At 56.2% G+C, this 230,686-nt stretch carries 219 protein-coding genes, 2 tRNA genes and 2 pseudogenes (2 of these 223 running past the window's edge); 99 read left to right on the forward strand and 124 right to left on the reverse strand.

Going from position 1 to position 230,686, the window contains the following annotated elements; genetic code table 11:
- A protein-coding gene (locus tag ACSC94_RS09185; RefSeq protein ID WP_435640540.1) for a hypothetical protein crosses the window boundary here: on the forward strand, positions 1–340 show its 3' end. The gene continues 431 nt to the left of window position 1, outside the view; only the last 340 of its 771 coding nucleotides appear in the window; the start codon falls outside the window, past its left edge; its stop codon occupies positions 338–340.
- 30 nt (positions 341–370) lie between these two features.
- On the opposite strand, the gene ACSC94_RS09190 is transcribed toward ACSC94_RS09185, so the two are convergent.
- The 7 genes and pseudogenes from ACSC94_RS09190 to ACSC94_RS09220 form a co-directional block, all read right to left on the reverse strand.
- A complete protein-coding gene (locus ACSC94_RS09190) occupies positions 371–1,876 on the reverse strand; it encodes a replicative DNA helicase (protein ID WP_435640541.1) in 1,506 nt (501 codons plus the stop codon).
- Between the two features lie 291 nt (positions 1,877–2,167).
- Positions 2,168–2,872, reverse strand: a complete 705-nt coding sequence (gene rplI, locus ACSC94_RS09195; RefSeq protein ID WP_435640542.1) for a 50S ribosomal protein L9 — start codon at positions 2,870–2,872, stop codon at positions 2,168–2,170.
- A 175-nt stretch (positions 2,873–3,047) separates the two neighbouring features.
- Positions 3,048–3,290, reverse strand: a pseudogene (gene rpsR, locus ACSC94_RS09200) (30S ribosomal protein S18); the annotation flags it as partial.
- An 11-nt stretch (positions 3,291–3,301) separates the two neighbouring features.
- Positions 3,302–3,661 (reverse strand): 30S ribosomal protein S6, encoded by a 360-nt coding sequence (rpsF, locus tag ACSC94_RS09205; RefSeq protein WP_435640543.1) that lies wholly within the window; start codon positions 3,659–3,661, stop codon positions 3,302–3,304.
- Positions 3,662–4,014: 353 nt separating this feature from the next.
- Entirely contained in the window at positions 4,015–4,281 is a 267-nt protein-coding gene (locus ACSC94_RS09210) for a hypothetical protein (protein ID WP_435640544.1), read from the reverse strand.
- 115 nt (positions 4,282–4,396) lie between these two features.
- Positions 4,397–5,101, reverse strand: a complete 705-nt coding sequence (locus tag ACSC94_RS09215) for a DUF1826 domain-containing protein (RefSeq protein ID WP_435640545.1) — start codon at positions 5,099–5,101, stop codon at positions 4,397–4,399.
- A 5-nt stretch (positions 5,102–5,106) separates the two neighbouring features.
- Positions 5,107–5,703 (reverse strand): hypothetical protein, encoded by a 597-nt coding sequence (locus ACSC94_RS09220; RefSeq protein ID WP_435640546.1) that lies wholly within the window; start codon positions 5,701–5,703, stop codon positions 5,107–5,109.
- A gap of 173 nt (positions 5,704–5,876) precedes the next feature.
- Here ACSC94_RS09220 and fabD point away from each other — a divergent pair, with 173 nt between their 5' ends.
- The 5 genes from fabD (at position 5,877) to ACSC94_RS09245 (ending at position 10,404) form a co-directional block, all read left to right on the forward strand.
- Positions 5,877–6,821 carry an ACP S-malonyltransferase gene (fabD, locus tag ACSC94_RS09225; protein ID WP_435640547.1) on the forward strand — a complete coding sequence of 315 codons (945 nt, stop codon included), beginning with the start codon at positions 5,877–5,879 and terminating at the stop codon, positions 6,819–6,821.
- 128 nt (positions 6,822–6,949) lie between these two features.
- Positions 6,950–7,474, forward strand: a complete 525-nt coding sequence (locus tag ACSC94_RS09230) for a PAS domain-containing protein (RefSeq protein ID WP_435642168.1) — start codon at positions 6,950–6,952, stop codon at positions 7,472–7,474.
- Positions 7,449–8,759 carry a methyl-accepting chemotaxis protein gene (locus ACSC94_RS09235; protein WP_435640548.1) on the forward strand — a complete coding sequence of 437 codons (1,311 nt, stop codon included), beginning with the start codon at positions 7,449–7,451 and terminating at the stop codon, positions 8,757–8,759. The genes ACSC94_RS09230 and ACSC94_RS09235 overlap by 26 nt, the downstream gene beginning before the upstream one ends.
- 224 nt (positions 8,760–8,983) lie before the next feature.
- Positions 8,984–9,721 carry a 3-oxoacyl-[acyl-carrier-protein] reductase gene (fabG, locus tag ACSC94_RS09240; RefSeq protein ID WP_435640549.1) on the forward strand — a complete coding sequence of 246 codons (738 nt, stop codon included), beginning with the start codon at positions 8,984–8,986 and terminating at the stop codon, positions 9,719–9,721.
- Positions 9,721–10,404 carry an HAD family hydrolase gene (locus tag ACSC94_RS09245; protein ID WP_435640550.1) on the forward strand — a complete coding sequence of 228 codons (684 nt, stop codon included), beginning with the start codon at positions 9,721–9,723 and terminating at the stop codon, positions 10,402–10,404. Before fabG ends, ACSC94_RS09245 begins: the two co-directional genes overlap by 1 nt.
- Positions 10,405–10,438: 34 nt before the next feature.
- On the opposite strand, the gene ACSC94_RS09250 is transcribed toward ACSC94_RS09245, so the two are convergent.
- Together ACSC94_RS09250 and ACSC94_RS09255 are read right to left on the reverse strand one after the other, a co-directional pair.
- Positions 10,439–10,891 (reverse strand): hypothetical protein, encoded by a 453-nt coding sequence (locus ACSC94_RS09250; RefSeq protein WP_435640551.1) that lies wholly within the window; start codon positions 10,889–10,891, stop codon positions 10,439–10,441.
- A 115-nt stretch (positions 10,892–11,006) separates the two neighbouring features.
- A complete protein-coding gene (locus ACSC94_RS09255; RefSeq protein WP_435640552.1) occupies positions 11,007–11,747 on the reverse strand; it encodes a hypothetical protein in 741 nt (246 codons plus the stop codon).
- Between the two features lie 230 nt (positions 11,748–11,977).
- Here ACSC94_RS09255 and ACSC94_RS09260 point away from each other — a divergent pair, with 230 nt between their 5' ends.
- The 3 genes from ACSC94_RS09260 to mltG all read left to right on the forward strand — a co-directional run bounded on the left by ACSC94_RS09260 (position 11,978) and on the right by mltG (position 14,651).
- Positions 11,978–12,217, forward strand: coding sequence for an acyl carrier protein (locus ACSC94_RS09260; RefSeq protein ID WP_435640553.1), 240 nt, complete (start codon positions 11,978–11,980; stop codon positions 12,215–12,217).
- 113 nt (positions 12,218–12,330) lie between these two features.
- Positions 12,331–13,602 carry a beta-ketoacyl-ACP synthase II gene (gene fabF / locus ACSC94_RS09265; protein WP_435640554.1) on the forward strand — a complete coding sequence of 424 codons (1,272 nt, stop codon included), beginning with the start codon at positions 12,331–12,333 and terminating at the stop codon, positions 13,600–13,602.
- 11 nt (positions 13,603–13,613) lie between these two features.
- The gene (gene mltG / locus ACSC94_RS09270) at positions 13,614–14,651 is read left to right on the forward strand and encodes an endolytic transglycosylase MltG (protein ID WP_435640555.1); all 1,038 of its coding nucleotides are present in this window, start codon (positions 13,614–13,616) and stop codon (positions 14,649–14,651) included.
- Positions 14,652–14,799: 148 nt separating this feature from the next.
- On the opposite strand, the gene ACSC94_RS09275 is transcribed toward mltG, so the two are convergent.
- The 4 genes from ACSC94_RS09275 to ACSC94_RS09290 all read right to left on the reverse strand — a co-directional run bounded on the left by ACSC94_RS09275 (position 14,800) and on the right by ACSC94_RS09290 (position 16,243).
- Positions 14,800–15,423, reverse strand: a complete 624-nt coding sequence (locus tag ACSC94_RS09275) for a DUF3800 domain-containing protein (RefSeq protein WP_435640556.1) — start codon at positions 15,421–15,423, stop codon at positions 14,800–14,802.
- A 97-nt stretch (positions 15,424–15,520) separates the two neighbouring features.
- Positions 15,521–15,595, reverse strand: a tRNA-Gly gene (locus tag ACSC94_RS09280).
- A 114-nt stretch (positions 15,596–15,709) separates the two neighbouring features.
- Positions 15,710–15,985 (reverse strand): hypothetical protein, encoded by a 276-nt coding sequence (locus ACSC94_RS09285; RefSeq protein ID WP_014103847.1) that lies wholly within the window; start codon positions 15,983–15,985, stop codon positions 15,710–15,712.
- Positions 15,986–15,988: 3 nt separating this feature from the next.
- Complete coding sequence (locus ACSC94_RS09290) at positions 15,989–16,243, reverse strand: hypothetical protein (RefSeq protein WP_435640557.1); 255 nt, start codon at positions 16,241–16,243, stop codon at positions 15,989–15,991.
- Positions 16,244–16,379: 136 nt separating this feature from the next.
- Here ACSC94_RS09290 and ACSC94_RS09295 point away from each other — a divergent pair, with 136 nt between their 5' ends.
- The 7 genes and pseudogenes from ACSC94_RS09295 to ACSC94_RS09325 all read left to right on the forward strand — a co-directional run bounded on the left by ACSC94_RS09295 (position 16,380) and on the right by ACSC94_RS09325 (position 21,886).
- Entirely contained in the window at positions 16,380–16,928 is a 549-nt protein-coding gene (locus ACSC94_RS09295) for a prolyl-tRNA synthetase associated domain-containing protein (RefSeq protein ID WP_435640558.1), read from the forward strand.
- A 5-nt stretch (positions 16,929–16,933) separates the two neighbouring features.
- Positions 16,934–17,884: a tetratricopeptide repeat protein gene (locus tag ACSC94_RS09300; RefSeq protein ID WP_435640559.1), complete on the forward strand. Its 951-nt coding sequence runs from the start codon at positions 16,934–16,936 to the stop codon at positions 17,882–17,884.
- 303 nt (positions 17,885–18,187) lie between these two features.
- Positions 18,188–18,871, forward strand: a complete 684-nt coding sequence (locus ACSC94_RS09305) for an LON peptidase substrate-binding domain-containing protein (protein ID WP_435640560.1) — start codon at positions 18,188–18,190, stop codon at positions 18,869–18,871.
- Positions 18,872–18,903: 32 nt separating this feature from the next.
- Positions 18,904–19,089, forward strand: coding sequence for a Trm112 family protein (locus tag ACSC94_RS09310; RefSeq protein ID WP_435640561.1), 186 nt, complete (start codon positions 18,904–18,906; stop codon positions 19,087–19,089).
- 22 nt (positions 19,090–19,111) lie between these two features.
- Positions 19,112–20,263, forward strand: a pseudogene (locus tag ACSC94_RS09315) (2-isopropylmalate synthase); the annotation flags it as partial.
- A 353-nt stretch (positions 20,264–20,616) separates the two neighbouring features.
- The gene (gene aat, locus ACSC94_RS09320) at positions 20,617–21,294 is read left to right on the forward strand and encodes a leucyl/phenylalanyl-tRNA--protein transferase (RefSeq protein ID WP_435640562.1); all 678 of its coding nucleotides are present in this window, start codon (positions 20,617–20,619) and stop codon (positions 21,292–21,294) included.
- A gap of 85 nt (positions 21,295–21,379) precedes the next feature.
- The gene (locus ACSC94_RS09325) at positions 21,380–21,886 is read left to right on the forward strand and encodes a hypothetical protein (protein ID WP_435640563.1); all 507 of its coding nucleotides are present in this window, start codon (positions 21,380–21,382) and stop codon (positions 21,884–21,886) included.
- Between the two features lie 19 nt (positions 21,887–21,905).
- Here ACSC94_RS09325 and ACSC94_RS09330 read toward each other — a convergent pair whose 3' ends face one another.
- The 4 genes from ACSC94_RS09330 to ACSC94_RS09345 all read right to left on the reverse strand — a co-directional run bounded on the left by ACSC94_RS09330 (position 21,906) and on the right by ACSC94_RS09345 (position 24,549).
- Positions 21,906–22,475 carry a DUF2155 domain-containing protein gene (locus ACSC94_RS09330; protein WP_435640564.1) on the reverse strand — a complete coding sequence of 190 codons (570 nt, stop codon included), beginning with the start codon at positions 22,473–22,475 and terminating at the stop codon, positions 21,906–21,908.
- A complete protein-coding gene (gene mlaD, locus ACSC94_RS09335) occupies positions 22,462–22,956 on the reverse strand; it encodes an outer membrane lipid asymmetry maintenance protein MlaD (protein WP_435640565.1) in 495 nt (164 codons plus the stop codon). The genes ACSC94_RS09330 and mlaD overlap by 14 nt, the downstream gene beginning before the upstream one ends.
- Before the next feature lie 36 nt (positions 22,957–22,992).
- Positions 22,993–23,400, reverse strand: a complete 408-nt coding sequence (locus tag ACSC94_RS09340; protein ID WP_435640566.1) for an NADH:ubiquinone oxidoreductase subunit NDUFA12 — start codon at positions 23,398–23,400, stop codon at positions 22,993–22,995.
- 246 nt (positions 23,401–23,646) lie between these two features.
- Positions 23,647–24,549: a deaminase gene (locus ACSC94_RS09345; protein ID WP_435640567.1), complete on the reverse strand. Its 903-nt coding sequence runs from the start codon at positions 24,547–24,549 to the stop codon at positions 23,647–23,649.
- Between the two features lie 147 nt (positions 24,550–24,696).
- Between ACSC94_RS09345 and ACSC94_RS09350 the strand changes: the two genes are divergently transcribed.
- Entirely contained in the window at positions 24,697–25,602 is a 906-nt protein-coding gene (locus tag ACSC94_RS09350) for a ClpP family protease (protein ID WP_435640568.1), read from the forward strand.
- Positions 25,603–25,680: 78 nt separating this feature from the next.
- On the opposite strand, the gene ACSC94_RS09355 is transcribed toward ACSC94_RS09350, so the two are convergent.
- The 3 genes from ACSC94_RS09355 to ACSC94_RS09365 form a co-directional block, all read right to left on the reverse strand.
- Positions 25,681–26,130, reverse strand: a complete 450-nt coding sequence (locus ACSC94_RS09355; RefSeq protein ID WP_435640569.1) for a hypothetical protein — start codon at positions 26,128–26,130, stop codon at positions 25,681–25,683.
- Between the two features lie 169 nt (positions 26,131–26,299).
- Positions 26,300–26,863 carry a GDYXXLXY domain-containing protein gene (locus tag ACSC94_RS09360; protein ID WP_435640570.1) on the reverse strand — a complete coding sequence of 188 codons (564 nt, stop codon included), beginning with the start codon at positions 26,861–26,863 and terminating at the stop codon, positions 26,300–26,302.
- Between the two features lie 26 nt (positions 26,864–26,889).
- Positions 26,890–28,086, reverse strand: a complete 1,197-nt coding sequence (locus ACSC94_RS09365; protein ID WP_435640571.1) for a DUF2157 domain-containing protein — start codon at positions 28,084–28,086, stop codon at positions 26,890–26,892.
- Between the two features lie 143 nt (positions 28,087–28,229).
- Between ACSC94_RS09365 and ACSC94_RS09370 the strand changes: the two genes are divergently transcribed.
- Positions 28,230–28,964: a hypothetical protein gene (locus ACSC94_RS09370; RefSeq protein ID WP_435640572.1), complete on the forward strand. Its 735-nt coding sequence runs from the start codon at positions 28,230–28,232 to the stop codon at positions 28,962–28,964.
- 52 nt (positions 28,965–29,016) lie between these two features.
- Here ACSC94_RS09370 and ACSC94_RS09375 read toward each other — a convergent pair whose 3' ends face one another.
- From ACSC94_RS09375 to ACSC94_RS09390, 4 genes are all read right to left on the reverse strand, one after another.
- Positions 29,017–31,380 (reverse strand): AAA family ATPase, encoded by a 2,364-nt coding sequence (locus tag ACSC94_RS09375; protein ID WP_435640573.1) that lies wholly within the window; start codon positions 31,378–31,380, stop codon positions 29,017–29,019.
- 206 nt (positions 31,381–31,586) lie between these two features.
- The gene (gene clpA, locus ACSC94_RS09380) at positions 31,587–33,887 is read right to left on the reverse strand and encodes an ATP-dependent Clp protease ATP-binding subunit ClpA (protein ID WP_435640574.1); all 2,301 of its coding nucleotides are present in this window, start codon (positions 33,885–33,887) and stop codon (positions 31,587–31,589) included.
- Positions 33,888–34,140: 253 nt separating this feature from the next.
- A complete protein-coding gene (gene clpS / locus ACSC94_RS09385) occupies positions 34,141–34,494 on the reverse strand; it encodes an ATP-dependent Clp protease adapter ClpS (protein WP_435642169.1) in 354 nt (117 codons plus the stop codon).
- Positions 34,495–34,884: 390 nt separating this feature from the next.
- Complete coding sequence (locus ACSC94_RS09390; protein WP_435640575.1) at positions 34,885–35,388, reverse strand: phasin family protein; 504 nt, start codon at positions 35,386–35,388, stop codon at positions 34,885–34,887.
- A 353-nt stretch (positions 35,389–35,741) separates the two neighbouring features.
- On the opposite strand from ACSC94_RS09390, the gene ACSC94_RS09395 reads away from it, so the two are divergent.
- Genes ACSC94_RS09395 through ACSC94_RS09405 form a run of 3 tightly spaced genes read left to right on the forward strand, consistent with a single transcriptional unit; the run spans position 35,742 to position 38,742 of the window.
- Positions 35,742–37,199 (forward strand): D-alanyl-D-alanine carboxypeptidase family protein, encoded by a 1,458-nt coding sequence (locus ACSC94_RS09395; RefSeq protein ID WP_435640576.1) that lies wholly within the window; start codon positions 35,742–35,744, stop codon positions 37,197–37,199.
- A 16-nt stretch (positions 37,200–37,215) separates the two neighbouring features.
- Entirely contained in the window at positions 37,216–38,049 is an 834-nt protein-coding gene (locus ACSC94_RS09400; protein ID WP_435640577.1) for an SDR family oxidoreductase, read from the forward strand.
- A gap of 3 nt (positions 38,050–38,052) precedes the next feature.
- Positions 38,053–38,742: a hypothetical protein gene (locus ACSC94_RS09405; RefSeq protein ID WP_435640578.1), complete on the forward strand. Its 690-nt coding sequence runs from the start codon at positions 38,053–38,055 to the stop codon at positions 38,740–38,742.
- 182 nt (positions 38,743–38,924) lie between these two features.
- Here the strand turns inward: ACSC94_RS09405 and ACSC94_RS09410 are convergent, their stop codons facing one another.
- The 3 genes from ACSC94_RS09410 to rfaE1 all read right to left on the reverse strand — a co-directional run bounded on the left by ACSC94_RS09410 (position 38,925) and on the right by rfaE1 (position 42,121).
- Positions 38,925–39,674, reverse strand: a complete 750-nt coding sequence (locus ACSC94_RS09410; protein ID WP_435640579.1) for a hypothetical protein — start codon at positions 39,672–39,674, stop codon at positions 38,925–38,927.
- 18 nt (positions 39,675–39,692) lie between these two features.
- Positions 39,693–40,355 carry a hypothetical protein gene (locus ACSC94_RS09415; RefSeq protein ID WP_435640580.1) on the reverse strand — a complete coding sequence of 221 codons (663 nt, stop codon included), beginning with the start codon at positions 40,353–40,355 and terminating at the stop codon, positions 39,693–39,695.
- 302 nt (positions 40,356–40,657) lie between these two features.
- Entirely contained in the window at positions 40,658–42,121 is a 1,464-nt protein-coding gene (gene rfaE1, locus ACSC94_RS09420) for a D-glycero-beta-D-manno-heptose-7-phosphate kinase (RefSeq protein WP_435640581.1), read from the reverse strand.
- Between the two features lie 175 nt (positions 42,122–42,296).
- On the opposite strand from rfaE1, the gene ACSC94_RS09425 reads away from it, so the two are divergent.
- Entirely contained in the window at positions 42,297–43,274 is a 978-nt protein-coding gene (locus tag ACSC94_RS09425; RefSeq protein ID WP_435640582.1) for a transglutaminase-like cysteine peptidase, read from the forward strand.
- Positions 43,275–43,361: 87 nt separating this feature from the next.
- On the opposite strand, the gene ACSC94_RS09430 is transcribed toward ACSC94_RS09425, so the two are convergent.
- The 4 genes from ACSC94_RS09430 to ACSC94_RS09445 form a co-directional block, all read right to left on the reverse strand.
- The gene (locus ACSC94_RS09430) at positions 43,362–43,838 is read right to left on the reverse strand and encodes a hypothetical protein (protein WP_435640583.1); all 477 of its coding nucleotides are present in this window, start codon (positions 43,836–43,838) and stop codon (positions 43,362–43,364) included.
- Positions 43,839–43,854: 16 nt separating this feature from the next.
- On the reverse strand, positions 43,855–44,289 hold the full coding sequence (locus tag ACSC94_RS09435) for a hypothetical protein (RefSeq protein WP_435640584.1): 435 nt from the start codon (positions 44,287–44,289) through the stop codon (positions 43,855–43,857).
- 45 nt (positions 44,290–44,334) lie between these two features.
- Entirely contained in the window at positions 44,335–45,063 is a 729-nt protein-coding gene (locus tag ACSC94_RS09440; protein WP_435640585.1) for a hypothetical protein, read from the reverse strand.
- Positions 45,064–45,250: 187 nt separating this feature from the next.
- The gene (locus tag ACSC94_RS09445; protein WP_435640586.1) at positions 45,251–47,083 is read right to left on the reverse strand and encodes a ribonucleoside-diphosphate reductase subunit alpha; all 1,833 of its coding nucleotides are present in this window, start codon (positions 47,081–47,083) and stop codon (positions 45,251–45,253) included.
- Positions 47,084–47,710: 627 nt separating this feature from the next.
- On the opposite strand from ACSC94_RS09445, the gene ACSC94_RS09450 reads away from it, so the two are divergent.
- The 6 genes from ACSC94_RS09450 to ACSC94_RS09475 all read left to right on the forward strand — a co-directional run bounded on the left by ACSC94_RS09450 (position 47,711) and on the right by ACSC94_RS09475 (position 57,849).
- The gene (locus tag ACSC94_RS09450) at positions 47,711–48,289 is read left to right on the forward strand and encodes an AAA family ATPase (protein ID WP_435640587.1); all 579 of its coding nucleotides are present in this window, start codon (positions 47,711–47,713) and stop codon (positions 48,287–48,289) included.
- 80 nt (positions 48,290–48,369) lie between these two features.
- Complete coding sequence (gene pyk / locus ACSC94_RS09455; protein ID WP_435640588.1) at positions 48,370–49,809, forward strand: pyruvate kinase; 1,440 nt, start codon at positions 48,370–48,372, stop codon at positions 49,807–49,809.
- A 463-nt stretch (positions 49,810–50,272) separates the two neighbouring features.
- Entirely contained in the window at positions 50,273–53,947 is a 3,675-nt protein-coding gene (locus ACSC94_RS09460; protein ID WP_435640589.1) for a tail fiber domain-containing protein, read from the forward strand.
- A 6-nt stretch (positions 53,948–53,953) separates the two neighbouring features.
- Complete coding sequence (locus ACSC94_RS09465; RefSeq protein WP_435640590.1) at positions 53,954–55,234, forward strand: hypothetical protein; 1,281 nt, start codon at positions 53,954–53,956, stop codon at positions 55,232–55,234.
- A gap of 16 nt (positions 55,235–55,250) precedes the next feature.
- Positions 55,251–56,549, forward strand: a complete 1,299-nt coding sequence (locus ACSC94_RS09470) for a hypothetical protein (protein ID WP_435640591.1) — start codon at positions 55,251–55,253, stop codon at positions 56,547–56,549.
- A 16-nt stretch (positions 56,550–56,565) separates the two neighbouring features.
- A complete protein-coding gene (locus ACSC94_RS09475; RefSeq protein WP_435640592.1) occupies positions 56,566–57,849 on the forward strand; it encodes a hypothetical protein in 1,284 nt (427 codons plus the stop codon).
- Positions 57,850–57,857: 8 nt separating this feature from the next.
- Here the strand turns inward: ACSC94_RS09475 and ACSC94_RS09480 are convergent, their stop codons facing one another.
- Positions 57,858–58,736 carry a histidine phosphatase family protein gene (locus tag ACSC94_RS09480; RefSeq protein WP_435640593.1) on the reverse strand — a complete coding sequence of 293 codons (879 nt, stop codon included), beginning with the start codon at positions 58,734–58,736 and terminating at the stop codon, positions 57,858–57,860.
- Between the two features lie 237 nt (positions 58,737–58,973).
- Between ACSC94_RS09480 and ACSC94_RS09485 the strand changes: the two genes are divergently transcribed.
- From ACSC94_RS09485 to ACSC94_RS09500, 4 genes are all read left to right on the forward strand, one after another.
- A complete protein-coding gene (locus tag ACSC94_RS09485) occupies positions 58,974–60,065 on the forward strand; it encodes a ribonucleotide-diphosphate reductase subunit beta (protein ID WP_435640594.1) in 1,092 nt (363 codons plus the stop codon).
- 211 nt (positions 60,066–60,276) lie between these two features.
- The gene (locus ACSC94_RS09490) at positions 60,277–62,136 is read left to right on the forward strand and encodes a tail fiber domain-containing protein (RefSeq protein ID WP_435640595.1); all 1,860 of its coding nucleotides are present in this window, start codon (positions 60,277–60,279) and stop codon (positions 62,134–62,136) included.
- Positions 62,137–62,272: 136 nt separating this feature from the next.
- Positions 62,273–64,450 (forward strand): tail fiber domain-containing protein, encoded by a 2,178-nt coding sequence (locus ACSC94_RS09495; protein ID WP_435640596.1) that lies wholly within the window; start codon positions 62,273–62,275, stop codon positions 64,448–64,450.
- An 82-nt stretch (positions 64,451–64,532) separates the two neighbouring features.
- Positions 64,533–64,961, forward strand: coding sequence for a hypothetical protein (locus tag ACSC94_RS09500; protein WP_435640597.1), 429 nt, complete (start codon positions 64,533–64,535; stop codon positions 64,959–64,961).
- A gap of 68 nt (positions 64,962–65,029) precedes the next feature.
- Here the strand turns inward: ACSC94_RS09500 and ACSC94_RS09505 are convergent, their stop codons facing one another.
- A complete protein-coding gene (locus ACSC94_RS09505; RefSeq protein WP_435640598.1) occupies positions 65,030–65,665 on the reverse strand; it encodes a hypothetical protein in 636 nt (211 codons plus the stop codon).
- 410 nt (positions 65,666–66,075) lie between these two features.
- On the opposite strand from ACSC94_RS09505, the gene ACSC94_RS09510 reads away from it, so the two are divergent.
- Entirely contained in the window at positions 66,076–66,834 is a 759-nt protein-coding gene (locus tag ACSC94_RS09510; protein WP_435640599.1) for a PhoH family protein, read from the forward strand.
- A gap of 169 nt (positions 66,835–67,003) precedes the next feature.
- Entirely contained in the window at positions 67,004–67,630 is a 627-nt protein-coding gene (locus ACSC94_RS09515; RefSeq protein WP_435640600.1) for an SCO family protein, read from the forward strand.
- A gap of 26 nt (positions 67,631–67,656) precedes the next feature.
- Here ACSC94_RS09515 and ACSC94_RS09520 read toward each other — a convergent pair whose 3' ends face one another.
- The gene (locus ACSC94_RS09520) at positions 67,657–67,956 is read right to left on the reverse strand and encodes a hypothetical protein (RefSeq protein ID WP_435640601.1); all 300 of its coding nucleotides are present in this window, start codon (positions 67,954–67,956) and stop codon (positions 67,657–67,659) included.
- A 237-nt stretch (positions 67,957–68,193) separates the two neighbouring features.
- On the opposite strand from ACSC94_RS09520, the gene ACSC94_RS09525 reads away from it, so the two are divergent.
- Entirely contained in the window at positions 68,194–69,462 is a 1,269-nt protein-coding gene (locus ACSC94_RS09525; protein ID WP_435640602.1) for an OmpP1/FadL family transporter, read from the forward strand.
- Between the two features lie 90 nt (positions 69,463–69,552).
- Here the strand turns inward: ACSC94_RS09525 and ACSC94_RS09530 are convergent, their stop codons facing one another.
- From ACSC94_RS09530 to ACSC94_RS09540, 3 genes are read right to left on the reverse strand one after another with little or no spacing between them, the layout of a single operon-like run.
- Complete coding sequence (locus ACSC94_RS09530; protein WP_435640603.1) at positions 69,553–70,110, reverse strand: thioesterase family protein; 558 nt, start codon at positions 70,108–70,110, stop codon at positions 69,553–69,555.
- Positions 70,111–70,113: 3 nt separating this feature from the next.
- Positions 70,114–70,416, reverse strand: a complete 303-nt coding sequence (locus tag ACSC94_RS09535; RefSeq protein ID WP_014103902.1) for an SCP2 sterol-binding domain-containing protein — start codon at positions 70,414–70,416, stop codon at positions 70,114–70,116.
- A gap of 49 nt (positions 70,417–70,465) precedes the next feature.
- Complete coding sequence (locus tag ACSC94_RS09540) at positions 70,466–71,113, reverse strand: 2OG-Fe(II) oxygenase (RefSeq protein WP_435640604.1); 648 nt, start codon at positions 71,111–71,113, stop codon at positions 70,466–70,468.
- A 140-nt stretch (positions 71,114–71,253) separates the two neighbouring features.
- On the opposite strand from ACSC94_RS09540, the gene pepN reads away from it, so the two are divergent.
- A complete protein-coding gene (gene pepN, locus ACSC94_RS09545; RefSeq protein ID WP_435640605.1) occupies positions 71,254–73,950 on the forward strand; it encodes an aminopeptidase N in 2,697 nt (898 codons plus the stop codon).
- Between the two features lie 39 nt (positions 73,951–73,989).
- Here the strand turns inward: pepN and ACSC94_RS09550 are convergent, their stop codons facing one another.
- The 7 genes from ACSC94_RS09550 to ACSC94_RS09580 all read right to left on the reverse strand — a co-directional run bounded on the left by ACSC94_RS09550 (position 73,990) and on the right by ACSC94_RS09580 (position 83,203).
- Entirely contained in the window at positions 73,990–75,783 is a 1,794-nt protein-coding gene (locus tag ACSC94_RS09550) for an acyl-CoA dehydrogenase C-terminal domain-containing protein (protein WP_435640606.1), read from the reverse strand.
- Between the two features lie 30 nt (positions 75,784–75,813).
- Positions 75,814–76,833, reverse strand: a complete 1,020-nt coding sequence (locus ACSC94_RS09555) for a cytidine deaminase family protein (protein WP_435640607.1) — start codon at positions 76,831–76,833, stop codon at positions 75,814–75,816.
- Positions 76,830–77,129, reverse strand: coding sequence for a hypothetical protein (locus ACSC94_RS09560; protein ID WP_435640608.1), 300 nt, complete (start codon positions 77,127–77,129; stop codon positions 76,830–76,832). Before ACSC94_RS09560 ends, ACSC94_RS09555 begins: the two co-directional genes overlap by 4 nt.
- Positions 77,130–77,135: 6 nt before the next feature.
- Positions 77,136–77,930: a hypothetical protein gene (locus ACSC94_RS09565; protein ID WP_435640609.1), complete on the reverse strand. Its 795-nt coding sequence runs from the start codon at positions 77,928–77,930 to the stop codon at positions 77,136–77,138.
- Positions 77,931–77,945: 15 nt separating this feature from the next.
- Entirely contained in the window at positions 77,946–80,354 is a 2,409-nt protein-coding gene (locus tag ACSC94_RS09570) for a 3-hydroxyacyl-CoA dehydrogenase NAD-binding domain-containing protein (protein WP_435640610.1), read from the reverse strand.
- A 181-nt stretch (positions 80,355–80,535) separates the two neighbouring features.
- Complete coding sequence (locus ACSC94_RS09575; RefSeq protein WP_435640611.1) at positions 80,536–81,834, reverse strand: hypothetical protein; 1,299 nt, start codon at positions 81,832–81,834, stop codon at positions 80,536–80,538.
- A 241-nt stretch (positions 81,835–82,075) separates the two neighbouring features.
- Positions 82,076–83,203 (reverse strand): thiolase family protein, encoded by a 1,128-nt coding sequence (locus ACSC94_RS09580; protein ID WP_435640612.1) that lies wholly within the window; start codon positions 83,201–83,203, stop codon positions 82,076–82,078.
- Between the two features lie 324 nt (positions 83,204–83,527).
- Between ACSC94_RS09580 and ACSC94_RS09585 the strand changes: the two genes are divergently transcribed.
- Together ACSC94_RS09585 and ACSC94_RS09590 are read left to right on the forward strand one after the other, a co-directional pair.
- On the forward strand, positions 83,528–83,953 hold the full coding sequence (locus tag ACSC94_RS09585; RefSeq protein WP_435640613.1) for a TIGR02300 family protein: 426 nt from the start codon (positions 83,528–83,530) through the stop codon (positions 83,951–83,953).
- The gene (locus tag ACSC94_RS09590) at positions 83,954–84,913 is read left to right on the forward strand and encodes a 50S ribosomal protein L11 methyltransferase (protein ID WP_435640614.1); all 960 of its coding nucleotides are present in this window, start codon (positions 83,954–83,956) and stop codon (positions 84,911–84,913) included. It begins immediately after the preceding gene.
- A gap of 33 nt (positions 84,914–84,946) precedes the next feature.
- On the opposite strand, the gene ACSC94_RS09595 is transcribed toward ACSC94_RS09590, so the two are convergent.
- From ACSC94_RS09595 to ACSC94_RS09610, 4 genes are all read right to left on the reverse strand, one after another.
- On the reverse strand, positions 84,947–89,761 hold the full coding sequence (locus ACSC94_RS09595) for an mRNA ribonuclease (RefSeq protein ID WP_435640615.1): 4,815 nt from the start codon (positions 89,759–89,761) through the stop codon (positions 84,947–84,949).
- 9 nt (positions 89,762–89,770) lie between these two features.
- Entirely contained in the window at positions 89,771–90,547 is a 777-nt protein-coding gene (locus ACSC94_RS09600; protein WP_435640616.1) for a hypothetical protein, read from the reverse strand.
- Between the two features lie 250 nt (positions 90,548–90,797).
- The gene (locus tag ACSC94_RS09605) at positions 90,798–91,292 is read right to left on the reverse strand and encodes a competence protein CoiA family protein (protein ID WP_435640617.1); all 495 of its coding nucleotides are present in this window, start codon (positions 91,290–91,292) and stop codon (positions 90,798–90,800) included.
- A 137-nt stretch (positions 91,293–91,429) separates the two neighbouring features.
- Entirely contained in the window at positions 91,430–92,095 is a 666-nt protein-coding gene (locus ACSC94_RS09610; RefSeq protein ID WP_435640618.1) for a hypothetical protein, read from the reverse strand.
- Positions 92,096–92,251: 156 nt separating this feature from the next.
- On the opposite strand from ACSC94_RS09610, the gene ACSC94_RS09615 reads away from it, so the two are divergent.
- On the forward strand, positions 92,252–93,985 hold the full coding sequence (locus tag ACSC94_RS09615; RefSeq protein ID WP_435640619.1) for an ankyrin repeat domain-containing protein: 1,734 nt from the start codon (positions 92,252–92,254) through the stop codon (positions 93,983–93,985).
- A gap of 13 nt (positions 93,986–93,998) precedes the next feature.
- Here ACSC94_RS09615 and ACSC94_RS09620 read toward each other — a convergent pair whose 3' ends face one another.
- The 5 genes from ACSC94_RS09620 to ACSC94_RS09640 form a co-directional block, all read right to left on the reverse strand.
- Positions 93,999–94,349 (reverse strand): DUF3147 family protein, encoded by a 351-nt coding sequence (locus ACSC94_RS09620; RefSeq protein WP_435640620.1) that lies wholly within the window; start codon positions 94,347–94,349, stop codon positions 93,999–94,001.
- Positions 94,350–96,179 carry a glutamine--fructose-6-phosphate transaminase (isomerizing) gene (glmS, locus tag ACSC94_RS09625; protein ID WP_435640621.1) on the reverse strand — a complete coding sequence of 610 codons (1,830 nt, stop codon included), beginning with the start codon at positions 96,177–96,179 and terminating at the stop codon, positions 94,350–94,352.
- Between the two features lie 129 nt (positions 96,180–96,308).
- On the reverse strand, positions 96,309–97,658 hold the full coding sequence (gene glmU / locus ACSC94_RS09630; protein WP_435640622.1) for a bifunctional UDP-N-acetylglucosamine diphosphorylase/glucosamine-1-phosphate N-acetyltransferase GlmU: 1,350 nt from the start codon (positions 97,656–97,658) through the stop codon (positions 96,309–96,311).
- Between the two features lie 214 nt (positions 97,659–97,872).
- On the reverse strand, positions 97,873–98,742 hold the full coding sequence (locus ACSC94_RS09635) for a DUF3108 domain-containing protein (RefSeq protein ID WP_435640623.1): 870 nt from the start codon (positions 98,740–98,742) through the stop codon (positions 97,873–97,875).
- On the reverse strand, positions 98,735–99,700 hold the full coding sequence (locus tag ACSC94_RS09640) for a GNAT family N-acetyltransferase (protein ID WP_435640624.1): 966 nt from the start codon (positions 99,698–99,700) through the stop codon (positions 98,735–98,737). The genes ACSC94_RS09635 and ACSC94_RS09640 overlap by 8 nt, the downstream gene beginning before the upstream one ends.
- Positions 99,701–99,730: 30 nt before the next feature.
- On the opposite strand from ACSC94_RS09640, the gene dapD reads away from it, so the two are divergent.
- A complete protein-coding gene (gene dapD / locus ACSC94_RS09645; RefSeq protein ID WP_435640625.1) occupies positions 99,731–100,585 on the forward strand; it encodes a 2,3,4,5-tetrahydropyridine-2,6-dicarboxylate N-succinyltransferase in 855 nt (284 codons plus the stop codon).
- A gap of 25 nt (positions 100,586–100,610) precedes the next feature.
- On the forward strand, positions 100,611–101,738 hold the full coding sequence (dapE, locus tag ACSC94_RS09650) for a succinyl-diaminopimelate desuccinylase (RefSeq protein WP_435640626.1): 1,128 nt from the start codon (positions 100,611–100,613) through the stop codon (positions 101,736–101,738).
- On the opposite strand, the gene truA is transcribed toward dapE, so the two are convergent.
- Positions 101,735–102,505 carry a tRNA pseudouridine(38-40) synthase TruA gene (gene truA, locus ACSC94_RS09655; protein WP_435640627.1) on the reverse strand — a complete coding sequence of 257 codons (771 nt, stop codon included), beginning with the start codon at positions 102,503–102,505 and terminating at the stop codon, positions 101,735–101,737. The genes dapE and truA overlap by 4 nt on opposite strands.
- Before the next feature lie 92 nt (positions 102,506–102,597).
- Between truA and ACSC94_RS09660 the strand changes: the two genes are divergently transcribed.
- Both ACSC94_RS09660 and ACSC94_RS09665 read left to right on the forward strand, forming a co-directional pair.
- On the forward strand, positions 102,598–103,344 hold the full coding sequence (locus ACSC94_RS09660; RefSeq protein ID WP_435640628.1) for a hypothetical protein: 747 nt from the start codon (positions 102,598–102,600) through the stop codon (positions 103,342–103,344).
- Entirely contained in the window at positions 103,341–104,105 is a 765-nt protein-coding gene (locus ACSC94_RS09665) for a hypothetical protein (RefSeq protein WP_435640629.1), read from the forward strand. The genes ACSC94_RS09660 and ACSC94_RS09665 overlap by 4 nt, the downstream gene beginning before the upstream one ends.
- Here ACSC94_RS09665 and fmt read toward each other — a convergent pair.
- From fmt to rmuC, 3 genes are read right to left on the reverse strand one after another with little or no spacing between them, the layout of a single operon-like run.
- Complete coding sequence (gene fmt / locus ACSC94_RS09670; protein ID WP_435640630.1) at positions 104,094–105,047, reverse strand: methionyl-tRNA formyltransferase; 954 nt, start codon at positions 105,045–105,047, stop codon at positions 104,094–104,096. The genes ACSC94_RS09665 and fmt overlap by 12 nt on opposite strands.
- 1 nt (position 105,048) lies before the next feature.
- On the reverse strand, positions 105,049–105,582 hold the full coding sequence (gene def / locus ACSC94_RS09675; RefSeq protein WP_435640631.1) for a peptide deformylase: 534 nt from the start codon (positions 105,580–105,582) through the stop codon (positions 105,049–105,051).
- Positions 105,583–105,633: 51 nt separating this feature from the next.
- A complete protein-coding gene (gene rmuC, locus ACSC94_RS09680) occupies positions 105,634–106,845 on the reverse strand; it encodes a DNA recombination protein RmuC (protein WP_435640632.1) in 1,212 nt (403 codons plus the stop codon).
- Positions 106,846–106,900: 55 nt separating this feature from the next.
- Here rmuC and ACSC94_RS09685 point away from each other — a divergent pair, with 55 nt between their 5' ends.
- Positions 106,901–107,605, forward strand: coding sequence for a hypothetical protein (locus ACSC94_RS09685; protein ID WP_435640633.1), 705 nt, complete (start codon positions 106,901–106,903; stop codon positions 107,603–107,605).
- A gap of 3 nt (positions 107,606–107,608) precedes the next feature.
- Here ACSC94_RS09685 and yihA read toward each other — a convergent pair whose 3' ends face one another.
- The 5 genes from yihA to rpmH all read right to left on the reverse strand — a co-directional run bounded on the left by yihA (position 107,609) and on the right by rpmH (position 111,131).
- On the reverse strand, positions 107,609–108,250 hold the full coding sequence (gene yihA, locus ACSC94_RS09690) for a ribosome biogenesis GTP-binding protein YihA/YsxC (protein WP_435640634.1): 642 nt from the start codon (positions 108,248–108,250) through the stop codon (positions 107,609–107,611).
- Positions 108,247–110,172, reverse strand: coding sequence for a membrane protein insertase YidC (gene yidC / locus ACSC94_RS09695; protein WP_435640635.1), 1,926 nt, complete (start codon positions 110,170–110,172; stop codon positions 108,247–108,249). Before yidC ends, yihA begins: the two co-directional genes overlap by 4 nt.
- Before the next feature lie 113 nt (positions 110,173–110,285).
- A complete protein-coding gene (gene yidD, locus ACSC94_RS09700) occupies positions 110,286–110,522 on the reverse strand; it encodes a membrane protein insertion efficiency factor YidD (RefSeq protein ID WP_435640636.1) in 237 nt (78 codons plus the stop codon).
- Positions 110,519–110,938 (reverse strand): ribonuclease P protein component, encoded by a 420-nt coding sequence (gene rnpA, locus ACSC94_RS09705; protein WP_435640637.1) that lies wholly within the window; start codon positions 110,936–110,938, stop codon positions 110,519–110,521. Before rnpA ends, yidD begins: the two co-directional genes overlap by 4 nt.
- Positions 110,939–110,996: 58 nt before the next feature.
- Positions 110,997–111,131: a 50S ribosomal protein L34 gene (gene rpmH, locus ACSC94_RS09710; RefSeq protein ID WP_014103938.1), complete on the reverse strand. Its 135-nt coding sequence runs from the start codon at positions 111,129–111,131 to the stop codon at positions 110,997–110,999.
- Positions 111,132–111,470: 339 nt separating this feature from the next.
- On the opposite strand from rpmH, the gene ACSC94_RS09715 reads away from it, so the two are divergent.
- On the forward strand, positions 111,471–112,088 hold the full coding sequence (locus ACSC94_RS09715; protein ID WP_435640638.1) for a hypothetical protein: 618 nt from the start codon (positions 111,471–111,473) through the stop codon (positions 112,086–112,088).
- A 147-nt stretch (positions 112,089–112,235) separates the two neighbouring features.
- Positions 112,236–112,982: an outer membrane protein gene (locus tag ACSC94_RS09720; protein ID WP_435640639.1), complete on the forward strand. Its 747-nt coding sequence runs from the start codon at positions 112,236–112,238 to the stop codon at positions 112,980–112,982.
- 134 nt (positions 112,983–113,116) lie between these two features.
- On the opposite strand, the gene ACSC94_RS09725 is transcribed toward ACSC94_RS09720, so the two are convergent.
- The gene (locus tag ACSC94_RS09725) at positions 113,117–113,467 is read right to left on the reverse strand and encodes a P-II family nitrogen regulator (protein ID WP_435640640.1); all 351 of its coding nucleotides are present in this window, start codon (positions 113,465–113,467) and stop codon (positions 113,117–113,119) included.
- Positions 113,468–113,580: 113 nt separating this feature from the next.
- Here ACSC94_RS09725 and ACSC94_RS09730 point away from each other — a divergent pair, with 113 nt between their 5' ends.
- Positions 113,581–114,858, forward strand: coding sequence for a UbiH/UbiF/VisC/COQ6 family ubiquinone biosynthesis hydroxylase (locus tag ACSC94_RS09730; protein WP_435640641.1), 1,278 nt, complete (start codon positions 113,581–113,583; stop codon positions 114,856–114,858).
- A 67-nt stretch (positions 114,859–114,925) separates the two neighbouring features.
- Here ACSC94_RS09730 and ACSC94_RS09735 read toward each other — a convergent pair whose 3' ends face one another.
- The 11 genes from ACSC94_RS09735 to ACSC94_RS09785 all read right to left on the reverse strand — a co-directional run bounded on the left by ACSC94_RS09735 (position 114,926) and on the right by ACSC94_RS09785 (position 127,592).
- Complete coding sequence (locus tag ACSC94_RS09735) at positions 114,926–116,056, reverse strand: hypothetical protein (protein WP_435640642.1); 1,131 nt, start codon at positions 116,054–116,056, stop codon at positions 114,926–114,928.
- A gap of 21 nt (positions 116,057–116,077) precedes the next feature.
- A complete protein-coding gene (locus ACSC94_RS09740) occupies positions 116,078–116,452 on the reverse strand; it encodes a hypothetical protein (RefSeq protein WP_435640643.1) in 375 nt (124 codons plus the stop codon).
- Positions 116,453–116,569: 117 nt separating this feature from the next.
- Positions 116,570–117,046, reverse strand: a complete 477-nt coding sequence (locus ACSC94_RS09745; RefSeq protein ID WP_435640644.1) for a hypothetical protein — start codon at positions 117,044–117,046, stop codon at positions 116,570–116,572.
- A complete protein-coding gene (locus ACSC94_RS09750) occupies positions 117,046–120,036 on the reverse strand; it encodes a type IV secretion protein IcmB (RefSeq protein WP_435640645.1) in 2,991 nt (996 codons plus the stop codon). The genes ACSC94_RS09745 and ACSC94_RS09750 overlap by 1 nt, the downstream gene beginning before the upstream one ends.
- A 217-nt stretch (positions 120,037–120,253) precedes the next feature.
- Positions 120,254–120,955 (reverse strand): type IVB secretion system protein IcmJDotN, encoded by a 702-nt coding sequence (icmJ, locus tag ACSC94_RS09755; RefSeq protein WP_435640646.1) that lies wholly within the window; start codon positions 120,953–120,955, stop codon positions 120,254–120,256.
- 21 nt (positions 120,956–120,976) lie between these two features.
- Positions 120,977–121,360 (reverse strand): hypothetical protein, encoded by a 384-nt coding sequence (locus ACSC94_RS09760; RefSeq protein ID WP_435640647.1) that lies wholly within the window; start codon positions 121,358–121,360, stop codon positions 120,977–120,979.
- A gap of 37 nt (positions 121,361–121,397) precedes the next feature.
- The gene (locus ACSC94_RS09765) at positions 121,398–122,489 is read right to left on the reverse strand and encodes a hypothetical protein (RefSeq protein ID WP_435640648.1); all 1,092 of its coding nucleotides are present in this window, start codon (positions 122,487–122,489) and stop codon (positions 121,398–121,400) included.
- Positions 122,490–122,753: 264 nt separating this feature from the next.
- Positions 122,754–124,055: an alginate biosynthesis protein AlgP gene (locus tag ACSC94_RS09770; RefSeq protein ID WP_435640649.1), complete on the reverse strand. Its 1,302-nt coding sequence runs from the start codon at positions 124,053–124,055 to the stop codon at positions 122,754–122,756.
- Positions 124,056–124,164: 109 nt separating this feature from the next.
- On the reverse strand, positions 124,165–125,577 hold the full coding sequence (locus tag ACSC94_RS09775; RefSeq protein WP_435640650.1) for a DotG/IcmE/VirB10 family protein: 1,413 nt from the start codon (positions 125,575–125,577) through the stop codon (positions 124,165–124,167).
- Positions 125,567–126,697, reverse strand: a complete 1,131-nt coding sequence (locus ACSC94_RS09780) for a DotH/IcmK family type IV secretion protein (RefSeq protein WP_435640651.1) — start codon at positions 126,695–126,697, stop codon at positions 125,567–125,569. The genes ACSC94_RS09775 and ACSC94_RS09780 overlap by 11 nt, the downstream gene beginning before the upstream one ends.
- 115 nt (positions 126,698–126,812) lie before the next feature.
- The gene (locus ACSC94_RS09785; RefSeq protein ID WP_435640652.1) at positions 126,813–127,592 is read right to left on the reverse strand and encodes a type IVB secretion system apparatus protein IcmL/DotI; all 780 of its coding nucleotides are present in this window, start codon (positions 127,590–127,592) and stop codon (positions 126,813–126,815) included.
- Positions 127,593–127,854: 262 nt separating this feature from the next.
- Here ACSC94_RS09785 and ACSC94_RS09790 point away from each other — a divergent pair, with 262 nt between their 5' ends.
- From ACSC94_RS09790 to ACSC94_RS09805, 4 genes are all read left to right on the forward strand, one after another.
- Complete coding sequence (locus ACSC94_RS09790; RefSeq protein WP_435640653.1) at positions 127,855–129,201, forward strand: hypothetical protein; 1,347 nt, start codon at positions 127,855–127,857, stop codon at positions 129,199–129,201.
- 11 nt (positions 129,202–129,212) lie between these two features.
- The gene (locus ACSC94_RS09795; RefSeq protein ID WP_435640654.1) at positions 129,213–130,418 is read left to right on the forward strand and encodes a hypothetical protein; all 1,206 of its coding nucleotides are present in this window, start codon (positions 129,213–129,215) and stop codon (positions 130,416–130,418) included.
- A gap of 183 nt (positions 130,419–130,601) precedes the next feature.
- The gene (gene flgK / locus ACSC94_RS09800) at positions 130,602–132,875 is read left to right on the forward strand and encodes a flagellar hook-associated protein FlgK (protein ID WP_435640655.1); all 2,274 of its coding nucleotides are present in this window, start codon (positions 130,602–130,604) and stop codon (positions 132,873–132,875) included.
- 16 nt (positions 132,876–132,891) lie between these two features.
- Complete coding sequence (locus tag ACSC94_RS09805; protein ID WP_435640656.1) at positions 132,892–133,935, forward strand: flagellin; 1,044 nt, start codon at positions 132,892–132,894, stop codon at positions 133,933–133,935.
- A gap of 63 nt (positions 133,936–133,998) precedes the next feature.
- Here ACSC94_RS09805 and ACSC94_RS09810 read toward each other — a convergent pair whose 3' ends face one another.
- The 8 genes from ACSC94_RS09810 to ACSC94_RS09845 all read right to left on the reverse strand — a co-directional run bounded on the left by ACSC94_RS09810 (position 133,999) and on the right by ACSC94_RS09845 (position 141,200).
- The gene (locus ACSC94_RS09810) at positions 133,999–135,390 is read right to left on the reverse strand and encodes a TcpQ domain-containing protein (protein WP_435640657.1); all 1,392 of its coding nucleotides are present in this window, start codon (positions 135,388–135,390) and stop codon (positions 133,999–134,001) included.
- Between the two features lie 195 nt (positions 135,391–135,585).
- Positions 135,586–135,888, reverse strand: a complete 303-nt coding sequence (icmT, locus tag ACSC94_RS09815; RefSeq protein WP_435640658.1) for an IcmT/TraK family protein — start codon at positions 135,886–135,888, stop codon at positions 135,586–135,588.
- Positions 135,889–135,976: 88 nt separating this feature from the next.
- Entirely contained in the window at positions 135,977–137,140 is a 1,164-nt protein-coding gene (locus ACSC94_RS09820) for a type IV pilus twitching motility protein PilT (protein ID WP_435640659.1), read from the reverse strand.
- Entirely contained in the window at positions 137,119–137,964 is an 846-nt protein-coding gene (locus tag ACSC94_RS09825; RefSeq protein WP_435640660.1) for a type IV secretion system DotC family protein, read from the reverse strand. The genes ACSC94_RS09820 and ACSC94_RS09825 overlap by 22 nt, the downstream gene beginning before the upstream one ends.
- A gap of 3 nt (positions 137,965–137,967) precedes the next feature.
- Positions 137,968–138,486 carry a DotD/TraH family lipoprotein gene (locus ACSC94_RS09830; protein WP_435640661.1) on the reverse strand — a complete coding sequence of 173 codons (519 nt, stop codon included), beginning with the start codon at positions 138,484–138,486 and terminating at the stop codon, positions 137,968–137,970.
- A gap of 252 nt (positions 138,487–138,738) precedes the next feature.
- Positions 138,739–139,155, reverse strand: coding sequence for a lytic transglycosylase domain-containing protein (locus ACSC94_RS09835; RefSeq protein ID WP_435640662.1), 417 nt, complete (start codon positions 139,153–139,155; stop codon positions 138,739–138,741).
- Positions 139,156–139,167: 12 nt separating this feature from the next.
- Complete coding sequence (locus ACSC94_RS09840) at positions 139,168–140,178, reverse strand: hypothetical protein (protein WP_435640663.1); 1,011 nt, start codon at positions 140,176–140,178, stop codon at positions 139,168–139,170.
- A gap of 161 nt (positions 140,179–140,339) precedes the next feature.
- Complete coding sequence (locus ACSC94_RS09845) at positions 140,340–141,200, reverse strand: thioredoxin fold domain-containing protein (protein ID WP_435640664.1); 861 nt, start codon at positions 141,198–141,200, stop codon at positions 140,340–140,342.
- Between the two features lie 139 nt (positions 141,201–141,339).
- Between ACSC94_RS09845 and ACSC94_RS09850 the strand changes: the two genes are divergently transcribed.
- From ACSC94_RS09850 to ACSC94_RS09880, 7 genes are all read left to right on the forward strand, one after another.
- The gene (locus ACSC94_RS09850) at positions 141,340–141,915 is read left to right on the forward strand and encodes a LemA family protein (protein WP_435640665.1); all 576 of its coding nucleotides are present in this window, start codon (positions 141,340–141,342) and stop codon (positions 141,913–141,915) included.
- 12 nt (positions 141,916–141,927) lie between these two features.
- Entirely contained in the window at positions 141,928–142,962 is a 1,035-nt protein-coding gene (locus ACSC94_RS09855) for a M48 family metallopeptidase (protein WP_435640666.1), read from the forward strand.
- A 71-nt stretch (positions 142,963–143,033) separates the two neighbouring features.
- Positions 143,034–143,783 carry a Bax inhibitor-1/YccA family protein gene (locus tag ACSC94_RS09860; protein ID WP_435640667.1) on the forward strand — a complete coding sequence of 250 codons (750 nt, stop codon included), beginning with the start codon at positions 143,034–143,036 and terminating at the stop codon, positions 143,781–143,783.
- Between the two features lie 214 nt (positions 143,784–143,997).
- Positions 143,998–145,665 carry a sigma-54-dependent transcriptional regulator gene (locus tag ACSC94_RS09865; RefSeq protein WP_435640668.1) on the forward strand — a complete coding sequence of 556 codons (1,668 nt, stop codon included), beginning with the start codon at positions 143,998–144,000 and terminating at the stop codon, positions 145,663–145,665.
- Positions 145,666–145,884: 219 nt separating this feature from the next.
- A tRNA-Ala gene (locus tag ACSC94_RS09870) sits at positions 145,885–145,960 on the forward strand.
- Between the two features lie 121 nt (positions 145,961–146,081).
- A complete protein-coding gene (locus ACSC94_RS09875; protein ID WP_435640669.1) occupies positions 146,082–147,122 on the forward strand; it encodes a ParA family protein in 1,041 nt (346 codons plus the stop codon).
- A 7-nt stretch (positions 147,123–147,129) separates the two neighbouring features.
- Positions 147,130–147,756 carry a HEPN domain-containing protein gene (locus tag ACSC94_RS09880; RefSeq protein WP_435640670.1) on the forward strand — a complete coding sequence of 209 codons (627 nt, stop codon included), beginning with the start codon at positions 147,130–147,132 and terminating at the stop codon, positions 147,754–147,756.
- 21 nt (positions 147,757–147,777) lie between these two features.
- Here the strand turns inward: ACSC94_RS09880 and ACSC94_RS09885 are convergent, their stop codons facing one another.
- From ACSC94_RS09885 to ACSC94_RS09895, 3 genes are all read right to left on the reverse strand, one after another.
- Complete coding sequence (locus ACSC94_RS09885) at positions 147,778–152,367, reverse strand: beta strand repeat-containing protein (protein ID WP_435640671.1); 4,590 nt, start codon at positions 152,365–152,367, stop codon at positions 147,778–147,780.
- Between the two features lie 298 nt (positions 152,368–152,665).
- On the reverse strand, positions 152,666–153,157 hold the full coding sequence (locus ACSC94_RS09890) for a DUF4402 domain-containing protein (RefSeq protein ID WP_435640672.1): 492 nt from the start codon (positions 153,155–153,157) through the stop codon (positions 152,666–152,668).
- 222 nt (positions 153,158–153,379) lie between these two features.
- On the reverse strand, positions 153,380–153,598 hold the full coding sequence (locus ACSC94_RS09895; protein WP_435640673.1) for a hypothetical protein: 219 nt from the start codon (positions 153,596–153,598) through the stop codon (positions 153,380–153,382).
- Between ACSC94_RS09895 and ACSC94_RS09900 the strand changes: the two genes are divergently transcribed.
- The 4 genes from ACSC94_RS09900 to ACSC94_RS09915 all read left to right on the forward strand — a co-directional run bounded on the left by ACSC94_RS09900 (position 153,597) and on the right by ACSC94_RS09915 (position 156,422).
- Complete coding sequence (locus ACSC94_RS09900) at positions 153,597–153,968, forward strand: hypothetical protein (protein ID WP_435640674.1); 372 nt, start codon at positions 153,597–153,599, stop codon at positions 153,966–153,968. The two genes, ACSC94_RS09895 and ACSC94_RS09900, sit on opposite strands and share 2 nt — an antisense overlap.
- A gap of 133 nt (positions 153,969–154,101) precedes the next feature.
- The gene (locus ACSC94_RS09905) at positions 154,102–155,403 is read left to right on the forward strand and encodes an O-antigen ligase family protein (protein WP_435640675.1); all 1,302 of its coding nucleotides are present in this window, start codon (positions 154,102–154,104) and stop codon (positions 155,401–155,403) included.
- Positions 155,404–155,485: 82 nt separating this feature from the next.
- The gene (locus ACSC94_RS09910; RefSeq protein WP_435640676.1) at positions 155,486–155,920 is read left to right on the forward strand and encodes an SseB family protein; all 435 of its coding nucleotides are present in this window, start codon (positions 155,486–155,488) and stop codon (positions 155,918–155,920) included.
- Positions 155,910–156,422, forward strand: a complete 513-nt coding sequence (locus ACSC94_RS09915; protein ID WP_435640677.1) for a hypothetical protein — start codon at positions 155,910–155,912, stop codon at positions 156,420–156,422. The genes ACSC94_RS09910 and ACSC94_RS09915 overlap by 11 nt, the downstream gene beginning before the upstream one ends.
- Positions 156,423–156,486: 64 nt before the next feature.
- Here ACSC94_RS09915 and ACSC94_RS09920 read toward each other — a convergent pair whose 3' ends face one another.
- From ACSC94_RS09920 to ACSC94_RS09930, 3 genes are read right to left on the reverse strand one after another with little or no spacing between them, the layout of a single operon-like run.
- Positions 156,487–157,674, reverse strand: a complete 1,188-nt coding sequence (locus ACSC94_RS09920) for an indoleamine 2,3-dioxygenase (protein WP_435640678.1) — start codon at positions 157,672–157,674, stop codon at positions 156,487–156,489.
- Between the two features lie 36 nt (positions 157,675–157,710).
- Positions 157,711–158,922 (reverse strand): murein transglycosylase A, encoded by a 1,212-nt coding sequence (mltA, locus tag ACSC94_RS09925; protein WP_435640679.1) that lies wholly within the window; start codon positions 158,920–158,922, stop codon positions 157,711–157,713.
- A 53-nt stretch (positions 158,923–158,975) separates the two neighbouring features.
- A complete protein-coding gene (locus tag ACSC94_RS09930; protein ID WP_435640680.1) occupies positions 158,976–159,770 on the reverse strand; it encodes a Tim44/TimA family putative adaptor protein in 795 nt (264 codons plus the stop codon).
- Positions 159,771–159,920: 150 nt separating this feature from the next.
- Here ACSC94_RS09930 and ACSC94_RS09935 point away from each other — a divergent pair, with 150 nt between their 5' ends.
- Both ACSC94_RS09935 and secB read left to right on the forward strand, forming a co-directional pair.
- Positions 159,921–160,403 (forward strand): FxsA family protein, encoded by a 483-nt coding sequence (locus ACSC94_RS09935; RefSeq protein ID WP_435640681.1) that lies wholly within the window; start codon positions 159,921–159,923, stop codon positions 160,401–160,403.
- A gap of 71 nt (positions 160,404–160,474) precedes the next feature.
- A complete protein-coding gene (gene secB, locus ACSC94_RS09940; RefSeq protein ID WP_435640682.1) occupies positions 160,475–160,984 on the forward strand; it encodes a protein-export chaperone SecB in 510 nt (169 codons plus the stop codon).
- Between the two features lie 54 nt (positions 160,985–161,038).
- Here secB and ftsH (ACSC94_RS09945) read toward each other — a convergent pair whose 3' ends face one another.
- The 8 genes from ftsH (ACSC94_RS09945) to ACSC94_RS09980 all read right to left on the reverse strand — a co-directional run bounded on the left by ftsH (ACSC94_RS09945) (position 161,039) and on the right by ACSC94_RS09980 (position 170,094).
- Positions 161,039–163,000, reverse strand: coding sequence for an ATP-dependent zinc metalloprotease FtsH (gene ftsH / locus ACSC94_RS09945; RefSeq protein WP_435640683.1), 1,962 nt, complete (start codon positions 162,998–163,000; stop codon positions 161,039–161,041).
- Between the two features lie 84 nt (positions 163,001–163,084).
- The gene (gene ftsH, locus ACSC94_RS09950) at positions 163,085–165,052 is read right to left on the reverse strand and encodes an ATP-dependent zinc metalloprotease FtsH (RefSeq protein ID WP_435640684.1); all 1,968 of its coding nucleotides are present in this window, start codon (positions 165,050–165,052) and stop codon (positions 163,085–163,087) included.
- A gap of 367 nt (positions 165,053–165,419) precedes the next feature.
- Positions 165,420–166,124, reverse strand: coding sequence for a DNA polymerase III subunit epsilon (gene dnaQ, locus ACSC94_RS09955; protein ID WP_435640685.1), 705 nt, complete (start codon positions 166,122–166,124; stop codon positions 165,420–165,422).
- A gap of 87 nt (positions 166,125–166,211) precedes the next feature.
- Positions 166,212–166,727: a hypothetical protein gene (locus tag ACSC94_RS09960; RefSeq protein WP_435640686.1), complete on the reverse strand. Its 516-nt coding sequence runs from the start codon at positions 166,725–166,727 to the stop codon at positions 166,212–166,214.
- A gap of 332 nt (positions 166,728–167,059) precedes the next feature.
- Positions 167,060–167,773 carry a glutamine amidotransferase-related protein gene (locus tag ACSC94_RS09965; protein ID WP_435640687.1) on the reverse strand — a complete coding sequence of 238 codons (714 nt, stop codon included), beginning with the start codon at positions 167,771–167,773 and terminating at the stop codon, positions 167,060–167,062.
- Positions 167,757–168,380 carry a dephospho-CoA kinase gene (gene coaE / locus ACSC94_RS09970; protein ID WP_435640688.1) on the reverse strand — a complete coding sequence of 208 codons (624 nt, stop codon included), beginning with the start codon at positions 168,378–168,380 and terminating at the stop codon, positions 167,757–167,759. Before coaE ends, ACSC94_RS09965 begins: the two co-directional genes overlap by 17 nt.
- Positions 168,377–169,219 (reverse strand): shikimate dehydrogenase, encoded by an 843-nt coding sequence (locus ACSC94_RS09975; protein WP_435640689.1) that lies wholly within the window; start codon positions 169,217–169,219, stop codon positions 168,377–168,379. The genes coaE and ACSC94_RS09975 overlap by 4 nt, the downstream gene beginning before the upstream one ends.
- Entirely contained in the window at positions 169,216–170,094 is an 879-nt protein-coding gene (locus tag ACSC94_RS09980; RefSeq protein WP_435640690.1) for a pyruvate, water dikinase regulatory protein, read from the reverse strand. The genes ACSC94_RS09975 and ACSC94_RS09980 overlap by 4 nt, the downstream gene beginning before the upstream one ends.
- A gap of 141 nt (positions 170,095–170,235) precedes the next feature.
- Between ACSC94_RS09980 and ACSC94_RS09985 the strand changes: the two genes are divergently transcribed.
- Positions 170,236–170,496: a DUF4282 domain-containing protein gene (locus tag ACSC94_RS09985; protein WP_435640691.1), complete on the forward strand. Its 261-nt coding sequence runs from the start codon at positions 170,236–170,238 to the stop codon at positions 170,494–170,496.
- Between the two features lie 73 nt (positions 170,497–170,569).
- On the opposite strand, the gene ACSC94_RS09990 is transcribed toward ACSC94_RS09985, so the two are convergent.
- From ACSC94_RS09990 to ACSC94_RS10000, 3 genes are all read right to left on the reverse strand, one after another.
- Positions 170,570–171,700: a DUF6782 family putative metallopeptidase gene (locus ACSC94_RS09990; protein WP_435640692.1), complete on the reverse strand. Its 1,131-nt coding sequence runs from the start codon at positions 171,698–171,700 to the stop codon at positions 170,570–170,572.
- 70 nt (positions 171,701–171,770) lie between these two features.
- Positions 171,771–173,177 carry a DUF6782 family putative metallopeptidase gene (locus ACSC94_RS09995; RefSeq protein WP_435640693.1) on the reverse strand — a complete coding sequence of 469 codons (1,407 nt, stop codon included), beginning with the start codon at positions 173,175–173,177 and terminating at the stop codon, positions 171,771–171,773.
- Between the two features lie 323 nt (positions 173,178–173,500).
- A complete protein-coding gene (locus ACSC94_RS10000) occupies positions 173,501–174,127 on the reverse strand; it encodes a hypothetical protein (protein WP_435640694.1) in 627 nt (208 codons plus the stop codon).
- A gap of 170 nt (positions 174,128–174,297) precedes the next feature.
- Here ACSC94_RS10000 and ACSC94_RS10005 point away from each other — a divergent pair, with 170 nt between their 5' ends.
- The 4 genes from ACSC94_RS10005 (at position 174,298) to hemJ (ending at position 177,773) form a co-directional block, all read left to right on the forward strand.
- Entirely contained in the window at positions 174,298–174,738 is a 441-nt protein-coding gene (locus ACSC94_RS10005) for a hypothetical protein (protein WP_435640695.1), read from the forward strand.
- A gap of 393 nt (positions 174,739–175,131) precedes the next feature.
- Positions 175,132–176,226 (forward strand): uroporphyrinogen decarboxylase, encoded by a 1,095-nt coding sequence (gene hemE, locus ACSC94_RS10010; protein WP_435640696.1) that lies wholly within the window; start codon positions 175,132–175,134, stop codon positions 176,224–176,226.
- Between the two features lie 5 nt (positions 176,227–176,231).
- Positions 176,232–177,326, forward strand: a complete 1,095-nt coding sequence (gene hemH, locus ACSC94_RS10015) for a ferrochelatase (RefSeq protein ID WP_435640697.1) — start codon at positions 176,232–176,234, stop codon at positions 177,324–177,326.
- Positions 177,327–177,773 (forward strand): protoporphyrinogen oxidase HemJ, encoded by a 447-nt coding sequence (hemJ, locus tag ACSC94_RS10020; protein WP_435640698.1) that lies wholly within the window; start codon positions 177,327–177,329, stop codon positions 177,771–177,773.
- Between the two features lie 52 nt (positions 177,774–177,825).
- Here the strand turns inward: hemJ and ACSC94_RS10025 are convergent, their stop codons facing one another.
- Entirely contained in the window at positions 177,826–178,482 is a 657-nt protein-coding gene (locus tag ACSC94_RS10025; RefSeq protein ID WP_435640699.1) for a hypothetical protein, read from the reverse strand.
- A 32-nt stretch (positions 178,483–178,514) separates the two neighbouring features.
- Positions 178,515–179,165 carry a hypothetical protein gene (locus tag ACSC94_RS10030; protein ID WP_435640700.1) on the reverse strand — a complete coding sequence of 217 codons (651 nt, stop codon included), beginning with the start codon at positions 179,163–179,165 and terminating at the stop codon, positions 178,515–178,517.
- A 482-nt stretch (positions 179,166–179,647) separates the two neighbouring features.
- Between ACSC94_RS10030 and rho the strand changes: the two genes are divergently transcribed.
- Positions 179,648–180,904, forward strand: a complete 1,257-nt coding sequence (gene rho, locus ACSC94_RS10035) for a transcription termination factor Rho (RefSeq protein WP_435640701.1) — start codon at positions 179,648–179,650, stop codon at positions 180,902–180,904.
- 412 nt (positions 180,905–181,316) lie between these two features.
- Positions 181,317–181,760, forward strand: coding sequence for a hypothetical protein (locus tag ACSC94_RS10040; protein WP_435640702.1), 444 nt, complete (start codon positions 181,317–181,319; stop codon positions 181,758–181,760).
- Between the two features lie 86 nt (positions 181,761–181,846).
- On the opposite strand, the gene ACSC94_RS10045 is transcribed toward ACSC94_RS10040, so the two are convergent.
- The 10 genes from ACSC94_RS10045 to ACSC94_RS10090 form a co-directional block, all read right to left on the reverse strand.
- Complete coding sequence (locus tag ACSC94_RS10045) at positions 181,847–182,320, reverse strand: hypothetical protein (RefSeq protein WP_435640703.1); 474 nt, start codon at positions 182,318–182,320, stop codon at positions 181,847–181,849.
- Positions 182,320–182,934 (reverse strand): hypothetical protein, encoded by a 615-nt coding sequence (locus ACSC94_RS10050; RefSeq protein WP_435640704.1) that lies wholly within the window; start codon positions 182,932–182,934, stop codon positions 182,320–182,322. The genes ACSC94_RS10045 and ACSC94_RS10050 overlap by 1 nt, the downstream gene beginning before the upstream one ends.
- A 12-nt stretch (positions 182,935–182,946) precedes the next feature.
- A complete protein-coding gene (locus ACSC94_RS10055; protein WP_435640705.1) occupies positions 182,947–183,360 on the reverse strand; it encodes a hypothetical protein in 414 nt (137 codons plus the stop codon).
- A 3-nt stretch (positions 183,361–183,363) separates the two neighbouring features.
- On the reverse strand, positions 183,364–183,717 hold the full coding sequence (locus ACSC94_RS10060) for a hypothetical protein (protein WP_435640706.1): 354 nt from the start codon (positions 183,715–183,717) through the stop codon (positions 183,364–183,366).
- Positions 183,718–184,155 carry a hypothetical protein gene (locus ACSC94_RS10065; protein WP_435640707.1) on the reverse strand — a complete coding sequence of 146 codons (438 nt, stop codon included), beginning with the start codon at positions 184,153–184,155 and terminating at the stop codon, positions 183,718–183,720. It lies immediately after the preceding gene.
- Between the two features lie 97 nt (positions 184,156–184,252).
- Positions 184,253–184,969 (reverse strand): hypothetical protein, encoded by a 717-nt coding sequence (locus ACSC94_RS10070; RefSeq protein ID WP_435640708.1) that lies wholly within the window; start codon positions 184,967–184,969, stop codon positions 184,253–184,255.
- Positions 184,970–184,972: 3 nt separating this feature from the next.
- A complete protein-coding gene (locus ACSC94_RS10075; RefSeq protein ID WP_435640709.1) occupies positions 184,973–185,677 on the reverse strand; it encodes a hypothetical protein in 705 nt (234 codons plus the stop codon).
- 5 nt (positions 185,678–185,682) lie between these two features.
- Positions 185,683–186,564, reverse strand: coding sequence for a hypothetical protein (locus ACSC94_RS10080; RefSeq protein ID WP_435640710.1), 882 nt, complete (start codon positions 186,562–186,564; stop codon positions 185,683–185,685).
- 108 nt (positions 186,565–186,672) lie between these two features.
- Positions 186,673–188,433 (reverse strand): hypothetical protein, encoded by a 1,761-nt coding sequence (locus ACSC94_RS10085; protein ID WP_435640711.1) that lies wholly within the window; start codon positions 188,431–188,433, stop codon positions 186,673–186,675.
- Between the two features lie 9 nt (positions 188,434–188,442).
- Positions 188,443–189,153, reverse strand: coding sequence for a dienelactone hydrolase family protein (locus ACSC94_RS10090; protein WP_435640712.1), 711 nt, complete (start codon positions 189,151–189,153; stop codon positions 188,443–188,445).
- Positions 189,154–189,321: 168 nt separating this feature from the next.
- Between ACSC94_RS10090 and ACSC94_RS10095 the strand changes: the two genes are divergently transcribed.
- From ACSC94_RS10095 to mnmE, 3 genes are all read left to right on the forward strand, one after another.
- The gene (locus ACSC94_RS10095; protein WP_435640713.1) at positions 189,322–190,146 is read left to right on the forward strand and encodes a hypothetical protein; all 825 of its coding nucleotides are present in this window, start codon (positions 189,322–189,324) and stop codon (positions 190,144–190,146) included.
- Positions 190,147–190,243: 97 nt separating this feature from the next.
- Complete coding sequence (locus tag ACSC94_RS10100; protein WP_435640714.1) at positions 190,244–190,552, forward strand: DUF6489 family protein; 309 nt, start codon at positions 190,244–190,246, stop codon at positions 190,550–190,552.
- 9 nt (positions 190,553–190,561) lie between these two features.
- The gene (gene mnmE, locus ACSC94_RS10105) at positions 190,562–191,920 is read left to right on the forward strand and encodes a tRNA uridine-5-carboxymethylaminomethyl(34) synthesis GTPase MnmE (RefSeq protein WP_435640715.1); all 1,359 of its coding nucleotides are present in this window, start codon (positions 190,562–190,564) and stop codon (positions 191,918–191,920) included.
- 31 nt (positions 191,921–191,951) lie between these two features.
- Here the strand turns inward: mnmE and ACSC94_RS10110 are convergent, their stop codons facing one another.
- Together ACSC94_RS10110 and ACSC94_RS10115 are read right to left on the reverse strand one after the other, a co-directional pair.
- Positions 191,952–192,524: a hypothetical protein gene (locus ACSC94_RS10110; RefSeq protein ID WP_435640716.1), complete on the reverse strand. Its 573-nt coding sequence runs from the start codon at positions 192,522–192,524 to the stop codon at positions 191,952–191,954.
- 33 nt (positions 192,525–192,557) lie between these two features.
- Complete coding sequence (locus ACSC94_RS10115) at positions 192,558–193,193, reverse strand: hypothetical protein (RefSeq protein WP_435640717.1); 636 nt, start codon at positions 193,191–193,193, stop codon at positions 192,558–192,560.
- 163 nt (positions 193,194–193,356) lie between these two features.
- On the opposite strand from ACSC94_RS10115, the gene ACSC94_RS10120 reads away from it, so the two are divergent.
- The 6 genes from ACSC94_RS10120 (at position 193,357) to ACSC94_RS10145 (ending at position 200,778) form a co-directional block, all read left to right on the forward strand.
- Positions 193,357–193,848 (forward strand): hypothetical protein, encoded by a 492-nt coding sequence (locus ACSC94_RS10120; RefSeq protein WP_435640718.1) that lies wholly within the window; start codon positions 193,357–193,359, stop codon positions 193,846–193,848.
- Between the two features lie 57 nt (positions 193,849–193,905).
- A complete protein-coding gene (mnmG, locus tag ACSC94_RS10125) occupies positions 193,906–195,822 on the forward strand; it encodes a tRNA uridine-5-carboxymethylaminomethyl(34) synthesis enzyme MnmG (protein ID WP_435640719.1) in 1,917 nt (638 codons plus the stop codon).
- Positions 195,812–196,429, forward strand: a complete 618-nt coding sequence (gene rsmG, locus ACSC94_RS10130) for a 16S rRNA (guanine(527)-N(7))-methyltransferase RsmG (protein WP_435640720.1) — start codon at positions 195,812–195,814, stop codon at positions 196,427–196,429. Before mnmG ends, rsmG begins: the two co-directional genes overlap by 11 nt.
- 202 nt (positions 196,430–196,631) lie before the next feature.
- The gene (locus ACSC94_RS10135; RefSeq protein WP_435640721.1) at positions 196,632–197,504 is read left to right on the forward strand and encodes a ParA family protein; all 873 of its coding nucleotides are present in this window, start codon (positions 196,632–196,634) and stop codon (positions 197,502–197,504) included.
- On the forward strand, positions 197,501–198,442 hold the full coding sequence (locus ACSC94_RS10140; protein WP_435640722.1) for a ParB/RepB/Spo0J family partition protein: 942 nt from the start codon (positions 197,501–197,503) through the stop codon (positions 198,440–198,442). The genes ACSC94_RS10135 and ACSC94_RS10140 overlap by 4 nt, the downstream gene beginning before the upstream one ends.
- Positions 198,443–198,693: 251 nt before the next feature.
- Positions 198,694–200,778 carry a cation:proton antiporter gene (locus ACSC94_RS10145; protein WP_435640723.1) on the forward strand — a complete coding sequence of 695 codons (2,085 nt, stop codon included), beginning with the start codon at positions 198,694–198,696 and terminating at the stop codon, positions 200,776–200,778.
- 225 nt (positions 200,779–201,003) lie between these two features.
- On the opposite strand, the gene ACSC94_RS10150 is transcribed toward ACSC94_RS10145, so the two are convergent.
- Positions 201,004–201,600: a hypothetical protein gene (locus ACSC94_RS10150; protein ID WP_435640724.1), complete on the reverse strand. Its 597-nt coding sequence runs from the start codon at positions 201,598–201,600 to the stop codon at positions 201,004–201,006.
- A gap of 192 nt (positions 201,601–201,792) precedes the next feature.
- Between ACSC94_RS10150 and ACSC94_RS10155 the strand changes: the two genes are divergently transcribed.
- The 3 genes from ACSC94_RS10155 to ACSC94_RS10165 all read left to right on the forward strand — a co-directional run bounded on the left by ACSC94_RS10155 (position 201,793) and on the right by ACSC94_RS10165 (position 203,614).
- Complete coding sequence (locus ACSC94_RS10155; RefSeq protein ID WP_435640725.1) at positions 201,793–202,344, forward strand: TetR/AcrR family transcriptional regulator; 552 nt, start codon at positions 201,793–201,795, stop codon at positions 202,342–202,344.
- A 208-nt stretch (positions 202,345–202,552) separates the two neighbouring features.
- Positions 202,553–203,095, forward strand: a complete 543-nt coding sequence (locus tag ACSC94_RS10160; protein ID WP_435640726.1) for a carboxymuconolactone decarboxylase family protein — start codon at positions 202,553–202,555, stop codon at positions 203,093–203,095.
- A 114-nt stretch (positions 203,096–203,209) separates the two neighbouring features.
- Complete coding sequence (locus ACSC94_RS10165) at positions 203,210–203,614, forward strand: Ohr family peroxiredoxin (protein ID WP_435642170.1); 405 nt, start codon at positions 203,210–203,212, stop codon at positions 203,612–203,614.
- 251 nt (positions 203,615–203,865) lie between these two features.
- Here the strand turns inward: ACSC94_RS10165 and ACSC94_RS10170 are convergent, their stop codons facing one another.
- Positions 203,866–205,587, reverse strand: a complete 1,722-nt coding sequence (locus ACSC94_RS10170; RefSeq protein ID WP_435640727.1) for a peptidase M32 — start codon at positions 205,585–205,587, stop codon at positions 203,866–203,868.
- 255 nt (positions 205,588–205,842) lie between these two features.
- On the opposite strand from ACSC94_RS10170, the gene ACSC94_RS10175 reads away from it, so the two are divergent.
- The 7 genes from ACSC94_RS10175 (at position 205,843) to holA (ending at position 213,137) form a co-directional block, all read left to right on the forward strand.
- Entirely contained in the window at positions 205,843–206,526 is a 684-nt protein-coding gene (locus tag ACSC94_RS10175) for a peptidoglycan-binding domain-containing protein (protein ID WP_435640728.1), read from the forward strand.
- Between the two features lie 24 nt (positions 206,527–206,550).
- Positions 206,551–207,027, forward strand: coding sequence for a hypothetical protein (locus ACSC94_RS10180; protein ID WP_435640729.1), 477 nt, complete (start codon positions 206,551–206,553; stop codon positions 207,025–207,027).
- A 166-nt stretch (positions 207,028–207,193) separates the two neighbouring features.
- A complete protein-coding gene (locus ACSC94_RS10185; RefSeq protein ID WP_435640730.1) occupies positions 207,194–207,517 on the forward strand; it encodes a hypothetical protein in 324 nt (107 codons plus the stop codon).
- A 98-nt stretch (positions 207,518–207,615) separates the two neighbouring features.
- Positions 207,616–210,159, forward strand: coding sequence for a leucine--tRNA ligase (gene leuS, locus ACSC94_RS10190; protein WP_435640731.1), 2,544 nt, complete (start codon positions 207,616–207,618; stop codon positions 210,157–210,159).
- A complete protein-coding gene (locus ACSC94_RS10195; protein WP_435640732.1) occupies positions 210,143–211,342 on the forward strand; it encodes a hypothetical protein in 1,200 nt (399 codons plus the stop codon). Before leuS ends, ACSC94_RS10195 begins: the two co-directional genes overlap by 17 nt.
- Before the next feature lie 20 nt (positions 211,343–211,362).
- Positions 211,363–211,941: an LPS assembly lipoprotein LptE gene (gene lptE / locus ACSC94_RS10200; RefSeq protein WP_435640733.1), complete on the forward strand. Its 579-nt coding sequence runs from the start codon at positions 211,363–211,365 to the stop codon at positions 211,939–211,941.
- 170 nt (positions 211,942–212,111) lie between these two features.
- The gene (gene holA / locus ACSC94_RS10205; protein WP_435640734.1) at positions 212,112–213,137 is read left to right on the forward strand and encodes a DNA polymerase III subunit delta; all 1,026 of its coding nucleotides are present in this window, start codon (positions 212,112–212,114) and stop codon (positions 213,135–213,137) included.
- A 69-nt stretch (positions 213,138–213,206) separates the two neighbouring features.
- Here holA and ACSC94_RS10210 read toward each other — a convergent pair whose 3' ends face one another.
- The gene (locus ACSC94_RS10210; RefSeq protein ID WP_435640735.1) at positions 213,207–213,752 is read right to left on the reverse strand and encodes a DUF3576 domain-containing protein; all 546 of its coding nucleotides are present in this window, start codon (positions 213,750–213,752) and stop codon (positions 213,207–213,209) included.
- A 406-nt stretch (positions 213,753–214,158) separates the two neighbouring features.
- Here ACSC94_RS10210 and ACSC94_RS10215 point away from each other — a divergent pair, with 406 nt between their 5' ends.
- From ACSC94_RS10215 to ACSC94_RS10225, 3 genes are all read left to right on the forward strand, one after another.
- Positions 214,159–215,250: a porin gene (locus ACSC94_RS10215; RefSeq protein WP_435640736.1), complete on the forward strand. Its 1,092-nt coding sequence runs from the start codon at positions 214,159–214,161 to the stop codon at positions 215,248–215,250.
- A 338-nt stretch (positions 215,251–215,588) separates the two neighbouring features.
- Positions 215,589–216,686, forward strand: coding sequence for a porin (locus ACSC94_RS10220; RefSeq protein WP_435640737.1), 1,098 nt, complete (start codon positions 215,589–215,591; stop codon positions 216,684–216,686).
- 73 nt (positions 216,687–216,759) lie between these two features.
- Positions 216,760–217,425: a YggS family pyridoxal phosphate-dependent enzyme gene (locus ACSC94_RS10225; RefSeq protein ID WP_435640738.1), complete on the forward strand. Its 666-nt coding sequence runs from the start codon at positions 216,760–216,762 to the stop codon at positions 217,423–217,425.
- A 92-nt stretch (positions 217,426–217,517) separates the two neighbouring features.
- On the opposite strand, the gene ACSC94_RS10230 is transcribed toward ACSC94_RS10225, so the two are convergent.
- Complete coding sequence (locus ACSC94_RS10230) at positions 217,518–218,246, reverse strand: hypothetical protein (protein ID WP_435640739.1); 729 nt, start codon at positions 218,244–218,246, stop codon at positions 217,518–217,520.
- Between the two features lie 254 nt (positions 218,247–218,500).
- On the opposite strand from ACSC94_RS10230, the gene ACSC94_RS10235 reads away from it, so the two are divergent.
- Positions 218,501–219,034, forward strand: coding sequence for a winged helix-turn-helix domain-containing protein (locus ACSC94_RS10235; RefSeq protein WP_435640740.1), 534 nt, complete (start codon positions 218,501–218,503; stop codon positions 219,032–219,034).
- Positions 219,035–219,150: 116 nt separating this feature from the next.
- Here the strand turns inward: ACSC94_RS10235 and ACSC94_RS10240 are convergent, their stop codons facing one another.
- Entirely contained in the window at positions 219,151–219,720 is a 570-nt protein-coding gene (locus tag ACSC94_RS10240) for a hypothetical protein (RefSeq protein WP_435640741.1), read from the reverse strand.
- A gap of 71 nt (positions 219,721–219,791) precedes the next feature.
- Complete coding sequence (locus tag ACSC94_RS10245) at positions 219,792–220,556, reverse strand: hypothetical protein (RefSeq protein ID WP_435640742.1); 765 nt, start codon at positions 220,554–220,556, stop codon at positions 219,792–219,794.
- Between the two features lie 265 nt (positions 220,557–220,821).
- Between ACSC94_RS10245 and ACSC94_RS10250 the strand changes: the two genes are divergently transcribed.
- Complete coding sequence (locus ACSC94_RS10250; protein WP_435640743.1) at positions 220,822–221,334, forward strand: Smr/MutS family protein; 513 nt, start codon at positions 220,822–220,824, stop codon at positions 221,332–221,334.
- 3 nt (positions 221,335–221,337) lie between these two features.
- Here ACSC94_RS10250 and ACSC94_RS10255 read toward each other — a convergent pair whose 3' ends face one another.
- From ACSC94_RS10255 to ACSC94_RS10270, 4 genes are all read right to left on the reverse strand, one after another.
- Complete coding sequence (locus ACSC94_RS10255; protein WP_435640744.1) at positions 221,338–222,498, reverse strand: M23 family metallopeptidase; 1,161 nt, start codon at positions 222,496–222,498, stop codon at positions 221,338–221,340.
- A complete protein-coding gene (locus tag ACSC94_RS10260) occupies positions 222,488–223,069 on the reverse strand; it encodes a hypothetical protein (RefSeq protein ID WP_435640745.1) in 582 nt (193 codons plus the stop codon). The genes ACSC94_RS10255 and ACSC94_RS10260 overlap by 11 nt, the downstream gene beginning before the upstream one ends.
- Before the next feature lie 417 nt (positions 223,070–223,486).
- Positions 223,487–224,956 carry a RimK family protein gene (locus ACSC94_RS10265; RefSeq protein WP_435640746.1) on the reverse strand — a complete coding sequence of 490 codons (1,470 nt, stop codon included), beginning with the start codon at positions 224,954–224,956 and terminating at the stop codon, positions 223,487–223,489.
- Between the two features lie 27 nt (positions 224,957–224,983).
- The gene (locus ACSC94_RS10270) at positions 224,984–225,466 is read right to left on the reverse strand and encodes a GNAT family N-acetyltransferase (protein WP_435640747.1); all 483 of its coding nucleotides are present in this window, start codon (positions 225,464–225,466) and stop codon (positions 224,984–224,986) included.
- A gap of 191 nt (positions 225,467–225,657) precedes the next feature.
- On the opposite strand from ACSC94_RS10270, the gene ACSC94_RS10275 reads away from it, so the two are divergent.
- The 4 genes from ACSC94_RS10275 (at position 225,658) to ACSC94_RS10290 (ending at position 228,873) form a co-directional block, all read left to right on the forward strand.
- Entirely contained in the window at positions 225,658–226,734 is a 1,077-nt protein-coding gene (locus ACSC94_RS10275; protein ID WP_435640748.1) for a TerC family protein, read from the forward strand.
- A 399-nt stretch (positions 226,735–227,133) separates the two neighbouring features.
- Complete coding sequence (locus tag ACSC94_RS10280; RefSeq protein WP_435640749.1) at positions 227,134–227,484, forward strand: hypothetical protein; 351 nt, start codon at positions 227,134–227,136, stop codon at positions 227,482–227,484.
- 215 nt (positions 227,485–227,699) lie between these two features.
- Positions 227,700–228,287 carry an N-acetyltransferase family protein gene (locus ACSC94_RS10285; RefSeq protein ID WP_435640750.1) on the forward strand — a complete coding sequence of 196 codons (588 nt, stop codon included), beginning with the start codon at positions 227,700–227,702 and terminating at the stop codon, positions 228,285–228,287.
- A gap of 217 nt (positions 228,288–228,504) precedes the next feature.
- A complete protein-coding gene (locus ACSC94_RS10290) occupies positions 228,505–228,873 on the forward strand; it encodes a histidine triad nucleotide-binding protein (RefSeq protein ID WP_435642171.1) in 369 nt (122 codons plus the stop codon).
- A gap of 3 nt (positions 228,874–228,876) precedes the next feature.
- Here ACSC94_RS10290 and ACSC94_RS10295 read toward each other — a convergent pair whose 3' ends face one another.
- Positions 228,877–230,686: the 3' portion of a CHASE domain-containing protein gene (locus ACSC94_RS10295; RefSeq protein WP_435640751.1), read on the reverse strand. It continues 1,346 nt past the right edge of the window; the window shows 1,810 of its 3,156 coding nt (coding positions 1,347–3,156); its start codon lies off the right edge, out of view; it ends in the stop codon at positions 228,877–228,879.

Below are 230,686 nucleotides of genomic sequence, written 5' to 3' on the forward strand. Positions count from 1 at the left end.
CGGCGGATCATGCGTCCCCGGTGTCGGGCTGGGCAATGATGCCACCTGCAACGGCGACATTGCCAATCTGGAACTGATCGCCATTGTGCCGTACATCCAGCGCGACGTGTGCATGGAGATTAACCGCCGGAAGGAAATCACCACCGGCGCAACATTGCCGCCGCAGGATCAGGGCAACGCGTGGATCAACAACCCGGAATTTGCGGGCACCTTCACCACAGGGGAGGCCATTTCCTCGGCTGGCGATGAATTGTTTGGCCGGACCGAGGGCTGCTTCGAAGGGGGCGGCACCCCTGCATCGGGCACCTATCATTATTTCAAGGTTCTGATTGAACGATAGAAAAAACCCCCGCCAGTGCGGGGGTTTTTCTTATTCGTAATCGCGTGTGGGGCCGTGGAAATGATCCAGGTTGGCAAAGCGCGTCAGGTTGCCATCGAAGAACAACCGCACCGTCCCAATCGGGCCGTGACGCTGTTTCGCGATAATGGTTTCGGCCACATTGTGGAGCTGTTCCATTTTTTGCTGCCATTCAATGTGCTTGTCCGTGCCCGGTTCCGGTTCGGATCGGGACAGATAATACTCTTCGCGGTACACGAACATAACAACGTCCGAGTCCTGCTCAATCGAGCCCGATTCACGCAAGTCGGACAATTGCGGGCGTTTATCATCACGCTGTTCCACCGCACGTGAAAGCTGGGACAGGGCAATGACTGGAATATCCAGTTCCTTGGCAATCGCTTTCAGACCACGGGTAATTTCAGACACTTCGTTCACGCGGTTTTCAACCGACTGGCGCGACCCCGACCCCTGCAGCAATTGCAAATAGTCGATGACGATCAAACCCAGACCGCTTTGGCGTTTCAAACGCCGCGCGCGTGTGCGCACCGCGCCAATGGACAAAGCCGGCGTATCATCAATATACAACGGCACTTGCGACAGGCGGTGTGATGCCTCGACAAAGCGGCGGAAATCATTTTCGGTCAGCTTACCCTTACGGATGGAGTCACCGGAAATTTCCGCCTGATCCGCCAGAATACGGGTCGCCAACTGGTCGGATGACATTTCCAGAGAGAAGAACCCAACCACGGCCCCTTCTTTCCCGCCTGTCTGCGCGTAACGGTTTGCGGCATTGAAGGCGATGTTGGTGGCCAATGTGGTTTTACCCATCGACGGACGACCCGCGAGGATCAGCAAGTCGGAGGGGTGCAGACCGCCCAGTTTTTCATCCAGATCGCGCAGGCCCGTCGTCACGCCCGTGACGTGACCGTCGGTTTTATAAGCCTTGTCCGCAATTTCAATTGCGCGCGCGACGGAGTCCTTAAGCGTTACGAATCCTTTGCGCCCGTCACCGGATTCGGCGAGAATAAACAGGCGGTTTTCCGCCATCTCAATCGCCTTGGTCGCGTCGCGTTCGATGGTTTGTTCAAACGCATCATTCACAACATCTTCGCCCAGCGCGATCAGCTCGCGGCGCAAATGCAGATCATACAGGTTGAGCGCGTAATCCGTCGCGCTGATGACCGTAATCACCGCGCTGGCCAGATCGGCCAGATATTGCGTGCCACCCACGGACGACAAATCGGAATCCGTTTCGAAAAACCCTTTCAACGTCACCGGCGATGCGGTTTGGCCGCGTTCGATCAAACGCTGAATGGCTTCGAAAATGCGCTGGTGCGCGGGGTGAAAGAAATGGGCGGGCTTCAGGAAATCGATGCGTTCCAGCACGCGGTTATCAACCAGCAGCGCGCCGAGCAAGCCCTGCTCTGCCTCCAGATTGTGGGGCAAGGTCCGGTAATTCCGCTCCGCGGATACCATCGGATCGTTCAGGGGAATGTCATCCTTGCGGGCAAGGTTCGTGTTTGCTGTCGTGCTCATGGGGACGGACTGTAATCAATTCCCGGTGCGCGCGCCACAAGCGCATCACACCCCCCATGTGAATTGCGGGGATAGATGGGAATTTCAGAATCTCTGAATCTCAGAATTTCGGAATCTCAGAACCCCTCTCCCCTTGGGAGAGGGGCAGGGGAGAGGGTCTTTTCCGATATTCTGAGATTCCGAGATTCTGAAGTTCCGGAAAAAGAAAAAGCCCGCAGGCTGGTAGAACCTGCGGGCTTCCGTAATCAGCTATATCCCTTGGGGAGAAACAGCCGAACCTGTTGTCGAGGCTCAGGCGGTTTCGCCTTCTTCGGCGGCGGTTTCTTCTACATCATCTGCATGTTTTGCGGACTTTGCAGCTTTCTTAGCGGCCTTTTTGTCAGCTTTCGCGTTGGCTTCTGCGGAGCGCTCTTGCTCCAAAGCCAGGGCTTCATCATCCAGCAGGGCGGCCTTGTCGGCGGCACCTTCTGCAAGTTCAGCAGCACGGGCATCAGCAGCCAGTTTCGCTTTACCGGTTTTCGCCTGGATCGCTGCTTCCTCTTCCGAACGTGCAACGTTGACCATAACGTCAACCTTCACTTCCGGGTGCAGGGAAACAGTGACCGGGGCCAGACCCAGTGATTTGAACGGAACGTTCATCACAACTTGGCTGCGGCCAACGATTGCTTTCAGCTGTTCTTCAATCGCTTCGGCAATGTCACGCGTGGTGACGGAACCGTACAAATGGCCACCTTCGGATGCCAGACGGATCAGAACGATCGTCTTGCCTTCCAAAGATTTTGCCACTTTCTGGGCGTCAGCGCGTTTTTCCGCGTTGCGTTTTTCCAGTTCAGCTTTTTGGGCTTCGAAATGGGCCACGTTATCCGGGGTCGCGCGCAGGGCTTTTTTCTGCGGGATCAGGTAATTGCGGGCATAACCCGGCTTTACCTTCACCAGCGCACCCATTGCACCCAGGTTTTCAACGCGTTCCAGAAGGATCACTTCCATGTTCGCCATGATCTATACTCCTTCTATCCGATTACTGTTGGAACGGACGCGGTGCGCGTTCGCCACGAGATTCATTACGATCACCACGGTCGCCGCGATCGTTGCCGCGGAATTCACCGCCACCACGATATTCGCCACGGCCTTCCGGACGCGGACCACGCGGGGCGCTGTCCATTTCCTGACGAACGTACGGCATCAGAGCCATGAAACGGGCGCGTTTAATCGCGTTGGCCAGTTCACGTTGTTTCTTCTGTGATACGGCCGTGATACGGCTCGGCATGATTTTGCCGCGCTCGGACACATAACGGCCCAGAGTACGCACGTCTTTCCAGTCGATTGCCGGAGCATTCGGACCAGAGAACGGGCACGTCTTGCGACGACGGAAGAACGGGCGGCGGCCAGCCGGGCCACCAGCGGATTTTTGCATCTCTTCAGACATTATGCGGCTTCCTTGTCAAAATCGTTATCATTGGAACGATCACCGCCCAGAATGGCCGACGGGCCCTTGGACAGTTCGTCCATACGAACGCTGATGTGGCGCAGAACGTCTTCGTTCAGGCGCATGTTACGCTCCATCTCCAGCAGTGCCGGAGCCGGGGTGTCCAGTTCCATCAGAACATAATGGCCTTTGCGGTTTTTCTTGATGCGGTAAGCCAGCGTGCGCAGGCCCCAGCTTTCGGTTTTCACGATCTTGCCACCGTTGTTGGTGATCAGATCGGAAAATTGCTTGGTCAGATCTTCGACTTGCGTCGCGCTCAGATCTTGCCGTGCGATAAACACGGTTTCATAGAAAGGCATACTCGTTTCTCCTCTCGGGTTTCAGAAGTCCGGAACAATAAGTATTCCGGACCCCATCAGCCAACACCACCATGGTGCTGGCGAGGTTCATCTTGGGGATTCCCAAGGAACGGGGGGCACTATACGGATCCCGGCCCTTGAATCAAGGAAATTCCGGCGTTTTATTGGAAAAAAGCGATTCCCAAACGTTTCCGGGGCCGTTTCAGCGGCCAACGCCCACTATTCCCCCGCTCGCCCCCATTGTCATTCCCGCGAAAGCGGGAATCCAGGGGACCGGGATAATAGTGCGCCCATGGCTCTGGATTCCCGCTTTCGCGGGAATGACAAAGAAAGACATAAGAATTATGGAAACATTATTCCGGACGCGGCCCGCGATACGGGTTCTGCTGCAATTTTTGTCCCAACAACGCCCAACGCGCCGCCGAACGATCGGCATCCTCTTTCCAGACCTGATCCAGATAGGCCCCCGACTTGTCCTTGAAGACACAGGTCAAGGGAGCGAAATAAAGCTTCGCCGTGCTGGCCAGACTACCCGGCACACCCTGTGCCATGTGGCCAAACACCGTTTTCAAATCCCAGCCCGCGGCTTTTACGCCATTCACAATTGTTTGCTTATCCATTGTATCCATCCCTGAAATAATCCGCGCACCATAGAAAAGAAAGAAGGAAAACGCAAACACACCTGCACAAAGCGAGGATGGAAAAATGGCGGGCTCTGAAAATACAGGCTGACCGTCAGAACGGCCACATCACCATCACCAAACGGTAACCGGGGACCGGTGGGCTGCCGTGGATCAGGGCTTGATCCGTATCGCGGCATTTTAAAAGCAGTAAATCGCCGGGCGCGGTGGGTTGGGCCAGCGTGTCATTGGCGCGGACGGGGGTCCCCTGAATATCGCGGCCATTTTCACGCATCGTGCAATCGGGCCGCCACCATGTGCCCGCCGCGCCGCGCAATGTGATCAGGCCGAGCGTGTCCCCTTTATCCGTATGCCAGAAATTATTTTCAGAGGGCTGGAAGGCCATCAACGATGTTCCGACACTGCCACCATTGGGTTTGCACACGGCGGCAAAATGCCCGACCAGATCAATGATCGTGCGGGCCACATCCATGCGCCCACCATTCCCCCCATCAGGACCGTCGGGAAAGCCGGCATCCTCCAGCGCATAATCCAGCGCCAGCAAACGGCTTTCATCGCGCAATTGGTTGACCGACCATGCGTAATTCAAAATTTCACGGCGATAGTCAGACGTCCACCGGACATCCGGCGACAACGTGGAAATGTCGAGATCCATGAGATAGGAATTATTCGCCGTCGGGGCCGCGCCCCGCCACACCGCCAGATTCAAACGCGGATCGCGGATCATGGCCAGAACGCCGGGATCATCACCCAGCGCGGCCTGTCCAAATTCTTCGCGGTAGCGGTGGGCCGAAACCATGGGCGTTACCGCAGCGTCGGGGCCGGGCAATAATCGGCGGCTCTGGCGCTTCCAGATGCAAGACCTAACGGCGTTGTATGACGCTCGCTACGATCATCCACAATCTTATAGCGGCCATGATAATCATACTGGGTCGCGCTGGCTTGCGTAAACAGGCTCAGCACGCGGCGGGCTTCGTTGGCCAGTTCAGCATTGCCCTTGGTAAAATCCACCAGCAGGCAGCCGTGGCTTTTATCAATTATCAACGTCGTATCCTGCCCTTGCTGTCCGGGCACCAGTGCAATCTGGTTTTTATTCGCCATAGTCAGCAAGCCAAAGACGTAGTTTTTTCCAAAGAACGGAATCCAGTCAAAGCCACCACTTCCATTCATGCCGATTTCGCGCGTAATGGTCGCTTGACGCTCCGTCCATGTTCTCGCGCGGCCACGATCATTCAAGCCCTGAGTATCGGCCATTTGATTAAACACGTTTGCATTACGGGCAACCATTGGGGTTACAACATTGTCGGCAATCTCTTTGCCCATGACTGTTGAGAGGGTTGAAAGCGCCCCCCAAACAACCGTACCGGCAAGCAGCCAGCCCATCTTTTCAAGCGTTTTCATCTGATCCAATCCTTTTTTCGATAATACTTAAGGCTTGCAAGACGCTATGACAAATGGGTGTTCGTGTCAAACTTTTGCCCTCCCCCTTGCCCAGACCGGCGGTTCCCGGTAAAAAAGGGCCAGAAATGTTAAGAAAACCAACCTTTTCCCAATCTTTTCAAGGATGTTCGCCAATGACACGCACCTTCGTTTTCCCCGGTCAGGGGTCGCAATTCCCGGGTATGGGCAAGGATCTGGCCGCGGCGTTCCCGGATGCCAAGCTGGTGTTTGAGGAAGTGGACGACGCCCTATCCCAGAAATTGTCGAAGATTATTTTCGAAGGGCCGGACTCCGACCTGAACCTGACCGAGAACACGCAGCCCGCGTTAATGGCCGTGTCCATGGCGGTGATGGCCGTGCTGACCAAACAGGGCGGGATTGATTTGAAATCCGCCTGTTCTTTCGTCGCTGGGCACTCCCTTGGTGAATATTCCGCGCTGACCGCTGCGGGCGCGTTGAAATTGTCCGACACGGCCCGCCTGCTGAAACTGCGTGGGCAGTCGATGCAGAAAGCCGTTCCGGTTGGCCAAGGCGCCATGGCCGCCATTCTGGGGCTGGAGTTTGATGATGTGATGGCGATTGCATCGGAAGTTTCCGGCAACGAAGTGTGCGAAGCCGCCAACGATAACGCCCCGGGTCAGGTCGTCATTTCCGGTCACAAGGGTGCAGTGGAAGCCGCCATCGCCTTGGCCACCAGCCGTGGCGCGAAACGCGCATTGGCATTGCCCGTATCCGCCCCGTTCCATTGCCGCTTGATGCAACCCGCCGCCGAGGCGATGCAGGCCGCCCTGGCCGAAACCACTATCAACGCCCCCGTTGTTCCGGTCATCGCCAACGTCACCGCATCCGCCGTGACCGACCCGGCGGAGATTACCCGCCTGCTGGTCGAACAGATCACGGGCCGTGTGCGCTGGCGCGAATCCGTGCAATGGATGAAAGCCAATGGCGTCACCGAAGCGACCGAAATCGGCGCGGGCAAAGTTCTGGCCGGATTGATTAAACGGATTGAGGGCGATATCGCCTGCACCTCCGTTGGCACGCCGGAGCAGGTTGAGGCGCTGATCACCGCTCTTAAATAAGTATCATTTGCAATTAAAAAACCGTGCGTTGGGCGGGCTTGACTTATCCTCGGGCCCGCCCAATCTCACTGACAACCACCAGTGTCAAAAAGGTGGGCGTTCTGATCACTGCGTAATAGGGGGTTGCCCTGTCTGACCACCGGATCACACCGACGGGCATCGCCCGTCCTTGGGGCGATGAGGAAATCATCGTCAGTAAAACCGACATCAAGGGACGCATTATCTACGCCAATGATGTGTTCCAGCGTGTGTCGATCATGACGCCGGATCAATTGATCGGCAAACCCCACAACATCATCCGCCACCCGCATATGCCGCGGTGCATTTTCAAACTCTTCTGGGACACGCTGCAGGCGAACAAGGAAATTTTCGCCTATGTGCTGAACATGGCCAGCAACGGCGACCATTACTGGGTCTTTGCCCACGTTACGCCCAGCTATGACGATCATATGAACGTGGTTGGATACCATTCCAACCGCCGCAAACCCGATCCCGACAAAATCGCCAAGATCGAGCCGATTTATAAGACCCTGCTGGCGGAAGAGGCCAAACATGCCGGCCCGCGCGAAGCGCTGGAAGCATCAACAAAATTGCTGAATGAAACTCTGGCCAAGACGGGGATGCCGTATGATGAATTCATCTTCTCTCTCTAAGGCCTCAATGCTGGCCATTCTGTCCGGTGTATCCGGCTTTGCCGCACTCGGCCTGTTGATCGCGGAACAGGGTGTTCCGGTTTATGTACCCTATGCGCTGGCCGGGGCCAGCCTTCTCAGCATTGTCGGCACCGTGTTTTTCCAACGCAAAACCGCCGCCGCGCTGAACCAATACAGCACGGTTTTAAAAGACATCGCCAAGGGCAATTTTGAAACCCGGATCGTATCGGTCCGGGAACAGGGCGTATTGGGCCAAGTGGGCCACGACATTAACCATGTCGTCGACATCACCGACGCCTATATCCGCGAAGTCACCAATTCGATGCAAGCCGTCGGCGAAGGGCGGTATTACCGCCCGGTTCTGGAACGCGGCCTGCCCGGCATTTATCGCCGCAGCGCCAAGGCCGTGAACAATGTGGTCGCCGAAACCGAACGCCAGATCACGGCGTTCCGTGGATACGCGGACACGTTCGAAGGCAGCGTCAACGTGATTGTGCAAAGCGTATCCAGCGCCGCGAAAGACGTTGAATCCGCATCGGAACGCATGCTGGGCATTACCGAGGCCACCACAGACCGCGCCATTGATACATCCAGCGCCGCGAATATCGCCGCCGAAAGCACGCATATCGTCGCCGCCGCCGCCGAAGAACTCTCGGCCTCGATCAGCACGATCAATGCGAATGTATCCGAATCCTCCTCCATCGCGGTGCAGGCCGCCAGCGAAGCGGATAAAACCGATCGCCTGATCAACGCGTTGACCGAAGCGGCGAAAAATGTCGGCACGATTATCGAATTGATCAACAACATCGCCAGCCAGACCAATCTGCTGGCCCTGAACGCCACGATCGAAGCCGCGCGCGCGGGCGAAGCAGGCAAGGGGTTCGCCGTCGTCGCGCATGAGGTGAAAACGCTGGCCGAACAAACGGCCCGGGCCACCGACGACATCACCAAACAGATTGGCACGATGCAGGAATTGACGCATGAAGCCGCCAGCGCCATTCGCGGCATCGGCCAGACCATTCACCGCATCAACGATATTTCGTCCACCATCGCCCTCGGTATGGATGAGCAGAATATCGCCACACAGGAAATCGCCCGGTCGATCCAACAGGCCTCCCAAAGCACGGAAAACGTCACCAAAAACGTCAGCGACGTGCAGGGCATGGCCGCCGAGGGCAAGGAATCCTCCGCCCGCGTGCTGGATATTGCCAAGACCTTGTCCCGTGAATCCGACCGATTACAGGCGGACATCGCCGCCTTCCTGAAAACCGCACGGGCGATTTAATCGCCCCGCCCTCCACGCTGTCATCCCGAGCGCATGCGAGGGATCTTATCTTCACGTCCGCAAGAGGGTATCCCTCGTCGCTTCGCTCTGTCGGGATGACACCTCCCCCATAGCTTTATGCGAAGGGGATAGCGGGAATGACATCCTTAAAGCCCATCTATATTGACCCCCCCGCCCCAACCCCCTATTCTGCCCGTTCAATTTATTGAGGGAAGGATACGATCATGTTTAATCTTTCAGGCAAATGCGCTCTGGTGACCGGGGCCACAGGCGGAATTGGCGGGGCCGTGGCCCGCGCGATGCATGCCCAAGGGGCCACCGTCGGCATTTCCGGCCGGAACGAAGCCAAGCTGGCCGAACTGGCCGCCGAATTGAAAGACCGCGTCCATGTCCTGCCCGCCGATCTGGGGGCCGAGGGTGGCGTGGATGCGCTGGTGAAAGCCGCCGAAGCCGCCATGGGCCAGATTGATATTCTGGTCAACAATGCCGGCCTGACCCGCGACAATTTGTCGCTGCGCATGAAACCGGAAGAATGGGACGAAGTGATCGCCGTCAACATGACCGCGACCTTCCGTCTGGCGCAGGCCGTTCAGCGCGGCATGATGAAGCGCCGCCATGGCCGTATTATCAACGTCGCCTCCGTCGTTGGCGTGATGGGCAACCCCGGCCAATGCAATTACGTTGCATCCAAAGCGGGCATGATCGGCTGGTCCAAAGCGATGGCGCAGGAAATCGCCAGCCGCAACATCACCATCAACTGCATCGCGCCGGGCTTTATCGCCACGGCCATGACCGATGCACTGAACGATGACCAGAAAGCCACGATCAACGCGAAAATTCCGATGGGCCGCATGGGCGCATCCGAAGACATCGCATCGGCCGCCGTGTTTTTGGCCAGCGATGAAGCCGCATATGTCACCGGTCAGACCATTCACGTGAATGGCGGCATGGTGATGATTTAATGGCCGCGTACGATCTGGTTATCTTTGATTGCGACGGCACGCTGGTCGACAGCGAAATCGCCAATAACGCCGCATTTTGCGACGAATTGGCGACGGAGGGGTTGACGCAATATACGCTGGATTACGCGCTGGCCCATTTCGTCGGGTCGTCGGTGCCGACATTGATGAAACAGATCGCGGAGGAAACGGGGCATGTTTTCCCCGCCGATTTCCGTGATCGTTATATCGACAATGTCAGCCGCCGCATTCCAACGGATATGCAGGCCATTCCCCACGCCTATGAAACAATCGCGGCGATTGCCAATATCATGCCCGTCTGTGTCGCATCAAACGGGGAACGCCAGAACGTGCTTGATTGCCTGGCCGCCATCAACACGATGGGCCCGTTTTTCACTGAAAAAACCGTCTTTACCAAGGATCAGGTGGCCACACCCAAACCGGCCCCGGATTTGTTTCTGTATGCCGCTTCCCAGATGGGCAATGTTGCGCCGGAACGCTGTCTAGTGATTGAGGATTCGAAATTCGGCGCCAGGGCGGGCGTTGCCGCCGGGATGGATGTTCTGGGCTTTACCGGATCATCACACGACAAGGCCGAACGCGCCGCAGAATTATCCGCCGAACGGGTCATCGCCGTGATTGATGATTTACGCGATATTTTGAATTATCTGCAGGATCAGGAATAAACAAAAGGCCCCGGATTGGGGCCTTTTTTATGCGTTACGGCTTCGGCCAGACCTGTGCGCCCGTGGCGCGGTCAAAGACCACATCATTGGCCTGCGCCACATGGACCATGCCGGCGCCGTTGAAGATATTCATATCATCGGGATTGGCATTGGGATAAAGCTGCATAAACGGAACATCACCACCCTTTTGGCACACCATCATGTCACGGTTGGCCTTCACATATCCGAAATGCGTCTTTGCAGAGAAGTTCACCGGGCCGCTGGTGCATTCAACGCCATCAAACGTCACGCTCTTGGCTTCATGGGTCTGGTACCATGCCACCCGTTTATCGGCACGCATGATACGGAACAATTCTTTCGTGCTGATGTTTTGGGACAACTGCACCGTCATTTCCGTCACCGGATCAAAATCCCCGTGCGAGTTGGCCGTGTCATTAAAATGGGTGGTGAGATAGACAAAAGTTCTGCCTGTGAGCTTGGCGGCCATAATAATCGTCCTTTAATATGAATTATCGCCGCCGACCTTAGCACCCGTACCCCAGCGCTCAAATATAAAAAGGGCCCCAACCGGGACCCTTTTTAAAATTCTGTGGTCGTAACGATTACATCGCCAGAGCGAAAACCGGGCGGTTGACCATGACTGGAGAGCCGGGCTTCGGCATATCCAGTTTCAAATCGCCATTCGCAGCCGGGCCGAAATCCAGTTGGGTTTTCGACAGTTTCGGCGCGTTGTCTTCGATCACCTTGGCGCCGCGTTTCAGCAGTTCTTCCGTGCCTTTATCAGACGCCACGAAACCACCGATCGCACCAGCCAGACCCGGAGATGCGGCATACCCATCGGTATCACCATGGAACAGGTCCAGACGACGCAGGTTTTCCTGCAGATCCTCGATCTCGTATTTCTTCAGCGACTCAACTGTGATGCCGTTGGCGGACATATACGCCAGTGTGTTGCGCACATTCGCGGCCACTTCCTGACGGGAGGCTTCACCGGGGTTCAGCTCCAGATCCTTGAAACGACGGCCCAGACCCTCGGACTGCATTTTCGTCTGCGTCCAGGCTTGCGCCGAGAAGGTCATCAGATGCGGGTTGTTGAACATGCTTTTCAGCAGGTTTTCACCGTCCATGGCGCGATATTGGCCTTCGACGGTTTGGAATTCAGATCCGGTGCGGGCCTTGTCCAGCGCTTCGCCCTTATCGGCCAGCGCGCGGGTCGCAACAGATGCGTTATTGAGAAGGGAGCGTTTTTGCGCACTGGTCAGCGCGCCACCTTCACCACCGGCGCGCACTGTGCTGCCCATGGAGAAATTGCCGCCTGCCGTTGCTTGATCACGTTTGCTCATGCCGTACACCCTTATATAGAACGTTTCGTTCCTTGATTATGCGCCATATTAACCAAATTCCGGCATTCTTGTCTACAAATATTCTTTAACGCACTGTTTTATAAGCGTTTTTGTATTTTCCAGAATGTTAATTCAGGTCCGCGCATATAAATTGTTGATTTCGGCGAAGAGGATCACTACAGTCCCCCCCGAACTGACTTTAACTGAAACAACAATATAGGTAATAAGCGATGAGTGACATTGCTGAGCGCGTGAAGAAAATTGTAATCGATCATTTGGGCGTCGACGAAGCCAAAGTGGTTGAAGCAGCAAGCTTCATTGACGATCTGGGCGCAGACTCCCTCGACACTGTTGAGCTGGTCATGGCCTTCGAAGAAGAATTCAGCGTTGAAATCCCGGACGACGCCGCCGAGAAAATTCAAACGGTTGGTGACGCGGTGAGCTTCATCAAGGAAAACTCCGCTGCCTAATTTCAAAGGCATGGTGTTTTCAACGCTATAAAGTTAAAGTCGCAGTCCCTTTTCATTAAAGGACTGCGCTTTTCTTTTCTGCTGATATGATATTCTGCATAAAGAGGTTCGAAATGAGACGAGTTGTCGTAACAGGTATGGGCATGGTCTCCCCGCTGGGCGTGGGGGTCAAACGCAATTGGGACCGCCTCACAAACAGTGAGAGTGGGATTCGCCGCATCGAGAAAATGGATGCATCCGATCTGGCCTCGCAAATTGCGGGCGAAGTTCCGGTGACCACCGATGAAAACCCGACCGACGGCGCGTTTAACGCCAATCTGTTCGTTCCGGTGAAGGAACAGAAGAAGATGGATACATTTATCATGTACGCCATCGCCGCAGCGGAAGAAGCCCTGAACGATGCCGACTGGCACCCGACCGCGGACGAAGACCAATACCGCACCGGCGTGATGATCGGGTCCGGCATTGGCGGTCTGCAATCCATTTATGAAACATCCACGACGCTGGCCGAAAAGGGCCCGCGCCGTCTGTCCCCGTTCTCGGTTCCCGCCATGTTGATCAATCTGGCCTCGGGCCATGTTTCGATCATGCACGGGCTGAAGGGGCCGAACCATTCCGTGGTCACCGCTTGCGCATCCGGTACGCACGCCATTGGCGATGCCGCCCGGCTGATTATGTGGGGCGATGCCGATGTGATGGTCGCCGGTGGCGCCGAAGCGGGCGTGAACCGTCTGGGCGTGGCCAGCTTTGCCGCTGCGCGCGCTTTGTCCACGGGCTATAACGACAATCCGACCGCCGCATCCCGTCCGTTTGACGAAGGCCGCGATGGCTTCGTCATCGCCGAAGGCGCGGGTATCGTCGTTCTGGAAGAATACGAGCACGCGAAAAAACGCGGCGCGAAAATCTATGGCGAAATCATCGGCTATGGCATGTCGGGCGATGCGTACCACATCACATCCCCGGCGGAAAACGGCGATGGCGGTTTCCGCGCGATGCAGGCGGCCCTGAAGCGCGCCGAACTGAACCCCGGTGATATTGATTACATCAACGCCCACGGCACATCGACGCCGCTGGGGGATGGTCTGGAATGCACGGCGGTGAAACGCCTGTTCGGCAACCATCTGGACACAATATCCATGTCATCCACCAAATCGGCCATTGGCCATTTGTTGGGCGCGGCGGGCGCGGTTGAGGCCATTTACGCGATCAAGGCCATTCAAACCGGCATTGTTCCACCGACGCTGAACCTCGACAATGTGTCCGAGCAGTGTCTGGGTCTGGATCTGGTGCCGAAAGTGGCGAAGGAGAAGAAGGTCCGCACGGCCCTGTCCAACTCCTTCGGCTTTGGCGGCACCAATGCCAGCCTGATCATCCGGTCCGTGTAACAGGCGACAGGATGGCGGAACCCAGCAAGTTTCAAAACGGCTTCGTTCAATTTTTTCTCGGCGCGCTGGTTCTGGGGACTACACTCTGTGTGGTCGGCGGGACTGGCGCGTTTGTTTATGGATGGAACGGCTGGAACAAGGCCGGGCCGCTGCAAACCGAAACGTCCATCATCATCCCGCGCGGATCGGGCGTCAGCACGATTGCCGCCACGCTGGAAGATCAGGGCGTCATCACCGATGCCAACCTGTTCAGAATCATGGCCCGCATCACCGGGCACCACACCAATTTAAAAGCTGGCGAATACACCTTTACGCCGCAAATATCGATGCGCAGCGTGGTCGATAAAATCGAACGCGGCGATGTCGTGCAACGCCGCGTCACCGTGCCCGAAGGGCTGACCAGCCACCAGATCGTGAAGATCGTGAACGGGGCCGAAGGGTTATCCGGCACCATCACCACGATCCCGGCGGAAGGATCCTTGCTGCCGGAAACATACAGTTTCCTGAAAGACCAGGACCGCGCCGAAATCATCACCCAGATGCAAACCGCGATGACAGAGGCCATCACCCAGATGTGGCCGACACGCGACCCCGGCCTGCCCTTTGACACGATTGAACAGGCCGTGACATTGGCCAGCATCGTTGAAAAAGAAACCGGCGTGGGCGAAGAACGCAAACGCGTGGCCGGTGTGTTTATCAACCGCCTGCGCCAAGGCATCCCGCTGCAATCCGACCCGACCGTGATTTATGCGATCACCAAGGGCGATATGAAGGATGACGGCATGGGCCCGCTGGGCCGCCGCCTGTTGCGCAAGGATCTGACCGATACGGATTCACCGTACAACACGTACAAATATCCCGGCCTGCCCCCCGGCCCGATCGCCAACCCCGGCAGAGCCTCCATCGACGCCGTCCTGCACCCGGAACAGCACAATTACATCTATTTCGTCGCCGACGGCGAAGGCGGCCACGTCTTCGCCCGCACATTGGCCGAGCATCAGAATAACGTGAATGAATGGCGGAAGATTCGGAAGGCCCAAGAGGAATAGGCTCTTTCCATTGAAAATAAACGATTTTTCAAAGTTGTTGAGATTTTCACAACAACAATCTATAATAATCATACAAAGTGCCTCTGCATCCTAACGGCTCCGTATGGAGTACCAGCTTCTATCTGAAGCAAGGTTGCAGGGGCTTTTTTTATTGAAATTCCCAGATATTCACAATGCGGTGCCCGATGAGGACACGATACTGTTCGGCATTCAGCTTGTCCGCGCGATTGTAACTGTATGCCACCGCGCCACAGACCATATCGGCCAGTTGAATCAGAACATCATTTTTGGAGTTGGCGAATTTGAGCTTGTTCAGCATGCCTTTTTTACCCTGACGCAGATAAGATTGTAGCGCTTTTTTGAAGACAGCACTCTTTTCGCCATCAATTTTCACATTCGCGTTTTGAATTGGATTCTTTGTCAAAAGTTGCTTCAAAATAAAATTGTAAAAGTTTTTGGTATTGGATCGCAGGTGCGGACTGTAAATTTTCTTTTTGTCGATCACCAGGCAGAACACTTGAAATTGACAGCTTTGTGCATTCAGTGCGTTGAAAAATCCATGGCGAACGCGGTGGCTGCATTGGGAAAAATGAAATTCGGTTTTATGACCCAGAACACCATAAAGCTCATTTATCACGGTTGCGGTGTGTTCAGCATCGGGAGATCGTCCATCTTGATCAAGGTGAGGAAAGACGACCATGGCCATTACAAAGAAACGAGATGACCCTTCCTTGAATCCGGTGTCACCGCTCTCATCAATCAAAACCAGCATTTTTATATCTCTAAAAAAATGAACATATTAGAATAATAACCAACAAAAAAGCGGCCCGCAAAGGAGCCGCTTTTTTGTTAGCTTTTTGGAAGGTCCATGGAGCGGGCGACGCGATTCGAACGCGCGACCCTAACCTTGGCAAGGTTATGCTCTACCCCTGAGCTACGCCCGCATTTCATGGCTTCAACAGACGCGGAATATACCCATGAATCCGGCGATTGCAAGTGGAAAATAGGGAAAGTGGTATAAAAGTTATACCAGATTGACTGATAATTATGACAACTGATTAAAGCCCGATCTGGACCAGCGGAACGTCGTAGCCGTACAGCTTCCGGCCCGGCGAATGATCGACGATCATGACGTTGGGGCTGTTTTCGACCGTGTTGGCGCACACATCGGAGAGTTCATAGTGCATCAGGTCGCCTTCGTGGTCGGCGTCGTAGACCAGCATCATCAGGCGCTGGTCCCGGTAATATTCGATCCGGCGGATTTCATGCGGGAAATGTGAATCGCACATGACGACCAATCCCCCATCCGGCAATTTACCCAGTTCAACATTCATGGATTACATGGCCCCCGGTGTATTATTGGAGGGGCCGCTATTGCCCAGAATCTGGGTCCAGCCTTGTTCCTGTGTTTGTTCTGCTGCCGGGGCGCTGGCCTCCGGTGTTTTCGGCGCGGCCTGATCCAGACCGTTTTCACGGGTGAAATTGGCGATGACGCCCGCGCCTTGCGTTCCGGCCAACGTCTGCAGGGATTGCATCCCGGCCAGACGGGCCATCAATTCGGGGCCTTCGTAACGCGATAACGGTGCGCTCATAATCTTGGTCTCTCCCTATACTCACACCCCCTCTTTATACGCAAAAAGCCTTACCACCCGCTTTATTTTCCTTAAAATTTTATCTATTTCGGGCAAAACGCTTGAAAAACAGCATTTTTGACTGATATGAAACCCCATGGACACAGCACAAAACCTGCAGCACCACACCGATTTACCCACCACGCCCGACGCTTTGTTCAAGCGGCTGGACGATCTGGGCATCATCTACACGACGTGGCACCACCCGGCGTTCTTCACTGTGGAGGAAGGGCTGGAGTTTGAAAAAGATATTCCCGGCCTGCATTGCCGCAATCTGTTCGTGCGCGATAAACGCGAAACCATGTTTCTGGTCTCTGCTGCCAATGAAACCAAAATTGATTTGAAGAAACTCTCGGCCCTGCTGGAGTGCGGACGGTTGTCATTCGGGTCGCCGGAGCGTTTGTGGGCCAATCTGGGTGTGCGGCCGGGATCGGTGTGCCCATACGCCATTATCAATGATACGGCCCGCGCCGTGACCATGGTGCTGGATGATACGATCATGCGGTCCACCACCGTCAATTTCCACCCGATGGTCAACACCATGACCATTGGCGTTGCGCCCCAAGACCTTGTACGCTTCATCGAATCAACCGGGCATACGCCGCTGATCCTTGACCTCAGCGCTACCGCTCCTGAAGGAGAATAAAGACAATGTTATTCGGCAGTTCCAAAGACGCGCAAAAAAATGACGCAGCTACAGCTGCCGCACCAGACGCCATTTTCGATGTCGGCACCGAAGATTTCGAAGCCAACGTCATGCGCGCATCGATGGACACGCCGATCATCGTCGATTTCTGGGCCCCATGGTGCGGCCCGTGCAAACAACTGGGCCCCGCATTGGAACAGGCCGTCACCGCGACCAAAGGCGTGGTGCGCATGGCCAAGGTGAATATCGACGAACACCCGGAATTGGCGCAGGCGATGCGCGTGCAATCCGTCCCGACCGTGTTTGCATTTTTCGGCGGGCAGCCGATCACCGGATTCACCGGTAATCGCCCGGCCAGCGATTTGAAAAAATTGATGGACCAATTGGTACAACTGGCCCGCGAAAGCAAACCGGACGCCGTGAATATTCCCGAAATGCTGGACGCCGCCAATCAGGCGCTGGCCGATAACAACCCAACGCAGGCGCAGGTTTTATATTCCACCGTGTTGGAAGAAGATGAAAACAATGTCGCCGCCTTTGTCGGGTTGGTCCGCGCGTTCATCGCCGATGGTGATGTCGACACCGCCGCCGGAATGATTGAAAACGCACCGGACACAATCGCCAAAAATTCACAATTTTCCGCCGCCATCACCGCCGTTGAATTGGCGCAACAGGCCGTACAGGCCGGGCCGGATAACGGCACCAGCGATCTGGCCAACAGTGTTGCGCGCGAACCCGATAATCACGCCGCACGGTTTGATTACGCCATGGCGTTGTTTGCCGCAGGCCAGCGGGAAGAGGCCATGAATCAATTGCTGGACATCATCCGCCGCGATCGCACATGGGAAGATGAAAAGGCCCGCAAGCAATTGCTGCAATTCTTTGACGCCATCGGTCCGGCGGACAAGAGCGTGGGCACCGCCCGCCGCCAATTGTCATCGATTTTGTTTTCGTGAGTGCCTACAGGCCCTCACCCCCGCCCCCTCTCCCAGAGGGAGAGGGGAGAAGACTCGATCTGAACAATTCCCTCTCCCCCTGGGAGAGGGTTAGGGTGAGGGCCTTTCTCCATCATGAAAACCCCCGCATTTCCGCCCTTTTCCCGCCGCGATGCACCATAAAATTATAATAAAATGTCGTAACACGGGCTTTTTCTTGTAACAATAATGCCTATATGATTAACACTGTATCGCGTTGATCGGGATGAATCGGGCGCGGCGCGGTATACGTGCGTAATCTCTTTAAATAAACGGCTCGGGGCGATGGGTAGTGACTTGCCACCAGAATTGGACGATTTGCCGGCGGAAATCCCTGTATTTCCGCTGAGCGGCGTTTTATTGCTGCCGCATGGCCAATTGCCCCTCAACATTTTTGAACCCCGCTATCTCAGCATGGTTGAAGATGCGCTGAAATCCCACCGCATCATCGGCATGATTCAACCGCGCGGCGCCGACAATGCCCACCCGGCTTTGTTTGAAACCGGATGCGCGGGCCGCATTGTCAATTTCAGCGAAACCAATGATGGCCGTTATCTGGTCACACTGCGGGGTGTGGCGCGCTTCCGCGTGAGATCCGAACTGGATCAGGGCCGCAACGGCTATCGCCGCGTGCGCGCCGATTGGGCCGATTTTTCCAGCGATCTGGAAACCGTGAGCTGCCTGAACCTCGACCGCCCGCGTCTGCGCGGTTTGTTGGAAAGCTATTTTGAACTGCACGGCTTGTCTTGTGACTGGAACGCGGTTGAAAGCGCGACGGATAACAAGCTGATCACCTGCCTGTCCATGATCTGCCCGCTGGATGCCGGGGAGAAACAGGCTTTGCTGGAAGCCGCCTGCTGCAAAGCCCGGGCGGATTTGTTTATGACCATTCTGGATATGGCGGTGCGGCAATCCGGTGCATTGCACACAAGCTGCTGCCACGGGTCTGATTCCTCACTCTGCCATTGATCCCCCCCGCGTCACCGGGGTATAAACCCCACATGACACATGCACACAATATCGATCCGAAATTGCTGGAAATCCTGGTCTGTCCGCTGACCAAGGTGCCGTTGCGTTATGACGCGCAGGCGCAGGAATTGATTTCCGATCAGGCCAAGCTGGCCTATCCCATCCGCGACGGCATTCCGATCATGCTGGTCGAAGATGCGCGCAAGATTGAAGATTAAGATTGATGAGTAACAAAAAAGGATGACGACCATGGACCGCGTTATAATTTTCGACACGACCTTGCGCGACGGCGAACAATCACCGGGTTGTTCCATGAACCATGATGAAAAATTACGCATGGCCGCGTTGCTGGACCAGATGGGCGTGGACGTGATTGAAGCGGGTTTCCCGATTGCCAGCAAGGGCGATTGGGAAGCGGTGAAGGCCATTGCCGGAACCGTGAAGAACGCGACCGTGGCGGGATTGTGCCGCGCCAAGCGCGGTGACATCGAATCCGCCGCCGAAGCCTTGGCCCCGGCGAAAAGCCGCCGCATCCACACCTTCCTGTCCACATCACCACTGCACATGAAACATAAATTGCAGATGGAACCGGAAGCGGTTTTGGATGCCATTCGTGAAAGTGTTACGCTGGCCCGCCAATTCACCGACGATGTTGAATGGTCCGCCGAAGATGGCAGCCGCACCGAAAATGATTTCCTGTGCCGCGCCGTTGAAACGGCGATTGCCGCTGGCGCAACAACGATCAATATTCCCGATACGGTGGGCTATGCCCTGCCTGCGGATTATGCGGCGAAATTTACATTGTTGCTGAACAAGGTGCCGAATATCGACAAGGCCATTTTGTCCGTTCACTGCCACAACGATCTGGGGCTGGCCGTGGCCAACTCACTCGCCGGTATTGCAGCGGGCGCGCGCCAGATTGAATGCACGATCAACGGCATCGGCGAACGCGCCGGCAATGCCGCATTGGAAGAAATCGTGATGGCGATGCGCACACGCGCCGATTCATTGCCGTATAAGAACAATATTGATACGACGATGATTACCAAGTTGTCGCACGCTTTGTCCGACATCACCGGGTTTTCGGTGCAGCCGAACAAGGCCATTGTCGGCGCCAATGCGTTCGCGCATGAAAGCGGCATCCATCAGGACGGCATGCTGAAAAACGCGCAGACCTATGAAATCATGACGCCGGAATCGGTGGGGTTGAATAAATCGGAACTGGTGCTGGGCAAACATTCCGGCCGCCACGCCTTCCGCGCCCGGTTGGAACAATTGGGATTTGATCTGGGCGACAACGCGTTGCAGGACGCGTTCGTGCGTTTCAAGGATCTGGCCGACCAGAAGAAGAGCGTGAATGACGATGACCTGATCGCGCTGGTGGGGCAGGATGCGCCCCGGGTCGAGGTTGGGCCGTAAGGTCCCTCTCCCCCAACCCCTCTCCCAGAGGGAGAGGGGAGCAGAGACAGCCCGAACAATCCCCTCTCCCCTTGGGAGAGGGTTAGGGAGAGGGCCTTAACTTGGGAAAACACCGGAACCGCAAAGCCCCATAAAAAAAACCGCCGCCCCGGATCGGGGGCGGCGTTTCTTTTTAGATCTCCCATTTACGGAAGTTTTTTTCCCTGTTCATTTGTCTCGCCGGTTAAGGCCTAATAAAGTTACAATTAAGACGGATGGATTGTCAAAAAATTGCGCGGAACTTATCCACAGAAAGCGCGCGCATTATGGAATAATCAGTTGATAGAATGAGCAAAAGCCCACCCATCACCCTGCAAGACGTCCTGACCGCTTATGCGATCGGCCTGTTTCCCATGGCCGAACGGGCGGATGAACAGGCCTTTTACTGGTACGACCCGCCACTGCGCGGGCAGATGGATATTACGGGCCTGCACGTGCCGCGCTCGCTGAAAAAATTCGTTTTGAAATCCCCGTTCATCATCACGGTGGATCAGGATTTCCCCGGCGTCATGGCCGGATGCGCCGCGCGCACCGATGACCGCCCGCAAACATGGATCAATGACGGCATCCGCACCTTGTTCACCGATTTGCACGCGGCCGGGTTTGCCCATTCGGTTGAGGTGCGCAATCCGGATGGCGCCCTGGTCGGGGGCCTTTACGGGCTGGCGCTTGGGGCGGCGTTCTTTGGCGAAAGCATGTTTTCGCGGCAATCCGGGGCCAGCAAAACCGCCCTGATCCATCTGTGCGCCCGGCTGTGGCGCGGGGGCTTTACCCTATTGGATACCCAGTATCTGAACCCGCATCTGGAACAGTTCGGGGCCTATGAAATCCCGCGGGCGCAATATCTGGCCCGGCTGAACAAGGCCGTCCACCATCCGGCGGATTTCAATTTGCGCGGTTTTCCGGGCCTGAGCGAGGGCGAACTGGTCCGTGCATGGTTCGAAATGCGTAAAGAAGATCAGTGATTTACCATAAAAATTGACACTTCATTAAGGATTTGATAGGCTGGGGTCAACTCAAAGACATCTTCCATTGTCGAGGACCGTGCCGATGAATCGTGACGCATTACACAGCGAGACATCCACCCAAAGCCTTAAAGGGGCTTGGACCCGGCACGCGACCGTGGATGGCGCACGGGGCACGACCCTGTCGCGCGATGCGTTCAAGGCGCAAACCCGTTTCCTGCCCGTCTTCGCCACGGCAGCCGATCCGCTCAATGCCCCCCGTTATGTCGTGATGACCGCCCGCCAATGGCAGGGCGAACACACCGATGGCACAACCCGCACCCATGCGGTGGCGGACGTGCATGTTCTGGACCAGCCGCATATTGACCGGTTGCTGACCCGCAAGCACATCACACAAAACCAAGTCTATGACCGCGTGGGTGATGCCACACGCGCCGCCACGGCCCAAAACGAATCCACGTTTGAATCCTGTTCCCGCGATTACACGCAAGGAAAACATGCCGGGATCAAGGCGTGGCGTTTGGTACAGCACGGTGACGCGGCAACGCCGTCCACCACACAACAACCCGCGACCAAATCGCGCGCGTTTTAATCCCAATATCCTTGAAAAATTATTCCGCTGACGGCGGGGGTTCTTCGACGGGAATATCCGTGTCTGCCGCAGGGGTTTCCGGCGCGACGGGGGCCGTCGGCGTTTCCGTTGCCGCCGCACCTTCAGGTGCAACAGGTGTTTCCGCTGGGTCCGCAGCAGGCGCTTCTGCGTCCTGCGGGGGTTCTTCCCCGGTTTTGTGGGTCAGGCAATCCAATACCCACACATCATAAATCGGGTGGTCCATCGGCGACAAAGCGGGGGATGAGGCAAACATCCAGCCACTGAAAATCCATTGCGATTCTTCGGCCTTCGGTGTCAGTTCCCACACCTGCAGGAACGCAGCCGATTCCGGCGTTTCGATCGGCGGCGCTTTGCGGCAGGCTTGGATTTTAATGTAGAGCGTGCCGAATTTAACGGTCGATCCGACATTCGCCTCGAATGTCATGGTGCGCGCCGTGACTTTATCCAGCGACTGCAATTTAACGACGGGGAAATCCTCCATCGCCGCATGGGCCGGGGCGGAGAGCCCCAAGGCGCACAGTGCGAGAAGTGCAGAGAGTGTCTGGCGGGTGCGCTTACGGATGCGCATCAGACGGTTCCGCGCCGTTGCCGCCTTGATCTTTCGGCGCGCCCTGCATGCTGAAAATAAACTTGCCCAGCAATTGCTCGAGGTTTTGCGGTGCCTGCGTATAAGAAATGCGGTCGCCGCTTTTCATCATATCTTCGGACGAGCCCGGCTCCAGCGACAGATAGCGACCACCCATCAGGCTTTCGCTGCTGATCAATGCGGCGCTGTCGTCCGGTACTTTCACCGACGGGTCCACGGCCATGCTGACCTTGGCCAGATAGGTTTCCGGGTCCAGTTCAACGGAAGATACGGTGCCAACCTTCACGCCGCTGATCTGCACATCGTCGCCGGCGCGCAGACCACCAACGGAGGAGAAGTTCGCGCTGATTGTATAACCGCTGACATCGCCGACATTGGCGGCGCTGTAGCTGAACATCAAAAACACGGCGGCGACCAGCAAAACAACCGCGCCCAGAACCGTTTCAATCAGACTGTGTTTCATTCTCTAAATTCACCCAAAAACGCGGTTTAAATGATCTTACTGCGGCGGCGTCCATGATTCATAATCGCCCGTTGCCGCATCACGCTGGCCACCGGACAAGACGTGGCCCGGCGGACGATAGGCAAGATTGGTGCCCGTCATGTTCGGCATATGCGATTTTTGCCACGGGCGGCGGAATGATTCCGCATCCGATGCCGGAACCACATCCGTTTGATGATGCAGCCAGCCATGCCATTCCGGCGGAACGTTCGAGGCTTCGGGCACACCCTTGTACATCACCCAACGGCGATCCAGTTTGTAACCCGGACGGGCCTTGGCGCTGTAATACCGGTTGCCATAGACATCGCGGCCCACGCTGCGCGCGCCGCTCAGCAATGTTACGAACCCAATATGCGCGGGTGACAGGCACCCCAGCATCTGACCGATTGCACGAAACAATCCCATGGATATCCATCCCGTCTTTTGAAGGAAAAAAGGAGCGTTCCCGCCCCGCCTCAAAGCCCCCCATGGATGCCGCAAAAGCCCATGAAAATCAAGCCTTTTGTCGGGAAAGCCGTGGGGGAAAACCCCTTCTGTTCTTGTCATCCCGGGCCTGACCCGGGATCCAGAGCCACACACGTTAAACCATCCCGGTCTTCTGGATCCCCGCTTTCGCGGGGATGACAAAGAGAGAGTGTGTAATATGAAAATCTAATCCGCGATTTTCCCGGACAGGCCCTGCCACATCCGCACCATATCCTGCGCCTGATCGTGCTGGAGCTGTTCATACACAACGGACCGCTGGGCCAGCGGCTTGGCCACCTCGCCCTTGATCTTGTCTTCATCATCGCCGCCCAGCATGGCCGCGATTTCGGCGTGGGTCAGGGCGTAGCAGACTTTTTCAATCCCGGCCCGGATGACCAGCGCCTGCCCCAGCATCGTGGGTTCGGAACTGCAATACAGGGTGCACCCCCGCAATTCCGTGCGGCCCAGTTTTTCGGTGGCGCGGCGAATGGCCAGCACCTCGGCATGCGCGGTGGGGTCGCAGCGCGAGGTCACGCTGTTCACGCCCTCGCCGATAATATGCCCATCGGCATCGGCCACGACGGCCCCGAACGGCCCGCCCAGACGCGACCGCGCATTTTGGTGCGCCAAGGCAATGGCCCGCGCCATCAATTGATCAGATGAATAACCACGTTCCACACGGTGCGCGCCGATCGCATCGGGGTTTTTGCCATGGGCGCGCAGCACGCGACGCACCACCTCGACCAGACGGTTGGGTTCCACCGGTTTGCGCAAAACCTGTTTAATTTCATAACGGCTGATTTCCAGCAACAGGTCCGTGCTCGGCTCATCGGTGATCATAACGATGCCGAATTTATGACCCTTCACCTGACAGTGACGCGCGAAATCGAAACCGGTTTTCGGCTGCATCGCTTGGTCAACAATCGCGATATCGATATTGCGCGTATCGGCAATGCGCGCCGCGGCCCCGCCATCGGCGGCGGTCACGACCTCGTACCCGTTCATATACAGAAGACCCGCGAGGTGGTCGCGGTCGTCTTCGTTTTGTTCGGCAATCAGGACCTGAAGATTGTTGGAAACCCGGCTCATTTTTAACACCTAAAAAATTACGTGAAAAAGTGTAGTCCTTTTTATTTATTTGAAAAGCCTTGTTGAAACAGAAAGTCTCGGGTACCCTTTTTATAACAATGACGCACCCAATCTATAAAAAACCGGGGCGAAAACAGGGAGAAGTACATGCTAGAAGACCGCAAAGGCGCGCAAAGCGCCTTCGATTCCGTTGCCGGAAACGATAATAAATCCAACGCCCCCGCACCGACCGCCGCGTCCACGCCGGATCAGGATGTAACGGCCAACGCCCCGGCCCCATCAAATTATTTTAACCAGATGGTCTCCGCCGCGCCGCATGAGCGCGTCCTGATTCTGGAAGGACCCATCACCCAGGAACTGGCCATCAATGTCCGCATTCATCTGATGAAGATGGAAGCCGCCAGCCCGGACGAGCCCATTACCATTCTGATCAATTCGCCCGGCGGGTTGGTCAGCGCAGGGATGGCGATTTATGACACCATTCAATCGCTGGATTGTCCGGTTCACACCTATGTCACCGGCACGGCGGCTTCGATGGGGTCCATCCTGCTGGCCGCTGGGGCCCCCGGTGAACGCCGCGCCGCGCCCAATGCCCGGATTATGATTCACCAACCATCCGGCGGATCACAGGGCAATGCCACAGAAATGGGCATCAGCCAGAGCGAGATCGAGCACACCTATCGCCGCATGGCATGGGTGTATGCCGCGCACGCGTTCGATGCCGCAAAAAGCCCGGCTTTTGACCAGAAGGTGACCGACAAGATCGCCGAGCTGCAAAAAACGGCCCCGTCATCGGGCGGCGCATGGACACCGGACACATTGAAAATGACCGCGCTGGCGCATTTGTACCACGCCGTTATGAAACGCGATTATTACCTGTACGCCGAAGAGGCCAAGGATATGGGTTTGATCGACCAGATCGAATATCCGGACCTGAACATCAAGTCGACCATGGACCCGAAACGGGCCAAGGCATTGCACCGTATTGCCGAAGCCGAACGTCTGGCCAACAAACATCACCGCGACAACCGCCCGGAGCCGGGCGCGTTCTAAGACGTGGTTTGATTTTAACCCCAACGAAAAAACGCCGCCCTGTCAAACCGGGCGGCGTTTTTTCTTGATGTTACACAATCAAATACGGCTAAAAATACTGTGCAACATGCCGTACCAGATCGCCGCCATCCAGAAGAGCAGGAACAGACCCGCCTGCACAAAGATAGAATCAGCCATCGGAATCAGGAACGGCACCACCACCATGGCCAGACATAGGCCACGCGCACAATGTTTGAAATCCGCGCCAAAGAACCGGATTTGCGCCAGAAACGCGCCCCACAACTGGAACGCCAGCACCGTGCAGAACCCGTATAAAATCAAGCCGGGGTCCGACACAGACGTTAAAAAACCACGCATAATCACCGGCGCAATACACACCAGAACGATGCAAACAAAGGCCAAAACCAGTGTGACCAGATGTGATGTCACATCCACCGACACAGGAGGCTGCTGGCGTCCGGTGGTGCGACCAACGCCGGATAAGGGAATAACTTTTTCAGATGGTAGCGTTGGATGAATCCCAGTCATGGACGAATATCCCCCCACAGGAAAAACATGAAGGAACACGCAGAGCGCGTGTGATTATAATTTTTTTGAAATTGGAAAAGACGAAATGAAAAGCGAGACAGAAAAGGAAACGCGCAATACAAGGTGATTCTACCTCGAATTGCGCGTTCTGAATATAGCGATTAAAGAATTATTCTGCGCCGGGCTCTTCTTGCAAACCATCCGTCCCGCGATTGGCGCGCAAATAATCACGCAACGGCATCCCATCCAGCGACAGGCCCCGGATGACCGGCGCGCCAAACGCCTTTGGCACCGCAATTTCCATCATAAAACGATCCGGCTCGGATATGACCAGACGGTCCAGATCGGCGGCAAATTCCTCCGGGATAAAGTATTTTTGCGTGCCCGTTGCAACCGCAACCGGAATACGGCTTTGACAGATTTTTGCGGCATCCGGCGCATCACATTGCACACGCGTCACGTTCATATAGGTTTGATCCCCATTCAGACACAGACAGCAATTATGATCACCGTTGGCACAGACGGGGCTGGCTTCACCCGTTTCCATCCAGTCATAGCGGAATTGGATATAGCGCCCGTGCAGTAAATCGCGCGGGTCATACCCAGCGATTTTGACGGTCCAGACCGGCCCCGCTGTTTGATCCGTCGCGGCCTTGGCCCACAACAGGCCGGGCACCAGCAACGGCAACACCAGCACCGCCAGCATGATCATTTTCCGCATCGGTTCAGACATTCTATCGCAACAAGCACAAAAACCGATCATGACTGACCCCCGTGAGTGTGTGACAAGGCGCGCACATAGCGATTGGCCCGGCGCAGGCCCCAGATCATGCCCAGCATCGCCAGACCGGCGATAATTAGGCCAAATCCAGTGGTCATCAACCCGGCAAAGGCTTCCAGGAAAATGATGTAAATACGGATGCCGATGAGCGTGACGGACAACGACACCAATCGCATCGCCCCCGTTAAATGCCCATACCACCCCGCCCCAATCCAGAAAGCGATGAAGGTTAAGCCCGCCATAAAGCTGGATTCCGGCGATGGGATCAGGAACGGCAATAACAAAGACACGACACACAATGCGCAATAGCCCAGCGTTGCGCGATAAAACGGTTTGTCATCGACGCGGGTATTATACAGGGCGTAATGCACGGCCATGCCCGCCAGCGCGATCAACGGCACACACACCGCAACCATATAGGCCGTGCCATATTCCATGCCCGAATCCCGTGCGATCGTGCCCAGTTCCTTGGCGCGATCGGCATACCACAGCATTGTGGCCAGCACACCCGTCAGGGTCAGCAGGATAAATCCGGCCCGCATCACGACAAACGCCCAAACGGGGCGGAAGGCGCGGAATGTCCGCGTAAACCCATCGGCACACATGGCCAACGGCAACCACAGCGCCACACCCAGGCCGTAGAACAAAATCCAGATATCGGGCAGGTCGCCCAAATACTGCTCCATAATTACTGGGATGGAGCCCAGAAACGCCAGCACCCAGGGAATGGCGGTCAGCATGGTGCGACCATAGATCACCATGAACGGTGAAATCACGATCAACCACAGCGCCAGCAACCCGCCCGCGCCGCCATTGAGATGATAAATCTGCCCCACCAGCGCCATGAAGGTCAGCGTCAGGCCCGCCAGAACAAGCACCGCGCCCTCGCGCCATGGCTCCTTGCCCTGCACATGGAAACGCCACACGGCCGCCGCCGCACCGATATTCAGCGCGGCATGGACCAGCAATTTGGCCGCATCGGGAATATCGTTCCAATTGGCCCCAATCACCATCAAAACACCAATCAGAATGGCGAACAGCGACAGCCCCATCAGGCCACCCGCGAACCGCCCCTTTTGCCGGTTGCGTTCAAAATCGGTCAGGGACACGGCCTGATCGGCGGAGATCAACCCGGCCTGTTCCCAGGCTTTAATTTTGCGATGGACGCCAAACATATGACTTTCCCCTTTAAAATGGGCGGTAATTTTGGAATTTCAAAGAAAGAGATGGGGGCAACGCGAACGCGAAAAGCGCAATTATCGTACCTTTTTTTCTGCGCCATGGACATGGTGTTTTTGATGCTGGTAGAATCATGCGTATGAAACCGCTTATGTCCAAAAGCCGCGAATCAGAGCGTGGCAGTGTTTTAATTTATATCTTTATCGCCATTGCCGTTCTGGCCGCGCTGAGCTTTGCCGTATCGCGGTCGGGCCGCGAAAGCGCGCAGACCATCAACAATGAGCGATCCGGCTTATGGGCCACGGAATTGTTTGATTATTCGAACATGCTGCGCCGCGCGGTCACCACCCTGACCATCACCGGGCTGACGGAAAACGATGTGTGTTTCCATGACAGTGGATGGGGTGACAACAGTTACCAATTCTCCACCGCCTGCCCCACGGCCAATCTGGTGTTCAGCCAATTGGGCGGCGGGGCGACGTTCCAAAACCCGAATTACAATTTGCTGGATTCCAGTTTTTCGACGGAAACCGCCTATAAAAAATGGCACATCACCGGCGCGAACAGCGTTGAGGGCGTCGGCACCGATTGTTCCCCCACGGGGCCGTGCAATGAATTGCTGGCCGTCCTGCCTTTTGTCCGACGCGAGGCCTGCATCGCCGTGAATGCCAAGCTGGGCATCACCGATGACCAGACCGAACCCCCGCAGGATGACGCCGGATTTGATTTAAGCACACCCTTCAAGGGATCATACCCCGATGGTGAATCCATCAACACCGCGACATTGGACGGCAAACGTATTGGATGTTTCAAAGGCAATGGTGGCGTGGTGGATGACGCCTATGTCTTCTACAGCGTTTTGATTGCACGATAGACCATAAAAACCCCGCTGTTTTTAGCGGGGTTTTTCTTGTTCATTCGACGCCTTATTTCGGTGCCGGCGTTCTGCTGCGACGGCGCTGTCTTTCCGGCTTGGCGGCTTCCGGGCTGTTATCATTGGCCACGGCGGCATCGTTGAACAGGAAGCGGAGCTTTTTGTCCTGTCCTTCGCCTTCGGCATCAATCAACACGGCACCGCCCTTGGTCAATTCACCGAACAGCACCTGACGGGCCAGCGGTGTGCTGATTTCCGTCTGGATCAAACGCCCCATCGGACGCGCACCCATGTCGCGGTCATAGCCCTTGGCGGACAGATATTCACGCGCCGTTGCGGTCAGATTGATTTTCACATTCCGTTCCGACAGTTGGCCTTCCAGTGTTTTGACGAATTTATCGACAATAAAGCCCATTGTTTCCGGCTTCAAATGATCAAAGCGAATTTGCGCATCCATACGGTTGCGGAATTCCGGCGGCAGGAATTTCGCCACTTCGTCTTCGCGCATCACTTCGGTCCGGCTGCTTGCGGCAAACCCGATGCCATTCACCTGACGCAATTCCGCATCACGCAAATTGCTGGTCATGATCAAAACGACGTTGCGGAAATCAACGGTTTTCCCGTGGCTGTCCGTCAAACGCCCGTCATCCATGACCTGCAACAATGTTTTCAGGACATCCGGGTGAGCTTTTTCAATTTCGTCCATCAACAGGACGCAATTGTTATGCTTGGTCACGGCCGAGGTCAGTTCACCACCATCATCGTAACCGGTATAGCCCGGAGGGGCCCCAACCAGACGCGCCGCCGTGTGTTTTTCCTGAAATTCGGACATATCAAAACGCACCAGCTCAACCCCCAGCGTCGCCGCCAGTTGTTTCGCCAATTCGGTTTTACCAACACCCGTCGGGCCGGTGAACAGATAGTTCCCCTTTGGTTTATTCGGATCGCGCAGGCCAGCCTGTGCCAGCAAAACAGCATCGGTCAGGGCATCAACGGCGGCATCCTGCTGGAACACAGTCTTGCGCAAATCGGCATCCAGCGTGCGCAGTTTTTCCAAACCACCATCCGACAATTCTTTCTTCGGCAGGCGTTTGATGCGCGCAACGGTTTCTTCCATTTCGTCCTTATCGATCACCTGCGTTTCGCGCGGTTCGATAATGCGGCGAGCGGCGGCACCGTCCAGCAGATCAATCGCCTTGTCCGGCAATTGACGGTCATGCATGTAGCGCACCGACAATTTCACGGCCGCTTCGATGGCATCGTCCGTATAGGTCACACCATGGAAAGTTTCGTAGTGTTTTTTCAGGCCTTTGAGAATTTCGATGGCCTGCGCCGGTGTCGGTTCGGCCACGTCCACTTTCTGGAAGCGGCGGCTCATCGCGGCGTCTCTTTCGAAATATTTCGTGTATTCGGCGTAGGTCGTTGCCCCAACACAGCGCACGCGCCCGCTGGACAGATATGGCTTCATAATATTGGCGGCATCCATCTTGCTGTCGCTGCCGGTTCCGGCACCGATCAGCATGTGGATTTCATCCACGAACAGGATCGAACCCGGCGTTGCTTCCAACTGGGTCAAAACCGCTTTCAGGCGCTTTTCAAAATCACCGCGATAATTCGTGCCCGCGGTCAGCGCCGTCAGGTCGAGCGAGAACACAGTCGCGCCCAGCAATTTGTCCGGCACATTGCCATTGACGATATCCAGCGCCAGCCCCTCGGCCACCGCGGTTTTACCCACGCCCGGCTCACCCACCAGAATGGGGTTGTTTTTCTTGCGGCGGGACAGGACTTCGATCGTTTGGTTGATTTCATTCTGGCGCGCCAGAACCGGATCAATTTTTCCGGTCGCGGCCATCGCGTTCAAATTCACCGCGAATTGTTCCAACGGCGTGCGCTCGTCTTCTTCGCCTTCTTGCCCTTGGGCCTTTTTGCCGGTGTTCAGGCCATAGTTATTGGTTGCAAGCGCATTGGACGCCGGGTCCGTCTTGGTCCCGTGCAGCAGGAAGTTATGCAGCGTTGTCGCACTGTCGATACCGTTGGCTTCCAGCAGCACCGTCGCATGGGCGCGGCGTTCCTTCATCAGGGCCAACAGGTAATGCGTGGCATTCACCACCAGATTGGGAGTGGCCGCATGTTCAATATGCACACGGTTCATAATGGTGCCCAGCGAAGAACTGGTTTGGAGATCGCGCTCTTCCAAAGGAGCCGGACCCACATCGAATTGTTCGAGCATAAAATGCTCAAGCCCTTCTTTGATCTTGTCCGTTTTCACATTCAGGGCGCTGAAAACGCGTTTGCAATCGGGGTCATCCAGCATCGCCAGCAGCAAATGTTCCGGCATCAGCATTTGATGACCGCGGGCCAGCGCGACGTCATAAATGCGCGACAATGTGTGCTGCAGATTTTCGGATCTTTCCATGATGATTCCCATCCCTACTCAAAAAGAAGTTTCTTATTTTTTGAACCTGTTTGAAATTTATAGAGATTTTACATAGGGGTGCCAAGAAAATTATCTTGTTTTATGGAAAGAAATATTCTTGCTTTGGCGGTTTTCGGCCATTTTTAACCCCCGTCCGGGTATCCGGCGGGGGTTAAAATGATCCAGATCTTTATAAATCAGACGGCTTAATCCTGGTCGATTTTCTCGCGGGCGCCGGATTTGCGGGCCTCTTCGTAATCGAAGACCAGCGCGCCGTCCTTGAAATCGACATGGGCGACGCCGCCCTTGGTCAATTTGCCGAACAGCAATTCTTCGGCCAGCGGGCGTTTGATTTTTTCCTGAATGACGCGTGACAATGGACGCGCGCCCATGGTCGGGTCATAGCCGATTTCGGCCAGATGGGCGCGGGCTTCGTCGGACAGGACGATGGTCACATCACGGTCGGCCAATTGGGCTTCCAGTTGAATGACGAATTTGTCGACAACGCGCGCCACCGTTTGCGGTTTCAAATTCTGGAACGGCACGATGGCATCCAGACGATTGCGGAATTCCGGCGTGAACAGGCGGCGGATTTCATCATTGTCGGAATCCACCTCCATCCCGCGTTCAAACCCCATGGGCGATTTCGCCATCTGGGCCGCGCCCGCGTTGGTCGTCATAATCAAAATGACGTTGCGGAAATCGACCGTTTTACCGTTGTTGTCGGTCAGTTTGCCGTAGTCCATCACCTGCAGCAAAATATTGTACAGATCCGGGTGGGCCTTTTCGATTTCATCGAGCAGCAACACGCAATGCGGATGCTGGTCAATCGCGTCGGTCAGCAACCCGCCCTGTTCAAACCCGACATAGCCGGGCGGCGTACCGATCAGGCGGGACACCGAATGCTTCTCCATATATTCCGACATGTCGAAGCGTTTCAGTTCAACGCCCAGCGATTTAGCCAATTGCCGCGCCACTTCGGTTTTACCAACCCCGGTGGGGCCGCTGAACAAATACGACCCAATCGGCTTTTCCGCATCGCGCAGACCCGCGCGCGCCATTTTGATGGAATCCGACAGCACCGCAATCGCCTGATCCTGGTCGTACACCATGGTTTTCAGGTCACGATCGAGGTTTTTCAACACCGTGCGGTCATCCTTGTTCACCGCCTTGGACGGAATGCGCGCGATCACCGCGATCACATCCTCAATATCCTTCACATTGATGGTTTTTTTGCGTTTCGATGCCGGCACCAGCATCTGGGCCGCGCCAACCTCGTCGATAATATCAATCGCCTTGTCCGGCAATTTGCGGTCGCCGATATAGCGGGCGGAGAGTTCCACCGCCGCCTTGATCGCGTCGTTGGTGTATTTCACATTGTGGTGTTCTTCGTAATACGGCTTCAACCCTTTGAGGATTTTGATCGCATCCTCGATGCTTGGTTCCTTCACATCGATTTTCTGGAACCGACGGACCAAGGCACGGTCCTTTTCAAAATGATTGCGGTATTCCTTGTACGTCGTGGACCCGATGCAGCGCAAAGACCCGTTCGACAAGGCCGGTTTCAACAGGTTCGACGCATCCATCGCCCCGCCCGATGTTGCCCCAGCGCCAATCACGGTATGGATTTCATCGATAAACAGTACGGCATTATCAACCTTTTCAATTTCGCCCAGAACGGCCTTTAACCGCTCCTCGAAATCACCGCGATAGCGTGTGCCCGCCAGCAACGCGCCCATATCCAGCGCGTAAATCACGGCGGTTTTCAAAACGTCCGGCACTTCGCCATCGACGATGCGTTTGGCCAGCCCTTCGGCAATCGCCGTTTTACCAACGCCCGGATCACCGACATAAAGCGGGTTGTTTTTGGAGCGGCGGCAGAGGATTTGCACCGTGCGGTCCACTTCCTCGTGACGGCCAATCAGCGGGTCGATTTTGCCGCGCCGGGCCTTGTTGTTCAAATTGGTGCAATAGGTTTCCAGCGCATCGCGCCCCGGCTTGGCCGCCTTGTCTTCACCCGCACCGGATTCGCCCGGTTCGGTGCCCTCGGGCGGGCGGATTTCGCTCTGCCCCGGCACCTTGGCGATGCCGTGGGAAATGTAATTCACCGCATCAAAGCGGGTCATGTCCATTTCCTGCAGGAAATGGACCGCGTTGGATTCGCGTTCCGAGAACATGGCGACCAGAACATTGGCGCCGGTCACTTCCTCGCGTCCCGATGATTGCACATGGATCGCCGCGCGTTGCAAAACACGCTGGAACGCCGTGGTCGGTTTGGATTCTTCGCCGTTCCGGTTGACCAGATAGGTCAGTTCGTTGTCCAGATAATGCGCCAATTGATCCTTCAGATCGGGGAGCGAAATACCGCAGGACCGCAACACCGCCATGGCATCCTGATCATCGGTCAGGGCCAGCAGCAAATGCTCCAACGTCGCATATTCATGGCCGTGATCATTGGCCAGAGCCAGAGCGCGGTGGAGCGTTTTTTCAAGATTGCGTGAAAGCATGGCAGGACATCCGGACGCGGAAAAGGTTGGACACTGTATTGATATAGTATTTTGGGGCCAAAGTTAACGGCCCGAGGTCATTTTAAAGGCTGATTCGAGTATGAAGGGATTCGGATTGATAAAAAGTGAAGATGGAAGCGCTTGTTTTCATATTTAGAAAGGCCCTCTCACTTTTAGAAAGGCCCTCTCCCTAACCCTCTCCCAGAGGGGTTGGGGGAGAGGGTCTTAAACTTGTTGGAGAGGGACACCGTCCCTATTCCTTCTCCATCGTGCATTGGAGGGGTTGTTCGCTGGCGCGGGCGAAGTCCATGACCTGCGCCACTTTGGTTTCGGCGACTTCGTAGGTGAAGATGCCGCAAATGCCCACACCACGGCGGTGGACGTGCAGCATGATGTCGGTGGCTTCCTGACGGTTTTTGCTGAAAAACCGTTCCAGCACATGGACGACAAATTCCATCGGCGTGTAATCGTCGTTCAGCAGCAAGACCTTGTACATTGACGGTTTTTTGGTTTTGGGCCGGGGTTTGAGCAGCAGGCCGGGCTGGCGGCGTTCATCGCCCTCGCCGTCCTCATGGTGGTCGCCATGGTCATCACCATCATCAGCCATGCCATGGATGGGCGCATCAAAATGCGGCCCAAAATACGGGCGCGGATCGTTTGCATCATCGGTGGCCATCAGCCAGACATCCATATCGTCTTCAATCCAAAAACTGGTCATTGCTCACACGCTCGCTCAAAAGTCTTTTTCTGTGGGGCGCGGAAACTGCCATCAATATTATAACGAATTATGAACAGAATCGGGAAAAATAAAAAATCACCAAAACAATCCCGAATCGTTTTGTTTTGCGCCATTTCGCCCCGGTATTCTGAAAGAAAATTGCGCGGCCCGTACAAAGATCAACGGCCATCACAAAGAAAAATGCTCGTTCCCACAAGGGAACGAGCAGTTGGGAAGGTCACCATTAGAAATGGGACTCAGTCAGGACGTGGCGCAGACTTAGGCAGCCAGAGAGTCCGTAGCTTTTTTAATCGCCTTGCTGGCCTGCGCGTTCAGCGGCTCCAGTGTTTCGGTCGTGACCTTCAGGCCCAGTTCGGACAATTTGGTCGACGCGGCGACAAAATCTTCGAATTGCTGCTGCGCCAGTTTGGTCTGGGCGGCAGAGAAATCGTTGATCGTTTTGCAGCCCATCAGGGTTTTCAGGGCAGCCGCATTTTTCTCGGCCGCGTCCTGAGAGATGGACACGTAGGTTTTCAGGATGTCTTCGAAACCTTTGGCGAACACGGACCCGGCTTGGGTCAGCGCTTCAACCTGTTCCTGACCCAGCGCGGACGCGTCCTTGGTCAGTTTTTCAAAATTCGCGGTGGTGGCTTTGGTCGTTGTCATGATTTTCTCCGTAATTTCAGTCGATTGCGTTTCAACAGAAGCCTTCAGGGCGCGCACGTTACTGGTGGCGGCTTTGGTGGCCTTTTTCTGGGGTGCTTTTGCTTTTTTCGCTGTCATGGTGGCTCTCCCTATCCTTTAGTTGTAATTTTTTCAAAGAATATGATGCATTGCACAATACCAAGGTAACATGCACCCCCAGGGTCGTCAAGGGAAAAAATGGTGCAACGCACAACGCTTCCCAGAATGAGAAAACACCCTCGTTTTGAGAAGCGGGATATCCCGGATCTATCCCTGGGGCTGTATGCATTTTTTCAAGCGGATTCATAGACTTTAAGGATCTGCGCGCCTATCATGGTTTTATGAGTCGGACCCCTGTGGTTGCGACCCGGTTCCGCCATGGGGCCAGACCTTGTAGACGATCAAACGACAACGCGTACAAAAAACGAAAAGCATACAGGACCTCTTCCGCAATGGGATACGACGTGGCCAATACCCGTAAGCACGCTCGCGCAATTTTTTCCGCCGCTCTGGGACTCGTTCTGGGGCTGGGCTTGATGGCCGCAACACCCGCACACGCCGCCAAGAAGAAATCACAAGATAACCCGCGTTATGCCTCGATCGTCATGGATGCCGATACGGGCGCGATTCTGCATGAGCGTTATGCCGACAAAAGCCTGTACCCCGCATCTTTGGTCAAAATGATGACCCTGCTGATGGTGTTTGAGGCGATGGACCGGGGCGAAATGAACCTGAACACCCGCATCCGTATTTCAAAACACGCCGCCAGCATGCAGCCCAGCAAGATCGGGCTGAAAGCCGGATCAACCATCCGGGTTGAAGACGCCATCCGCGCACTGGTCACCAAATCCGCCAACGACATGGCCGCCGCGTTGGGCGAAGCCGTCGGTGGGAGCGAATCCAATTTCGCCAGCATGATGACACGCCGCGCCCATGAAATCGGCATGCGCAATACAACCTTCCGCAATGCGTCCGGCTTGCACCATCCGGCACAGACATCCACCGTGCGGGATATGGCCCTTTTGTCGCGCCATATCATCTACAGCCAGCCGCGGAACTTCCGGTTCTTCAGCACCAAGAATTTCCGTTATAACGGCGTGAATTATCACAACCATAACCGCCTGATGGAAACCTATAAGGGTATGGACGGGATGAAGACCGGCTATACCGTTCCGTCCGGGTTCAACCTGGCCGCAACCGCCGTGCGCGGCGACCGCCGCCTGATCGCCGTCGTCTTTGGCGGCCGCACCACCCAGAGCCGGAACGCCCACGTGGCCGATTTGCTGGACCGCGGGTTCAAACAAATCGGTACGGGTCAGGTCATGATGGCCAACACCGATACACGCGCCACGGCCCCCGCCCCGGTTCCGAACCGCAAGCCGGGCACCGAAACAACGAACACGGTCGTCGCCGCCACCCATTTTGAAGAAATGATGGGCGCGGGCGATTCCGACCCGGGCGCATCCACCCGGATTGAAAGCGGCATGGTCGCCGTCAACGCGCTGCGCAGCGCGGGCGCCGTATCGCGGGCAGAGCCGCAACAGCCTGTACACCCGCAAGTCATCCGCACCCCGGCCGCACAGGCCAGCCTGCAACCGCAACAACAACCGGTGCAGCAACCGCAAACCGTGACCACCACCGCGCCGATCGTCGCATCGGGCGCGGAACAAACATGGTCGGTGCAAATCGGTGCGTTTACCAACCGGATGAAAACGGATCAATTGTTGAACAATTCCCAAGGCAAATTGCCGCCGCAACTGGCGCAAGTGGCCCAGCCGGTCATCGTCCCTTTAAGCGCCGGGAGCAGCACGGTCTTCCGCGCCCGGATCAAGGGTTTTTCCCGCAATCAGGCCATCGAAGCCTGTCGCTATTTCACGGATTGCATGACCATCTCCCCCCGCGCCTTCTGAGTAAGAGGATCCGCCGATGACGTCGCTGAAAGATAAAACGATCGTCATCACCGGGGCCAGCCGCGGGATTGGCGCCGCCATTGCCCAACGCGCCGCGCGCGACGGCGCCAACATTGCCATTCTGGCCAAATCCGACACCCCTCACGCAACATTGGAAGGCACCATCCACACCACCGCCGATGCCGTGGAAAAAGCGGGCGGGCACGCCTTGCCACTGGCCGTGGATATTCGGGATGAAAATGCCGTGGCGGGTGCGATCCAGACCATTGCCGCAACATTCGGCCAGATCGACATGGTGGTGAACAATGCCAGCGCCATCCACGCCGCCCCCACGCCCAACACGCCGATGAGCAAATACGATTTGATGATGGACGTGAATGCGCGCGGCACATTTGCGGTCGTACAGGCCGCCCTGCCATATCTGCAAAAATCCGCAACGGCCGATTCCCCGGCCCAGATTTTAACCCTGTCCCCGCCGCTCAATCTGGGCAGCGCATGGATCGGGCGGTGCCCGGCTTACAGCCTGTCCAAATATGGAATGAGCCTGTTGACCATGGGATTTGCCGCGGAATTTAAAGACTGGCACATCCATGCCAACACGCTGTGGCCGCAAACATTGATTGCCACCGATGCCGTGCGCGTGTTTTTCGCCGATGCCTATACCGCATCCCGCACGCCCGCCATTGTCGCCGAAGCGGCCTATGCCATCCTGACCGGATGCAACGGGCGATTTGAAACCGGACAGCATTACACCGATGAAAGCGCCCTGCGCCTGGTCGGCATCAATGATTTTTCAACGTACAACACGACCCCCGGCGTTGATCCGGTGGATGATATTTTTCTGGATTAAAGCATGCAGCAAAAACGCAAACCTTCACCGGAATTCGGGCCAGAATCCGGTAACGTCATTTTCTTCATCCTGCTCGGGATCGCGCTGGTGGGTCTGGTGACCGCCGCCTTGCGATCCGGCGGATCGGAAAGTGCGAATATCGACGCCGAACAAATGGTCATCAAAGTGTCCCAAGTGCAGCAATATGCCAGCGCGCTGGCCCGCGCCACCGAGGTCGCATACCAGAATGTGCGCGAAGAATCCGCGATCAGCTTCGCCCACCCGGATTCGCACAGCGATTACGGCACATACGGCACAACCCCATCGGCCGAAATCTTTCACGTTCAAGGTGGCGGTGCGGACTATCTGGAGCCCCCCGCCGGAGTCAATGATACGTCCGCATGGGAATTTTACGGCACAACCGCCGCGCCGGATGTTGGCACGGATGCCGCAGACCTGATCGCGGTGCTGCCCAACGTCACACCGGAATTTTGCACGGCTATGAATACATCGCTGGGCCAGCTGGGCGATACCGATGATACGGGCACGTGTGTTTATGATTCATCGGGCGTACGCTTTAGCGGCATTTTCTCGAGCGCGCCCAATACGATGGACGGGTCCAGCTTCACCTTCACCCCCGCACCGCAAGGGTGCGTCACCTGCACCGGGGCCGGCAATACGCAGCATTTTTACAAGGTTATTCTGGCGCGCTAAAAAACCACTCCCTCTCCCTCCGGGAGAGGGTTGGGGTGAGGGAACCCCTTCACAAATATAAAAAAAACATCCCCGCAGAGGCGCGATATCCGCTGCGAGCCATCTCTATTAACGCTTGCTTGAAAACAGTCATAGCACCCTCACCCTAGCCCTCTCCCGGGGGGAGAGGGGATAAGGGGGCGTTACTTCACCAGCGGCATGGGCTGTGACGTGGTCACGGGCGCGGGTGGGGCATAAGGCGGCGTGACCGCCTGATGCGCGGGCTGGGCCACGGGGGCCGTATTCGGCGGTGTCACCGTGCTGTAGGCCATGCCTGTGGCGGCTTGATCCCGTTCGGCTTTGGTCATGCTCATTTCACGCAACTGGCGCGTGGCCGGAAGCGTGTAGTCATAGGCCGAAAGAACCCGACCCGTTTCCGCCTGAATCATCTGCAGCGAAATCATCAAATGGTCTTTGCCACGGGCATAAGATCCGTACATTTGCACCAGACCCGGTTTCTTCATGCCGCTGGCGGATGATGGGGTGACACCCTTCATCACCGGCTGCGGCGCGCCGACGCCCACTTGCGGGGCCATAACCGTGGACGGCACGCTGTCCGGCGGCAGGCCGCCCGTATAGACGTTATACCCCAACTGCACAAAGCGCGCGCCCAACTGGCTGGAGACGGTTTGACCGAACGGGGTCAGTTCACCGGGGATCGCCACATCATACAGCGGGAAAATTTGCACCGGCGTCGCCGCATTGACATGGGCACGGGATTGTTGCGCCAGCATATCCGCCGCCGCATAAGACGAATCCGTCAGGTTGATTTTTGAGGTGTCGAACAATTCATCCTGAATGGCCTGCGTCACCGCACAGGCACCCAGCACGCCGCCCAGCCCCAGCAGGGCACACGCCCCCAGCACCAGCGATGTTGATCGAAAAGCCATCATCGCCCGCACTCCGTTCCTTTAGAATCCGCCGTCAACAACAACCGGTTCGCTGGACACATCCGCCACCGGAACCGGGGGGTTGTTCATGTAAACCGGGGCCGCAGACACATCGACAGAGCCATGTTGGCGGGTGATTTCGTTGCCCTGAACGATCAGGAAAATTTCCGCATCCAGCGTATAGGCACCAGCCCCGTTCTGGGCGCGGTCAGCAATGCTGTAGCCCAGAGAGAACGGACCTTCGCCAGCAGAAGTCGACACCGGAATGCCCTGATTCTGCATCGCGCGGCGCAGGGCCATTTCCATCGCGGCATCGCGGTTGGTGTTGGCCGGGTTTGTAATCACGATGGTCGGTTCCATCGGGCGACCAAAATTGCGCACCAGTTTGGTCAGCAAATCTTCGGCCACAACGGTCAGGGAATCGATATCAGCATTGGTAAAGCCCGGCGGCAGACCTTCGGTTTGTTGCACCGGAGCCTGATCCACAACCATGGCGGGGGCCGTGCCCTGACCAACGACATGCGCGGGTTTGGACGCTTCCTTGCCCGGAGGTGCCTTGTACACTTCGTTATGATAGGTGTAGCCGGTTGGCATCGTTGTATCGGCGCAAGCCGCAAGCCCGCCCGCCAGAACAACGGCAGAAGCCAATGTGAAAACACGCACCAGACGGGACAAAGCAGGCATGGTCAAATTCCTATAAAGACAAGTGGATAGCCGCGAAAAGAATCAAGAAAGGCGGCATGGCAGAACGCCAGACCGATTCATGCTATCAGGGATTGCCGGGGAAATACAGTCCCAAGGAAATACGGATTGCGCAGAGCATCACGATGGAATGTACCGCGCGCGGCTTTCATCCCCCCACCCTGACCCTCCCCCCTTCAAAGGGGGGAGGAGATAAAATGTAAGCCCTCCCCACGCCCCGAGGGGGGAGGGTTGGGTAGGGGGTGAGAATGGTTTTGTAAAGATAATAGAGAGCGACAGGACGCTCAGCTTCCCTGCCCTTGCAGCTTCTTCACGATCGCCGTCGTGCTTTTGCCCGCGACCACCGGGGCCAGCCAGACCACGCCGCCGCGGGATTGAACATAATCCGCGCCGTCGACATGCTTGCCTTCGTAATCCGCGCCCTTCACCAACACATCCGGGTTGATGCGGCGAATGACCAGCTCGGCTTTGTCATCCTCCTCCGCCGTGCGGCCAAAAATCACCACCAGATCGACCGCGCCCAGCGCCGCCAGAACCTGCGCGCGGGAGGATTCGTCATTGATCGGGCGGTCTTTGCTCTTATACCGGCGGATGGAGTCATCGCAGTTCAGGGCCACAACCAGACGGTCACAGCGCGAACGCGCCTGCGCCAGATAGGTCACATGACCGGGATGCAGAATATCAAACGCGCCGTTGGTAAAGCCGATTTTCAAACCCTGCGCCCGCCAGCCCTCAACGATTCTGGCGGCATCATCCCAATTGTCGCAAACGGGAGCGATCATGTCGCTGATGGCGTCACCGGATTCCAGTTCATCCATCATAATCGGGGCGGTGCCGACTTTGCCCACGACAATGCCTGCGGCCCGGTTGGCCAGATGGGCGGCATCATCCAGATCCATACCCGCAGCCAGTCCAGCGGCAATGGTGGCAATGACCGTATCGCCCGCGCCGGAGACATCAAACACCGCGCGCGCCTGCGCCCGCAGATGCAACGGTGTGCCATCGGCGCGCACCACGCTCATCCCATCCTGGGACCGGGTGGCGATGACGCAATCAATGCCGGAAGTTTTGATCAAATGCCGCGCGGCCACGACAATGTCGCCATCGGTGGCATTGGGCATATTGGCGGTGGCTTCGGCCAGTTCCTTGCGGTTCGGCGTTACAATGCTGGCCCCGCGATAGATGGAATAATCCCGCCCCTTCGGATCAACCAGAACCGGGACATTGCTGGCCTTCGCCGCGTCAATGACGCCGGCAATAACCGCAGGCGTCAACGTCCCCTTGCCGTAGTCAGACAGAATCAACGCGCGCGCGCCATTTTTTAACGCCGCCTGTACCTGCGCAATCAGGCGCGCAGCGACATCGTCACCCACAGGCCGCGCCTCTTCAGCATCCAAGCGCAGGAGATGATGGTTGCCCGCCATAAACCGAGTTTTTACAATGGTCGGGCGATCGGTCGCCACCAGCAATCCGGCAGCATCCGCGCCAATATCCGCCATCATGGCGCGCAGAGTGCCCGCATCGGCATCATCCCCCACGACACCGGCCAGATGCACACGCACACCCAGCCCGCGCAGATTGGCCAGCACGTTGCCCGCGCCACCCAAAACGGCCCGCGTTGTCGTGTTGGACAAAACCGGCACCGGGGCCTCGGGCGACAGGCGCACGGCATCGCCGGTGACATACCGGTCGAGCATGATGTCGCCAATCACGGCCACGGTTGCGTTTTGCAAAGAATTGCGCGTCATAATATCCAAAGGATCTACAGGGCAAGCCCCTGTTTTTTCAGCATTTTATGGCCCATTTACGACCGTCCGTCTCTTTTTGCCTGTTTGTTTAGGTTTCGTCAATGTTTCTCCGCTTTAATGGTAGGAACAAAAGACGGGTTTGGGCTTAATTTTCGGCGAATTTTCGGGGTTTTGAGTGGGTTTTGAATCGGGTGGATCATCATTGAAATCACACAGCCAAGGCGGCGTGTTGAACCGGATCAAAGTATCCGTCGACCGCAACCGTCTGGGCGAAGTGCTGGTTTATACCGGGGCCTTAACGCCGCAGGAATTGCGCTATGCGTTGGCCCGCCAAAAGACATCGGGCGCATCTGAACCGCTGGGCCGTGTTCTGCTCCGCGAACGCATGATCCGTCGTCAGGATTTGTACCGCGCCTTGGTTCAGCAAATGACGCTGCGCCTGATGGCCGCTTCTCTCGCCGTTGCTTTGGGCTTTACGATGTTTGGCATTAAACGCGCCAACGCCGCATCCGTGCGGGATTTACCGGCCCAAGTCACATTGGCCAGCGTCGCCAACAGCGCGTTCACCCCGGTGAATTATTATCCGAACCTGCTCGGCGCGGATGAAAAACAATCGTTGAACCTGAAACCATTCACCAAATGGACGGATATGTTCGTGCGGTTTGAAAGCGCGATGAACGGCGCATCCGCCAAATCCAGCATCAAAACCATCAAGGCCGAGATTGAGCCGTTGCAAGGTTTGCCGCTGGACGCCATGGCCGCCCGCGTGAATACCATTGCAAACGCTGTCCGCTATATCGAGGACAAGGATAACTACGGCAACAGCGATTACTGGGCCACCCCGGTTGAATTTTTCGCCCGTGGCGGTGATTGCGAAGATTACGCGATCGCCAAATACACCATGCTGCGCGCGTTGGGCGTACCGGAAAGCCGCCTGCGCATCGCCATTGTGCATGATTTGCAAAAAAACATTCCGCACGCCGTTTTGGTTGTGTATACGGATGACGGCGCACTGATCCTGGACAACCAGAACAAGAGCGTGCGCACCGCGAATTCGCTGACCAGCCGCTATCGCCCGATCTTCTCGATCAACCGCGATGCGTGGTGGTTGCACAACAAACCGCAAGGCACGGTTCTGGCCTCAGCCCAGTAAGGTTTGAAGGCACAAGATTTTTAAGTTTGAAGTTCCCTGTTCAACTATAAAAGCCCGGACCAAAAATCCGGGCTTCTTTCTTTTTGATCAGACCATCAGGGGACCGCGGCCCAGATTTTTCCAGTCCGGTTTTTCCCGGTCAGACTTGCGAACCCACGCCCCCATGGACGCCGTGCCCGTCTGCCCGCCCACATAGACAATGTCCGCGCGCAGGATCACGCCGTGGTGGCTGGGTGTATAACGGCCAACGAAATCCTTGCCGTTGTTAAACACCTCAACCAATTCAAACCCAACATAACGGGCAGAATTGTGAACGATCACCTCTGGCCCCTTCATCCCCTTCGTGGACCCACTTCCCGGATTTTCTTTGCGGCGAAAAATCATCAGCACCGGTTCATCCTGTGCCGGATATTCGGGATTTTTTCCATTCGCACGGACGCGAAAAACAAAGCATCCATTGTCCTGACGATCCAGTGACACATCAAACCCATCAATTTTTTTCTGCACAACAGGGCCACCAAACAGATGTGCGGCAGCGGCGCGGAATAATGTTTTCAGGGTCATGATCTATCCTTTTTACTTAGATCGTTACATCCGGCTGGCTTTGTTTTTGCGCCAGAGAAATGGTGGATTGGCGTGGCAGAATCCGGACATCTTCTTCGGTTCTGTAACCGCCGAAGGTCGTGATTTTCGCGCGCAGGACAACACCATGATAAGCGCGCGCGGAATCGAATGCTTCCACCAGCTCGAACGCCTTGTACTTCGTATTTTTCTCAACGAACAAACGCCCATCGACAAAACCGCGACGGCATTCCGGGTCGTGATCGACACGCAGGACCGTATCGTGATCCGCGGCCGGGTATTCCGGGTTTTTACCATTCGCGCGGATACGCAATTCGAATGTGTTATTGTCCATCCGCTTGATCGCCGTGTCGAACCCGTCGACATGGCAGTAAAATTGCGGACCAGCCCCGAACAAACGTGCGGCTTTTTTAAATACGTTTTGCAGTTTCATGACACACCTTCTTTTTTAGTTTTTTAAAGTTCGTTTTATTTTCTATTACCGTCCCCAAGGGGATTTTTTCATTGCGCAGGCGCAAGAATCGCACGGGTTTTTTCCATCGCCGAACGAGACATGATTTACACGTTTTTGCGCTTCGGGCGTTCCATCGACCGAACAGGCGGGGCGTTCATCGTCCAGCAGCGGGCGGCCCACCGCATCAAATGTCAGCGTCAAAGAATCAAAAACAAGCGCCCGGCTTGCATGCACGGCTTCATCAACCGTGCGCGGCGGCATAAAAGTTGTGAGGTAGACGGCGCGTTTTTCCTGCATCCGGTCGCGAACCTTATCATTATCGGCCAGCCCCTGTGGCAGATAAAACACCGTGCCTTCATAATCCTGACGCATGGAATATTCACCGCTGGTCGCGGCATGGCTTGTCGCAAGGCGATTAAATTCAATCACCAGACCGCGCACCGTAAACGGACCGGGATTGGCAAAGCGGTTCATGCCGTCATCACCATAGGCCGCCATGGTGTTTTGAATCGCCAGATAGACGTCGGATGAAAACGCGCGATATTGTTCCAGCGCGCCACCCGGCACAAACATCTTCTGCGCGCGGTCCATCAATTCCGCGCGCCCCAGCGCGACATTCAAGCCCGCGCTCCAGATGGCTTCGCACAGTTTTTGTTCCAAGGTGGCATTGCCCTTGGCCACATTCAGGATGCCCTGCGTCAGGCAGTCCTGCAGCATCTCCGGTGAATCCTGTGCATTCAAATCATGGCTCATGACGCCCAACCTTCGTTCGGTTTTTTAAGAGAGGGATGGTATCTTTAATCAGGGGGTGTGTTTATGTCAATAAAATAGGGGATTTGTTTATTTTCAATGTATTAACAATAGAAAAGGGCCCCATATCGGGGCCCTTTTTGTTTCTTCTGCGGCCTGCTTACTGGCAGAACACTTTCTTGGGGCCTGCCTACTGGCAGGCCAGGCATTCGTCGTATTTCTTTTCTTCGCCCAGTTCCGGTTCGCGGTTGCCTTCGGGCTTTTGGCCCTCTTTGCTGCGCGCCCAGCTTGCGGCGGATTCGGCGCGCTGGATGGATTTGGAGCGGCAGTAATACAGCGACTTCACGCCCTTTGCCCACGCTTCCCAGTGGATGCGGTGCAGATCGCGCTTGTGCACGTTGCCCGGCAGGAAGACGTTCAGGCTCTGCGCCTGACAGATAAACGGTGTGCGGTCCGCGGCGTGTTCGATCAACCAGCGCTGGTCGATTTCGAACGCGGTTTTGAACACGTCTTTTTCATCCTGGCTCAGGAAGTCCAGATGCTGAACTGATCCTTCGTTGGTGAAGATGGACGACCAGATATCGTCGTTGTTCAGACCTTTTTCTTCCAGCACTTTTTCCAGATACGGGTTTTTCACCGCGAAGGAGCCGGACAGAGTTTTGTGGTTGTACGCATTCGCCGCGTTCGGTTCGATCCCCGGGGACGCGCCACCGGTGATGATGGAAATGGACGCCGTCGGCGCAATCGCCATCTTGTTCGAAAAACGCTCCATAATGCCGTAATCGGCGGCATCCGGGCAGGCACCGCGTTCATGCGCCAGTTTCACCGATGAATCATCGGCCTGACGCTTAATGTGCTGGAACATGCGGCGGTTCCAGACCTTGGCCATCACCGATTCCATCGGGATCATTTTCGATTGCAGGAAGGAGTGATAGCCCATCACGCCCAGACCGACCGAGCGTTCGCGCATGGCGGAATATTTCGCCCGTTTCATCGAATCCGGCGCCTTGTTGATGAAGTCGGTCAGAACGTTGTCGAGGAAACGCATGACGTCTTCGATAAAGGTCGGGTGGTCCTGCCACTGTTCGAACAGTTCGAGGTTCAGCGACGACAGGCAGCACACAGCCGAACGTTCATTGCCCAGCGGGTCTTTACCGGTCGGCAGGGTGATTTCCGAACACAGGTTCGACATCTTCACACTGAGGCCCGCCATTTTATGGTGCGCCGGAATGCGGTCATTCACATGGTCGATAAACAGGATATAGGGTTCACCCGTTTCAATCCGGGCGGTCAGAATACGGATCCACAGATCGCGGGCCTTGACCCGGCCAACAACGTGGCCGTCTTTCGGGGATTTCAGGGCCCATTCCTCGTCCTTCTCAACCGCGTGCATAAAGCTGTTCGGGATCACGACGGCGTTGTGCATGTTCAACGCTTTGCGGTTCGGGTCGCCCCCGGTCGGACGGCGAATTTCGATGAATTCCTCGATCTCCGGGTGCCAGACGGGCAGATAGATCGCGGCGGAACCACGACGCAAGGAGCCTTGGGAAATCGCCTGGGTCAGAGAATCCTGCACCTTAATGAACGGCACGATGCCGGAGGTTTTGCCATTCCGGCCAACCTTTTCGCCAATCGAACGCACATTGCCCCAGTACGAGCCAATGCCGCCGCCACGGGCCGCCAGCCAGACGTTTTCGTTCCACAGCGCCACGATGTCTTCGAGGCTGTCGCCGGATTCGTTGAGGAAGCAGGAAATCGGCAAGCCGCGGCTGGTGCCGCCATTGGACAGGATCGGCGTCGCCGGCATAAACCACAGCTTTGAAATATAATCATAAATACGCTGGGCGTGGGCGGAGTCATCGCCGTAGAACATGGCGACGCGCGCAAACAGATCCTGGAAGGATTCTTCGGGCAGGAGGTAGCGGTCAACCAGCGTGGCCTTGCCGAAATCGGTCAGGTTGGCGTCCCGGGAACGATCAATCTGGATACGGTTGCCTTGGGGCACTTGGGCGACGTCAAACATGGCATGCTACTCCTGTAAAATTTCAAAAACTCTCCCTCGGCCACCTTGGGGGTGGACACGGCGGGGCGGGCTGTCGGGGCTTGTTCGATAGTGTGGATAAAACCACTATCCATTGCGGTCATCACAAATACAGCCTACTACATGTCGTGGGTGCCACCAAGATGACAAAATTCCTAGCGCCCCCGGCTGACCCCCGCAAACACGTGCTAAAAACGCCTGTGGCCGTGTGAGTTCAAGCCCTAAAATGAGTCTTATGCAGAGTTTTTTTATCCCCAAAAACGAAATCATCTTTCACGAATATCGAAAGGCTGCATTCCATATCGACCCCATATCTTGTGCCTGTTTGGCCCCTCGGCCCCCTTCCGGAAAAAGCGCGCGCCCGCGATGACGCGGGCGGCGCATGGGCCGGAATGCGCCTCTAACCCCCTGATCCACCACAAGGAAATCATGATTGATATGGGGGCAAAACGGCCCCCGGACCACCCCTGATTCGCCCCTGATTCGCAGGCAAAAACGCCAGTGTTTTCAATGCGATACAGAACCCCCGATTCCTATTTCTTGCCGGGGTCGGCGCGATCGGGGTAAGGTGCGGCCAGCATAAAACACTGAATGGAAAGTGACTCGGCTATGGAAAAGCATGGTGAAAAACACGGCTTTATGATCGCAATTGGCGGGCTGTCAGGATCGGGGAAATCCACGTTGGCCGGGCGATTGGCGGCGGAAACCGGCGCGGTCTGGCTGCGGTCCGATTCCATTCGCAAGGAATTGTGGGGCGTGGACCCGCTGACCAAATTACCGCCCGCGGCCTATAGCCGGGATTTCAGCACCAAGACCTACGAGACGCTGGCCAGCCGCATGGAAGCGGCTTTGCGCGCCGGACAGGTCGTGATTGTCGATATGAGCTTTGCCAAACCCATCGAGCGCCAGAGCTTCGCCGACCGGGCCGCCGCCTGTGGCGCGGGATTCCACGGCATCTGGCTGGATGCCGCGCCCGATACGCTGAAAACCCGCGTCGATGCGCGGGTGGGCGATGTATCGGATGCCGATTCCACAATCGTCGCCATGCAATTGGGCTTTGATCTGGGCGACATTGAATGGAGCCGGATCAACACCGACCGCCCGGCGGACAGCGTATACCGTCTGGCTTGTGCCCTGCTGGGCGTGGATGGTCCCACCCCCATCCGCGCGATCAAGCTGGAACCATAAGATTTTTACGCCAATCGGGGCAAAACTTGATATAAAGCGGGCGTGATCTTTCCCTGCACGAACCCTGTAAGGCTTCCGCTATGACCAGCACTGAAATCTGCCCTCTCGTCCGTAAACGCCAGACCAAGATCGTTGCCACGTTGGGCCCCGCATCGGCGAATATTGAGATGATCGAGAAACTGGTTCTGGCCGGGGTCGATGTGGTGCGGTTGAATTTCAGCCATGGCGAACACGCCGACCATGCCGCGCGCGTGAAAATCATCCGCGGTCTGGAAACCAAGCTGGCCCGCCCCATCGCCATCATCGCCGATTTGCAGGGACCGAAATTGCGCGTGGGCCGGTTTAAAGACGGGTCCATCACCCTGACCGCCGGGCAGAAACTGCGCCTCGATCTGGATAAGACCGAGGGCGATGACACCCGCGTCAATTTGCCGCACCCGGAAATCATCAACACGCTGATGCCCGACGCGTTCATCCTGTGCGATGACGGCAAGGTGCGGATGAAGATTGTTGAGAAGGGTGCGGACTTCCTGATCGCGGAAGTGATCAGCGGCACGAAATTGTCCAACAACAAGGGCGTGAACGTGCCCGGCGTGATTTTGCCCATTCCGGCCCTGACCGAAAAAGACCGCAAGGATCTGGTCGCCGCGCTCGATATGGGCGTGGATTGGGTCGCGCAAAGTTTTGTGCAGCGTCCGGAAGATGTCGCCGAAGCCAAAAAACTGATCGGTGGCCGTGCCGCATTGATGGCGAAAATTGAAAAGCCCTCCGCGATTGAATTGTTCGCCGGCATCCTCGATCTGGTTGACGGGATCATGCTGGCGCGTGGTGATCTGGGCGTTGAAATTCCGCCGGAGGAAGTGCCCGCTTTGCAGAAAAAAATCGTGCGGCAGGTGCGCCAGTCCGGCAAGCCGATTATCGTCGCGACCCAGATGCTGGAATCCATGATTGAAAGCCCGGCCCCGACCCGCGCCGAAGCATCCGACGTGGCCACCGCCGTGTATGATGGCACCGATGCCGTGATGCTGTCCGCCGAAACCGCCGCCGGGAAATACCCGATCGAATCCGTATCCATCATGGACCGCATTTGCCAGCACGTCGAAGCCGACGATCTGTATCGCCGCATTATGGATGCCGACCATCCGGATGCCGACACCGATGCATCCGACGCCATCACCATTGCCGCGTGCCAAGTAGCGCAGACGATCAATGCCGCGTGCATCACCAATTACACATCATCGGGATCGACCACGCTGCGCACCGCGCGCCAGCGCCCGGCGATGCCGATTTTGTGCCTGTCGCATTCCGCACAAACCACACGCCGTTTGATGCTGTCCTATGGCGTACATGCCGTGTACACGCCGGACATCACATCCTTCTCCGACGCGGTGAAAATGGCGACGGAACAGGCCGCCCTTCAAGGGCTGGCGAAAAAAGGGCAGCGTCTGGTCCTGACCGCCGGTGTTCCGTTCGGCACGCCGGGATCCACCAACGCCCTGCGCGTGGCCTGGATTGAATGAGGGGATTGAGTGAGCCCATTAACGGCGCATTAACCAAACCGGAAAAATCCGCAGAATAAGACGGATTTTTCCAAAGTTTGCACCGCACGCTTTTGCAGCGCACGCAAAAAAGCGCGGAAATCCTTGTAAATTTTGACAAAAACCAAGCGACCCCGTACCATAGTATATGGTTTGCAGGATGAGAATCGTGCGGACCCGGGGACACGAAAATCCCCGTTTGAATCAGCGGCTGGCATCGGCCGTGACTGGTCCCGTTTCGCAAGGAGTGGAAACCAGAGATGCCCTTCTCTCTTTCTTGCGGGGGAATGACATTCTAAATTTTTAAAGGGCCATCGCCGTTTTATAATTGTCTTCACGGCCCCGACGCTGACCTCAAACGGATTTTTCAAAGCACGACTGCACCGTCCCCGTTTAAACGCACCGGTTATTTTGCCGGTGCGGACATTCCGGGGGGATATTTTTGATGCAAAGTCGTTTTGTGCTGCTTGCTTTGGCCAGTGCCGCGCTTTTCATTTTACCGCAATCCGCATATGCGCAGGAAACCCAGCCGGGCGATGCGTGCACCACCAACGGTGCCGTGCGCTCCACCGGCGGTCCCGAACAAATGCCCCGCCGCATGCTGATGTGTAACGGCACGACATGGCAAAGCGCATTGGAACAAACCACCGCTGGCGCGTCCCTCCTGCAAATCGGCAACGATGCCGGGTCCTGCACTACGGCCAAACTGGGCCGCATCCGCTATAACGGCACATCGACGTGGGAATATTGCAACGGAACATCATGGGCCGCATTGGGCGGAGGTAGCACATCCGCCGCAGGTTCCAACAGAGACATTCAATTTAACAGCAGCGGCACCCTTGGCGCATCCAGCACATTTAAATTGATGGCGGATGGGGATTTGCTACTCACCGGAACATATACAGGTACGGCCAGTGTGCCCGTTACTGGCGCGGGCACACGTTTGTTTTTTGATACGCAGACAGCCGCCTTCCGCGCCGGAGAAGTTTCTGGGAACAAATGGGACAGCGCCAATATCGGTAGCTACAGTACCGCCATGGGCTATGACGCCTTGGCCAACGGAATCGCAAGCACTGCCATAGGATTCACTCCCACAGCCAGTGGAATAGGAAGCGTTTCGATTGGTAACAACCCAACCGCATCTGGAACCAACGCAATCGGCATGGGAACGACAAGCATAGCATCAGGAGCATACTCCCTTGCTCTTGGCACATATGCCACAGCGAGTGGAAGCCGCAGCGTATCCATCGGAAGCCTCGCAACCGCCGGTAATGGCACCGCAGGCAGTGGTCAAGGCGACGGGGCGCTCGCTATCGGATTGGTCGATGATGCCGTTACAATTACCACCGCCCCCCAAGTCACCGGGATCCAATCCATGGGAATTTTCATGGGCGATCAGGATGGGCTGGTCCTGTCCACCGCCAACCAAATGAGTCTGTTGGGCGGCAAAATGGTGATTGATTCCACCATTCCCGCCACGAATCTGGTCGCGGATACGGAACTGGAAATCGATGGCACATTGAAAATCGGCAGTGGCGGCGAAGCGTGTGATGCCAACCGCGAAGGATCGATCCAATACCTCGCCGCATCCGACACATTTCAGGTTTGCGCGACGGCAGGAAGCTGGAGCGCGATGGGTGGTGGTGCATCCCTGTCCGCTCTGACCGCAGCAACGGCAACCAACACCATCGCCAATGCCAACTTTGCCCAAAACTGGAATTGGGACACACTGACAACGGGCAATGGTTTGGCGTTGGGATCATCATCCATAACCAGCGGCAACATATTGTCCGTTACGGCATCAAATTCCGCCGCAAACGGTAACGCGATTTACGCGACAAGCAATAGCATTGGTTCGAACGTCGCAACCATCAAAGCGACAATGGGCGGAGCCACCGGGAGTAGCTACGCCATATACGGGTCGAATTTTAGCAGCGCTGGTTATGGCGTGTTCGGTGAGGCAACAGGAAGTGGGGGATCCGGGGTCGGTGTTTATGGCCTGAGCGTCGCAACGACAGGATACGGTGTATATGGTCGCAACATGGCAGGCAGTGGCGCGAATTATGGCGTCTATGGCCAAGCGGCCAGCACCACCGGCTATGGCGGGTATTTCACCAACACGCACGCCAGTGGTGGGTGGGGGATCTATTCCGCCGACGATATCGGCCTCGCCGCCAGCATGTACCTCAACTGGGGCGCAACGCGCGGCAGCACTGGGTACGGTATCCGTGACAACGCTGGCATCATCGAATGTAAAAATTCGGGTGGTGCATGGGAATCCTGCGCGGGCGGTGGTTCCGCCGCCGGGGCCGACCGGGAGATTCAGTTTAATTCTGGTGGCGATTTCGGCGCATCGTCCACGTTCAAACTGATGGCGGATGGCGATTTACTGCTCACTGGAACATATACAGGCACGGCCAGCGCCCCAATCTCTGGCGCAGGGACAAAACTGTTCTTCGACACCCAAAAATCGGCTTTTCGGGCAGGAACAACAAGCGCGCTCGGAGAATGGGATAACGCCAATATTGGAAATTATAGCTTTGCGTCCGGCTGGGGAACGTTCGCCAGCGGTGATACAAGCACAGCGCTAGGCAACACAACGTATGCCAGCGGCGACAATAGTACAACACTTGGAGCGTCAACCGTTGCCACCGGATACGGTGCCACCGCGATGGGTGTCAACACAACCGCGAGCGGCGGTAGCAGCACAACAATGGGGTGGAAAACAATTGCCAGCGGCGAATTCGCCACGGCCTTGGGGAATCAAGTTACAGTCGGGAATGGTACAGCCGGAAGCGGACAGGGCGATGGATCGCTCGCCTTCGGTCTGATTGATAATGCCGTCACCATAACAACCCCGTCCCGGGTCACCGGGATCCAATCCATGGGTATTTTCATGGGCGATCAGGATGGGCTGGTTCTGTCCACCGCCAACCAGATGAGCCTGCTGGGCGGTAAAATGGTGATTGATTCCACCATTCCCGCCACGAATTTGGTCGCGGATACGGAACTGGAAATCGACGGTACATTGAAAATCGGCAGTGGCGGCGAAGCGTGCGATGCCAGCCGCGAAGGATCGATTCAATACCTCGCCGCCTCCGACACGTTCGAAGTTTGCGCCACGGCAGGAGGCTGGAGCGCATTGGGTGGGGGTGGAGCAGCATTGTCCGACCTGACCGCCGCAACGGCCACCAACACAATCAACAACGCCGCCAACACACAAACATGGCAATGGAACAGTTTGACGACAGGGACCGGGATGGCCATATCGTCTTCGTCCCTCACCTCCGGCGACCTGCTGAGCATTTCGAATTCAAACGCTGCCGCAAACGGTAAAGTTTTGAGGGTCAGCTCAAACTCAACACAAAACTTTTCCAACGTCATTTATGCTAGCGCTAGTGGCTTAAGCGGAAGCACCGTTGGCATTTACGGAACCGCCGCCAGTACAAACGGGACGGGCATAGAAGGCTATACGGGCACCGGCGCATCCTCTGGCGTTGGCGTTAAAGGAAGAGCGGGCCACACATCAGGTGCAACACGGGGTGTTTTGGGTGAGGTCAGCAGCACCAGCGGCACCGGAGTATTCGGTAATGCCACCGCCGTCACGGGATCAACCAACGGCGTACAGGGCTATGTTGTCAGCACCACCGGGACCGGTGTACGCGGCACCGCAGCCGCAGCGAGTGGCACCACCTATGGCGTCTATGGTACCTCCGCCAGCTCCGCTGGATATGGCGGATATTTCACCAATACGTCCACGGGCGTTGCCCTGCACGCGGCGGGCGATATTGAATATACTGGCGTATTGCGGGATATGTCGGACATTCGCCTGAAGGACAACGTCACACCGCTGGAGTCTTCTTTAGAGAAAATTACCCAGCTTCAGGGCATTTCCTTCACCATGAAGGACAGCACCGCGCACGACACCGAATATGGTTTTTCGGCGCAGGAGGTGCAGAAAATTTATCCCGACCTGGTCCACAAAGCCAACGATGAAGATGGCACATTGTCGATGAATTACACCGGATTGATCGCCCCGCTGGTCGAGGCTATCAAGGAGCAGCAGAAAGAGATTGAGGCCCTGAAAGCCGAAATTGAAGCCTTGAAAGCGCAGGAATAAACCGCGATGAGAAAAGCGATCCTGTCCGCCGTCATTATTCTGTCCGCCCTGATCCCCACCCACCCAGCATGGGCCGCAGGGGAACAGCCGGGTGATGCCTGCACCGCCGCAGGGCAAACCGTGCGCACATCCGGCCCGGACCAGATTCCATACCGCACGTTGGTGTGTAACGGATCGACATGGACATTATCGGACGAACGCACCACAACAGGGCGAACATTATTCCGCGTTGGCAATGATGCGGCGGCTTGTAACGCAATAAAACTGGGCCGTTTGCGATTCAACACCAGCACAGACAAATGGTCTTATTGCCATGCCAGCACATGGAAAAATTTGGGGCTTGCCACTTGTGAAGTTGGACAAAGCCTTATGCAAGGCGCATCCGCGCCGGAATGCTGCCCTAAAGGCAACGGGACAGTGTGGACCGCGCATTCCGCAGCAGCCGCAAACCAATGGAACGCTGTCACCTATGGCAATGGAATATATGTTGCGGTGGCAAGCTCTGGCAGCGGGCTAAACCGCGTCATGACTTCATCCGATGGCATAACATGGACAATCCGCGCGGCGGCGGAAGCCAATTCCTGGGATGACGTAGCCTTTGGTAACGGATTGTTTGTCGCTGTTGCATGGAGCGGAACAAATCGCGTCATGACTTCACCGGACGGCATCACATGGACGGCCCGCACCCCGCCAGAGGCTAATGGCTGGCAAGGCATCGCTTTTGGTAACGGATTGTTTGTCGCCGTTGCTGGCGATGGAACAAACCGCGCCATGACTTCACCCGATGGGATCACATGGACCGCGCGACCCCTTGGGTCAAATTCGCTTTATGATGTTGCGTATGGAAACGGGTTATTTGTTGTGATCGGGAACGCCGCTCTCTACACCTCGCCCGATGGCATTTCGTGGACCGGGCGATCCATGCCACAACCAAACCCATGGATATCCGTTATATACGGCAATGGAATGTATGTTGCCGTTTCCGCAGGTGGTGGCACACAGAAAATGATGACATCACCCGACGGCATCACGTGGACGGGCCGTATACCGCCATCATCATCAAACGGATGGGTTTCTCTTACATACGGCAATGGGAAATTTCTTGGATTGGCGCAAAGTGGCACGAATAGAGCCATGACATCTTCGGACGGGATTAGCTGGACAACAAACACAAGCATCGAACAGAACATATGGCGCGATGCCGTACACGCCAACGGCGCCTTTACCGCCATATCTTATGACGGTACAAATCGCGTCGCCCGATCCCTTGATACGCCATGTCCGTAATCGTCAGAATGAAAAAATGAAACACACAACCAGACTCAGCTTGATCCTTTTCATCACACTGGCACTGGCACTGCCAACAACGTCGACACGCGCGCAGGAAGAGCAACCCGGCGCGGCGTGTACCCCCAGTGGGAAAATTGTTGAAACCGGTGGGCCGGAACAGATGCCGCGCCGCGTGATGATTTGTAACGGGTCGACATGGCGCACGTTTTTGGAACAAGCTACAGATGGTAAAACCCTGTTCCAGATTGATAACGACACGGGCAGTTGCACCGCCGCGAAGGAAGGCCGCCTGCGCTTTAACGACACAACGAATTTATGGTCTTATTGCCGCAGCAACGCATGGACGGATTTCACCACCCTGCCCACCTGCGCGGTCGGACAAGGCTATGTAATGACCGGATCGGGGTGGGGGTGTTGCCCGGATGGCGCAGCAACGTGGACGCAACAATCCGACTTGCCGGGTGCGGGCGTGGATTACTACCCTTTGGGGCTGGCTTACGGCAATGGTCTTTTTATTGTCACGGGCATGTCTTTTTCTGGTTCCAATCACCTTTTGACATCACCAGACGGGGTCACATGGACGGGAAGAGACCCGGCCAACCCGGATCTCTCATGGCCGTATCTAGACGCAATTTATGCCAATGGAAAATTTGTTGCCGTAGGTGGGGACAACTTTAATACGAGCATCAGCACATCACCCGATGCCATCACATGGACCGAGCAAACAGGCCCCACAGGATATTGGTCAAGCGTTACATATGGAGGCGGCCTTTTCGTTGCGGTTGGTTATGGTGGGGCAGAAGTCATGACGTCACCAGATGGCGTTACCTGGACCGAGCGAACGGGGACAAGCGGCGAATGGTATAATGTTGAGTATGGAAACGGCGTTTTTGTCGCGATCGGCACAACACCCGGCAATATCGCCATGACATCGCCCGATGGCATCAACTGGACAACCCGCACAGTGCCGGATGCGAATTGGAGGTCTTTGGCGTATGGCAACGGCACCTTCGTTGCCGTTGCGGACAGCGGAGCAACAGACCGCGCCATGACATCCACGGATGGCATCACATGGACAACACGGAGCATACCAAGTGACGAATGGAATGGTGTGGCCTATGGCGGTGGACAGTTCATTGCCGTTACAATCAACCAAATATATTCCGTTGCCACATCCCCCGATGGCGTCACATGGACACCACGCACATCCCCATCCGAAGATTTCTACCGCGTCACCGCCAGTGATACATTGGCTCTGGCCTTAGGTGGCGCGGGCGAGGTTATGACGGCCCCCATCACACCATGCCCTTAACAATCAGGACAACACCATGAAATACGTTTTTGCCATGATTGTCTTCCTGCTGGCGCTCTCTTTGAACAGCATAGCCCACGCACAGGAAGCCCAACCCGGTGCGGCGTGTTCCGGGGCGGGCACATCCAGTTGGACCGGCGGGCCGGAACAAATTCCGGGGCGGCTTCTGATCTGTAACGGATCAACATGGCAGGCGGTACAGGAAACGGCAAACACAGGCCGCACATTGTTCCAGAATGATTATGATTCCGGCGCATGCGACAGCACAAAAGACGGACGGTTGCGGTACGACAGTGCGGGGAATGCATGGCATTATTGTTACAATAATACATGGTCCACATTCGGATCGATTCCGAATTGCTCTGTTGGGCAAGGACTGGCCCAGACATCATCCGGGTGGAAATGCTGCCCCAGCGGTCCGGAAACATGGACAGGCCATAACGCCACAGCATCACAACAATGGTATGATATCGCGTATGGCAACGGTAAATTTGTCGCCACGGCCGCGACAGGGTCAAACCGCGTCATGACATCAACCGACGGCGCGACATGGACCGCACATACATCGGCCGATGAAACATCTGGTTGGAACTCCGTCATCTATGGCAACGGACTTTTTGTGGCCATATCAGCGACAGGGACCACCAACCGCATCATGACATCCCCCGATGGCATCAACTGGACCACGCGAACATCACCGGAATCAAGCAACTGGTTTTCGGTGACCTACGGCAACGGATTATTTGTGGCCGTCGCCTATGGCGGCACAAATCGCATCATGACATCACCAGACGGCATCAATTGGACCGCGCGAGCCGCGCCGGGAACAAATGCATGGCGCGCCGTGACCTATGGCAACGGCATGTTTGTAGCCGTTGCCAACACCGGAACGAACAAAATCATGTCATCACCCGATGGCATTAACTGGACTCTGCGCACCGAACCAGAAGCCAACACGTGGTGGGCCGTGACTCACGGTAACGGTCTGTTTGTTGCGCTGTCCTGGGGTGGAACAAACCGCGTCATGACGTCCCCCGATGGTATCAACTGGACATCGCGCGCCGCTGCGGCACAAAATACATGGTACGATGTAACCTATGGCAGTGGGTTGTTCGTTGCGGTTTCCAGCGATGGCACAAACCGCATCATGACATCGCCCGATGGCATCAACTGGACATCGCGCACCGCCGCCGCGGCCAGCACTTGGAAAACCATCGCGCATGGCAACGATACATTTGTTGCCACGTCACTCACCGGAACAACACAGGTCATGCGCTCCGTCATTGTAGGCTGCCCTTAATTTCGAAATTAAACGCCGCCCGGTCCGCGTTTCAAATGATTCGGGAACGGCGGTAAATGGTCGTTGGCGAATAATTTCACCTTTGACAGCGGGTCATTGTTCGCCGCCACGCGCCCCTCACCATCATAAATACGCGTAATGGTCCAGGTGGGGTTGTTGTTGCCGTTGCATTGGGCTGGATCGGGTTTTTCGATCACGAACACGTCGCAATTGCCCGGCGTATTGATGTCTTCATACGCCGACAGTGGTAAATGGAACCAGCGCATCATAAACGCCTTGATCGTGCCACCATGGGCGACGATCATCACGTCATTGTCTGTTTCATCTTTCGCGTGCGCGCGGTGCAGGCTGCCGATAAAATCGGACACGCGCATTTGCACCGCCATCGGTGATTCACCGAAGGGGGGATAGGACAGATACGGGCTGTGTTTATAGACTTGCGCCGACAAGGCGGCGAGGGCCTGAGCAAATTTACGGCGCAGGAAGCCCTTTTGCGCATCAACATAAGCCATCGCGCCGAAGCTATGTTCGACAATACGGGCGTCTTCGCGAATAACGCGTTCACCGACCAGCGCATCATCGCCCATCCCGGTCAGGAGGCCGGACAAGGTCTGGCGCGTGCGCAGGAAAGAGCTGACATAAATTTGCGGCCAGCGTGGGGCATCCAGCGATTCGGCATTCGCACCGACATGCCAGATATGCGGCCAGCGGCCCGGACGATTGCCACGCGCCGGATCATTGAACCAGCCGCGCAGGAACGTGCCCGCATCATGCGCCTGCATCCACCCTTTATCGGTGAGCGGCACATGCGGGTCACCGATGGCGGAATAGGTGTTCCAATCCACGTTGCCCTGGGATTCGCCATGTCTGATCAAAATGATACGCATGGCGGGGAGCATAGCGGGCCACGGATACTATGAAAAGCCATATCAGCTTATCCCCCGTTCTATCCCCGCATTTTGCCAAAAAATCTATATATGGTGTTTATCTATCAAAAAATTCACTATATATTGATTTTCGTGATGTTGTGGACGAGCGGGCGAAAAGACTCGGATTCCACGGTTAATCACGTCACAACTATCCCTGTTCTTCTATCCAAACCGCCAGATCCAAGGAGTACCCTCATGGCCCAGACCGCAGCCCAGCCAACAAGCAATGGCGCGCCCATTGACGATGTGACCAATTCCGCATCCCCCCTGTTGCAGGAACGCCATGTGTATAAGCCGTTTTTGTACCCCTGGTGCTATGAAGCGTGGCTGACGCAGCAGCGCATTCACTGGATCCCGGAGGAAGTGCCGCTGGCCGAAGACGTGCGCGACTGGAAAAACAAACTGACCCCGGCAGAGAAAAACCTGCTGACCCAGATTTTCCGTTTCTTCACCCAATCCGACGTCGAAGTGAACAACTGCTACATGAAGCATTACAGCCAGGTGTTCGGCCCGGTTGAAGTGCAGATGATGTTGTCCGCGTTCTCCAACATCGAAACGGTTCACATTGCCGCCTATTCCCACCTGCTCGACACCATCGGCATGCCGGAAATCGAATATTCCGCTTTCTTGAAATACAAAGAAATGAAGGACAAGTTCGATTACATGCAGGGCGCATCCATGGCATCCCGCCGCGACATCGCCAAAACCATGGCCATGTTCGGCGCGTTTACCGAAGGGCTGCAACTGTTCGCATCTTTCGCCATCCTGATGAACTTCCCGCGCTTCAACAAAATGAAGGGCATGGGCCAGATCGTCACATGGTCGGTGCGTGATGAAACGCTGCACTGCCTGTCCATGATTAAACTGTTCAACGCGTTTATTGCCGAGAACAAAGACATCTGGGATGACGAGCTGAAACGCGAAATCACCGAATCCTGCACCACCATTGTTGGGTTCGAAGACAACTTCATCGACCTGGCGTTTGAATCGGGCGAGATCGAAGGCCTGACCCCGCAGGAAGTGAAGGATTACATCCGCTATATCGGCGACCGCCGTTTGCAGCAGTTGAACCTGGAGCCGGTTTTCGGGATTGATAAAAACCCGCTGCCGTGGATGGACATCATGCTGAACGGTGCGGAACACGCTAACTTCTTCGAAAACCGCGCCACGGAATATTCCCGCGCATCGACCGAAGGCGTCTGGGAAGATGTGTTTGATGATTCCGTCTTCTCCGGCAATTACGGCAAGAAAATCGGCGGCAGCGGCGGCGACAGTTCCGCAGCCTAAGACGTCCGCGTCTTGATTTTTTAAAAACCCCGCCCTTTAAAAAGGCGGGGTTTTTTGCGCCTTTTGGACGCCCGCCCTATCCCAAAGATCGCCCATCCCCAACTTGAAGAAAGACCACCCCCGTACATTTCATTAGAAATGCCTAAAATATTGAATTCCGACGACCTGGTTTCGGGGCCCAATTTTTGGGACAGGCCGAATGGAGCAGTCTTTGTTTCGTTTATTTGTTCTGAGTACATTTTCTATTCTGGCGTTATCGTTCAACGCCCCCTCCGCCCATGCCGCCGAAGCGCAGCCGGGTGATGCCTGTACCATCAATGGCGCGGTCCAACAAACGGGCGGGCCGGAACAAATGCCTCGCCGCACCCTCATCTGTAACGGCACCACGTGGCAAAACGCGCTGGAACAAACCACGGCGGGCGCATCCCTCCTGCAAATCGGTAATGACGCGGGGTCGTGCACCACGGCCAAATTGGGCCGTATCCGTTACAACGGATCGGCAACGTGGGATTTTTGTAACGGCACCAGCTGGATCGGTTTGAGCGGAGCCACCGCCATCTCCGGCCTGACCTCCGCGACCGAAACAAACACCATCAACAACACCACCTATACCCAGAGCTGGGGCTGGAACGGCATCACCACACAAAACGGTTTGGAAATCGGATCCAGCACATTGACCACCGGTACATTGCTGGGGGCCGCCGTCACCAACAGCGCGTCCACCGGCAATGCCATCGGCGCGATCACAAACGCCACCGCCACCGGGGCCACCGCCCTCCGCGCCGTGGTCACCGGGACCACCGGCACCACCGCCGCCGTGGCTGGGGAAAATGCCAGCAATGCGGGTTATGGGGTTTATGGGGCTACCACCGCCACCACCGGCACAACATATGGCGTTTATGGCTTGAACGACAGCAATGCCGGACTGGGGGTTCTGGGCCGCGCCTCTTCTGTATCAGGCACAACATACGGCGTGGTCGGCCAAAGTGACAGCGTGTCGGGCGTCGGCGTGCGCGGTTATGGCAGCGCGGCCACCGGAGGCAATTTCGGTGTCTATGGTCAAACCAACAGCACCGCCGGACATGGCGTTTACGGCACCGCCACCGCAGCAACCGGAACAGTCTATGGCGTTTACGGATCAACCGTCAGCACAGGCGGCCGGGGCGTTTTTGGCGCGGCTACGGCGACCACGGGCGTGACGTATGCCGTTTATGGCGTCAATGCCAGCACCCAAGGTCACGCCGTTGTCGGTCATTCCACCGCCGCGACCGGCACGGCATATGGTGTGTACGGCATCAGCGACAGCACAGCGGGGCTTGGCCTTCACGGTGTGGCCACGGCCACAACGGGAACCACGTTTGGCGCATACGGGCAAAACAACAGCACCACAGGGCGCGGCGTTGGTGGCAATGCCACGGCCACAAGCGGAGTCAATTATGGTGGCTATTTCACATCAGCCAGCACCAACGGCACAGGAGTCGCTGGATATGCCACCGCCGCAACCGGATCCACCTATGGTGGGTTTTTCAACAGTGACAGCACCGGCGGCACGGGCGTCTATGCCTATTCCACCGCTGGCAGTGGGTCCACATTTGGCTTGTATGGTCGGGCACAAAGCGCCGCCGGGTATGGCATTTATTGTTTCAGCGCCACCAACGCCAACGGATGCGGTGGTAACCGCGCCTGGTACAACGCATCGGATGAACGGTTGAAAAAGGATGTTGTGCCCCTGCAGGACGCAGAAGGGTTGGACGCCATTATGCAACTGAACCCCGTTCACTATAAATGGCGTGACACACAGGCCAGTGACCAGAGCGAAATGGGATTCATTGCCCAAGAGGTGGAACAGGTTCTGCCCGAACTGGTCGGCACGGGACCGGATGCGAATATCACCACCGCTGACGGCACCACCGAAACCATCGAACACGCCAAATCCATGAGCTATGCCGGGGTTGTGGTGCCGCTGGTCAAGGCCGTGCAGCAATTGAAAACCGAGAATGATGAATTGCGTAATCAGAATACAGACTTGCTCCGCCGGGTCGAAGCTTTGGAAAAAGCTGCGAGCGAATAAACCTTTTTCCGTCCAAAACTAACCCAAAGATCAGGGTTTAACGCCTTGATTTTGAAAAAAAACACATCACCTCAGTCAAACATGTTTTTTGTAAATCCCTACGACCTGCTTCGGGACGGGCCGCATGGAGTTGAGTGTGTTTCGTTTATTTGTTCTGAGTACCCTTTCTGTTCTGGCGTTATCATTTAATGCCGTCTCTGCTCTTGCTGCCGAAGCGCAGCCGGGCGATGCCTGTGCAATCAATGGCGCGGTTCAGGAAACAGGCGGACCGGAACAAATGCCCCGCCGCACCCTCATCTGTAACGGCACCACATGGCAAAACGCGCTGGAACAAACCACCGCCGGGGCCTCCCTCCTGCAAATCGGCAATGACGCGGGGTCGTGCACCACGGCCAAATTGGGCCGCATCCGGTATAACGGATCAGCCACGTGGGATTTTTGTAACGGCACCAGCTGGGTCAATCTGGGCGGCGCCACCGCCATCTCCAGCCTGACCTCCGCGACCGAAACAAACACCATCAACAACACCACCCATACCCAGAGCTGGGGCTGGAACGGCATCACCACACAAAACGGCCTTGAAATCGGATCCAGCACCCTGACCAGCGGAAACCTCTTGGGAGTATCGGTCAGCAACACATCATCCACCGGACGCGCCTTGGGCGTCATTAACGCGGGCACAGGCACAAACGCCATGGCCATTTATGGTGAAGCATCCGGATCAAGCGGAACCACATACGGTATTTATGGCCGCAACAACAGCACCTCTGGCATTGGTACACTGGGTTACGCCAGCGCCACAACAGGCACAACATCAGGCGTATATGGCCAAAGCCTCAGCAGCACAGGACGTGGCGTTTTTGGATCTGCATCTTCCACCACAGGCTCGAATTACGGTGGATATTTCGTATCACCCAGCACCGGGGGCACAGGCGTGGCCGGGTATGCATCGGCGACAACGGGTGGAAATTATGCCGTTTATGGCCAGACAGAAAGCACATCCGGGCGCGGCGTGCACGGCGTGGCCAACGCCGCCAGCGGTACAACATACGGCGTATCCGGCACATCCGTCAGCGCGGCGGGTTATGGCGGTCATTTTGCCAACACTGCTGGCGGCTGGGGCCTGTATTCCGCCGACGATTTCGGCCTGTCCGCCAGCATGTACATTAACTGGGGCACCACACGCGGTTCCACCGGATACGGATTCCGCGACAATGCGGGCGTGATCCAATGTAAAAATTCCGGCGGGGCATGGGCGAATTGTGTACAGACATCGCTGGCCCTCAACGCCATCACCGCCGCGGCCGCCGCCAACACCATCAACAACGCCGCCAACACGCAAACATGGCAGTGGAACAGCCTGACCACCGGGAACGGGATGATCTTATCCTCCTCCTCTGTGACCAGCGGGCAAATTCTGAATGTCACCGCCAGCAACACGGCCAACACCGGCGAAGCCATTTATGGCGCAAATTCCAGCACCACATCCAATGCATCGGCCATTTACGGTTATGCATCTGGTGCCAGTGGAGCCACCAATGGCGTGGCTGGTGTGAATAACAGCACCACGGGACGCGCCGTGATCGGCAATGCCACCGCCACATCCGGTGCAACCATCGGGGTGTATGGCGTTGCGGCCAGTACAACAGGCAAGGCCATCTATGGCAACGCCACGGCCACCAGCGGCTCAAGCTATGCCGGATTTTTTGAAAATGACAGCGATGGCGGAACGGCCGTTTTGGGCGTCGCCGGTTCAACAACCGGCACAACCGCTGGCGGATCATTTGCAACGGCCAGTCCGAACTCCCGCGCCGTCACCGCCAACGCCGCGGCCACAACGGGAATCAATTACGGTGTCCATGGCCGTTCCGGCAGCAGTGCCGGATTTGGCATTTATTGCGACGCCCCCGCCAACGCCAACGGATGCGGTGGCAACCGTGCATGGTACAACGCATCGGATGAGCGATTGAAAAAGGACATCGTGCCATTGAATGATAACGAAGGGTTGGCCGCGATTATGCAGTTGAACCCCGTCCATTATAAATGGCGCGACCGGGCCGCCGAAGATCAAACGGAAATGGGTTTCCTTGCGCAGGAGGTGGAACAGGTTCTGCCTGAACTGGTGGGCGTTGGCCCGGATACTGAAATCACATCTGATGACGGGGCCAAGGAAACCATCGAAAACGCCCGGTCCATGAGCTATGCCACAATGGTTGTTCCGCTGGTCAAGGCCGTGCAGGAATTGAAGGCCGAGAACGACGATCTGCGCGCCCGTCTGGAAAAACTGGAAGCGCAGCAGGCGAAAAACCCCTGATTTTCCGTCCCTTGCGCGCGTCCAACCATCATCACGAAAAAGTAAGAAATGCCTCCTATGATACAAGTGGAGAGGATTTCGCATGAACAAGAACAACGATTTTAATCAGGTGGTCACACCGACGTTGCAAGCCCAGATCGGGGAGTGGCGCATTTATCACCTGATGGATCACGGGCTGGAAGCGCATGTCTTTATCCCGCGCGATAGCGACCACAAGGGTCTGCGCCCGGATCGTGTGGCCTTTGCCTCACCCGATGCCGGATTGGCCGGGGGCAGCGAAATGCACGATTTCAACCACGACACGATGGACAAGGATGACCGCACATACCTGGCCCATAAAATGATGACGGCGATGCCGCAATCACGCGACCCGCTGGCCATTGTGTTTGTGAACGATCCCGGCCGTTTTGATTTCGACGCCGCCAATGCCGCGCGCTTGATCAATATTGAGCGCAATGTTGTCAAACGCATTGCCTCTGGACTGCATCGGTTTTTTGTTCCGCTTGGATAAGGTGGACACAACAAAAAATCCCGGCTGTTACGCCGGGATTTTTTTATGTTTCGTATGCGCAGGAATAATTACGGTGCGCGATTATAAAGTTGGGACACGATGGTGTTTTGGACATGCTGGTTCAGCACATCATCACTCAAACTCCGCCCATCAGCGCAATTTTTGAATTTCGATTGCAGCAAGGATAACGTATCCGCCGACGCGGGAACCGCGCCTGCCTTCTTCGCGGCGGCCGTTGTTTCACCGAATGTTTCGGCAATGCTGGTCAAGTGGCACAAATCCGCATCATTCAAACGCGCCACGCCGTCGCGGCCCATCGATGCGCCCATGGAAATCAAGGCGCCGTTGCGGAAGAAATCAATTTTGCTGTTGCTGCAATCATTAAAGGTGTCGGCATGGCGACCTTCGTCGCTCAACGCATCGCCGTTCATCAAGGCATTGGCCTTGGCCACATGGCACACATCTTCGGGTGTCAGTTTCTGCAACGCATCGACGGAAAATTTTGTGCCCAGCGCGAGCAGGCCCAGCGCTTCGCGCCCCTGTGGTGTTTCTTTTTTCTGTTCATTGAAAAAATGATCCGGCAGTAAAAAGCGATCAACCTTCGGCCCTGCTGCATCATGGATCACATCAGTGAATGAATACACCGACGCGCCGAGCAAAATTGAACTCAACACCGAACCCACTTTTTTGAAAGCACCCGCCATAACGCACACCTTATAATCAGAACCGTGACGACCTTTATAAAGGCCCCCTCTTTTGAGGATAAAAGACCGTACCACACACTTTATTATTATGTCAAATAAATAATCTGTTTGGGGGGCGCTAAATCACTGATACCATAGATATTAAGGACCGAATCACCCCCCAGATAAGGAGGCCTATGCCTCGACTTCTGAATGGTTTCATTCCCGACCTGCCCCCGGCAAGCATCCGCTTCGCCATAGACGGTTTCGGCCCTTTTTCCAAGACCTCTTCCTTCTCATTCACACCCCCTATCTCCCCCCAGATTCCCCCAATGCCCGATCACCCTCCGCGCTGTTTGCACCGGGGTTGATTTTGCATGTCTTCTGCGTTTTCTCGTTCCCCCCACCTGAACCCCTGAAAGGAGTTCACCATGTCCAAGAAAGCCCGCAAAAACAGCAAACCTCACCTGCAGGCCATCAACAATGAAGGATACGGACACAAAAGAAGCACAGTCGATATGGACTGGCACCCGCTGGATGAAGAAATCGACCGCGCGCGTGACAAGAAATTTGTAAAGAACGTCAAACCGCGATCCGAAGGTCAGGACGTTTTGATGAAAGCCATTCAGGAAAAAAGCCTGACTCTGGCCATCGGCCCCGCGGGAACGGGGAAAACCTATTTGGCCATCTGTGCCGCTGTTGACGCGCTGGAAGCGGGAACCGTGGAACGCATCGTTCTGTCGCGCCCCGCGATGGAAGCAGGTGAATCGCTGGGGTTCCTGCCCGGTGATATGCACGAAAAAATGGCCCCGTACTTACGCCCGCTGTATGACGCTCTGGGTGATCGTATGGGCGGAAAACGTGTGCGCCAATTGATTCAGGACGGCACGATTGAAATCGCCCCGGTTGGTTTCATGCGTGGACGCACACTCAACAATGCCTTCGTCGTGATTGACGAGGCGCAGAACTGCACGTACTCGCAGTTGAAAATGCTGCTGTCACGTCTGGGCTGGCATTCAACCATGGTCATCACGGGCGATCCGGATCAAAGCGATTTGCTGGATGGCATTTCTGGATTGAAAGACATTTCCCATCGTCTGGAATCCGTACCGAATATCAATGTTGTCCGACTGCAGCAGGTGGACATTGTGCGCCACCCGCTGGTCGCGGAAATGCTGGACGTTCTGTAATAGAATAACAGAACGCTCCTCACACTCTTCTGCGTTTCTAGCGTTGCTCGCGTTCGTGGCCCGGGAACCCCCTTCCCGGGCCACTTTTATGCGCGATGGCTTGCATTTCAGCGATGGGCATGCTTTTTAAAAAACACAAATTCAGGAACCGCACATAAGGAATCCGGACATGCTGAAAAACCGTCTTGCCCGCCTCGCTTTGCTTTCCATCATCGCCGTTGCGATTGGCGGCGTGATTGCGCTGGTCCAGATCCAAAGCGCGAGCGGCCCCGTGCAACAGACGGCAGTGAAAAGCAACGGCGTCGCCGGGGCGGATATTGGCGGCCCCTTCGCGCTGACCGATCAGAACGGTCAACCTTTCACGGAAAAAAATCTGGCGGGCCACCCGACATTGATTTATTTCGGCTTCACCTTCTGCCCGTCGATTTGCCCGACGGAGTTGCAGAAGATGAGCGCGGCGCTGAAACTGGCCAATGCGGACAAGGCCGAGAAAATCATGCCCGTGTTCATTACCATCGACCCGGACCGCGACACAGTGACAGTGATGAAAAATTACGTCGCGCAATTTCACCCGCGCCTGATCGGATTGACGGGCACGCAGGATGACATCAACACCGCCGCCCGCGCATGGCGCGTTTATGCGCAGAAGGTGCAGGATGAAACGATGAGTGAATACACCATGGACCATTCATCCTATATCTACCTGCAGGCACCGGACGGCGCATTGCAGGCGATTTTTGGCACGGACAGCACAGCGCAACAAATCGCCGATGCCATCAACGACAATGTGAAGTAATTCACGCCAATATTATCTGAGAGATTTTATGAATCCGAATCAGCATCTGGTTCGGATTCATTTTTGAGATCACACCGCACCCAGCACCACGCCATATACAGCGCCAGCAACACCGCCGCCGACACCATGTTTATGGCAACGACCAGCACGAGAACCGACCACATCGACAATGAATGTTTGATCGTGGCCAGCATCGTATCATCCAGCGAGAAGATGAACGCCGCGCATAAAACCAACCCAATCGCCAGCAAAACCGCGATTTTTAGCAACGCGCGCCGCATGCGATGGTGTTTATTGCACGTGTGTGATGATGTGTTCGCGGTCATGATTCGTGAATTTTAACGCACATCTACCACGATGCAAGGCGTGATCACTTTTCATATCTTTGTATATCATAAGGCTTGATGCGTTGCCGCATACTCAATCCTGTTGCAGGCGCAAAAAATCATTAGAATGAACATATCTTTCAGCGGTTCGCGTCGTTTTTCACGCGTCGCCGAATCGCTTATTCTGAACCATCCATTTCAATATCTATGACCGTATAACAAGGGGAGCCCAAGACCATGTCACGTACAAAATTTTCGCTTATCCGCACCAGCCTGATGGCCGCCGCCACATTGATCGTTGGCGCATCCGCCGCGAACGCCGCCGGGTTTTACATTCAGGAACAATCAGTGCGCGGTCTGGGCTCGGCCTTCTCTGGCTCCACCACAACACTGAATGATGCCAGCACGGTGTATTTCAACCCGGCCGGCATGACACAACTGCAAGGCCTGCAAGCACAGGCTGGCGTACACGTCATTATTCCATACTCCAATGTTCAAAACACGGGCACAACGGCCGGTACAGCCGCTGGTCTGCCGCTGGGTGGCACAGGTGGAAACCCGTACGACCCGACGCCGGTTCCGAATGGTTTCGTGACCTATCAAGCCACCAACAATTTGTGGGTTGGTCTGGGCGTAACCGCACCGTTCGGTCTGGCCAGTGATTATGGTTCAACATGGTTCGGTCGTTTTGACTCAACCAAAACCGAACTGGCCGTTATCGACGTCCAGCCGACCATTGCCTATAAAATCAATGATCAATGGTCCATCGGCGGCGGCATGAACATTCAGCACGCATCGGCCAACCTGCAAAACAACGTCGTTCTGGGTGCTGGTGTTGAAGGCAACAGCAAATTGTCCGGTGATGATTTTGGCTATGGCTACAGCCTGGGCATTCAATTCAAGCCGTGGGAAACAACCACCTTCGGCCTGAACTATAAATCCGAAGTTCACCATGATTTGGATGGCGATATCGAAGTCACCAACTTTGCCGGCGCACCAGTAGCAGCCGTGACATCCGGCGGTTCGGCGAAATTGAACACGCCCGACCACCTGACCCTCGGTGGCGCGCACAAAGTCACCGACCGCCTGACCCTGCAAGGTCAAGCAACCTGGTTCGGCTGGAGCAACTTTGACCAAATCCAAGCCGTTCGTGATAGCGGTGCCGTGGCCTCAACCGTTGTGCAGAACTACCAAAACACATGGGCCTTCGCCGTTGGTGCAGAATATCTGGTCAACGATCAATGGACCGTGCGTGGTGGTTTGCAGTTTGACGAAACCCCGACCACCGATGAATTCCGCACCAGCCGCACGCCGGACGGTGACCGGACATGGGTATCGCTGGGCGCCACCTATGGCTTCAACGAAAAAATCGATCTGGACATGGCCGCCACCTATATTGACGTGGAAGACGGCACGATCGACGTTGCCCGTGGGAACGGAAGAATGACGGCCGAGACCGAAGGCAGCGTCGGCATTCTGGCCCTCGGCATGACCTACAAATTCTAATCCTTCAGCGGATAACAAATCAAAAGCCCCGGAGACATCCGGGGCTTTTTTGTATCTTGATTGCATTCCGCGGTTACACCGCATCTTATATTATTCCGCGGTTACACCGCGCAGGGCATCTTCCGCGTCGACCCATCCGCGCACATGGTCGGGCATTGGCGGGCTTTTGAATTTCATGCCGATGATACCCAGCAATTCTTCCGTCGGCACGGTGCGCTTGGCCACTTGGTCATAGAACCCACCTTTCACCAGCGCGATGGCCGCAACGGCCCCGGCTTTTTTGCCTTTGGCAATCACGAAACGCTGTTCCATATACACCCATTTCGGGTCCCAGCAGATGACGCGGGTTTCGAGCGTATAGGGTTCAAACGGCGCCAATGAAATGCGGTACCGTGTGGAGACAGAGGCCAGAACGGGAATGGCCTTGCGCTTGATCATAGCCCCCAACAAGCCGTTGCGCAGGATCAGGTCAAACCGCCCCAGATCCATGATGGTCAGATACCGCCCATTATTCATGTGCATATTGCTGTCCAAATCATTGGGCAGCACGTTGAAGCGCAGGGATTGCACCGCCATCATGTCCGTAACACGCGGTTTGAAAAACAGGCCACGTATAATCAGGATCAGAAGACGGATATAGAGGTTCATAATTTATCCCTCAAGCAGGGCGTTCAGTTTCAGCGCCAGCCCCATCGACCCGGCCACTTTCAACTTGCCCATCATGAAGGCGATGTTCGGATCTTGCGACCCGTTCAAAAACCCGGCGAAGGTGGCCAGCGCGCAGGTCAACGTGACATCCGCATCCGCGTCGTCATGGTTCACCACGGGCGGGCTTTGCGTTGTATCGACAAACACGATCCCGTCATCGCCGAAATTGAATTTCACGCGGGCGTTCAGGCCGGGGGATTGGGCGATTTTCTGATTGATCTGGTTGGTGGCTTCGTCGAGGTTCATAACAGGCATCCATTTTTGTAAAATGACAGATGCCCAATAAGATACGCTTTTACCGCAACGGATCAACCCGGTCTTCGCCAGATGGATTGCACCGGAACCACCCGGCAATGGAATTGCGGGCGCGGACCGGGGGCAGGACTTCGTGCGGGATGTCCTCGCTCAGAAACACGGCCAATGTTCCGGCCACGGGCAGCACCCGGGTGATTTCCTGGTCCTGATCCACGGCGTCGTACAACACCAGATGCCCGCCATCGGATTCGACCCAGTCGGGGGTCAAATAGGTGACGGTGGAGACCACACGATTGCGTTCACCGCGCACCGAATCCCCGCGCAGGGCATCGACATGCTTGCGGTAAAACCCGCCCGCATCATACCGGGCGTAATGCGCTTCATATTCAAACAGCCCCAAAATCAGGCGGCGGTTGAGGTCCAGCCGCAAGTGCCCCATCAGATCCAGATACGCCGCCGGGGCCGCATCGCGCCCCGTCAGCCACAGCGTGCGGTCATTGCGGATGGCCGTTTCCACGGTTTGCGCACCATCACGCCCGACGGCGGCCAGCGTTAAACGCCCGGCTTCTTCCTGTGCAGCCAGATCGGCCAGCAGGGCGGTGCGTAAATTTTCGGGAACATAATCGGGGCAGACGGACCACCCTTGCGTATAAAGATCATCGGCAATGCGCGCGTTCAACGCGGCCATATCGTGATTTTGAAAGAATATTGCGCGATTCGCGTCATCCAATTACGAAAATTCCTTGCCGGAAAAAGCTGGGTTTGCTTTGATCCCCCCATCATCACCATGCCGATCATAAAAGAGCAAGGGACATTCGGGAGAGCATTATGGCCGTTCATAAAAACACCGCCGCCAATAAAATGATTTATTTGAAAGATTACAAACAGCCGGATTTTTTCATCCGCCACACTGATCTGGAATTCGATATTCGCGATGGCCACACCATCGTGACATCGCGCATGCGGATTGACCGCAATGGCGACCATAACCGCCCGCTGGTTCTGGATGGTGAAGATTTAAAACTGCGGTCCGTTTTCCTGAACGGCGTTCCCTTGAACGAAGAATATGATTACACGGTCGATGACAAGCATTTGTCGTTCGTGCCGATGGATGATTCATTCGTCGTTGAAACGGTTGTAAAAATTCATCCGGAGGACAACACCGAACTGTCCGGCCTGTATAAATCCGGTGACACATATTGCACGCAATGTGAATCGCAAGGTTTCCGCCGCATCACCTATTACATCGACCGCCCGGACAATATGGGCACATTCACCACCAAAGTAATCGCGGATAAGGATGCCATGCCCGTCCTGCTGTCCAACGGCAACATGATCAACAAGGGCGAAACCGCCGATGGCCGCCATTTCACCATCTGGCATGACCCGTTCCCGAAACCGTCTTATTTGTTTGCACTGGTCGCCGCCGATTTGCAGCATATCGAAGATAAATACACGACCCAAAGCGGTCGCGATGTGACATTGCGCATCTATGCCGAGGACAAGGATATCGGCAAGTTGGATTTCGCCATGGATTCCCTAAAAAAATCCATGAAGTGGGATGAAGATGTATATGGCCGTGAATATGATCTGGATTTATTCAACATCGTTGCCGTTGATGCATTCAACGCGGGCGCGATGGAAAATAAATCACTGAACATTTTCAACACCTCCGCCGTTCTGGCCCACGCCGACACGCAAACGGATGACGATTTTGAATGGGTGCGCGGTGTTGTCGCCCATGAATATTTCCACAACTGGTCCGGCAACCGCGTCACCTGTCGCGACTGGTTCCAATTGACGTTGAAAGAGGGCTTCACCGTTTACCGGGATGCCAAATTTTCCGCCGATATGGGATCGGCCCCGATTAAGCGGATCGAGGATGTGATCGGCCTGCGCGCCCGGCAATTTGCCGAAGATGCGGGCCCCATGGCCCACCCGATCCGCCCGGACCGGTTTGAAAATATCGAAAATTTCTACACCGGAACTGTGTATCGCAAGGGGGCCGAAATTATCGGCATGCTGCACAGCCTGCTGGGTGATGAAACATACCGCGCCGCCACCGATTTGTATTTCGACCGCCATGATGGTCAGGCCGTGACGTGTGAAGATTTTCTGGCCTGTATGGAAGAGGCCTCGGGCCGTGATCTGAGCCAGTTTAAACGCTGGTATGCCCAAGCCGGAACGCCGCGCGTGCAGGCCACATGGGAGCGCAAGGAGAATGGCGTTTTCACCCTGACGCTGGAACAAAGCCAGTTGCCATCCCCCGGCCAACCGAAGAAGAAATTGATGCATATTCCGGTGAAATTCGGACTGGTGGGCCCGAACGGAGCGGACATTGATCTGGATGGGCGGGGCACGACAACCGCCGTTCTGGAATTGACCCGCACGAAACAGAAATTCACCTTCAAAAATATTCCGGAAGGATCGGTTCCATCCATCCTGCGCGATTTTTCAGCCCCGGTTATTTTGAATGCGGAGTACACGGATGCGGAATTGAAACATCTGATGGTGCATGATTCCGATGGCTTCAACCAGTTCGAAGCCGGAAACCGTTTCGTGCGCGGCTACGTTCTGGAACAGGTTGAACAAGCGGAGAAAGGACTGCCCACCAATTTTGGTAACGGTATCATTGACGCCTTCCGCGATATCCTGAACCACAAACGCATGGATAACGGGCTGAAAGCATTGATGCTGTCCCTGCCCAGCTACAGTGAAATTGCGCAAACGCGACCCTCCATCAATCCGGAGGCCATTCGTTTTACGCTCATGGCCTTCCGCCTGTCTATTGCCCGTGCATTGGCGGTAGATTTTGTGGCTGCCTATCTTCTCAACCACGATCCGCGCAAAACCTACAGCATGGATGTGCAGGATGTCGGGCAGCGCAGTCTGAAAAACACGGCCCTGTCCTATCTGGCCGAAACCAATGTGACTGGTGCCGATAAAATCGTGTTTGATCAATTTGAAACAACCAACAACATGAATGACCGGTTGAGCGCATTTTCAACATTGTTGAAAATGGATTATGCCGATGAGAATTTAAAGGATCAGGCCATCGCCCAGTTCTATGACACCTATCACGCCGACCCGTTGCCGTTGAACCGTTGGTTCAGCACGCGGATTTCCACCGCCGGATTTGGTGCGCTGGACATGGCCAAAATGCTGGCCCAGCATGAATTGTTCGATCCACTGAATCCCAACAGCGCCAGCGCCTTGTACGGGGCGTTCGCCGGAACGGTGAGCGGATTCCACCGCGCCGATGGTGAGGGGTATAAATTCATGGGTTCCTTCATCGCCGATATCGACAGCAAAAACGCCCACACCGCCGCCGGCATGGTGGGCACATTGGCCAACTGGCGCAAATATGCCGAGCCCTGGCAATCGCAGCAAAAAGCCGTTTTGTTGGATCTGGCCGCAATGCCGGAGCAATCAAAATCATTGCACGAGAAATTGAAGAAAATTCTGGGGCCGGATTATCCGCCGCAAGTGGGCGCCCACACCGCCCCGAAAAAGACATTCGGATAAGAAAAAGCCCGGGAGATCATCCCGGGCTTTTTTTAATTTTTAGAACCCTGATGCATCCAGCGCCATCACACTATCCGCCCCGGCCATCGCCTGTTTAAAGCGGAAATCCGTTTCCGGCAGGATGCGGTCATAGAAGAAGCGCGCGGTTTTCAGTTTGCTTTCATAAAAATCCGCCTTGTCGCCAGCGCCAGCGGCCAGCTTTTCATTCGCGGCCTTCGCCATGCGGGCCCACATGTAGGCCAGCGCGACGAGCGCGAACATGCGCAGATAATCCGATGCCGCCGCCCCCGCTTCGTTCGGGTTTTTCAGACCTTTTTGCGCAACCATCGCCGTTGCCTGTTGCAACTTGACGAAGGATTTGGCCAGCGGGAACACGAAATCCTGCATCGCTGGATCGGCTTGGTTTTCTTCGATGAACTGCCCCACCGGGTGGAAGAAGCGGCGCAAATAACGGCCGTAATTCGCGCTCATCTTCCGGCCGACCAGATCCATCGCCTGAATGCCGTTGGTGCCTTCATACAGCAGAGAGATCCGCGCATCGCGCACATATTGTTCCACGCCATGTTCCCAGATATAGCCATGCCCGCCATAAACCTGCACCGCCATGTTGGCGATTTCAAAGCCCATATCGGTCTGGTATGCCTTCACAATCGGGGTCAGCAAAGCGACCAGATCATCAGCCGCTTCACGCTGCACCGGGTCCGGGTGGCGTTCGGCGATATCCAGATGCATACCCGCCCAATACGCCAGCGCGCGGCACCCTTCCGTCACAGCCTTGCCAGTCATCAGCATCCGGCGCACATCCGGATGCACGATAATCGGGTCCGCCGGTTTTTGCGGTTCTGCAGGTCCGGTCAAAGCGCGCATTTGCAGGCGTTCCTTGGCATAGTTCAGCGCGTTTTGGTACGCGACCTCGGCAATGCCCAACCCTTGCATCCCCACGCCCAGACGGGCGGTGTTCATCATGGTGAACATGGCGCGCATACCCTTATGCGGTTCACCCACCAGCCAGCCGGTTGCGCCATCAAAATTCATAACGCAGGTGGCGGACCCCTTGATCCCCATTTTATGTTCGATGGACCCACAGGCGACACCGTTGCGCGCGCCAACATCGCCATTATCCTTCGGCATGAATTTCGGCACGACGAACAGGGAAATGCCCTTTACTCCCTCTGGCGCATCCGGCAATTTCGCCAGAACCAGATGAATGATATTGCTGGTCAGATCATGTTCACCGGCGGAGATGAAAATTTTCGTCCCCGTAATCGCAAACGATCCATCGCCATTCGGGATGGCCTTGGTTTTGATCAGGCCCAGATCGGTGCCGCAATGCGGTTCGGTCAGACACATGGTACCGGACCATTCGCCCGTGACCAGTTTCGGCAAGTACGTGTCTTTCAACACGTCGGTGCCGTGCAGATGCAGCGCGTTATACGCCCCTTCGGACAGGCCCGGATACATGCCGAACGACATGTTGGCGGAGCAGATCATTTCCTGCAGCACGAAATTCACGGTCGCGGGCATGCCCATGCCGCCATAGGCCGGATCGGCGGCCAATGCGGTCCAACCACCTTCGGTAAAGGCCTTGTACGCATCCTTGAACCCGGAGGGCGTGCGCACGACACCGTTTTCGAATGTGCAGCCTTCTTTGTCCCCCGACTGGTTCAGCGGGAACAGGATGTCCTGACAAATCGCGGCACCGCCTTCGATGATCTGGTCGATCATGTCGGGTGTGGCCTCTTCATAGCCCGGCAAGGTGGAGAGTTTTTCAACCCCCAGAACATCATTCAAAACGAAGCGGATATTATCAAGCGGAGCGGTATAAACAGGCATTTTTCAGGTTCCTTCTCAGGTTAAAACAGATCATGCAGCGGATAACAAAAGTCCGTTGCGAATACGGCGCGTTTCATGGTGCATACGCGGGGCCTCATGCCCCCAATCGGCAAGCGTCATTGTCATGCCATCCCCGTTCGCGGAAAGATGCGTCACAGGAATAATGGATGACTTTGAAAATTCACTTAAGATTTGCAAGGCCGAGAGGGACAGCGGCATGATTTCATCATCACGCAAAGGCCCCGCATCGCCACCGCGTTCGGAAAAAACGAACACTTCGTTCACCGACCAGCCCGACTTTTGCGACAGATGGGCAATGGATAAGGCGGCCTGCATCGCGCTGAGGCCCGTGAAGACCGCATTTTCAACCTTCACACCCGCGACATACGCGCCGTTATCCAACTCCAGAATCACCGTTTGCGATGTATGGCTGGCGTAATTCAGCGATTTCAAATCCGCAGCCCAGACGCGCAGAGCCGGAATTTCGTGCAGGTCATTTCGCACGGCACGACGCGCCAGCGCGGCCATATCCTGATCCGGCGTGATCGTGGCAATGGCGCGTGCGCGCAGGGCAGAGGATTCGGCGTTGAAATTATCAAAGCTGAAAGAATCGGGCAGCAGATCATTCAACGCCGTATCCACAACCCGGCCCGACAGGGCGCAATTATGCACGCGAATATCCAACGCCCGCGCAACACCCGCCAATTGCTGGCGGCAATTGCCGCAACAATGCGCCACAATATCGCTTTCCGGGCCATGGTCATCAACACCGCCAATCACCCAGGCCGATTCAATGGCCACATCCGGCCCCAGCGTGGTGATCAGGGCGGACAACGCGCCTTCCTCCCCATGAACGCTTAAGCGATGTTCAACCGATTCAACATTCACGCCGGCAAAACCCAGAAACCCGGATGATGTTTTGACGATCAGAATGGCCCCGACGCGGTAGCCCGATGACGGCGCATGGGCCTTCATCCGCACGTCGCGCAACCACGGCATAATCGTTTTTTCATCCAGTGTCTGGAAAGACCGCACAAAATCCATGATCATTTATCCCGGTCGGCCAGCAAATCTTTGAGATGCTGCGCCACGCGGTCCTTGTCCATGTTGCGAATTTCATCGCGGGCTTTTTTCCCGGCGGAGCGGTTTTTTTCCTCAAGCGCGGCGGCAATTTTTTGCAATGTTTCTTCGCCGATTTCGGCGCGCGCCTTGCGCGCATTTTCCATCGCCTGCTCGCGTAATTTCATACTTTCGGGGGAGCGTTGCGGGGGCGCACCCGGCACGGCGGGCGTATCACCGCCGCCGCCTTTTTTGCCCTTGTCTTTGCCCTTTTTAAAAAAGCCCATCACGTATCAATAATCCACTTTGCGCAAAGCGCAGAGATTGGCCTGCACCTGACAGAACGACACCGCCGCACCATTCGTACCCGTGACGGGCGATGTGAGGGAGAACTGTTCGTTATTCACAAACATCACCGGATCGGTCGGATCATACGCCACACCCAGAACGAAATACGTCATCATATCCTGTGGCGTCACACCCGTTTGTGACACCAGCGCCCAATCGCATGTCGTCATGTTACAGGGCATAAAATTCTGTGCGCGATCCCGCACAATGGTTTCCAACCCGACCCGTTCGCGTTTTTGCGGATTGGCCCAATACACATCACGCGCCGGATCATGCAGCACCCACTGCCCCGTATCCGCATCTTTGGTTTCCACCATCGGCGTGGACGGAAAACCGGGGGCGTAGCGGAACAATTCAACAATCCGCGCTTCGACTCCCGCGCGTTTTAACATCAATCCCATCAATTGTGCCGCGGTGGCGGGGTTGATCGCCGGGCGATCTTGGCTGTGTTTATTCACGTGCAACAACATGCCGCCAATGGTTTCGACCCACGCGCCACTGTTCCCGTTCAGGGGTTTTGTTTGATCAATCTGCACATGCGCAGCCACAAATTGGCGGATGATATCCGGCCATTGCGCGGCCGGCGTATCGGCGGGCATATTGGTTGCCATGAACAGGGCATCAACCCCCTGATTCATGCGTTCGGAATCCAGTTGCGCGCCATAGCTTTTCAACAGGATCATGCCCAGCAGCCCAACCGCCCCCAGAATCAAGACCCAGAAAATGATGTGCTTTTTCATTTTTGGATTCGATCCTTAGTTCCGGAGCGGCTTGCCGGTGGATAGCATATTTTCAACGCGGGCCTGTGTGCCCTCGTTCTTCACCAGCTTCATGAATTCATAGATTTCCAGTTTCAGCAGATCCTGTTCACTGACCGGGGCGGTCCAATCGGCCTTGGCCCCACCGGACAACACCGCCGACAGGTGATCGGAGACGACCACATCATACGGTGTCGCCTTGCCCGATTTTTTGAAATCGGCCACGGCCATATCCAGCGCGACCTTGCCCGTCGGGCCCGGCAGGCGGATGGATTCAACCGGTGTCGGCGCGGCGTAGTTTTGCGCCAGCTCCAACGCCTTTTTCTTCGCATCGAACAACAGGCGATCACGGTTCATGGTGATGCCGTCGCGGTCACGGAAATATCCAATGTCTTTGGCTTCGGTCGCGGATTTGGCAACGGTCGCCGTGCCAATCACTTCGAACGCTTTGCGCACCGCACCCATCGGGGTGTTTTGCGGTGACATCCACAGGCGGTCGCCGCCGCCGATGGCTTTCTTGTATTGTTCGCGTTCTTTTTCCTGGAAGCGCAGGATCAATTCCTTGCACCCACCCCAACCGGGGATCAAACCGACACCGACTTCGACCAAGCCACAATAGGTTTCGGCATGCGCCTGCACATGATCAGCATGCAGCAGGATTTCACACCCACCGCCCAGCGCCATACCACTGGGGGCCGCGACAACCGGGAACGGCGCGTATTTCAGCGCCATATAAGCCTTCTGCCCGCCGGAGATCAATTCCTCAATCTGCGGCCACAGGCCGATATTCATGGCGAAGATCGCCAGACCGAGGTTTGCACCAGCGGAGAAATGCGTACCTTCGTTATAAATAACCAGCGCTTTCCACTCACCCTTGCCATCGCCGATTTTTTTGATGGCGTGGTGGTAGACATCGAACACATCATTATCCAGCGCATTCATCTTGCCGGTAAATTCAACACACAAAACGCCATCACCCACATCCCACAGGGCGGCGGACGATGTTTTATAGAGCGGTTTGGAATAGAGTTTGATATCACGCAACAGCAAGACGCCTTCGGCGCGGACCACATTGTGATAGGCCCCATCGGTGCCGAAATATTGCATCTTGCCGTTTTCAACGCGGTAGAATGACCCGCTGCCCACCTTCTGCACCAGCGCCGGAACGGTTTTACCCTCGGCCTTCAACGCATCGGCAAACCATTGCGCGCCCAGCGCGTCGATCATTTCAAACGGACCGAATTTCCAGTTATAGCCAAGACGCATCGCTTCATCGACATCGGCGATTGAATCGGCAATATCCGGCACCAGCGACGCGGCATAGGCCAGCGTATCGCGCAGAACAGCCCACGCATAACGGCCACCCGCATCATCGGTGGTGACGACGGCGCGCAAACCGGCTTTACCCGCATCAACGGAATCCAGACGCGGTTTATCCGCCTTGCGATAGGCCGATTCACTGAAAGACGGCGCGGTGATATCGAACGCCTGCTTTTCTTTCTTCCCGCCCGTGGTATCGAGGCGGTAGAAACCACCCTTGCCCTTACGCCCCGTATAACCCGCGGCGATCATGCCCTTGATAAAATCAAAATCACGCGAAATGCGGCGATATTCATCGCCCTCCGGCAACGTGGACAGCAGCGATTGTGCCAGATGCGGCATCAAATCAATCCCGACCAGATCGATCAAACCAAACACACCCGTTTTCGGGATGCCGACCGGTTTGGACAACACGGCGTCGGCCACTTCCACGCTGACCTTCTGATCCACGGCGTGGTTCAGGGAGGCCTGCAGCCAGAATGTGCCGATACGGTTGGCGATAAAGCCCGGCGTGTCATGGCATTCCACAACACCCTTGCCCAATTGAACATCACAGAAATCACGCACCAGTTTGATTGCGTCTTTGCGCGTTTTCGGACCCGTCACCAGTTCCAGCAAACGCATATAGCGCGGCGGGTTAAAGAAGTGCGTGATCATAAAATCCTTTGCCAGCGCATCACCAAACGGTTCCACCAGCAAATGCAGCGGAATGGTCGATGTGTTGGACGAAATGACGGAGCCCGGTTTGCGATGCGCCTGCAATTTTTCATACGTCGCATGTTTGATTTTCAAATCTTCCAGAACGACTTCGACGATCCAATCGCAATCGGACAGCAGCGCGAGATCATCCTCCATATTCCCCGGCGTGATCAGCTTGGCATTGCGCTTCGACATAAACGGGGCCGGATCGGCCTTCAACATTTTTTCGATGGCACCCTTGGCCAGCATGGAGCGGTCCGCCGCATCTTTCGGCACGATATCCAGCAAGACCACCGGGATGCCCGCATTGGCGATTTGCGCCGCGATGCCCGACCCCATAACACCCGATCCGATAACGGCCACTTTTTGGATGGAGGAATTGCTCATGGTTTTGGTCCCTTTGGATGGATTGAGTTTCTTGAAAAAGCCAAACATGGTGTGCCGATTCTGATGAAAAACGGTGGAAGGCGGGAGCGACGCAAAAGATTCAAGCGCCGTGAATAAGATAGGCTGCGCCAGCCGGTTTGTACAGTCGCGGCACGCAAAACAAGCTTTAAAAAGCGGTTTCTTAAGACGCCGCGATGGAGGATGCGGCAGATTGCGGGGTGGGTGTCGATCCGGTTGCGGATGTATTGTCATCCGCCCCGTCTTCATCACCCAAATCGACCCCTTCGATCTCGGCCTGCGCGACATTTTTGTGATAATCGCGTTGCAGGACGCGGAATTCCTCGACCACTTTGGCGGATTCGCGGATGATGGTGGGAACCTCGCCAAAGAAGTTATTTTGTAAATAGCGGGTTCGGTTGATAACGGTGGATTCATATTCCCGCACCGCCCCCATATCCGCCAAAGGCCGGATCAGGCCGGAGAGCATTTTCCGATAAAGCGTCATCAGGTTTTCCAGTGACCCAATCACCATCATCTTGTCCCGCAAATGCGACAGCGTGCCGAGTTTAAATTCCATATAAGGCATGCTGTACTTCATCACGAATCCGTTGATTTTGCGGATTTCCTGCGCCTGCGCCTCCATCACCAACCCCAGTTCGGCGGCGCGCAGGAACAGTCGTTTTTCTTCGTCCTGTAAATCGGATTGGTGTTGATCGTAAAAATTGACCAGCCGGGTCAGGGTTTGATCCAGAACCTGACGCACGGCATCGGGCCGTTCGGCCCCGAAACGCAATTTCCCTTCCAATGCGGCCTTGGCCACGGTGCGGGCGCGTTTCATGTCACCGATGCGCAAGGATGCCCGCAGGGACCGTTCCATGCCTTCGGCCTCCACCGGGCCGTACAACGCCTCCAGCGATTTGGTCACCACCACCCAGTCATTTTCCATGCTGGCCAACAAATCACGGGCGGTGCCAAAACGTAATTTATAATCCAGCAATTCGGCTTTGCGTTTTTCATACCGGGCCATCATCACGCCCGCATCCGCCGTCCATTTGATCTTGCGGCCCGAAATGTCCAGTGCCTTGGATTTATCGTTGCGAATACCATCGCGCACCAACGTCGTAAAACGGTTGATGTGCATATAGGCCACGGCAAAATTGGTGATATTGCCCTGTAGTCCGCGCAGGACGTTGCGGGCCTCGGCCTTCAAACGGGTGGCATCCGGGTGGTCTTTCGGGCGGCCGGGAATTTTCATCTGGGCCTTCACATCATGGGCGGCCCATTGCATGGCGTAATCGAAAAATTGCTGGAACAGGGTTTTGAGTTCTTGCTCCTGCGCTTTCACCTGCGCCTCGTCATAACTTTCGGAGGCGGCGGACACGATGCCGTGGACCCGTTCCATAAAACCGCGTTCAACCGCATCAAAATCGGTTGCGTCCGTCAAACCCAGGGATGTCAACAATGTGACGACAGCACTCAATACGCAGAAACCCCACCTCGATCAGTAACCTCAAAATCCCCGCCCGCAGGGGGATGGCGGGCCTTTGCTGCACCGCCGCACCACACAATGGTAAACGATCCCCGTAAACATGATGTAAACGTTAACGCACCATCTTTGACTGAAATGAAGGAAAAATGGCCAAAAACAAGGCCGGAAGGTTGCCCCTCCGGCCTGAATTTTTGCCTTTTGCCTGCGCAAAAGGATAGGGCGCGCACTGTGCTTAGGCCGCTTCCAGAATAATCGCCGTGCCCTGACCGCCACCGATACACATGGTGGCCAGACCGGTTTTGATGCCTTCGCGTTGCATCAGGCTGGCCAGTTTGCCGGTGATCCGAGCACCGGAGGCGCCCAGCGGGTGGCCCAGTGCGATGGCACCGCCATCGATGTTCAGGCGAGATTGATCAATGCCCAGTTCCTTCACCACCGACAAGGATTGCGCGGCAAAGGCTTCGTTCAATTCAAACAGGCCGATATCCTTGATCGACAGACCCGCACGGGCCAGCGCCTTCTGCGAGGACGGCACCGGGCCGATGCCCATGATTTCCGCCGCACAACCAGACACGCCGATCGATTTGATCCGCGCCATGATTGGCAAATTATGTTTGCGGGCATAGGACTCAGAAGTGACCAGCACCGCCGCGGCCCCATCAGTCAGCGGCGAAGACGTGCCCGCCGTCACCGTACCATCGGACAGGAAGGCCGGTTTCAAACCGGACAGAATTTCGAGTGTGGTTTCGCCACGGATAATGCCATCGGTTTTAATATCGCCAATCGGCACGATTTCCGCATCGAATTTGCCAGAGGCTGCCGCCGCGGCGGCTTTCGCTTGGGATTTGGCGGCGAATTGATCCTGCTCACCGCGGGTAATTTGATATTTGCTGGCCAGATTTTCGGCGGTTTCACCCATGCTCATATAAGCCTGTGGGAAGGTTTTGGCCAAAGTCGGGTTCGGCATCGGGTTAAAACCACCCATTGGAATGCGCGTCATCGATTCAACACCGGCGCAGATGAACACATCGCCCGCGCCCATGGCAATCGCCCCGGCCGCCATGTGGATCGCCGTCATGGACGAGCCACAGAAGCGGTTCATCGTCACACCGCCCACCGATACCGGCAGACCCGCCAACTGGACCACGATACGGGCCAGGTTAAAGCCCTGCTCCGCCTCAGGGAAGGCACAGCCCATAATCAGATCTTCGATATCTTCCGGCTTCACGCCCGTTTCTTTTACCAAGGCGCTGATCACAGCGGCGGCAATGTCATCGGGACGCACTTTTGCCAGGGCGCCCTTGGTCGCCAAATGCATCGGGCTGCGTTTAAAGCCACAAATTACGGCTGTTTCTGTCATCTTGTAACCCTCCGGATAGATGGGAAATGACCCCGGGAACCCGGAAACGGGTGGGGTGAGTCGGTTTGTCCGTCCCATACATTACAGGGATATAGGGTGTGAATCTATGGGTTTCGAGGGGGGCACCATACAACCAGACCCTCAAAACCGCACAGGGCTCCCCCTTGTCCATCCCCTGCCCAGCCCCCGCCTTTTCTCTTTGACATTCCGTTTGACTCCCGGGACAATTCCGGGCATCACCTATCCCTATCAGGGGAATACGGGAAATTACGAAAAAACCGCCCCGAACCCCGATCCGATTTTTATTGAAGGAGACTTAAGTCAGTGGCCACCGCAACCGACAAGAAGGGCATGAAACGCATCTGCAACAGCTGCAGCGCCCGTTTTTACGATTTCAACAAACGCCCGGTGATCTGCCCGAATTGCGCGGCGGAATTTACCGGCGAAGTGAAGCTGAAAGCGCGCCGTAGCCGCGCCATCGCCAATGACGAAGGTCAAGTGAGCCCGGCCGCCGCCGCCGATGCGGACGAAGCCGCCGAAGAAACAGAAGATGAAGACGAAATCGAACAGGAAGACGATACCGTCAGCCTGGACGAAGTCGAAGAGCTGGAAGAAGCCGAAGCGGATGAGCCCGCCGAAGATGATATTGAGATCGACGACGATCTGGATATCGAAGATGATCTGGACGAAGACGATCTGGATGATGATGATTTCGACGACGAAGATGAAGACGAGGACGACGAAGACTAAGTGTCTGACGCATCTCTTTATACCGTTACAATACGCCTTCCGGCTGGCCTGAGCGATGTTCAGGCCAGCTTTTTTGCTGATGAAGCCTTTGGCGGGGAACAGATTTCATCGTCATTGGTGCGCGAAATCCCTGCATCCGAAGGGGATCTGAAAGCCACGGCGTGGACCATTCAGTGGTTGATGGCGGGCATCGCCGACACAAGCGCGCTGGCCAACCAGCTAAACGAAGCCGCCATGATGTTCGATCTGGCGGGCATAAACCTGACCCCGGCGGATTTGGATTGCGTCACGGTCAACCCGGACACCAATTGGCTGGAACAATCTTATCGCAGCTTCCCACCCTTTACCGTGGGCCAGTTTTATATTCACGGCAGCCATTCCACCGATCCCGCGCCGGATGGTTTCCGCGCGTTGCAAATTGATGCCGCCACGGCGTTTGGGTCCGGTGAACATGGCACGACGGCGGGCTGCCTGTTGCTGCTGGAGCAATTAAAGGCTGACGGTGTTCAGCCACACCGCATTCTGGATATGGGTTGCGGGTCGGGCATTCTGGGCATTGCCGCATGGATGTTGTTCGACCGCCCCGTCATTGCCAGCGATATCGATGCCGAATGCATTCGCGTGACCGATAATCACGGCCACATCAATCATATTCCCGTGTGGGATGAACAACCGACCACCACCGGCATGGCCACATGCGCGGGAGACGGGTTCCGTCTGCCGCTGGTGCAAAACCACGCGCCTTATACAATCGTGATTGCCAACATCCTGCCCGCGCCGTTGCTGGCCATGGCCAACGATCTGGTTGCGGCGATGGAAGACAATGGTTTCGTTATTCTGTCCGGGATTTTGAATGAGCAAGCGGACGAAGTTGAAAACGCCTATATCGCCCTCAACCTAAAACCCGTCACGCGCATGGTGCGCGGGGATTGGACGTCGTTGTTGATGCGGAAAGAATAAAAGAAAAAGGCCCGATTAACCGGGCCTTTTTCTTTATCCTAAATTCTGCTTCGGCGGCTTCGGTGTTCGCACCTTGGATTTTGCCAGCGGGCGCTGGTATGTGCCATAGGGGCGGTTATCGTCTAGGCCCAGCAGGCGGTAATCATTGGCGGACAGCGCCCAATCCGGATCGTTATTCGCGATCTTCGTCTTAATGTCCTGCACCAAATTTTCTGTTTCCTGCAAAATCGCTTCGGCCAGTGCGCGGTCTTTTTTCGACTTGCCCGCCATGCGCTCTTCCCAATTTTCATGGGCGCGTTTGATTTGCATTTCCAGTCGACCCAGCGACACCGCATCCGTATCGATCAGGCCATGAATACGGGCCTTTTCCTTAGCCTTTTCACGGGCCAGATCATCGGGGTGCAGGTAGTTTTTCGTTTTGCCAAACAATTGCGCGTGTTCCATTTGCGCGCGGTACAGCACGGCGACATACCGCTCCCGCACCTGAACCGAATGGAATTGATCCAGCGCGTGGGCCCGTTCGCGGTTGATGCGATCGGATTCCTTGGCGTTTGCAAATTCTTCGGCGCACGGTACGAACAATTTCGCCAGTGCCTTGTCATGCGCCGACATTTCCATGAAGGCCGGGGCATAGACCCGTTCTTCCAAGGTTTGTTTGCGGTCGAAATCGGGGAAGTAGCGCGCCATTTCCATCGCGCGCACCATATTCGCGGCCATTTCCGGGTTGCGCTCGATGAAGTGTTTGTTCGCCTTCATCTGTTCCAGCGATGCGCCACGGTTTGCGCCAATGGCAATGCCGCGTTCCACCGATGTCACCAACGGTTGTTTGTTGATGCTGATCACCTCAAACGCTTTGTGCAGGCGGTGATTCCGGTCGCTCATAATCTCGGCAATTTCCTGCGGCCCCATATGCATAAATTCTTTGGGGTCGAAGTCGGAGACGTTGAACAAAACCGCCTTGTTCGCGTAGCGACGCTCAGTTGAGCGGCCCACATAAACACCGATATTCGCGCACGCCTTGTACGCCGTACGGTTGACGTAGGTCAGCAAGTGACGCGGATACACCATGCCATTATGCGTCCCGCCGAGATATTTTTTCACCTCGGCCTTGTTCGCGTTCATGGTCATGCGGGTGTACAGTTCCGGATCAATTTCGCGCATGAACTGGTCCAAACGGCGTTCCATGATCACGTCGTTGCGCCCTTCGTGCGCCGCGCCGTCTTTCTTGGACACCAGATTGTTGGAAATCATCAGCCCTTCGACCGTGAAATCCGGGAATTCCGGGTTTTCCGGCTTGCGGCGGACCTTGAATTTATCCGGGCGCAGATAGGCAAACATACGCGCCTTGTTGCGAATATCGCTGCTGCGAATACCGCCACCGCTCATCGGGAAATAGTTCAAATCCCCGGCGGCGAAGGCCAGTTGCTGCATCCACATATTGTCGGCGTTGAAAATATTCGCGCCATCCACCATGGTTTTGATATGCACCATGCGCGGGGATTTCAATTCTTTCTTCTTTGACGGGTCCAGAACATAGTTGATGGTTTTCTGTTCATAGACATTCACGCCATTATCGCCCTTGGCCTTGCTGCGGCTGGCATCTTCGGGCTTCTGTTCGGCATCGATATACAGGCGTGATGCCGTATGCTCGTTGCCCTTTTCATCCTTGAACGAAACTTCCTTCGATTGCTCCAGAAATTCCTTGATCTTGAAGTAGAACAGACGCTGCGGGAAGGCACCGCTCAATTCACCCGGGTGATTAAAGGCATCCTTTGCATCCACCGGCGGTTTTTCATACAGGGCCGACGGCATCACATTGGTGGTCAGCAACGCATCCAGATCCGGCAGGATCGTACGCGGCAGAATTTGATAATAGTTTGCCCATTTTTCATTCGCATCACCCAGTAAATCATACTGAACCGCGGCGAACTGATGAATAGCGGCATACCGGCCCAATTGGGTCGTTTCGGTGTCGTAGGTGATGCCGCGCATAAAGCCGTTCTGGATATAATAATCCGGCAACGACATCGGCACGCGGCGTTGTTTCGGGTTCAAATTCGCCCCGTCGATGTTCAACACGGCATCATGCTGGTCCCGTGCGGCGCGGCGGAGTTTCAGGCGGTGTTTTTCATCACCGCTTTCTTCACGCGCATCCGCAATTTCGCGGATCATATCACCCATCGGGGTTTTAATTTCCGGCGGAACGATTTTGGTCAGATATTCGACATCTTCACCACCACCAAAATGCTGGTCCTTCGGACGCTTGATGGTGATGTAGGTCATCATTGATTTTTCTTGCCCAATGATCGCGCAACCCTTGTCGTCGGAAATCTGGATGACGTCTTGTTCGCTCGGGTTAATCGCGGTCATGCCGTGCTTGACCATCAGGGCCGAGCTGTGCGCGCGTTGCGGCACATCGCCGTGCGTGGCCAGACCGTATGGCGCCCCGGCCATATCCATCATGCGCTCGACATCTTCTTGCCCGCCGTGGCCAGAGGCATGTTCGATCACATATTCGTAACCGCGGCGCTCCAGAAACTGGATCACTTCGTTATAGTGTTTTTCCGACCCCGGAATTCCGGTTTGGGACACAATAAATTTATAACGCTGCGGCGTGATAAAGCCGAGATTCTTCTGGTCCTTGTTCTCAATCAATCGGTTGAGAATGGACATTTGTTCGTTGTGCGTCCCGGTGACGACCAGACCATGATGGCGGATATCACCATTCAAAATCGCATTCACACCAACGCCCGTCGGTGTGAAGTTCAAAACCCGGCGACCAAAGGCCGTGCGGGCATGTTCCTTCAACGTCCGGCCATTGCGGCGACCAATTTTTTCCAAGACTTTTTTGGTGAAGCGCAAGGACGCACCCAGCACAATCGTATCACGATCGGTTTCACCATAGGCGTCGGTGGTGGTCACCAAACGGGCCGCGTTCGTTCCGATATGCAGGGTGACCGGGGCCTTGTCCGGCGATTTGTTGATAAATTCAACCATGCCTTTTTTCACGTCGTCTTCACGTTTAACCGGGCCAACGAAGCTGGCGCGCGTAGAATCGACCGTGACCATCGTCGGCTTCAACGCCGTGATGCGTTCAACATCAAACACCGGGTTGGATTCAACCGTCTGGTCAAATTTCGCGTCGGAATAGTGGAACAACGACCCCTTCGGCGTTTTCACGAACACCCAGTTGGTGGGCGCGGAGTGCGGGGTCCAGCCAAATTCGGCGGTGATGTGCTTGCTGATCTGCAGTTCTTTTTTGCTGTCGATCAGGGAATCAATGACCGTCCATTTTTTCGGCATCCATTCCTTGGGCACATCGAGCTTTTTGCAGATATCTTCGATATGCATTTTGGTGGCCGCATTACAGACCACATGATCCATCACATATCCGGCCAGCAACATATGCGGCACGCCGCCATTATGGTCATAGTGCCAGTGCGTGATAAACGTCGCCGCCGCCTGATATTTCGGCTTGTGTTTCGGGTTGTTGCGGTGGCGGTAATAATCGCCCGCGAACGCCATTTTCGCGTCATACCCGGTTTTATCGCGGTCCAGCGCCATGATACCCACATCGCGCACCAGCGATTCGGTGACCATCTTGCCCTTGTCATCGATATATTCGTAATGATCGGCGAAGCAGTTCGCACCCAGACCGCGTTCGCGGCCCGGCAAATGTTCGTTGGTCGGGTTACCGCCCAGAATGCGGGTGGTAAAGCGTGCACCTTCTTCTTTCGTCAGGGCCGGTACGCCGCTGATCGCTTTTTGCGTGTTGGTGTAGCCGATAATATCACCCAGATCCGGCACGATCCCATCGCGGACATCCAGCATCGCGTCATGCGCGAAGTGCAGAATGCGGACCATGTTTTTGTGGTCGCTGGCGCGTTGTTTGCGATCACCGATCGTCGCGGCGGATAATTCCACCAGACCCTTGCCCTTTTCGCTCCGCACCGGGCGGAAGGACAGTTTGACCAGATTGTGGTCCTGATAATCATGGCTGGCGGCCAGATCTTTCTTCGCCAATGTCATTTCAACATTGGTGTGATCGGCGGATTCGCCACGGACCATTTCGGCCTGCAGGCTGTAGCGCACGGAATCCTTGTCACGCCCAGCAACCGTTCCGCGCGTCGCCGCGTGGAACAAGACCGGCTGGCCCGGACGGGCGGCATAACCCTGTTGGAAGAACCCGGTCACCGCCGGAACATATTGCGGCGGAATACGCAGGGAGCGGGTGATATTCTTGCGCCCTTCTTCATAGGCCAGACGGGCGTTGCCGTCCTTGTACGTGTTGGGCAGCGGTTTGATTTTCAAACCCGCATCCTTGGCAATATTGCCCAGCATCGGCATGCGCTGTTCCAGACGCAGCGTTTCCAAAACCTGCTGACAGGTGGACACGGCGGCTGTCACCGCGCGGCGATCGTGCAAATTGATCACTTCGCCCTGCACCACCAGTTCGGTGATGCGCATGACATCCTTGCCCTTATGCTTGGTCGGCTCGGCCTTCAGCGTCATAAAGGGGGTGGTGATGTTGTCGCCGTTGGGGCGGTGGACCCAATGTTCGATGGCCACGGTAATCGCGCCGCCATCCACCGGATTTACATCGGCATGAACGCCGTGAATGGCGCCCTGTTCCGCATAAAACTTCACCCCGGCATAACCGGAGTGACGGGATTCGTAGTATTTCTGGGCATCAATGCCAATTTCAATCGGGAAATAGCGCAGATCAAAATCCGCCGCGCGTTCAAATAAACGCCCCAAACTCATCACGGCCTTCGGAGTCTTTTTCACATCCCCAATCTGTGTATTGGGAACGTCATCCTGATCCGGCGTGTTTGTGGTGTTGGTCATTGTTCCCGTTTACTCCCCCAAGAAACGCTTGTCCCTGTGTATGCTCGTTATTTTTTCTGGCATACGGTCATCGGATGCGGGCTGGCCCGTATCCATCACACACCCACTTGCTGATCGCCGGTCCAGCATCTGTGTCCGGTTTGGGCGATCATAGGCTGTTGCCAGTTTCGGCCCCAAAGTCGGGCGGCGCGACGGCACAGTCAGTTTTTTATTGTTTTGCTTCCCACCCGATCCCGATTGGCCATCATTCAGGACATCATCCGACGTCCGGCGTAAATCGGGGTGCAGGCGGTGCAGTTCCAAAATCCGTTCAAAATCAGGAACCTGATCCGCCTGGATCTGGTGCAGGAAGAATAGCGCGGCATTCACGGCGCGGGAAGAAATTTTTTCCGTAATTTTAATCGGCCGCGCCATGATTTTCAGGCTGATAACCGAGCGCGCAGGCACGGAAAACCGCCGCGCATCGAACACGATTTCCATAACCGGAAGATCGGTCACTTGCCCCATCAAATCGTAATGCCACGAATCGATGCGCAACAAAACCGTATCGGCCCCGTCACAGGGTGCGCCGTTTCCATGCACGGCGTGGCAGTTATGAATGGAGTATCCCAGACCCAGAATGGTGGATTCGGCGGAATCCCGCCGGGTCGCGGCGGATTCAGGTTTCTGTAAAAATTCGAAGAGGGTCCACCCGGCAACCGGCCAATTCAGCCGCGCCGCAGGAATACAGATAGAATGGGCCTCACCCGTACCGGGCAGCGGCGTTATTTCGGTTCTGTAAGCCACGTTTACTCCTGCGCATCTTTTTGTTTTATTTATAAAAAGACGTGAAACCTGATGGCAGTGATAGGCATAAGAATTTTTTATTTCAAGACTGGTTTCCCACCCAATCTCGTGCAATAACTCTACCCTTCCCCTGACGCCCATACCATCCCACACCCGGTCTTATCCACAGGGCGGGATTTTGCATTCGCGCCGCTGACGCGTAATGCGTGTAGCGGAGAATACGCCAATAAGAGAAGCAAAGGTTTTCTCATTACTTCCATCTTCTGGCGCGCCTCCCTGCAAAAATTTCTTTCCATTCTGCAATTTGCATCTGATCAATTTCCTCGCGCGTTCTTGCTGTACCGCTGATGGGCACATCAATCTCGCCCTCAAACGCTGCGGGGGTAATGTTTAAGTCTGATTTGGTACACACATCGCTAATGTAATCTCCATTTGATCTGTATGAAGATTCATTTTTTTGCACATGACGTTCGACTTTCTCTTCTTCCTGAGACTGGGCACACGCTGGCGCGCCCTTATGAGCCCAATGCCAACTCCTTATTTCTCCACATCGTGCGTATGTTTCACTTTTACAGTGTGGACATACCCCTTTTAGCTTTGGTTGAGGCTCAATTAAGCAGTTGTTCACAAGGGCAAGGCGCATAACTTTCTCCAATATGCTATAGCTGCGCACCCCATCAAAGATAGGGCACCAGTCAAACGTTAATGAGGAAGAATTACTCTGCAGCGCTTGCCAGCTTGTCACTGGACTTCTTTATTATTGTCTTCGACGTTCAGGCAAGCCTCCGTCGGTTCTTTTAGCTCAGTGACTTGGAAATCACTGCATCCTGCAACTATGTAGAGTACGCTCTCACAAAATGAAATTCAATATTATTGAATTTGTTATCGCACTGGGCGCGGCAAACGGCGATACAAGCCCAGCAGATAGAGCAGCACGAAGTAATAGAAGCACAGCTCTTGCATCTCACTGGTGCGTTCGAACAAATTGATGCCCGTGCCTTCGACCACTTTGTCCAGCAGATGCACACCAATCGCCAGCGCCGCCACCACCCACAACGCCGTGGACGGATAAAACGCATTGAAGCGCGCGGGCAATACCGCCGGACGAACTTTACGCAACAGCGGAATAATCAACCCGCCCACAGCCACCCCGATCATCAGGATCAGCCGCGGCTTCTGGTCCAGCCAGGCGGAGGTGTTGTGCAGATTGGTTTCATTCTGGTCGTTCAGATGGGTCCAGAAATCCGGCGTGCCCCAGCCGACAAAATGCTGGCCCCAGCTAATTTCCTCGCCCGCGACATAGAAACAGCACACAGCAGCAATAGCCACCCAAGCGCTCATCAGCAGATCCGCACGGCGATCCATGGGCACAAACGTTGCAATCGCCACCAACACCGCAGCCACCAGCACCAGAAACTGCAAATTCTCATACAGCCCCAATTCGCTATACATAAATTCCAGCGTCGGGCGGTCCAGCAACCGTTCCGAAATAAACTGCCCCACGATCAGGACGGGCGGCAGGATGTAGAACCAGAATTTAGTGAGCATGGTGGGAAAACCCTGTTGAAAAAGCTATACGCCGCATGATGGAACATCTCTTCAAGATATTCAACCTTGTAGCCACCCTAGGTTTCGCATAAATTTTAGCAATAACAAAAGTTTAATACGGCCTTGCGAAACACAATCCATTTAGAGCCCCAAGACATGAAAGCAGCCATCACACTCTTCGCCCTGGCAATCGGCATATTCTGCCAAATAAATCCCGCCTTTGCCTTTGCGCCCGAAAAACCCACCCTTAGCATTAACAAAGACAATGCTCTGTGCGCCCCGTTCTTATCCGCATGGCAAAACGTATTTGAACAAAATGGACCCGTTAATGAGTATGCGTTACCTCTCAATAACTATTTCGAGCCATCGCAGCTCGTTCAATTCCCGGAAAAGGCGCCTCCCAGCCTTTATGGACATGCCTATTTTTTTCAAGCTGACCTAGATGCCGACGGCATTAATGAAACTCTCTATATAGAATCGAATGAAGTCGGATGGCGTTATTTAGGCATAAGCCTATATCTGGTGAAAAATTTCGAAGAATTAAAAAAGGAATTTTCGGTCACAATCGGAGATAACATTCCATATGATATTCGGGAAAAAATAATTCCCAAACTCGATCCACAAGACACACAGAAGAAAAAACATTTTAAAAAAATATATTCTTACGGCCCGGCAGAATACGTCCATTTTCTGAAGAAAAGTGAGGCACTTTATAGTTTTTCAATTCCAGAACCCCCAGCACCGCAAGCAGCCAGCTCAACAGAACTTGTTTCAATCAGCGCAAACGGCACAGAAACCATCTGCAAAATCGATCTACTTCCTGCAAAAAATAAATATCAGGCATTTATTGATAAATCTGACGCCTACAAGACACTACAGAACATTTATGGCGGCATTGATAAATGCATGGGCACAATGGGGTGGACAGCAAAACCACTCGATTACAGCCTCTCAAATATTTTCGAAAGGCCCCATGTTTTATTTCGCGAACAAAAACATGATTTGCCTGATTTAGATACAGCACGACGCCTTAGATATCTATCGTGGGGCACATCCGATCCAATCAGCTGGAAATCTTTTGAAGCCATAGAAAATGCAGAACATGATTTTACTCAGTACATGACCGAATATTATAAAAAGCATTTTTCCTTCACAAAAGAGAAGGCGAATAAAGCAGCCCAATTAGCATGGAAATATTGGCTGGATAGCGTTATTTATGCCCGCAGTCCAGACAGATATAAAATTACAGCCATCGTCCCTCCTTTTACGGTAGAACCAGGCATAACCACACATGATTTAGTACACCAGGCCTTTTTAGCCCTTCAGGAAAATGATCCGAACTTCTACGCACGCACAGAAGTTCTTTCAGATCTTCTGCCCGCTTTGATCTACACAGCGTCAGAGACAGAGAACGTCTCAAAAATTTATGGGACCATTCATGCACGCCAGAAAGAAATTTATCCGGCTTATTACAAAGAAATCCTCAACAAAGCCCTTTTAGCATCAATTGGAAATACGGAATTTCTGCAGCTCAGCATGAATAACGGCGCAAACATCAACGCGGAAACAAATTGGTTCAAAAAAACGCCTCTGATGTATGCAGCACAAATGAATGATGCAGAAAGTATAAAATTTCTTATCACACATGGTGCCAACGTAAACGCAAAAACAGACTCAAGCAAAAATGGCTGTTATCACCTCAAGCAAGATTACAGAACTCCATTAATGTACGCCGCTGAAAACGGGGATGAAAAAACAATTCGTCTATTGATAGACGCCGGCGCACGCCTTGACGACGTAGACAGCAACGGAAATTCAGCGGAATGGTATCTGGAAAAAAATACGATAGTTTCAAATAAAGAAGAGCTCAAAGCCCTTCTGCGTCCATAACAGAAAACCATCCCTAAAGAACAATACCGAACCGTTTCAACAGGAACGTCATGCCAAAATACAGAATAATGGTCATCAGACAGGACAAAACCAGCCCCGCATAAAACGGCACGCCATGGCGCAGCAGGGCCGGGAAAACCAAAAACATCGGCAAAGACGGCAAAACGTACCAGAACGTAGCCTCAGCATGGCCGGCGATGCGTTCCGCATCCGCCGTATCGCGCCACAGCCAGATCATGGCCAGAACCGAAACCAGCGGCAACGACGCAATCAACGCCCCAAAAGCCGGCGAGCGGCGGGCCGTTTCCGACACCACCGCCACCAGAATTCCAGAGATCGCCGCTTTGATGAAGGCGTAGAACATTTACTCAACCGTCACCGATTTCGCCAAATTGCGCGGCTGGTCCACATCGGTGCCCTTGGCCACTGCGACATGGTAGGCCAGCAATTGCACCGGGATCACGTACAGGATCGGGGCGACGAAGGCGTCGGAGACCGGCATGCGCACGGACCAGCGGCAACCGCGGCCCAGTTGGGTCAGGCCGTCACGGTCGGTGAACAGCAAAACCTGACCACCGCGGGCGATGGTTTCCTGTACGTTCGAGGCGGTTTTTTCGAACAATTTGTCATGCGGGGCCAGAACGACCACTGGCACCTTGTCGTCAATCAACGCGATGGGGCCGTGTTTCATTTCCCCGGCGGCGTAGCCTTCGGCGTGGATGTAGGAAATTTCCTTCAGCTTCAGCGCGCCCTCAAGTGCGATCGGGTACATCGCACCGCGACCCAGATACAAAACATCGCGGGCTTCGGCAATTTCGCGCGACAATTTTTCAATCGTCCCCGCCGTGTCTTGCAACACAGAGTTCACGAGGGACGGCAATTGACGCAGAGAATCCGACATCGCACCAACAGCCTTGGCATCAATTGCGCCCTTCTTCGCCGCAGCGGCCAGAACGAGGCAGGCAAGCGTGGTCAATTGCGTTGTAAACGCCTTGGTCGACGCCACACCAATTTCCGGGCCCGCCAGCGTGTGCAGGACCATATCGGATTCACGTTCAATCGTGCTTTCGATCGTGTTGACGATGGAAACGATTTTCTGACCCTGACGTTTGCAATAGCGCAACGCTTCCAGCGTATCGAGCGTTTCACCAGATTGAGAGACGAACAAGGCCACGCCGCCCGCAGGCATCGGCGCTTCGCGGTAGCGGAATTCGGACGCCACGTCGATTTCAACCGGAATGCGGGCAATTTGTTCGAACCAGTATTTCGCCACATGGCAGGCATAAAACGCCGTACCACACGCCACCAATGTCAAACGCGGAGCCTTTGCCACCATCTCCACCAGATCGGCGGGCAGTGTGATGTCACGCGTGGCCGGGTTGATGAAGGAGTTCAGCGTATCGCCAATCACGCTCGGCTGTTCAAAGATTTCTTTCAACATGAAGTGGCGATATTCGCCCTTGCCCGTTGTTTCACCGGATTGTGCGGTAATGCGGATGGGGCGGGAAATTTCTTTGCCTTCACGGTTGTAAATGACCACACCACTGGCGTTCACGCGAATGCGGTCGCCATCTTCGAGGAAACAGATTTTTTTGGTCAGCGGGGCCAGCGCGTAAGAGTCCGACGCCACATACATTTCACCGTCGCCATAGCCCACGGCCAGCGGCGTGCCCTGACGCACACCCACCATCAAATTATTTTCATTGGCGAAAATCACGGCCAGCGCGTAAGCGCCCTCCAAACGGTCAAACGCCGCATTGGCCGCGCTCACCGGGTCCATGCCCTGTTTCAAATGATGGTCAACCAAATGGGCCACCACTTCGGTATCCGTTTCGGTTTCGAAACGGCATTGATGTTGCTCCAGCTCCGCCTTCAACGCGGCATAGTTTTCGATGATGCCGTTATGCACCACGGCCACGCGTTCGGTCGCATGCGGGTGGGCGTTGCGCTCGGTCGGGCCGCCATGGGTAGCCCAGCGTGTGTGGCCAATTCCAATGGGCCCACGCACCGGCGTTTTTTTCAAACGCTCATCCAGATTGATCAGCTTGCCCTCGGCGCGCAGACGTTCAATTTTGCCATTGTCCAACGTGGCGATCCCGGCGCTGTCATAGCCGCGATATTCCAGACGGCGCAAGCCATCCACCAAACGCTGGGCGACGTCATCTTTGCCAACAATACCAATAATTCCGCACATAGTCTGTTCCTCTGTAGGTTTTTTATAACAATTCAGAATTCTTAATCGTCATACCGGCGAAGGCCGGTATCCAGTCTATAGACCGCATGGACCCCGGCCTGCGCCGGGGTGACGGAGGGATTTATCGTGTCATGATTTCTTCTGCTTCTTCGCCCGGAATTTCGCCGCCCAGCCTGCCAGCATGCGGGGTTCGGCGCGTTCGACGTAGAGGGCGTCATCGGCGACATCTTTGGTCACCGTGGCCCCGGCGGCAATATACGCGCCCTTACCCACCGTCACGGGGGCCACCAGCGTCACGTTGGAGCCGACCATGGCGTTATCACCGATCACCGTTTTGAATTTTTCAAAGCCGTCATAATTGGCCGTGATCGCGCCGCAGGAGAAATTGACGCCCGCGCCCACATCGGCATCACCGATATAGGCCAGATGGCTGGCCTTGGCCCCATCGCGCATATTGACGTTTTTCGTTTCGACGAAATTGCCGATTTTTACTTTCGGCCACAAATGCGTGCCGGGGCGCAGGCGCGCAAACGGGCCGATGGTGCAACCCGCATCAATGCGCGCCCCTTCGATATGGCAGAACGCTTCAATCGTGACGTTATCTCCCACGGTGACACAGGGGCCGAATACAACATTCGGCCCAATCACAACATCGCGACCAATTTTCGTGTCGTGGCAGAAAAAGACGGATGATGGGTCGATCAAGGTCGCGCCATTATCCATGGCCGCGCGGCGGAGGTTTTTCTGCGCAATCGCTTCGACCACGGCCAGATCTGCGCGGGAGTTCACCCCGGCAACTTCATCGGCGTTGTACAAAATGCTGACGCGGGTTTTGATGCCTTCGCGCGCGGCGATTTCGGGCAGGTCGGTGATGTAATATTCACCTTGGGCATTGTTGGTTTGCAGTTTATCCAGCCAGCCGGACAATTTTGTCCCGTCGATACAGAACGCACCCGTGTTGCACAATTTGATCGCGCGTTGTTCGGGCGTGGCGTCCTTGTCCTCAACAATTTTATTCAGCGTGCCATCCGCATTCATCACCAGACGACCGAACGCCGGCGGCGTTTTATATTCAACACCCAGAACAGCAATGCCCGTTTGCGCGTCGTGGCGGCGGGCTTCAATCAACCCCTGCATCATCCCGGTGGACAGCAACGGCATATCGCCCAGCAAGACCAGAATATCACCGTCAAACCCCTGCAACGCGGGCATGGCGGCGCGCACGGCATCACCCGTGCCCATCGGCACCTTTTGAACGGCGGTGGCGTGCGGGAAAACGGCATCGCCCACACCCGGCGCATCCGGCGCAGTCACCACGATAATCTTGTCTGGCGACAAGGCCTCGACCGAGCGCAGCAGCCAATTGATCATCGGCCGCCCGGCGATTTCGTGCAGAACCTTCGGCGTGGCGGATTTCATCCGCTTGCCTTGTCCGGCAGTCAGAATCACACAAGCTAGTTTCGAGGAAGATGTGGTCATAGGGCTGAAAACTCGTTCACTTAAAACAATTCGATCTTGTTCTTTATTACCCCGGCGGCGGTGCAAAACAAGTCACATCATGTTGCAAACCGTTTCACCGAACCCCGCAGAAAACCGCGAAAAACCACCCCGGCCAGCGCCCACAGGGCCCACAGCCGAAAAAACCCGGCTCAAAGCCGGGTATAATCGTTGAATATCAGATGATTAGGCCGAATCAATCGTCGATTTGAGCCAGCGTTGTGGCCCCATCGGTGTAGCCCACCAGATGCATGAACATGGTGCCGTATTCGGACGTCACCCGCACCTTCACCGGAATGGCCGGTTTATCGGCGGACACCTTGGCGAACCAGACGGTCGGCAATTTGCCCTTCATGCGGCCCTGTTCCTGAATCGACATCCAGCCGCGCGGTTTTTTATGCCATTCACCCGCCACCGGGGTCACTTCGACCACGCAGCGTTGGGCCGGACCGGAATACACGTTGTAGCGCGAGGCGCTCAACTGCTCCTCCGCCTCCAGACGGAATTTCATGGCGAAGCGGCGTTTCCCATCAAACACCTCGGCCGAGGAGTCACAGGATTGCCCGGCGGCAATGTCCTTCATCACATCCAGCGTGGCAGTCAGCACATCAATCGTGCCTTGCGTTAATTCAGCCGGAGGCAAATCACGCTCCACCGAACTTTCCGGATCACGCACAGTATAGCCAACAAAATCGCCGTTTTTGTTATACGCGTATTCCTTCACCTCTTCCTCTTCACGCCAGATCGCGGCGGAGCGGTGAAGTTCGGGGCGCGCGCCATCTTTCAACTGCCACCCGTGCGTTTCAAATGTGCCATCCCACGGGGCGAGTGAGCGCAGGAAGCCCTTGGTCCCCGCGCTGAACGATAAATTATATTCGCTGTCCGCCGGGGCGTAGACATGCATGGTCGCGGCCACGGCATTCACACCGCCCGCGTAAACTTCGTATGTCAGTTGTTGGGTACCGGGTTTGAAGACTGCGCTTTGCGCCGTTGCCGCAGCATTGACACCGCCCGCCACAGCCAGCACAACGCCCACGACAGCGGACAGGACCACGCCCTTAATCATAAAATCCCGGGGTGCGGACAATGGTGCCGCCAAGACCTGTTTTGAAAACTGCCAGACCGTCTTTGTCATCGGAAATCCCTCCAAGGTCAAAATCCCGAACACCCCTTTGTTTCAGTATAACAGATGAATCCCACAAAAGAAGGTGGTGCGCGTGATAATCACGTCCAGCCTCTGTGGTCCACCCAATTTGATATGTGGCCGAAGAGCCGTGAATCAGCACCAGAACCATGGCGATTGTTTCATTTTGCAAACGCACCGACCCGACCAAAAGGTTATTTGTGGCAAAAAATTGGCGCGCCAGCGCCCGCACCATTTTCACCGACGGCCCCGGATATCCGCGCAATGTCCGGTCGGCATGATATCCGATAATGACATCATCAATGGTTTGCGTATTGGTGGTCCAATCGACATGCAAAGCGTTGTTATGTTGCGCTTTTGTCAGTTCACTGCGCCAGCTTTTGCGCAACGCCGCACGGCGCGTATCATCATCCGGATCCAGATCCAGCCAGATGGTTTGATAGGATGAACCCCGCGCGCGCAGGCCCGCGTGCGCCAACGCATCACGCATGTCCGGCGTATCAACAACGTCCGGAATAAAACGGCGACGGCGGCCCAGACGACGCGGCATCACACGGTTCAAACAGTGAAAGACCGCCGCCACATGATCCGGCGCGCCAAACCCCGGCAACCACACCGGCCCCCGATCCAGATGCACACCATGCAGAATATGCCCCGGAAACGCCGTTTCCAGAATTTGCACAAGACCCGCCACAGCCCCATCGATTTCAATGACACCCCACCGCGCCTTCAGCCCCAGCACGGGACAGGCCGCGCGGGCATAATCATAAGATTGCAACAAGCTCGCCCGCCGCGCTTGCGCGAAACGTTCGGTCCATTGATCCAGCGACAGCACATTCCATCGGATGAGACAGGCAAATGGCGCAGTTTCGCCTTGCATTCACTTGGTCCTGAAGGTTTGATAGGAGGTATGACACACGACCCGAATCATACACAAATTAAGGCTCTTGTCGAACAGGGATGGGACGTTCGCGACACGCTGAACCCCGGCACCACGGGTGATGTTCGCAATGCCGTTGTTGAAACTCTGGAATTGCTGGATCATGGCACCCTGCGCGTGGCCGAACCTGTTGGTGATGACTGGGTTGTTCATCAATGGGTGAAGAAGGCCGTGCTGCTCTCCTTCCGCCTGAACCCCATGGCGTCCATTCCCGGTGGCCCCGGTGGCGCACATTGGTGGGACAAGGTGCCCAGCAAATTCCACGATTGGGACGCCGATGATTTTCATGCGGCCGGTTTCCGCGCCGTGCCGGGATCAATCGTCCGCCATTCCGCCCATATCGCCAAAAATGTCGTCCTGATGCCCAGCTTCGTCAATGTCGGCGCGTTTGTGGATGAAGGAACCATGGTTGATACATGGACCACCATCGGATCGTGCGCACAGATTGGCAAGAACTGCCACATCTCGGGTGGTGTTGGTATTGGTGGCGTTCTGGAACCGTTACAGGCCGATCCTGTCATTATTGAAGATAACGTTTTCATCGGCGCGCGCAGCGAAGTGGCCGAAGGCGTGCGCGTTGAAACGGGTGCCGTATTATCCATGGGTGTGTTTCTGGGCGCATCGACCAAGATTATTGACCGCGACAGCGGTGAGATTTTTATGGGCCGCGTTCCGGCCTACAGCGTCGTCGTACCCGGCACCCTGCCCGGCAAGGCTCTGCCCGATGGCACACCGGGCCCGTCGCTGGCCTGTGCCGTCATTGTCAAACGGGTGGATGAACGCACCCGGTCGAAAACCGCCATCAATGAATTACTTCGCACATAGATTTTCAACATAAGGATTTTTTCCAATGACCGACGCTCTCGCCCTTGCCCGTGATCTGATCCGTTGCCCCAGCATCACGCCAAAGGACGAAGGGGCGCAGGATTTGCTGTCCCGTACCTTGGGCGGCCTTGGATTTACCTGCACCAATTTGCCGTTTGATGATGTAAAAAATCTGTTCGCCCGTCGCGGCACAGATGGGCCGCATCTGTGCTTCGCCGGACATACCGATGTTGTCCCCGTGGGTGATGAAAAATCATGGTCGCACAGCCCGTTTGGCGGCGCCGTCGCCGATGGCAAACTCTATGGTCGGGGGGCCGCCGATATGAAGGGCAACATTGCCGCCTTCATTGCCGCCACCGCCGCCTTCGTCCACAACCACCCGGACCACAAAGGTTCGATCAGCCTGCTGATCACCGGGGATGAAGAAGGTCCCGCCGTGAATGGCACCGTGCGCGTATTGGAATGGATGGCAAAAAACGGCCATACACCCGATGTCTGCATCGTTGGCGAACCGTCTAATCCGAAAGAAATGGGCGATGAAATTAAGATTGGCCGCCGCGGATCGCTCAGCGCCACGCTGACCGTCCATGGCAAGCAGGGCCATGTGGCATACCCGCATCTGGCCGACAACCCGGTGCCGAAACTGGCACATTATCTGGTCGCGTTATCCGACACGGTTCTGGATGTTGGCAGCGCGCATTTCCCCGCGACATCATTGCAAGTCACCAACGTCGATATCGGCAACACAGCCGAAAACGTCATCCCGGCACGCGCCACCGCCATGTTCAACGTGCGGTTCAATGACCGGTGGGATTTTGAAACGCTGGAAAATAAAATTCGATCCATCCTCGACCGCGTTGGCCCGGATTACGATATCGTATTCCGCCGCGGTGCCCATGTGTTCATCACCGCCCCCGGTGAATGGACCGGATTGGTACGTCAGGCGGTCACCGACATCACCGGCAAAACCCCGGCGATGAGTACGGCGGGCGGCACATCCGATGCCCGTTTCGTCAGCCAATATTGCCCGGTGGTGGAATGTGGCCTGATCAATGCAACGATCCATCAGGTGGATGAACATGTCCGCATCACGGATTTGGAAACCCTGACCGCGATTTATGGCCGCGTGCTGGAAAAATATTTCCTGCGTTAATAATCAATCCGCACCAGATACAACCCATCCGGCGGGGCCGTGGGGCCGCCCGCGCGGCGGTCGCGGGCTTCGAGTGCTTCACGCACCTGATCCGGGGCCCACTTTCCTTCGCCGACCATGGCCAGCGTGCCGACCATGTTGCGCACCTGATGGTGCAGGAACGACCGCCCTTCGACATGGAATAAAATATCCTGCCCCGGTCCGGCGACGCAGGGGGTTGCTTCGATATCCAGACGGTCGAGCGTGCGCATCGGTGATTTCGCCTGACAATCCGTGTCGCGGAAGGTGGTGAAATCGTGATGGCCCAGCAAATGCGCCGCGCCAGCCCGCATGGCATCGACATCCAGCATCCGCCGCACATGCCACACCAACCCGCGTTCAAACGCGGGCGGGGCCGGACGGTTCAGCAGGCGGAACGTATACAGCTTATTCACCGCGCCAAAGCGGGCATGGAAATCATCCCCCACCATTTCCGCATCCAGAATAACCACCGGGGCGTTGCGCAAATGGGCGTTCAGGGCCTTGGCGAGGTCATAGCCCGTGATATCACGGTTTCCATAATCTAAATCAAAATGGGCTACCTGCCCCCGCGCATGGACCCCGGCATCGGTGCGGCCCGCGACATGGATGGTGATGTTCTGCTGACAAAAGCTGGCTATGGCGGCCTCAATCGCCGCCTGCACGGAGGGGACGCCCGCCGCCTGCCGTTGCCAGCCGGAGAAGGGACGCCCGTCATATTCAATGGTTAATTTCCAGCGATGTTGCATAGCCCGGCGCTTTCAGCCTAATCTAAAAACCATCAACGATGCCCCACCATAAAACGAGGGCGCGTGACACAGGGAACTATCGCGTTTTGGGCATGAAAGTCAAAGATCTTCACATTCTGGACCGCCATTATTGTATCCACGCCGATGGCTATTTGGTCGTTGGCACGGCGAAGCATAGACGCGGCCTGTCCGGGTTTGTGACCGGGTGGTGCCACCGAAATTCCGACACGCTTCATCACGCGCAAAATTTTCTGGATATCGACAGCGCGCACATTTCCTTTAATGCTGAAATGGTCGAGCTGGAGAGTTTTCTGGGGGGCGTCTTTGACCGCGATCATCAGGAACAAACCGTCTATCGCTGGGAAGATCAATGCATTGTCCCGCTTGGCAGAAAAATCACCAAGGACGAAGCCAAAGCCCTGATCGAAAAAATTTCAGACGATCACGATATTCCGGTGCCAAAACTGCTCTGGATGCCCGATACCAATTCCTCCTCTTATGAAGAGGAAACCAATAAAATCCGCTTTGGTCATCGCGAAATTATCAGCCTTCTGCACGAAATGGCCCATGTGCTTTACCACCACAGACGGGATGGCGAACGGTATGCCGATCATGCCCCGGCTTTCGTTTTTACGGCGATCGAATTGTATCACCAATATGCGGGCATTGATCTCGACACATTGATTTCAACGGCCCGTCAGGCCAATATCCTTGGCGACATGAAATCCATTAAATATATCGGCGATGTATCCATCCCGATTGTTGAATACGCCATTGCCAATGACAACGCGCCAAAACCCGCGCACCATAATGTTCGAAAAACCGGGCCGCAGCCATGACCAGTACACCTGAGAAAGGCGAATTGAAAAAGCGGTTCAATAAACCGCGTTTATATGTGCCCTATATTCAGGAAATCACCGGTTACGACCATCCACAAAGCGGCGCGCGATTGGTTTTGGGGCGCATTGACGGGATTGGTGTTTGCGATGACAAACACACATTGGATGACCCGTATGTCGTTGTGTGGATTGCACCGGAACGCACCTATGTCAGCAATCACATGTTATTCGTCAGCCGTGACACAGCCGAATTCGCCTATAAAATTCTGCGTAAAAGTAAAAACGGCCCCGGCATGGACAAAGCCTTCACCAAAGACTGGCAAAAAAATCGCCTGTATCAATGGGAATACGGCAACATTGATGGCCACAGTCAACGGCTGAGCGATACCCAAATGCGGCGCGTGATTGAGCGTGTTTCGAATGATTTCAATCTGGCCGCGCCAGCATTGGAAGTGGACATCGCCAAAAAACCCAGCGAAGCCGTCAGTTATTATTATTTCCAAGACCACAAAATCAAAATGGCCACACGGCGCTTGAGCGATTTATTGCACGAGCTGGCGCATATGGTCGATGATCAGGTCAATCATAATGTATGGTCCGACCACGGGCCCAGCTTTGCCCGGACATTGATTTACATTGCCGAAAAATATCAATGGTTCAATCCAGACGAATTGATTGAAAGCGCGGAACAATACGGGTTGAAGATTGCCAATATGAACGATTTGCCGGAGTTGAAAAAACGGATCGCCTTAATCCCCTAGGACCGTGCCGACAGTCAAAATCCCGCCATTGATCGCGGCGAATGAATCCATCACCTTGCCGTTTTCGGGATGCACCTGCATCAAACGCAGAACGCGGCCATCCCCGCAGACCATACGGCCATCGCGGTCCATCAATGTGCCCGCCGGATCATGTGACCGCATATCTTCCAATTGGGCATGTACGATTTTAATGCGGCGGGCGTCACCATTGGCGGTCCACACACCCGGCCATGGATTCAGGGCGCGAATCTGCTGGTCAATTTCGGCGGCGGTTTTGGTCCAATCGACGCGCCCGTCATCTTTTTTCAGCATGGGCGCGTAGGTGGATTGCGCATCATCCTGCGGCGTCACATCAATACGCCCATCAATGGCCAGGCGGTCCAGCACCGGAACGATCATATCCGCCCCCATAATGGACAGCGCATCATGCAATTCCGGCGTGGTCGTTTTGCCATTCAATTTCATATCGCGCATGGCGATCACCGGGCCGGTATCCAGCCCCTCACCCATCTGCATGATGGAGATGCCCGTCGCATCATCCCCCGCCCAGATCGCGCGTTGAATGGGCGACGCCCCGCGCCAGCGCGGCAACAGGGACGCATGGATATTGATGCAACCATATTTCGGCGCATCCAGAACATCCAGCGGCAGGATCAGGCCATAGGCCGCCACAACCGCGACATCCGCGCCCAATGCTTTAAACTGCGCACGCGCGGCTTCATCTTTTTTCAGGGAGAGCGGATTATAAACCGGAATGCCGGCATCCAGTGCGGCCGCATGCACGGGTGATGGCTGCACCTGCTGTCCACGGCCTTTCGGGCGCGGGGGCTGGCTGTACACCGCGACGACGGTATGGTGCGAGTTCAAAATAGCCTTCAGCGCCGGAACGGAAAAATCCGGCGTGCCCATAAAGACCACTTTTAAACCTTCGCCATTGTTCATCTTATAAAACCTGTTGGCCTTTTTGCAGTTTGGCCATTTTCTTCATGATCATATCGCGTTTCAATTTCGACAGATGGTCGATAAATAAAACGCCGTCCAGATGGTCGATTTCATGTTGTACGCAATGCGACAACAGGCCCGAGGCCTCCATCTCTTGCCCCTGACCGTTATAATCCAGATATTTCACGCGCACGATCGCCGGGCGCTGCACCAGCGCATATTGGCCGGGGATGGACAGACAACCCTCTTCCATCTCGCTGGGTTCTTCGGATTTAAAAATAATCTCCGGGTTCACCATGTAGATGGGGGCGCGTTTCGGCTCCACACCATCCTCAAGCCGCTCGGACAAATCCATGACCAGAACGCGGTTCAGCAACCCGATCTGGTTCGCGGCCAGACCAATGCCCGGCGCGTCATACATGGTGTCCAGCATGTTATCCATCTGGCGGCGCAGGGCGTCATCCACCGTTCCGACTTCGGTCGCGCGTTGTTTCAAAACCGGATCGGGAACGGTCACAATAGGCAGAATCGTCATTTTTTATGTCACTTTCACTACACTAAAGAGGTATGCCGGATACCGGACGGGTCAAGAATTGGCTGTCACGGTTAAACGGCGCGGCTGATCCTCAATCTCTTTCAATTCAGGCAAATCACGGCCACCCGTTTGTACTTGCTTATCTTTCAATTTCCGCGCGGCGGGCAAGACCATGCGTTCCAGCGAGCCCACGGCATCGTTATAACTGCCCAGCGCACCGGACAGGCCCCGGCCCACTTTCTCCAGATGTTCGCCAAATTTCGTGATGCGGGAAAACAGATCACCGCCCAGTGTCGCAATCTCCGCCGCGTTCTGGGCCAGATCGGCCTGCCGCCAGCTGAGCGACACAACGCGGATCAACGACATCATCAGGGTCGGGGATGCGATAATCACATTGCGGGATGCCGCAAAATCCACCATGCCCGGATCAGCGCGCAGCGCCATCGAGAATAAATGTTCGGACGGCAGGAACAACACCGTGAAATCGGCATTGGTGCCATCAACATTTTCCCAATATCCCTTGCGCCCCAAGGCGACGATATGATCGCGCACGCGTTTGGCAAGGTTCTGGATCAACGCATCTTCGTCCACGTCATTTCCGGCCAGTTGGTCGGCAATGTCGTTCAACGGTGCCTTCGCATCCACGATGATTTGCAACCCGTCATGCAGGCGGATCACCGCGTCCGGGCGTTGACGCCCGCCGTCACTGGTCGATACCGCCACCTGTGATTCAAAATGCACGCCGCGGATCAGGCCGGATTTTTCCAGCAGGCCATCAAGGATATATTCACCCCAACGCCCCTGCGCCGCCGGGTCACGCAACGCGCCGACCAGACGCGCCGTTTCACGCGACAGCGATTGCAGATCGTTGCGCAGGGCATTGTCCGTGCCCTTGATCTGTTCCACCGCACCGCCCAGCATTTCCAGTTGTTTCCGGATCGGATCGACCAATGTGGAAATCGCCAGTTGGCGTTTTTCCAGATCATGCGCGGTGTCGTTCTGCGCCTGTTTTAATTTCTCCTGCGCCAATGTCAGGAACTGAGTCTGCGAATCCTTCAAGGCTTCAGCAGCCAGAACACGGAAGGTATTTTCCATGTTGGCGCTTGATCCTTGTGCGGCGTCAATCTGCGCTTGCAGGGATGCGGCCTCTTTCTCCGCCGTGGACAGGCGTTTCATCATCACCAATGCGATAATGGCCGCTCCCGCGAAAGCCCCCGCGCCTGCGCCGATCAAAAACGCCATCATGTCGATGTCTGAAATCATTTCGCTCAATCCCTTTTGTATACTAGAATAATAGGCTGTAAGGATTATTCATACAATGCAAAACACTTTTAAAACGACCCATTTTCAATCCGGTAACGCCATGATTTACGTTCTGATCGTGGTGGCGTTATTCGGGGCTTTGACCTTTGTCCTGTCACGCCAGACGGATACGGATGAATCCAACACGCTGGCCCCGGACAAGGCGGCCGTTCTGACCGGGCAGATCATGAATTACCCCTTCACCGTCAAACAGGTGCTGGACATGATGGATTCCACGGGGACCAGCGCGGATGAAATTGTCTTTACTCTGCCCACCGATGCGGGGTTTAACGACCCGGTTTTGGCCAACAACCTCCACAAGGTCTACCACCAATCGGGCGGCGGGTTAAACCCCACACAAATCCCGCCCGAAGCTGTGGGCGAGGGCACGGGTCTGCCCGCTACTGGGTGGTATCTGGGCCGGTTCAATAATTTTGAATGGTCGAATGATCCGGCGAAAAACGAAGTGGTTTTAGCGGCCTATAATATTCGGCAGGAAATTTGCGCCGCGATTAACCACAAATTGCTGAGCGATTCCACCATTCCGGTCGTTTCCAACCCGCGCCAATATTTTGTTGAAGGCGTGCATTGGGGCGGCGGCACAAACGCCACACTGGAAATTGCCGATTGCCCGGAATGCGAAGATCATTTGCAAATGTGCGTCAGCGACGGCGGCAGCCCAGCCACGTATGTTTATTATTCCCTGATGATCAATCAGTAAAATTTAGCCGCCAATCAATTCCAAAATGGCAACCTGCAAATCCGGAATACCCGTGCCCTCGTCCGAACTGGTCGGTAGGACGAAGGGGAAGGCGGAGGGGTGTTTTTTCAACGCTGCTTCGACCTGTTCCGTGGTTTTTTTCAATTCCTGGAATCCGGCCTTGTCCACCTTGGTCAGCACGATGCGCGCGGACACGCCCGCGGCGTCCAGCATTTTGATCAGCTCCAGATCGACCTCTTTCAAACCATGGCGGGAATCGATCAACACGAACACACTGCGCAACGAAGGCCGCCCGCGCAGATAGCTGAAAATCAGATCATCCCATTCCTGCCGCATCTTCTTGGATACTTTGGCATAGCCATAGCCCGGCATATCCACCAGCCAGAACACGCCACCCAAATCAAAGAAGTTCAGTTGTTGCGTCCGGCCCGGCGTGTTGGATGTGCGCGCCAGTGTTTTGCGCGCCGTCAGCGCGTTGATCAGCGATGATTTGCCTACGTTCGACCGCCCGGCAAAGGCAATCTCTGGCGCGCCTTCGGGCGGCAAACCGTTCAAATCCATGACGCCCGCAAAAAATTCGCACGGCCCGGAAAACAATTTCCGGATCGTGGCGATTTGTTCGGGTGTGAGGTTTTTATCGCTCATTTCTTCTTTTTCTTCCGTGGGGATACAGGTTTCGGCCCGTCATTGTCGTCATGACCGAACAGGGCGTCTTCCACCTGTTCTTCCAGCAATTCGGCACCGGGGTGCACAACTGGACCTTCGGCAACCATCTTTTCCATTTTCTTTTCAGCCGGGGTGCGTTGGAAGAATTTCACTTCGATGCCCATGGACCGGTTGATGATGTATTGCTGCAGGATCGACAGCGCGTTGCTGAACGTCCAGTAAATCACCAGACCAGCCGCAAAACCGGACATGATGTAGGTCATGAAATACGGCATGATGGCCAGCATTTTCGCCTGGATCGGGTCCTGCGGCGGCGGGTTCATGGATTTTTGCAAAATCATGAAGAACAGCATCAGGCACGGCCAGACACCAATCACCAACACCTGCGGCACATCATACGGCAACAGGCCGAACAGGTTGAACAGGGAGGTCGGGTCGCGTTGCGACAAATCCTGAATCCAGCCAAAGAACGGGGCGTGACGCATTTCGATCGTGACCGACAACACCTTGTACAAGGCGAAGAAGATCGGGATCTGGATCAGGATCGGCAGACAGCCCGCCGCCGGGTTGACCTTCTCACGGCCATACAGGGCCACCAGTTCTTTTTGCAGCTGTTCCTTGTCGTGACCATATTTTTCACGCAGGGCCGTCATTTGCGGGGCCATTTGCTTCAACTTGGCAAAGGACCGGAACGACGTGTTGGCCAGCGGGAACACGGCGGCGCGCAACAACAATGTGAAGATCAAAATCGCCACACCAAAATTGCCCGTCACATGACCCAGCCAGGTCAGGAAGTAGAAGAACGGTTTCGTCATGAAATAATACATGCCGAAATCCACCGCCAGATCGAAATGCGGAACGTCGAGGCGTTCTTCATACAGATCCAGAATACGGACCTTCTTCGCCCCGGCATACACATGCGAAACAAATTCGGTTTTTTCACCCGCACCCACAACGCGTTCGGTGCCCATCATATCAACCTGATAATGCGGCTTGGCGTTCGGCGTGGCAGCAGGCGTGGATTTGAAGCTGTATTTCATCGCTTCGCCCTGCACCGGCAACAGGCTGGTCAGCCAGTATTTTTCGGTGATGCCGATCCACCCGGTCGGGGCGTTGTATGACATTTCATTTTTCTTGCCGAGGTCTTTGTACGTCACCTCGTGCAATTCGCCGCCAATGTGGCCAATCGGGCCTTCGTGGGCGATCCATGTGCCGGTGAAATCTTCCGGCATGCCCTGCATCGCGACCAGATTATACGGATACAAACGGGCCGTCGAACCGCCATTGTTGGTCACACGTTGGGTCAGGGTGATAACGAAGTGATCGTCGATGCTGTATTCACGTTCAAAGGTCAGGCCGGAACCGTTGTTCCATGTCAATGTAACCGGCTTGTCCTTGGTCAGTTTCGGCGTACCGCCACCCTTCACACTCCAACGCGTATCCTTGCCCGGAACCTTTACACCGTCATTCGCGGCGATCCATCCGGCTTCGGCATATTTCGGGTGCGGGGTGCCCGCCGGGCTCATCAACACAACATGGTCGGACCCGCCCAGTGTTTTGAAATAATCAGTCAGGGAAATATCATCGATGCGGTTACCCACCAGCGGCAACGAACCAAAAATCTGGCCGTTGTCGATTTTCAAGCGCGTGCTTTCGCCAATGACAACATCGCGCGGACGTTCGACCAGCGCGTCAATCGCGTTCGGCGCGCCATTCACGGCGGCGGCACGAACGGCTTCTTGCTGCGCGCGCATCGCTTCGACCTTCGGCTTCATCACGAAATGGTCGAAGGCGAAATACATGGCCAATGAAATGATCAGGAAGATCACCAGATTGCGGCGATCATCAGGATGCATCTGATCATTCGGGTTCATCATGTTCGAGCCGGATTTTTTTGCCATTTTGGTCTTTCGCGCGCACCCGTCTAAGGTGGCCTCCTTCATAGTCGAGAAAATCTACGCTGGTGCGTGGTTATGCAACAGTGGGGCGGTTATAGCCCAACACCGGGGCGCAATCAAACATCGCGGTCTATATTATGGTCAGGAACCGGATCAATGGCGGGCCTGCGGCTCCACGGGTGGCAGGACGCAATCCGCCGGCCCGCCAGCCATCCGCCCTTCAGCGCGCCAAACCGTTCAATCGCCTGTACGGCATAGGTGGAACAGGTAGGATGAAACCGGCATTGCGGGCCGCTTAAGGGGGATAAAATCCACTGATACCCCTTAATCAGGGCGATCATCACCCGTTTCATTGGGTTTTTTCCGCCTGTTTCCCGCGCAAACGCCGCAAACACCAGCGAATATCCTTCACCAACTGGTCAAACGGCGCTTTTTCGGCGGCCGCACGGCCAATCACGACAATATCGGTGCATTTCAGGTCGGCATGTTCCCCGGTCAGGGCGCTGGCCATAGCAGCGCGCAGGCGGCGCTTGATCCGGTTGCGGCCCACAGAGGTCTTTTCGGTTTTTTTGGTGACGGTCAGGCCGTAATGCGGGCCAGAAGCTGGGGATTCCGTGGCGGATTCAGCCGGCGTTTCAACAGGGGAATCCGCAATCTGGATAATCACGGTGGGCGACACCCATTTCTGGCCGCTGGCACCCACGCGCAAAAAATCAGACCGCCTTTTCAGGCGGCCGATCATAGTCATGTCTTCGCGTTTAACCAGCATATCGCGGCGATCCCTTTCAAAGGATCCTCCAGCCACGGGCCTTCCACAAAAGGGAAGATTAAGCGCTCAGGCGCTTGCGGCCCTTGGCGCGGCGGTTGTTCAAAATCAAACGGCCAGCTTTCGTGGCCATACGGCTCAGGAAGCCGTGGCGACGCTTGCGGATCAGTTTGCTCGGTTGGTAGGTGCGCTTCATCGTCGGGCACTCCGGCTTGGGTGTTCAAATTCCATCAAAATCCCCGGAATTTCGTAAATATTTCCATCCGGGAACGCGTTGTTATACAGACCCGGCCTATGGCTGTCAACGACTTGTGTGGATAAGTTACGTCCGCGCCGGGGCCTGTCGGATTAGCCATAATTAAAATACTGAAACGGCTATGAAAAAAGACTTTCTTAACCCTTTCCGGCCTATGCTCTTTTTGAAAATCAGGGGCTTGCACCTTGCCACGTGTCTGGCATGATAGCTTCAGGTTTAACCTCAAATCTTCACCCGGCCATTCAGGTTGGGGAAAATTGCATAAAGGCCAAATACCTCATGTACAACGATAATAACTGGAACGCCGTCACCGGTGCCGAACTCGAAGGCTTTCTGGAGCAGGTCAATCCGATCGCCGGAAAATACCGCACGGCCGCCGCCAGCACACAGGTCGCATGGCGCGCCCTGCCCTTCTATGACAATGTCGTCCTGATCCGGGTCAAGGATCCGTCATGGCCGCCGTCACTCTTTATCTATTACCTGACCGAACAGGGGAACCTGTACTGGTTGAACGGCACATCGCCGCCGATCCATGAAGTAAACGCGAAGGCGCCGATTAAGCTGAACGAGGAAAACATCCTCGAATATCTGCGCTTCTTCTGCTTCTTCGTGCGTGGCGAGGAAGGCCCGTTCCTGATCGCGGAATCCATGGATGACCCGGATATGCCGCGCAACATGGATGCACAGACACGCTCCGTGATCGAAGGATCGATCCGCCCATCGACGTATGAGGGGCGCAACGAACAAGGCTTCTATCTGTGTGACGCCGTGGTGTTTTATTCCAATGCGCTGTTTATCGCCAACTTCGCGGTTCAACCGACCGGCATGATCGAAATGCTGGACGATGAACCGATCGCCGGTGATTTGCCGATCCGCGTTGATGCGCCTGTGGCGTAACACGGACATACCATAATCATTACAAACCCCCTGTGTCACAGCAGGGGGTTTTGTTTTGTCCATGCGATTGCCCATTGGATTGCCCATTGGATTGCAGGCCCCCCCGCTTTCCATTAAAATTTTATGGAACCGATTCGCGAAAGAACAATGAACAAACACACCGCGATAATCCTGACATTCATGATGCTTGCCACCGTGCTGGGCAATGTGGCCCCCGCACGCGCCATGACAGAGGACGGTATTCCGTTCGCCGATTTCAAAGGGCTCAGCACATCGGTGACCAGCTTCCACCGCTGGATCGATAACCCGATGAATAAAACGCCGCCCGCTTATGCGGATCATTCAAGTGACCTCCCCGCCGACAGCGCCGAACAGAGCGCCGATGATAACGCGCACCCCTTTGCTGAATCCATTGGCCTGCAACTGGGCACGTGGTCGATCACAGGGGAACAAACAACACGCAGCGCATCCTTCGCGGCGTCATCAGGCGGCGGCGATGTCGAAACGCGGCTTGGTCTGGTTCAGTTGTCGTATGATTTTAATTTTGGCCCGGATGCGCGCGCCAAACCCTATGTCAGCGCCGGGGCCGGAATGGCCACGCATGAAATATGGAAGGGTGGCATGAACACCAACGGTCTGGACGCCGATGACCGCGTTGTGACGCCCGCATGGCAGGTGGGGGCCGGTATGAATTACCGCCTGACCGACCAGCTTTGGTTCAATGGGGATTACCGTTTTACCGGCACGCCGTCCCTGCGTGATGAGGGATATAATCTGGGTGGAAATGACCACCAGATGCGGATGGGCGTGACCTATGAAATGTCTGCCGATCGGGTCGTGGCAAAAACACCGGCATCATCCGATCGCGCACCGCCGCCGCCTTTTGCGGAATAAATTTTAATAGCGAGAGACTGCATCACCCTCTCCCTAACCCTCTCCCAGAGGGAGAGGGAACAAAATCTGGGAAAGCGCCACCATAAAGCCCCTCTCCCTCTGGGAGAGGGGTTGGGGGAGAGGGCCTTACCACCTTACAGCGCGGCTTCGTCTTTTTCTCCGGTGCGGATGCGCACCGTGTGGGACAAATCATAGACGAAGATTTTTCCATCGCCGATGCGGCCTGTATTCGCAGCCTTCGAAATCGCCTTGATCACTTTGTCTTCCAGACCATCGGCAATCGCAACTTCGATTTTGACTTTGGACAGCAGGGTCGGGGCGGCTTCCGCCTTGGCCCCATCCGCAGACCCTTTGTCAGACTGGCCGCGCTGGCGGCCATAGCCGCGCACCTCGGTTACGGTCATGCCTTCGACACCCATGGCCAGCAAGGCCTCGCGCACATCGTCCAGTTTGAACGGTTTGATTACGGCCATCACCATCTTCATGACAAAATCCTCAACTTCCTTTAAAAGGGTACACAGTTTACGCCATCTGGGTTTGAGCATAGCAGAGAGCCAAAATCAATCCCATGGCCCGGACACAGGAGCCACCCCCGATTATGCACAGCAATCAACGCCGCACCGCGAAAGACACGACAAACACCCCCGCAAACACTCATGACGTCATCATTATTGGTGGCGGTCTGGCGGGTGGGACGCTGGCGGCTCTGCTTGGCACGCATGGCATCCATGTTGCCTGTATCGACCGGGATAATCCAAAGGCCACATTGGACGCAGGGTTTGATGGCCGCACCACCGCCATTTCATGGGGGTCGCAGAAAATTATGCGTGCCGCCGGGGTTTGGGATGCGCTGGAGCCCTATGGCTGCGCCATTCGCGACATTGAAATTCTGGATGGGGACAGCCCGACTTTGCTGCATTTTGCAGCCCACGAAGTCGGCGGTGAAAGTTTTGGATGGATCATTGAAAACCGTTTGATACGATCGGCGTTGTTCGACCGCATGGCGGATTTGGATACGGTCGATCATATCGCCCCGGCGGGTGCGATGACGTTTACCCGTGATGATGATTCTATTTCCATCACATTGGATGATGGCCGGGTTTTAACCGCCGCACTGGTGATTGGTGCCGATGGACGCGGATCGAAAACGCGCGAATGGATGGGTGTTGAACAACGCTTCTGGGCGTATGACCAGACCGCCATCGTCTGCACCGCCCGCCACGATCATCCGCACGATCATATCGCCGTTGAACATTTCCGCAGCGAAGGCCCCTTCGCCATTTTGCCGATGCAAGATGACACCGATGGCACACACCGTTCCTCCATCGTCTGGACCGTGCATGGCAAGGATGTGAATGACATTCTGGCCTATACACAGGATGTGTTTGATGCCGCGTTGAGCGCCCGGTTCCCGGGCCGTTATGGATCGGTGCACCAGATGGGCAAACGGTTTTCGTTTCCCCTGACCCTGAACCATGCGCATGATTATATTGCGGACCGTATGGCGCTGGTCGCCGATGCGGGCCACGGCATTCACCCGATTGCGGGGCAGGGGCTCAATCTGGGTCTGCGCGATATTGCTGTACTCGCCGACTTGATCGTCGATGCGCACGCGGCGGGGGATGACATTGGCCACGCCGATCTGTTGCAATCCTATCAACGCCAGCGTCGGGCCGATAACATGGCCATGGCGGGCACAACGGATACGTTGAACAAACTGTTTTCCAATCGGTCCCGCACATTGTCGCTGGCGCGCAAGATTGGTTTGCGTGCCGTATCCCGCATCAAGCCCGTCAAAAATTTCTTTATGCATCAGGCGATGGGGGCGGCTGGATTGCTTCCCGACCTGATCCGCGACGCGCAGAAGAAGATGTAAAACAAACGGGCGCAGGGTATATCCCGCGCCCGTTTGTTTTATCGATTGTCATTGTTGCTGAAAAACCCTAGCCCACCATTGGGTTCAGGCCCGGCTGCGTCCCCGGTTGAGGCTGGCGCTGCTGTTGCTGCAGGGCTGCATCCGCATCGGCGCTGGCGCCCGGAATGCGGCGTGGATCGGCGGGTTCAATGCCGCCCGTTTTCGGATCAACCACGGCCAGTTGCCCGGAAAATCCCGTGGCCGCCATCGCTTGGCCCGCAACGGACCCACCGGGAGCATTCATCGACAACATTTGTCCCGACGATCCCATGGAGCCCATCACGGCATTCATCAAACCCATCACCAAATTCATGATGCCACCCAACAGGCCGGACATATCAAAGTTTCCGCCTTTGATCTGGTCCATAAAACCGCCCAAGCCTTCGCTCAGTTGATTCATCATGCTTTGCCCCTGCATCGCCTGATCCAGAATATTCATGGCATTGTTCGGATTGGCCGCGATTTGATCCGCAACCGCGCCGACGGCGTCGGGATTTTGGTCAATCATCGTGTTCAGTTTAACAAAAAACTGCGGATCGGATTCCGCACGCTGGGCCAATTGTTCCAGACCAGAACCATTATTCGCAGTTCCCAACGCCGTGACCGCAGCGGACAGACGTTCGTTATTTTCGACGCGATCAAGAAAGTCTGCTGCTCCCGGCATCGCCATCAAACGGCCCATGCTGTCATTATTACTTACATCCTGCGCCGCCGCCTTCATTGGGAAAACACCGACCGTTTCGGCCGCAACCGCCATAGCTGCAGGGCCTGTGCCGACGGCAGACGGGGTCGCGGACTGATCCGGTTTCCCACCATCAAGCTTCGGTGCAGATGGGGCGTTGACCTTCGCGTTCAACTCCGCCACTTTTTGCGGCATGGTTTCCGGATTTTTCATCATGGCCGGCACGGCATCCGCCAGCAGGCTCGGATTATTGGTGGCCAGATTTTCGATTTGAATGCGGAAGGTCGGATTTTTCATGTGAACTTCCAGCGCCTGCACACCTTCACGGCCCCCGGCGGAGAAGGCATTGGACAGGCGTTGATAGTCCGGCGCGCGGTCCATATTCTGATCCCACGCAGCATCAACCTTTTGCATCAAACCATAGGTCATGGGTGCAAAATTACTGAGGTAAAATTCCTGCCCTGCATCTAAACGCATGACCTAGTCCTTCTTCCCGTATCAGGAATGATAAATTCCGGTTTCACGCACCATCAAAGGCAAAATGCCGACATCGGCCACCTGACGGTTTTTCATGTGCACAGTTTGAATTTCACGCGCTTTCAGCAGATGTTTGCGAAAGGGTTTGTGAATGGGCATGCCCAGATCATGCAAACGGCCCGATTGCGACATCAGCACCAGCGTGGCCGCGTCCGCGTCGTATTCGGCCCACATCATGACATCGCCGAATGGCTTGTCATGCGCGATCCAGACTTTTTGATTTTCATTGACCATCAGCGCGATATCCATGCGCTGCGCCAGCGGCAAACCCATCGGCGAATCCGGATGGGCCGCGCGTGGCGCAAAAATATCATCAAAGGATGTGGTCTGTGTCATGCGTATCCGCCCCTTAGGAAACGGGGCTTTTTCGCCCCTTTTTATCACCTTCAAAATACAGAAAAGGTGTTAAAAAACCCTTATAATGGCGGATTATCGTTTGTTTTTAGGGGGTTGTTACTTTTTGGGATCTTTCAACCCTTCCAACCCATCCGAGAATGGCAGTGGAAGGATCAGGGATGGCGGATTGGCTTGAATCGCCGGGATCGACAGGTTGAAACGATTCAGATCGGTTTCCGAAACGGATGTGCCATTGAATCGCGCTTCACCAATCACCAGACCCAGTTGCGGGTCGGCACGGAAAACGCAATCCAAAATCCCACGCGTATGATTCCCGAACGGATTGACTTCGGTGTAGTACAGGCGGATCAGCGGTTCGCGTATTTCCACCTGCGTCACCGTCAATTCATGCGGATAGGACACGCGCTGCTCCAGAAAGACGCGGCACAGGCCAAAGGCGGGAGGCCCCTTCAGTGGTTGGAAACCCCACCACATAACGAACGCAACAACAGCCAAACCAGCATAAACGGCCATTTTTTTGCCGCTGATTTTTTTCTTCGCTGTTTTTTCAACGCCTGCGCCGGATTGTGCCATTACGCATTCACTTCGGATTTATCCAGTTTCTGTTTGCCGGCGGCCACCAGCTCCTCGACGATTTCCTCCATCACGGCGGACATCAAGGCGGATTTGGCTTCACCTTTATCGGCCCGCATCATCACGCGACGTTTGAGTTCACTGCGCGCGCTGCCGCCCGGGAAGTTGGCGGCCAGCATTTGCCGCGCCCGACCCGCACCAAGGCGTGTATATAAACGGTTCCGGATCACCACATCTTCCGCAGAGGTGGACAACGCCCACAATTCAACCGGACCCAGCGTATTGATCAAATGCTGTTCGTAACGCCCTTCGTTCGTGCCCAGAACGAACAGGGCCGGAGCCCCGCCCGCGCGCGGACCCGTCAGTTTAAAGCGAATAATATTTTTCGCCGTATCCGACAGACCGAAACGATCACGAATATTATCAACGGCGGTTTCAGAAATGGCCGCACCCAGAACCCACACACCGGTGGCCAGATCGATCATGTCGTCATCAAAGTCATCCAGCAACTGGGAAGCCAGAACAATCTGCACGCCGCGTTTACGACCTTCGCGCACGTCACGAATCACCTGTCCGCGCACAGCGGATGAACTGGACGTCCGGTGGAATTCGTCATAGCACAGGCGTTTCGGCGTTTCGGCCAAATCTTGCAGTTTCTGTTCGTGATAGAGGCGATATTTTTCCGGAATGAATTGCAACGAATCCATCCCCATCCACCAGCTGCGCACCAGCACGTGACGCGCCAACATGTACATGATGGAGGTTTGACGATCCGCCGTTTCATCACCCTGCGGGCACACATCCATCAAATCGAGCGAGCAAACGCGCGTGTTGCTGATGTCAAACTGCGTAACCGATGACAGGATCGGATATTCGCGTGTGGCGGATGTCACCATCCGTTCAAACGCGTTGATCACGGTTTCCGAACTGAACCCGACCGATGTTTCTTCCAACAGGCCACGGATCTGCGGACGGCGGGACGCCGTGATCGCATCGGACAGAGTTGGAACAGCGTGACGCTGCGCCAGCGCGGCAATGTGGTACTGGCCGATGTCGAACATTTTATCGACCACATCCCACCAATACGGATCGGCGGGCAGATGGATATTAAATTTCTGGATCGCGTCATCGACTTCATTATCCAGACGCGGCAGATACGGGCGCGGTTCGGCGTTAGCGGCAACATCATCGCGCCAGCGATACATTTCATCCACAACCATACCGGCCAATTGCTGAATCCCGTCATAGGGCTTTTCATGGCCCGGCGGCGTGCACAGCAGGGTCAGCAGTTCGACCAGATAGCTGCGCTCATCCATCAACGGCTGGCGGCAACCCAACTGGGTATCAAACGGGTTCACCGCATATTGGTGTGCCATTTGCAGACGGTAATAGGCCGCTTCGTGCGCGCGGTTGGGTGGCAAAGCCTCCTTCACCAGCGAGATCAGACCGGATGACGACGGACCAATATCGATAACCGCCACATAAGGCAGTTTGGACAGACCCGGCGACAAACATGTCCCAAGGTTCAGCGTGTTGACCAGAACCGATTTACCCGCACCCGGCTGGGCGAAGATCAAATCGAACCACGTGGTGGTCAGGTTGGTGCCGGTTTGATACGGCCACGCCTTACCATCCGGGGTACGGAACAACATCGCGCCAAATTCAAACGGGCTGGATGGGCGCTGCCACGGCAGCAACTTCATCACTTCGCGCATCGGCGCAACCGCCGGGGGCGCTGTGCCCGCGCAATGAATGCCCATGGCGGAGGACATCACGCAATCCAGCGGATCGCCGGAAAATTCACTGACCTGACAATAGCCCCAGGATTCAACCGCCTGCACCAATGTGGACAATCGGTCCTGAACCAGATCCATCCGGTCGCGCGGGGCCCACGTGGCAAAGGATACGCGCAGACGCACAACCGGTTCGTTGCGCGACATCGCCTCCAACCCTTCGAGGGAGTATTTGATTTGTTTGTTGAGCGCGTTGGTCACACCCAGAATGGTCGCCGCAAAGGCACGGAACGCCATCGCCTGTGCGCCACCGCCTTCGATCAGGAAGGAGATGCGATACGGAATGCCCGCATCGAACAAACGGTTCAGCAACATCGGGAACGGGCTGGCTTCCATCGGACCCAGCGTCATATCCGCCCCGGCCCACAGGCTGTCGCCCATCTGCACGACGGATTCGTTGACGATACGCGCATCGCCCACGGCCAATTGCTGGCGCAAGGGCGGCCAGATGACATCGGACATGTCCGCGCTGCTCATCGGTGCGCGCGGGGCGATCGGATCACCCGGCAGGCTAGCCCGCCATTTTTCATTGGCCTTATCCGGGTACAAATTATCACGGATCGCGCGCAGGGCGTCATGTACCTCTAACAACGTGCTCTTGATTCCCAATTCATCCAGCGCGGATAAAATCGATGTCGTATAACTTTTGTGACGATTGCGCAGGGCATCGAGTGCCGCGAGCGGGTTCTGGCCATAGCCGGCATTGATCCAGACTTTTTCCTTGGATTCTTTGCCCGCACGCTCCATCTCCGTTTTGCTCAGCACGCTCGGGCGCGTCCACAAAACGAAATAGCATTCTTCGTAAGACAAATAGCGCGACATATGGCGCACACGTTCATCGAACAGATCGTTCAAATCCAAATCACTCGCTTCCGCCGTTTGACGGCTGGGGCGAATTTGACGATTGAGGTAGGGCACAACGCGATCGGGGTCGCGCACGAAGAAAACTTGCAAGGCTTGACCAGCGCGATCAAAGCGCGCGCCGATTTTAATTGTCGCGGCATCGACAAGGAATTTATATTCCTCATCGCCAATCACCTGACGGCTGCCATCCACCTTAACAATGGAAACCAAAGAGCCATCTTCGGCCACCAGCGTGCGTTCATCATCCGCCGTTTCAAGACGAATAAAACTTTCAACCGATTTGCGCAGTGCCACCTGAAACGGCATCAGCAATTTTTGTAAATATGAAGCCATCGATACAAACGTATGTGTTGTGAAGCCCGGGATATGGGCAAGGCTGGTCCGCCCCGAATATGGGACACCATTATTTATACTGGATTTACGCCGCAGCCCAAAGCGCAGAAATACAAAAGTGCAAAATAGAAAAATCCGAAGGCGATCCAAAAAGCCTATAGAAAAAGGGCGCGGCCAAAGACGCGCCCCTCTGTTCTTTTTCCGAAACGCAGCCGCGCTATGCTGCGGTGCGTATATCCGCCAACAAAGACGGCCATTGCGCCGGCAAACGCCCGGCAAACGGCCCGTCCTTCGACCGCCAATAGGCCAGAATTTGCGGGAACTGGTTAAATTCCAGATCCGCTTCCTTGATAATACGGCGATCCAATGGGAACAGACGTACACCATCCAGTTTGGATGACCGTCCCTGATAATGACGCTCGGTCAGATAATCCTTCATCACCTGCGACAAAATATACGGATCATCGGTGCCCAGACGGCTGCGCACATCTTCGCGCCGCTGCATGATGACATCCAGAGCCTGACGGGCGGCATTGGCCACCCCACCCTGCGAAATACGGGCCACATAAATGGCGCGCGCCATGTGGTGCAAGGCGGCCTGATCAATTTCCGGCAACCAGATCAGAACACCGGAGCGCATGTCCGATACACGCTCCAGATCGAAACACTGGGCACAGAAAATACAGGCCGTCGTCAATTTATCCGGATGCGCGTCGCCCGCCGCCGCATTCGCGCCCGGCATCGGAATCACATCCTGATATTTCATGGATTGAAAGCCACAGAACTGGCACGTGTGCTGATCACGGTCAAGCACGCGCGCTTTCACCTCGGGTGAAACTTCTGCGTTTTTTCGAGAAAAACTCTGGGCATTGCCGCCACGGACAATGCCCAGAGTGATTGATTTCAGATCGTTTTGCACGGTCTGCCTAACTTCAAGAGATTAGAACAGGCCGCCACCGCTGATCGCGGTCATTTGGGCAGCGGATACACCAGCGCCCGAACCAACCGTGGTCAGCATTGCGTCATAGACGATCGGCAGTGCGAACAGACCACCACCGGCAGCCAGACGAATTGCGCCGTCTTTCAGAGCAACCTGGCCCGGGTTTTCAACGTGGTCTTTAATTTTCAGGATGCCAAGCACGCCCAGCAAGATACCGAACATGTAAGCAATACCGGACAACAGACCCGGCAGGCTTGAGATAGATGCTACGATATTCTGAGCGATTGTGTTGAAGCTGTTACCTGCGTGTGCGTCGCCTGCTGTTACCAGCATCGTCACGCCCATCAGGGCAGCCAGTTGGATCGTCTTGTTCAGTGTAATCATGGTTTAGTCCTCCTCTTACCGTTTTTTACGACTGCTTCTAGGTGAATAATATACCATAGCCTGTAATCCCGAAAGTCTCTTGTACGACATTCAGAACCGGGCCCAGGTTCACAGCCAGCGCACCACCCAGAACGTGGGTCATGCCGGCCATTAAAGATGCTTGGTGCGACCCCTCGGCCACATCGCGGATAATAAACCAGCCCCGAATAAAGCTGATCCAGCCAATAACCATCATAAAGGCCAGAACCGAGCTGAAAACCGTATGAATGTGGTTCAGTTCGTCCGCGCTCATGCCGGAGTCGAAGTTCAGTTCGGCATAGGTCGAAATATTATCCGCCGCAAACAGGGATCCGGTAAAGGCCCCCATGATGGCATCGATGGACAACAGGGTTCCGCCGACAAGAAAAGTCATAATCGTCCCAAAACCAGCCGGGCCGCGCGGGCCTTCCTGCGCGCTTTTCAGCAAGCGGGAAACACCAATCATGATGAAAATAATACCAGCCAGATAGGAAAACCCGCTGAACACCAGGTGCATCGGCGCCCAGATGTCGTTGACCAAAGCGGCCACCATCGCATCCAACCCGCCGCCAACGGTTTGACCACCGTTAAAGCCACTGGTCGTCGGCGCAAAAATATCCTGCGCCACTGCGTTGTAGGCAACTTCCATAACCATGGGCAACGCGAAGAACGCACCGCCAGCCGCAAAGCGCTTAATTGATTCTGACAAAGGTGTCTGGTTCGGGTTTTCAACATGGTCCCGCAATTTCAAAATTGCGATCACGCCCAAATACAAACCGAACAAGTAAGCAATGGCGGACAAGAATCCCGGGATCAGGCTTACAGCCTCAACCGTGTTACACATGACCGAGCCAATGGTATTGCCACCACACCCGCCTTGCCCAAATGAAATGGTAAATCCACCAGAGCCCCAACCAATACCGATGGTGCCCAAGCCAGGAATGCTGATGCTGGCGCCAGAGCCGCCGATGGACCCGATACCAGGAATGGAGAAGTTGGGAATACCGCCCAGCGCGTGAGCATCTTTGGCGCCCAGGCCAAAGATCAACATCATCGCGACCAGCGCGATGGACAAAAATCGGAACGGTTTAAGCGCGTTCAGCCTTGTCATGATGCACACCCAATTGTTCACCTGCAGGAAGCGCAACCCCTTGCTTTTTATTGGTTTTTTGCAACTAGATCGCATTTGATCTAAATTGCTGAAACCTCAGCTTCCTGACTTACATTACCGTTATTCTATTAATTTATCGTTTATATGGGATCTCTTTTTTTCGGACCCACTGTGGATATGTCTATCATAAAAAGGCCGCGAACGCGACATAAATGACGTTCACGGCCTCACCTTTTGTTCAGAGCGGGGAAGGCCCCGACCTCTTTACTGGGAAATGCGGCCCTCGCTGCCGATCACAACCCATCGTCCATTTTCGTAGGCAATCGACGAAATGCGGCCCACTCCCGGCAGGCTGTCACCCACCTCAACCGTGCGCATTTCGCTTTCACCGGCGCGCGCAACCATGGCCCGGCCCGGCTGTGCCCCTTTCAAAACCCATTGAACGGACTGTGCCTGACGCGCAACCGGCTTGGGTTTCGGTTCGGCCTTCAGCGTTGTCGTGCGCGATGGTGGCGTATCAGAAGACGATACCGCCGGGGCTTGCGCCTGCGTGTTCAGCTTCTTCTCCAGCGCTTTCACGGCGGCGCGTAACTCTTCCACTTCATCCGTTGCGGTCGCGGCACTTTCCTTGCGTACAACCGACAAATCGTCTTCCAACTGATCCAGACGGGCCGCAATCAGATCAAGACGATCCAGCATTTGCGCGCCCATATCCGGGTCGATGGACTCGGTGGATGGAGCCTGTTCCGCAACCGGGGCCGCCAACGGCGCATCCACCACGGCAACCGGTTCAGACACTGGCGCAGGCGTCGGTTCCGGCATGGCCAGAGCCGCATCAGCAACGGGAGCCGGGACCGCATCAGCACCATCCGCCGCACCCGAAGGTTTCAACAAATCATTGGCCTTTGGCATTGCCACAGCCGGAGCTGGAGCCGCTTCCATCTGAGCCTCAGGCATAGCCGGAGCGTCCTGCACTTCAACCGGGAGCGTGTCGGACAGCGGGGCTTGCTCTGCTGTCTCCTGCAAAGTGGAATCGAGCGCTGCCGGGTCATTGAACATGCCCTGAGCGGGTGATGACTGATCAGGATCGCGCGGCGTTTGCGCGTCAGCCGAGTCAACCGCAACACCATAATCCGGAGCCGCCGGAAGACCCGCCACAGGAGCGGGAGCAGGGGCCGGGAGAGGGGCCGTCATCGCAGGGGCGATCGGGGCTGCAGCCATATCCGCAGAATCAGACTGGGCCACAGAGGGCGCCACAGGTTGGGGTGCTTGCCCCTGTTGCGGGGATCCACCCATCATTGTCATGACCATCACGCCCGCGCCCACCACAACGGCCGCGCCGATAATCAGCTTGTTGGTCAGAGACGATTTCTTTTTCGCCGGGGCCTGCTGGGCGTCTTCGCCGGAACCATCATCGACCGCATCCCACTCATCATCGGCCAAATCGTCGCCCGTCGTGTAATCGGCATCATAGGTATCCGCATCATCAAAGCTGGCGTCTTGAAAATCATCGCCCTGAAAATCATCACCAGGGAAATCCATATCGTCTTGATTGTGATTGCTCATCTTTTTTTCACTTTCTACACCGCATCTATAACACTGAATGCGGTTTATAAAACCGCATTCAAATCTTTCTTAAATGATCCAGCCGGACCGGCCATCAATCCACTGGGCATCAATTCGTGGACGATGTATCCGTCTGCGTCGATGCCGGTTGGGTCGCGGGGGCCGCCGTTGCCGGCTGCTGACCCTGATTTTGCACCGGGATAAAGGCCGGGATCAGATTGCCAAACGGGTTTTGGTTGGACGTTTGCGACGCAACCGCCGGCTCTTCCTTGCTGGTATTTTGCTGAACCGGTTTCACGAACAGCAATGCCATCGGCGTGCCCGCGGCAACGCGCAGCATCGGTTCAGCATTATCCGCTTCTTCGTCCAGCATCTCGCCGACTTTTTCTGCCGCCTCTTCAACCGCCTTGAAGAATTCCTGTTCTGTATCCAGATCTTCGGACGTGGATGAGGACGACGATCCGCCCGTGGCGACGGTCAATGTGGTTGATCCGGTTTCGGCGATCGCTCCACCCAACCCTTCGATAAAGGCTGCGGCAGCGGGCAAGATCACGCGGGTGAAGTATTTTTTATCAATCTCGGTAATCATACCGGGATTGGCGGTTTTCGGGTCCAACGCAATCGCGTCCGTCCCATAGGCGATTCCATCGACCACGACCGTGTTGAATTGCAGCGTGATATATTCATCACTGGCCTTAAACGACCCGATCGCACGGCTGCCCGCCAGCGGACCCGAAACAATCTGGGCCAGAACCGGGCCCGGTGCGTCCGTGTTGGCTTCGGTCATCAATTGGGCATATTCGATAGTTCCGGCAGGAAGCAGAATAAGCACGTCAGACGCTTGCGCATCCCCTTCGGCGGCCAGGCGCTCTTCCTCGGCCTTTTGCTTTTGCTCTTCGCGCTTCTGCTCGATCCAATCCGGATCGCTGACCGATTCCTGGTTCGGACCTTTCAGCGTTTTGAAATCCAGAATGGATTCCATTTGACCTGCCATAGCCTTGGCGAGCTGTTGCTTCACCTCCGCGTTTGGATCAACTGGCGGGGCAACGGGGCCGGCCTCAGTGGGCGCAGCTTGCTTTTCTTTCTCAATCCGTTCGGCCTGCAGACGACGCCAACGCTCCAGCGGATCTTCTTCGGATACCTTGGCATCGTCCAGCGGAATAACACCACGCGTCGTCCCCACCGGAACGGGCAGGGCGCTCTGGCCCGTGCTTTGCGCCTGATCAATCTGCGCTTGGTTGAAATCTTGAATCTGCTCGCGATAGGTGTCAGACACCTCGTTGGCCCCCGGCGCCTGGCTCAAATCCGAACCCGGACGCATCACCGATGTACCACCGGTTTCCTTTTCCCCGCCAAACAGAACGATACCGCCAACGATGGTCGCAATAGCCCCCAGCACAACGCCGATCTTGACCATCGGGTTGTTGCGAAGCATGTCGCTCATCGACTGCTCGCCGCCCTCGAAATCTTCGAAGCCAGCATCCTGACCCATCGGGTCGTTGTCGAATTCGTTATTGCTCATCGCTGTCGTCCTTTTCACTCAGATGCGCGCGCACCATGCGGCCCTTGTCGGACAAGAGCAAAACCGGCGCATCTTCAATCGTATAGACATTCATACCATCGGCCGAACTGACCGCCCCGCTCCATCCCGGAGACAGCAAGGTCAGTGGCGTCCGTACATACACATTGCTTTTGAAACGATACGCCGTCGTGCGGCCATCAACACCCGCCACAACCAGTTTCTCGGCACTGTCCGGGACAATTCCGTCCAGAATGCTGGCCTGCGCCGCATTGCCGGCGGCAATGGTAATGCCCCCATCGATAATCGGCGGCTTGGCATACGGACCATATTCAGGAATGCGCGCATCCATGCGGTAATGCACGGTGTCGCGGTGCGTATTCATCACGAACGTAATCGGGGTTTTCAATTCCAGCAACTTGACGGACAGGTTGCCATAGGCAAATTCCTGCATCGGCGTGACGCGCAAGACCCAGCCGCCAGCACCCGGTTTCAGAATTTCGAAATCCCCGGCCCAGCTCACATCTTCGATCGGCCACGGCGCCCCCGTCACATCGACGAAGTTCAGCGTGGTCACGTGACCCACGGCCACTTTAATTTCAGACGGGCGGACACCCGGGTCCAACGCCACGGTTTGCACAACCACTTCCGGTTCCGGATAGGGTTGCAGCGGTGTCTGTACCGCTTCCAACGTTTGGTCGTACCGCTTCAGCAATTCGCGAATTTCTTCCGGGCGCATGGGCAAAAGGCCTGTAATCGCAGCCTCAAACGCATCTTCACGGATTTCCACTTCGATTTCTTCCGGTGATTTTTCGGCCAGATCCATGCCCATGCCCGCGCCACCTTCAACCGGAGCCAGGCCGGCATCTTCCGGCAAGGCCAGACCCGGCGCGCGTTCCATATTGTCCATTCCCGGCGGCAGGGCGCTATCATCCTGTGCGACCAGATCATCGGCGGGTTGTTCCGCATCCATCTGAGCGGCCAGACCCGGCGGCAACGCATCCTGTGCAGCCACAGAGACCGACAAGGCCGTGCTGGCCAGACATACAAATAATGCCCCCAGCACCAGAGGGCGCACAGCATTGTTTACGACTTGAAAATATCGATTGGATTTCGATGTCATGAATATTCTTTTTAGACCCCGGCTCTATAACCCCAGCGACGCAGACCGTCGCCGGGCAAGGATACAACGTGCCAATACGACTGTCACCACCCTATTGCCCCATTACCCCGCCAGATTAACCCGGCTGGGCGATCCATTGTTCGATCCCGACCCCGTTCGCGCTTTCCAGACGGGACACACGCACAATCACCATCGTGACCAGCCACGTATCCGAGCGGGTTTTCGACCCCGCCTGATAGGTCAGGATCATCGGCAACTGGACCTGCCACTGATAACGGCCATTGACCAGCCCTTCCGACACCAGGATCGGCGCGCCCTTCGGCGCGGCGGTGATAACCTGTTGATATTCCTCAACACTTTCGATGATACGGGAGCGTTGCAAGGCCTGGGTAAAGCTCTCCCAGCCCCGGCGGGTGAAGTTGCGGGACGCTTCCTGCAAACGGCGGCGGTAATCGCTGAAACCAAAGGTCATGACCTCGGTCGCGGCCTGCGCCACCCAGGACATCAAAGCCGGGGCCGACAGGTTCGGCGCGTTCAGCGGCACCATCGGCACCAGACGGCCATCTTCGGTCGTGGCGAAATAGCGGTTTTCCGGCTGGTGCGTATGCACGACGAAGAACATCGCCCCGATCAGGCCGACGATCACCAGCCCCTGAATCAAGGCCAAACGCAGCAAGGAGCGGTACCCGTCTTTATAAAATTCATTGCGGACGATCACAGTCCCCAGACCGCTGGGCACGGTATGGCCCTCGGCAATGGCCCCCTTCACGGGTTTGCCACCCTTTTTCACAGGCGCGGGGCCGCGGGGTTCCGTCGCGCGGATACGGCGCGGATTGGGCGCATCGCCACCACCGGCAGATCCACCGGGTGCTTGCATATCGGGTGTTTGGGCCATGATTGCCACCTGAAAAAATATCTAAATTGTCTAAGGGCTGAAAGACCGGAGGGAGCCCCCGGTACGCACGTCTCCTCAAATGTACCAACAAAACAGTTTGATAACCAAGGGTTAAAATTTCCCTACCACCCAGACGAAAGCCGGGTGAAAGAAAGATAATGCAATTTAAGCCCTCGCAGATTTGTACAACAGCCAAAAGAATATGGTAGACTATCCCCAGTTATAAGAAGACGCCGGGACGAAATGCGGGGGTGACCGGGCCATGATCCATGTTCTGAAAAACAAACTATTCCTTGTTGCTTTGCTGGTCGCGTTGTTCGCGGGCACGCTGAGTGGCGGCACATCGGTCAAACCGGCCTTTGCCCAATTGGGCGGCGGGACATGCGGACCGGGCACACCGGGCATGGGTGCCTATGTTTTCGGCGTCGTTGAATATGGCTTTGGTGTCATTGAAACATTCCCGATGGGCATTATCGCCACCGAAGAAAACGTCAACTACACCCGCGAATGGATGGTCACCGATTTCTTCAACGGTTGTATCATCGACATTTTCTTCAAGGAACACATCCTGCCCGCCATGATGATGATGACGGAGCAACTCTCCGCCGTTGGCATGCAGCAGGTTTCTGCTATCGGCATGTTCATGGATGCCAAGCACCAGCAGGAAACACAACGCCTGTTCCAGGAATTGTCCGCACAAGCGCACAAGGATTACCAGCCGAGTGAAGAGCTTTGCTCGCTGGGCTCTGTGATGAAATCACTGGGCGCATCGGACCGTAACGCCGATCTGACCGCGTTGATGATGACCGAACGATCTTTGCGTCGCCAGTTGGGCAATGCCAACACCAACGCATCCGAAGGGCCGAAGGAAGACCGCGAAGGTCGTCTGGCCCAATTCCGTGAACGCTATTGCGACCCGAACGACAATGACGGCGGTCTGGCCAGCATTTGCGTTGCCGGCGGCAACAACGCAACGAAAAACAAGGATGTGGATTACGCCCGCACCATGGCGTTCCCGCAGACGCTGAACATCAACTTCTCGGACAACGCGCTGACCGATGACGAAGAAGACGTGATCGCGCTGGCGTCCAACCTGTTCTCGCACGACGTGTTCACCCGGATTGCACCGGGCACATTGGAAGTCGCCGCAAACCAGGACGAATATCTGAACGTCCGGTCCGTGATTGCCAAGCGCAGCGTGGCCGAACATTCCTTCAACACCATTCTGGGCATGAAGACGGCCGGATCGAACGCCGCCGGCACATCGCAGTATATGAGCGCGATGCTGCAGGAACTGGGCATGTCCGCCGCCGACGCGCAATCGCTGATCGGGGCCAACCCCAGCTATTACGCCCAAATGGAATTGCTGACCAAATCCATCTTCCAGCGCCCGGAATTTTTTGTCGGGCTGTATGACAAGCCGACCAACGTGGCCCGTAAGGGTGTTGCGTTGCAGGCACTGGCGTTGATGCAGGACCGCGATGCGTTCAAAAGCAATCTGCGCAGCGAAGCGATCCTGTCCGTCCTGCTGGAAATGGAAGTCATGAAACTGCAGGAAGACGTTCAGAACCGCCTGCCGCGTATGGTTGACAGTGGCCCGAAAAACTAAGGGACCGCAGAATGACAACACACAGACACACGCCACAGCATAAAGGGCCGCGGAAATCGCTGCGGCGTTTTGTGCTGTCCGCCTGTGTCACGGCGCTGCTGATCCCGGCGATGCCGTCATCCGCCCACGCCACGGCCGACATTCAACTGATCCGCGACAACTGGGTGCGGGCCTTTATGATGATGACGGAACAGCTCTCCGCCGTCATGATGCAACAGGTCGCCGCTATCGGCATGTTCATGGATGCCAAGCACCAGCAGGAAACACAGCGCCTGTTCCAGGAAATGACCGCACAGGCGCACAAGGATTACCAGCCCAGCGAAACATTGTGCATGATCGGCAGCGCAACCCGGTCACTGGGCGCGACACAATCCAAAATCCGCGCCAACGCCGCCGCATTGGGCGCCGGGATGCGCCGCCGTGAATTGTTGAACAACAACATGGCCTCATCATGGGGGGCCTTCGCCGACCGCGCCGCCCGTCTGGCACAAGTGCGCGCGGTGTATTGCGAAAAGGCCGACAACAACAACACCTTCCAGAATTTTTGCGCCTCCACCGGGACCGGCCGCACGAACAAGGACGTGAATTACGGCCGCACCGTGGACAAGGCCTGGACCCTGAACGTCGATTTCACGGACAGCGCCCTGACCGATGATGAAACCGATGTCATCGCGCTGGCCCGGAACCTGTATTCTCATGACGTGTTCACCTACACGCCGGAAACCTTGTTGTTGAACAGTGACTCTATCACCCTGTTCCAAGACACCCGCGCCGTGACCGCCTTGCGCAGCGTCGCCGCCCATTCCTACGCCACCATTACGGCGATGAAGGCCCCGGGCACGGGATTGTCGGCGAACAATATCCGCGACATGGCCCAGATGCTGGGGATGAGCCCGGATGACGTGAACAACGTCGTCGGCGCCAACCCCAGCTATTACGCCCAAATGGAAATCATGACCCAGAAATTGTATCAGAGCCCGGCATTCTATGTTGGCCTGTACGATAAGCCGACCAACGTCGCCCGGATCGGGGTTGCGTTGCGCGCGATGCAGATTATGGCCGACCGCGATAAGTACGAGGCCAGCCTGCGCCGCGAAATGCTGGTCTCCCTGCTGCTGGAGCTGAAACTGCGCCGGTATCAGGAATCGGTTGAAAACCGCCTGACCGGTAAACTGCCCCGCACCGGACCGCGCGCAACCGGGGCAGCCGCCCCGTAAAAACGGGTTATATTGTCATATAACCCCACCTAATCCCTTATTTTTCCCGTTTTCCTGATCCCGCCACCCCGATTCATCCCGGTGGCACCACAATTGCAAAGTCACTCCTGAGATATCGTCTCTGCCGGGTAAAATCTGCCCAGCGGGGACCCGCTTTCAATCTTGTCGCAATGGAGCGAAAGAATGAGCATTTCAGGTCTGGATTCGGCCCTGTCCGGTTTGAAGATCGCCCAGCAACAGCTGAGCGTCATATCGAACAACGTCGCCAACGTATCGACCCCGGGTTATTCCCGGAAAGTCCTGCCGCAACAAACCGTTGCGATTGATGGCGTGACCGTCGGCGTCAAGGGCAACGCCGTGGTCCGCAATGTCGATATGTACCTGGCCCGGGATTACTGGACCCAGGTCAGCGCGGTGACCTATCAGGAAACCACCGCCACCTACATGAACCAGATTCAGCAGTTCCACGGCGCCCCGGATGCGGAAACATCCATCTCGGCAAAAATTACCGCCCTGCAGAATGCGTTCCTCGGTCTGGTCAACCAGCCGGACAGTGAAGTCGGCATGCAGGCCGCCGTCAGCACGGCCCAAAGCACAGCCCAGAAATTCAACGATTATTCCAATCTGATGACCCAGATGCGGAACGATACGCAGCGCGAATTGAGCGCAGCGGTCAGCGAAACCAACACATTGCTGAAACAGATTTCCACGCTGAACCGGGAAATCAAGATCAACATGGCCCAAGGCCGCACCGTCGCCCAGCAACAGGACCAGCGCGATGCCGCGATCGAAGAATTATCAAACCTGATTGAAATCAGCTTCTTCACCCGGGGCGATGGTGTGTTGGTTGTGCAAACCAACGAAGGTCTGCAACTGGCCGACGACACCGTCAACGAAGTGTATTTCAACCCGTCCCAGCTGAACCCCCAATCTTATTACCCGGCCAGCGCATCGGGCCTGTATGTCGGCGGCAACCCGGCCGAGGTCAAAGTTTCGTTCGACATTACCGAACGCGAACCGGGTGGAAAAATCGGCGCGCTGTTGGCCATGCGCGATGAAACGCTGCCCGCTTATCAGGCACAGCTGGACGAGCTGGCGCACAAAACCGCCCTGCGCCTGTCGGAACAGGGGCTGAACCTGTTCACCGACAACTTTGGTAACATCCCGGCCAACACCGACCCCGTTCCCAACCCGCCGGGCCCATTGACCCCGGTGCCCTATGTCGGCTTCTCCGCCATTATGCAGGTGAACCCGGCGATTTTGAATGACAACAGCCTGATCCGCTCCGGCACCGTCGTCGGCAGTGCGGTACAGGAAGGGTCGAACGAAGTTCTGCGCCGTGTGGCCGAATTTGGTTTTGGCGATATTTCGTATCAGGAAGCGCAAGGCAGCGTGGATATTCGCGTCGCGGCCCTGCCCGACACACTGCAAAACATCTTTGGTCTGAACCCACAGGCCCAGATGCGCGGTGATGTGAATATCCAAAACCTGTCGTTGGGCGTCCCATTGAACGCCGCGCCCGACCATCCGTTCCTGCCGATCAGCGGCCCGCCTTTGCTGGATGATTTCACCATCCGCATCGATGAAGGCGGCGCCAACGATACGGGCGATATCACCATCGATTTAACCGCTGTGGATGTCGCGTTTCCGACCCCGCCCGCCACCAGCGGCGCGCAAGCCTTGGTCGATTATCTGAACACCAACGTTTTCCCGACACTGGCCCCACCGCTGGACACCACCGTCACGGCATCAATGAACCAGTTCGGCCAGTTGATGATCAATGCCCAGCATGATGTGGGTATTGGTGTCGGTAACATGGGCGAAGACGGGCTGGACTATCTGGGCCTGACCGCCGGCACGACCGAAGCCGTCGACCCGTATTTCACCGTTCAGGTGGGGCAGGACGACCCGGTCCGCGTCAGCATTTCACCCGGTGACACAGAAATCGATTTGCTCACCAAACTGAACAACATTCCGGGCGTTCAGGCCAGTATCGATCCATTGACCGGCTTCCTGTCCTTCCGCCCGGGTCCCGGGTTCGGTGGCGATATCCGGATTGTTGATGGACCCATTTCAAGCGCCGGAGGCAACACGCCATCACTGGAACTGCTGGGAAGCGCCAGCCCCGTGGTCAGCGTCGCCCACGTCCCGTTCCGTGAAAATCTTCTGGGTCCAGGATTGCGGGTGAATTCGGAATTGCCGGGCACATTGACGCTGGAAGAATATTCACAGCGCATGATCAGCAACCAGGTCGCCGCCGTGAACGCAACAAGCGCAAGACAAGCCGACGAAGCCAGCCTGCGCGATTTGCTGAGCACCCAATTGCTCAATGAATCCGGCGTGAATCTGGACGAAGAATTATCGCATTTGATTGTGGTGCAGTCGGCCTTTGCCGCCAGCGCCAAGACGATTACAGCCATTGATGAAATGTTTCAGCAATTGCTGAATGCCTTCTAATTGAGAGGATAGACCCATGACCGCGATATCGACCTACGCACGATCCCTGGCGCAGTCGCAGCAGATCAAGCTGATGCAGATGCAGTTTTCCGACCTGCAAACGCAATTGAACACGGGCAAGAAGACCCAGCTTCTGGCCGGGTTGGGCAGTGATGCGATTGTGTCGAAACGCGCGCGGGCCGATTTCAACGAATTGCAGACCTATATCGACAACATCGATAAATCCCAGACCCGTATCAAAATGATGCTGGAAGCTGTCGAAGGCATTAAATCACAGGCCACCGCCGTCGCCGATGGTGTGATTAACCAAGTGCAAGAGGGCGAGATCAGCGAGCTGGGCGCGCTGCGCGATCTGGCCGATAAATCGTATGATTTTATCCTCGACCTGATGAACAGCAAGGACGGCAACACCTATCTGTTCGCCGGATCGGATTCCGCGTCCCAGCCCGTAAGCGATGCGGGCACCCTGGATACCTATTTCGCGACGCTGAACGCGGAATGGGCCGCGGGCACATTGACCGTCAATCCCCCCAACACCAATATTGCCGAGGAATATATCAGCCGTTACACCAACATTCCCGACACCACGATGGGCATGAATGGATCACTGGTCGATGCCAAGAAAGTTATGGTCCGCGCCGACACCACGGTTGAAGTGGACTACACCGTCATGGCCAACCAGCAGGGCTTCAAAGACATCCTGACCGCTGTGTCCGCTTTGCGCAATCTGGGTGATTTAGAGGATGCGCCGGGCGCAACATACGAAGAGCAGCAGGAAAATTTCTATGCCGTGTTCAACAACATCGCCACGCAATTAACCGGCGCGCTGGACAAGATGGATGAATATGGCACGAAATTGAGCCTGGCCAATGTACGGATCACAGAAGCCAAGGCCGATCACAAGATCGACCAGAACACTTTACAGGCCACAATCGAAAGAATCGAAAACGCCCCGATTGAGGAAGTGTCGGTGCGCATTACCGCATTGGCCACCCAGCTTAACGCCACCTATCAGGTCACAGCGATGGCCAGCCAGTTGAGCTTGGTCAATTTCATCTAAAACGAATGACACATAAAACAAAAGGGCCCGCGAAGGGCCCTTTTTTATTGGCATTTGCCAGCCTTAGCTAGCCTTGGTTTCTACCAGCAGAACCGATGGCCCCTGCGGCAGATTGGGATGCAGTTTGCCAAGCGGGCGCGCATCGGCATGATCGAACATGCTGAGCGCGCGCAGAACGGCATCGGCATAGTTGCTGTTCATATTGATCGCCTGCGGCAATTTATAATCACGGTCTGATGGCCAGACCAGTTGCACACCGGCTTCATCCGACCATTGCGCCAGAACGTCGCGCAGGGACGCGCCCTTGGCCGCCGTCCATGATTGAATGGCGTAGGGGTCAAAGCTAGCCTGTACCATGTCATCCGCCGCCAGCGGAGCCGGGGCGGTCAGGGTTGCATCAGACATCGTCATATCATCCGGCGCGCGGGGCGTGGCCACCGGGTCAACGAAGCTGACCTCTTCCACCGCCATCAGCGGCATCGGCGCCTCGACGGCGGCAGGGGCTTCAACCACCGCCGCTTGCGGGGCCGCATCGCGCGTCATCACTTCCGCTTCTTTTTCGCCACGGCGAATATACACTTCGCGGACGGGTTCGTGCGTGGTGGTCGCGGTATCCGCTACGACGGGCGCTGCGACATCCTCAACAACCATCGTATCTGTCGGTGCAGAAACCGGAGCCGCAACATTGGCCGGGCCAACCCAGACACGGCTGGCATCATCCATCACACGGACAGACAAACCATACGCGGCGACGGCATTTTCAAGAACGGTCGGCCACGGTGCGCCACCATCCCAATCCACGCGCTGACCTTGATCAACGGACGGATCGAATGTGTAGCCATAGCCCACCGGCACGATCTGGCGCATGGCCAGAACCAGCGGCAAATCACGCCCGAACCCTTCGGCATTGGCATGGTGCGATACGGGTGCGGAGACCGGGTGTGTCGGCGCAGGCGATTGAGCCGATTTCGTCACAACCAAAGCCGGTTGACGGCGCACGGGCTGTTGAACTGATTTTTGAACGGGGGCAACGGGTGCCGCATCTTGCGGGGCGCGCGGTGCTTGAACATTGGAGGCGTGAACATGCGGAGCGGGGGCTTGCGCCGCAGGCGACAAGCGCATCATCGGTTCCGGTTGCGCCGTCGGCGGTACATCGTCCATAACCGGCATCGGGCGCGGCGGTGGCGGCAGATCGTCCAGAACGGTTTCCGCAACCACTTCGATCTGTTCCGTGCTGGTGCCATCCGTCATAGTAACGTCGATAATTTCGACTTCGCCAACCGGAAGGGCGGTCACGGGCGGCATCACACCATCCGTATCTTCAGCAGCCACAACAGCAGCCGGGGGCGGTGTAAATTCAAACCCGGCCAAAGCGGGTGCGGCGAAAGACGATGTCAGAACACACGCCGTCCCCAACAACAAAACACGGGACGAAAAAAAGGTGCGAGAGATCATGGTTTAAAAACCTTGTCGATTGTTGTCAGTCAGATATTGCCAGTCGGTCACAGAATGGCGCGCCCACGAAGGGTCCGCGCAAAATGCAATAAAGCCCCCCGAAATTAGTCGCCGGGTGGCAAAATGACAAGGTGGAAATGGGGTTTAGGGGCGGATAGTCCCGTAAAATCGGGGTTTACCCAAGCCAAATAAGGATCAGCCGAAATCGCGCATCCGACGGCGGCGCAACGACACCCAAGCCGGGCGGCTTTGCCCGACGATCCAGACCCGCAAGGCCCGCATGGCGGAGGAGAAGGTCAGACCACGCCGTTCCAGCATGGAGAAGATCATGGTGATGATGATGGTCAGGACCAGCGTAATCGGCCGCGCATAGACCAAAAGCGCGAAGAACGGCAACGCCGCCCGGGCATCGAGCGAGAAAAACCGCACCGGGCGCATGGTGTTGCGCCAGTGCCAGTTTCGCTTCTCAATAAGGGCGTCTTCTGCGCTTTGGGCCATTTTATCCGCCTAAGAGGCTGTAAATAATCATAGAATACCCTATCAGCAGAGTTTAAACAAACCGCTAACAGGCGGGCAGGAGCCTGGGTTAACCGCCAGCGCCCGTCGAGGAGGACAGGAGCAAATACCAACGGCGTTCAATCAGCCCGGCGTCAAAGGCCTTGCCCGCGGAAATCGCCATGCTTTGACCATAGGTCGGCAGCATCCGTTGCAGGTTGGCCGGCCATTCGGTGAAATCCATATCCAGCAATTTTTCGCGCACTTCGTCGGGGAATTTCATCCATTCCCGCACGCCCAGACGGCCGCCGCCGACTTTCGGCACCAGCGCCTGGGTCACGATCATCCGCAACGTTTCCATCAGGGCATAGGCCCGTTCAGAGCGTTCATTGGCATCGAACGTCGCCACCATACGCTGGATGGTTGAGGCCACCCCCGTCGTGTGGGTTGTGGTGTACACGGCGTGACCGGTTTGCGCCGCTTCGATCGCGGCGGAAATGGTTTCACGGTCGCGGGCTTCGCCCACCAGAATGATGTTCGGTTTACGGCGCAGGGCGTTGCGGACGCCGCGCGCGAAATCGGGCAAGTGGCGCGGAATTTCTGTCTGCGCGACCAGCGAACGCGGACTTTTGATCGCGTCATACACATATTCAATCGGCGCTTCGTAGGTCAGCATTTTGCCGCACCCGTGCGCGCGTTCCAGCATCATGCGGTTGCCCGCGGCCAGCAACGTGGTTTTCCCCGACCCCGTCGGGCCGGTGATAATCACAACACCCTGACGCGGGGCCCAGTTTTTCACGATGTCGTCTTCGATATTCAGATCGAGCATCGTCGGCGGCTCGTTGGGCAGAACCCGCATGGTAATCTGCGCCGCGTCGCGGCCCTTGGACAGGACGGGCGTAATGTTCACACGGAAGCGGATGCGCGTGTAGCGATCGGGTTTCAGTTCATAGGACAGATCGAGGTCCGTCCCCGAGGCCAGACGGGCTTGTGCTTCCGGCCCGTAAATTTTTTGCAGCATCACGGCCATGTCACCCGCATCCAGCGCGCGATAGGTCGCCGGATACAGAACGCCGTCAATTTCGTGATAAATCTGTTTATCGGATTGGAACGTAATATCGGATGCGTTGCGCTTTACCGACCAGAGCAGGAACGGATCGACATGTTCGTCCGTGAACCGGTTGGGTTCATCGGGCCATGTCTGGGCGACGTTATCCGCGCCCTTTACAAGACTTATCGGCTTGCGGGCAGCCATGTATCCGATCCCGGCTTGAGTTCAGGCTTGCCGGTGATTTGCACCGCGCGGTCGCCAACACGCATGACATCGCCACCACCCGTCACGCCGCGATCAACATGCAGCGCGTAGGGTTGCGACACCATATCCTGAGCCAGCAGCATCCGATACCGCACCATGCCCTGATAATCCGCCGACAAAGTGTGCAGATCGTCTTGGAAAATTTCATCCGCCTGCTCAACGCCGCGTTCCCAGCCGATTTGGACCCAGTTTTCCCAGCGCTCTTGCTCTTCCGGTGTTTCGGGCAGCAGCACATCTGGCGGCGGGGTTACTTTGCCCCAGTCACGTTCCAGATAATTGCGCCAGACACGCGCGGTCGCGACGATTTTTGCGTTCGCACTGATGGAATAAACCCGGTCCGACACGGCGGCGGATTGACCGCCAGCCTCGATCAACAAGGCATTTTCCTGTTCAGAAACGATCGGCGGTTCGATCAGCAGACCCGACGGGGCCGCGATCAGCAACTGGCGAAAATCAAACACCTTGTCCATGTAATCGGACGTGTTTTCCAGTTCGTTGCGGATTTCCCATGTGCGCCAGGCCAGACCACCACGCGCACCATACGACAGCGCCGCTTCCTTCATCGCGTCAAAGCGAATATCCAGCGGCAGACCTTCGGTCACGCCAATGCTGATCGCCGTGTCGGTGCGAACAGGGTTTTGCAATTCAACGATCGGCGGTGGCGGTGCGCGTTCGGCCAGCGCCACAGGGCCAGCAAACAGAACCGCGCCGCAGGTCAGCGCCGTCAAAGTCAGTACACGGAAAAATGATGGCGTGCGGATCACGTGTTATCCCCCGACACCCGTCACAGGCGCGTAGTGGATTTCCACCATGCGGCGAACACCATCGACGCGAACATCGGCGCGTTGACCCAGTTGCAGGCCCAGCGAGCGCAGAACATCGATCACCGGACGGTTTTCAACATTGATGGAAACAACAACAGGCACAGGCGGTTGTTCGCCCACAGACATAAAGGCATAGCCCGCGCGATCAGCCAGCGTTTTGGCAATCGGTTCAACCGGGCCAACCCAGTTCACGGTAATGGCGCGGTTCAATTCAACCGGCGCATCGGCAATCGGTTCAACCGCAACACCGGGGCTGCGCGCTTGTTCAACGGCGGCCAGCGTTTCCAGCGCGCCCGATGCACGATCGGCGGCTTCGGCCAGCATCAAATTCACCTTCTCCGGTGACGCAACCAGTTGCGGATTGTTATTTTTTTGTACAGCCTGTCCCGGCGCGCAGGCGGACAACGCCAGCGCAGCCACGCACAGAGTCAGCGAAAAAGCTTGTTTGCGAAAACGCATCATGACCACAAAACACCCTCAAAAATGCGGAACCCGAGAATGCCAAAAACCCGGGGAATGGGACGACCGGGACAGCAGGCCATGGTATGACCGAACACCCCCAAATCAGAACACTTCCACAAGTTACCTTGTCCCGCGCGATGGAACAAGTCGTAATCTCGGAAACTCAGAATCTCAGAATCTCTGAATCTCAGAGCATCTCCCACCCCAGATTCCGAGATTCTGAGACTCCGATTTTCTGAGATTCTGTATAATTTATTTACGCAAAAGACCGTGGCGTTCCATCGAAGACACCACTTTTTTCTTATATTTCCCGCCAATTCCGGGGGTGCGGGAGTGATAATGGGCAATCGCCTTGGATAAATTGCCCGTATCGTTCAAATGACGGCGCAAAATCCACGCGGATACGCCAACATTGGTGCATGGATCGTCCCGCACCCATTTGCGCGCGGTCGTGGGGCTGACCCCCCAGACACCGGACAATTCATCCAGCCAGAGCGTGTTGATCTGCATCGGACCGAGGTCATAGGTGCCGTTGTCGTTCGGGCCGACTTCCTGCCCGACCCGGCCGCCTTCGACCTGATAAATCCCCAGCAAAACCGCCGGAGGAATGGAATAGGTTTGCGCCGCGATCAGGATGCATCCCGCCAGAATACCGGACATTGCGCTCATGATCGCATCCCCTTATTCCCCGGTGTCTTCGCCGCTGGCGGCTTTTTTGCCAGCGAAGAAGCCCATCGGGCCACTTGTGGGGTTGGCCGGCGGGGGAGCGACAGGGGCGGACCGTTGTTGAACCGGGGCCGGGGCTGGACGAACGGCTGACGCACCGCCAGCGGAACCCGCCGCCGCACTTGTTCCCGTGACAGCGTCCGCCGCACTTACTCCGGTGACGGCTTCCGCCGTCAGGGCCAGCATTTCCGCGCCACGGTCAAACGCGACCCAGACATCGTCCATCGGCACCTGACCGCCGCTTTGCTGGATCATGGCGTTGCGGGACGCTTCATCCATCATCATCAAACGGCTTGTTTCCATGGCATGGCATTGCGCGTACAGCAGGCACAGGGCCCGTACGATCGACAATTCGGCTTTCTTCTGCTGGGCCAGTGTGGCATTGGGGCCGAGCATCCGGGCCCGCATGGTGGACGCGCGGTCCAGCACCATGGCCGAAACATCCTGCACCAGTTTCTTTTCCGGGCGGCCAAAGGAGTACACACCAATCGCCTGTACCACAGGGACGAGGGCGAACAGGGCCTGAATATGGATTTGCGGCTCGTCCGGCCCGCCGGTGTACGGCCCAGCCTCCAGCGCGTTCAAACGCGCGGTGGCATCCGCCGCCGGGGTGAAATTATCAGCAAAGGCCAACACGGCCCCAAGGGTCGACGCCAGACGGCCAATATCGCCCTCAACCGGGACGCGGCCCGTCATTTCATAGGACCCGGCCACCAACGGCGCGGCCAATCCGGCCAGTGCCAGACGCAGACCATCGGCCTGTCCCTGATCGTCGCGAATATCCATGGATTCAGACAGCGACACGGACATTTGCACCGTGCGGCTGATCAATTCGGCCAGACGCGTGGCATCCGCCCGCATATCCGGGGCCACGCCCATGCGTGCGGACACGGACGCAACCGCCGTCATCAACGGCACGCCCAGACGTTCCAGAACCTGTATTTGAAATTCAGCGCGCTGACTCATAATCTCATTATGTCAATAATAGCGGCGTAAGCCGACCTTGAACCCAATCGTAACCCTGTCTTTGTTATAGGGGGCAGCAGTCAAAAACGGCAACCCTTTTTGGCCGCCAAAAGCACAAACACCCCCGAAAAACGGGGGTGTTTGCTTGAAAGACAGGAAAATCAGAACAAATCGGCGGTAATTTCAGCCAGATCACGCGGGCGGCCGCGGACCATTTTAATCTCGCCCGTCTTGCTGTGATAAAGCAGGATCGGCGTGGCATCCAGTTTCCAGTTCTGCATGATCAGCAAATTGCGCTCGACCCCTTGCTTGTTAATCGCCGGATCGATCGGCAGGGCTTTGGTGTCACCGTCCAGATGTTTGTACCAGCGCTCTTCCGCATCCGGCGCGGCCAACAGGTACGCCGCCTGCGCCTTCGTTTCATCACGCAAGCCCACCGGGATCATTTTGATCTGGATTTGTCCGGTGGCCAGCAGGTCCTTGCGCAGATCATTCATCAGCGCGTGGCAATGCGGGCATTGCGGGTCCATGAAAGCATAAATCACCGGCGCATCCGCATTTTTGCCCAGCGTAATCATGTTCGAGGCTTCGACCTCTTTCATCAGGCGCTGGGACGGGCTGAGATTTTGTTGCGCGCGCAGTTCTTCCTGAATGGCTTGCAGCGGATCAACGGCAGGCGTGGCCGGGGTGGCCAGCGCATCCAGCGCGGCATCGCCGCCCTGCAATTTCGCCACCTGATCAATCGTCACCGGGTGGCCGGATTTGTCGAACAGCAGGCCCATAATGATCGCCTCACCATCCGGCGTGACGTAGAAATATTGCTCCTGTCCCTGCAGGATCGTGGCCCAGCCATCCAGCCCCTTTTCCCGCCCCAGATAGCGGATTTGCGCACCGCGCGTGCCCAGTTCTTTCAAAACTTCGGGCATCGGGGGCGTTTTTTCCGCCGTTTGTGCGGATACAGGCGACAAGCCCATCACACACACCAGCGCAGGAACCAGCAAAAGACGGAGGAAATTTTTCATGGCGCACAAAACCCTGTAAAATGGGACAGAGCCAAAGAGTACAGATCATTTATGGCGGCGTAAAGGCACGGCTTGCCCCCGCACCATGACCTGATACACTTGTCCCCGCTGATAAATTTTACAAAACGGAGAATGCGTGATGGATACCGGCCTTATCATTCTGATTGTTCTGGGTGTGATCGTTCTGGGTCTGATCATGATTTACAACCGTCTGGTCGCCCTGCGCCAGACGCGGAATAATGCGTTTTCCGATATCGATGTGCAATTGAAACAACGGTTCGACCTGATCCCCAATCTGGTGGAAACGGTCAAGGGCTATGCCACCCACGAAAAAAGCGTGTTTGAAAACGTCACCCAAGCCCGCGCGCAAGTGGGCCGTACATCCGGCGCCGGAACGGACCGCATTCAAGCCGAAGGCATGCTGGGCAGTGCGTTGATGGGCCTTTTCGCTGTGGCGGAAAACTATCCGCAATTGAAAGCGGACCAGAATTTCCAGCGTCTGCAGGCGGAATTGAGCGACATTGAAAACAAAATCGCCGCCGCACGTCGTTTCTTCAACAGCGCGACGAACGAATACAACACCGCCATTCAACAATTCCCGGCCAATTTGATGGCGGGCATGTTCGGGTTCCATTCGGAAGAATTCTTCGAACTGGACGCGGCACAAGCCGAAGCCGTGCGCGCCGCCCCGCCCGAAGTGAAATTCGGCGCATAAGGCACCCACCCCATGGCTCTGGCCGCAGCGGGTTTAAAGACCCATATCTGGAACAACAATCTGCGCTCGATCATCCTGCTGGTCGGGTATCCGTTCCTGATGGGGGCGATTGTCTGGGCCACGGCCGCCGCGATTGGCTTCTTTATGGGGCAAAGTGCGGGGCCGAATGCGCCGCACGGGGCTATCGCCACCAATTTCGCCAATGGGTTTATCGCGCAATACTGGCCATTGATCGGCACCGCTGTTGCGATCTGGTTTATCATCGCGTGGTTTTTTAACACGCGCATGGTGGCGATGTTGTCGCATGCAAAATCAGTCACACGCACACAAGAACCCGCGCTCTACAACCTGCTGGAAAATCTGTGCATCGCGCGCGGCTTGCCGATGCCGCAATTAAACATCATTGAAACCGATGCCTTGAATGCCTTTGCCAGCGGCGTGCAACGCAGCGATTACACCGTGACCGTCACACGCGGCCTGCTCAACACACTGCAACCGGATGAGGTTGAGGGCGTTCTGGCGCACGAACTGACGCACATTATCAATCACGATGTCCGCTTGTTGATGGTGTGCATTATCTTCACCGGCATGATCGGGTTCGCCATGCAATTGGTGTGGTCGTCGGTGCGGTATGGCCTGTATATGCCGCGCAGTGGCAACAACCGCAACAATGGCGGCACCATCATTATTGCCCTCGCCATTCTGCTTATTTTGGCGATTGGGTATGGGGCCAGCCTGCTGACCCGGTTTGCCCTGTCGCGCCGCCGGGAATATATGGCCGATGCGGGCGCGGTTGAGCTGACCCGCAATCCGGATGCGATGATGCGGGCCCTGCAACGCATATCCGGGCGCGACCATATTCCCGCCGTACCGGATGATGTGGCGTTGATGTGCATTGAAAACGGCCACGCCTTTATGGGGCTGTTTGCCACGCACCCGTCGATCGACGACCGCGTGCGCGCCATTTCCACCACCACCGGTACGCCAATCCCCGGTGCGGGCGGAGACGAAAAATCGGATAACCCATTGAATCCATGGGCAAGATAGACGTCCGATTTCGGTTGAACCCTCTTCACGAATGCTTACAATAGTCTATATCAGTACATGAAGCGGTCACGATGGCCGCTTTCGCTATCGAATGGAGAGAAGAAGATATGCAACCCGATCGTTTTACGACGCAAACCACCAGTGGCGCAGTTGCCTATGATGCTGGCCTGCGCTCCCACTTCCAGAAGGTGTACAACACCATGGGTCTGGGTCTGGCTGTCACGGGCGTCACCGCGTATGTTGTGTCGAGCATCGAGCCGCTGACCAAATTGCTGTATGGCACGCCGCTGGTTTACGTGCTGGCCTTCCTGCCGCTGGTGTTTATGTTCGTTGGGTTTAACCAGCGCGCATTGATGACCAAAAGCGCCGCGCAATTGACCACCCTGTTCTATCTGTTCTCGGCTGCGTTCGGCCTGTCACTGGGATCGATCTTCCTGGTCTATGTCGACGCCAGCATTGCCAAGGTGTTTTTCATCACCGCCGGTATGTTCGCCGGAACGTCCATTTTTGGTTACACGACCAAGAAAGACCTCAGCGGCCTGCAAGGCTTGCTGGTCATGGGTGTGATTGGCTTGCTGATCGCCATCGTGGTCAACATGTTCCTGCAAAGCCCGATGATGGACTTCGTAATCTCATGCGTTGGGGTTCTGGTTTACACCGGCCTGATCGCGTTTGACACGCAGAACATCAAGGAAATGTACAGCGAAGCCCACGGCGCCGAAGCCAATGGCAAAGCCGCCGTTATGGGTGCGCTCAGCCTGTATGTGAACTTCATTATGCTGTTCCAGTTTATGCTGAGCCTGCTCGGCCAGCGCGAATAGATCACGCGAAAAGAGACGTATTCTTCGACGCAGAAGAATAGTTTCTAAAATAAATTTTTTGCACGCGTGCAGTGCAAAACAGCTAAACGCCCGGTTGTCCGGGCGTTTTTTTATACTCGAATATTCTAATGCAATCACACCCCCGTAATCATCTTATGAATCCTTAAGCTTGGGCCTATATTCTGAATCCATGCATGAAGCGAAGGGGGGCGACATGGAACCGCACAAGACGCGCATACTTCTTGTCGACGATACGGCATCACTGGCCCGCACCTATGAAACTTTTCTGAAAGCGCAGGGATACGATGTGCGGTGCGCCTATACCGGGCGCGACGCGATCGAGGATTTAAAGCGCTACGGTGCTGACCTGATGTTGCTGGATCTGGACCTGCCGGATTGTTCGGGTCTGGATGTGATGCAACAAACCAACGACATGCCCGGACACCCGCCCGTCATCATTATCACCGGAACCGATTTCGCCCCCGTGCGCGACGAAGCGATGCGCCGCGGCGCGCGCTCCATCCTGACCAAACCGATCAGCATGGACCGCCTGTCCCACGCGGTGGCCGACGAACTGGATAACGACCTCTCGAAAAAGGACGCTTTGGTCCCAAAGGATGAAAACCAAATGAAACCCCAAAACCCGACATCAGATCGCGGAATGAACGAAGCCGAAACCATGCCCGGCAATATTGCCGGGGTTCAGCCCGATACCCTCGGCGCCATGGCCCCCGAACCGCGATACGAACCGGAACAGCCGCGCCGCGCCGATGGATATGACACGCAGCGCATTCTGCAAGGCACCGATTTCGGCGGCTTCATCGGCACATCGCCGGTGATGATGCGCCTGTACGACAATATTCAAAACGCCGCACGCTCCAGCGCCACCGTCTTTATCACCGGGGAATCCGGCACCGGGAAAGAAGTCTGCGCCGAGGCCATCCACCGTCATTCCCCCCGGTCCAAGGGCCCGTTCGTGCCCCTGAACTGCGCCGCCATTCCGCGTGATTTGCTGGAAAGCGAATTGTTCGGTCACGTGCGCGGGGCCTTCACCGGCGCGATCAATGACCGCGAGGGCGCGGCGAAACTGGCCGATGGCGGGACATTGTTCCTCGACGAAATCGGCGACATGGACCCGAATATGCAGACCAAACTGCTCCGCTTCCTGCAGGACGGCACGTTCCAGCGTGTCGGCGGCAGCCGTCTGGAAAGTGTGGATGTGCGCATTATCTGCGCCACCAACCGCGACCCGCTGGACGATGTCCGCTCGGGCCGGTTCCGCGCCGACCTGTTCTATCGCCTGCACGTCCTGCCCATCTCGATGCCGCCGCTGCGGGCGCGGGGGGATGATGTCATCGACATCGCGCAAACCCTGCTGCTGCGCTATGCGGCGGAGGAGAAAAAGGCTTTCCACGGCTTTGATGCCGCCGCTGCCGATATTCTGCGCCATTATGAATGGCCGGGAAATATCCGCCAGTTGCAAAACATCATCCGCAATGTCGTCGTGATGCATGACGGCCCGCTGGTGCAGGCCCAGATGCTGTCCGACCGCATTTTGCACAGTGCCGAAGCGCATGACATGGCCCTGAACGCGGGGCGTGGTCTGGGGCTGATGCCCCACGCCATGTCCTCGTCCCCGCTGACCTCCCCCATGACGCTGGGCGATTTGAACAGCGGCCGTCACGACCACCATGGCGACGGCATGGGTGGCACACCGATTATCCAGCCTCTGGCCATCACGGAACGTGTGGCGATTGAGCAGGCCATCAACGTCTGCGGCGGTAACATTCCCCGCGCCGCCGCGTTGCTGGACATCTCGCCCTCGACCATCTACCGCAAAAAAGCGGTGTGGGACCAGGCGGATAAGCAGGGGCATAAATAAGGCGCAAACCGCCGAAAACCGCACCAGAACACCGCATGAACCCCGGTCAACACTCTGGTGAACCCCTCAAAAAGCCGGCCGCAAAGACTGGCACCCCCTGCGAAAAGACCCTGTTTCCGCCCTGCCCCGGGCCAAACAGGGTCTTTTTCATGGTTTTCAGGATTTTGCGCTTGAAACAACAGACGAAGGCGGCTATTTTCCGCTCGTCTTTCAAAAGAAGGGCCCTTAGCTCAGCTGGGAGAGCGCTTGCATGGCATGCAAGAGGTCGTCGGTTCGATCCCGATAGGGTCCACCATTCCCCTTATCCGTAATGATGCCATTGTAGCAGTACCACATGCAGATGTGGTACGTTGTGCGCTTGTTAGATGGCCCTATACAGCAATTCTCAATCAAACTACTTAGCAAGAGTCTAAACAATGGCGAAGATAATTTGTTTATTTAATCACAAAGGCGGCGTCAGCAAAACCACAACTGCGTTTAACCTTGGTTGGATGATGGCCCTCAAAGGAAAAAGGGTAATTCTCGCCGATTTTGACCCACAATGTAACCTAACTGGAATGGTTATGGGCTTTAAGGGCTTAGATGACTTAGACGCTTTGTATTCGGGAATGCCGCCAAATAACGTAAAAGACGGCTTGGCGCCAGCCTTTGAATCACAGCCCCGCCAGATTAACGCCGCCGAATGCGCTGAGATCCCCAATATGCCAAACCTTCTTTTGTTACCAGGGCACATAGGATTGGCAGAGTACGAAACAACTCTTGGCATAGCACAAGAACTCAGCGGATCATTACTTGCATTAAGAAATCTACCTGGAGCTATTAGGTATTTGCTGGATGAGACTGCCGCAAAGTATTCAGCCGATTATGTACTCGTTGATATGAGCCCAAGTTTAGGCCCCCTGAATCAGAACTTATTATCAACATCTGATCATTTTCTTGTCCCATTGCACCCGGATTACTTTTCATCCATGGCCCTAAACTCTTTGGCTAACACTTTGCCCAGATGGAAAGAATGGGCAGAAACAGCCTATGAGATAGAAACTTTACAACGAGCTGACTATCCCTTCCCTAAACCAAAAGCAACTTTCATAGGCGCAATAGTTCAGAAATATCGCCCAAGAAATGGGAAAGCTAGCCGCGCATTTCAAAACTGGATTGACCAGCTTTCTGTTGGACTAAGAGACACCCTTGCACCAGCACTGATCAAATCAGGCATGCTGAACGCGGAGAATTTTAAACAACGAATAGGCATTGATCCCTGGCAACCCTTAATGGAAGTTGCTGACTTTAACAGCCTGATTGCGCTTTCACAGGAGCACCAAGTCCCTGTTTATGCTTTAAATAAAGAGCAAACGGAGCAGACCGGGGCCATTTGGCAACAAACTCAACAGAACATGTCCGTTTTTGAACAGTCCTTTTCGGAGTGCGCGGATAGGATTTTCGCCTTAACAAGCTGAGGTTAGTATGAAACCCTTAGCTTATTTTGAAGCCGTATGGGATAGATGCTTATCTATAAGCAGTGTCCACACTTACATTTCCAATGGCACGCATCCTATTGTAGGAACTGACGAACTTTTAAGAGCTGAGTGGGTTGCCAGAGTTAGCGCTCTCGATTTGTACGTTCATGAACTGGTCGCACAAAGAATGTTGGAAATATTTGAAGGGATTAGACCGCATACAGATTCATATTCAAAATTTAAAATTACAAACGACACCCTATCTCGAATTAGATTGGCACAAAACCCAACAGAATCCTCTGCAGCTTTTGACTTGGACGTTAGGAATCAGCTAAGCCTTATTACGTATCAAGACCCTGAAAAAATCGCTGACGGCATCCGCTTATTCTCGAAAATAGAGTTGTGGAATACGGTCGCACTCAAGTGTGGTGCAACATACTCAACTCAAAGCACTTTTGCCAAAAGCTTAAAAAAAGATCTCTCTCTCATAATCGCGCGACGAAACAAAATCGCTCACGAGGGAGATCTCCAGCCAGGGCCACCACGGCAGCCATGGGCAATTAATACGCAAGATTTAATTTTTGTAAAATCAACCATAGAAAAAATCGTAAGAGCTATTGATAATTCAGTTTAGTTAAACGATCCCGTGCAAAAATTAAACGATAATCTGCCCGCTCTCAAACAAATCCATCGCATTCGTCACATTCGCCGTTCCGGCGAAGCTTGCGATCTGTGTGTAATCCGTGTACGCCCCGGTGGGGGAGACGTAGACGCCGGCGGGGACGGCGCCGTCGAAGGCGTTTAGGCCGGCTTGGTAGATGTGGTTGATGGATTGGCCGCCCATTTTGTAGTCGTAGACGGCCACTTCATCGATATCACCGTTCCAGTATTCGGCGTAGGTCGTGTTGCCGCCGGAGTTTTCCGCGCCGACGATAAAGCGGTAATCGGACCCCGTGATCGACGTGAAGTTGGCGTTGGAATAGACCGCGACGCCGTTGAAATACAATGTCGCCCCGCCCGCACCGAAGGTGAAAGCGTAGAAATTCCAATCATTCTGGTCCACGTCATCCGCCGCGCCCATGGCGATGGGATCGACGTTGATGGTGTACGTGGTGCCGCCGATTTGCAGTTCACCCGTCACATTACCGTTCGATAAATTGGCCCCGAAATGGAATTGGCCGTTCGTGGTGCCAGCCCCATGTTTGGACAAAATCGAATGTGTGCCCGACCCGGTTTCGGATTTGGCCCACGCCATGAATGTTCCGGAGGTCAGGTCGAAAATGGCGTCATCATCCACGCGGCCGCGTTCGTTGCTGCCGTTAAAGTCGATGGAGCCATTATCAAGGGCGGCGTTAAACGCCGTGTTGTTTTTGCCCGGATTGTTGTCATAGGCGCCGTCCAGAATACCCATGGCATCCACCATCGTGCTGCCGTTTGTTTCGCCCATGCGGTAATAGAGCAACGGATCATAATTCAGCGTGATCAGTTGATAGAGATCATCGCTGGTGCCATCGCTGAGCGCGACGAAATCGGCAATCGCTTCGGTCACTGGATCGAAGGCAGAGAGCAGGTCGGATAAATCCAGCCCGTCGCCATCGGTATAATCAAAATCATGGATCACATCATCGTCATTGGCCGCGCCGATCCAGTCAAACAGGAAAATATCCGCGCCGTCCGACCCGTACAGTTGATCCAACCCATCGCCCCCGGCCAGAACGGTCGGGTTGCCGGACGTTAAAATCTGGTCCGCTTCCCATTCAATCACGTAGCCGCGTGTGGTGCTGGGCAATTGGTCGTTCCAGACGCCGCCATTGTAAAATTCGAGGTGGGCTTCGAACCCGTTATAATCGTTGGGTTCGCCGGGGTTCCAGTTGGTATAGGCCCCGCCGATGGCGGACCCGTTGGCCAACCCCTGCCAGAATTGCGTGCCATCATCCGGCCCACCGACCCAGCGCCATTCGCCGTTCACCGTGCCGTCCGACCCACCCAGCCAGAAATTGGCCGTTCCCGTCACAGTGTCGAGATAGCTGTTTTCCGTGGCGGAATTGGAATGGGCCAGATGCCCCGCCACACCATTGACCAGATAGGACGTGGCCGCACTGTTCGCAGCCTCCCATGTCAAAGTGGTGGAGACATAGAGGTAAAAACTGTTCGTCGTGGCGTTGTACACCAACCCCGGATAGGCCGCGAGGATGGACGCCGAGGTCACGTTCGCCGTCGACCCGGAATACAACGTATCCGCCCCGTCATTGCCATTCAGCGTGTCGGTCCCGGCGCTGCCATACAGTGTGTCATTGCCGTTACCGCCATTCAAAACATTGGACACCGTATCATCGCTGCCCGGATCGGTGCCGATGGCGATGTTGTCAAAGCGGATTGTTGTGTCTTCATCCGCGGCATTTTTGCCCTCAACCAGACCGCCCACCGTGATGGTGTGATTACCCTGATACAACGCGCCCAGATCAATACTGACCTGACGCCAGCCGGTGTCATAGGTGGGGTCGTTGCCGTCGCTTTCCATGCGGACAATGTGGTCATTGCCGTTCAGGCCATAACGCACGCCGTCAATTTCAACATACACAAACGTATCTTCGTCCGTTTCGTAGGTCCCGGACCGGATCACCTTGTATTGGAAGCTCAGGACCGTGTCCTGTACATCTTCGGTCATTGTGAAGGTGCGGCTGTGCCCGCCGGACATGGTGCCGCTGGACGTTGCGTTGGTGCCGTCAAAGAACACTTCCAGTGATCCGTTGCCGTTGACGCCGTCGCCGGTGTTACGGCTGCCACTGACATACGCCCCGCCCGTACCGCCAAAGACGTTATCGGCGTAGGTGAAGCTTTCCGTCCCGCTGTTGAAATTCGTGGAAAATACGCTGATCGGGGCGGTGACGGCATACAGCGTATCAACGCCATCGCCGCCATTGATCGTATCGCCCCCAAGACCGCCAGAGATGATATTATCCCCCGTCGTTCCGGTCAGGGTGTCGGCATAATCGGAGCCCACCAGATGCAGGAAATTCGAAATTGTATCGGTGCCCGCGCCGCCCGTGGCGGACCCCGTCGCCAAATTGACGGTCACGCCGGATGTCGCACTTAAATACGATACGGTGTTCGTGCCCGCGCCACCGTCCAGCGTGTCATTTCCCAACCCGCCATCAATCGTGTCATTCCCCACGCCGCCATTGATAATGTTGGCCAGCGTGTTTCCGGTCAGCACATCGGCATAATCCGAACCGGTGATATTTTCAAAATTGGAAACCGTATCGGTTCCGGCCCCGCCCGTATTTTGTGCCGTGGCCAAGGCCAGTGAAATCGTAATGCCTGATGCCGCATTGGCGTAGGACAATGTATCCACACCGCCCGCGCCGTCCAGCGTGTCGTTTCCGGCCAATCCTTCGATGACGTTGGCGTTGTTATCGCCGGTCAGGGTGTCGTTAAACGCCGACCCGGTTAAATCCTCGAACCCGCTGATCGTGTCCGTCCCATCGCCGCCCGTATTTTGCGCCGTTGTCAGCGCCAGTGAAATGGTCACCCCGGCCACAGCCGCGGCATAGGTCAAACGGTCCGTGCCCGCGCCGCCAATCAAAATATTGGTTCCGGAATTGCCCGCCAGAACGTCATCAAAGGCCGACCCGGTCAGGTTTTCAAAGTTCGACAGCGTATCCGTGCCCGCCCCGCCCGTCACCTGCGCCCCGGCCACGGCCAGCGATACGGTAATGCCCGATGCCGCATTGGCGTAATCGGCGGTATCAATGCCGCCCGCGCCATCCATCGTATCGTTCCCGGTCCCACCTTCGATCACGTTATCGGACCCATTGCCCGTCAGCGTATCGTTGAAAGCCGAACCAATAATATTTTCAAAATTGGACAGCGTGTCATTGCCCGCACCACCCGTCACCGCCCCGGTCGTAAGATTGACGGTCACCGCAGAGGCCGCCGCCGCATAGGTCACCGTATCAACCCCGCCTCCGCCATTCATCACGTTGGCGGCGGATGTTCCGGCAATCACATCATTGAAACCGGACCCGGTGACATTTTCAAAACCTGATACGGTGTCCAGACCCGCAGATCCCGTATTTTGCGCCGATGTGACAGACAGATTGAAATTGATCCCGCCGCTTGCGCTGGCAAAACTGACCGTATCGGTGCCATTGCCGCCGATCAGCGTGTCATTGCCCAACCCGCCTTCGATGGTATCGTTATCATCCCCACCATCCAGCGTGTCATCCCCCGCCAGACCCAGCAGCGTGTCATTGCCCGCGCCACCATACAGCGCATCAGTCCCGGCGCCGCCATTCAGCGTGTCATTGTCGTTATTGCCATACAGCGTATCATTGCCCGCTCCGCCATTGAGCAGGTCATCACCCGCTTCGCCATAGAGCGTATCGTTTCCGGCATCGCCGTACAGTTTATCGTTCCCCAGACCACCATAAATCGTATCATTGTCGGCCCCACCGGACAGCGTATCCGCGCCATCATCGCCGAATAAATGGTCATCCCCGGCACCGCCGATCAGCATGTCATCGCCATCATCCCCGAACAGGATATCGGCCCCGGCATCGCCGCTCAGCGTGTCGTTATCCGCACCGCCATTGGCCACATCATTGCCCAGACCGCCAACGATGATGTCATCGCCCGCATCGCCATAGAGAATGTCATCGCCATCTTCACCATAAAGCCAATCAACGCCGTCGCCGCCCATGACGACATCATTGCCCGCCCCGGCGAAAATTTTATCATCGCCCGCCCCGCCAAAGATGGCGTTTTCAGCATCGCGCCCGCGAATGCGGTCGTGGCCGTTTCCGGCGCTGATAATATCGGGGTCGATGTTGGACCCGACGAGGCTGTCATCTCCGCCCGTGCCATTGTTTGGCGTGCCGGAAAAATCACCTTCCGTCGGTGTGGTGCGCCCAAACAAATGATCCACCGCCGCCGCGTTCAGCGTCGATGTCTGCGCCTGCAACAAGGTCAGCAGGGTGATATAACCGTTATCGACGGACGTGCCATTGATGCGCACAGACGCGATATTGATGCTGCGCCCGCCTTCGCCCGAGGCATCGTTAAAACGGAATTGCAAACTGGATGGATAATCGCCGTCAAAATCGAGCGTGAAAAAATAATCACCGTTCGCACCGGATGTAATCTGGGTCGACCCCACCACAAGGCCATCCACCAAAACCTCAAGCGTCGGTGCGTCGGCGCTGAACGACGCGCTGGCAACGATTTGCATGGTGAATGTGGACATCGGGCTTCGCCTTAGGTTTCAGCAATGAGCGGGATCAAGACACACAGAAACGCCAGAACGAAAAGACGGGGGGGCGGGGCCACCCGATCTGAGATCAAGACCCGGACAGAGTCTCTTTCGCAAATACTGGTCATGGGGGCCCCACCACCGTGCCTCTATTATGCAAGGGTCGGCTGATCCATTTCTTAATTTTGGAGGGGGTCAAAGTCGGAAAAGCTGTTTATTATCAATCACTTATGTTTCCATAATTGCATGGTTGCCACCCAAAACGGGCCGGAAAATCATAGGAATCAATATGTTACTGATAATTGGCGTTGATGGTGTAACTGCCGCTATAGCTGCCTGCGGCCTGACCGGACTGAATGTTCAGGCGGGCGCCAATGGGGGCGGTGGCCGCCCCGCCGGCGGTGACGGTGTATTGCACCCCGCCCGCATCCGTTCCGACATTGAATTGGTCAATCACCATCGTCGCCCCGCCAGGACCATTCAGAACCACGGAAGCCGGGGCGCTGATCTGCACCATGTCCGCGCCCGTCCCGGTGGAAGACACGCTTTGCACAAGGCACATACCCCGGTTAAACGCCCCCGGTATCGCGGTTACACACCCCGCGGTGCTGCGCCCATTCGAGGGTGTGATCGTAACCGAGCCCGCCCCCGGACAGGACAACAGGGTCCCGAACACCAGTGGCAAATTGCAATTGATCGTCTGCGCCACCGCACGGAGCGGGGCGAGGGTTAAGCTCATTAACATACCGCCTGCCAGAAGCAGGGCTTTATCGCTTTTGATCATGGTCGGTCCTGATCCTGATTATAAGCGCTCGATCCCGGGTTGCAAACGCTTTAAATCCGCCAAAATCTGAAGAAACCATTGATTTCCAGAGGGTTGCGCCAAAAGCACGAAAGAGGGTGTCCGGCGGGCGGATTGGGGCTATATTGCTCTCATAACCTGATGGTGGGGTGTATTTCCGCCTTTCCCGGACGCGGTGGCTTTGCTACCTTTCGGATGCTGTTTTTAAAAATCACACTTCGATAAGGGCTTTAAAAAATGCGCACAGGTTTGATGTTTGCCGTTCTGATGATTCTGGCTGCCGGGTCTCTTTCGGCCTGCGGGAATACGGTCGATGGCATGGGGCGTGACGTTGAGCGCGCCGGAGAAAAAATCCAGTCCTGGTAAGTCCAATAAACCGACCAGGCTTGGATCAATAACGATAAACACAGGGAGTTTAACCATGATCCACACCGGGATTCGTATCGGTCTGTTGACGGCCGCATTGATGGCCGCGACCTCTTTTGGCGCGCTGGCCCCCATGGCCATGGCCGCTGATGATGGCTTTGGCGGATATTTCACGGCGTCTGGACCGCAAGCTTTGTCCGATCCGACCAGCAGCATGCCCGCGCTGGCCGCTGCCGATGGTGATGATGCTGCTGCCGCCTTGAACGCGATTGCCCCGGCCGCTGGCGGTGATGCCCCGGACGGTGCCGCAGCAGTGGGTGAAACCCCATCTGCAAACACGGGGGACACGCTGAGCGACCCGGCAACGGCCATCGTGCCCGGCATGGAAGCCAACCCAACCCCGGTTCAGGGTGCCATTCTGCCGTAACGACGGCTTAACACACTGATTTTAAAGCGCGCTTCGATTGATGATCGGGCGCGCTTTTGCCGTGTATGCATTTTTCATGGATTGCGGGTCTTTTGCGTGACTTGGGCAAGGGCGACATGCTAAAAACGCGGCCATGATGATACCGTCTTTTTTAAAATCATTTCCGGCGGGCCAAGCGGCCCCTTTATCGCAACGCCAGACCATTATCCTGCTGGTGGCGCTGGCGCTGGTCCTGCTCACCGCTTCATTGCTGCCGCGGACACTCTCCGCCATGCCGCTGGTGCTGGGCCTTGCGCCCGCGCTGCTCTGGGCGGGATGGAACCGCGCGGTGCCGCCACTTTATCCGGCAGCGTTGATTTGCACGGGCGCCATCGTCGCGCTTGCCGCGTGCAGCACACTCTGGGCCCTTGATCCGGCGGAAGCGGGCGCGCGGGCCGGCAAGATCGCCATGGTGCTGATCCCCGGTGCGGTGATGTTAGGATTCTGCCGGGGCGCGGATCGGGACACGCTGAACCGCATCGCGAAAATCATTCCGCTGGCGGTGATGGCCGGATGGGCCGTGATCATTGGTGATTATTATACCGGCCAACCCCTCTACCGTCTGACCCATGACATTGCTGCCGACGTCATCATTGGCACCTATGAAACCAACCGCGCCTGTATGGCCCTGACCTTGTGCAGCCTGCCCGCCATGGTTATGGCGCTGCGCCTGTGGCCGGGCATTCTGGGGTGGGGCATGGCCGCCGCCATCATCGGGCTGGGCTTTGCCGCCATCGACACCAGCGACAGCCAGACCGCCTTGCTGGCCTTCATCATCGGCATTGCCGTGCTGGCCGCTTTCCCTGTTGTGTCGATCTGGCCGCGCCGGGTTTTGAAATGGGTCCTGCTGGCCGGGATTGCGACGGGGCCGTTTCTGGCGATTGCGATGTTCCGTCATCTGGCCACGGCGCTGGAGCCCATGTTTTTGGACAGTTCCGCCAACCCGCTGGAGCGCATGGAAATCTGGGATTTCGTCAGCCGTTACGCCCTGCAAAACCCCCTGACCGGGTTCGGGATCGAGGCCAGCCGGGTCATCACCGATTTTGACAACGCCAAAATTTATGAACCCGCCAGCACGATCATGCACCCCCATAATGGCGTGTTGCAGATCTGGATTGAATTCGGGGCGCTGGGCGCGGCCCTGACCATGGCGGCGGTGGCCGCCTTGTTCCGCCGCATCGACGCACTTACGCCCGCCAATCGGCGGCTGGTTCTGGCCGTTTTTCTGGCGGCCTGTTCGGTCGGATTGACCGGCTATGGGTTGTGGCAAGGCTGGTGGCTGGGCGTGTGCGTCCTGATGGCGGCCCTGACTGCGCTGACCCTGAAAATCCGGCCTGCCCCGGTTCGTTTTCCACTGCCCTTCAACCGTCCCGCTTGGCTCAGCCCCACGGCGTGATATGATGGGGAGTGAGGCCCCACCCGCCCGTGTCGGGGGGTGAGGTTTTTCGTACACATTTCAACATTTTAAGGCCCCGGCTATGAGCACCCCTGACTCCGATAACGCAAACGACAACGCCGTCCCGCTGGAAGAATTGATGATGCTGGCCGCGCTGGATGAAAGCGCGACAATGGCGTTTTATGATGCGCTGGTTGATTCAACCGTTTTCGTACCCGGTGCCGTCACCGGCGAAACCGAAGATGGCCCGGAACTGGAACTGCATGTCTGGCAGACCGATGACGATGCCTCCTTCATCCCCGTGTTCACCAGCGAAGCCTTGCTGGAAGAAGCGACCGAAGGCGACCCGGTTCCGTATCTGTCTTTCGTCATGCGCGACCTGTTGGCCGCTGTTGATGACGCAGCCATCACCATCAACCCGGAAAGCGATATTTCCCTGACGCTGGAAGCGGATGAAATTCAGGAATTGCTGAACGCGCTGATTGATGACAGCGAAGGCGACGACGATGAAGAATAAAGCACACATCATCCTGCTGGCTTTGTTTTGTGTTGCGGTCAGTGCACTGCCCGCCGCCGCACAGGCGATTAAAAAGCCACAAAGCGGCACGGATGTCAGCGAAACCGCCATGCACTACACCAAAATGGTGGCGCAGGATTGTTCCGCAAAATCCACCTTGTGGACCAGCAATGGGTGCCTGCGCACATTGTCTGAATCCAATCGCGTCATGGTTTCCAATTACATGGAAACACTGGACCGCGAGGGGCAGACCCAGTTCGTTGAATTGGTCAAAAATAGCTGCGCCGCCTCAACCGCCGCCGAGCAGGGCACATACCCCGCCGACGCCATGAAAAGCGCCTTTATCGAATGCGCCAATGCGATCAGCGATGTGGCCGAAGCCAGCCGCCTGGCCCCGGATCTGGCCCATTATGAATTGCTGGCCGGATCGATTTTGTGCATGAGCAACGATCGGCGATGCCGCGAAGTTTCATTCCGGTTGCATCAATTCCGGATGAAATAAAAAAGTTTCATAAAAAAAATCCCCGGAGATGACCCGGGGATTTTTTTATTCTTCAAAACGCACCTCACGCCGATTTGGCGGGCGGCAGTGGCAGCAGATGCAGGCCGCTTTCATCGCGGTGCTTCTTCAGATACTTCATAAAGGGCGTGCCGCCGGTACCAATATCCACTGGATTGCCTTCGGAATCGCGGGCCTGTTTGTTGATATAGCTGGCCGCATATTCCAGATGGCGCGTGCGGAACGCCTGCACATGATTGACGATATCATTGTACAACCCGACCAACTCCGCCGACCCCGATGCCGTCACGAAATCGCGCAGGTTGGAATTTTTTGCCACATCTTCGATAAATTTGCGGTGACGCGGCGGGCGGTATTGGTGCAATTCGTCCAGATATTCGCGCAGCGGATCATTTTCATGCGCGATGCCCAGCAACGCATCCATGGTCGGCACGATCGAGCTTTGTGATCCTGTCTGGCCCCGGAAGGGCTGCGGTTTCCCAGCATATTTCGCCACACCGTCGTAAATCAAACCCTCCGGCAAAGCGGGGTTGCCCTTCCACCCGTGAATATAGGGGCGAACGCGGTGGTAATAGATATACGGGTCACACCCTTCCGGCATACGGTCAAACACCGGATTGATCTTTTCCCATGCGGCCAGAATGGTTTTCAGGCCCGCGGTCACACCGGCGCTGTCTTTCGCGGCCAGCGCATCGAGCAAGCCCGGAATAGCGGCCAGCGCCGCGCCCGCTTTGGCTTCGATTTCGACATGCACCAGAATGAACCAGTTTTCATCCAGCCCATCATAGAAGTTTTGAATGACATAGATATTGTCGAGCGCGACATCACCGCGCGGGTCCAGCTTCGCCCAGTTATCGAGCGTATAAGACGAATAGGGCAACAACGGAAATTGCCCGATTTTGTCCGCCAGAATGCAATACGGCACCGCCAGATTGCGCGGCAGCGTGTGGGCCGCTTCTTTCTCGCCCCAGACATAACCCTGCACGATAAAGGAATAATGCACCATCAAACGGCGCAACTGCGCATCGTTCAAATGCCCGATATGCGCGGCCATATCAATTTCCGGCAGCGCGTTCAGGAAATGACGCACGCGCCCCGTCAGCATCAAGTCGGACAAATGTTTACCGGAAATCAGGATCGCATTGAAATCGGATGGCAGCGTGACCTCATCCATTTCATAGGGGGCCAGAAAACCGCGATCGGGCGTAATGTCGTAATCAGAGAGTTTCAGCATTGAAGACTATCCTTCCTGTAAAAAATCTTTTCTAAATTATTGCGGGTCAAATTTGACCGATTTTGGAATGAAAAACCAGTAGCGGCCATCCGATTTCATCAGCCCGGCATTGTGCTCTGCCGCATCGCCGAAACCGAAATACACATCACCGCGCACCGCGCCGCGAATGGCCCCACCAGTATCCTGTGCCATCATCAAACGGCGAATGGATGGCACGGTTTTGTCGGTATCCGACCCGGGCCCGCCCGCATCCAGCCACAACGGCACGCCATAGGGTATCTTGCTGCGGTCAATTGCCAAGGAACGGCCCGCCGTCAATGCAATGTTTTCACCGCCCAGCGGCCCTTCGCCCTCGATCAACTGGAAATAGACATAGGACGCATTGACGTTCATCAATTCATCCGCCTGATCCGGATGCGCTTCCAGCCAGGCGCGGATCGATTGCATCGACACCTCTTCCTTGGCCATGGCACCGCGTTTAATCAACTCACGTCCGATGGCGGTATAAGGGTGGCCGTTCTGCGCCGCATACCCCACCTGCAACACCGACCCATCATCCATCTGCACGCGGCCCGAGCCCTGAATTTGCAGGAAGAACGCATCAACCGGATTATCCACCCACGCCAGCACGGTCGCATCATCATCTTTCAGTGTTGGTGTTTGGGCCTCAATCTGATCGCGCGATTCAAACGGTTTCAAATTCCCATCCACCACGCGGCCCGCAATACGCTGGCCCTTCAAACTGTCGCGGAATTGCCCCAGATCGACCATCACCAGATCGGTGGGGCGCACACGCAACGGTGTTTGATAGGAGCCATGCCGCGTGCGTGACCCGTTGAGGGAGGCTTCGTAATAGCCCGTAAACAGGCCTGTTTCGTGTCCTTCTGCGGACGCCGCATACACATTGAACCATTGGTTCATAAAAGCGCGCACATCAGCGGGCGGTGTTTGCGCCAGCGCGTTACACGGCATTTGCCAATCAGCCATGGTGCCGAAACGAACATCCGCGCCAAAGGCTTTATCCGGCGCGGCCTTTAAAATGCGCGCGCAGGATTTTTGCAAGGCGGGCAGAACCTGCGCCACATCATCCTCATTCCAGCCCGGCAGCACGGATGTATCCGCGGCGCGCAAAACCAGCTTCGCATCTTCGGGCGCAAAGCGGGAGGGTTCATCCGGCCCGGTGCCGCACGCGGCCAGCGCAAAAGACAGGACCAAAACCAAAGAAAAGGGGCGCATGTTTTTCATCATGCGCCCATTCCATAGAAGCCGTTGCGGGCCGTCAAGCCCTATCCGTACAGTGTTTAGATAACCGTTTCTGGCATGCCCTTCTTATCCGCGTCTTCCTCACGCGTCGCGACCAGATACCAGGTCGGTTCGCGGGATTTCAGCGGTTTTCCAAAGGTCCAGATATCAATGGTTTCCTTCACCCGGTCCGGGTTGCCGGAAATATATTCGCCGTCCTTGTTCTGGATCGTTGCGGTTTCATCGGCAACGAACCGTACGGTCAACAAAGCGCGTTTATCCTGAATCCGTGCATCGACAATTTCCAGACGACGAATGGCATGAATTTCGGTCAGCGCGATTTCGCCACGCTCTTCACGCGCCGTCATCGCTCCATCAAAGGCCGCATAGAGCGACGGATCGAGCAGATTTTTCAGCAAGCCCCGATCATTGGCGGCAAAGGCCTCAACAATCATCACGAAGGCATCTTGTGCGCCTTCAAGGAAATGGGTGGCGTTAAAGGAATGATCGGCATTGGCGATGTCCTGCAGGCCAGCCTCGGCCCCTTTGGCCGCGCTCATATTCTTGCCCATCGGAAGAACCACGCCGGGCAGCGGTTCATCAAGACCGGGCAGGATGCCGGGCATCAGGCCCCCATTCTGCACCGGCGCATCATCGCGAGCCGGGTGAAGCGGGGTGACGACCGAGCGTGCCGGATCAGGACGCGCACCATTGCGGGCCGCAGCATCATTGTCGGGCCGCGCGAACGGGTTCGGGCGCTGGCGTTCATCGCCATGGCGCGTGCCCAGCACATTGCGGAGCCAGAATACCAAACCGGCGGCGATCAAAGCGTACAGGAGAATATCTGCGGTCACTTGGGTGGGATCCTTTATTTTGCAGGGGATTCAACCATATTAACACAGGACGGTGCCATCGGGCTGGCTTTTCCGTCCCTCGGTCTGTAAAACCTAATGTAATTCACGCCAAACGCAAGACAAACGCGAGAAAGATGCCGCCGGGCCACCATGGTGCTGCTTGTCCTTTTTATCCTTATCCCCCTGATTGAAATTGCCCTTTTCGCCGCCATTGGCGGAGAGATCGGGGTGCTGAACACCCTGTTGCTGTGCGTGGCCAGCGCGACGGCGGGGGTGATGATCCTGCAAAGACAGGGTTTATCGACATTTTTCAACCTGAATGAAGCCAACAGCCTGGGCGAAGTGCCCATTCAGCAGATTTTTGACGGGTTTTGCCTGTTTATCGCCGGAATTTTGCTGATTATTCCCGGTTTTTTCACCGATTTCATCGCTTTTGCCCTGCTGATCCCACCCATACGGGTTATTTTGCGCAAATCCTTGGCCGGATGGGTGCAGGTGCATGGGTTCCCCGGTGCCACCACAGCGCGGGCACGCAACCCAGACCAATCCCAATCGTCCTACACCGCTTTGGATGTGGAGTATGAGGAAATCAGCGTGACCGATCCGGACGATGACACCAAGAAAATCGGGTAATCGCCCCGGTTGATTGCAGCCACCAGACCCCTTAATCTGACCGCACTGGATAAACATAAGGATTTTTAACGATGACTGATGCCTCCACCCAATCCGCACCGCTTGATGTGCGCCCGATGCCGCTGACCATCCATGCGCAATATGTGAAGGATGTGTCGTTCGAAAATCCGAACGCACCGCATTCTTTGCGCCCGAGTGCCGAGAAGCCGGAAATCAAAGTCAATGTGAACATGGAATTGAACGGCATGCCGGAAGTGCCGGGCAGCCCGCAAATGTACGAAGTGTCCTTGCGCATCCGTTGCGCGTCCAAACGCGGTGATATGACGTTGTTCGTGGCCGAAATCGAATATGCCGCCGCCGTGTCCGCCGGCCCGGAAGTTGCGCAGGAAACGATGCACCCGATGATGTTGATCGAAGTGCCGCGCTTGATCTTCCCGTTCGCACGCCAAATTCTGGGCGATCTGAGCCAGCAGGCCGGATACCCACCGCTGCTGATCGGCCCGATTGATTTCCAGCAATTATACATCCAACGCTTCGCCCCCGATCTGCAACAAAAGGCCGATCAAATGGCGCGCGCGTAAACACCGCGCGATCAAGACAAGAAAAAGCCCGGATGATCGATCCGGGCTTTTTTATTACATCGGCTTCGGCGGCTTCATATCGTTGCTGCCGGTATCGTTGGCGGGTGTGCCGCCGAACGCGCCCGGATTTTTCGGTGTTTCATCCGGCGGGGGTTGGGACGGATCACGGGTCAATGTCCCGCCACTCGCCACTGTTTTAATTTCCGAACCGCTCAGCGTTTCATATTTCAGCAACGCTTCGGCAATGTTCTCCAATTGATCACGATGGGTGAACAGAATCTCTTCCGCCATCACCTTGCCCATATCGGTCAATTCACGAATTTCCTGATCCAGCATCAGCGAGGTCACTTCGGAAATGCTTTTCGAACGGCCCGAGATACCCATCGCCTGTTCCTGACGGCTGGCGGAGTACAGAACGGCACCCGCCTTGTCGGACAGACCCCATTCCTCGACCATGGCGCGGGCCATGCCCGTGGCAGATTGAATGTCACCCGATGCCCCCGTTGTCACCTTGTCCGCACCGAAGATCATTTCTTCGGCAACGCGGCCGCCATAGCACACGGCCAGACGGGCATGTGCCTGTTGACGGGTCAGGGAGACACGATCGCCCTCGGGCAACTGCATCACCATACCCAAGGCGCCGCCGCGCGGAATGATCGTCGCCTTGTGGATCGGATCAGCCCCCGGCGCGTGCAAAGCGCACAAAGCGTGACCCGCTTCGTGATAAGCGGTCAGGCGCTTTTCTTCGTCCTTCATAATCATCGTTTTGCGTTCCGCGCCCATCATGATGCGGTCGGCGGCCGATTCAAAATCAGCCTGCGAAATAGCATCAGCCCCGCGCCGTGCGGCACACAGGGCCGCTTCGTTCGCCAGGTTGGCCAGATCGGCACCGGAGAAACCGGGAACACCACGCGCAATGACGGACACACTGACATCATCAGCCACAGGCTTGTTGCGCAAATGCGTTTGAAGAATACGCACACGACCCGACAGATCGGGCAGCCCCACATGCACCTGACGGTCGAAACGACCCGGACGCTTCAGGGCCGCATCCAGCACATCGGCACGGTTGGTTGCGGCCAGAATGATGATCCCTTCGGTCCCATCAAACCCGTCCATTTCAACCAGCAACTGGTTCAGTGTCTGTTCACGTTCATCGTGACCACCACCAGCGCCACCGGCGCCGCGCTGGCGACCGACAGCGTCGATTTCATCGATGAAAATAATGCACGGCGCAGATTTTTTCGCTTCTTCAAACAATTCGCGCACGCGGGCCGCGCCACGGCCCACAAACATTTCCACAAATTCAGACCCCGATTGGGACAGGAACGGCACGCCCGCTTCGCCCGCAACGGCCTTGGCCATCAGGGTTTTCCCCGTGCCCGGCGGACCGACCAGCAACGCACCGCGCGGGATTTTGGCACCCAAACGCGTATATTTACCGGGGCTTTTCAGGAAATCGACCATTTCCATCAATTCGGCCTTCGCCTCATCAATCCCGGCAACGTCGTCAAAGCGCACATCGCAGTCGCGGGCGTTGAATTTCTTCACCATGGATTTGCCGCTCAGGAATCCGCCGCCGCCACCACCGCCGCCGCCCGGACCTTTCATGCCGCCACGCATCATGAACATCAAAAACCCGACCATCAGCGCAACGGGCAGCAACGTGAACAACAGCCGCGAAAAGATGCCGGCTTCCTGCGGTTTATCACGCGCGGACATGTCGACCACATCCACACGTTCGCCATACAGGCGATCCATAATGTTTTCATTCACGGGAATGCGGGACACAATCAATGTCCCATTACTGTCCAGCGCGCGCACTTCGCGACCATCCGCGCCGCGCAATTGAATTTCTTCAAAATCACCGCGACGGGCCATGTCGATAAACTGCGTATAGGCCTTGTGTTCCGCCGTCGGGCGTGCAGCTTGTTCGCTGGCGTCTGAGTTCATAATGTTATAGGCCACAACAGCAAAAAGCGCTGCTATACCCGCGTTTCTCAGCATATTCGACATTGATCAAAAATCCTTTTTTTCGTCACTCGTAAAACCAAAGACCCGGGCTGACGGCCCGGATCCTGTATTCCTGTTCAACGCCCGTTACAGCGGGCGAATATTATCGTTGTTGTTCGCCGGGTGCGGCGGTTTTGGATGGCGCGGGTTGCTCGTTTTCGGCGCCTCATCCGGGGCCGGATCAACCGGATCACGGGTCAAGGTGCCACCCTTTGCCACAATGGAAATTTCCGAACCGCTCAGCGTTTCATATTGCAGCAATGCCTGCGCGATGTTTTCCAACTGGTCGCGATAATCGGTCAGAATTTGTTCCGCCCCAACCTTGCCACCATCGATCAATTCGCGAATTTCCTGATCCAGCATCAGGGATGTAACCTCGGACATATTTTTCGACCGTCCGACAACACCCATCATTTGTTCACTGCGGCCCGCGGAATACCGCACCGTGCCCGCTTTATCGGACAGACCCCAATCCTGCACCATGCGTTCGGCCATGTCGGTCGCGGCCTGAATATCGCCGGATGCGCCGCTGGTCACTTTTTCATGGCCGAAAATCATTTCCTCGGCCACACGGCCGCCGAAGCACACGATCAAACGCGCATGCGCCTGTTGACGGTTCAGCGATACGCGATCGCCCTCGGGCAATTGCATGACCATGCCCAAGGCACCGCCACGCGGAATAATCGTCGCCTTGTGGATCGGGTCCGCGCCCGGTGAATGCAGGGCGCACAGCGCATGGCCCGCTTCGTGATAGGCGGTCAGACGTTTTTCTTCGTCCGTCATCACCAGCCCTTTTCGTTCCGCCCCCATGATGATGCGGTCGCGGGCCTGTTCAAAATCGGCCGCGCTCACAACGCTGCCTTTACGGCGCGCCGCCGTCAAAGCTGCTTCGTTCACAAGCCCGGCCAGATCAGCCCCGGAAAAACCGGGAACGCCGCGTGCAATCACCGACGCATCCACATCGGTATCCAACGGGACGGTGCGCATATGGGTTTTCAAAATCTGCACGCGACCAGCCAGATCCGGCAGGCCCACATGCACCTGACGGTCAAAACGACCCGGGCGTTTCAGCGCGTCATCCAGCGTATCAACGCGGTTGGTCGCGGCCAGAACGATAATATCCTCGCCGGTTTCAAAGCCATCCATTTGCGCCAGCAACTGGTTGATGGTTTTACCATCATCATTCATGCCGCCGCGTTTGCGGCCAATGGAATCAATTTCATCGATAAAGATAATGCAGGGGGCATGTTTTTTCGCGTCATCAAACATCGCCTTCACGCGCGCCGCGCCAACGCCAACCAACGATTCATCAAAATCGGAACCGGATACGGTGTAGAACGATACGCCCGCCTCACCCGCAACGGCCTTGGCCAGCAGGGTTTTCCCCGTGCCCGGCGGGCCAACCAACAACGCCCCGCGCGGAATTTTCGCGCCCAGCTTGCGGTATTGTGTCGGGTTTTTCATGAAATCGACGATTTCTTCCAGATCGGCCTTGGCTTCATCCACGCCCGCCACATCGCTGAACCGCGTGTGGCAATCTTTCGCATCGATCAGCCGTGCTTTGGATTTGGACAGGTTGGTCAAGCCGCCAGCCCCGCCGCCTTGTTGTTTTTTGGACATCCAATACATGAACCCGATCAACAGACCGACCGGAATAATCGACATCAACAGCATCATCATAATGCCGCCACCAAAGCCGCCGCCACCCGATTTCGGCACATCGGCGGGCAGGCTGGTGACCTTCACGCCGCCATCGATCATGCGGTCCATGAATTTATCGGCGCTTTCGGGCACGTGGGTGATGAAGATTTTTTTATCGATGGTTTCGCCGCGCACTTGCTGACCCTTCATGGTCAGGGAATAAATTTTCCCCTGCTGCGCCTGATCGATAAATTCGGAATAGGGAATGCCAAAGGTTTTAAATTCGCGTTCATACGCGCTGGACTGGCGATCGCTGTACGCCCAATACCCAACCCCCGCGACAACGGCAAAGGCCGCAACCAGCGTCAGGGTCGATTTTTTCTTATTGCTTGGATTCTTCTGTGGCGTCGCCATTTCGAAACAAACTCCCAGTCCCAATTCTTTTGTTTTTATTTTTTAAGAGGGAAATTCGTAGGCCGCCCCGGGAGACCTGTCAATCGATTGTTATGGGAATCATGGTTTTTTGAAATAATCGTGCGCATTCAGCGGGTTAGGATTTCCCGCCGGGGTCAAAATTCACCTGCAATTTCAAAGACTTTGCGCCGTGGCCACTTGGGGAAAGCCCAAGTTTCGGGGGGTGGGTATGTCCTCAATTGACGGATTTTGCGCCGAAAATGGAGGTTTTTGAGAACCGCCCCGCAGAATACATAAATGTATTTGAGGAGCGGAAGCGCAGAAAAGCACCGTTTGCAGGCCAAAAGACTAAAATTGAGGGCGCACCCTAGTCGGCCCGCTTCCAGATTGCATCGGTCAGGGATGCGACCAGCTTTTCATGGGCCTCGGCCTCATCCGCCGGGATGGGAAATTCGCGTTTTTCGCGGGCCTTGCGGCGCACCGGTTCGATGCCGGATAAAACCGATCCGCGCCCCTGTTGCGCCCCGCCAGCGGTGGCCCCCAGACCCAGACCATGTTGCCGCCCACCGCACAGTTCCAGATAAACCTCGGCCAGCAATTCCGCGTCCAGCAACGCGCCGTGCAATTCACGGCCCGTATTGTCCACGCCAAAGCGGCGGCACAACGCATCGAGGCTGGCGGGAGAGCCGGGAAATTTTTCCCGCGCGATTTTCAGCGTGTCGGTCACATCCTTCAGCCGGTAGCCGGGGAACCCCACATTGGCCAATTCCGCGTTCAGGAATTTCACGTCGAATTCGGCGTTGTGAATGACCAGTTTCCCATCATCGCCAATGAAATCCAGAAATTCGGTGTAGATTTCGGCGAAGACCGGTTTGTCCTTTAAAAACGCATCATTCAACCCGTGCACCGCCACAGCCTCAGCCGGGACAGAGCGTTCGGGGTTGATATATTGGTGATAGGTGCGCCCCGTCGGCACATGGTTCATCAGCTCGACACAGCCAATTTCAACCAGCCGGTCGCCCTGCAACGGGTCCATGCCCGTGGTTTCGGTATCAAGAACAATTTCACGCATGGGGCAGAATATGAAAGGTTTTAAGCTGTTGCGCAAGGGCTCCGGGGGAAGAAAAGCCCGGCCTAACAGGGCCGGGCTCAATCACATCTATTGGACGCTCAACACAGGGGCGGAAAGAGATGGGGCTTTTTTAGGAGTGGCCTGGCAGACCAGGCTGTCTTGTTCAATTTTGCAGGTAACGTCGTTGTGTTCCAACATTTGCTCCATCGCAACGGCACCGGCAATCAACAGACCCCCCAGCACAGATCCCGCTGCCTTCAGCTTAAAGTCCTGTTTGCAAGCCCCCAGAAGCGTTGTGCGATGATCTGAAAATTCTGTTGATCCGTTCATTAAGGCTGTCGTGCCCGCAAAGATCGTACCGCCCGCAAGAGCGCCAACCGCAAGAGAGCCGCCGACCACCAGAGCCCCGCTCGGTTGCCGCACAATTGTTTCGGCCAAAGGCATCATTCCCGTGATCAAAACGCCGCCGGTGGCCAATAGGGTCCGACCATTCGTGTCAATGGTGGCATATCCTGCTTTTAAGCTGGCCCCAACATTGCGAAGAAGAGAAAGCCCATTAAAAAGAGCTTTTTTATCCGATGGTTTCCCTGCGTCTGGCATCATGCGCCTCCTGTTTCACAAAACAATCTTGAATGGAGGGAAAGATAACCAAAGGCTAGAATTATGTCAATAAAAGGCATTATTATTGTTTATTTTCAACGACTTGTGTAGAAGAAATATCCACCCCATGCACCGTTACAGCCCCAACCGGTCGCCCTGCAACGGGTCCATGCCCGTGGTTTCTATACCCAGTACGATTGCCCACATGGTGGGATATTAGGGGTTTTTACAGGGTAAGTAAGCCTCCCCCAGATGTCATCCCGAACGAAGGTGAGGGCATCTCAACTTGGATGCAGAGGGGATCCCTCGTCGCTGCGCTCTGTCGGGATGACAGACTAGGACAATTGATCAAGCCATTCGTTCAAGCACAACCGCGTCTGGGCCTGCATTTTCGGCAACCAATGGGCGGTGTCGGCGCGCAGGCCGTTGAGGTCCAGATCGCCGCTGGCGGCGCGGTGAGCAAGGCCGACGGACCAGCTGTGCATGATGCGGGGCGTTACCTCGACATGGCACTGAAACGCCAGCACATGGTTTTCGATGGCATAAATCTGGTTTTCGTACTTCACCGTGCTGGCCAGACGTGTGGCGCGTTTGGGCAGGTTGAATGTGTCGCCATGACGTTGCATGACGCGAGTTGCCGTATGATCAAAATGACGTGCGACGGAATTTTTTCCCGCATCGGTCAGGGCCAGATCGTGCCAGCCAAGTTCTTCGCCGCGTGGGCCCTTGTACACATCTTCGCCACAGGCCGCCGCAATCATTTGCGCGCCAAGGCAAATGCCCAGCGTGGGGCGGCCCGCATCAATCCGCGCGCGCACGGCGTCAATTTCGTGGTTCAAAAACGGGTACAAATCGCGTTGATAAATACCGCACGCACCCCCCAAAACCACCAGCAAATCGGGCTTTAACGGATCCAGCCCGGAAAAATCATGATCGAACGTATCGATCAGCGTGATATCCGCACCGCGATCGACCAGCACGTCGGCAATGGTGCCCGCACCGTCGGACATAGAGTGGCGGAAAATTGTGGCATTACGGATGGTGGACATGGGGTGATGGTCCCTGTTGCAGAAGGTTACGCACGATTGTTTTTAAACTCCGCATGGTATGCACGCGGCCAAGGCCCGTCTGGACGATGTAATCGGCGCGTTTGCATTTATCCGCATCGGGCATTTGTCCGGCCAGAATGGCATTGAATTTATCAACCGTCATGGTGGGCCGCGCCAGCACGCGTTGCCGTTGCACATGCGGCGGGGCGGTGACAACGATGACTTTATCGACGCGCGATTCCGCGCCGGTTTCATACAGCAACGGAATATCCAGCACCGCAATTTTTACACCGAGGGCGCGGTTTTTATGCAGGAAATCGGCTTGGGATTGCCGCACCATCGGGTGCAAAATCCCCTCTAAAACCGCCTTTTTCGTGGGGTCGGGGAAAATCATCGCACCCAGTTTTTTGCGGTCGATGGCATTGTTGGGTTGATCCAGCACGCCAGGAAACGCGGCCGCAACCGCCGCAACCGCCGCGCCGTTCGGGCCCAGCAATTGATGCACGGACGCATCACTGTCATGCACGGGCACACCGAGGCGCGTAAACATTGCCGCCGCCGTGCTTTTCCCCATGCCGATGGACCCGGTTAATCCCAGAATAATCATGGCCCCACCAACCGTTCCATCACCAAAGATTCCAGTTCGTCATCCACATGCGGCATCACGCCATACCATGCGTCGAACGCCGGGCGCGCCTGATGCAACAGCATGCCAAGCCCTGTTACAATTGTGTTTCCGCGCATCTTCGCCTGTTGCAACAATGGTGTCATGAGCGGGCGATACACAATGTCATAGACCACCGCATTGGGTGACAAACCCCCCACATCCATATCCAATGGCGCTTGCCCGGTCATGCCCAGTGATGTTGTGTTCACCAGCAAATCCGTATCCGCCAGCGCGCCGCCGCGTTTGTCCCAATCGACAATCAACACGCGGCCATCATCATCCAGATCATTGGCCACCGCCACGGCGCGTTCGCGCGTGCGGTTGATCAACGTGATCCATTCAAAATCTTCGCGCAATAACGCATATAAAACCGCGCGTGCCGCACCGCCCGCACCCAGAACCACCGCATGTTTTCCGGACAAATGAAAATCCGGCACCGATGATTTCAAATGATTGATAAACCCGTCCACATCGGTGTTATGCCCGTGCAGGCGGCCATGATTGTCAATGGTCACGGTGTTGACCGCGCCCACGGCCTGCGCCGTATCATCCAGATCATCGCACAGGAAGGATATTTCTTCCTTGTACGGCAGGGTGACGTTGAACCCGACATACCCATCATCCGCCAACGCGCGCACGCGGGACGACAAATCATCGGGTGCGATATCGATAGCGGTATAAGCCCCGTCAATACGGTATTGTTGCAGCCAGTGCGTATGAATCGCGGGCGATAAAGAATGCGACACCGGATGACCGATCAACCCTGTTTTGCGCGTCATGACAACAGCTCCGGCTGATCCTTGTGGCCCAGTTTTCGTTGCAGCAGCATTTGTATTTCCGACGATGTTTCCTCGACCGAACGGCGCGTCACATCAATCACCGGCCAACCATGGGCGGAGAAAAATTTGCGCGCGGTACGAATTTCTTCTTCGACGCGGTCAAGATCGAGATAGGTGTTTTCGGTGTAATGCGGATTCATGTCCTCTGCCTTCAACCGGTTGCGACGCAGGGCCACCAGACGATCCGGCGTTTCGGTCAGGCCAACAATCAATGGCCCATCATGCGATGAATCCTTTAATTTCAGCACTTTTTCAGGGAAGGGCAGATCGGGCACAAAGGGAATATTCGCCGCGCGAATGCCGCGCCGGGCGAGGAAAATACAGGTCGGTGTTTTCGATGTGCGCGACACACCAACCAGAATAACATCCGCCTCCTCGATCCCGTCCAGATTTTGCCCGTCATCAAACGACAACGCAAAATCCACCGCATCAATCCGTTTGAAATATGCCGCATCCAAAGCATGCTGCAGCCCCGGAACCCCCTTGGGCGCGACACCCAGATAGGACGACAACCCTTTAATGATCGGGTCCAGCACCGGCATGCAGGGCAGGCCCAGATCATGCACGGCGCGTTGCAAATTTTTGCGCAAATGCTTGTCCACCATGGTGAACAACACCGGGCCCGGGTTTTCAGCAATTTCCGCGATCACGCGTTCGAGCTGCTTATCCGTCCGCACCATCGGCCAGAACCGCTCCACCGCCTCAACCTCTTCAAACTGGGACAGGCAGGCGCGCGCCAGCCCCTGCAACGTCGTGCCGGTGGCGTCGGAAACCAGATGAACATAAAACGGCGCATCGGCGCGATGGTGTTTCATATTGGTATGGTAACGGAAAAGGGCGGGTTTTCAACGCCCCAACAAAGGGTCAATATGTAATATGTCGAGCTAAAGACAAGAGATCCACTCTTGATTACCATGTTCAAAATTATCACCCTCTTCCCAGTCAGGATAAACGCAATGAACGAAAAGCAAAAACCCAAACTGAGTGCAATTCTGTATTTTGACAGTATGCTAACTCCAATCATTATCAACTTTGTCTACTTACTGTTGATGTTTGGTGTCGTGCTTGGTGCGAGTGGCCTAATTCTAGAGGGTGAGGTTATCGCTAGCCTTGTCGTTCTGGTTCTTGGCGGGCTTTTCGTGCGTATATTGTGTGAGCTGTTGATCGTTCTATTCCAGATTAATAGCAATATTCAAAAGATCGCAGACCGCAGCTAAACAATGCAGCCATTGAAATAAAAAAGCCGTGCTGGACATAATCCAGCACGGCTTTTTTAAATACTATTGGATTTTACCCCCGCGGCGTGGCCGGGCGGACCAGATCGCCTTCGGGGAAGATCAGGCGGGCCAGGTCGGCGTCGCGGAACGGGACGTTGTTCACCATCACCACTTCCATATCGTACATGATGTGGAACAGATGGGTCTGGTTGATCGGGTCGCTGAGGCCCGCGAAGAACGGGTCCTTCAGGATGCCATCGCCCAGACCGGACAAATACGCGGTGCCGTCGGGCAGAATGGCCAGACCTTCGATCACCGCCGGAGTGACCTTGTCCGCGCCAAAGGACGGGGTGATATCATCGTTCAGGAAGACATCGTCCAGAACTTCCAGTGTTTCATGGTCACTGGCATCCACCCGGGCCGTATCGGCATACCATTGGCGGAAGGTGTAGGCGAGAACCGCGCCGTTGAACAAGGCGCCCGGATCGCGTTCCAGAAAACGGGTGAAAATGGTGGCCATATCGCCCTCTTCTGACCCCAGAATATGACGCCAGATTTCGGCGAAGCCCGCCCCGCGCAATTCCCAGCCGGCCAGAATGGTCACGGTATCGCAATCGGCCGCGCGTACGCGTTCCAGCATCAGATATTGGTCGGGGGCGAAATCTTCTTCCGATCCGTCCAGACGGTTTTCGTGCCAGACATCGCGCAAGGCGCGGATAAAGGTGGTCAGCAACGCATTGCGGAAGAACGCCGAGCGACCCAGCGCATCGACATTCATGCCAAAACGATCAATCAGGATCAGGCGTTCAGCCACATCGATGTAGTAGCCTTCGCGGCCCAGATGGTCGAGACCAACGGACCAGCCATGATCTTCGGCATCCAGCATCAACGCGCGCACCAGCGGGCTTTCCCCCGCCATCATCGCGCACCAGGTCAGAACATCGCGGTCGGTTTTGAACGCGAACGGGCGTTCCTGAACACCATCAATATCGCATTGATCGGCTTCGGCCAGCACGGCGGCCAGCGGCCAGAAGCACGGCATCATCCGCACGGACGGCACGGCATTCGGACCAGCCAGCAACGTCACGGCATCGCCCGTGGAATGGGTCAAATCATAAACATGGGGGTGGGCGACATCGCGGTTAAGGTCGCGGCCATGCAGGCGTTTCAGATGGGTTTTGCGCGTTAAACGCTCGGACTTCATTGAATCAGATCCACACACATCGTCATCCATCCAACGGGGAGAATTCCCCGTCAGATCGATCAATTCATACTCACAACCCGCGCTCGTCTTCTGCAGAGACGGGCTGGAGGTAAACAATATCGGCTCCACCAGCTCCGCTTGCGCGCCGGTTTCCACCATTGCTGGCCGGAAGGTTGTTGCCGGAACCGGACGCGCGGTCCGCCCCGGGCAAACGGATAATGTTTGCTGCCGTCTTTTCATATTTGTCGCCATCCATTTTATTTTTTGTAATTCCGGCGGCAGAATTTGCACCGGTTTGGATGGTTTCAGACGTTTGCAATTCCTGTTCCGCTTCACGGAAGGAGCGCTCGAACTTGATGAACCACAGGAAATTGGCATTCGAGCGGTCGCGCACCTCGGTAAAAATGGCGTCGGACAGGATGGTAGGGACAAAAGAGACCAGGTAATTTTTGCCGAAAGGCATCGTGCCCAGCGCCAGCACCAGATCGGTGGTGATGGTGCGCGAGGCATCTTCGCCAGCAAAGACATAACCCTGATAATCGGCCAGCATTTGCTGGATCAATGTGCGGTCTTCGATGCGGCAACGATCGGACAGGAACCATGTTTCAAACACAGCCGCCGACGCCGAACCATTATTGATGGTGCGGAAATCCAGATAGGCTTCACGCGCAAAGGCGCGGGCCAGATCGGCCATGGAGGATTCCTCCAACCGTTCCCACGGATCGCGGTTGCCCGCCAGTTGCAGTTCCCACGCCACGCGGATGGTGGACGCGGCCAGATCGGCGATCTGGGCCCGGTTGACCAAAATGGCCTGATCCGGGTGGAAGGTCAGCGGATGCAACAGCGCGCCGTTGCGGTGCTGCCACATGCGGCGCAGTTCGCGGGCCAGCAGCAACACCTGATCCGTGCGGTCACGGCGCGGATTCAGGAAAATCGCATTGGCGTCGCGGTCATAATGCGCGGTGTCGGTCTGTTCCGAAAAATGCAGACCCAGACCAAATTGTTCACCCAGCAACAGATAGGCATGCGCCACGCGGCTTTTTTCCAAAGCGGCGCGCAGGGCGCGCAGATCAAATTCACTGCAGGATGCGGGTTCCAGTTCCGGATCGAGTGCGGCACGCATCTCGTTCATAAATTCTTCCATGCGCAATTGCGGCAAGCCCGGTTCGGACAACGCCGCATCCGCCGCCATCAGGCGGTCTTTCATCGCGGCAACGCCGCGTTCAATTTCATCAATGCTGAAAGGATCAGCGCCATAGGAGCCGCCCATGGATGAATAGCCGTCGCTGGCAAACTCCAGCTCGTCTTCAATGTCGCCTTCAAAATCCATATAGAACAGCGGCTGGTCGCCAATGATTGAACAGCGCACCGGTTGGGCGTTGTTCAACGTATAGGCAACGCGGCAATCATCCTGTTGCAAGATTTCGATGGTGGTGCCGTTGCCCCCGCCCCGGCCATTATGTGACTTCGTACCCATGAACCAAACCATTGTTTTGTGGGCTTTGCGCCCGTTTTGATCCGCACATTCCCCATGTAGCGGTATGGGTCCATTATGCGGGGGCGAAGTTAATGAGTTCTAACCAAGGGGATGGTTTTTTGAAAATATTTTTCCCTTCTTAGACAAAGGGTTAGGTGAGTAATTTTCCCTAATATCTGAACATACGCATCATCACCCGGCCTCAGGCCGCGCGAAATCGGGGGTTTTGGGATGGAAAGGGGGGCAGAGTCGGGTTTATGGGCCGGACAGATCATCCCCGAAGATCGATTTATTGGCCGGACAAATCGTCCCCGAAGGCCAATTTATTGGCCGAGCAAGTCATCAACCACGGGCATATCTTCGACCACCAGCTCTTCATCGGTCAGGCTGACCATGCCATCGGGGGCGACCTGTACCGTTGAGCGGAACAGACTGTCCTTGAAGATCATGCGAACGACCAATGTCTTGGTCCCGTCCTTGGCCTGACCCGTCAGGCGCACAGGCTCCAGCAGATTGCCGATCGCTTTGCGTGCGGCCTGTGGCGGGTCTTCTTTCCAGATGATGTCGTCGACATTTTCGGCAATGATAAAGCGCCCATGGCGGCCCCGGACATAGGCGAAGAAGAAGCGCACATAATCAACGACGGCGCGGTCATCCTTCAGCGTCAGGGGCGCGGCGCGGTTCAGGGCGTAAATCGGGGCGTTGGTCCAATCCAGAATCCGCAGCGGCTGGCTGGCGTCCGGATTGTACAGGATATGGACACGGCGGGCCGGGACCACCTCGTGATCGGCCAGATCCAGCAACCGCCAACCGGGATAAAACGACAATTCCGCCGCTAAAACCGTGACGGTCCGCGGGTTAAAGGCCGCCCCATCCAGAAGCGGGTTCACCGCCCCCATCAGGTTTTCAATTTCCAGCCGATCAAGTTTTTGAAATGCATCACGAAACATGGCCGGGATTCTAGACAGGTTTGCGCAGGCCGACAAGCTGGGGCAGAGGCCCAAAACCAGAAAAACCGCGCCTTTTGCGCGGAAACCTGACCCTAGCCCCTTGTCTATGACAAACGCAGCCCTATTTGACGTTTATATTAGTGTAAAACGATATATTAGAGTTTCAGCCAATGCCTCATGAGCGCCGCGAGATTTTGTTTTATCTCCACGAAATTGCCCCTGCCTTGCTGGATGCCGCCGTTCCCCTGATCGGGAAAATTCCGGATTCCCGCGATGTGCGGATTCTGGACGTTATGCATACCCGCGACTTCCACCGGTCCTTCCATGATATTCAGGCGCGGTTCCGCCCGTTATTCAACGCCCGCAAACAAATTGACGGCGTGATGTTCCGCGCCGCCGCCACGGGCTTGTTTAAAAAGGAACAAATGGCCGGATTTATCGTTTCGGACGATGTGTTACAGGACATTTTGTTCGATGCCTGCAAAACCTACAGGATCAGCCTGCCCCGCAGCGCCGATAAAAAAGTGGTGGCGCAGGATTTGGCCATTGGCTTCGAATTGGTCTTTGAAAGTGCCGGGGCCGGGGCCGCGCTTGCACTCGAAGAGGCTTGATCGCCTTCCCGCCCCTCGTTCAGCCTTCCTCCCGCGACGTTCCCCGGATGTTCGCGGGATAAGTTTGTGGGGGAATCGGGGTCCAACCTTGTGGGGAAGAGTCCGGCCCCATTTTGCCCCCGCTGACCCCTCTGAATCACACCGGCTTGCCACCCTGTTAAGATCTTTTTAACGAATGGGCTGGAGTCGGGGATGGAATCGTTACCAAAGCGTTAATACAGCTATTGGCGTGTTAACACCCTTGTGAATAAGTCGCGGGATAGAATGCAATCCCCATAATTCACAGGACCTACTATCTACTAAAACCCTTTTAAATTTCTTTATTAAAGTTATTGTTCACTCGATTGGACAGTCTTGAGCCAAGCCAGAAATCTCAAAAAAGCATGCGAGCCGATGATCAGCCAGACCCAGATCCAGAACAGCCGTTTACCGGGCCAAGGAAAGCCGCTGATCCGTGCGTTGACCGGTCAGGCGCAAACGGTACCTCCGCTATGGCTCATGCGACAGGCGGGCCGTTATTTGCCCGAGTACCGCGAATTGCGAAAGCAAGCGGGCGGGTTTTTGGATCTGGTTTACAATCCAGCCTTTGCGGCCGAGGTGACGATCCAACCCATTCGCCGGTTCGGCATGGATGCCGCCATTCTGTTTTCCGATATTCTGGTTATCCCACAGGCGCTGGGCCAGCATCTGGAATTTCGTGAAGGGGATGGGCCGCGTCTGGACCCGATCCGATCCGCGGCGGAGATGGGGCGGTTGTCCTTCGCCAGTTTTGAAAAAACCCTGTCCCCGATTTACGAAACCATCCGCACCGTGCGGGCGCAGTTGAACAGCGAAGGGTTTTCGGACACTGCGCTGATCGGCTTTGCGGGCGCGCCGTGGACGATTGCGTGCTACATGGTCGATGGCGGTGGATCGCGCGATTTTGCCGAAACGAAAAAATGGGCCTACAGCGACCCCGAAGGGTTTGGGCAACTGATCGACCTGATCACCGAAGCCACCGCATCGTATTTGATCCAGCAAATCGATCACGGGGCCGAAGCCGTGCAATTGTTCGACAGTTGGGCGGGCGTGTGCGATGAAACCTTGTTCCGCCGCTATTGCATTCAGCCCGCAAAAACCATCGTGAATTTGATCCGCGCATCGCACCCGGACATTCCGGTGATTGGCTTTCCGCGTCAGGCGGGCCGCCTGGCACTGGATTACGTGCAAGGCACGGGCGTCAACGCCATCGGCATTGACCAGATGGTGCCGACGCGCTGGGCGGCGCAGCGTTTGCAGCCGCTGGCGTGCGTGCAGGGCAATTTGGACCCGGTCTGTTTGCTGGCGGGCGGTGATGCGATGCGCGATAATGTGCAGGCCATTTTGGACAATTTGTCCGGCGGACCGTTCGTGTTCAATCTGGGCCACGGCATCATCAAGGAAACACCGCCGGACCATGTGGCGCAATTGGTTTCACTGGTGCGTGAATATTCTTCAGGCAAAGCGTAAAGACCATGACACAGGAAAAAATCGCCGTTGTTTTGTTTAATCTGGGCGGGCCGGATAAAGCGGAATCCATTCGCCCGTTCCTGCTGAACTTCTTCATGGATAAAAACATTATCCGCGCGCCGCTGCCGGTCCGCGCGTTCATTGCGCGATCCATTGCCAACAAGCGCACGAAGAACGAGGCTGGAACGTCATACGGGTTTCTGGGCGGGCGTTCGCCGTTGCTGGAAAACACACAAAAACAGGCCAATGCCCTGCAAAATCACCTGCAACACACACAGGGCGCGAAAGACTGGAAATGCTTTATCGCTATGCGGTACTGGCATCCGATGAGCGATGAAACCGCCCGCGCCGTGGCCGCGTATAATCCGGAGCGCATCGTTCTGGTGCCGCTCTATCCGCAATTTTCAACGACGACAACATGGTCTTCTTTGCAGCAATGGCGCAAGGCGGCGGATGCCATCGGGCTGGATAAACCGGAAAGCCTGTTGTGCTGTTACCCCACAGAAGAGGGCTTTGTGCAAGCGTCGGCCAAGCATGTGCGCGCGGCGTATGATGCGGCGATTGCCGCCGGACACCCCCCCCGAATTTTGTTTTCCGCGCACGGCCTGCCCGAAATCGTTGTCAAAGACGGCGACCCGTATCAATGGCAATGCGAACAAAGCGCCGCCGCGATTGTCCGTGCCGCTGGGCTGGACGATGCCGATTGGATGTCCTGTTACCAAAGCCGTGTGGGCCGCCTGAAATGGATTGGGCCATCGACGGATGAGGCGCTGGAGCAAGCGGGCCGCGATAAAGTCGGCGTGATTGTGTATCCGCACGCGTTTGTCAGCGAACACGTGGAAACATTGGTTGAAATTGAAATCGAATATCGCCACAAGGCCGATGAATTGGGTCTGCCCTATTTCGCGCGCGTGCCCACCGTGATGGATGCGCCGGATTTTATTGCCGGATTAGCGCGGCAAATTGATTTGCGCCTGAGTGGTGAAAAAATCGCCGCGCACGACAATCAGCCACCCATCTGCCCGGCGGAATTTTCGCAATGCTGCCAACGGCGGGGGCAAGATCTCATCAATCACAAATCACAACAGAAAGCCGCATAAATGGCCTCTTTCCTGCTGACCTATTACCTCTGGATCAAGGCGTTGCACATCATCGCGATTATCGCGTGGATGGCGGGGATGCTGTATCTGCCGCGGCTTTACGTGTATCACGCCGATGCGCCCAAGGGATCGAACCAGAGCGAAACATTCAAGGTGATGGAGCGCCGTTTACTGCGTTTCATTATGAATCCGGCGATGATTGCATCGCTGGTGTTTGGCGTGCTGATGATCTGGGCCAACCCGGATCTGATGAAACAGGGATGGATGCACGCCAAGATGGCCGCCATTATCCTGATGCTCGGTTTGCACGGCGTGTTTTCAAAATGGCGCAAAGTGTTTGAGCGCGACGAAAACACCAAGCCGGCAAAATTCTACAAAATCTGGAATGAAGCCCCGACGCTGTTGATGGTCATTATTGTCATTATGGCGGTGGCGGAGCCGTTCTAAAAACGCACAAAACCCAATAAAAACCCCGGATCTTGGTCCGGGGTTTTTTATTTTAGTGAACGTACAAAACCGGGGCTGGCGTGGTGCCAAAGCCTTTGCGCGGTTCTTCCGCTTCCAGCGCAGCCAGAATGTCGCTGACCGAATAGGTCACATGCACCATGTCATTGCCCATGCCGTTTATGATGTCCCAGACATGGCGGTAAAGCTGATCTTCGTTGGCATAGTTCATCATGGCTGGAAGCTGGGCCACAATGGCCGGGGCGTTTTGCAGGACATTGCGGGCCTGCTGGCGGAAGGCGTCGGTCAATTCATAGGTGCCGGACATGGCCGCGCCCGCATGGGCCCGTTCGGGGGTGTTGTCGACCCGCGTGTTTTTCTGCGCACCCGCCGCGCTGAGCAGGGCGACAAGGGCATGCGGATTGGACGCGCGAACGCTCAGCGCCGTGACATCAACAACCAGATGGTCCGGGTTGTTTTTGACGCATGGATTGTCCTGAATATCGCTGAGCGTCATGTACAAAGCGTGGCGATTGATTTCGGCCATATCGCGCGTGGGGATGAAGGTGATGGACGTCCAGCCCTGTTCATTCGTTGCGGTATGAACCTGCATTTTGCGGGCACCGGATAGGTGGCCGAGCAAATCACCAAAGGACGCGGCGATCATTTTTTGGGCGGTGGTTGGTTTTTGGGCCTGATCGTTTGTGGTCATGGTTGTCCCTCCCTTGGTTTTTTATTTTTTATTTAATGGATGCGCAGTACGGGCACGGTTTCGTCCTTCTGCTTGCTGGTCGCGCTCAACGCGGCGCGGATTTCGCCGACGCCGTAATGCACGATGCTGCGGTCGGCTTCTGGCGCGCTGACCAAATCCCAGATATGGGCATAAAGCGCGCTGGTGCTGTCATAGGTTTTGGTTGCGGGCACCAGCAGCAGCAGGTTGGGCTGGTTTTCCAGCATGAATTGAACGGTTTCCTGAAAAACCGCACTCAGGCTTTCGTGCTGGCCATCATCGGCGTTATCGACGACCAGGCCGCGTTCATTCGCAATTTCCTGCAACAGCACCAGAAGGGCGGGCAGGGTTTTGGCGCGAATGGTCAGGGCCGCGGCCTCGACCACCAGATCGTTGGGGTTGTTGCGGACGGAGGCGTAGTTTTGCATGTTGTGCAAAATGTGGAACAGGCCGTGGCGCAGGGGGCGGCCCTTGGCATCGTTTTCATTGCCGGGCAGGGCGGTCAGGGTATAGCGGCCATTGTGATCGACCTCCTGCCGCATGGGCAGGCCGTTGGCTCCGGTCAGCACAGCCAGCACCCGGCCAAAATCGAGAGCCAGCATGCCGAAGGCGAGATCGGATTGATCTGTCTGGTGCGTGGTCTGTGTTTTGGCTTTTACGGTCATTGCGGCGTACCCCTGAAAAATATTATGGGAACTATGCCGACGGGGCCCGGCCCTGTCAATAAAAACCACCCCGCAAGGGCGCGGAATTTAATCAGGCGGCACAAAAGCTTGACGCACCTGCCCCTTTTGGGTATAAAAGCCCTGTCTTTGACGAATACATCCCACACATTGCCGGTTTTTTTGAGACGCCTTCACGACGAACAGCCTTGGGCCGTCTTTTGATAAAACCAGTGAATAGCGGCCAGTGAACAGTGGTGCGGCCGCAAGCAAGACAGCCAGATGGCCGTTTAGACCAGACCGGGATCAAGACAAAATTAACAACCCCATGGAATAATTGAGAAACGGCAGCTCGAAAGCGCCATCAGGATTTAAAAAACGGACGCCAGACCCCAGATTAACCAAGCGGGTCGCCCACATCCCCCAGACTTTTCCCTCTCAGAGAATTTTTTCAGCTTAACCAAGCCAACTAAGGTGAATGTTGCATGAACCTGCAAGAACTGAAAACCCGTTCCCCAGCCGAATTGCTCGCTTTTGCCGAGGAGCTGGGGCTCGATAACTGTAACACCATGCGCAAACAGGACATGATGTTTGCCATTTTGAAGCAGCTTGCCGAGGAAGGGGTGCCCATCGCGGGTGCCGGTGTTCTGGAAGTGCTGCAGGACGGATTTGGGTTCCTGCGCTCCCCGGAAGAAAACTATCTGCCGGGCCCGGATGATATTTACGTCTCCCCCTCGCAAGTGCGCCGTTTCGGCCTGCGGACCGGGGATATTGTTGAGGGCGAAATTCGTGCCCCGAAAGATTCCGAACGCTACTTCGCCTTGCTGAAGGTTGGCTCGATCAACGGGGAGGGTCCGGAAAAGATCCGCCACCGTATCAACTTCGACAACCTGACCCCGCTTTATCCGGAACGGAAAATCAAGCTGGAGCTGATGGACCCGACGAAAAAGGGCATGTCCCAGCGTGTGATCGAACTGGTCAGCCCGCTGGGTTTCGGCCAGCGTGCCTTGATCGTGGCCCCGCCGCGGACCGGTAAAACCGTTTTGATGCAGGACATCGCCCATTCCATCGCCACCAACCACCCGGAAGCGTATCTGATCGTTCTGTTGATCGACGAACGCCCGGAAGAGGTGACGGACATGGCCCGCTCGGTCCGTGGTGAAGTTATTTCCTCCACCTTCGACGAGCCGGCGGCCCGCCACGTTCAGGTGGCCGAGATGGTCATGGAAAAGGCCAAGCGCCTGGTCGAACATAAACGCGACGTGATCATCCTGCTGGATTCCATCACCCGTCTGGCCCGTGCATACAACACCGTTGTCCCATCATCCGGTAAAGTGTTGACCGGTGGTGTGGATGCCAACGCCCTGCAGCGCCCGAAACGCTTCTTTGGTGCGGCCCGTAACATTGAACAGGGCGGATCGCTGACCATCATTGCCACGGCCCTGATCGAAACCGGATCCCGTATGGACGAGGTTATTTTCGAAGAATTCAAAGGCACCGGTAACAGCGAGATCGTTCTGGACCGCAAGATTTCCGACAAGCGCGTTTTCCCGGCCATCGACATTCAGAAATCCGGCACCCGGAAAGAAGAATTGCTGGTCGACAAGGGCACTTTGTCCAAGATGTGGGTTCTGCGCCGTATCCTCAACCCGATGGGCACCACCGATGCTGTCGAGTTCCTGATGGACAAGATGAAGGACACGAAATCAAACGACGATTTCTTCCAGGCCATGAACCAGTAGAAATTTTTTCTATCAATCCAATTGTGAAAACGCCCCGGCAAATTCGGGGCGTTTTTTTGTTCTGCGAATTTGTGCCACACGGTAAGTGCAGCATGCGCCCTGTACATTAGGGTGACACAATCTCGCCACAGGCGAATTTATATAAAATTGTCCTTTGTTTTTAATAAGTTACCGATCAATTTCGAAACGAAAGGATTGGACGGAAAACCGCGGCGCGCCGTAGGATAATAAGAGGTAGTGTATCTCTTCTTTCATTTCTCGCGCGCTTTGTTGTACCGGACCGTTCTGGCCCGATGCCTTGGCCTGCGACTTTTTTTCAGTGGTGGGTATCATGTTGAAAATCTCCTTATCTCGTATCTCCCCTTTTTATCGGACCTCGCGTGGCGTTCGCGCGCCGGTGTCCGCACATGACATGATTAAAAAAATTGCTGTGACCTTTGTGGTGCTGATGTTTATGGCGCTGCTGCTGACCCCGGCCAAGGCGGCGCGGGCGTTTGAAACCAGTTCCCCGACCAACACCGAGGCGGGGGCCATCATGCCGTTTTCGCTGAAGCTGCCCTTGCCGACGGCGGATGGATGCCAGCCGTTATTGTATAAATCGACGGGTGAAAATCCGGCCTATGCCATGGATCAAACGCGTCGGTCAGAGGGTGAGTCCGGGGCGGTGTCCGTTGTGGTGGGGCTGCGTTTCGCGTTGGGGTCGGAACCCAAACGCCGCACATCCCGCAATGCGCCCCCAGCCGAAACCATGGCGTTTGGCGCATGGACGGTGCGCGATGATGGCGTTGGCAATTCACAGGCGCTGGCCCTGTCGGAATATCGCCGTTGCCGCGCGCAGTTGCAGGATCAGCGTTAATCCTGCGTATCCCGCACACCAATAACAAAATCCCCGCCGGCATTGTTGTGCGGCGGGGATTTGTTGTTTTCAAATGGGAGCGCGAATTATTGCGGCCCGTCCAGTTCCCGTCGCATGACACGTCCCGCCCCTTGCGCCATCGCAAATCCGGCCAGTCCGCCACAGGCGAACAGGAAGGTGCTGAGAATGGTGATCGTGCCCCGCTGCCCGGCGGCCCGGTTCACGGCGGTTTGTTCGGTGTTCAGGCAGGCCAGAAACGGCCATTTGTGCAACGTTCCGCCGTCTGTGCTGGCGGCGTAGCAATGGCCGATGGATGTGGGCAGCGGGCCTTCGCGTTCAAATTCCAGCCGCGTTTGCACGCGGCGATAATCAGCCTCGGTGCCTTGCGTTTCAGAAAAACGATCGGCAAAATTTTGAATCTGGGCGGCGTTTGACCATTGCGCCATCAGCGTGGGCACGCTGTATGCCGGGCCGATCACGGCGGCGCTGGCCGACAGGCCAAACACAAAATTGCCAATGGCTTTAAAACGAAAAGCGCTGCGAAGTCTTTTGGGGTCCATTATAGCGGGCCTTCCAGTGTTTTGGTGATTTTGGCTTTTAATGTTGCGTGTTCATCGCGCAAGGTGACAAGCGCCTGTTTGTGGGCTTTGTGGCGGCGATACGCGCCGGGCATGGCATACAACGAGGCCAGAATAAGAAAGCCCAAAAACCATGTCGTCGGGTCGCGCACGATACGGTCTTTCGCCTGTACGTGGTCATGCACGGGATCGTAGTCGTTCAAACATTTCAGGGCCGCATCCCCATCCAGAACATATGTTTTTTCAGCGGATGGGCGTGTGGTGTTCTGCTCCATGCAAGCCTTGTCCCGGGTTGTCGGGATGATGTGCTTTTGCAGGGTGTCATACGCCGCATAATCACGGGCGCTGGCGGCAAAGGCGGCGGTGAATGTTCCACTGGCGTTCTGGGCGTTTTCGTGCGCGGTTTTTTCGGCGGTCCCCTTCATACCCACCACAAGGGCGAAAGGTAAAACGGCTGTGATGAAGGCGAACCTTTGAAAATCGTCGCGCAGGGCGCTGCGGCGATCCAGTTCAGCCCGCAATTCGCGCAGCCGTGCGTAATCAGCGCGCAGGGACGGAACGTCTGTATGGACATCGTCGGGCGGGGTGTTGGACATTGTGCGGAACCTTTATCGGCGCGGGGTCATGGGTTTGAATGTTTCCACCGGAACATCCAGCAGCGCGGCTTTTTCATTCAGGTTTTGTTGATATTGGGCCGTGCCGTTTTTGACGGCGGTGTGAAGCCCTTGGCGCTTGGCAAAGAGCACCGCCGCCATGAAGGCGAACACCAATGTCACGCTACCAAACGCGGGGACAGCGGGTGTTACGACATCCGTGTCTTTGGCGGTGTTGTAGACTTGCAAAGTGGTTGCCGCTGCGGCCGCTGTGCTCAGGGCGGGGACCAGCGTCATGACATTGTAAAGGCTCAATCGGCGCACGCGTGTTTCATGCAGGCGGATTTGCGCGTTCAGCGTATCCAGCCGATCGATGGCGGCAGCGAAATCGATATCCGTGTCTGTGTTTGTATCGTGATCGTTTTGCATGATCTATTCCGGCTTGGGGTACAGTTTACGGACCAGTATTTCGCGTTCCGCAATCACGCCCGCCAACGCGGCGGATTGTTTTTGAATGGCCTTGTGTTGCAGGAAGGCGCGTTTGGCCAGCACCCCTGTTGCCAGCGCAAAAACCAGTGCCAGACCCGCCAGATCGCTGGGGGCTTCGTGCCGTTCCGACAGGCTGGTCAATCCATACAATCCACCGCAGGTCAGTGTGCTGAGGCCCGTGGCCCCGGCGGCTACGCTGGTCAGGTGATGGCGTTGCAGAAGGCTTCTGTAATCTTCCAGATGCGCGTTCAGCGTGGACAGGCGATCGTGGTCGTTCTGGGGGTGTGTGTGTGTCATTTACAAATCCTGATGCGTGTGGGTTTTGATGCGCGCGTGCAGGACGTGGAACCGGGCCACGTTTGTCTGGTGGGCGGGCATGGCGTCATCAACGGCGTGCCGCAGGCTTTTGGCCTTGTACAGCAAGGCGGTGGCGCACAAGGCGAAGACGAGGCTGACCGATCCTGTGACGGCCAGAAAACCGTCTTTGGTGTCGTTGGTGGTCAGATTGGTGTGAACCGTTTCGCTGTAAAAAGGCGCGGCCCCGGCTGCGGCTGTGATGGCGCAGGCCGCGCTCGACACGAGGCCGTTGGTTTTGCATTCAAAACGGCGGCGTTCCAGTTGCGCCAGTGTTGTGAAGCCTGCGCGCAGCGCCTTGATCTCGGCGGCATCGCGCTGCAAATCCTGCATCGCGGCGGCGTGTTCCGGTTTGGCGTAGGCGGGCATACCCTGTTCCATGGTCTCTGTCCTTTGTTTTGATTTTCAGCGTGAGACGGTCCGCACCCTAGGGCTTAGGGCTGCGGACCGTCAAGAGAAAGCGTATATTAGGGAAATGTTATAGCTCTGGCCCTGTGGGGCGCGTTTGCCGGATGGGGCCGGGCAAGGCTTCGCCGTTATACAGCGGGTTGTTGCGGATGGCTTTGCACTGTTTCTGGTGGGGGGCGATGTGATCCTTAAAAACTTTAAACCCCCGAGAGAAAGCGATCCCCGCTCCTGCAATACAGAGCAGCCATGGAACAGAGACAAAGTCGCCGCCATCCTGTTGGTTCAGCGTGTTGACTTCATCGGCCAGACATTTTTGCACCAAGGTGCCATGGACGCTGCCCGCACTCGCGGGGTCGTTTGTGTATTTTTTCCAGCAGGCTTCGCCCTCAGGCAGGCTGCGCAAATCCATCACCGCCTGTGATGTGTTGGGCAGCGGTGCATCCGCGCCCTTGAAGGTTGCAGCCAGATCCGCCACCGCGTCCTTCTGCTTTGATAGGGCCTTTTGTTCAGGTGTTCGGCGGTTAAACTGCACGGCGCCGCCTTGAAGGCCGACAAAGGTAACAGCGCTCAGGCTGACGATGGTGTAGGCGCGGCGGATCGAATATTGATCATTTTTGTGCCAGGCAATTTTAATATCATGATCGAGGCAGAGGCGCCCTACTCTGTCATCGGCGGGTTTGGGCGGTTCAACCGTGACGATGATGTCCGATGTTTCCAGTGACGGATTGCGCGGGGCCTGTTGGTCCGTGCGCGGCGCGGTGTAATAATGATGAGGTTTTTTCGCCATGGTTTAATCCAATCTGGGCGCGGTTGGAGTTTGAGCGTCGCGCTGTGCGGTGAGGCAGGCCAATTCCTTTTTTTCATCGCGGTGTATTGCCGCAATCCACCCGAAAAACACGAGTGAGATCATAAAAAGCCCCGAAAAAATGAGATAATCGGGGTCCGCTTGAACGGGATTGTCGGGGATATCTTGAATTTTTGTGCCGATGCAACTGCCCAGCATTTGGGTGTTGATTGTGCCGTTGTCCGCGGTGTTGGTCGTATATTGCGCCCAGCACGCCGCACCGATCTCTGTGCTGCGGGCATCAAGGATGAAGGGGGTTGTATTGGCGACGTTTGCATCTTGCGCGCGCGCGATGTCATAGGCAGGCATCAGCCGCTTCTTCTGCGCCACCGCTGCGTTGATGGTGTCCGCCTGCTTCTGAAATTCGGCGGCGGGGGTGGTGATATTGTGATAAAAGCCATAACCGCTCATAGATAAGGGAAGTAACGGCACGGCGTATAGAAAAGGCGTTGCGCGCGCGCTGAGTTTGGTGTGAAAAATCGCTCTTTCCAGCTCCTTCCGCTCTTCCTGCGTTGTGGCGGGTAGTGTGACGATGATGTTGTCATCACTCCATGTCGGAATGATTTTTTCATCCGTGGATACGGGCGTGGCGCCATCCGCAAAGGCGGTGCGGGAGGTTGGGCGCGGTGGTGGGCATGAATCGGCGACCATGATTTTTAGTCCTTATCCAGTTTCAGGGTGGGTTGCGTTCTTTTGAACGGGCCGGGCAAGGGCTGGCCGTTATATTCCGGGTTGCTGCGAATGCTTTTTTGCAGCGCTTTGATGGGTTTGTTTTCGACGTAGGCTATTATTTTTCCGATTCCAAACATCACAGCCATGGTTCCGGACAGCCACAAGGCCATGTCAGGGGAGCCTGCGTTACTGTTGAAGTCTTCGTAGACAAGGGGAAGATATTCGTCGCCCAGACATTTATGCAGCGTCGCCGTTTGAATGGAGCCGGCATCGGTTGGGGTGTCCGTATATTTTTTCCAGCAAGCTTCGCCCTCGGGAATGGCGCGGATATCCTGTACGACCTTGGTGGTGTTGGGCAAGGTGACATTCAGGTCTGCAACACTGTGGTACGCATCGGCCAGCCGTTCTTTTTTCGGTTTGTTTTGTTCTTTGGCCGCTTCTTTCGCGGCCTCGGCAGCGATTTCCTCCGGGGTCGGCAGGTAGAAATAGACGGACACCCCGGTCACGCTAACGCTGAGGGCGAGGCCGGTATCCATGAAAAGACGCCCGCGCATGGCGTCGATTGATTTCGCGGTTGACAGTGCGACCCAATCGCTTTTCAGCTTCGCACGGTTATTGTCTTGGTTTTGCGTGGCCAGCTCTGTCGCGGGCGGTGGCGGGGCCGCCGTCACGATGATGTCATCCGTGTTGATCGGGGCCGCTGGTTTGGGCGGCTCTGCTACATCGTTGAGCAGTTTTTTGAATTCGTTGCGGGTCATGGCGTGGTCCTCTATGGCCGCGGCTGGTGCGTGATGCGCGCCGTCTTCTTCGAAACGGTTGCGGAGCGACGGGGCTGTGCGTCGTGGTCCGGATTGTGGATTGGTCATGTTTTGCCCTATAAATTCTTATGAAAATATGGGGCAATGTAAGGCCAGTGCGGCCTGTGAGTCAATAAATTTGCATAATTATGATTATTGAAAAATTATCATTTAAAATCAACGCGTAAGCGCGATGACCCAGTCCGGTGTCCCGGTACCCAGGGCCAGCGTCAGGCCGATGATGCCGATGCAGGCCCCAAGGGTGCAACCCCAGGCGGCCAGCCCGGTTTTGCCGGCGCGGGGCATGAATTTCTTGCGTTTGTCCGGTGGGATCATTGGGCGGACCAGATCGAGGATGCGGGCGCGGGTGACAAAGCGGGCCGCATGGGTCAGGCCATAACCGAACAATCCCGCCCACGCGCAATCCACCACGGCAGAAACGAACAAGGGGGCGGGAACCGGGGGCATCGCGGCCCAGAAGGTTCCGCGCCAGCCCCCCATAAACCACAGCGCGTAAAACCCGCCCGTGAGGGCCGTGCCCGCCGTCAGTGTCATGATGCGCGACAAACGGGTCAGGCGGGCCAGCCCCTGCGTCGACAGGGTGACCAGCCGTTCAATTGCATCGCGTTCAATCCCGGCGGTGTAGCGGCGACGCACCATGGCAAACGCCTTTTTCGGGGGCAGGGTGGCAGCGGCCAGCAGGGATGTGGCGATGATTTTTGTGCGGGCGGATTCATGCAGGTTGTTTTTGACACTGAACCCGCTGGCGGCCTGTACCAGCCGTTCAACGCCCGGCGTAATCAACCGTTCAAGGAAGGGCGGGAAATGCAGCAATTCGCCGTTAAACCCCAGCATCTGGCCAGACAAAACCTCATCCCCCAGTTTGAAGCGGATCATGCCCCACGGCAGGCGGGCGTGATAGGGGATGATCACCTCGTCCCGGATATGTTCAGCGGTGCGCAGTTCTTTCTGCCACGCCTGTTGTTCGTTCCCCTGCAACACGAACAATTCGGCATGGGCGTCGGACACCAGCGTAGGGCCGTATGAATCGATCATCGGCGGCAGAGAGACGGGCAGGTCATAGAGGTCATAGGCGAATTTGGTCAGCGCATCAAAACTGACATAGGCAATATCGCTGATCCGGCCAGACGCATTGCACTGCGCGCACCCAACGCGGCCCGTGCCGGTGCAGGGGCGGCATTTCATCTGCCCCGTCTGGTGGCAGGCCTGGCACCCGATGATGCGTTTGCCGTGGCAGCGGTTACAGGGCGAATTTTGGTTGGTGCTGGGGTTGCGGATCACGCCGTCCCCACGGCACACCGGGCAATTCAGCGTGCGTTCCCCGCGGCAGCGATTGCACGATAAACGCCCGTCACCATTGCACGGACGGCACGCCAGCTTGCCCGTGCCGCTGCAGGGATTGCAGCTATTATGATGCACAAAACTTTTGTTCAGGCGGTCGAGTTTGATGACCAGATTATTGACGGCAAACCCCTTGTCCGCACGCTTTTCCAGCACTTCGATCGCGTAATTGACGATGATGTTGTTGCGGGTGGTTTTTTCCACCTCGGTCTGAATCCGCATATGCAGATCGGCGGTGGAGCCCACCACTTCGGCATTGCCCTGTTTTCCGGGCACAGATTTGTGCGCGATCTGGTGGCGGATTTCGAACAGGGTGCGGGCGTCGAAATTGATGATGGCCCCGTCAAAGCCCTCCAGCATCACATCTTCGGCCTTGGCCCCGTTGCCATGGACCAGCGCCTTCATCCGTTTGGTGGCCAGCGCCAGCAAATGCGCATCGACCGGATCAATCTGCAGTGGTTCGCCCTCTGGCCCGATCATCAGGGCCAGCGTGGCGTCGGTAAAGAGCGGACGGCCCGTCTGTGGATCGACGGGGCCGTTATAAACGGGGCTCTCGCTGGGGGGTAATCCGGTCATGCGGTCCGCTTATGCCGCCGCTGATTTTTTCAGGGCTTTTTGCAGGAAATCAGCCGTGCGGCCATTCGCCAGATCGGCGGACGGGCCATCGAAATGATCGCCATCGATGCGCGCAAAGGCGTGGTTCACGCCCGGATAGGAATGAATGGTAATCGCCGGGTTGGCGGACAAAGCGGATTTGATTTTCGTCTGGGCATCTTTGCTGACGAATTTGTCTTCTTCGGCAATGTGCATCAGCAGTGGGGTTTTAATGCCCTTGCCCTCGGCCAGCATGTCGTCCAGCCCGACGCCGTAATAGGACACGGACACATCCACCTTGCTGCGTGCGGCCATCAGATAGGCCAGCTTGCCGCCGAGGCAATACCCGACGCAGCCAACCGCGCCCGTGGAATGGGCGTGGCCGCGCATGGTGTGCAATGTGGCACGCAAATCTTCAACACCCGTATCCACATCGAAACGGTTATACAGGTCAAAGGCTTTTTTCCATTCGGCTTCGGTTTTATCGGTGATATCGACGCCCGGTTCCAGACGCCAGAACAGGTCCGGGCACACAGCCAGATAGCCCATTTCCGCCATGCGGTCGCAATGTTCGCGCATATCCGCGTTCACGCCGAAAATTTCCTGAACCATAATCACCACCGGGGCGGGGGTGACGGCCGGGGTGGCGATATAGGCGGTGAAGGATTGACCGTCTTTGGTCGGAATGGTGATGGTGGACATGATGGGGAGCCTCTATTGAAATTGTTTGATTAAAAAACGACACACACGAAGACGATACCGTGCCTTGGGGGACAGGAAAAGTCCTTGCTGAAAGAATTGCGGTGAAGGGGGTGGTGTGTTATGGAATGACCCCATTGCACAAGAAAACATAGAACTGAGGCTATTTTGATGAGCGATTCCAATCCAAAAACCGAGATCGAGTTGCTTAAGGACGTGATGGCCAAGCGGGAGACGCGTTATCTGCGCCTGCTGGGGCTGAGCTTCATGATCACCTTCGCCGGTGTTGCTGGAACGAAGTATTTCAAGAACGAAGCCGAAGATTTGCAAAAATCCAACGCCGACCTGTCCGCGCAAAACACTGTTCTGGCCGCTGAAAACAGCCGCTTGCAGGGCGTTGAACAAGACAATGCAATGCTGCAGCAAAGCATCGCCCTGCACCGCGCCGCAGACGACACCTCCACGCTGATTTTGAAAGCAGATCAGATGGCCAAGGATACGGTTGCGTTGTGCCAGAAGGAGAACAGCAAAGGGCGCTGGACGCACGATGAAACCGCCATTTTTGTTGAAGGCATGGGGTCTTATTACCAGCGCCAGCGGGTTCCGGTGTCCGAGACACTGGCCATGCTGGACTATCTGCAGCAAAACAACATTCGCGTGCTTGAGCGGAATGATCTGGGCCACGCCGGCGGTGTTCTGGCGCATCTGTTCAACAGCCCGACCTATGGCAAGGCGATTGCGGTTCAGTATATGACTTTTGGCGACGGGCTCACCGCGCTGCGCGCGCTGGTCGCCGATATGCAGGCGGGCACGCTGAACGTACCGGAAGGGCGCGGTCTGGTCGTGGTCAAGGAAGAGCAGGACGATCAGAAAGCGTATCCGGAAGGGTACAAAATCACCCGCATCGATGTGCCGCTGGGCAGCGATAAAATCGTGCTGAACAAGGATGGCACCGATTACCGCGTCAAAATTGCCACGCGCCCGTGCCCGCAATAAAAACGGCCTTCCCTTTGCCCGTTTAATCACTATCCTGTCAAAGCGGCTCAACCGGGCCGCTTTGATCGTTTTTGCCATCATGGAAAGGATAAGCGCCATGAAAGTTGAGTTGGAGATTGAGTGCACACCGGAAGAAGCGCGTGCGTTTTTTGGCCTGCCCAACATTGCGCCGATGCAGGACCGCATGATGAAGGAAATGGAAGACCGTATCCTTGAAAACATCCGCAATCTGGACCCGGAAACGCTGGTCAATACGTGGATGCCAATGACGATCAATAGCTGGAACGAAATGCAGAAAATGTTCTGGTCCCAGATGGGCCAGTCGATGCCGAATATGCCCGGCATGCCGGGATTTGGCACCCCGCCGGATGACGCGAAAGCGAAAAAACCCGCAAAAGACAAGTAATCGCAGACCATGACTGACCCCGCGCTGACACAGACAATCTTCGCCCTTGCCACGCCCCCGGGGCGCGGTGGGGTGGCGGTTGTACGGGTGTCGGGGCCGTTGGCGCATCAATCGGCACAGGCGATTGCGGGGGAAAAACCACTGACCCCGCGAATGACGACGCTGCGTTTGCTGCGCGATCCGGCCAGCGGCGCGGTTATTGACCATGCCATGGTGATTGGCTTCACCGGCCCGGCCAGCTTTACCGGCGAAGACGTGGTGGAATACCACCTGCATGGCGGTCCGGCGGTGGTGCGGGCGATGCTGGAGGCACTGAAAACACAAGGCGGCCACCGCATGGCCGAGCCGGGGGAGTTTACCCGCCGCGCTTTTGAAAACGGCAAGATGGATTTAACCGCCGCCGAAGCCATTGCCGATTTGATCCATGCCGAAACGCAATTGCAGGCCCAGCAGGCCTTGCGCCAGATGGATGGGGCGCTGTCTAGCCTGTATGAAGGCTGGCGCGACCAATTAAAACGGGCCTTGGCGCATCTGGAGGCCGATCTGGATTTCCCGGATGAGGATTTGCCCGATGGCGTGGCGGAGCAGGTAACGCCCGTCCTGCTTGATCTGATCGAGGATGTGCAGGAGCATTTGAACGACAACCGCCGCGGCGAACGCTTGCGCGATGGCATTCATATCGCCGTGATTGGCGCGCCCAATGCGGGCAAATCATCGCTGGTCAATGCGCTGGCCAAGCGCGATGTGGCGATTGTGTCCGATCAGGCGGGCACCACCCGCGATGTGATTGAGGTGCATCTGGATCTGAACGGTTATCCGGTTATTCTGGCCGACACGGCAGGCCTGCGTCCTGATCAAATTGGGACCGAAGGGGCCGATGCGATTGAAGGCGAGGGCATTCGCCGCGCGCTGGCCCGCGCCGAAAGTGCCGATATCCGCATGCTGGTGTTTGATGCCACGGACGACACAATGGATGCCCATACGCTGAATTTAGTCGATGAAACCTGCATTATTGTTGCCAATAAGGCGGATGCGAATGGGGCACGCCCGGTGGATGTGACAGGCTATGATACCGTTGAGGTCTCGGCCCGCACGGGGCAGGGGATGGATGGGTTGATCAATGCGATGATCGCGCGGCTGGAGCAGGTGGTGGGTCGCCGCGAGGCCCCGTCACTGACCCGCGCGCGCCACCGCGAAGCACTGGAACAATGCCACGATCATTTAACCCGCGCGCTGGTCGCGCCGCTGCCGGAATTGATGGCGGAGGATGTGCGGCTGGCTTTGCGCGCGCTGGGCCGCATCACAGGCCGCGTTGACGTCGAGGATCTGCTCGACGTCATTTTCCGGGATTTCTGTATCGGGAAATAGGCCCCGGGAAATAAGCCCCAGGGAATAAGCCCTAGGGCTGTGGCTGCTGCTGGAAACAATAGGCCGGGACATTCTGTTCCCGCATGAAGCGCAGAAAATCCTGTGCCGTTTCACCCGCGCAATCCTTTGATGTCATTTCATAGACCAGCGTGTTTTGATCCAGCGTGGTTGTTGGGGCGGATTCATCGGGCCCGCTGACCACCGCGTTGAAAATGGTATCAATGCTGGGGGTGGCTGTAATCACGGCGGCGTAAAGCGCCATCGCCGCCGCCTGGCCTGCCACATAGGAGCGGCCATGGTTTTGGGTGAATTGTTTGTTGTTTTCGCTGAACGCCTGCTGGGCGCGGCCAGCGCGGTAGGTCAGGTACCCACATGTGGCGGCGAGGCTGGCCGTTACACCGGCGGCGGCGAAGGCAAGGATGGGCGTGACGCCGCCCAGCATCCCCAGCATCAGGGAAATCGTTCCGCCATTGATCAGGATGGGCGCAATGGCATAGCCGGAGGCAACACCAACGGCCATCAGGGCGCCACTTGTCACGCCCATGGAGAATGAAGCCAGCGGGTTGCTGTTTAAAAAATCGCGGGTTTTGCTGATCAGGGTCATTGTCTTTTCTCTCTCAAAAGCGGGGGCAATAAGTTACGGCACAAATTTTGGCAGGCACATGAAAACAGTTTTTTGTTCCGTCAAAAAACGTTCCATTTCTTTCGCGCTTTCACTGTCACAATCTTTGGATTCCAGCACGTAGATCAAATTGTCCGACGGCCCGGAAACATCGGTGCCATCGGTGTTTGTTTGATCAGTCTGTTGTGTGTTTTGTGGCTCTTTCATCCGCGCGGCTTCGCGTTTTTGCGCGATCTCATTGAACGCCGTTTTGATCGGGGCCGGGATCATGTGGGGGGTGGCATGGGCCAATCCGAAGGCAAGGGCGATCGGGGCAGCCACGGCCCCGACCATCTTGGTGACGCCGTAACCCGGCAGGGCGTTCCATGCCGCCTCTCCGCGTTTGCAGGCATATTGGCCAAGCGTGAGAGATCCGCACATGGTTGCCGCTGTGGCCCCGAAAGCAACCAAAGTGCCCACGACAGAGTCCACGATGACGGCAGCCGCAATCGTAACCCAGACACCAATCGCCGCCCCGACAAACGCGAAGGTGCAAAGGGTCGCGCCCACAGTCAGCAGCAGCCCGGCCTTGGCCCCTTTGATCAGGGCTTGACCATCTTGTGTGTGGCCTTGTGTGACGGGCGGGGTGTTCGGGGTATTGTGTTGGGGCATGGGGCCTGTCCAAAAAATTAAAAATTGCAGTGGTTCATTGCAGGGGCGGTTATAGGCCGCAGCCCTAACCCTGTCCAGAAAAATATTCCCATAATTCTTGACGTTCAGGTCGTGCGGGGCGTATAAGCGGGGGAGATTGAATTGGACCGAAAGGGGCCGACCCATGATTTTCACATTGCACCGCCTGTTCACCCGCAAGGGGTTTGAGGGGTATAGCGCGTTCCATCATTACAGTGACGTGGCGATCAGCGCCGTGGCCGCGACCACGCTGGCGATCAAGGCGTTGAGTGAAGGGGACCCGGTATCGGCCAAGGATGCGTTCGAGACGGCGGCTTATCTGGGGTCTGCCGTTGGGGCGGCGGCGTCATGGCGCACGGCGCTGTTGAGTGAACCGAGCAAGAGCCGGGCTGGTCTTTTTACCGCCAAGTTTTTTGCCGGGACTGCTTTGGCTGTGGCGCTGTCATCGGGCCTCAGCACCGTTGCCGCCGATGCCCATGAGGTGCAGGCCATGCGCATGGCGGCCCAATGGCACCAGATGGCGGCGAAGCAGCCCTCGGCATTGGCCGATTGTGGCGCGCGGGTCAGTGGGCCGAGCCGCGTCTATCTGGTTCTGAAATGCGAGAAGATACCTTTCCCGCAAACCATCGCGCTGTAAGCGTTTTCGCATCAGCAAAAACTGGAATTTTATCCACAGGCGGGATATAAGCGCCCGATGGACACCAAGATCATGAAAACGGAATTCGATGTCATTGTTGTGGGTGGCGGGCATGCGGGCTGTGAAGCTGCTGCGGCGGCTGCGCGCATGGGCGCTGACACGGCGTTGGTCACGCACCGCGCCGACACGATCGGGGTGATGTCGTGCAACCCGGCTATCGGCGGTCTGGGCAAGGGCCATCTGGTGCGTGAGATTGACGCGCTGGACGGGGTCATGGGTCGCGTGATCGACCAATCGGGGATCCAGTTCCGGGTTCTGAACGCGTCTAAGGGCCCCGCCGTGCGCGGCCCCCGGGCGCAGGCCGACCGTAAGCTCTACCGCGAAGCGATGCAGGCCTTGCTGGCCGACTATCCCAATCTGACGATTATTGAAGGCGGGGCGGATGATTTGATCCTTGACCCTGTATCTGGCGCGGTTGCGGGCTTGAAAACCCTTTCTGGCCAAGAGCTTAAGGCGAAATCCGTGGTGCTGACCACGGGCACGTTCCTGCGCGGGTTGATCCACCGGGGCGAAGAGCGCATTCCGGCGGGCCGCGTGGGCGAAGCCCCGGCGGTTGGTCTGGCCCAGACATTGGAGAAGCTCGGCTTCCCGCTCGGCCGTTTGAAAACCGGAACCCCGGCCCGTCTGGATGGATCGACCATCAACTGGTCCATTCTGGAACCCCAGCATGGCGACACCCCGCCGGTGCCGTTCTCATTCATGACGGATGAAATCCGGGTGCCACAGGTGCCGTGCTACATCACCCATACGACACAGGCGACGCACGATATCATCCGTGCGAACCTGCACCGCGCCCCGATGTATTCAGGCGCGATCAAGGGCACGGGCCCGCGTTACTGCCCGTCGATCGAGGACAAGGTCGTCCGCTTCGCCGACAAGGAACGCCACCAGATCTTTCTGGAGCCGGAAGGGCTGGACGACAACACCATCTATCCGAACGGCATTTCCAACGCCCTGCCGATTGAAGTGCAGGACCAGCTTCTGCGCACCATCCCGGGGTTGGAAAATGTTGTGGTCAAGGAATGGGCCTACGCCATTGAGTATGATTATTGCGACCCGCGCGATCTGGGCCCGACGTTGGAATCCAAGCGCCTGAGCGGCTTGTTCCTGGCCGGGCAGATCAACGGCACGACGGGCTATGAAGAGGCTGGGGCCCAAGGGTTGATGGCCGGGGTGAATGCCGCCCTGAAAGCCGAAGGGCGGGGCCGGACCTTTATCCTCGACCGGGCTGAGGCCTATATCGGGGTTTTGATTGATGATCTGATCAGCCGCGGCGCGCCCGAGCCGTACCGCATGTTTACCAGCCGGGCGGAATACCGCCTGACCCTGCGCGCCGACAACGCGGACCAGCGCCTGACCGATCGCGGTCTGGGGATTGGCTGCGTGTCTGTTTCACGTGAAACACATTGGGCGGCGAAGAAGGCGGCTTTGGAATTGGGCCGGGCGCTGGCCCAAGAACTGCGGGCCTCCCCGAATGTTCTGGCTGAGAAGGGCTTGCGCGTGAATATGGACGGGCAGGTGCGTTCGGCCTATGACCTGCTGCGCTACCCGGATATTGACTGGGTGACATTGTGTGGGGTCTGGCCGGAGCTGTCTGTTATCAGCCCGGCTGTGGCCGAGCAGATCGGGATTGATGCCCTCTATGCCGGGTATATGGACCGGCAGGAAACCGACATTGCCGCCTTCCGCAAGGATGAGGCGTTGGTTCTGCCTGTGGATCTGGATTACACGGGCATTGGCTCGCTCTCCACCGAAATCCGGCTGAAGCTGCAACAGGCGCGGCCTGTCACGTTGGGGGCTGCGGCCCGCATCCCGGGTGTGACCCCGGCGGCGGTTGTGGCTTTGCTCCGCTTCGTCAAGCGTGGTGGGAAACGCTCTGACTCTCAAGACCAAGAAGACCGCGATGTCGCTTAATCCCCTGATCATCCCCCCTGTTTCACGTGAAACAGAGGATAAGCTGTCCCGGTACCGCGCTCTGCTGGAAAAGTGGCAGGCGGCGATCAATCTGGTCAGCCCGTCCACGCTGCGCGAGGCGGAGACCCGGCACTTCAAGGATTCTCTGCAGGTTCTGCCCTTGGTCCCGGCCACGGCCCGGACATTGTATGATCTGGGCAGCGGGGCGGGGTTTCCGGGCTTGGTTCTGGCCATCGCCCGTCCGGAGCTGGCTGTGACGCTGGTGGAATCGGACCAGAAGAAATGTTCCTTCCTCTCTACCGTTTCACGTGAAACAAAAGCCGGGGCGGTTGTCGCCAATGAGCGGATTGAGGTGGCCACCACCAGCCGCCCAGCCCCGGACGTGATTACGGCCCGCGCTCTGGCGGCTTTACCCGCTTTGCTGGATCTCGTGGCCCCGTGGGTGGCCGCCAACCCGGCCATCACCCTGATCTTCCCCAAAGGCGCTCGCGCCGAGGAAGAAGTGGCTGAGGCCCGCAAAAACTGGGCCTTTGACCTCGTCGAACACCAAAGCGCCACCGACCCGGCGGCCCGTATTTTGGTACTGACCGCGATCCAGCGGCTTTAAGCTGTCATCCCGGCCCCCCGCCTTCGCGGAGGATAAACTCCAGCCGGGATCTTCATCCTTGCTGGTGGAAGACTCCGGCCTTCGCCGGAGTGACGACAATTTGAAAGATTTCTTGCCAAAAAGTTTGACGATCATCGACTCGTTCGTGCATGATCGGCGCGCTTAAGAATATCAATTGAACCCCCGCTTGAGGAGCGTATCAATGACCGAACAGGTTGTGCCAACCCCGAAAATTCCCCGTATCATGGCGGTTGCCAACCAAAAGGGCGGCGTGGGTAAGACCACGACGGCGGTCAATCTGGCCACTGCCATGTGCGCGGTGGGCAAGACGGTCCTGCTGGTCGATCTGGATTCGCAGGGCAATGCCTCCACGGGTCTGGGCATCAAGCGCGTGGATATCCGCCATTCCAGCTATGATGTGTTGTTCGGTGAGGTCGCGGTCGAAGATGCGATCATGCAGACCAAGGTGCCGAACCTGTCCATCGTTCCATCCTCGATCCATTTGTCCGGGGCGGAAATTGAACTGGTGGATGTTGAACGCCGCGAATATTGCCTGCGCGACGCGCTGCGCCAGAACTTGCCGTTCGACTATATTATTATCGACTGTGCCCCGTCGCTCAGCCTGCTGACCCTGAATGCACTGGTTGCAACCGACACGGTGGTGGTGCCGTTGCAATGTGAATTCTACGCGCTGGAGGGTCTGAGCCATCTGGTTAAAACCATCGAACGCGTCCGCAAGGCCTTTAACCCGACGCTGGATATTCATGGCGTTGTCCTGACCATGTATGACCGCCGCAACAACCTGTCCAGCATGGTTGAAAATGACGTGCGTGAATTTTTCGGGGACAAGGTGTACCGGACGGTTATTCCACGCAACGTCCGTGTGTCCGAAGCGCCGTCTTTTGGTCTTCCGGCGATTGTCTATGATATGAAAAGTCCGGGCGCAACCGCCTATATTCATCTGGCCAGCGAAGTGCTGAAACGCGAACGTACATTGTTGCGCGAAGCGGCCGCCAATGAACAGCAACTTATTGAAAATAAATCGCAAAACACAGAAGTGAAAGGGGCTGCATGATGAGTACAGCACGTCGTGGTCTGGGCCGGGGTCTCTCCGCTCTGTTTGATGATGAAGAATTGGTTGGCCCGTCTGGTGCGTCTGCATCGGCTGCGCCGTCTGCCGCTCCGGCGGCTGCGGCATCGGGTGCGTCCACTGGGCGCGTGACTTTGTCCGTGACGCAATTGATCCCCGGTCCGACCCAGCCGCGTCATGTTTTTGATGATGCCACGCTGAAAGAGCTGGCCGAGTCCATTTCCGCCCATGGCGTGTTGCAACCGTTGTTGGTGCGTCCGTCGAAAGTGAAAGCCGGGTCCTACGAAATCATCTGTGGTGAACGCCGCTGGCGCGCCTCCCAAAAGGCGGGCCTGCATGATGTGCCGGTGATCATCCGCGATCTGGATGATACGCAGGCGATGGAAATTGCCCTGATCGAAAACATCCAGCGTGAATCGTTGAGCGTTCTGGATGAGGCCGAAGCCTATATCCGCCTGATGAACGAATTTGGTCACACGCAGGAAAAGTTGGCCGGTGTTGTCGGCAAAAGCCGCAGCCACATCGCCAATACGATCCGTCTGATGGGCCTGCCGGAAAATGTCCGCAAGCTGATCGCGAAGGATGCGCTGACCGCTGGTCATGCACGGGCGTTGATCACGGCGGCCGATCCGGAAGCCCTCGCCCGCGTGGTGGTGGAGAAGGGTCTGTCGGTCCGTGAAACCGAACGTCTGGCCGCATCCGCCGAAGGCAAAGCCGGAAGCGCAAAAGCCAAAGCCGCGAAGCCGATGAAAGATGTCGACACCCGCGCGCTGGAACAAGACATCAGCGAACGCCTCGGCATGAAAATGTCGATCGACCTGAAAAGCGCGACCAAGGGGTCGGTGAAGATCAAATTTGACGATCTGGACCAGTTGGATGTGATTGTGCAGAAACTGGTCGCCGCCGGTGGCCGCGTTCAATAACCACAAGGGTTTTTCGCGCATCGCGACCGACTAAAATTTGTGCAAAAAGGGTGCAGCATAAAATCTGCGCCCTTTTTTGTGCCCTGCGTATGGCGACGTGTCGCAGGGTTTTAGACGGTTTTTATATTATTTTCCACAGATGTTATTCTAAATAAACCCATTAAAATCAACCTTTTATAATTTTTCCTGTGCATTGCACAAGAAAGGGAGTAGAGGATCGTCCAGTTCTGAAAAAACAGGATCCCTCTCAAATGGTACTGAATATTACATCTGCGTTAGCCTTGTTTGTCCTGATCGCGATTTCCAGCGTGATCTATTTCGCCTCCAAGCGGATCAAAGTTCCTTATACGGTGTTGCTGGTCGCTGTGGGCGTGTTGCTGGTTCCTATTGTGAATCTGCCTTATCTCAACTCTGTGTTCGGCTTTTTGGGCGATATGGTCCTGACGCCTGAACTGCTCTTCTTCATCTTCCTGCCTGTGCTGATTTTTGAATCCGGCTTCAACATGAATATGCGCCGCATGCTGGACAGCGCGTGGGCGATTTCATTGCTGGCCGTGGTCGGGATGGTGATTTCCACGATTACGGTGGCGACCTTGTTGTTCTTTGCTCTGCCGCTGGTGGGCATTGAAATTCCGTTCATGCTGGCGTTGGTGTTCGGCGCGGTGATTTCGCCGACCGATCCGGTGGCTGTGCTGGCCATCTTCAAGGAATGCCATGTGCCGCGTCGTCTGGGGCTGGTGTTCGAAGGGGAAAGCCTGCTGAATGATGGTACGGCGGTGGCGTTGTTTATGGTGTTGCTGGGTGTGGCCACAACGGGCTTCCACGGCACCGAAACGATCATGCACGGCATGTTCGAATTCGTGACCATGCTGGTTCTGGGTGTGGGGCTGGGGCTGGTGATGGCCGCCGTGTTCACACGTGCGCTGCGCTACACGAAGAAAAACGAATTTGTGACCGTGACGCTGATCCTGATTTCGGCGCATCTGGTGTTTATCACCTGCGAGCTGATCAACCATAGCGGTGTGGTCCATATCTCGTCGATTATCGCGACGACGGTGGCGGCGTTGTTTATGGGGAACTATTCCCGCAACACGCTGCACCCCGAAGTGGACGGCTATCTGGGCAAGCTGATCGAACATATGGCGTTCGTTGTGAACTCGCTGGTGTTCCTGATGGCAGGCCTGTTGTTTGCCAGCGCGGGCGTTGATCTGGCGCATTTGTGGCTGCCGATTATTGTCACGGTGCTGGTGGTGGCGTTCTCGCGGATTATTGCGGTCTATGCCGTGACGGTGCCGCTGAACCTGAGCAAGGTTGAAGCCCCGATCCCCGCCGCCTGGGAAAAATTGCTGGCTTGGGGCAGTCTGCGCGGGGCGTTGTCGATTATTATCGTCACGTTGATCCCGGCGGACTTCACGGTTCCGGGTTGGGTTTTGCCCTATACGCCGCAGGAATTCCTGCTGTCGCTGACCATCGGGTGCATTCTGGCGACCTTGTTTATCAAGGCTCCGCTGATCGTGCCGATCATGAAAAAGCTGAAAATCACCGATGAAAACGCGCTGAAAAAGGCGCACGAGGCCGATCTGGGGATCTATTACCTCCAGACCGAGCGGGCGCGTCTGGTGAAGCACCATGAAAAGGGCTTCGTCCGGCCTGAACATTTCGCGGCGATGATGCAGCGTCTGGAGCAGAAACTGGCTGCGGCCGAAGCCATGCGGGCCGATCTGGTGCAGACCCATGGCCGGATTATTTTCGACCAATCCCTGCATCTGGCGATGGTGCATGTCGAAAAAACGGCCCTGAAAAACCTGTTCATCAACGAAGAGGTGAGCGAGCAGACCTATCGCCGCCTCTACAGCAAGCTGTGCCTGCAACAAGAAAAGATCGAACAGGCCCGCCACAATGAAATCGACCCGCGCGCCTACACCGACCGCAAGGATGTGTTCGACAAGCTGGTGGCGCTGGTGAATATGCCGTTTGACCGCAATCGCGGCCTGATCACCCCGGCCCAGCGGCTGGAATATTACCGCGCGCAGATGATCATGGCCCGCAAGGCGGTCCAGACCATCGAATGCATGCAAACCGAACACGGCCATCCGGTGTTTCTGCCGGAATCCTATGATCAGGTTCTGGCCCTGTACCGCCAATACAAAAAACGCTCCGGCGAAAAGGCGGATAACATGGTTGCGGAATACAAGGATGAATTGCTGCCTTATCTGCACAAACTGGCGGAACGGTCTTTGTTCGCTTCGGGCGGCCGGGCGCTGGATTACCTGCATGACAAGGGTTTGGTGGACGAGCATGTCATGCATGATCTGCGCGAACAATTCTCCGTCTAAGGTATTGATTACAAATCAAAGAAAAGGGCGCGGGAGTATCCGCGCCCTTTTTGTTTGTTGGTCGGTTTATTGTTACGCAGATTCCATATTTACAGAATCTTTTTCTGGCTTGCTCGTCGAATCGTGCTATGTTACCACCATAAAATGCACAACGGCGCAGAGCCCTTTGGAGGGGTTGCGCCGTTGCTCCTTACCCTTTTGGAAGGGGTAGGATGGATGGCCCCGTTAAGGGTTACCCGATAATAATCGGGTGGTTTGCCAGTCCATCAAATCCTCCTTTCTATACGCTGCGATCGCGTTTGGGGTGTAGGGGTCCGAGTAATCGGACCGGCTATAAGAAACTCCCGTGGTTGCAGCCGCGGGGGTTTCGTTCTTTTGGGCCGGGACAAAGTACCAGTCCCAGCCATCGCGTCTGACCAAGCTCTGTTTGGAGAGCCGATAAAGCGTCATTCCGATAGTTTTCTCATGGAGCGTCTCACCACGTCGGCGCTCCAAAACTTTTCTTAGCTGACTTGCACGAACAGGCTTGGGGTAGGCTTTCTCGGCCTCCTCCAAGATTCCTTCTTTGATTGTTTTTTGGGAGATGGTTTTGACGGGCGCGCTAAGATTCCAGTTTTCTTGTGACTGGCTGGTAAAGGCTTCTTTTGCCACATCAAAGCCAAAAAGGTGGCCGGCCCTCTCGCAGTCCTGAAGCAGTGTGGAAAGATTTTTTTGCCGTTCTTCTAGGTTTCCAATCGCAACAGCGTTCTCGGTGTATTCGGCGATAATTTCCAAAAAGCGGTCAATGATGGCCTGTCTTGCAGCAGAAGTTGATGAAAGCATGGTGTTGTCCTCGTGCTATGCTTATTGATATCCTATTTGTGGTATTATACGAATTCAATCTGTAGGGGTTTGGGGATTCCCTTTTGTCCACACATTTTAAGAACTGCTGTTTTTGGGAGGAGTAATCCCCCCTTGACTCTTTTTGTACCGAATGGTATATCTATATGTAGATAGAGTGAAGCGAGGCCGACAATGTCTGATATGCGCGAACAAGTATTACAAGTGGCTGGGGACCTGACGCAGGCGCGGGGGTTCAACGGGTTCAGCTATATCGATTTGTCCGACGCGGTTGGGATCAAAACGTCCAGCATCCATTATTACTTCAAGAAGAAGGATGATCTGGCTGTGGCCCTGATTGAACGCCAGCGCAAGATCGTTGGTGAAAAACTGGCGGCCATTGATACGGCACAAATGTCGCCCCAAGCATCATTGCAGGCTTTGGGCGATTTATTCAAAAGCTTCATCACTGGGCGGCAGGATAATTTCTGCCTGTGCGGCATGCTGGCTGCGGAATTTGCGGCCATGAATGATGCGGCACGCGCGGCGTTGAAAGCCTATTTCGATGATGTGCGCGGCTGGCTGGCTGGGCAATTTGTGCGGCTGGACCCGGCGACCACACCGGATCAGGCGCAGGCCAAGGCGCTGGGCTTTATTGGTGCGCTGGAGGGCGTGTTGCTGATCGCCCGGCTGGAGAAAAATCCAGCCCTGATTGATCAGGCCATTGCGCCTTTTCTACACCCCTAGACGTCATCCCGGCGAAGGCCGGGATCCATAGGATAGATTGTATGGACACCGGCCTGCGCCGGTGTGACGAGCGGGGAAGAGAAAGAGTTTTAGGGAGAGGAAAAATGTCGGTGACCACCCGCCTTTTCTCTCTCCCTGAATATCTATCTTTATATAGATAGAATTAGACGATGACTACGCATTGAAACCCAAAACCAAGGAGACGATCATGACGATTCAACCCGTAAATCCCGATACCGCCACAGGCCGCGTGGCTGAATTACTGGCAGGTGCAAAAGCCAAGCTGGGCATGGTGCCGAATATGTTCCGCGTCATCGCCAACGCCCCGAAAGTGCTGGATGGGTATTTTGCCTTTTCCGGCGCCGTTGGAAACACGCTGAATGGCAAGGCCCGCGAACAATTGGCCATCGCCTTGGCCGGCAGCAATGATTGCGGCTACTGCCTGAGCGCCCACACGGCCCTCGGCCGCATGGCCGGCGTCAGCGGTGATGATCTGCGCTCCGCCCAAAGCGGCAGCGTGTCCGACCCGAAAACGCAAGCGATGATCGACTTCGCATTGGAGGTCAACCGCACCCATGGCGAAAACATGCAATCCGGCGTCGCCGCCGCCCGTGATGCGGGCTTAAGCGATGAAGAATTGCTGGAAATCATCGCCAATGTTGCGCTGAACATCTTCACCAATGCGGTGAACGGCGTGGCGGAAACTGAAATCGACTTCCCGAAAGTCGAAATCATCAAAAAAGCCGCGTAATTGAACCCAAACCACACACTGAAGGAGATAATCATGAGCATTCAACCAATCCACATTCAATCTGCAGCAAAAACCAGTGGTGTGCTGCAATCAGGAACGATCCAAACCGTTCTGATGACCGGCAAGACACTGACAACATTGGGCGGTAAGGACCGCGTCAATATGCGGCTTTCCACGGGCACCGATGAAACGCCCAATTATGTGTACGAGGACACGCTGTCGCACCCCACTGCGGAGCAGTTGTTCGCTGGGGCGTGGTCGGCCTGTTTTACGGGCGCGATGCGCAAGGCCGCGCAGGGGATGAAGGTCGCCCTGCCTTCTGACACAGCGGTCGAGATCGCGGTCGATCTTGGTATTACGGGCAATGCCTATCTGCTGCAAGCCCGGATCGATGTCAGCCTGCCGGGCCTGCCACAGGATGTGGCCGAAGCACTGGTGCATGAGGCGGACCAGATCTGCCCTTATTCCAAGGCAACGCGCAGCAATATCGACGTGGTGCTGAACGTCACCACCGCATAAAAGCTGTGTTTATTGATCCGTCATATCAATCAGATGGAGCGCGTGAAAAGACCACATTCACGCGCTCTTTCGCGTCCACTTTAAGCCCCCTCTCCCATGGGGAGAGGGTTGGGGTGAGGGGGTAGAATGGTTGTGAGGGCGTGTTTGATCCTGCAATATCCCAACCCCTCACCCAGCTTTGGCTAAGGGCGCTGCCCTAAGCCTGCGCAACCCTCTCCCTATGGGAGAGGGGAAAAGGGGGGTTTCTAGGCTTATCCGCGCGTTGAACGGGTGGTAGCAGGTTTAGAATGTTCTGCGCTTTGCTGCACATTTTTGTGCGCATTTTCACCCGGCTCCGCCAACCGCCCCAGACGGTCGAGATAGGCGCGCATGCTGGGCCGTGTGCCTGAGGCCATTTCCAGCAGGATCAGGGGGCGGAAGCGTCCGGCTTGCGCGAACACGCGGTCTTCGATGAAACTGGCATAAGGGCGCAGATAATCGGCCAGTGTCGCAGCCTTTTGGTCCAGATCCGGCGTGTCGCGCACCAGCGCATCATGCAGGGCCGAGGCGGCGATGGCGCCCGTTTGATACGCCCAGAAATACCCCATCTGGCGATCAAACCAGTGGCTTTCTGCCACCATGAAATCATCCGGATCATGCGGCTGGCCGGTGAATTGCTGCATCGTGTCGGCCCAGAAGGCGGGCAGGTCGGCCACGGCCATTTCCCCATCCAGAATGCGGCGTTCGGCCAGCACGCGCCAAACCATGTTCGGCGGCAAGGCCAGCTCGCTGGTGCCCCAATTCATATCATGCGGATCGGGGCGCGTGGCCAGCGCGTGCAGGTTTTCCGGCGTCCATTCCGGCCCATCCACCTGCAAAATGCTGCGGATCAAGGGTGCAGCAATATCGAAGAACCGCTTCTTGTATCCCGCTTGCTCAAAGAACATCGCGGCGGCCTCGTGCGTGTTGTACCCGTTCACACGGCCCACCGGCTGGGACTTCACCGCATCGGGCAGGCGGTTGAGCGCCAGCAGATACAGCAAATGCCCGCATTCATGCATGGCATTGGTCAGACCGCGCAGCACATCATCTTCATAACATTCAATGGCCAGTTTGACGCGGTTGGGCGTGCCCCAGCAAAACCCGTTGGGCAGGGTGGTAAAATCAATCTCAATATCATGGTGGTCCATCTGATTTTGGTCCCATCCACCCGCATCCAGAAACGCGTTCAACACATGGCGGAATAATTTTTGCTGCAGCTCCTCCGCAACATCGGGCAGGGGCAACGGCGGTGGGGCATCGCGCAATTCCTGCGCCAAACTCTGTAAATTATGGGGGTATCGCGTTTTGGCCGATTCAATGGCGCGGTCAATATCGCTGTTGCGCGTGTGCGGGTTCCATTCATCCAGCAACACTTCCGACACCGCCACGCCCAGCCGCCGGGCGGGCTCGGCGGCCAATTGCCGACGCAGGGAGAAGATATTTTCAAGGATCGGTTGCTGCGCCTGCCATGCGGCGCGGGGTCCTTCGCGCTCGGACACTTCAAACGTCTCCAACCACTGGGATTCCGAGTGTTTCAACGCATCTTCCAGCGCATCAATCAATTCCGGATGGGTCAGGCCGGACGACAAATCATGCAGCCGCCGCATCTCCTGCAAATTCGCCTGATCCCAGTCGGGCAAAGCCTGTGCGATGGTATCCGCGTGATCCAGCAGGGTATCGACGTGATACCGGTCGCTGTTCAGCAAACGAAACTGGTTATGGCGCCGCCCCTTGATGTCGGCGACGATGGAATCCAGCGCCGCAGGCGGGGCCAGCCATTTTTCCGCCTGTAAAATATCAATCTGGTCGGACTCGCTCTGCCATGCCCCGAAAATACGGCGCAGGCGGTCATAGGCCTGCAACGCTTCCTCCGGCGTTGGTGGTGTATTGGTCAGGGCCAGTGTCGTCCGTTCCGGTTCGACCCCAAACAGGCGCAAAACATTCTCCGCCACGCGCCGCCACACAGCCCGTAGGAAAAAGATCGTTCGTGGTGTTTCACCCTCAGGACGCATGGGCCTCAACCGCTTTCATGGCCCTGATTGTCTTTGAAAACATTGAAAAAATGGATAATGACCACACCGACATATGGGGGACAGCGCGGTGCGCATTGACTTTTGAAGATAAAAGGAATATAGTCCTATTATGTTTTAAGCCAGCAGGCCCTTGCGAAAGCGGGGCCTGCTTTTTTTACGCGAAAGGAAGGCGGCATGCTGTTCAAAGATATTTCCACCCTGTTGCGCGACCCGGTCGGCAACAATCTCAAAAACAATCCGGATGATGTTGAAAACCTGAAACGGAAATTCAAGGCGATCGATCGGTACGGCCGCGATGTTGAAAACGGCTATATCGACCGTGATCTGAATGACGCGATTTTCAAGTTTCAGAAAGAGCGCGGGCTGAAGGTTGATGGCCGCATGAATCCGGGCGGGGAAACCGAAACAACGCTGATCAACACGCTGTTGGGATTGGACCGCCCTGTGGGAAAGCGTCCTGCGCCTGTCCGTCACGCAACGCGGTCCGTGCCCATGGTGGCTGCGGGTGCCGCGCCGATGATGGCGGGCGCAGCGGTGCGCACGTTGCCGGCCCTGCTCGGGCTGCTGGGCGGCATGATCGGTCTGAACACGGACATCACACCCACTGAAACCGGCGAAGATGCACCGCAACCGCAACCCATCCCGCGCCCGGTTCCCAATCCCGTGCCGGAAACGCCACCTGAGCCTGAGGGAGAGGATTGTGAGGCACAGTATGAGAGCGATACGGCAGATTGTAATGGGGTCACGGAAAGCAATGGTCCGCAGGCCGGGGCTGTTTGTCATCAATCGGCCAGTGACATTTATGCAGCTTGTCTCCGCGGCTGGCCTCGTGAGGATTGGCCACCCTTGCAGATCTGACGCTCCGCAGGGTAATCTTCCGGAATGGTGAAGAAAATTTTATCACATCAGATGTTGTGCCTGTCTGTCCATGAGCGGGATGGACAGACACATTTGTTACTGGAGAAAGAGCCCTATTATCGGGATCAAGACCGTGCCCCGCATACAGAAACTGCGCTGGAAACGCTGTCTATCAAGAATCTGGCTATGGATTCTGTGTTTTTGTCGGACTTGGGCTTTAAGATCGCATTGGCTCTCTTGTCAGAGCATGCGCTGAACGATGTTCGTGATGGCATCCGGGTGCGGTACATTTATGCATACCAAGATGATGGTCGCGCTGTATTGCGAATGGATCGGTATTTGCCGGGTCATCATCCCTACCGACCCAGCCCCCATAGAACAGTCTGTGAGAAGGTGTTCCTTCCGAGCTTGATAAAAGAGGACATTTTTCAGGATAAAACATACCATGTTTTAGCGAAGACTGTTCTGGGACATTTGCCGTTAGACGTTGCGGAAAAGTAGTGGGGGGATGTTGCAAATTCCGTCGCCCAAGCAAATGCTCTGTCTGTCCGTTCACGATCAAGAAACGGACGGGCCGTGCCTTTTGATTGAACGGGGTCCCTATGTTCGGGATGAGAACAGGTCTCCGCGTTCTGAAACAATATTGGAAACGCTGAATGTCACAGATTTGTCTGCAAACGAGGATTTTTTGCAGGATCTGGGGTTTAAGCTGGCCCTTGTTATCCTGCGCGAATCCGCGCGCAAAAACAAATGGGGAGAGGTAAAGGCGGCCTATATCTATCCGCATGTGCGCGGGAATAACGCGGTGATCCGCATGGATTCTTACCCCGTTATTCGGCGGCCTTACGTTCCTGATCCTGCCCGCGTTTTGTGCGAGCGTTTGCCGTTACCGGGACTGGCAAGGGCGGATATTTTTCAGGATGATCTGTATCGCACGCTGGCCGAAACGGTATTGCGCCATTTGCCTTTGGATGGTGTCGAAGTTCTTTGAAAACACAATGAAAATGGATAATGTGGTGCGGCGTATGGCGCAGCAGCTGCATGGCGCGCGCCTGTTATGATTTACCCTGCATTATCAACGAGATAGCGATGAGCAAATACAATATCCGCGACACCGAAGCCAAATGGCGCAAAACCTGGGAAGAGCGGTCGTCTTTCGCCAGCGGTGAGGATAAGGGCAAGAAGAAATACTACGTGCTGGAAATGTTCCCGTACCCGTCGGGGCGGATTCACATGGGCCACGTGCGGAACTACACGCTGGGCGATGTTGTGGCGCGCTATCGCAAGGCACAGGGGTTCAACGTTATTCACCCGATGGGGTGGGATGCGTTCGGCCTGCCGGCGGAAAACGCGGCGATGGAACGCGGCGAACATCCGGGCACATGGACGTATGCGAATATTGCGGTGATGCGCGACCAATTGAAATCCATGGGCCTGTCGATTGATTGGAGCCGGGAGGTCGCAACCTGCCACCCGGGGTATTACAAACACGAACAGAAGATGTTCCTGGAGTTTTACCGCAAGGGTCTGGCCTACCGCAAAGAAAGCTGGGTCAACTGGGACCCGGTCGATAACACCGTTCTGGCCAACGAACAGGTGGTGGACGGCAAGGGCTGGCGCACCGGGGCCCCGGTGGAACGCCGCAAATTGTCGCAATGGTTCCTGAAAATCACTGATTACGCCGAAGATTTGCTGCAGGGGATCCAGACACTGGATCGCTGGCCGGAAAAGGTCCGGATTATGCAGGAAAACTGGATCGGCAAGTCGCAGGGCTTGCAGTTCAAATTCGATATGGTGGGATCGGATCAACAGATCGAGGTTTATACGACCCGTCCGGATACGCTGTTTGGCGCGTCGTTCGTGGGCCTTTCCCCGAACCACCCGATGGCCGCACAATTGGCTGGATCGCACCCGGACTTTGAAGCCTTCATGGCCAAGGTGCAGCAAGGCGGCACATCCGAAGCGGCGATTGAACAGGGCGATAAATTCGGTCTGGATACCGGGGCAAAGGTCAAACACCCGTTTATTCCGGGTGTGGAATTGCCGGTCTATCTGGCCAACTTCATCCTGATGGATTACGGCACGGGCGCGATTTTCGGCTGCCCGGCGCATGACCAGCGGGACTTTGATTTCGCAACAAAATACGGCCTGTCCATCACCCGTGTCATTAGCGGAGAGGGCGATTTGCCGCACACGGGCGATGGCGTTCTGGTCAATTCCGACTTCCTGAACGGCAAGGACGTAGATGCAGCAAAATCCGAAGTGATCAAGCGCATGGAGGCCGATAAACGCGGCTTTGGCACCACGCAATACCGCCTGCGCGACTGGGGTATTTCACGCCAGCGTTATTGGGGCTGCCCAATTCCGATGGTGCATTGTGATGCGTGCGGTATCGTTCCGGTGCCGGATGATCAATTGCCCGTCACCCTGCCGGATGATGTGACGTTTGATAAACCGGGCAACCCGCTGGCGCACCATCCGACATGGAAAAATTGTGCATGCCCGTCCTGCGGCAAACCGGCGCAGCGCGAAACCGACACGTTCGACACGTTCTTTGAATCGAGCTGGTATTTCGCGCGCTATTGCGATCCGCGCAATGAAAACGAAGCGTTTTCGCGTGAAAAAGCGGGCTATTGGCTCCCGGTCGATCAATATATCGGCGGGGTGGAACACGCTGTGCTGCACCTTCTGTATTCCCGCTTCTTCACCCGCGCGTTGAAGGATTGCGGCTATCTGGATGTGGCCGAACCCTTCGCGGGCCTGTTTACGCAAGGCATGGTGACCCATGCCACGTACAAGGATGGCGATGGCAAATGGCTGCTGCCCGAAGATACCGTGGACGATGGCAAAGGCGGGTTTAAACACATAAAAACCGGCGCGCCCGTGGTTCAGGGCCGCATTGAAAAAATGTCGAAATCCAAGAAAAACGTGGTTGATCCGGAGGTTATTCTGGGCACCTACGGCGCCGATGCCGCGCGTTTGTTCATCTTGTCGGATTCCCCGCCGGAACGCGATCTGGAATGGACCGATGCCGGGGTTGAGGGCTCATGGCGTTTCGTCAACCGCGTGCATCGCATGGTGGATGAATTGCTGGCCACGCTGCCGGCCGCAAAAACGCCCGTGCCATCGGCCTTCAGTGATGCGGCGCTTGATTTGCGCCGCGCATCGCATGGCGTGATGGCCGGGGTGGCAACGGATATTGAGGCCTTCCACTTGAACAAGGCGGTGGCCCGTATTCGCGAATTGTCCAACACCATCGGATCATTCAAAGCGGCGGATGCGGCGGATCACTGGGCCCTGCGCGAAGCACTGGAAACATTGGTTCAATGCATGAATCCGATGATGCCGCATCTGGCCGAAGAATTGTGGGCCGCGCTGGGCCATTCTACCTTGCTGGTGGATACCGCCTGGCCGAAGGCCGACGCGGCTTTGCTGCAATCCGACACCGTGACCATCGCGGTACAGGTGAACGGCAAAATGCGCGCGACCATTACCCTGCCGAAGGATGCGGAAAAGGCTCACGCCGAAAAAACCGCCTTGGCTGATGCAAACGTGCAAAAAGCGCTGGAGGGCAAGGATGTCCGCAAAATCATCATCGTCCCGAACCGGATCGTCAATGTGGTCGTCGGTTAAGCGGGGGGCTGGAAATATCGCCCTGATCGGGGTTTTGATCTGTCTGTCGGGTCCGGCCTTTGCTGCGCTGGAACAGGGGCAATGGTCCACGCCGATCGGGGACAATCTGGCCCATGTGTTTCAGGTCCCGCCGCGCCAGAGCACGAATTTCGCCCTCAGCCGCACGCATTACGATGTGGCGGAACAGATGTTTATTCTGGATATGGCGGAATTGCCCTCCCACGTGAACGAAGCCGCCCCGCCCAAGCCCGAAGATTTGCGCCACATGGCCTTTTTGCTGCGCCTGACAACGCAGCAAAGCCAATGGCTGACGACCGAGCAGGGGCGCGATTTGTTCAATGCTGACGTCTTGCCGTTGCCGCCATTTGGTGCGGTGTTTGCCCTGTCGCTGGATGATTTGCGGGCTGGAACCGCGGCGGTCGTGGATCAGCCTTATGGCGCTCTGGATCTGGTCCCGGTGCTAGAGGAAGCGCCGCAAAAACAGATGCGCCTGTGGCCGCCCGGTATGGCGGAACACGCGGGCGGCACCATCGGGTTTGATGTGCGCGATGATGCGGGCGGTGTGCGGGTATCGTTCCGGGCGGAATTTATCGACACGCCCCTGACCTATCGCGGGGTGTGGTCGCCGGATGGGCGCTGGGTGTTCCTGCCCTTGCCGCAACGGGCCAAAATCGAATGGGTCGCGGCCATGGGGGCCTTTGCCACGCGGGATATGCTGGTGTTGGGCCCGTTTGAAACCACCCGTTCGCCCGAGGCCATCCGTATCGAACTGCGCGACCGCGCGGCGAAGGAGGGCAAATCGGCCCGCACGGCTGATTTTGCGGCGGGCACGATCAGCGCCGATGAATTTTTCGGCCCTGCTTTGAACGATGCGCGGGCGCGGGTGCAACGCTGTGCCGATCTGCGCGATGCGGTCGGCCCGATTTATGAACTCAGCATCAAAGATGCAAAAGATGCCCGCCCGCTGTATCCGCCGGGGGATGGGGACCGTCTGGCCGTGGGGCAGCTCTTCACCCTGACGCTGGATGCGGAAAAAGTGCGTGGCAAGGTGGTTGTGGCCGGGTTGGACCCGGCGGCGGCCCCGGCAATCGCGGCTTTTGCGGCGGATCAGGGCTGGACGAACGATGTCCAAACCGTCATGGTGCATGCCACGGACGGGGTTTTGACACTGAAATGCCCCTAGGGATTAAAGGGTTTTTGGCGATGATTCATACGGCAGCAATACGGTCGATTTTCATGTTGGTTCTGGTGTGCGGATTGTTGGCCGCCTGCGGCTTCCGGCCCATGTATGGCACGGCGGCGATCCCGTCGGGGGCGCGCGTCGCCCTGAACGATGTGGCGATCAGCAACATTCCCGACCGGTCCGGCCAGCAATTGCGCAACGCTCTGATCGATCGTTTTTACGCGCAGGGTCGCCCGGCGGATGCGCGTTTCCGTCTGGATATCGCGCCGATTGCGGAAACCAAGACCGAGCTGGACATGACGAAAAGTGCCGATACGACGCGCTCTCAGCTGCGTCTGCGCTCAACCATGGTGCTGGTTGATGGCATGAGCGGCCAGCCAGTTCTAGAGCGCCCCGTATCGTCGATCGTCAGCTATAACGTGCTGGGCAGCCAGTTTTCGACCCGTGTGACCGAACAAAATGCCCGCGACAACGCCATCGACGATTTGTCCCGCCAGATCGAGCAGGCGGTGGTCCTGTACATGAACCGCACCCCGCAGCAAAAAACGCCCTATGAAGCGCAGGCGGTTGAGGGTGTGCGGTATAAGATTTTGCCGTAGCCTATTTCTAAAGACCCTCTCCCTAGCCCTCTCCCAGGGGGAGAGGGAATACGGTGCGGGCGGGGCATGAAGCCCCTCTCCCTCCGGGAGAGGGGTTGGGGAGAGGGTTGGGTGTTCAACCAACAAGGGAAAACCTTGACCCAACCCCCCGCTTCCGACAGGATCGGCCCATGAAACTCACCTTCCGCCAGATTGAACCTTTCGTTAAATCCCCGGACCCAGCGGCCCGGGTGGTGTTGGTGTTTGGCCCGGACGAAGGGTTGATGAAGGAGCGGGCGGCGCTGATCGGCAAGTCGGTCGTGGCGGATTTGAATGATCCGTTCAATGTCGCGGTTTTGAGCGCGGACGGTCTGGGGTCTGACCCCGCGCGGCTGAATGACGAAGCGCGCGCCATTTCCATGATGGGTGGCAACCGTTTAATCCGCATTGAAAGCGGGGCGGACAGCCTGACCCCGCTGATCAAGGAATATTTGTCCGACCCATCCCCCACGGCGCTGGTGGTGATTGAGGGGGGCGACCTTTCGACCCGTTCATCCCTGCGCAAATTGGTGGAAAGTGCAAAGAATGCGGCGGCTTTGCCGTGCTATGTGGCCGAGGCGCGCGATGTCTCCGGCCTGATCCGTGAAATGCTGCAGGAATCGGGCCTGCGCATCGATAATGACGCCAGCGCATGGCTGTCGCAACAATTGACGGGCGACCGCTTGCTGGCGCGGGCCGAAATTGAAAAATTGATCACCTATATGATCTCCGCCCCGGATAAATCCGTGCATCTGGATGATGTGATTGCCTGTTGCGGACAGGGCGGTGCGAAATCGCTGGATGACCTGATTTTCGCGACCTTGGGCGGCGATACCGAAGCCGCCTTGCGCACCTTCCGCCAATTGCTGGATGAAGGCACGGCGATTATTGCCATGCTGCGGTCCTTGCAAAACCATGTGCGCCGCCTGCATCTGGCCCGCGTGGCGATGGATCAGGGCGCCAATGCGAAAGAGGCGATGGACGGCCTGAACCCCAAAGTGTTCTTTAAATGGGAAGATTCCTTCCGTGGCCAGTTGATGCGGTTTAGCGCGACGCGGCTGGAGACGATTATGCAACGGCTGATGCGGCTGGAAGCGGACTGCAAGCAAACCGGAACCCCCGATGAATTGGTCACGGCGCAAGCGTTGTTGTCGATCAGTGCCGCTTCGCGGCGGTGACTCGGAAACTCAGAATCTCGGAGTCTCAGAACATTAAATTTCTGAGATTCCGCAATTCCGAGATTCTGATTACTCCTTAGAAAGCTGCTCCACCCGCATTTGACGGGCGCGGGTCAGGATGGCGTCTTCGACCTGACGGCCAGTTTCGACGTTGGCATCGGCATCGCGCCAATCATTGCCTTTACGCACCTGACGGAACACTTTCACCTGAATGCCATCCGACCGCAATTGGCGATCCAGAATAAAGACGTTCAGCTTGATGCGCTCGCTCGGTGTTTCCGGCGGGGTGTACCAGTCGGTCAGGATCACGCCGCCAAACGGATCGGCGCTGGCCAGCGGCATAAAGGAGATGGTGTCCAACGCGGCGCGCCACAGATAGCTGTTAACGGTGACGCCGTCGGCGCCGGTCGTGTCGGCCTTCTTCTTGCCCAGCAGGGAAATGCCACCATCGCCGAAGATGCTTTGCGTTTCGCTATAGATATCGTTCTGGTCCACCTTGGTGTTGCGGTCCATCCCGGTCGGGTATTGGGCCTCGCCCTTCGGGGCGGAGGAACAGGCGGACACAGCCGCGACGGCAATCAAGGACAGGGTCAGAACCAGAAAACGCGATGTCATGCGGGGAACCTCTTATATATAAAGCTGCCTGATGATTTAGCATGCGGGGCAGCAAGCCTCAAGCGTATGGTGCATTGGCGCCGTTTTAGGGTGTTGATCACACCATCCGGAGGTAGGCGGGGGTGTCCGGAGGGGCTTAAAGAGTGTAGGGTAGGCCTTATAAGCCAGAATCTGGAAAATGTATTATTTTTCAATGCGTTGAAAAATATGGATATTTTTTATGTGTGGTAAAAAAATCACAGATAAAGGGTGAAATGTGGCTTCTGTGCACGTCCCCCGTTGAAAACCTGACCTTCCGATGACATCCTAATGCCCATACGTGCCGTTCGGCATGGGGATCAGTGAAAATTGAAAACCTTGAATCCGAACGGATGCGATTTTTTGTGAAACTGGAGGAACTATCCAAATGAAAAATATCCTGATGATGACCGTTGCTGTTGGCGCACTGGCTTTCGCTGCTGCTCCTGCAATGGCACAAGACGGCGGCGTTGATCTGAGCATCGCTGGCCACATGAAAGGTTACGTAACCTGGAACGACCAAGATGAAGCCGTTGGCTCTGAAGCCCGTTCGGTAGACATCCTGCGCGAAACCGAAATTCACTTCACCGGCGAAACCACGCTGGACAACGGTCTGACCGTTGGTTTCCACACGGAACTGGAAGATGATCTGGGCGACGGCTTTGCTACGGAAGAAAGCTATGCTTACTTCGCTGGCAACTGGGGCCGCGTAAACTTCGGTGCTGAAGATGGCGCTGCATACTTGCTGCAAGTTGCTGCTCCGTCCGCTGACTCGAACGTTGACGGCATCCGTCAGTACATCAGCGCGTTCAACGCTGACATCGCTGGCGTAGCTGCTGCGACCGAAGCTCTGGACTACGACACGGCTCCGACCGGCGCGTCCGACAAGCTGACCTACATCACTCCGAACTTCAACGGCTTCCAAGCTGCTGTTTCCTACACACCGGAAGTTGACGCTGCATCCCGCTCCTTGGGCGTTTCTGCAGACGACGAAGAAGGCGATCTGGGTACCGCATACGAAGCTGCTGTTCGTTATGAAGGCAACTTCGACGCGTTCCGCCTGGCAGTTGGTGCTGGTTATGCACAAGTTGAAGTTGAAGAAGACGCTGTTGCTCCGGCTAACGACGACGTTCAATCCTGGAACCTGGGTGCAAACGTTGGCTTCGGCGCGTTCAACATCGGCGCAGTTTACTTCGATGAAGAAAACACCGGTGGCGTAGAAGATGTTAACACCGATGGTTTCGTAGTTGGTGTTGACTACACAACTGGCCCGTTCGTTATCGGCGCTTCCTACTACAACGCTGACGACGTACATGAAACCGCTGGTCTGGACGCTGAGCGTTATTCCGGTGGCGTAACCTACAACTACGGCCCGGGCATGTCCTTCCGTGGTTCTGTACACCACGTACAGTATGACGAAGCTGCTGGCGACGACGTAGATGGTACGTCCCTGCTGCTGGGTACGCAAATCAACTTCTAATCTTCGGATTGGATGATGAATATGGAAGGGGGGCCTCTTGGGCCTCCCTTCTTTTTTGTGCCGTTTGCTTTTTCGCCCGCTCCGGCTGTCATCCCGAACGCATGTGAGGGATCTCACCTTGGATGAAGAGTGGATCCCTCGTCGCTGCGCTCTGTCGGGATGACAGTGGGGGTGGGTGGTAAAAAAGGCATCAATAAACCCTTCAGCCAATACGAAAAACACAGCCGTATATCAAAGGGATAGGACGTTCCCACGGGCTGGACAGGGGGGACTCTGAATGGCATCCTTATGCCTTATAACGAATCAGTCTTTCTTTATTTCGGGGACCACTTAAGACCATGAAAAAAATTCTTCTCTCCGCTTTGGTTGCGGGATCTACATTTGCCGCTATCCCATCCGCGATGGCGCAGGACAATGCGATTGATCTGGGTATTGGTGGTTTCATGCGTGGTTATGTCGCTGTGCATGATCAAGATGATATGCCGGGTAATGAATCCCGCACGTTTGATATCCTGCGCGATACCGAAGTGCACTTTAAAGGCAAAACCAAACTGGATAACGGTCTGACCGTCGGGTTCCATACTGAAATCCGCAATGATCTTGGCGATGGGTCTGCGGTTGACGAATCCTACGTCTATTTCTCCGGCGATTGGGGCCGCATCAATTTTGGTGCCGAAGATGGCGGCGCTTATTTGCTGCAGGTTGCGGCACCGGCTGCGGATTCCAACATCGACGGTGTGCGCCAGTACATCAACCCGATCAACTATGACACGTTGACGAACGGTGCTTTGGGCACAGGGTTCCAGATTGACTACGCCACGAACTCCTCGGGCAAATCCGACAAGATTACCTACACCACGCCGGAGTTTTCTGGCTTCCAGGCGGCTGTGTCCTATACTCCGGACGTCAGTGGCACGTCCCGTTCTCTCGGCGTTGCCGAAGATGACGAGCTGGATGATCGTGGCTCGGCTTACGAAATCGGTGCGCGCTATGAACGTGAAATGGGCGATTTCCATTTCTTGCTCGGCGCCGGTTATGTTGCGGTTGATGTTGAACAGAAATCCGCAGCCAGCGATGATCTGACATCATGGAACACGGCAGCGGTTCTGGGCTGGAAAAACTTCCAATTCGGTGCTGTCTATTTCGATGAAGAAAATGTCGATACGGACGCCAACGAAAATCATGATGGTTTCGTGATCGGTGCGGATTACACCATGGGCTTGTGGGTTCTGGGTGCGTCTTACCTGAACGGCACCTATGAGGAATTGGCCGCAAACGAGGGCGATACCGAGCGTTACAGCCTTGGCCTGACCTATAACTACGGCCCGGGCCTGTCGTTCCGCAGTTCTATTCACCATGTTGAACACGAATTCGGCGGCGCCATCGGCGACCGCGACGCCACCAGCCTGTTGCTAGGCACGCAAATCAACTTCTAATCTTCGGGTTGGATGAAACGATTTAAAAAAGGGGCGGATATCGCCCCTTTTTCTTTTTTGTTATGCTGATGCCATGATCGACCACGCCGCCATCCAAACCCGCATTGAATCCGCCGCCCGTGCTTGCGGGCGCGCGTGTTCGTCTGTGCAATTGGTGGCGGTCAGCAAGACGCAGCCGGATGAAAAAATTGATGCGGCTTTGCGCGCGGGGCTGCGTGTGTTCGGGGAAAACCGGGTGCAGGAAGCACAGGCGCGGTGGGGAAAAAACCATGGGGCGGATCGGCGGGCGATGTATGCGGATTTGGTTCTGCATCTGATCGGGCCCTTGCAAACGAACAAGGTGCGCGATGCGGTTTCGGTGTTTGATGTCATCGAAACGGTGGATCGCCCTAAATTGGTCCATGCGCTGGCGGCGGAGATGCGGGCGCAAAAGCGGGCTTTACCGTGCTTTATTCAGGTGAATACGGGGGATGAGGCCCAAAAAGCCGGGTGTTCCGTAGCGGATCTGCCCGGTTTGCTCGCCTTATGCCGGGATCAGGGGCTGCATATCACCGGATTGATGTGTATTCCCCCTGTGGACGCTGATCCGGTTCCGCATTTTCAACTTTTGCACGATCTGGCGGGGCGGTATGGCTTGCCCAATCTCAGCATGGGCATGTCGGCTGATTTTGAAACCGCCATTGCCTATGGCGCGACCCATGTGCGTGTGGGGTCGGCGCTGTTCGGGGTGCGGGGATAGGCCCTCACCCTAGCCCTCTCCCAGAGGGAGAGGGAACGTGGGCGCGCTCAATCGAACACCCTCTCCCTGCGGGAGAGGGTTGGGGTGAGGGGTTACTCGTTAAATTTCCACACTTGCCGCTTCACCGCATGGCCTGCTGCCGGGGCAAGATCGCCCAGCGCGGCGGCGCTTTCATAATGCTGTGAGGCATTGAAGGCCAGCAGGGTTTCCGGTGTTGGTGGTGTCAATGGCGCGGTGGCGGCGCGGTCCAGTTGGGCCAGGGATGTCTGGCTGGCGGTTTGGTCAATCGATTGATGGGCGGGGGACGGGCTGGGTCCGGGATTGGGGCCGGGATTGGGAATGGCTTCATCCTTCAGCGCGGCCATGACATGCTCGTCAATGGTGCCACCGGTTTCTTCGGCAACAATCACATTCACCAACCCGGCGGCGGCCCCGACGGCCCCGCCAAACAACGCACCACCAAAGACGCGGCTGGAAGGACGGATCGTGTCCCCGGTGATTTCGCGGTACGCCGTGCTGACCAGCGGGATGTGTTGCAGGGGATTGATAATGTCGATCAGATCGCCAAAGCCAAACGGTTCTTCACCCTGCAGGGTTGGATCAACGCTGTGATCGGCTTGATAGGCCAACGCGCCATCAACATGCGGCTGAACCGGTCCGGCTCCGGACAGGGCGGCCAAGGTTTCTTCCTGCGCCGTTTTGGGCGCACCCCAGACCGGAACGGACCCGGCCATGCGGTCATCACCCTGTTCCATGCGGAAGACAGGGCGGGGCTTTGCGGTGGGGTGGCTGGTGGCTTGCGGGCCTGAAAAAACGGCCACACCCGTCTGCCCCCGCGGGGAGGAAGCCGCAAGTGCAGAGGGCGTGGCGATCGTGTCAGGCACCATCATGGGAGAAACTTTTCCAGTTCGTTGAGCAATCGTCAGGGTGATTTTGCAAGGATCGTGCCGCTGGGGTGTTTTATTAACACATTGTTTTAAAACAATAATCTTTTGTATGTGCGGGGGCTTGGCCTCTCAGTTGACCAATTTTGCCCGGCGTTTTGTTCCGCCCCGGTTTCTGGCATGATGCAGGGATGACCCAGACCCCATCGCCACAAACACCCCCCATGTCCATCCGCGTGCCGCCGTCCTTGCCGGGGCGGGTGGGCGATGTTCTGGTGCGCGAAGCGGCGCGGCATGGGATGATCGTGACGATCAGCACGATGCCCGCCGATCTGGACCTTACCGATATGCTGGATGGGTCGCGGCGTGTGCGGCTGGGCTTGGTGCTGGATATGATCCGGCGGCACAGCGTTGTGGGGGCCGCCCCTGCCGTGCTGGGCATGTTTGAATTTTTGCCCGCCGATCTGGCGCTGCGCGGTGCGGATGGCATTGTCACGCGCCTGACCGAGAAGGAACGCGATGTTTTATCCGTCCTGCTGGCTGCGCGTGGCGCGGCGGTGGCGCGGGATGATTTGCTGGACCGTGTCTGGGGCTTTGTGCCGGGTGTCGAAACCCACACGCTGGAAACGCATATTTACCGCCTGCGGCAAAAACTGGAAACCGATCCGGCAGACCCGGTAATCCTGACCACGGATGGGGACGGGTATCGGTTGATTGTTGGATAAGTGTTTTTACCGTTCTTACAATTGTCATCCTCGCGAAAGCGGGGATCCATACGGGCGAACGGATAGGCACTATGGATTCCCGTGTTCACGGGAATGACAAGGGAGAGTGTTTTCTCCTAGCCCACCAAAATCAAATCCACCGCTTCGCGCAGGCTTTGCAGGAATGTATCTGCCTTCTTGATCGTCAATGTGGTGATGCCGCGTCCGGCCAGTGTTTCCAAATCACTCATCAATCGCTGGATCGTCCGGGTTTCATCCGGGCTCAGCTCCACCTTTGGGCCCGTCACTGTGGGTGGCGGCGGGGGAGCTGTATCACTGATAGAGATGGAATGGCTGCCCTGCCGCGCCGTGTTTTGATAGGCGTGCGCGGCCATGGAGGCCTGCTGGGCCACGGGGCTGGGCGGCGGCGTTTCGGGTGGGGGCGTTACCGGAGTGGGGGCCTGCGCGTGTTGTGGTGTTGGTACAGCGGTGCCCGCTTGAATCAATAAATCGCGCAGGAAGACATACAAGGCTGAAACCGAAACATGCGCATCATCGTCGAATGAAAATTCGTCGCTTTCTTCTTTGCGCTCGTCTTTCTTTTTGCCCTGACCACGATCCTCGTCATGGCGGATGCCCAGCCATGAATCTGTCTGCTCGGTGGTGCGGAATGTGGTGCGGAAAACACCGTCCAGTTTTGAATCCATAGCGCCAAAAAGCCTTAAAAAATCATCGTTATAACAGGTTCATTATAACGCGTTTTGCGGGCTTTTCGTCATTATTCCTTGCTGAACAGCAACATCAGGTCGCGTTCCCGGCTGGTAACATAGCCGGGGGAGACATCTTCCCACAGGAGAATGTCTTCTTCGTCTTCCTTCCACAGGGCCAGAACCACCGGGCTGGCAACCATGGGGAAGATCGGAACGCCGGAAATCTCCATCGGGGCTTTGCCGTCGGCTTCCTTGACGAAGGCGACGATTTCCGCCCGCACCAGACGCTTATCGGCGGACGTCCGTATGCGCAGCAGGCTTTTAATCCGGTCATATTTGGCCTGATCCAGCGGGAAGCTCATCGTGGGCTTCACCCCCGTCACAATCACGCCCAGCCACAAATCCCCGACATTAAACGGGAAATATAGCGGGTCGCCCATGGCGGGCAGGGTCAGGACCATCTTGCGTTCGCTGGCTGGCGTTTTGCCCTCTGCTTCGGTGGCATCAAACAATTGCAGTGTGGCCGGGCTTTTGATGGTCAGCGGCGTGCGCTCAACATAGAAATTCAGGAAGCCTTGTTGCAGGCGCAGCGTGCCCTGTTGCACGACATCATTGCGCAGGCTGGGCTTGGCGTCCTTATAGGCCTGGGTCGGTGTGATCCATGTGCGAAAATCCGGCAGCGTGTCGGTCAGGCGGTAGAACGCAAACGCGGCCTTCTCGCTTTCGGTATAAGACCGCATTAAATCTTCCTGCGCATAGGCCATGCGATGGGGTGTGACCAGAGTCAGCAACACCACAACACAAGAGAGAAGGCGCAAGGCGGATACGAGCATCAACGGGATTTCCAAAACCGAATCCAGACCGGATCGGGGCAGGGTGTGGCAGGACAGTGTCTATCCTATGATGCTATAATCTCTTTTATAATCTCTGAATACAACTGGGATATGTATTGCGATGGCGAAAAAACCGCCCCCGAAACCTCCGTCCGAAACTGGGGGGCGAACTGGGGAAAAACCCAAGAGAAACTCTAGGGAAAACAGAGGCTTAAGTGCAGAAGACCACGGGCTGTGGGCCTTTGTTCTGCGCGATGTTTTGCCGTTGCCCGGAAAACGTCCAAAACCCGTTTTTGAGGGGGACGACCATACGCCAGCACGCACCACCGCCACTCTGTCCCCGGACCCTGTTCCGGCCACCGCTCTTGCCACCCCTGCGGCGCGGGGGGACCGTGATCTGTCGCCGGGGTCGGGTCTGGATCGCCGCAATGCCAACCGCTTGCGCAAGGGTCAGATGGTGATTGAAGGGCGGTTGGATCTGCATGGCTTGCGGCAGGCCGAGGCCCAAGCCCGCCTGACGCAGTTTTTGCTGTCGGCGCATGCGGCGGGCAAACGCTGTGTGCTGGTGATTACCGGCAAGGGCAATTCAAAAATGCAGGCGGATGCGGATGATGGTTTGCCCGGCTGGATGCGCAATGAACCGGGCGTCCTGCGCCAGAATTTGCCGTTGTGGCTGCGGCAGGATCCGTTGCGCGCCATCGTGCTGGAAATGAGCCCGGCGACGCCGCGTGATGGCGGCACGGGCGCTTTTTATATCCTGTTGCGCAGGGAAAGATAGCCGTTAAGGCTCCACCGAAATCACGGTGACCATGCGTTCCAGGGCCCGCGAAATATTCTGGACATTGACGTTATCGCCCGCGCGTTCCAGCGTCAGCGTGCCCGTATACGGGCCGGGGACCAGCGTGCCGCGCACTTTGCGCCCCACATAGTAAAATTGCCGGGCGCGGGTTTTATCTTGGGTGATATTGCGGCTGGCGAAAATGCGGCCCAGCGGATCGGTGATGGTCATGCGGATCACATCCCCTTCGCGCACACCGTAAATACCAACCCAGAACGACAAAGCCGGGGCATCGGCCCGCACGGTGGCGGCCCCGGTTGCATCAATGCGCAGGCCATCCAGCACGGGTTCACCCGGCGCGAACCCGCCCGCATACAAGGCGACGGGTTCATAAGGCAGGCTGAGGCCCATCAGCCACAGCGGTTGCGGCGTGCCGCCACAGCCACCGTCAATGGCCTCGCCGCTGAAGGGGTCGATAATCGTGCCGCCTTTAAACAGGCTGAAATGCAGATGCGGAAATTCCGCCGCACCGGATTGCCCGATCTCGCCAATGCGTTCCCCGGCGCGCACCGGTTGGTTGGGCTTGACGGTGATGCTGCCCTTTTTCATGTGGCAGGAAATGCTTTGCCAGCCATTGCCATGATCGATCAGGACACCGTTGCCACAGCCCAGATTGGACGACAGCATCGTTTGAATCTGCTCGCCCGATGGTTGTTGATCGTCTTGCCCGTCACGCACACGCACGACGCGGCCATTGGCGGCGGCAACAACGCCAACGCCAATATCCATGGCCACGCGGTCGCGAATGGCGAAGTCGGTGCCATCATGCCCGTCATAGGTGCGCGGACCGCAGGTGTAATCGCGGACGCTGTCTTTTTCGGTATCGGTGTCGATGTAATTTACAACCCAGCAATCGGTGCCCAGCGCGCACGCGGCTGGCATCATCAATTGGGGTGGGCCAGGCGGGGTTGGGGCGGGTGTTTGCGCCTTGGACGGGGTTTGCACCATCGCCGGGCCCGGGATTTTTTCGGCCGGGGCGTTGTCTGCTGGAGCGTTTTCTGCGGGTGCAGGCTCCTCCGCCGCGGGCAGCGATGTCTGCGCCAATGCGGGCGCGCCAAAACTGCACGAGAGGATAAAAACAGCGATAAGAAGCTTAAAAGCCATGATCCATTAAATTCGGATTGAGTTTGCGGATAATCGCCACGTGCTGGGCCAGTGGCGCGGGCATGGTATCAGCCTTCAGGGCATCAAAGCCACGCAAAATCTGCGGGCGGTGAAGATTGATCCGCGCCTGCGCTGAACCCATGCCTTCAGAGAGATAGGTCGGATTCATAAGCTGGTAATAGCGCGCAATAAAGGCGCTGGTCATCGCTTCTTTTGTACGGGGGCCAAGGGTGCGCGCCATCAGGGGGCCGGCCCTGCTGTGTAGCAGTGTTGTCATCTGCACGTCGTAAAAGGCGTGTGCCAATGCGGCCCAGCCGGACATGCGGCGATAGGGGCGCGCGGCCTCCACGAACAATTCTGTGGCGCGGGGTATGCGGTTGACACCATCATTGATGGACAACAACAACCGTGCTGCCATCGCCTGTTCATGCAGGCGCAGTTCCAGATGTTCAATGCGTTTGATTAAGTCATGGGGGTTTTTGCGCGTGTAATGGACCACCCCCGCCTCATGCGCGGCGATGAACGCATCGCGCAGGCGCGGGTGGTCGGGCAGACCTGATTTTTTAAACACTGCAAGCGCCTTGGACACGCGTGAATATCAATCAATAAAAGGGTTTATAAGGATGTCCGGCACAGTAGGGGGTGCAAGGCGGGCTGTCAAATTTGTGGGTTCCTTACCATTCGTTGCCCCTGCGCAAGCCGGGATTTTCGTGAGATTAAGAAAAATTTGAACCGCGACGGACGCAAAGGACGCGACGTTTTCACCAACCCCCACCACTGGGCATTCCCGCGAAAGCGGGAATCCAATGGATGGGGCGTGTGGATTCCCGCTTTCGCGGGAATGCTGAAACGGGAAAACAGGGCACAAAACCCGTCGCGTCCTTTGCGTCCGTCGCGGTTCAAACACTTACAGGACGGTGCATATACCGGCCTTCGCCGGTATGATGAGGGAGTCGGTGGGGGCGTGTTCAGGTGCGGTTGCGCTGCATCATTCCGCTTCGATCAGCGTAATAAAATGCTGCATGATCTTGCGGTACAGGGCATCGCCCAGATAGCCGTCTTCGACCCCGGAATCGATGCTGGGGTTGTCGTTGACTTCGATGACGTAGACGCCGTCCTTGGTTTCCTTCAAATCGACGCCATACAAGCCCTTGCCGATCAGGCTGGCGGCCTTGGTGGCGATTTTGACGACTTTTTCCGGGGCGTCTTCGATCGCGATGGTGATGTGGTCGCCGTCTTGGAAATTATGTTCGTCCAGATGCTGGTAAATCTGCCAGTGGCCCTTGGCCATGAAATATTTACAGGCGAAAATCGCCTCACCATTCAGCACGCCGATGCGCCAGTCGAAATCCGACTGGATAAATTCCTGCGCCAGAATGACTTCTGATTTTTTCAACAACTCGCGCGCCATGCGGTCGAAATCTTCGGGGTTTTCGGCCTTCACCACGCCTTGGCTGAACGCGCCGTCGGGAATTTTCAGCACCGCCGGATAGGTCAGCGTGTCGCGGATTTTGCGTTCCGTGCGCTTGTCGATAATGGTGGTTTTGGGTGTTGGCACCTTGTTCGCGCTCAACAGCTCAAACAAAAACACCTTGTTACAGCAGCGGATAATGGATTGCGGATCATCGATAACCGGGATGCCCTCGTTCTGCGCCTTGTTGGCCAGACGATAGGTGTGGTGGTTGATCGCGGTGGTCTCACGGATGAATAGCGCGTCATATTCCAAAATCGATGCGGAATCGTGCTTGGTGATAAATTCCACCGACAGGTTCAATTCCTTGCCCGCCTTGACGAATTTTTGCAGGGCTTTTTTATCCGATGGCGGATGCATTTCTTCGGGGTCGTGCAAAATACCGATCCAGTATTTTTCTTTCTTCCCGTTGTTTGTGCTGCTCCACGCCGACCCGGTGAATTTTTCTAGCGCGTCGGCCATGAACGACATTTTTTCATCCGGAATGTCGGACAAAGCCAGCGGCTCGATATTCTTCACTTCCCATTTCTTGCCGTAGTGCAATTCAATGGCCAGCAAAGGAAAGCGGAACAGGTCAAAGGCGCGGCGCGCAACGGCGTCCAGTTTCGGGTGCGATGTGCGCCCGAAATACACGTAATATGTGCGTTCCAGCGGTTCATCCGCCGGTTCCTTGAATACGCGGTCCAGCACGCCGTTCAATTCGGGCAGGGCGGATTGGTAGTTGCGTTTCCAGTTGAGCTGAATCATATGCGACACGGACGGGATGCAGCGCATGTTGCGCGCCTCCGCCAGCAGGGAGCAGTAATACCCCTTGCTCATATACTCGTAATCGCTGCAGAGATTGATAACCTTGACGCGCTGGCAATGATGCAAATCGATGCCGTGCAGACGGTTGGCGATGAAATCATCCGGCGTCACGATGACGCGATCCGGGTGATCCGGGATCGTTTCGCGGGCTTCGTCGGTGATTAAAATATATTTCAGCACGTCTGGCGCTTATGACCTGTGTGTTTATCACAGATTCAATAGCATTTTCAGGGCATCCGTACCATCGGAATAGTATGCGGGCACGCGTCCGTACGAAACAAACCCCAGTTTTTCGTAAAGGGCGATGGCGGTTTTGTTGCGGGTGCGTACCTCCAGCCACAGGCGCGGCGTCTTGCGGGCTTTGGTCACGGCGATGGCCTTGGTCATCAGCGCCCGGCCGATGCCCTTGCCCCGGTGTGCCTTGTCCGCCACGACGGAATAAATCCGCGCCCCGCGCACGGCGTGGAAAAACACCAGCACATACCCGCACAGATCCCCGGTCTGCCCATCCACCGCAACCCAGAAGGCGGCGTTGGGGTTGGTGATGTGGCTGGCCATCTGCCGGGGGCTGAGCTGGTCATGGGCAAAATTGCGCATTTCCATCGCCAGCAACCCATCGCGGTCGGATGGTTTGGCGCGGCGCAGGGTTACGGGCGCGGCAGAACGGGATGGGGGGCGAGAAGGGGGCATGAAATACTCATCAAAAAGAGTTTGGTCTATGAAAAATACAGCGTTGCGTGCGGGCTGGCAAGATCGTCGTAAATGCCATAAACTGGCCCACATTCCGCGCCAGTATGGCAGCGGGACAATGTGCATTCTTAACAAAGCCGGGGGGACGTGACAGCAGGTCATGGCGGTCCTGCGGCTGGGGTTTTGTGTTGATGGACACTCTTTTGGATTTCTTTACGCAAACCGCACTCGGTCATCCGGTCTGGATGTGGGGTGCGTTTCTGGGCATCGTGCTAACGCTGCTGGTTTTTGACCTTGGTGTCTTGAACCGCAAGGACCATGAAATCGGCGTGCGTGAAAGCCTGCGCCTGACGGCGGTGTATGTCGTCATCGCGCTGCTGTTTGGTGTGTGGGTGTGGAACTCCCTCGGGTCCGATCCGGGGATGGATTATTTCACCGCCTATCTGATTGAACTTAGCCTGTCGATCGACAATCTGTTCGTAATCTCGATGATCTTCGCCTATTACGGCGTGCCGCGGCAGTACCAGCACCGTGTGTTGTTCTGGGGCATTATCGGCGTGATCCTGATGCGCGGTCTTTTGATCGGTGTCGGCAGTGCCGTGGTGCACCGTTTTGAATGGGTCTTGCTGATCTTCGCGGCTTTCTTGGTCTTTACCGGCTTGAAAATGCTGCTGACCAAGGATGAGGATGAGGGTCGCATCGAAGACAGCGCGTTCCTGAAATTCCTGCAAAGACATTTGCGCGTGACGCCGTTCCTGCACGGGCATAAATTCTTTGTCCGGGAAAAGGGCATGGATTCCCTGACCGGATGGGTGGCAACGCCGTTGTTCCTGGCGCTGGTCACGGTTGAGGTTGCGGATCTGATCTTCGCGGTCGACAGCGTGCCCGCCGTGCTGGCCATCACCAACAACACGTTCGTGGTGTACACCAGTAACATTTTCGCCGTGGTCGGTTTGCGGGCGATGTATTTTGCCGTGGCGGCGATCATTCACCGCTTCCACTACATGAAATATGCGTTGGCCGTCATCCTGATGTTTATCGGGACCAAGGCGTTTATCGCGGAATTTGCCGGCTTTAAATTGCCGCCGGTGCTGTCGCTTGGGATTACGTTGACCCTGCTGGCCTCGGGTATCATCTTCTCGATGATCAAAACCCGCAAAGAAGCCGAAGCCGTGGTTCATGCCGCGCTCAAAGGCGAAAGCGTCGTCCATATCGGCCCCAAGCCGGGGGATGACGTCAAAGGCCCGACCGCCGCTCAGGACACCTGAGCCGCCATTAACAAACCACATGGTTAATAAAAATTCTGATACCGGGGTGAGAAACACACCCCGGTATCGTGTTTTTACCCTTGCTTCAGCCTTTAAAGCCTTGAGATTCCGCAGGAAGAAAAAATTACGGAAAATACGGCCCGTATTTAAGGTTTGGCTTATATTTCATGGTATCCTGAAGAGAATATGAAAACACCACCGTGCTATAATGAAGGTGGATGCCCATTTCCGGTTTAATTCGGCAGGGCAGGCGAAGCGGCAGTCTAATCGGCCTTCTGGCGCTTCGGGTCCCCCACACGGGGGACGACAAGAGTGATCCGGGTTTGGTCGGGCAGTTCCGGGAAGGGGGCCGCCCACCGTGTTAAAGCGTTATTGGTAGAGAGTTTAGACGGTCGATTCATGAAACAATCTGTTCGATACCAACGGGCCCGCGTGCGGGTGCCGATGCGGTTTTTTGTGCTTTTTTCCGGGGTTTTTCTGGCTGTTTTTGGCGGGTTTTCCACCGTCCATGCGGCCAGTGCCTCGCTGCCGGTATCGGTGCGTGTGGTCAATTGCGCCACCCCCGATCTGGCGCGGGCGATGTGCAGCAGTGAAAACCTGTGCTGCAGCCTGATTCCGATGTTGGAGGCCCGGGACGCGGTGGCGGGACAGGCCATGGTGTCGCCACCCAGTGGTGATACGGCGGTGTCCTACGCCTCTGGCACGGTATCCTTTGAACCAGGGGATGGTTCATCTGTGGTGTATGAGTAAGTGTCTTAGGGCTATTTTTCACGTTTCTCCTGTAAAAACTTATTGCCGCGCACAACATCGTGCGCGGCGATTTTTTCGGAAAGTTTAACAATTTCTGTTTGAATCAATGGGACGGTCCCCGTATGGTCGGCGCAACAAAAGCGGTTTGCCGTTCCAAAAAACTGCCGTACCCGCAACAGGGCCTGTCAATCGAGTATCTTTGTGTGGATGAGGCTATGACAGAAATACCCCAACCGAAATCAACCGACCCAATCCCTACTGTGGAATTGGTCACTGAACTGGCGCCCGGCGATCTGGATGATTTGATCGACGCGACCGATTCCGCCATTTCTGATGGTGGTGGGTTCGGGTGGGTGCGCCTGCCCGCGCGTGAAGTGCTGGAACGGTATTGGCGCGGCGTGATGACCATGCCATCGCGGATTTTGTTCGTGGGCCGGATGGACGGGGTGATTTGCGGAACCGCGCAACTGATCACACCGCAAAAAAATAACGAGGCCCAGAATTTCACCGTCACCATGACCACCGTTTTCGTGGCCCCGTGGGCGCGTGGCCATGGTCTGGCCCGCATGATGGTCGAGAAGATGGAAGAGGTCGCCCGCGACGAAGGGTACAGCGCCATCAACCTGGACGTCCGTGACAGCCAGGATGTGGCCATTAAATTGTATGAGAGCATGGGCTATGTGCATTTTGGCACGAACCCGTTTTATGCGCGCGTGGATGGCAAAATCATTCCGGGCCGCTATTATTACAAAGTCCTTGATCCCTCGGGCCTGAAAGAGCGCCCGGAGATTGATCTGGTTTGATCGTTAAGTCCGGCTTCTTCCCTATTTTTCCCCTCCCAGAGGGAGGGGGTTAGGGGGAGGGGTTGCGATGTTGAAAAACACTCACCATCCGATCCCCCCACCCCAACCCTCCCCCTCTGGGGGAGGGCGTAAAACTCAAAACGTAGTCGTCTTTCCATTCAGGTGTCTGCGCGCTATGCTGACCGGCATGTTCGGTTTCCAGCAAAGGGGTGCATCCATGACCTATGACGCCAACAATATTTTCGCCCGTATCCTGCGTGGGGAAATCCCGTGCAACAGGGTGTATGAGGATGATCAGGTGCTGGCCTTCCACGACATTGCCCCGCACGCACCCGTGCATGTGCTGGTCATTCCGAAAGGGGCCTATATCAATCAGGCTGATTTTGGCACGCGGGCCAGTGCCGATGAAATTGCGGCCCTGTACCGCGCCGTGGCAAAAATCGCCACCGATCTGGGCCTGCATGAAACGGGGTTCCGGACCATCGCCAATACGGGATTAAATGGTGGGCAGGAAGTGCCCCATTTCCACGTCCATATTCTGGGCGGCGGTGTGCTGGGGCCGATGCTGTCGAAAAAGCTGGCCTAAGACTTACGCGCGCAGGCGGCCCACAGCATCATTCAATTGGTTCAATGCATCGTTATAGGCGGCGTTCAGGCCAGTGACCGCGTCCCGATATTCATCGTCCGGCATTTCTTCGATCTTGTCCATCAAATCACGGGACATGTGGGACAGGCGATCCAGCCCGACGCTGCCCGCCGTTGCGGCCAGCGCGTGCAGGCTTTGATAGGCGGATTTGCGATCGCCCTCCAACCCGGACAGGGACCCCAGCCGTTCATCGGCATCACTGCGGAAAGCTTCGACCATTTTCCCGGTTTGTTCATCCCCCAAAAACCCGCGTAAATTCGCCAGTTTTGCCGGATCGAACAGGACATCGTTGTCGTTGGCATCTTTGATGCCGTTATGATTGCTCGCCATGCGGTCACACAGGCCGCAGACGGCATCGATTTTTTTGTACAGCATGTCGGCGTCGAACGGTTTGATCAGGTAATCATCCATTCCGGCATCGTAAAAAGACTGCGCAATTTTTGGCAAAGCATGCGCGGTCAAGGCGATGATGGGGAGATCCAGATCCAGCTCCTCGCGAATAATGCGCGTGGCTTCAAGCCCGTCCATCACGGGCATTTGAATGTCCATCAGGATCAGGTCGAAATCATGCCGTTGTTTCAGCATATCAATCGCCTCTTGCCCGTTTTCGGCGTGGGTGACTTTATGCCCGGCCCGGCGCAACAACGCGTCCATCAAATCCCGGTTCAGCGGCGTATCTTCAACCGCCAGAATGTTTTTCGGCTTGATCGATGTGGACAGGCGCGCGGTGCTGAAATTATTTTCGCGTTGCTGGCCCACGGCCATGGGGAGGGTGACGAAGAAGCGCGATCCGCGGCCTTTTTCGCTTTCAACCCGGACGGTGCCGCCCATCACCTGCACCAATTGGCGCGTGATGCTCAGGCCCAGACCAGACCCGCCATAACGACGCATCATGCCGGTTTCTTCCTGAACGAAGTTTTCAAACACGTCGTCCAGTTTGTCCTTGGCAATCCCGATCCCGGTGTCTTCAAATTCCATCAGCAGATTGCCGTTGGCGTAATCCACGCGCAGGATGATCGTGCCCTCTTCGGTGAATTTCACCGCGTTGGCCAGCAAATTGATGGCGATTTGTTTGATGCGGTATTTGTCCCCGACCAGAACCGGCGGGCAACGCGCGGAGACGACGCAATCCAGTATCAGGTTTTTCTCCTGCGCGCGGGCTTGGACCAGATCGATGCACAGGCTCAAAGCGGTGCGGATATTGAACGGAGCGCTGTCGATATCGATCTTGCCGGATTCGATGCGGGACAGGTCCAGAATATCACCAATGACGCGCAACAACGTATTGCCCGCGATTTTGGCTTTCTCCAGATAGGCCCGTTGTTCGGTGTCCATCGGCGTATCTTGTAAAATATCGATAAACCCGAGAACGCCGTTCATGGGGGTGCGAATTTCATGGCTCATCTTCGCCAGAAAATCGGCTTTGGCGGAGGCGGCCTTGATGGCTTCTTCCTTCTGGCGCTCGGCTTCCTGTGTTTTTTCACGCACCAGCGATTCAATGATTTTTGTGCGGTTCAACAGGTTGAACAAAAACGCGGCATACAGGCCCGAGAAAATCATACCGCCCACCAAAATCATGGTTGGTGTCGGGCTGTATGTGGCCCGTTCATAAGCGGGTGCGCTTTCCCAGACAAGGGTCCATTTCTGCTGCATGATGTCGATCGTGCGCTGGGTGGTGAACATTGGCGGGTGGTTGCCGTTTTGCGGCACGCTGCTGTAAATCAGGTTTTTATCTTGTGTGTCCATGCCGTCA

It is taken from the genome of Micavibrio aeruginosavorus (assembly GCF_051245535.1).
Classification (GTDB): Bacteria; Pseudomonadota; Alphaproteobacteria; order Micavibrionales; family Micavibrionaceae; genus Micavibrio; species Micavibrio aeruginosavorus_D.

Coding starts and splice junctions, on each gene's coding strand:
- ACSC94_RS09190 (WP_435640541.1), bottom strand. CDS start 1,876: ATGAGCACGACAGCAAACACGAACCTTGCCCGCAAGGATGACATTCCC.
- rplI (WP_435640542.1), bottom strand. CDS start 2,872: ATGGCGAACATGGAAGTGATCCTTCTGGAACGCGTTGAAAACCTGGGT.
- rpsF (WP_435640543.1), bottom strand. CDS start 3,661: ATGCCTTTCTATGAAACCGTGTTTATCGCACGGCAAGATCTGAGCGCG.
- ACSC94_RS09210 (WP_435640544.1), bottom strand. CDS start 4,281: ATGGATAAGCAAACAATTGTGAATGGCGTAAAAGCCGCGGGCTGGGAT.
- ACSC94_RS09215 (WP_435640545.1), bottom strand. CDS start 5,101: ATGGTTTCGGCCCACCGCTACCGCGAAGAATTTGGACAGGCCGCGCTG.
- ACSC94_RS09220 (WP_435640546.1), bottom strand. CDS start 5,703: ATGAAAACGCTTGAAAAGATGGGCTGGCTGCTTGCCGGTACGGTTGTT.
- fabD (WP_435640547.1), top strand. CDS start 5,877: ATGACACGCACCTTCGTTTTCCCCGGTCAGGGGTCGCAATTCCCGGGT.
- ACSC94_RS09235 (WP_435640548.1), top strand. CDS start 7,449: ATGATGAATTCATCTTCTCTCTCTAAGGCCTCAATGCTGGCCATTCTG.
- fabG (WP_435640549.1), top strand. CDS start 8,984: ATGTTTAATCTTTCAGGCAAATGCGCTCTGGTGACCGGGGCCACAGGC.
- ACSC94_RS09245 (WP_435640550.1), top strand. CDS start 9,721: ATGGCCGCGTACGATCTGGTTATCTTTGATTGCGACGGCACGCTGGTC.
- ACSC94_RS09250 (WP_435640551.1), bottom strand. CDS start 10,891: ATGGCCGCCAAGCTCACAGGCAGAACTTTTGTCTATCTCACCACCCAT.
- ACSC94_RS09255 (WP_435640552.1), bottom strand. CDS start 11,747: ATGAGCAAACGTGATCAAGCAACGGCAGGCGGCAATTTCTCCATGGGC.
- ACSC94_RS09260 (WP_435640553.1), top strand. CDS start 11,978: ATGAGTGACATTGCTGAGCGCGTGAAGAAAATTGTAATCGATCATTTG.
- fabF (WP_435640554.1), top strand. CDS start 12,331: ATGAGACGAGTTGTCGTAACAGGTATGGGCATGGTCTCCCCGCTGGGC.
- mltG (WP_435640555.1), top strand. CDS start 13,614: ATGGCGGAACCCAGCAAGTTTCAAAACGGCTTCGTTCAATTTTTTCTC.
- ACSC94_RS09275 (WP_435640556.1), bottom strand. CDS start 15,423: ATGCTGGTTTTGATTGATGAGAGCGGTGACACCGGATTCAAGGAAGGG.
- ACSC94_RS09285 (WP_014103847.1), bottom strand. CDS start 15,985: ATGAATGTTGAACTGGGTAAATTGCCGGATGGGGGATTGGTCGTCATG.
- ACSC94_RS09290 (WP_435640557.1), bottom strand. CDS start 16,243: ATGAGCGCACCGTTATCGCGTTACGAAGGCCCCGAATTGATGGCCCGT.
- ACSC94_RS09295 (WP_435640558.1), top strand. CDS start 16,380: ATGGACACAGCACAAAACCTGCAGCACCACACCGATTTACCCACCACG.
- ACSC94_RS09300 (WP_435640559.1), top strand. CDS start 16,934: ATGTTATTCGGCAGTTCCAAAGACGCGCAAAAAAATGACGCAGCTACA.
- ACSC94_RS09305 (WP_435640560.1), top strand. CDS start 18,188: ATGGGTAGTGACTTGCCACCAGAATTGGACGATTTGCCGGCGGAAATC.
- ACSC94_RS09310 (WP_435640561.1), top strand. CDS start 18,904: ATGACACATGCACACAATATCGATCCGAAATTGCTGGAAATCCTGGTC.
- aat (WP_435640562.1), top strand. CDS start 20,617: ATGAGCAAAAGCCCACCCATCACCCTGCAAGACGTCCTGACCGCTTAT.
- ACSC94_RS09325 (WP_435640563.1), top strand. CDS start 21,380: ATGAATCGTGACGCATTACACAGCGAGACATCCACCCAAAGCCTTAAA.
- ACSC94_RS09330 (WP_435640564.1), bottom strand. CDS start 22,475: ATGCGCATCCGTAAGCGCACCCGCCAGACACTCTCTGCACTTCTCGCA.
- mlaD (WP_435640565.1), bottom strand. CDS start 22,956: ATGAAACACAGTCTGATTGAAACGGTTCTGGGCGCGGTTGTTTTGCTG.
- ACSC94_RS09340 (WP_435640566.1), bottom strand. CDS start 23,400: ATGGGATTGTTTCGTGCAATCGGTCAGATGCTGGGGTGCCTGTCACCC.
- ACSC94_RS09345 (WP_435640567.1), bottom strand. CDS start 24,549: ATGAGCCGGGTTTCCAACAATCTTCAGGTCCTGATTGCCGAACAAAAC.
- ACSC94_RS09350 (WP_435640568.1), top strand. CDS start 24,697: ATGCTAGAAGACCGCAAAGGCGCGCAAAGCGCCTTCGATTCCGTTGCC.
- ACSC94_RS09355 (WP_435640569.1), bottom strand. CDS start 26,130: ATGACTGGGATTCATCCAACGCTACCATCTGAAAAAGTTATTCCCTTA.
- ACSC94_RS09360 (WP_435640570.1), bottom strand. CDS start 26,863: ATGTCTGAACCGATGCGGAAAATGATCATGCTGGCGGTGCTGGTGTTG.
- ACSC94_RS09365 (WP_435640571.1), bottom strand. CDS start 28,086: ATGTTTGGCGTCCATCGCAAAATTAAAGCCTGGGAACAGGCCGGGTTG.
- ACSC94_RS09370 (WP_435640572.1), top strand. CDS start 28,230: ATGAAACCGCTTATGTCCAAAAGCCGCGAATCAGAGCGTGGCAGTGTT.
- ACSC94_RS09375 (WP_435640573.1), bottom strand. CDS start 31,380: ATGGAAAGATCCGAAAATCTGCAGCACACATTGTCGCGCATTTATGAC.
- clpA (WP_435640574.1), bottom strand. CDS start 33,887: ATGCTTTCACGCAATCTTGAAAAAACGCTCCACCGCGCTCTGGCTCTG.
- clpS (WP_435642169.1), bottom strand. CDS start 34,494: ATGGCTGATGATGGTGATGACCATGGCGACCACCATGAGGACGGCGAG.
- ACSC94_RS09390 (WP_435640575.1), bottom strand. CDS start 35,388: ATGACAGCGAAAAAAGCAAAAGCACCCCAGAAAAAGGCCACCAAAGCC.
- ACSC94_RS09395 (WP_435640576.1), top strand. CDS start 35,742: ATGGGATACGACGTGGCCAATACCCGTAAGCACGCTCGCGCAATTTTT.
- ACSC94_RS09400 (WP_435640577.1), top strand. CDS start 37,216: ATGACGTCGCTGAAAGATAAAACGATCGTCATCACCGGGGCCAGCCGC.
- ACSC94_RS09405 (WP_435640578.1), top strand. CDS start 38,053: ATGCAGCAAAAACGCAAACCTTCACCGGAATTCGGGCCAGAATCCGGT.
- ACSC94_RS09410 (WP_435640579.1), bottom strand. CDS start 39,674: ATGATGGCTTTTCGATCAACATCGCTGGTGCTGGGGGCGTGTGCCCTG.
- ACSC94_RS09415 (WP_435640580.1), bottom strand. CDS start 40,355: ATGCCTGCTTTGTCCCGTCTGGTGCGTGTTTTCACATTGGCTTCTGCC.
- rfaE1 (WP_435640581.1), bottom strand. CDS start 42,121: ATGACGCGCAATTCTTTGCAAAACGCAACCGTGGCCGTGATTGGCGAC.
- ACSC94_RS09430 (WP_435640583.1), bottom strand. CDS start 43,838: ATGACCCTGAAAACATTATTCCGCGCCGCTGCCGCACATCTGTTTGGT.
- ACSC94_RS09435 (WP_435640584.1), bottom strand. CDS start 44,289: ATGAAACTGCAAAACGTATTTAAAAAAGCCGCACGTTTGTTCGGGGCT.
- ACSC94_RS09440 (WP_435640585.1), bottom strand. CDS start 45,063: ATGAGCCATGATTTGAATGCACAGGATTCACCGGAGATGCTGCAGGAC.
- ACSC94_RS09445 (WP_435640586.1), bottom strand. CDS start 47,083: ATGTTTGACGTCGCCCAAGTGCCCCAAGGCAACCGTATCCAGATTGAT.
- ACSC94_RS09450 (WP_435640587.1), top strand. CDS start 47,711: ATGGAAAAGCATGGTGAAAAACACGGCTTTATGATCGCAATTGGCGGG.
- pyk (WP_435640588.1), top strand. CDS start 48,370: ATGACCAGCACTGAAATCTGCCCTCTCGTCCGTAAACGCCAGACCAAG.
- ACSC94_RS09460 (WP_435640589.1), top strand. CDS start 50,273: ATGCAAAGTCGTTTTGTGCTGCTTGCTTTGGCCAGTGCCGCGCTTTTC.
- ACSC94_RS09465 (WP_435640590.1), top strand. CDS start 53,954: ATGAGAAAAGCGATCCTGTCCGCCGTCATTATTCTGTCCGCCCTGATC.
- ACSC94_RS09470 (WP_435640591.1), top strand. CDS start 55,251: ATGAAACACACAACCAGACTCAGCTTGATCCTTTTCATCACACTGGCA.
- ACSC94_RS09475 (WP_435640592.1), top strand. CDS start 56,566: ATGAAATACGTTTTTGCCATGATTGTCTTCCTGCTGGCGCTCTCTTTG.
- ACSC94_RS09480 (WP_435640593.1), bottom strand. CDS start 58,736: ATGCGTATCATTTTGATCAGACATGGCGAATCCCAGGGCAACGTGGAT.
- ACSC94_RS09485 (WP_435640594.1), top strand. CDS start 58,974: ATGGCCCAGACCGCAGCCCAGCCAACAAGCAATGGCGCGCCCATTGAC.
- ACSC94_RS09500 (WP_435640597.1), top strand. CDS start 64,533: ATGAACAAGAACAACGATTTTAATCAGGTGGTCACACCGACGTTGCAA.
- ACSC94_RS09505 (WP_435640598.1), bottom strand. CDS start 65,665: ATGGCGGGTGCTTTCAAAAAAGTGGGTTCGGTGTTGAGTTCAATTTTG.
- ACSC94_RS09510 (WP_435640599.1), top strand. CDS start 66,076: ATGTCCAAGAAAGCCCGCAAAAACAGCAAACCTCACCTGCAGGCCATC.
- ACSC94_RS09515 (WP_435640600.1), top strand. CDS start 67,004: ATGCTGAAAAACCGTCTTGCCCGCCTCGCTTTGCTTTCCATCATCGCC.
- ACSC94_RS09520 (WP_435640601.1), bottom strand. CDS start 67,956: ATGACCGCGAACACATCATCACACACGTGCAATAAACACCATCGCATG.
- ACSC94_RS09525 (WP_435640602.1), top strand. CDS start 68,194: ATGTCACGTACAAAATTTTCGCTTATCCGCACCAGCCTGATGGCCGCC.
- ACSC94_RS09530 (WP_435640603.1), bottom strand. CDS start 70,110: ATGAACCTCTATATCCGTCTTCTGATCCTGATTATACGTGGCCTGTTT.
- ACSC94_RS09535 (WP_014103902.1), bottom strand. CDS start 70,416: ATGAACCTCGACGAAGCCACCAACCAGATCAATCAGAAAATCGCCCAA.
- ACSC94_RS09540 (WP_435640604.1), bottom strand. CDS start 71,113: ATGGCCGCGTTGAACGCGCGCATTGCCGATGATCTTTATACGCAAGGG.
- pepN (WP_435640605.1), top strand. CDS start 71,254: ATGGCCGTTCATAAAAACACCGCCGCCAATAAAATGATTTATTTGAAA.
- ACSC94_RS09550 (WP_435640606.1), bottom strand. CDS start 75,783: ATGCCTGTTTATACCGCTCCGCTTGATAATATCCGCTTCGTTTTGAAT.
- ACSC94_RS09555 (WP_435640607.1), bottom strand. CDS start 76,833: ATGATCATGGATTTTGTGCGGTCTTTCCAGACACTGGATGAAAAAACG.
- ACSC94_RS09560 (WP_435640608.1), bottom strand. CDS start 77,129: ATGGGCTTTTTTAAAAAGGGCAAAGACAAGGGCAAAAAAGGCGGCGGC.
- ACSC94_RS09565 (WP_435640609.1), bottom strand. CDS start 77,930: ATGAAAAAGCACATCATTTTCTGGGTCTTGATTCTGGGGGCGGTTGGG.
- ACSC94_RS09570 (WP_435640610.1), bottom strand. CDS start 80,354: ATGAGCAATTCCTCCATCCAAAAAGTGGCCGTTATCGGATCGGGTGTT.
- ACSC94_RS09580 (WP_435640612.1), bottom strand. CDS start 83,203: ATGACAGAAACAGCCGTAATTTGTGGCTTTAAACGCAGCCCGATGCAT.
- ACSC94_RS09595 (WP_435640615.1), bottom strand. CDS start 89,761: ATGACCAACACCACAAACACGCCGGATCAGGATGACGTTCCCAATACA.
- ACSC94_RS09610 (WP_435640618.1), bottom strand. CDS start 92,095: ATGCTCACTAAATTCTGGTTCTACATCCTGCCGCCCGTCCTGATCGTG.
- ACSC94_RS09615 (WP_435640619.1), top strand. CDS start 92,252: ATGAAAGCAGCCATCACACTCTTCGCCCTGGCAATCGGCATATTCTGC.
- ACSC94_RS09620 (WP_435640620.1), bottom strand. CDS start 94,349: ATGTTCTACGCCTTCATCAAAGCGGCGATCTCTGGAATTCTGGTGGCG.
- glmS (WP_435640621.1), bottom strand. CDS start 96,179: ATGTGCGGAATTATTGGTATTGTTGGCAAAGATGACGTCGCCCAGCGT.
- glmU (WP_435640622.1), bottom strand. CDS start 97,658: ATGACCACATCTTCCTCGAAACTAGCTTGTGTGATTCTGACTGCCGGA.
- ACSC94_RS09635 (WP_435640623.1), bottom strand. CDS start 98,742: ATGATTAAGGGCGTGGTCCTGTCCGCTGTCGTGGGCGTTGTGCTGGCT.
- ACSC94_RS09640 (WP_435640624.1), bottom strand. CDS start 99,700: ATGCAAGGCGAAACTGCGCCATTTGCCTGTCTCATCCGATGGAATGTG.
- dapD (WP_435640625.1), top strand. CDS start 99,731: ATGACACACGACCCGAATCATACACAAATTAAGGCTCTTGTCGAACAG.
- dapE (WP_435640626.1), top strand. CDS start 100,611: ATGACCGACGCTCTCGCCCTTGCCCGTGATCTGATCCGTTGCCCCAGC.
- truA (WP_435640627.1), bottom strand. CDS start 102,505: ATGCAACATCGCTGGAAATTAACCATTGAATATGACGGGCGTCCCTTC.
- ACSC94_RS09660 (WP_435640628.1), top strand. CDS start 102,598: ATGAAAGTCAAAGATCTTCACATTCTGGACCGCCATTATTGTATCCAC.
- ACSC94_RS09665 (WP_435640629.1), top strand. CDS start 103,341: ATGACCAGTACACCTGAGAAAGGCGAATTGAAAAAGCGGTTCAATAAA.
- fmt (WP_435640630.1), bottom strand. CDS start 105,047: ATGAACAATGGCGAAGGTTTAAAAGTGGTCTTTATGGGCACGCCGGAT.
- def (WP_435640631.1), bottom strand. CDS start 105,582: ATGACGATTCTGCCTATTGTGACCGTTCCCGATCCGGTTTTGAAACAA.
- rmuC (WP_435640632.1), bottom strand. CDS start 106,845: ATGATTTCAGACATCGACATGATGGCGTTTTTGATCGGCGCAGGCGCG.
- ACSC94_RS09685 (WP_435640633.1), top strand. CDS start 106,901: ATGCAAAACACTTTTAAAACGACCCATTTTCAATCCGGTAACGCCATG.
- yihA (WP_435640634.1), bottom strand. CDS start 108,250: ATGAGCGATAAAAACCTCACACCCGAACAAATCGCCACGATCCGGAAA.
- yidC (WP_435640635.1), bottom strand. CDS start 110,172: ATGGCAAAAAAATCCGGCTCGAACATGATGAACCCGAATGATCAGATG.
- yidD (WP_435640636.1), bottom strand. CDS start 110,522: ATGAAACGGGTGATGATCGCCCTGATTAAGGGGTATCAGTGGATTTTA.
- rnpA (WP_435640637.1), bottom strand. CDS start 110,938: ATGCTGGTTAAACGCGAAGACATGACTATGATCGGCCGCCTGAAAAGG.
- rpmH (WP_014103938.1), bottom strand. CDS start 111,131: ATGAAGCGCACCTACCAACCGAGCAAACTGATCCGCAAGCGTCGCCAC.
- ACSC94_RS09715 (WP_435640638.1), top strand. CDS start 111,471: ATGTACAACGATAATAACTGGAACGCCGTCACCGGTGCCGAACTCGAA.
- ACSC94_RS09720 (WP_435640639.1), top strand. CDS start 112,236: ATGAACAAACACACCGCGATAATCCTGACATTCATGATGCTTGCCACC.
- ACSC94_RS09725 (WP_435640640.1), bottom strand. CDS start 113,467: ATGAAGATGGTGATGGCCGTAATCAAACCGTTCAAACTGGACGATGTG.
- ACSC94_RS09730 (WP_435640641.1), top strand. CDS start 113,581: ATGCACAGCAATCAACGCCGCACCGCGAAAGACACGACAAACACCCCC.
- ACSC94_RS09735 (WP_435640642.1), bottom strand. CDS start 116,056: ATGCGTTTAGATGCAGGGCAGGAATTTTACCTCAGTAATTTTGCACCC.
- ACSC94_RS09740 (WP_435640643.1), bottom strand. CDS start 116,452: ATGACACAGACCACATCCTTTGATGATATTTTTGCGCCACGCGCGGCC.
- ACSC94_RS09745 (WP_435640644.1), bottom strand. CDS start 117,046: ATGGCACAATCCGGCGCAGGCGTTGAAAAAACAGCGAAGAAAAAAATC.
- ACSC94_RS09750 (WP_435640645.1), bottom strand. CDS start 120,036: ATGGCTTCATATTTACAAAAATTGCTGATGCCGTTTCAGGTGGCACTG.
- ACSC94_RS09760 (WP_435640647.1), bottom strand. CDS start 121,360: ATGATTACACTGAACAAGACGATCCAACTGGCTGCCCTGATGGGCGTG.
- ACSC94_RS09765 (WP_435640648.1), bottom strand. CDS start 122,489: ATGACAAGGCTGAACGCGCTTAAACCGTTCCGATTTTTGTCCATCGCG.
- ACSC94_RS09770 (WP_435640649.1), bottom strand. CDS start 124,055: ATGAGCAATCACAATCAAGACGATATGGATTTCCCTGGTGATGATTTT.
- ACSC94_RS09775 (WP_435640650.1), bottom strand. CDS start 125,577: ATGAGCAATAACGAATTCGACAACGACCCGATGGGTCAGGATGCTGGC.
- ACSC94_RS09780 (WP_435640651.1), bottom strand. CDS start 126,697: ATGACATCGAAATCCAATCGATATTTTCAAGTCGTAAACAATGCTGTG.
- ACSC94_RS09785 (WP_435640652.1), bottom strand. CDS start 127,592: ATGGCCCAAACACCCGATATGCAAGCACCCGGTGGATCTGCCGGTGGT.
- ACSC94_RS09790 (WP_435640653.1), top strand. CDS start 127,855: ATGATCCATGTTCTGAAAAACAAACTATTCCTTGTTGCTTTGCTGGTC.
- ACSC94_RS09795 (WP_435640654.1), top strand. CDS start 129,213: ATGACAACACACAGACACACGCCACAGCATAAAGGGCCGCGGAAATCG.
- flgK (WP_435640655.1), top strand. CDS start 130,602: ATGAGCATTTCAGGTCTGGATTCGGCCCTGTCCGGTTTGAAGATCGCC.
- ACSC94_RS09805 (WP_435640656.1), top strand. CDS start 132,892: ATGACCGCGATATCGACCTACGCACGATCCCTGGCGCAGTCGCAGCAG.
- ACSC94_RS09810 (WP_435640657.1), bottom strand. CDS start 135,390: ATGATCTCTCGCACCTTTTTTTCGTCCCGTGTTTTGTTGTTGGGGACG.
- icmT (WP_435640658.1), bottom strand. CDS start 135,888: ATGGCCCAAAGCGCAGAAGACGCCCTTATTGAGAAGCGAAACTGGCAC.
- ACSC94_RS09820 (WP_435640659.1), bottom strand. CDS start 137,140: ATGGCTGCCCGCAAGCCGATAAGTCTTGTAAAGGGCGCGGATAACGTC.
- ACSC94_RS09830 (WP_435640661.1), bottom strand. CDS start 138,486: ATGATGCGTTTTCGCAAACAAGCTTTTTCGCTGACTCTGTGCGTGGCT.
- ACSC94_RS09835 (WP_435640662.1), bottom strand. CDS start 139,155: ATGAGCGCAATGTCCGGTATTCTGGCGGGATGCATCCTGATCGCGGCG.
- ACSC94_RS09840 (WP_435640663.1), bottom strand. CDS start 140,178: ATGAGTCAGCGCGCTGAATTTCAAATACAGGTTCTGGAACGTCTGGGC.
- ACSC94_RS09845 (WP_435640664.1), bottom strand. CDS start 141,200: ATGAAAAATTTCCTCCGTCTTTTGCTGGTTCCTGCGCTGGTGTGTGTG.
- ACSC94_RS09850 (WP_435640665.1), top strand. CDS start 141,340: ATGGATACCGGCCTTATCATTCTGATTGTTCTGGGTGTGATCGTTCTG.
- ACSC94_RS09855 (WP_435640666.1), top strand. CDS start 141,928: ATGGCTCTGGCCGCAGCGGGTTTAAAGACCCATATCTGGAACAACAAT.
- ACSC94_RS09860 (WP_435640667.1), top strand. CDS start 143,034: ATGGCCGCTTTCGCTATCGAATGGAGAGAAGAAGATATGCAACCCGAT.
- ACSC94_RS09865 (WP_435640668.1), top strand. CDS start 143,998: ATGGAACCGCACAAGACGCGCATACTTCTTGTCGACGATACGGCATCA.
- ACSC94_RS09875 (WP_435640669.1), top strand. CDS start 146,082: ATGGCGAAGATAATTTGTTTATTTAATCACAAAGGCGGCGTCAGCAAA.
- ACSC94_RS09880 (WP_435640670.1), top strand. CDS start 147,130: ATGAAACCCTTAGCTTATTTTGAAGCCGTATGGGATAGATGCTTATCT.
- ACSC94_RS09885 (WP_435640671.1), bottom strand. CDS start 152,367: ATGTCCACATTCACCATGCAAATCGTTGCCAGCGCGTCGTTCAGCGCC.
- ACSC94_RS09890 (WP_435640672.1), bottom strand. CDS start 153,157: ATGATCAAAAGCGATAAAGCCCTGCTTCTGGCAGGCGGTATGTTAATG.
- ACSC94_RS09900 (WP_435640674.1), top strand. CDS start 153,597: ATGATCCACACCGGGATTCGTATCGGTCTGTTGACGGCCGCATTGATG.
- ACSC94_RS09895 (WP_435640673.1), bottom strand. CDS start 153,598: ATGGTTAAACTCCCTGTGTTTATCGTTATTGATCCAAGCCTGGTCGGT.
- ACSC94_RS09905 (WP_435640675.1), top strand. CDS start 154,102: ATGATGATACCGTCTTTTTTAAAATCATTTCCGGCGGGCCAAGCGGCC.
- ACSC94_RS09910 (WP_435640676.1), top strand. CDS start 155,486: ATGAGCACCCCTGACTCCGATAACGCAAACGACAACGCCGTCCCGCTG.
- ACSC94_RS09915 (WP_435640677.1), top strand. CDS start 155,910: ATGAAGAATAAAGCACACATCATCCTGCTGGCTTTGTTTTGTGTTGCG.
- ACSC94_RS09920 (WP_435640678.1), bottom strand. CDS start 157,674: ATGCTGAAACTCTCTGATTACGACATTACGCCCGATCGCGGTTTTCTG.
- mltA (WP_435640679.1), bottom strand. CDS start 158,922: ATGATGAAAAACATGCGCCCCTTTTCTTTGGTTTTGGTCCTGTCTTTT.
- ACSC94_RS09935 (WP_435640681.1), top strand. CDS start 159,921: ATGGTGCTGCTTGTCCTTTTTATCCTTATCCCCCTGATTGAAATTGCC.
- secB (WP_435640682.1), top strand. CDS start 160,475: ATGACTGATGCCTCCACCCAATCCGCACCGCTTGATGTGCGCCCGATG.
- ftsH (WP_435640683.1), bottom strand. CDS start 163,000: ATGTCGAATATGCTGAGAAACGCGGGTATAGCAGCGCTTTTTGCTGTT.
- ftsH (WP_435640684.1), bottom strand. CDS start 165,052: ATGGCGACGCCACAGAAGAATCCAAGCAATAAGAAAAAATCGACCCTG.
- dnaQ (WP_435640685.1), bottom strand. CDS start 166,124: ATGCGTGAAATTGTTCTTGATACCGAAACCACGGGCATGGACCCGTTG.
- ACSC94_RS09960 (WP_435640686.1), bottom strand. CDS start 166,727: ATGATGCCAGACGCAGGGAAACCATCGGATAAAAAAGCTCTTTTTAAT.
- ACSC94_RS09965 (WP_435640687.1), bottom strand. CDS start 167,773: ATGTCCACCATCCGTAATGCCACAATTTTCCGCCACTCTATGTCCGAC.
- coaE (WP_435640688.1), bottom strand. CDS start 168,380: ATGATTATTCTGGGATTAACCGGGTCCATCGGCATGGGGAAAAGCACG.
- ACSC94_RS09975 (WP_435640689.1), bottom strand. CDS start 169,219: ATGACGCGCAAAACAGGGTTGATCGGTCATCCGGTGTCGCATTCTTTA.
- ACSC94_RS09980 (WP_435640690.1), bottom strand. CDS start 170,094: ATGAAACACCATCGCGCCGATGCGCCGTTTTATGTTCATCTGGTTTCC.
- ACSC94_RS09985 (WP_435640691.1), top strand. CDS start 170,236: ATGAACGAAAAGCAAAAACCCAAACTGAGTGCAATTCTGTATTTTGAC.
- ACSC94_RS09990 (WP_435640692.1), bottom strand. CDS start 171,700: ATGAAGTCCGAGCGTTTAACGCGCAAAACCCATCTGAAACGCCTGCAT.
- ACSC94_RS09995 (WP_435640693.1), bottom strand. CDS start 173,177: ATGGGTACGAAGTCACATAATGGCCGGGGCGGGGGCAACGGCACCACC.
- ACSC94_RS10000 (WP_435640694.1), bottom strand. CDS start 174,127: ATGTTTCGTGATGCATTTCAAAAACTTGATCGGCTGGAAATTGAAAAC.
- ACSC94_RS10005 (WP_435640695.1), top strand. CDS start 174,298: ATGCCTCATGAGCGCCGCGAGATTTTGTTTTATCTCCACGAAATTGCC.
- hemE (WP_435640696.1), top strand. CDS start 175,132: ATGATCAGCCAGACCCAGATCCAGAACAGCCGTTTACCGGGCCAAGGA.
- hemH (WP_435640697.1), top strand. CDS start 176,232: ATGACACAGGAAAAAATCGCCGTTGTTTTGTTTAATCTGGGCGGGCCG.
- hemJ (WP_435640698.1), top strand. CDS start 177,327: ATGGCCTCTTTCCTGCTGACCTATTACCTCTGGATCAAGGCGTTGCAC.
- ACSC94_RS10025 (WP_435640699.1), bottom strand. CDS start 178,482: ATGACCACAAACGATCAGGCCCAAAAACCAACCACCGCCCAAAAAATG.
- ACSC94_RS10030 (WP_435640700.1), bottom strand. CDS start 179,165: ATGACCGTAAAAGCCAAAACACAGACCACGCACCAGACAGATCAATCC.
- rho (WP_435640701.1), top strand. CDS start 179,648: ATGAACCTGCAAGAACTGAAAACCCGTTCCCCAGCCGAATTGCTCGCT.
- ACSC94_RS10040 (WP_435640702.1), top strand. CDS start 181,317: ATGATTAAAAAAATTGCTGTGACCTTTGTGGTGCTGATGTTTATGGCG.
- ACSC94_RS10045 (WP_435640703.1), bottom strand. CDS start 182,320: ATGGACCCCAAAAGACTTCGCAGCGCTTTTCGTTTTAAAGCCATTGGC.
- ACSC94_RS10050 (WP_435640704.1), bottom strand. CDS start 182,934: ATGTCCAACACCCCGCCCGACGATGTCCATACAGACGTTCCGTCCCTG.
- ACSC94_RS10055 (WP_435640705.1), bottom strand. CDS start 183,360: ATGCAAAACGATCACGATACAAACACAGACACGGATATCGATTTCGCT.
- ACSC94_RS10060 (WP_435640706.1), bottom strand. CDS start 183,717: ATGACACACACACACCCCCAGAACGACCACGATCGCCTGTCCACGCTG.
- ACSC94_RS10065 (WP_435640707.1), bottom strand. CDS start 184,155: ATGGAACAGGGTATGCCCGCCTACGCCAAACCGGAACACGCCGCCGCG.
- ACSC94_RS10070 (WP_435640708.1), bottom strand. CDS start 184,969: ATGGCGAAAAAACCTCATCATTATTACACCGCGCCGCGCACGGACCAA.
- ACSC94_RS10075 (WP_435640709.1), bottom strand. CDS start 185,677: ATGGTCGCCGATTCATGCCCACCACCGCGCCCAACCTCCCGCACCGCC.
- ACSC94_RS10080 (WP_435640710.1), bottom strand. CDS start 186,564: ATGACCAATCCACAATCCGGACCACGACGCACAGCCCCGTCGCTCCGC.
- ACSC94_RS10085 (WP_435640711.1), bottom strand. CDS start 188,433: ATGACCGGATTACCCCCCAGCGAGAGCCCCGTTTATAACGGCCCCGTC.
- ACSC94_RS10090 (WP_435640712.1), bottom strand. CDS start 189,153: ATGTCCACCATCACCATTCCGACCAAAGACGGTCAATCCTTCACCGCC.
- ACSC94_RS10095 (WP_435640713.1), top strand. CDS start 189,322: ATGAGCGATTCCAATCCAAAAACCGAGATCGAGTTGCTTAAGGACGTG.
- ACSC94_RS10100 (WP_435640714.1), top strand. CDS start 190,244: ATGAAAGTTGAGTTGGAGATTGAGTGCACACCGGAAGAAGCGCGTGCG.
- mnmE (WP_435640715.1), top strand. CDS start 190,562: ATGACTGACCCCGCGCTGACACAGACAATCTTCGCCCTTGCCACGCCC.
- ACSC94_RS10110 (WP_435640716.1), bottom strand. CDS start 192,524: ATGACCCTGATCAGCAAAACCCGCGATTTTTTAAACAGCAACCCGCTG.
- ACSC94_RS10115 (WP_435640717.1), bottom strand. CDS start 193,193: ATGCCCCAACACAATACCCCGAACACCCCGCCCGTCACACAAGGCCAC.
- ACSC94_RS10120 (WP_435640718.1), top strand. CDS start 193,357: ATGATTTTCACATTGCACCGCCTGTTCACCCGCAAGGGGTTTGAGGGG.
- mnmG (WP_435640719.1), top strand. CDS start 193,906: ATGGACACCAAGATCATGAAAACGGAATTCGATGTCATTGTTGTGGGT.
- rsmG (WP_435640720.1), top strand. CDS start 195,812: ATGTCGCTTAATCCCCTGATCATCCCCCCTGTTTCACGTGAAACAGAG.
- ACSC94_RS10135 (WP_435640721.1), top strand. CDS start 196,632: ATGACCGAACAGGTTGTGCCAACCCCGAAAATTCCCCGTATCATGGCG.
- ACSC94_RS10140 (WP_435640722.1), top strand. CDS start 197,501: ATGATGAGTACAGCACGTCGTGGTCTGGGCCGGGGTCTCTCCGCTCTG.
- ACSC94_RS10145 (WP_435640723.1), top strand. CDS start 198,694: ATGGTACTGAATATTACATCTGCGTTAGCCTTGTTTGTCCTGATCGCG.
- ACSC94_RS10150 (WP_435640724.1), bottom strand. CDS start 201,600: ATGCTTTCATCAACTTCTGCTGCAAGACAGGCCATCATTGACCGCTTT.
- ACSC94_RS10155 (WP_435640725.1), top strand. CDS start 201,793: ATGTCTGATATGCGCGAACAAGTATTACAAGTGGCTGGGGACCTGACG.
- ACSC94_RS10160 (WP_435640726.1), top strand. CDS start 202,553: ATGACGATTCAACCCGTAAATCCCGATACCGCCACAGGCCGCGTGGCT.
- ACSC94_RS10165 (WP_435642170.1), top strand. CDS start 203,210: ATGACCGGCAAGACACTGACAACATTGGGCGGTAAGGACCGCGTCAAT.
- ACSC94_RS10175 (WP_435640728.1), top strand. CDS start 205,843: ATGCTGTTCAAAGATATTTCCACCCTGTTGCGCGACCCGGTCGGCAAC.
- ACSC94_RS10180 (WP_435640729.1), top strand. CDS start 206,551: ATGGTGAAGAAAATTTTATCACATCAGATGTTGTGCCTGTCTGTCCAT.
- leuS (WP_435640731.1), top strand. CDS start 207,616: ATGAGCAAATACAATATCCGCGACACCGAAGCCAAATGGCGCAAAACC.
- ACSC94_RS10195 (WP_435640732.1), top strand. CDS start 210,143: ATGTGGTCGTCGGTTAAGCGGGGGGCTGGAAATATCGCCCTGATCGGG.
- lptE (WP_435640733.1), top strand. CDS start 211,363: ATGATTCATACGGCAGCAATACGGTCGATTTTCATGTTGGTTCTGGTG.
- holA (WP_435640734.1), top strand. CDS start 212,112: ATGAAACTCACCTTCCGCCAGATTGAACCTTTCGTTAAATCCCCGGAC.
- ACSC94_RS10210 (WP_435640735.1), bottom strand. CDS start 213,752: ATGACATCGCGTTTTCTGGTTCTGACCCTGTCCTTGATTGCCGTCGCG.
- ACSC94_RS10215 (WP_435640736.1), top strand. CDS start 214,159: ATGAAAAATATCCTGATGATGACCGTTGCTGTTGGCGCACTGGCTTTC.
- ACSC94_RS10220 (WP_435640737.1), top strand. CDS start 215,589: ATGAAAAAAATTCTTCTCTCCGCTTTGGTTGCGGGATCTACATTTGCC.
- ACSC94_RS10225 (WP_435640738.1), top strand. CDS start 216,760: ATGATCGACCACGCCGCCATCCAAACCCGCATTGAATCCGCCGCCCGT.
- ACSC94_RS10235 (WP_435640740.1), top strand. CDS start 218,501: ATGACCCAGACCCCATCGCCACAAACACCCCCCATGTCCATCCGCGTG.
- ACSC94_RS10240 (WP_435640741.1), bottom strand. CDS start 219,720: ATGGATTCAAAACTGGACGGTGTTTTCCGCACCACATTCCGCACCACC.
- ACSC94_RS10245 (WP_435640742.1), bottom strand. CDS start 220,556: ATGCTCGTATCCGCCTTGCGCCTTCTCTCTTGTGTTGTGGTGTTGCTG.
- ACSC94_RS10255 (WP_435640744.1), bottom strand. CDS start 222,498: ATGGCTTTTAAGCTTCTTATCGCTGTTTTTATCCTCTCGTGCAGTTTT.
- ACSC94_RS10270 (WP_435640747.1), bottom strand. CDS start 225,466: ATGCCCCCTTCTCGCCCCCCATCCCGTTCTGCCGCGCCCGTAACCCTG.
- ACSC94_RS10275 (WP_435640748.1), top strand. CDS start 225,658: ATGGACACTCTTTTGGATTTCTTTACGCAAACCGCACTCGGTCATCCG.
- ACSC94_RS10280 (WP_435640749.1), top strand. CDS start 227,134: ATGAAACAATCTGTTCGATACCAACGGGCCCGCGTGCGGGTGCCGATG.
- ACSC94_RS10285 (WP_435640750.1), top strand. CDS start 227,700: ATGACAGAAATACCCCAACCGAAATCAACCGACCCAATCCCTACTGTG.
- ACSC94_RS10290 (WP_435642171.1), top strand. CDS start 228,505: ATGACCTATGACGCCAACAATATTTTCGCCCGTATCCTGCGTGGGGAA.